Source organism: Vibrio astriarenae (assembly GCF_010587385.1).
Classification (GTDB): domain Bacteria; phylum Pseudomonadota; class Gammaproteobacteria; order Enterobacterales; family Vibrionaceae; genus Vibrio; species Vibrio astriarenae.
This window is the reverse complement of record NZ_CP047475.1, coordinates 1,325,786-1,556,471: the sequence shown is the minus strand read 5'-3', so window position 1 is coordinate 1,556,471 and position 230,686 is coordinate 1,325,786. Positions and strand designations below refer to the sequence as shown.

Sequence of the window (230,686 nt, the reverse complement as noted above, 5' to 3'; positions counted from 1 at the left end):
TCTCACCGGTGCAGGCATTTCTGCAGAGTCAGGGATCCAGACATTTCGCGCACAAGATGGCTTGTGGGAGAATCATCGTATCGAGGAAGTCGCAACGCCCGAAGGGTATGAACGAAATCCTGAGTTGGTGCAAGAATTCTACAATAAGCGACGAGCGGGACTTAAGCGCCCAAGTATAAAACCGAATGCGGCGCATACGGCGCTGGGAGAGTTGACAAAGCACTTCAATGGCAAAGTCACGGTCGTCACTCAAAATATCGATAACCTGCATGAGCGAGGTGGTTCACAGGGGGTCATTCATATGCATGGCGAGCTGTTAAAAGCCCGTTGCCCGGTTAGCAATCAGGTTATAGACATGCAAGACGACATCAAAGTAGGGGATACTTGCCACTGCTGTCAGCTACCCAGTCAACTGAGGCCTCACGTTGTGTGGTTTGGCGAGATGCCGCTACAGATGGGAGAGATATACTCTCTACTTCAAGAAGCGGATCTATTTATATCGATTGGTACCTCTGGAGTTGTCTATCCCGCGGCGGGCTTTGTGCATGACGCAAAAATGCATGGCGCTCACACAGTAGAAATCAACTTAGAACCTAGCGCTGTTGAGAGTGAGTTCGCTGAAAAACGCTATGGCTTAGCCAGCGTTGAAGTACCTAAAATTGTCGCTGAGTTATTAAGGGGGGGGCTATCAATCGCTTCCTGATCGCTCTTCGCCGTTGGTGACACTGCCTCAAAGCAGGCAGTGTGTCCACACATCTCTAAACACAAACGCCAAACCACTTGCTTGGACTCTGGTGTTAAACACCTTAGCTGCCCTGCACAGAGGTGACCTTGTTGAAACAACTCAACGAGTTTCTCGACAGACAATTCGATTTGGATACGTTGGTCCATAGTTAACTCCCATAATCGCAATTGATAGTTATTATCATTTAAATGTTATAGAAAAGCAAAATAGGGTAGTGAACCAGAATTTAGAAAGGATTAAGCCCACACAAAAGACGATGTATGGGCTTATTACGTTTGATTTAGTTGCCGACTTTTAGCTTTTGGAAGTACTCATCATAGAGAACACTCGCTTCTCCAACTTCATCTTGCCAATTACCACTGTCCATAATGGCTTGTGGTGGGAAGATGTTTTCGTCACTGGTGAATGACTCTGGCAGGAGCGGTAATGCCGCTTTTACAGGCGTTGGGTATCCAATATCTAAGGCAATTTTTGCAGCGTTTTCCGGTCGTAGCAAGTAATCGATCATCTTATGAGCGGCATCGACATTTTTTGCTCCCGCTGGAATAGATAGGCTATCCATCCAGAAAATTGCCCCTTTTTCTGGCCAAACGATATCAATTGACGCGCCTTCCTCACGAGCCATATACGCAGAACCGTTCCAAAGCATACCTAATGACACTTCACCAGCGAGATATGGGTTGGCGGGAAAATCTGAATTGAACACCAATACATTTGGCACAAGCTGACGCAGTTCTTGATAAGCGGCTTCGATCTCTTCAGGATTCGTCGTATTTGGCGAATAGCCGAGCTTAGTCAGTGCAATATGGAAGACTTCACGAGAATCGTCCATCAACATCAGCTGACCTTGCCACTTTTCATCCCACAAATCCGCCCATTGACTAAGCTCAGATTTATCAATCATATCGGTATTGACACCAATACCTGTTGCGCCCCAGATATAAGGAATAGAGTAATCATTTTCGGGGTCAAAAGACTTATACAGGTAGTTTTCATCCAGACCATCGAAATGAGTTAGCTTGGACTTGTCAATCTTCTGTAGCATGTTCTCTTTGCGCATCTTGGAAACGAAATAAGTCGAAGGAACAACCAAATCATAGCCACTGCCTTGCGTCTTGAGTTTGGCATACATGGTCTCGTTGGCTTCGTAGGTGGAATAAATAACCTTGATGCCTGTTTCTTTCGTGAAGTCATTGAGTATTTCTGCGGGTATATACTCTGACCAATTGTAGAAGTAGAGCTCAGTATCAGAAGCCAAAGTTGCTGGCGCTAGTAAGCAACTCGTAATGGCAGCTAACGTAGTTAGGCGGGGTGTATTCATTACAACTCCATGTCGTGTTAGTTGAATTACTTCGTATAAACAGAGATATAGAAGATACAAATTGAATTGTAGCCAAAAATCGAGTGTGTGAAAACTTTGTAAACAAAAAGCCCTGCAAGTGCAGGGCTTATGGAGTAAACGACTTGGTTTATTGACCGGCTTTTAGTTTCAGGAAGTATTCTTCGTAGCGTGAAGTTTTATCATCTACAGCAGATTGCCATTCCACATTGTCGAGGTCTTCTTGTGAAGGGAACAGCGCTTCAAGGTGTGTAAACTTATCGTTTGAGGCCTTCACTGCGGTTAAATAGCCCGTGTCACGTGTGATTTGTTCGGCAATGTCCGGGCGCAGTAAGAAGTCGATCATCTTATGTGCTGCTTCAATATTCTTTGCCCCTGAGCTGATTGCGAGATTGTCTACCCAACCAATACCGCCTTCTTTTGGATACACAAGTTCAATCGGCAATCCTTCGTTTTGTGCAGCCGCTGCTGAGCCATTCCACAGCATGCCTACACCGACTTCTCCAGACATATAGGGAGCGCCTGGGTTGTCCGAATTAAACACTAAAACATTAGGCATAAGCTGTTGCAGTTGTGCATAAGCTTCATCAATTTGCGTATCGTCGATACTGTTACCAGAGTATCCGAGTTTACGCAATGCGATATGGAACACTTCGCGGGTATCGTCCATTAACATCACTTGTCCCTCAAGCTCAGGCTTCCAAAGATCCGCCCAGCTCTGGAATTCTTCAGGGTCATACATATCCGTATTAACGGCTAAACCCGTAATGGCGACGACGTGAGGAATAGAGTAATCATTATTCGGGTCGTAAGGCTTATCCAAGTAGTTAGGGTCAAGATTTGAAAAGTTAGACAGCTTAGACTTATCAATTTTTTGCAGCATGCCCTCATCACGCATTTTCGATACAAAATACGTCGAAGGTACAACCAGATCATAGCCTTGGTTGTGGGTTTTTAGCTTGGCATAAAGCGTTTCATTTGACTCATAGGTCGAATAGATCACTTTGATGCCCGTTTCTTTGGTAAATTGTTCCAGCAAAGAGCTATTGATGTATGGCCCCCAGTTCATAAATACCAATTCTTTATCTTGTGCAAACACTGGTTGAGAAAGTAGTGATACTGCACATGCACTACCAGCTAAAAAAGTAGTCCACTTTTTCATTACGTTAGCTCCAAACTAAACGTAGTCACGAACCGTTAGCTCATGACTGCTTTGCAAATAGGCACTGAAGACATCAGGTCATACAGCGCCCGTTTTACTAATTGATCTTTTGACGGCCGATAAGCTGCGAAAGAACAACAAGGAATAGAGATAGCACCAGCATTAACGTCGCTAAAGCGTTCACTTCCGGTGAGATCCCCACTTTAACCATTGAGTAAATTTTCAATGGCAAAATTTCGTACGTAGGCCCAGTAACAAATGAACTAATGATCACGTCATCCAAAGAGAGTGTGAAGCTCAAAAGCCAACCAGCAGCCACTGCAGGTTTCGCGAGAGGTAAAATAATCTGTTTGAGTATCGTCCACTCACTGGCACCCAAGTCTTTAGCCGCCTCCAACATCTTTATGTCGAAGCCATTAAGCCGGCTGTAAACTGACACAACGACGAACGGCAGACAGAAAGTGATATGCGCAATCAACAGGGTGAAAAAGCCAAGTTGAGCCCCCATCACTAAGAACAACGCGAGCAGTGAAATGGCCATGACGATATCTGGTGACATCATGACAATAAACAACATCCCATTCACCGCGCCCTTGCCTTTGAAGTTATAACGATAGAGAGCGACAGCCGTTAAGCTCCCTATAATCGTCGCCGCGGTTGCTGAAAACAGGGCAATGTTTAGTGAATGCCACGCTGCTTGAATCAAGCTATCGTTGCTCATCAGGGTTTCATACCACTTGGTCGTGAAACCACCCCATTTCATACCAAACTTATTCGCATTAAAGGAGTTGGCAATCAGCACGATGATCGGCAAGTACAAAAATAGATAAACCAAGCTCATGAAAGAGAAACGAAGAGTCGACTTCATTATTCGAGTTCTCCCTTACGGTTGAGCCATTTCCCAGCTCGGTAGTAAGCAAATAGCATCACGGCCATTGCGAGTGTTAACGCAATGCTGGTGGCAGCGCCAAATGGCCAGTCGCGTGCGTTTAACACCTGGCTTTTAATTACGTTACCGATCAGTAAGTTCTTCGCGCCACCCAACAAGTCAGAAATGTAGAACATGCCTAGGGCAGGGAGTAATACCAACAAACACCCACCGATAATGCCAGGCATAGTCAAAGGCAAAATCACCTTGGTAAAGGTCTGAACTTTGTTTGCACCGAGATCCTTTGCGGCCTCAATATAGGTGTTATCCAGCTTCTCGATAGACGAGTAGAGAGGAAGAATCATAAATGGCAACAAGATGTAGACCAGACCAATCATAACGGCACTTTCGGTATACATTATCCTCATCGGCTTATCGATAACGTCCAAATACAAAAGGGTTTTGTTCAAAATCCCTTGTGTACCTAATACTATTTTTAAGCCGTACGTTCTGATCAGAGAGTTGGTCCAAAAAGGCACAATCACCAAAAACAGCATAATTGGACGCCAGCGTTCAGGCATGGTGGCGACAACATAGGCAAATGGGTAACCAATCAATAAGCAGATAACGGTAGCAACGATTGCCATGTAGAACGAATGCAGTAAGACCTTCGCATAGAGCGGGTCGGCTAATCGAATGTAGTTATCTAGCGTGAAGGTAAACTCAATAAGATCGGATTCATGGCGCGTAAGAAAACTCGTACCAATGATCATCACGTTCGGCACTAATACGAAAATCGATAACCAACCGACGATCACTAGAATGATTGAATTTTGTAGATTAAACCTGCTCGTCATCTCTCAATACCACTTCCCAGCTTTCAACCCAAGTAACGGCGACTTTTTGCCCCAAAGAGTGATCAACATCGGGATCATCTTCATTGAAGAATTCACTAACCATGACGCGTTGACCGGATTCCAGTTCGACAACCGAATCTAACGTCATACCTTTGTACGTTCGCTCAACCACATAACCCGTAATTCCTTTATCGACTGACTCTTTTATCTCTTCTAGTCTCAAATCCTCAGGACGAAGCAGCACTTGTAGTGTCTCACCAACCACAATTTCTTTATCAAAGAAAATCGTACTAGGAACGCCTTGGATCTCAGCACTTATACGTTTGTCGTCAACTCGCTCGAGGACTTTGGCCTCAAATACATTAATTTCACCGATAAAGCGTGCAACGAAGAGGTTACTTGGCTCTTCATAAATCTCTCTCGGAGAACCGTCTTGCTCAATCACACCATTACGCATCACGATAATTCGATCCGACATCGATAGCGCTTCTTCTTGGTCGTGCGTGACAAAAATGAACGTGATACCCAATTGGCGTTGAAGCTGCTTCAACTCTATTTGCATCTGCTTACGCAGTTTGTAATCCAACGCTGATAGAGATTCATCGAGTAACAGTACTTTCGGTTTATTCACCACCGCTCGCGCAATGGCAATACGTTGCTGCTGTCCACCGGAAAGTTGATGTGGTTTACGCTGCGCCATATCTTCCAGACGTACCATTTTTAAAGCATTGATGACTCTTGGTTCAATCTCTGATGCTGGCACTCCCTGCATTTTCAAACCAAATGCAACATTGTCAAAAACCGTCATATGCGGGAAGAGTGCATAGCTTTGGAAAACGGTATTCACTGGCCTTTTCTCAGCGGGTACCTTGGTAATATCTGAGCCATCCAGAACTAAACTTCCAATGTCCGCGTCTTCAAAGCCAGCTATCAGTCTAAGAATGGTGGTTTTGCCGCAACCAGAAGGGCCCAAAATGGTAAGGAATTCGCCGTGGTTTACGTCGAGGTCGAATTGATTAATGATCGATTTTCCGTCAAAACTTTTGCCTAACCCACGAATCGTGATGAGGGGGGCCTGAGGGATTGCTTTGTTGTTCAAAGTCTGTCGGTCTCCATGCAACTGAAAAAGAAGAACAATCTTGGCTTACAACCAAGGTTTACATGCTACTAACAATCAATAACATTTTTCGGCGCGAATCATATAGCTGGTTCTAATTTTTGCAAAGTGATTTATAAGAAAATTATTCAATACTTTTCTAAATGCGGATTATTCACGCGTTCGCCCAAGTAAAAGCATAGGTGAGTTACCGGAAAATGTGTGACTATAATTAGAAAGTTAGAACGGTAGCTTACTGATAAAAGGTTTTATTTTGCTATTTGGAAAAATAAGGTCAGGAAGAAACAATAATGATCAACAACGCTTCTGATGCACAAGTGCCACTTGTTGCTCAGCAAGCGGCGATACTCGGCGTTTAACAAAGTAAAACAATAGGTAATGGTCTATCCATTGAATAGTTTGCTGCATAATCGTGTTAGACGGGTATAATCAGCAGCTTATCTTAGAATTTTTAGCCCACTCGGGCCTGGAAGTACGATGACAAAAGATTTTGAACGAGAATTTAACGTTGGTGGTAATGTAGAGAGAGCGTTATCGGGTGATTACAGCTTGAGAACGGGTGAGGTGCTACGTGAAGCAATGAGCCTAACGACCAAGCACTTCATGCGCTTTACACCTGCGATTTTGCTGCTTTTGGTGGCACAGCTCGCTATCTTTTACATCGCTTTGAAACTCCAAGTTGGTGACCTCTCCGTTATCCTCGATATGGTCACCGATCCAGAATCCGTTGACGCAAGTGTTGTACAAGCAATCTTTATGGCTAACTTTAGCTACGAAGTGATCAGTGCTCCGTTTTTTGCTGGTGTCAGTTTGATGGCAATGAGCCATGCGTCTGGCTTGCAGACTAAAACTGCCCACATAGCAAAAGGCTTACAGTTCACGGTCCCTGTTATTCTAGCGACGCTGGCTGGTTTGTTGCTACAGGGCATCGCAGGTATGTTACTTCCATTTGTTTCATTATATTTATCGCTAGCGTTTACCAATTCAACACTGTTGATCTGTGAAAAACGTGTCCCACCAATGAGCTCGCTATGGCTCTCTTTAAGAGCGGTAAACAAAAAAATCCTGCCGCTCGCTGCCATCTATATCACAATGATGTGCCTTTTTGTCGTTGGTGCGATGCTTTATGGTGTTGGCCTTATCTTCGTATTGCCGCTGTTCTTTCATGTTAAAGCGATCATCTATCGCGAAATGTTTGGCATTCGCTTAAAGGTCATTGCGACACAAGATAAGTCATCGGATGACAATTCTGATGACGATTCGTCGGATTCAACCGATCAAGACAATGACAACTCAAATGACAGCAATGGTAAGATTTTCAATGCTTAAAAAAGAGCTAGCCGCGATTCTAGGTGCTGCCACTGTAGCGGTTGTGAGCTGTACAAGTTACCAACATAACACTCAAGTTATCGTTGAGACGGAAGAGTTTGAGAAAAAGAAAAAAGCAAAGGCATCAAAACAGCCTGTGCTGCCAACGTCTAAACCCAATTTTGCAGAAATTAGCGATATACCGACCAAGAAAAAGGCGTTTTTCGATTACCTCAGGCCGGGTATTGAGCTAGAAAACCAGCGTATTTCAGAAGAGCGCTCGCTCATTGTATCGCTGAAAAACCAGTCTTCTTTATCAGCTAAAGAGCGTCAAGCCCTTACTGATTTGGGACAAGCATATAACCTATCTTTTCCTGCAGAAGGAGAGAGCACAGAGCGCTGGTTTGAGGTTATGCAGCAGCGAGTGGACTTTTTACCTGAAGCACTAGTCTTAACACAAGCTGCCAATGAAAGTGCTTGGGGCACTTCACGCTTCGCTACAGAGGCAAGTAACTATTTTGGTCAGTGGTGTTACAGTGAAGGCTGTGGCTTAGTCCCAAACAAACGCCCGCCAGGAATGACCCATGAAGTTGCCAAGTTCTCTGATGCGTCGGAATCGACACACAGATACTTTATGAACGTTAATCGCAACCCTGCCTATGTAGAGTTGCGCCGACTTCGCACCAAACTACGTGCTCAAGGTGATGATATTTTGAGTCCTGAGAGCGCCATTGAACTGGCTGGTGGTTTGATTCGATACTCTGAACGTGGCCAATACTACGTTGATGATATTAGAGCCATGATTCGTCACAACAGCACGTTTTGGCAGCAATCAGACCTTAACCAGTAATAGGAAGCGAAATGAATTTATTAAGGACATGGATAAGTCGTACATGTGCTATTGCTATCTGTGGGGCATTAATTAGCCCTGCACATGCCTACCAACAGGAGTATCGCTTTACCTACTCTAAGCTATACACGCAGTTAAAACACAATGCTGAAGACGGCCATGAATCAGCGCGCCTAGGCATTTTTTTTGTTGAGTCAAAAAGTGGTTTGCCGTGTCAAATTGATAAAGCTTGGATGGAGAAAGAGGAAAAGTACGAAGCTCTCGGCAGTGCGCCCAATGGCGAGCTACAATTGCCACTCGATAGCCACCTTCGCCAAGCAAATCCGCTAGTGTTCGTTCATATTGACCAGATTACACAGTGTGACTTTTCGATGGTTGTAATGAGCCAAAAGCCGCTAAAGCAGCAGGTTGACTATCAACATTTGGCTAATTTAAAGGAAGACATGCAGTCACTGCTTGGTAAGTTGGGGGGGATGTTTGCTCGGTGGTTTACACCAGATTTAGAGGGCGTAACCCTTGAGTTCGCTCAGCCAATGGGCGAAGTGAAGATCAGTGACGGCACGACGCTATCCATTGTTGATCATCGCGTGAGTGTTGATTTGCGAGAGCTCGCCCAAGACCAATATTTAGTTCTACCAACGGAGACTTTGCGCGTGATGCCCTATATACCGAGTGCGGATTAAGTCATGCCAAAGTAAAACAAGCATTAAAAAAACAGGCACTTCATTTGAAGTGCCTGTTTTCTTGGTAAGATAGTTAGATGTTCGTTACATTTAACTGAAGACTAGGGTCAAACTCTTGAACTTCAACATCTGGAGTAATAGGGCTCTCTGGAAGCGTTTCTTTGTCAAAGCCAATATCACCACCATTAATCACGCCTGAATCTTTATCGACTGATTTGAAGTCGAACAATTCAAAATCAGCGAGATGGCTAGGCACGACATTTTGCATTGCTCTATACATAGACTCGATACGACCAGGGAAGCGCTTGTCCCATTCGTTAAGCATCTGTTTGATGTTCTGGCGCTGAAGGTTTGGCTGAGAGCCGCAGAGGTTACACGGAATAATAGGGTACTCACGCATATCAGCGTACTTGATAATATCTTTCTCGCGGCAGTAGGCAAGTGGACGAATAACCACGTGTTCGCCGTTATCTGATACCAACTTCGGCGGCATACCTTTCATCTTTCCACCATGGAACATATTCAAGAATAGCGTTTCGAGAATATCATCACGGTGGTGGCCTAGAGCAATCTTTGTCGCACCTAACTCTTTAGCAGTGCGGTACAAAATACCACGACGCAGACGTGAGCACAGTGAACAAGTTGTCTTACCCTCTGGGATTTTATCTTGAACGATAGCATACGTGTCTTCTTCTACGATTTTGTATTCGACACCTAAGCTCTCAAGGTACTCAGGTAAGATATGACTTGGAAAGCCTGGCTGTTTTTGGTCAAGATTGACTGCAACGAGTGAGAACGAAACTGGCGCGCTTTTTTGTAGACTCATCAGAATGTCTAACATAGTAAAGCTGTCTTTACCGCCTGATAGACACACCATGATACGATCACCGTCTTCGATCATATTGAAGTCAGCAATGGCTTGACCGGTATTGCGACGGATTCGCTTCTGTAACTTATTAAAGTTGTATTGCTGTGCTTTGGTTAGCTCAGAGGTTTGCTCGTTCATAAAGACAGTTCGCTCAGTTTGGCTGCTTATATCTAGCAGCGCTCACAAGTAAAAATGAACTGCGTATGATACTGATAATTTTGCTCGCGACAAGTAAAGAAAAGCGAGCCAGATTAATCACCCTCTGACTCGCTATATGACTAAAGTGTATTGTATAAGATTAGCCGTTTGGTTCTAATGGACTGATAAACCCGTTAGGTTTAAGCGCCAACACGTCGCAGTCTATTTTATCGATGACATGCTCTGCGGTATTGCCGATAAACACCGCAGATAAACCTGTGCGACCTGTGGTACCCAAGATAACCATCGCCGCATTGAGACGCTTGGCAACATCAGGAATAATGTCTTCAGGTAAACCTTGTTCGACAATGGTTTGCTCTTCATCGATGCCATGCTTCTGTCTAAGCGCCTTCATTGATGTTAGATGATGTCCTCTCACCGCATCGGTGTAAGTATTCGGGTCGAATTCTGGTAACTCAATAGTGATATTGGCTGGCGTAACAGGGTAGGCGTTAACCAAGTATGGGTTAGCAGAAAGTCTGTCGGAGAGGCTTTGCAACTGTTCGACCATTCTATCATTGAGGTCTAAATGAGTATCGTATTCAGACCCGACGTGCACAGATGCCATAATATTCGCGTCTTCTGGCCAATCGGAATTTTTGACGAGCAATACAGGGCTAGGGCATTTTCTCAACAAGTGCCAATCCGTTGGGGTGAATAGTACCGACTCAAGTACGTCATGCTTACGAGTCCCTTTGATAACAATATCATGTTCCCCAGCAAAGACTTCTGCGACGATCGCTTCATAAGGTCGGTTGTGCCATACCACTTTAACCTCGAACACAATATCATCGTTAATGTATGGTTCTGCCACTCTTCTCATCCACTCTTCACGCTGTTGAATGACTCCGCGTCTCATTGCATCTCGTTCATCAAGCGACAGCATAGAGGTCATATCGTAAGAGAAGTCATAAATAGACAGGAAAAAGGTGACATTACTTTTCGTCGTGCATTTTGATGCAAGTTTCATTGCACGAGCGAGGGCGGGTTGCTCTTCATGATTAATATCGGCAACGACTAAAATGTTACTGTAAATACTCATAATCAGTACCTGTTCTCATAGGACTTATCTCTAATGTAGCCTAAGCATTGGAGAAGGTTTACAAAAACTGGTGAGTTGAGTAAAGAATTATGATTCAGCTCATTATTGGGACTAAAAGAGCTGTATTCTAGGGAAAACTTGTTGCTAAACAATAACAAGTGAGCTTTGTAAGAGAGGAAATAAAAGGTGAGTGTGCTAAATACAATAATGCCCCAATCAGATTGGGGCATTATTGAGTGTACTTGAAAACGGGCTGCTGAACGACGGGCTTATTTTTTACTTACGCCAGCCAAATCCATCAACGCATCGTGATCAATGATGGTGATGTATTTACCCTTGACACTTAAAATGTCTGACTTTTGGAATCTACCCAACAGACGGCTGATCGTCTCAACGGTTAGGCCAAGGTAGTTGCCAATATCACCGCGAGTCATCGTCAAACGGAACTCTCTTGGACTAAAGCCACGTTGAGAGAAGCGTGTGGACAAGTTATACAAAAACGCAGCAAGACGTTCTTCGGCATTTTTCTTCGACAGCAACAGAATCATTTCTTGATCGCCTTTGATTTCATTACTCATCAAACGCATGATTTGTTGGCGTAGCTTTGGCATCTTTCCAGATAGATCATCAAGAATCTCATAAGGGATTTCACACACCATAGATGTTTCAAGCGCCTGTGCGAAACTAGGATGCATGTCACCAGTGATTGCGTCAAAACCAACGAGATCTCCAGCTAAGTGGAAAGCGGTAATCTGCTCATCCCCTTGCTCTGTAATGGTGTAGCTTTTGATTGTTCCTGAACGTATCGCGTACAGAGACTTTAATTCATCACCAGCTTTAAATAACTCTTGGCCTTTTTGAATTGGCTTTTTACGCTCGATGATTTCATCGAGTTGATCAAGCTCAGACTCATTAAGAGTAAAAGGAATACATAGCTGGCTAATACTACAGTCCTGACAATGAATGGCACAGCCACCAGACTGAATACGTTTTGTAGAAGGCTTTTCCGAAATCATAACAACCGCTTCACAATTTGATATACATCAATATTTTACCATTATATGCCACTTAGGGGTAGTAAAAAAACAATCATCACATCAATGAGCTACAAACATTGATAGAGCATGTATGGCGGTAAAAATGCCATAACCAATCAGCACAATACCTGCGGTTGTTCTAAACAGTCTTGACGTTTTTATTCTGTTAACCGCAGTCGCACCAACACCAAAAGCCAGCATAGAGGGTAGTGTTCCTACGCCAAAAGTGAGCATGATTACAGCGCCTTCAACTGCACCTCCAGAAACAATTGACCAAGATAGCATCGAATAGACTAAACCACACGGCAGCCAACCCCACAAGAAACCGAGAGGAATAGCTTTTAAAGGGTGGCTAACTGGCAACAGTTTCTTTGCGATTGGTGAAATATAACGCCAAATCCCTTTTCCCAGCGATTCTAATTTAAGGACACCAAACCACCACTGCCCAATATAAAGACCAAGTAAGATCATTAACAGGGCAGCCAATAAGCGTAACCCAATGAGTAATTGACTGATTTGAGCGAGTTCTACTACGGTCGCTAGAGCCCCCCCAAGTAACGCTCCCAAAAGAGCGTAACTTAAGAGTCTACCGAGATTATAGCCGAGCGTATTTCCAAGCTTTGTCTTCGTTGTGAGTGATGAGGATGGATCAATCGCCACTAGCGAAGCGATACCACCGCACATACCGATGCAATGAGCAGAGCCAACTAAACCAACCGTAAAGGCACCAATGAGATCTAAGTTCATTGAATGCTGTCCTTGGTTGTCGTTTTATCCGTCTCTTTACCTAAAGATTTGTCATCATCGAACAGTATGTTATGGCCCTGACGTTCCAAGTCTTCAAACTGATCGCTGCGCACAGCCCACAAGAATACGCCGACTGCGACAGCCACCAGCAGAATTGCGATTGGAATAAGGATATAAATGCTTTCCATGCTTTTGACCTATGCGTTTTCAACTTAAGTGTTTTTAACTATGTATTTTTAAGCAATCGAAGTGAGTTTGTCACCACGATAACTGAGCTAGCTGACATTCCCAGCACAGCTATATAGGGTGCGACTAAACCGGCGACGGCAAGCGGAAGAATCACAAGATTGTAACCCAAAGACCAGGCAAGATTCTCACGGATAATTTTACGTGTTTTTATTGCATGTTCTTTTGCTTTTAAGATCCGGTCTAGTCTATCACCTAAAAGTACTAGATCTGCGGAAGCCTTCGCAACGTCAGTACCTCCACCCATGGCGACGGACAAATGCGCACCTGCGAGCGTTGGAGCATCGTTAATGCCATCGCCAATCATCATAGTTACGTCGTGATCTTTGACCGACTCTAGGAAGGCCAACTTTTCCTCTGGTGATACAGACGCAATCACATTAGATATTCCGACTTGCTCAGCTACCGGTGCGGCGTTTTGTTTGGTATCACCGGTAAGCAAAGTCACTTTCGCGCCAGAATCAACAAAGTGTTGAATAAAATCGTGACTCTCTTTTCTAATGGGGTCTTGATAATAAAAAGTGGCGGCGTGAACATCGTCTACAGATAGGTAAATCGCATTTGACTTGGTGTTTTGTTGGTCACTCATACCAATATATCGAGCACTGCCAATTTTGGCACTTTGTCCCTCGACAGCACCTTCAATACCCAACCCAATTTTGTTCTCGATGCTGGTTGCCGTAAGGGAAGAACCATTCAACCGTTTGAATGCATTGGCAATCGGATGATTTGCATGCGACTCGAGCGTTATGGCGAGATCAATACAGTGTTGTTCTTCAAACCCTGCCTGTACTTCTATTTCACTAATGACAATATTCCCTTCCGTCAGTGTACCCGTTTTGTCGACAACAAGATGGTTCACTTTACACAAGGTTTCGAAGACGTGGTTTTTTCGAAGTAAAATGCCTAAGCTACCAAGTCGAGAAGTTGCACAGGTTAGGGCGGTTGGCGTCGCAAGTGATAACGCACAAGGGCAAGTAGCAACAAGTACAGATAGCATGATCCAAAATGCATCATCTGGCTTGGTTTGATGCCAATATGCCCAAGTACAAGCAGATATAATCAGAATTGCTCCCACGAAATATCGCGCCACAACATCGGCTATTTCTGCAATTCGAGGCTTAGACAGCTCAGCTGAATCTTGAAGCCTCACGATGTTATTAATCACGGAGTTGTTTTTATCAGCAGTAACTTCAAGCTCAAAGGCTTCATCCCCATTAAGCGTACCGGCGTAGGCAATATCGCTGTGAGACTTCCTCACCTGCAAAGATTCACCGGTCAACATGGATTCATCAATGAAAATAGGGGATTGACTGACAACCTTACCGTCAGCTGGAATATGCTCACCCGGTAAAACTCGAACCCTATCACCAGGTTTTAGTGTTTTAACCGGGACCTGCTCACCGTCTAATGTATGGGCAATTGCTGGAATCAGTTTGAGCAAATTACCACTAGCGGCAGCTGCTTTGCGACGAGCGCGCATTTCCAAAAAACGGCCAACCAGCAAAAAGAAAGTGAACATGGAAATGGATTCAAAGAAGACTTCACCTTTCTCTTGGACAGTGGCGACAACACTCGCTACATAGGCAAATATCAAAGCCAAGGAAACAGGAACATCCATGCCCAAGGTCATGGTTTTGAGGCTGCGCCAAGCATTGAGATAGAAAGGTAGTGCGGAATAGAGTAACACTGGTGTTGCGAATATTAAGCTAACCCAACGGAAGAAGTGTTTGAACTCCTCTTCTAAGTCACCAAACACCTCTAGATAGAGTGCAACCGCAAGCATCATGACTTGCATGGTGGCAAGACCGGCAATGCCCAACCGATACAAGTATTGCTTCATTGAGCGGTGATAGGCCGCTTCATGCTTATCTGCTTCAAAAGGGGCCGCTTTGTAACCCAATTGATGGATAATGCCGAGCACTTCACTCAACTTAGTTACATCATCATCCCAAGTAAGCGAAGCGCGTAATGTGGTTGTATTGACGTTGATTAATAAGACACCCTTGTGCGCAGCAACTTGCTTTTCAATAAGCCAAGCACAAGCCGCGCAGGACACTCCCTCAAGTGACAATGTCACCTCGGATGCATTATCTGTTTGCCGAACAAACTCAGATTGAACCTCTTTGTTGTCGTAGTGAATCAGGTTTTTAAGTTGCTCTGGAACCAGATCTACTTTTTCAGCAGGGGCGGTACGAAACTGGTAGTAGGAGACAAGATCGCTATCAACAATTGTTTGTGCCACAGTTTCGCAACCAAGGCAGCACATTGTGCGTATATCTCCGAGGATTTCTACACTGAAATTCGTGTTGTCTGGTACAACTTCACCGCAGTGGTAACACGATTTACACATAAACGCTCTTCGCTAAATAGGTTAACTTAATTGGCTAAAGGAATGGCTTGTTCAAGAGGGAAAGAGACTCGTCCTTGAATCAACCATGCTTCATCATGCGGGGTCACTTCGACAAACCATGGACCTGAAATATCGGCTTCGGGCGTAAATCGATAAATACCTTGAGCATCTGCAGTGACTAGCATTTCAAAATCTTGGTCAGGAAGTGTACGGTGGGCATACATCACTTTGAGTGCAGGGAAGTGACTCAGTGAACCCTGCTTGAGTGTCAACACCATCTGCTGCTCTTTCTGATCAATCAGTGCACTAAGACCAAGTTCTTTGGCTTTATTCACCTTTGAGAGGTCAATATTGATACCTTTTCCTTTTTTGTAGTAATCCTCTGTCACTAGATCAACGGAGTTTTGTGAGAAGATAATAACGGTGATGATTGTCCATACAACGACAGTGCCAGGGAGGATGATAAGGAACCACGGCCAGAACTGCTTATACCAAGGCTTTTCCATAAAAATGTTCTCAGAAAGAAATGAAAGTGTGGGAATAAATTTAAAGAAATAACAGCCTCTTAGATAGAGGCTGTTATAGGTTTGTTACGATTTATTGTTCGCTATTCGTTAAGCTCCATACATACGCTGAAACAAGTTGAACTTTTTCCTCGCCCAGAATGTCCTTCCATGCTGGCATCACACCGGAGCGACCATTCATAACCGTCTCTGTCACCTCTGCGCGAGAGCCACCAAATAGCCATATCTGGTCAGTGAGATCAGGTGCGCCCACTGCAGGGTTACCTTTACCATCTGTACCATGGCAAGCTGCACATACCACAAAGCGCGCTTTACCCGCTTCCGCTTCTTTGGCATTAACAGAACGACCCGATAGGCTCAGAGTGTAAGAAACGACTTCTCGCACTCCGTCTTCACCCAACACGTCTTTCCAGCCAGGCATCTGGCCTATACGACCTTCCATTACCGTTGTCACAATTGCTTGAGGCTCTCCACCATACAACCAAGCATTATCAGTCAGGTTAGGGAAGCCTTTTTGGCCGCGGGCATCAGAGCCGTGACATTGCGAGCAGTTCTGTAAGAACAGACCTTGTCCGGCTTTGAGCGCTTCGCTATCCATTGCAATTTGCTCAAGAGGTTTAAGGCCTGAGCCATCGGGTAGGTTAGCAAGTTGACTAAACTTCTCACCGAAATAGCTATCAGCATCATCGAGCTCTTTCGCATATTGAACGAGCTGCTTGTTTGCCTGCGCACGAGCAATGGAGGCTCGAGATTCTTCAATAGATTTAACCGTTTGGTCTGAACTCTGCCAACCTAGTAAACCTTTGAAGTTCCCTAAACCCGGATACAACGCGAGATAGACAGCGGCAAAGATGAATGTGCTGACAAACAGGTAAAACCACCATTTAGGAAGAGGGTTGTTTAACTCACGAATACCGTCGTACTCATGCCCCATGTCTGCGCCATCTTCAACACCCATTTTGTCTTTTTGACACCAAAACAAGATCACCGCACAGCCGACAAGCGTGCCGATAGTGATGATAATGATCCATAAACTCCAAAAAGTAGTCATTATTTCTTCACTCCTTGCTCTTGTGTGTCGGTGGTCGCATGCTCTTGCTTTTGTGGCTCATCGTCAAACACGAGGTTTGCCGCTTCCTCAAAACGAGAACGACGACTCTTTCCGTATGCCCACCAAACGACGCCGATAAAGCTAACGAAAAGCACGATGGTCCAAATACTGTGAATAGTACCAATATCCATGATGCCTCCTATTTCATCGCGTGGCCAAGTGACTGAAGGTAAGCGATGATGGCATCCATCTCGGTTTTACCTTGTACATCACTTTGAGCGTTTGCAATTTGCTCGTCAGTGTAAGGTACGCCAAATTGATTCTTAAAGATTTCAAGTTTCTTTTTAGTCAACTTACCGTCTAACACATTTTCAGCTAACCATGGAAACGCTGGCATGTTTGATTCAGGTACCAACTCACGCGGGTCTAGAAGGTGTACACGGTGCCATTCATCGGAATAGCGCCCACCGACACGAGCTAGATCCGGGCCAGTACGTTTTGAACCCCATAAGAATGGGTGTTCCCATACATGCTCGCCAGCGACAGAGTAGTGGCCATAGCGTTCTGTCTCTGAACGGAAAGGGCGAATCATTTGAGAGTGACATACGTTACAACCCTCTCGAATATAGATATCACGGCCTTCCATTTCTAATGCAGTATAAGCACGCAGATTATCTACAGGCTCTGTCGTCTGCTTTTGGAAAATCAAAGGTGTGATTTCTACGAGTGCTCCCAAACTGATTGCAAAAATAATCAAAATTGCCATCAAGCCGACGTTTTTCTCCACGATCTCGTGGCGATTGTTAGAATTAGAACTCATTCTACGATCTCCTTATGCCGGCTGAGGTTGAGCTTTAAGGCTGCCTTGCGGAGCGACAACCGTTTTGTAGACGTTGTACGCCATCAAGAACATGCCCGCTAGGAAGATAAAGCCACCAATGAAACGTACTGTGTAGAACGGATAGGAGGCTTGAACAGACTCAACGAAGCTATAGGTCAACGTACCGTCAGAGTTAACTGCACGCCACATCAAACCTTGCATCACGCCAGAAATCCACATAGCCACGATGTAAAGTACGGTACCAATCGTTGCTAACCAGAAGTGAGTGTTGATTAGGCTAACTGAGTACATACGCTCTTGACCAAATAGTCTTGGGATAAGGTGGTAAACAGAGCCAATGGAAACCATCGCTACCCAGCCTAGGGCACCTGAGTGTACGTGACCGACAGTCCAGTCTGTGTAGTGAGAAAGCGCGTTGACCGTCTTAATCGACATCATCGGACCTTCAAATGTTGACATACCATAGAATGACAGAGAGACAATCAAGAAGCGCAGGATAGGGTCATAGCGAAGTTTATGCCACGCACCAGAAAGTGTCATAATACCGTTGATCATGCCACCCCAAGACGGGGCGAAGAGCACAAGTGACATCACCATACCTAAAGATTGAGTCCAATCAGGTAGAGCAGTGTAGTGCAGGTGGTGCGGACCAGCCCAAATGTACAGCGATACCAATGCCCAGAAGTGAACAATCGAGAGACGGTAAGAGTAAATTGGACGCTCTGCTTGCTTAGGTACAAAGTAGTACATCATACCCAGAAAGCCTGCTGTTAGTAGGAAACCTACGGCATTATGCCCGTACCACCACTGAACCATCGCATCGACAGCGCCAGAGTAGATTGAGTATGACTTACCATAAGAGACGGGTATTGCCATGCTGTTTACAATATGCAGAACGGCAACAGTGAGGATAAATGCCCCAAAGAACCAGTTTGCTACGTAAATATGCGAGGTTTTACGTTTGACAAGAGTGCCAAAGAATACGATGGCGTAAGCTACCCACACGAGTGTGATAGCAATATCGATAGGCCACTCCAGCTCAGCATACTCTTTACCCGAGGTGTAACCCAAAGGTAACGATATTGCTGCTGCTAGAATGATTGCCTGCCATCCCCAAAAGGTGAATGGGACCAGTGGGCCACCAAATAGACGAGTTTGACAAGTACGTTGAACGACATAATACGAAGTCGCGAACAATGCACTAGTACCAAACGCAAAAATTACCGCATTAGTATGCAATGGACGTAAACGACTGTACGTCAACCACGGCGTATCAAAGTTTAGCTGTGGCCAAACTAATTGAGCGGCAATCAAAACACCAACAGCCATACCGACAATGCCCCAAAGTACTGTGACTAGGGTGAACTGACGAACGACCGTATAGTTGTAGTTTTGTTCAAGCTGCTTTTCTTGGCTCATTTACATGCTTCCAATTTCAAATATACCAAGTGAGATCGGTCCTTTGTCTCTGAATAGTATTGCTGAGAGCGATGAACGACACATTTTGATTACATCATCATTGCTATTAGCGATCTTAGTAAGAGAGTGAACTTCAACTGACTGTTTTCGGTATAAACTACACTTTACTTCCAACACGACTTACGTCGTAATACCACCAAAATCATTTGAGGGAAGCGAGCCTTAAAGTGTGACTTTGACCATCTTCCCTGATGATTTTTATAAAAGTGATATTTTCGTTGCCAACTATACTGCAATTAACATTTCAATGACAGAGTAGTAACCTTAACGTTGGTCAGGAATAGATCATTTATTTCAAAACTTTGAAGTTTGTTACATGGGGTAAATAAAGCAATGGCAGCAGAAAAGCTAACTAAAGGGCGAATCGCTCAAATTTTGATTATGATGGCCTTGCTCGTCACTGCCTTTTGGTGGAGAACGTTCGAATATACAGCACCTCGCCATACCACTGTGAGTTGTAACATAGATAGTCTGTGCGACATTCATGAATCATTAACAAATGTCCAACTTAGCAAAGACAATACGCAGCTCGTGATGCAAGATATCCCGATAGAGTGGATAGTTTCATCCTCATTGATAGTAGAAAGAAAGGACGAGCGAATCGCGATAAACGTCGATAAGGTAGGGAACAGCAGTATTAGCATCATTCTCAAAAACAGAGAGTTGGCACAAGATATACAGCTAACCATTGATTTAAACTAATGAAATACATTTAATATCTGATTACTATAGTGAATATAATCTCAATTTTGGAATAAGCTGCTATGGAAGCGGCAGTACCTAATGAAGTTTGTTACGAGTATAAGTCATCTAGCTGACCCAAATGCTGCCATTCAGGAGGTAGCTGCGCAGCTACCCAAAACAAAACCTTCCTGCCTTATCTGCTATTACACAGAAGACTACGAGTCAACTCGCCTACAGGCAGAAGTCACTCGGTTATTCCCAGAGACTCCATTAATTGCATGTTCGACTTGCACCGGCGTTGCGAGTGAAAAAGGACTGCATTTCGGTCAAGTCGTCGGAGTAATGGCGATCTACGATTCAAAATCGGTGTTTGGTACCGCTATTGCTCGTGTACAGCAAAATGAGAATGTTTCTCTAGTAACAAAGAATGCGATTGAAACTGCCCTCATAGAAATAGAACGTATCGGGGAGCTGCCTTCATTCATACTGTGCCACCCAACACCAGGAATCGAAGAGGGGGTCGTGCGTGCAATTGACGACTACTTCCATTCACCAGTTCCAATTGTCGGCGGCAGCGCTTCAGACCATCAGGTTGATGAAAGGTGGTCCATATTCAATGAATCAATCTCCACTGAGTCCGGTATTGTAATGATGCTGGTCTATAGTGATACCAAATGCACACACTCTTTTAGTGCGGGCTATACTGAAACTCAGTATTCAGGAGAAGTCACCAAGGCTTCTGGTAGAGACCTACAGGAAATTGATGGGAAGCCAGCTCAAGAAGTCTATCGCCAGTGGATAGCGAGTCATGCAAATGTTGATGTACCCGTTCACTTTGAGTTTGACTTAGTGACCCAGTATTCACTAGGTAGAAAAGTAGGGCAAGTGTTCAACCATAGTTACTTCAAACTATCACATCCAATAAGAGTCAGTGATAACAAAGGCGCTATCCGCTTGTTTACTAACGTAGAAGAAGGTGACGTTGTCACACTAATGGATGGTAATAGGCAAGAAATGATAGAGAGACCAGCAAGAGTGCTGCGAGACGCGTCACTCGGTAAACCTCAGGAATTTAAGCCACTAGGTGCGCTTTTAGTCATTTGTGCTGGCCCTATGCTCTTTCTCAAAGATGATATTTATGAGCTACAAGAACACATTGTCCAGGCTATTGGTGACACACCATTTCTGTCGCCATTCACGTTTGGTGAGCAGGGAAGGTTCATTGGAGGCGAGATTGCACACGCCAACTTGATGGTAACCTCAGCTGTTTTTCATCATTAGATTTTATGTAGAAAGGACTCGCAAAACATGTCTAACCGGGATCAAGAACAGCTAAGAGAAGCGTTGTTTGAACTCAATCGCAGCAGAGAGCGTGAAGCCATGCTGTTAAAAGAAAACGCAGCAATCCTTGATGCGATTTCGTCCATCACTGGTTCTACAAACAAAGAGCAGATTTTCCGAGAACTGCGCAAAGTCCTCTCACTGTACATCGATTTCGATGAATTTTTGGTATTGAGTAAACCCAAAGCAAAAACAAGCTATTCTTGTTTACTGACCACTAATCCAAAACTCAACTCTATCCAATGGCAGCACGGTCCAAAATTTTCTCGCGTTCTAGAAGGTGAAACGATCGTTCTATTTGATGCGGCACGAATTGATGAAATCAAAACTCTCAACTTATGTATAAAACCAGAATTACGCTCAGCTCTATTAGTAGGTATCTGTAGTGAATTATCCGACTCAGTCATTTTGTTACTGGGTAACAAAGTAGGGCAGTTCTCAACCAATACGAAGGATACTCTTACGCGCTTTAGACCACTTCTGGAACGTGCAGTGTTCGATATCGAACATAAAGAACAGCTTACACGCTTAGTTCAGCAAAGAACCGTAGAGCTAGAACAAGCAAAGAAGAAAGCAATTGAAGCAAACGAGGCTAAATCCAAGTTTCTTGCAATGATGAGTCATGAGTTTAGAACACCACTTAATTCTGTATTAGGCTACATCGATGTACTTTCCAACCAGTTGAATTGCGATGATTCTCAGCAAATATTATCTCAAATGACGACATCTGCAGAGATGCTGTTGGCATTAATCGGAGATATCCTCGAAATTACTCAGATTGAACGCGGTAATTTTCCGCTAAATCGACGTTGGATCGATATATCTAAAGCGATTAACAATAGCTTGGCGTATCACCAATCACTCGCACACAGTAAAGGTTTGAACTTTTGGTGTGATATGACAATTGAAGAAGAACTCGATGTGTTTATGGACTCCAGCCGCTTGTCACAAGTGATATTCAATCTTGTGGGGAACTCCGTTAAATTCACCGAACAAGGGTGTGTTGATGTTCAAGCTTCTCTGGAAGGCAACATACTTAATATCAAAATTAAAGATACCGGGATTGGCATCGCACAACGCAACATCGAGAAGCTTTTCACTCCATTTGTTCAAGCAGACTCAAGCATTACAAGAAAGTTTGGTGGCTCCGGGCTTGGACTGAGCATTACCAAACACATTGTTGAGCAGATGGGCGGCCATATAGAACTTCACTCAGAAGTATCGCAAGGCACAACGGTCACGGTAAAAATACCGTTGCAAGTTCGCCAGAGTATTAGCAAAACGAGCATCAGACCTCATCAACATGTCATCGCTAATGGCAAACATGTGTTAGTTGTAGAGGATACAAAAACGAACCAAGTTGTCGCAAAGCTGATTCTGGAAAACAATGGTTTCAAGGTAACCACACTAGACAATGGAAAGCTGGCTGTTGATTACATGCGCAAAACATCCGAAAAAGTGGACGTTATACTCATGGATTTATCGATGCCTGTAATGGATGGAATTACGGCAACGAAGAAGATTAGAGCATTCAACCAGCATACGCCAATTATTGCGTTAACTGCACATGCAGGTAAAAGTGATCGCAATGAATGCCTAACGTGTGGCATGGACGAGTTTGTCTGTAAACCAATCAGACAAAAAGAAATTCTCGCTATCATTGACGATGTACTATCTACTAAGTTACAAAGCGTTGATTGCGTCGAGTCCTAATAATCAGTTAATGATCGTCAGATAATTAACTGATTATTAGGTATTTTATGGTAAATATAATTATGTTCAATCTGATTGAATGTCAGGGAAGGATAGAGAAACTGAGATGGAATCGTCTGGTTTCAAAAAACAATTTATTTAACATAATATACATAATACGCACTGGAGGTTGTTTTGTTAACATTCAGAATTTTAACGAGTTTTTGCGAAACTCATCACGCTGCAAACCCCGTATTTGTTAGGGTTTTTGCACTAACATCACTTTTTCTATACGTTGATTGCGCTTTTGTTTCGGAAACGCGAAAAACCATAACTTTTCTAAGCGCCTTGAGTGCAACCAATTAATAGCGAGTGACTATTGAATCCCCTTTATTAATAGCCACGCCCGATTAAAAAGCGGCTTAATTTTAATTTCAGAAATGTGAGAATAATCACAATGTTAGATTCATCATTTAAAGAATTGCTGTTCAGAAACTTTGATTCTGTTCAAGCTGCCGCTGACTGGTTTCATGTCAGACCCATCACCGTGCAACGTTGGCTAGACGGCACATCCCACATTAACCCGATGGCTGAAAAGCTGCTCATCATTAAATCTATTGGCTATCTGCCGAATGATTTGCGTTGGTCAGGCTTTCGCGTCAATGAGGAAAAAGCGATTTTAATCACGCCCGAAGGTCGCCAATTCAGCCCCAAAGAGTTAGACAGCTTCGCCATACACAAAGACGAACACCGCCAACTTGTCGAGCGTTACGGGCGTATTGAAGCACCCAAAATTTACACTGCCAAGGAAAACCCGCCGCCGTTTCGTGGTGGTCGCCGTCCAAAAGCGGCAATTTGGATTCCAACAAAATACAAATAAGTGACGTTGTGACTGTTTTAATTTCTATGTGCCACTAATGACAAAAGCCCCATTAAGGGGCTTTTTTAGTTATGAGAAATGCTTCATTGTCAGTTCAATATCACGCACTTTCTCGATCAATTTGTTCAAAATCTGTTTGTGTATCCGTTGGTTGTGCCAAAGCATCCCCAAGAAAATGATTTCAGTCGGTCGAAAACCTAACTCACTCATTAGGGCAATGGCTGGAAATTCCGCCATAGCGCCACCCTAGCCCGTTTTAAACTCATCACGTAGGGTTTCCCATAGACCGACCCCAATCGGCACGACTACCGCCGCCGCTGACCCGATAACGCCGCCAAGGTTTACCCCTGTTTCGGTTAACTCGGCGCTAAACAAGTGACCATTGCCCGAAAGCAGCGCCACCGCCGACCCAATGAGCGCCAGCCCGCGCCACGTCGATTTTTGATTGAAATTCATCATACTAACGCCACCCCCTCGATAGCATCATTAATTGTGTAGTGTCGTCCCACTTCCATAATCGACATAGCGTGAACGGTACGCGCCAATAAATGGCGGTCTTGCATATCGACCCGTTGATTCACATCAACGCCGATTTCCCCCGCGACAAACGCCGCGTAATTCTTGGTATTGTTCTCGTTTGGTGGTGCAAAGCGGTTTATCATCTCCGCGAGCGTGTAAAGCCCGTATTGGGTTTGATAGTTCTGTAAGATCTTCGCACCCGCACGAAAGCCATATTTCGAGTGGGTAAAGGTTTCAAATTCATCATCATTGGATGTGCTCGCTTTGCCTTGCCAATCGTTGTTACCAATTCGGATGTTTAGCGGGTTGTTGTTACGCACTCCGCGTGGTTGCAGTAAATTTTTGGTCATATCGCTATTTCGCGCCCCCCAAACGCCAATCAAACACAAGATGACAAACGCCAAAATCATTGATTTAGCCGCCATACTCGGTGTCCTCGGCATCAAAAACACGAATTTGACCGCCGATGTTGTAAACCGACCCTTTACTGGTTGTGTCCAAATGCGCCAACGTGCCTTTTGCATCGCAAACATAGAAATTCGCCGTCATATCGGCGCGCTCATGTGACGCAAGCCCCGTCTGCCAATCAATGAACATATCAGGGTTAGCGGCGAGCCAATCCATAAAATGACCGGAGAAATTTAATCGTTTGTTGCTCGCGTCCCAATAGGCGGGCAGATAGACACTCGCGCCGAATCCATTTTCAATGTAGATGCGCAAGCGCAACTCGTTAGCCGCTTCAATTTGAGCAATTAAACTGCTGTCTGAAATGGTAAATGCGCCGTTAAATGTCATTTCCATGCCAAAGCGCGTAGCGGCTTGAATGACCCATTCCTCTTGGATTGGCTCACTTCGCCCGTGTTGCAAATACGCTTTGTGCGCTTCAAGTGGGTTTAAACAGTTGGTGTAAATATCGGAATCATAGCGATAAAATAGCTCTGTTTTGCCGACTTTTTCATAATGCGGCGAGAGATGAATTTTATACACCCCACCATCACGACCATATTCACGAATGCTAAAGCCGCACTGCATCGCACAATCAAACGGCGCTTCACCGCCCACGCTTAATAGGTCGAGAAACTTTGCCAAATATTCCACTTTATTGCGTGGATCGCCTTCTGGCAGATTGTCGAACACTTCACCGATTGCGATTTCATCGGCGTTCTTTTTTGGATAAACCATTGTTAAACCTCGATAATCATCAAACGGTCGCCCGCTTGAGCATTTATAAAAATTTCGCTTTTCACGGCAAGTTGCAACACTTCGCCCGCGTCCAGCTCGTACACTTCCGCGCCCGTTGCCGCGTCCATCAGCTCAATAGCGCCCGTATTATCTTTGTGCGCCTTGAGGGTTAGCCCTTTGCGGGCATCGTCTTTGGCAATACTGGCGGGAAACGTGTCAAAGGCGTGTGTTTCAAATCGTCCAGAGGCGAGCACGTAAGCATTCACGGCGGGCAGTTTGGACACCTCGACCGCTGGCATGGTCGCCACATCCACGGCGGGCACTTGGCTCACCTCGACCGCTGGCATGGTTGCCACGTCCACGGCGGGCACTTTGCTTACCTCGACCGCTGGCATCGTTGACACGTCCACGGCGGGCACTTTGCTCACTTCGACCGCTGGCATGGTTGCGACATCCACGGCGGGCAGTTTGCTGACTTCGACCGCAGGCATGGCGGCAACTTCGACTTGCTGACCCTTCACGGGCGGCGTGAACGTGCCCGCGCCCGTTTCGATTTCGATTGCCCCGCTACCAGTTAGAAATACGCGCCCGATTTCGTCTGTTGAATGATGATAAACGGCGGTTTCTGATAGCTTGACCAACTCGCTTGTTTCATCAATGTGCATCGTAAACGGGTGCTCGGCTTTTTCTACGTGGACCCATTTTGCGCCAATGGTCAAAGGCATTGGCTGACCGTCAATTAAGTGAATAATCATTTTTTCGACACCGCCCCATAAGACACCAAACCCAACACCAAGCACACGACCACAATCAGCACGATTTGCTTGGTATCACTTTCGCTTTTGCCGCCGTCTTGCTTGAACTTGGCAAGTTCCATCATTGACGAGAGATTGGCGCTGTTTTGCGCGGCTTGGTTGCCCGCAAGCCCTGCAATCATTGACAAGTTTTCGCTGTTGGTGCTGCTGTACTCATCGAGCGCGTGCGCCGCAAACATTGTGTTTAATTCGTGCGTACTGGACAAAAAATCAGTATTGGTATTGTGCGCATCACGCACTAATGCAGAGTTGATTTCGTGCGAGTTTTGCACCATTTCAACCCCGCCCAAAAACATGTTTTCGCCCGCTTCGATAATCTCGCCGCCTAAATCTAACGCCCCCTTAACTGCGCCGTGGTCGGTCGCGGTAATGTTAATTTCTGAGTTATTAACGCCGCTGAGATTCGTGCCTAAGTTATCACCACTAATGGCGGTTTGACCGCTGACATTAGTGGTTTGATTACTGCTGCTAGAACTGGATTTACCACCCACTTTTTAAAACTCCCATTTCATAGAAGTGACCCCGTCACACTGGCTTTCATCAATGCCAAGTGCTCGGCATAACTTCGCTACTCCTTTGAAATGCGTATCCGCGCTAATGCTCGATAACCCCGCCTTTTCCACGTAGTGACGCAACTCGCGCACGGCTTCTACCATGCCGCGACCCGCCAAACCCCACAAAAAATAAGACTCCCCGACAATTTCACCCGCGACCACCACATTGAAGCGCTCACCCGTCAGGTGATACACCGACACCCGCCCCGCTTCGATTTCCTGCTGCATTAAATCGAAGTCTTTCGGGCACGCTCGAAACGCTCGCTTTAGTCGCTCAATAGCCCCGCCTTGCGTGGATACGCACTCAATCATTTTTTAGTGAACCAAAGCGTGGCGAGAATCCCGACACCCACAAGAATTAGCCACTTGTTAGAATCACCCATATTGATAGACCCAATTGATTGACCGTTTGAATTTGTGCCACCATCCGCGCCGCTGGTCGCTTGACCACCATTAACGGGCGCGTTGTTGGTTAAACTTCCCAAATCCGAAAACATTTAAATTACCCCCAATTTCACCGCCAGAAATACCGCCAGCGCGAGCACGATAAACCACGTTAAGCGGTTGAATCCGTCACTCATTGAGAACCCGAAATATGCCCCTAACGCACCGCCGCCAAGGAAAGGCAAAACAAGTAATGGCATGTTATTTACTCCCTTTTTTTGTCACCACGTACAACACCCCGCAAATTGCCACCGCGACACCCGCCGCGATAGCCATATCTTTGCTGATATTGAACCCGCCCGCGCCCGTGCCTGTTTGCACGGTATCGCCATTGGGCTGCTGGTAGTTGTTTTCGTTGGCTCGGTTTTCGTCAGGGTTTGCAGATGAAACGCGATCTGCTTCGTTGTCTACTTTGGCGTTAATCCATTCGCTGCCAAGGTCGCCCGCCACATCAATAGCGCCGCCGACAATTTCACCGCCCGTTTCAAGTAGGTCATTCCACCAAGTCATACAAACCCCCCGTTATTAACTGGCTGCGCCTTGTGCTGGCAGTGTCGCCACTTGCTCGATGGCTTCAATCACAAGCGGAACGCTGCCCGACTCTGATTTTTCAAGCTCAAATTGCAGTTGTTTAGCCGCGTTGGTTGGCAAACGTCCCTCTGTGCCAAAGCCCGTGCGAACAAAATCAAGCGTGAAGTAACCCGCCGTTTGTTCCAGCTCGGCTAATGCCAAGTCATAGGCGTTATCGACTTTCGACACGTTCATTTCTTCGCGGTCGTCACGTAGAACGCGGATACGTTCGATTGATTCATCTTTGAAGTGAATGCGCTTTAGCGTCAGGAACGGCGAGCGCTCTGAGAAGTCAAACGGCGTGCGACCTGTCGCAGAGGCGAACCAAGTCAGTGAATACAAGCGCGGCATGTAATAGCGCGTTGCTTGCGCTGCCGTGGTATGAGCACGGGCGCGAATCATTGGCGCAACCGTGCCCGCGTCTTTGGCTTTTAGCTGGATGTAGAGCATCCAAATCTCACCGCCTAGCGTGACAAGCTCACCCGTGCGCACACCCGCTTTGGTACGCAGTGAAATATCCGCAAATGGGATAACGTAGCGCCCCGCTTGCGTGTATTGCTTACGGTGCTTTTGAAGATTGACCAAATCGTCACCCGTCAGGTTGATGATCTCTTTGCCGTTTAGCTTGAGCATCACGCGCTCAATGTCTTTCGGATCAGAAATATCCGTCACCAATTCAATGTTTTGGTACGTTGGCCCCGATACTAATCGCAAGGTTGCTTGGTTGCCCCACGAAACGCCCTCTACTGGGTCAAGCTCTTTAGGGCGCGGGTTAAATGGCGTTGTTAGCATTTCCATAGATTAGAACCACCCTTTTTTGCCGTTGATTTGGTCGCTGACGGGTTTGAATGCGTCAACGTTGTTGATTGCGCCAAGAATCACAAGCGTTACGCACGCAGTGATTAGAATCGGCGTCATGGTCTTTTTATCGACTTTCATTGATTACCTGCTTTGGTTAGTTATGGCGTTATGCCGTTGAAAAACAGGACTAATAAAAGCAAGGGATTGGGTAATTGGGTAGGTAGTGCAACCTAATAGGCTAAGGGCTTAACCTATTAGGTACAAAGGAAGCAAAATTGTGGAAATACTGAAGGTTACAAACGGAAAAAAGCCACAGCCGCAAGAACGAAAGCAGCGCCTACTAAGCAAAGAGAAAAGAAGACGAATCGTTGATACTTCATTGTTTGCAACGATGAGTCTATTATTACTGCTTTATGCTTGATTGCATCGCGTTCACGTTGAGTAATATTTGTGCTTTCCAAGCTATCGAGAAACGCATTGAGGCGATTTAAACGCTTAGTGTATTCATGTGATTGACAAGAAAGCCATGAATATTTGCTGTTCACGGCTTTGGTCACTTCGTCATATAGCTGCGAACTCTCTTGAACCAGTTCGTTGTAAAGGGGCATGTTCACCTCTAGTTATTTGTCTAGCCAATAACTAAAGCGTAGATTAAATACCTTATACATCAATGGTATCTTTAATTATTTTGTACAGTTCAATTCTCCCATTTGTATATTATCAATCCCTTCTTTGATGAGCATGTATTGCGCGATTCCGTTGTTTTGCGCAGCGGTTTTTAGCGCCTTGAGCGCATCAGGACACACCCCACGCAGTTTATGAATGGCGTTCACGTCCGATAGGCTAGACAGCCCGCCCACCCACCAAGTGGGGCTTTGGGTAATGACCGTTTTCGGCACTTCTTGGGTACGTTGGAACGCACTATGTACCACTAAGCCAAATTGACGACCGCCGCGCCATAGCTCACCCGCTCGCCCATTCAGTTTGGTGCTGGTTTCGGCGGCGCTGCCTAATTCCTCAATGACCACGTGGAGCGGTTTTTTCAGTCCATCCCCCACGCTCCAAACAATCGCCGCGAACATTTCGAGATTTTCCATTGTGGCGGGTTTAACCAGGGCACATTTAAAACTGGCATTTTTTGCCCGTGCTGCCACCAATGCTCGCGCAAATGGCGCAAATTCGGTGAAGCGTTGGACGTTTTGCCCTTTGAATTTACCGTTGCAATAGTTCTCGTAGGGATCAAAGAACACCACTTGAGCGCCACGCGGTACAAGGTTTAATTTCTTGATTGCCGTCGTTTTTCCGCCACCCGTGCCCGCCACATATACGGTATGCAACGCGGGCAACGTTTGGTTTGCGTTTTTCGGGCTTGGCAATTTAAGCGGCTGCGCTTTCTTCGCCATGCTCACCCCCTTGCGTTACGGTTTCATCATTGGCGGCGGCTTTCTCTTTCACCGCTTCCAGCGCGACAAGCTGCTCAAATTTAAGTCGCTTGATGGTTGCCACACTGGTCATGGTTAAACCGCCCGCAGCAAGCAATAACATGCCCTCATCTTTGTATTTTTCGACCCATCCAAGCCATGTGCCGCCGTATTTCTGGATGATAGGTTGCGCGGCTTCAATAAACTTGGCTTTTTGGGCTTCATCATAGTGAAAAGACACGCCCGCCATCATTGAAATTGCGCCCTCTGATAGCCCTAAACCGTAATCAAGCATCATGGCAGCGGCGGCGGCATCGGCTTCACTGATTTGCAGCGCCTCGCCTTGCTCGTTTGGTGCTTCAGTTTGCGGGGCTTCGCCGCGTTCCATTGCGTCAAAATCTTCCAATTGACTAAACGCGGCGTTATGGTCGGTTACTTCGTGGTTTTCGGCTTCAATGCCGTGGTTATCAGGCTGTTGCATGTTGTTTTGTCGTCCCTTTGTGGATGAATAGAAATAATGCGATTAGGGCGGCGGCTGCCGCCAAGTATGGTGTTAAGGCTTCAAGCCGTGTTTTAACTGGCTTCGGCTCGGTTTCTGTTACGGCTTCAATCACTGGCTTTGGCTCGGCGACCACTGGCGGCGCGGCTGGCTCTGAAACCTTGGTTTTATTGGTTTCGGGGCTGTTTAGCCCCTCTTTGGTTTCGCTCATATTGGCTTTGATGAATGCTTGGAACTGCTCACCTTTGCCTTGCTGAAAGCCGCAATTCGGGCAATTGAAATACAAGCGCCCCGTATTGCGTTGATTCTTTGGCGGCTCGCCCACGGTCAATATTTTGTGCTCACCGACCGCGTGAACCGTGGAGATACAGCCACAATCAGGCATGTGGCAACGGATAAAGCCTTTTACTGGGTTTTTGCTCGCCATGATGCCCCCTACAGCTCAGTTTTCTGCATTTGGGTTTCGAGCTCTAACAAACGTTCATTGGTTTGTTTCATCCAAACCACAAGCAGACGCAGCGGCGCGGTAAACGCTTTTAACATCATGTGACCGCTCGCCTTTTGGATTTCCTTTTCAATTTCTGCCGTGATTGCATCGGATTGATTCATTTTGATTCTTCCTTGACTGTCATTAGTGAATTAGTTGCTGACCAATAATTGCCCGTCTTTGAGTCGGACAGATTGATATTCATCTACCATGCACCACCGCCCCTCATAAAGCAGAGAAATGCACTCCGTTAAACGAGCACTGTCCCAACCAGTAACCGTTTTTAGTTGCTGTTCAAGCCACGGGTTACAGTTATTTTCAGTGCTCCAAGACGCCGTTCCACGGCTTTTTAAAAGACGCTTCACGTCTTTCGTTTTTACAAGCGAATAGCACTCGCTTGCGGTTTCGATCACTTGACCCAACCACTCAAACCCCACGATTTTGTGGATGGTTTCGCCGTAGTCATTTTTCTTTGATTTGTAGGCGAGTTTTGCGCCGTGCGCTAACTTGCAAAACAGCGCCCATTTTGATGAATCTGCCGCCTGTCGAAGCTCTTCGAGTTGCTCATCTTCTTTCGTTTGCTCGGCGGTTGCTCGGCGTAGACTGCGCCACAGTGACACGGGCTCGCCACCAAACTGCTGAAACTGGCGGATGCGGTGAACCGAAGCCCAAGCACGCACTTTGAACGCACTTTCTTCGGCTTGGGTTTCTGGCATGTGCTTGCCGTTGATGTTCTTGGAGACGTATTTGGCAATGTACGCCGTTGCGCCGCCCTTACTTGGATCGGCTTCTTTTACATCAAAACGCGGTGAGGTATCGTCGCCAAGCTCGGCACGGTCGAGCGCCAGCGCTTCCCCTTCCAATATGCTGAGAATGCTTGCCTTAACCTTTGGCGAACAAAACAAGAAATAGTGCGCGTGACTGGTCGCGTCTTTGTGTGGCTCGGCAACACGAAAACCGAAATATTGAATTTCCGCTTTCGCCAGCTTTGCGCGAGCGAGTGACCATTGATACATCAGCTCGGCGTGACCGTCTTTCACGCTTGACCCGTCCCACTTTGGTGAATTGCGGTGAAAGCGGCTTGGCAACGTCCATGTAATAAACAGCGCCGTGTAGCCCATTTCCTCGGCTAATTCTTCAAACCCACGTGAGCGCACCATCATTTCAATGCGGCGGTTTTCGGGGTTGGCAATGGTACGTTTGGCGACTTCCTCCAATAGGAAGTGCTCGCCCGTGTCCTCGTTGTAGACACTCATTGATTTCATGTACTGTTCAGATTCACGCTGTTTACGCTTCCAGTTACCAAATGAAATCTCCGATACGTAATGGCTTTGATGCCCTTTATCACCGACACGGCTCAACGCGATTTGTGAATATTCAATGTAGTTGGCACGCAGACGCAGCAAGCGCGATTCAAGCCATTTTTCAGACTGCATTTTCAACACTGCCGCCGTCAGCATTTCCTCTAATAATTCCGCGTCTTTCGTTTTGAAATTGACCATCGGCGGGCTGATATGAATGGTCTCAAGGAGCGCTTTTTGCTCGCTATAAACCGCATACAACGCGCCAATAAACGAGCTGTGCTTATCCGCTTCAAGATTTGATAGTAAATCCGCACACTTATCGGCGTATTTACCCGCGAACTTGTTGAGCGCATCATCACGCATCAAAATATTGTGCGTCAGCGGCTCAGTGCGTGCCCCTTTGCGACAATCGACAAAAGAAAAGCGGTTTTCTATGTGCTGGGCGACACTCAAGCCAAACTTGACTGCGTCACTCGCTGTTTTACTCACGTTCTCTTTTGTGGGGTTTTTGCGGCGGGTTCTCGCCTCCACTTTACGCCTTACATCGTTACGAACAATGGCGGGCAAGCGTGGGAAAAAACGGCGGGCAAAGGTGTTTTGATGGATAGCATCATTGGCGGTCGTTTTTGCCGCCATTTTGATTTCTATCTCTTTGCGATCAAGCTTCATAGCGTGACCACCAAACGGCGAGTCAAATCCATTGGAATAATGGCAATGCTTGAATTGATGTAGGTTGCGCCCTGCTCGGTGTATTCCTCACATTGAGCAATCAAGGCGTAAAAGTTGGAGGAAAAGGGCTTAAACGGCAAGCCCTCACCCGTTGCGAGTAGGTTTTCATTGCTGACAATCTCAACGCTCGCCATGATTGCCCCCAACCATTGCGCCGCGTGCGTCCAACTCAATCAAACGTTTGAGAAAAGAGTCTGCGCCCATCGCGGGCGCGTCCTCTTGCTTGCGGAACTGTTGATAATCATCAAAAACGGCTTTGGGTACGGTGGTCACAATATCACCGTTGAGCATCACGGCGGCACGGTCGCTGCCTTCCATTAACAAAACGCGATCAAAATGTATGGTGCAAACATAACCTTGCTTGCAAAACAGGTTTAACAGTAGGTATTTACCCTCTAAAGCGTGTTCAATCTCGAAATGAATCATTTTTTTGCCCTCGCTTGTTGTCTGCTTTTTTTGGTTAGCTGTCTTAATCGCTCGCTTTGCAAATGCACCATGAGCGCACTTGAGCGTTTAAACGAACTCTTGTGATTTGAGTTGTATGACACGCAATCAATCACCTTGCGGGCTTGTAGTGTCCCCAAGTCCTGGATGAGTTCATTGGCATGACGTAATGTTGATTGGAGAAAGCCGCGCTGCATATCGGAGGTGACACGGGCTTGAAATTGGCGAAACTCTTTTGAGGATTTCATGCTGCACCCCCTTTGACGCGAGCAAAACGCGCTGGGATGTGGCGAGAGGTTGGCTTGTTTTTCTTGAGCTGGCGCACATGTTTGAGGCAGCGAGCGACCCATTGAAGGGATTTTTGGGTCAATTCTGGATTAGGATTGGCACAGCCCGCCATATCAGGGCAAGGCAAGTGTATTGGGCTTAATACTTTGTTTTTGCTGGTTACTTCCATGTTCTTTGACCTCCGCAAGTCTTAAAAACGTTACGGAAACGAACATACACAGGAATAATTGAGCACTCAACCGCTGCTGGCTATGTACAAAATACAATTTGTAGAGCTAAAATTAACGAAACACAACGAAATCAATCAGGTGAGCTATGAACTTTACAAACGTTCTTTTAGACAGAGTGAAATCCCGCTTTGCGCTTACCTCCGACTATCAATTAGCTAAGAAATTGGGCTGCTCTACTGGTCGCGTGTCGAATTGGCGCACAGGGCGCAATCCTATGGACTGGGATATTGTATTTGAAATCGCTGATATGCTGGAGTTGGACGATCAATTTGTTGTGCAAAATCTACTCACTGAAAAGTATAAAAACCCTCGCCTAATCAATGCCTTACGTAGCCCTGCACTAGTCTAATCGCGTATTTACCACATTATACATAATGCGCACTAAAGAATTCGTTAATTTCGACCCTGTATAGAGTCTCTTTGTCTTGCTAATGCTTCATGATATTGCTCTGTTGATTCATATAAACGTGCATCAAAGCGACAAATCATACCAATGTAGTCAGGTGAAATTCCAAACTTTGAGGATAACTCTGAATACGTTAAACCAAGGTCACGTAGATCTCTAATCATATTGATATCTTCTTGTGGGAACTTAGTGAAAAACGAATCATCAGCAACCTTGAAGTAGCTAACGCCAAGTCTTTTAGCCCGCATTGAAATAGCACCTTTTGAACGACCTAGTTGTTCAGCTACTTCACGCAAACTCAAAACGAGTACATTGGCTAGAATGAAATCATCCTCTTGTTCAGTAAAAAAGTTTCTATTTGGCCTGAGCCCAAGTTCCTTTCTTTTGTCGACAACTGAATAATATGTACGATTTAGATCAAGTGCTATTTGCTTTAGTGACAAAACACCATAATTATCAATAAGGTACTGTGTATCTTCCGGTGAATAGCAAGTGTATTTGCGCTTAGACATGTTCTAACCTCAACGCCTCATCGTATAGAACATCTGTTGAAACTCGCAAAAATGGAACGTCGCAATAAGCATTCAAGTATACTAATAAGTGAACAATATCCCCCTGACGAACAAAACGACATTTAGTCGTAGGGAAAGAACGTTGCAATAACTGGATATCAGTCAGAGAATCCAATGAAGCGGTATTTTCAGGTAAAGAAAAATCAAGCGCAGCCATAAACTTATCCTTAAGAAGTGCTAATTTCGGATGCTTTCTTAAAAACTAAAAACTGAAAGCCGGTAACAAAACCAAGAGCGAAAGCAGTACACAAAGAACCGCAGATAAAAACGACGTCTTCCATTAACGTTGTCCTCCCCAAATGCAGCCAAGGCCAAAACATACGAATAGACCTATGCAAAAAACCAATAACCAAAGTGAATCAAATTGCTCAAACTGTCATTAGAGAGCCCTTTAAATTTCAGGCTCAAGAGGTTCAATTAACATCCCAAAACGTTTCAATTCAAGGCCACCAAAATTGTTAACGACAAAACTAGAGCTATGAATTGTGTAATTTCCAGCAACATAGGCAGGTTGACCTTCTTCTAGACTTAGTTTCATTTCTACAGGAAATTTACCCCCCAAATATGCGTACGCGGTTTGTTCATAAATTGTACGCGGAGGCTTATTGTCCTTACCTGGTATTGTGCGAGTAGTTACATGTGCGTTCTCTGGGAAAACTTCTATTTTGAGCATATTAAATTTCCTATTGTTGCTAATGAAGATGATGTCAGTAGTGGTGGAGCTAGCTTGGATACCCTCCCCGCGCTGCGCGCAGAGAGAGCAACCAAGCTATGCGACTGCTTTAAATGGCAAGATGTTTGATTGAGCAACCTGAGGCAATTGATACCACTCAGGAACAGTAAGTGGCCTAACTTCAATGACCTCTGAACGTTTCAGTGTTGGACACATACGACTAACATCGAAAGGTTGAGCAATATCAATACCAATTTTTTTTAACCTCGATTTGTGTTCATAAAATTGGCTTTGCTTCAAAACACCACGCAAATCAACACCATGCTGCCACATGGTAAAATAATTCATTGTGGTGTTCGCTTGTCGAATTGAGTCGACAGCAGCGACTTCTAAAAGTTGGTCTGCTATAGATTGATGCTCATCATGTGTTGCGTGTAGTGTGTTCATAGCGTACTCAATATCATTTAAATGTGCATGAAAGTCTTGTTCTGTTACTAGCCCATAAAATTGTAAGTTGTGACGTTTCAATAATTTCTGTCTTAGACTATGTTCTTCGCGTACAACGCCTTGTTTTTGACAATAAGTGATTAATTTATCGATGTAGTTAATCTGATCTTCTGTAGTTGTTTTTCTTCGTTTACTTTTCTTGAGATGCTTTTCTAATTCAAATGCTTTGCAATATAGCTTTGTCATCATCCACTCTGAAGCTTCACCCCAATTGCAAGTCATGCCGTTTGGATAAAGTTTTGGCTCTCTACCACGCCCTATTTGCATCGATGACATACCACGAATAAATGATGTTTCATGGCCATGTCCAACCATGTGATTTCGAGTCCAATCGATTAATGTGATTTCTGCACCGTCACCGACAAGTGTTGACGATTTTTTTTCAGAGGTTTGACGGTGACTTAAACGAGTGTTTTTTGTGAATGGTGGTAAGCCATATTTGGACAAAACATGGTTATAAACCTCGACACACTGGTCAATAGACTTCAATCCAAAAAGATTATCCATGCGTTGCCAACGAGATGGATTGCCTTCGACTCTGACACGGTTACCATTACAACGAATAGTTAGCTTAGTGCTGTATGAACCTTCAAGTATTTTTTGGTTTACATTCGGGGGAAGCTTTTCGCCAGTCTCCATATCAACCCTTTCAATAACATGAGTACCGACGAAAGGTAGACCTCCGTCAGGGTAATCTTGTTGTATGAATAGTTGGTCAATGAAGAACAAATCAAAACCCTGTCAAGTACGTTTTTATGTACCTTACAATGTGGAAAAGTAAACTTCAAGGGATGGGTATCAAAAACAGGTGTTACAATAATAAAAAAACGTACATTGAGGGAACTTAAAGTGATTAAAGATGTACTTCGAGCTGCAAGAATGAGAAAAAACCTAACTCAACAAGATGTGGCAGAAAGAATCAAAGTTGCAAAGCAGACATATCTAAAATGGGAAAACGGCGAGACAGAGCCAAAAGCCAGTCAGATCCAAAAGCTTTCAGAAACACTCAACATCTCTGCTAATGAAATCTGTAGAGGAGAAGAATCCAACAAAATGGAACTGCAAGATTTTATTGTAGAATTATCAATAAAGGATATGCCGAGAGAAGTTGTCATCATGACAACATGGGAAATGCTCGATGATCACAGAGAGTTTTTGAAAGAGTTAGACGACTTCAAAAGAAGATGAGAATTCCGGAATTCCGGAGTTAGTTCGGGTGTAACAGGAACCCGAACCTTTTCTTTGCCAAAATCGACCAAAGGTGAACGCTTCATTTTTCAATTAGGCTTAGCAGGGTGTGGGGAGTGGCTACGCTCGTGACGTTCAGTAGCTAACCGCGCCGATTGAATTTGGTAACAAAAATCAAAACCGGTGGGCGGCTTGGTGCTTCGCTTGCACTTCGTGCATTGCTTATCCCTACGGGGCTAGATTCAGTAAGTGTGGTGTGTTCGGTGGGTGCGCTTCAAGGGCGCAAGGTGAAATGTAATCCTTAATGCGCATTACTGGGTTTATGTTACGGGCTTCACTTGTAAAGCGATTCTCACTCGCGACATGTACGGCTAAGGCCGACAATGAGTAGCTCACTCGCCCACCCTTTACGGCATTGCGGCTAAAGCAAACCACTCAACATAAATCCCATCGCATAATGCGCACTAAAGAATTCGTTAATTTCGACCCTGTATAGAGTCTCTTTGTCTTGCTAATGCTTCATGATATTGCTCTGTTGATTCATATAAACGTGCATCAAAGCGACAAATCATACCAATGTAGTCAGGTGAAATTCCAAACTTTGAGGATAACTCTGAATACGTTAAACCAAGGTCACGTAGATCTCTAATCATATTGATATCTTCTTGTGGGAACTTAGTGAAAAACGAATCATCAGCAACCTTGAAGTAGCTAACGCCAAGTCTTTTAGCCCGCATTGAAATAGCACCTTTTGAACGACCTAGTTGTTCAGCTACTTCACGCAAACTCAAAACGAGTACATTGGCTAGAATGAAATCATCCTCTTGTTCAGTAAAAAAGTTTCTATTTGGCCTGAGCCCAAGTTCCTTTCTTTTGTCGACAACTGAATAATATGTACGATTTAGATCAAGTGCTATTTGCTTTAGTGACAAAACACCATAATTATCAATAAGGTACTGTGTATCTTCCGGTGAATAGCAAGTGTATTTGCGCTTAGACATGTTCTAACCTCAACGCCTCATCGTATAGAACATCTGTTGAAACTCGCAAAAATGGAACGTCGCAATAAGCATTCAAGTATACTAATAAGTGAACAATATCCCCCTGACGAACAAAACGACATTTAGTCGTAGGGAAAGAACGTTGCAATAACTGGATATCAGTCAGAGAATCCAATGAAGCGGTATTTTCAGGTAAAGAAAAATCAAGCGCAGCCATAAACTTATCCTTAAGAAGTGCTAATTTCGGATGCTTTCTTAAAAACTAAAAACTGAAAGCCGGTAACAAAACCAAGAGCGAAAGCAGTACACAAAGAACCGCAGATAAAAACGACGTCTTCCATTAACGTTGTCCTCCCCAAATGCAGCCAAGGCCAAAACATACGAATAGACCTATGCAAAAAACCAATAACCAAAGTGAATCAAATTGCTCAACTGTCATTAGAGAGCCCTTTAAATTTCAGGCTCAAGAGGTTCAATTAACATCCCAAAACGTTTCAATTCAAGGCCACCAAAATTGTTAACGACAAAACTAGAGCTATGAATTGTGTAATTTCCAGCAACATAGGCAGGTTGACCTTCTTCTAGACTTAGTTTCATTTCTACAGGAAATTTACCCCCCAAATATGCGTACGCGGTTTGTTCATAAATTGTACGCGGAGGCTTATTGTCCTTACCTGGTATTGTGCGAGTAGTTACATGTGCGTTCTCTGGGAAAACTTCTATTTTGAGCATATTAAATTTCCTATTGTTGCTAATGAAGATGATGTCAGTAGTGGTGGAGCTAGCTTGGATACCCTCCCCGCGCTGCGCGCAGAGAGAGCAACCAAGCTATGCGACTGCTTTAAATGGCAAGATGTTTGATTGAGCAACCTGAGGCAATTGATACCACTCAGGAACAGTAAGTGGCCTAACTTCAATGACCTCTGAACGTTTCAGTGTTGGACACATACGACTAACATCGAAAGGTTGAGCAATATCAATACCAATTTTTTTTAACCTCGATTTGTGTTCATAAAATTGGCTTTGCTTCAAAACACCACGCAAATCAACACCATGCTGCCACATGGTAAAATAATTCATTGTGGTGTTCGCTTGTCGAATTGAGTCGACAGCAGCGACTTCTAAAAGTTGGTCTGCTATAGATTGATGCTCATCATGTGTTGCGTGTAGTGTGTTCATAGCGTACTCAATATCATTTAAATGTGCATGAAAGTCTTGTTCTGTTACTAGCCCATAAAATTGTAAGTTGTGACGTTTCAATAATTTCTGTCTTAGACTATGTTCTTCGCGTACAACGCCTTGTTTTTGACAATAAGTGATTAATTTATCGATGTAGTTAATCTGATCTTCTGTAGTTGTTTTTCTTCGTTTACTTTTCTTGAGATGCTTTTCTAATTCAAATGCTTTGCAATATAGCTTTGTCATCATCCACTCTGAAGCTTCACCCCAATTGCAAGTCATGCCGTTTGGATAAAGTTTTGGCTCTCTACCACGCCCTATTTGCATCGATGACATACCACGAATAAATGATGTTTCATGGCCATGTCCAACCATGTGATTTCGAGTCCAATCGATTAATGTGATTTCTGCACCGTCACCGACAAGTGTTGACGATTTTTTTTCAGAGGTTTGACGGTGACTTAAACGAGTGTTTTTTGTGAATGGTGGTAAGCCATATTTGGACAAAACATGGTTATAAACCTCGACACACTGGTCAATAGACTTCAATCCAAAAAGATTATCCATGCGTTGCCAACGAGATGGATTGCCTTCGACTCTGACACGGTTACCATTACAACGAATAGTTAGCTTAGTGCTGTATGAACCTTCAAGTATTTTTTGGTTTACATTCGGGGGAAGCTTTTCGCCAGTCTCCATATCAACCCTTTCAATAACATGAGTACCGACGAAAGGTAGACCTCCGTCAGGGTAATCTTGTTGTATGAATAGTTGGTCAATGAAGAACAAATCAAAACCCTGTCAAGTACGTTTTTATGTACCTTACAATGTGGAAAAGTAAACTTCAAGGGATGGGTATCAAAAAACAGGTGTTACAATAATAAAAAAACGTACATTGAGGGAACTTAAAGTGATTAAAGATGTACTTCGAGCTGCAAGAATGAGAAAAAACCTAACTCAACAAGATGTGGCAGAAAGAATCAAAGTTGCAAAGCAGACATATCTAAAATGGGAAAACGGCGAGACAGAGCCAAAAGCCAGTCAGATCCAAAAGCTTTCAGAAACACTCAACATCTCTGCTAATGAAATCTGTAGAGGAGAAGAATCCAACAAAATGGAACTGCAAGATTTTATTGTAGAATTATCAATAAAGGATATGCCGAGAGAAGTTGTCATCATGACAACATGGGAAATGCTCGATGATCACAGAGAGTTTTTGAAAGAGTTAGACGACTTCAAAAGAAGATGAGAATTCCGGAATTCCGGAGTTAGTTCGGGTGTAACAGGAACCCGAACCTTTTCTTTGCCAAAATCGACCAAAGGTGAACGCTTCATTTTTCAATTAGGCTTAGCAGGGTGTGGGGAGTGGCTACGCTCGTGACGTTCAGTAGCTAACCGCGCCGATTGAATTTGGTAACAAAAATCAAAACCGGTGGGCGGCTTGGTGCTTCGCTTGCACTTCGTGCATTGCTTATCCCTACGGGGCTAGATTCAGTAAGTGTGGTGTGTTCGGTGGGTGCGCTTCAAGGGCGCAAGGTGAAATGTAATCCTTAATGCGCATTACTGGGTTTATGTTACGGGCTTCACTTGTAAAGCGATTCTCACTCGCGACATGTACGGCTAAGGCCGACAATGAGTAGCTCACTCGCCCACCCTTTACGGCATTGCGGCTAAAGCAAACCACTCAACATAAATCCCATCGCATAATGCGCACTAGGGTTGTAAGAGCTATTTAGTAATGTCCGGTTTAGACCAGATTGAAATGTCCTCGTATTAAGTCTCGATGTTCGTTGCTGAGGACCTAAACCGATGTTAATCCCTATGAGTAACCAAGACCTAAACCGATTTAAAGTACTGCAAGATGTTCGTGATCGTCGTCTTCGTCAAGTTGACGCGGCAGAGATCCTAAACCTCTCTCCACGACAAGTTCGACGCTTACTTGTCCAACTAAGCCTTCATGGTGCACAAAGCCTTGCTCATGCTGCTCGCGGTCGACCAAGTAACCGTCGTTATGCGGATGACTTTCGGATGCAAGTTTTGGAGATAGTTCGAGCCCAGTATGCTGACTTTTCTCCGACCTTTGCCCTCGAAAAGCTAATTGAGCAACACAACTTGAAGGTCTCCAAAGAAACACTCCGGCAATTGCTGTTTTGAAGCATATCTGTCGAATCCTTAAAGCTCGTTTGCGAGTAACTGTAACCGGATAAACTTTTCAGCTTTTTTATAACGAAATTTTTTTCCTTTCTTCAGCCAACGCTCGCTCTCTTTGCAGAGTTTGTAGTCTCCTCGAGAACTGACACGTTTAATTTGTGCATATTGATGCGAATGTTCCATTTCGATCATCACTTCACAGTAGCTGTTGTCTGAAAAATTTTGCTTCCGTAAAACTTTTTCAAGTTTGGATTTAATCATTCCAGCCGTCTCATTTCGCTCTGAGTCGTCAGCTTGCGCTGAGTTTAGACCTAGAATCAAAATGCAAACACTTTCTACTAATCTCAGTTTCACTTTGGTCAATCCATCTTAATCATAAGTGTCTAACCATGCTATCGGTCTTAACAGAACCTCATATATGAAAAAGCCTCGAACTGCATGGCACTTCGAGGCTTATTTGAAAATCAGTGTTAAAGCTATCGTAAAAACTGTGACTTACTCCTGCAGTAACTTGTTCAGATCTTCTTTCAGTGAACTTACGGTTTGCGTGGCTTTTTCGCTGCGTGAAGCTTCTGACAGTAAATATTCAATAGCATCTGACAATGTACAGCCCAACTCATTTGCACGATAAGAGAGCTTTTCCCACACTCGGTAGTCTAAGTCGATTGATTTCTTACGAGTGTGAATTTGTTCTGCGTTGTAGTGACGTTTGCGTTTTGCTCGAATAGCCTGCTTGAGTTTAACATCAAGCTCTTCAGACATATGTTCTTCAATCCACTCTAAAACGAGTGTCGGAACAGACTCCATCTCTCTTAGTTGATCCACTGCCGCTTTCTGCTCACTGGTATCAACGTAACGAGTGATGTTATCGCCATCTTTCCACTTTTTAATTAGGTACTGCCATTTCCATCCACATTCTAAGTTTTCTAATTGCTGGTATTTCATTTGCCATTCCCCAAAAATAAGGGTGACAGCGTAACCCAAAAATACACCCTTGTGAACAGAGACTATGTAAAATAGAGAGTACGATCATGAACTGCATGATTAGATTCAATAAATTACATTACATCGTGCAGTAACCATTTCCTGAGGAAACTGCGCGCATCTGCAAAGAGATACGGGTATAATTCGCATCATTAAAGATAGTTTGACTTCACCTCGAGAATCTATGAATCAAGAAACATGGCAATCGGTATGCCCGCAATACGACCAATATCAACGTTCGATTGATGCTTTCAATACACTGGTGCCCTGCTCTTTTATGAGTTTGCAGCGTAGGTTTACCCAAGCTTTAACGACTTTTTCTATGCATTCGCAAGCGCGTAAACAAGGCGGTGTCTCTCGAATTCTATTGGTTAATGCTCCAGACAACCCGATTTACTTCAACGAGATTGTCGAACAAGTTCAAGGGGCAACAGCGAGTCGTGTTATCGCCTCTTCAACCCTTGATTCTTATGATGTTTTTGGTAGTTACCGTGTCACCGAGTCCGGAGAAACTGTACATACTCCAGGTATCATATCCGAGCTTCATGAAGGCGTTCTGGTTCTTAGCGCGAACTTCTTATTGGCTAATCCCCAACAATGGTTAACGGTTAAAGCACTGGTGCTTGGCCAAGCTATCTCACCACTTTGCTCTGATAGAAAGTACGGCAAACAACCCGCTCCTCACTCAACTCACGACATAAAGATTGTGATCGTTGGTGACAGAACCCAATTTGCTGAACTTGAGTACTTAGACGATGAGATTCATTCTGGTCTTGCTCTATTCAGTGAAATTGAATTAGAGATCCAGCTCTCTGAGTCGGCCATCAATGACTATCTTGGGTTTGTAAAATGGTTATCAGATAAGCATGAGTTGCCTATTCTGGAATCAAGTGCCATTCATACCTTGATGATAGCTGGTGCACGTGAGACTGAGGATCAACGCTACATGCCTTTGGGGCTTTTGTGGCATGTCTCTATATTGGAAGAATCAGCGTTACGCGGTAACCGATCTTCAATTTCAAGTGATGACATCGAGGGCGTCATTCAAGATAGAACGTATCGAGAGTCTTACCTTCCTGATCGTGCTTTATCTGACATCCGTGATGGACAGGTGATCATTGAAACAGAAGGCGAGCAAGTTGGCCAAGTGAATGGTTTGACGGTTATTGATGTTCCTGGCCACCCGCGAGCGTATGGGGAGCCTGCTCGAATCTCATGTGTCATCCACTTTGGTGATGGTGACATTTCTGACGTTGAGCGTAAAGCCGATCTTGGTGGTAACTTGCATGCCAAAGGAATGATGATCATGCAAGCATTTGTGAGTAGTGCCCTCCAATTAGAGGAGCCATTACCCTACTCTGCTTCTCTTGTATTTGAGCAATCTTACTGTGAAGTGGATGGTGACAGCGCGTCTCTTGCCGAGTTATGTTGCTTTGTGAGTGCGTTATCAGACTGTCCAATCAACCAACAAATTGCTGTGACAGGTGCCGTCGATCAATTTGGGCGCGTACAAGCTGTCGGCGGCCTAAATGAAAAAATAGAAGGTTTTTATCACGTTTGTCAGCATCAAGGTTTCACCGGTCATCAAGGTGTCATCTTACCCAAGTCTAATCTGAAGCATCTTGCACTGAACCGTGATGTAGTAAACAGCATTCGCAATGGTGAATTTCACATTTGGTCTGTTTCTAGCGTAGATGAAGCCGTTCCTATACTTATGAATATTCCATTTAGGGATGAACAGAAAGAGTTAGAAACTGAAGAGCAACCTGAACAAGAAACCGTACTTGGCAAAATCGCAGAGCGCATTGAAGCGTTTGATCGACATGCTCATCCTATGACCATTTTTGAACGTCTAAGAAGTTGGTTTTAAATCAAAATGTGCTTGAGCTTGCACTTTAATACCTTTCACACTGGTCGGTGTTGTTTAGCGTACACGTGTTCTCTAAGATGCGTAAATCAACATTTGGAGTAGTAAGCAAAATGCAAAACAAGAAAGAATCTTATAACCGCGACGAACTATTAGCATCAAGCCAAGGCGAACTATTTGGCCCAGGTTATCCTCAACTTCCAGCGCCAAACATGTTGATGATGGATCGCGTTACCAAGATGTCAGAAACTGAAGGTGATTTTGGTAAAGGTTTAATTCTTGCTGAACTTGATATCACACCAGACCTATGGTTTTTCGACTGTCACTTCCCTGGTGACCCAGTAATGCCTGGTTGCCTAGGCTTAGATGCGATGTGGCAGCTAGTTGGTTTCTTCCTTGGCTGGGTTGGCGGAAAAGGCAAAGGTCGTGCACTTGGCGTAGGTGAAGTGAAATTTACAGGTCAAATCCTGCCAACAGCTAAAAAAGTGACTTACGAAATCCACATGAAGCGCGTTGTAAACCGCAAACTTGTGATGGGTCTTGCTGACGGTCGCGTATTGGTTGACGGAAAAGAAATCTATGTCGCTAAAGACCTTAAAGTCGGTCTGTTCCAAGATACGTCAGCATTCTAATCGCGAGTGTAACTAGAGTGGGGTTAAAGGCCCAAATTACCCACTTTAGTTATGCCTCAAAAGCACCAAGGCCCCTATTCGGGGCCTTGATTCTCTCAATTCTATAAGTTAAACACGTATTCGATCTTATTTGTATAGGCCTGCGTTTTTATCGTCCCTTGCGTCTCGCCAACCACCTAACCAATACGATTTCGCTTCCATTTGCTGATATGGACATTCCTCGGAAGAGCGTCCATTCAAACCAGCTTTGTATCCTTGCGAATGTGCTCTTTCGTTGCGATCTCGCTTTTGTCTCTTCATTATGTCGTCCTCTTTAACGTACTTGTTGTTCACGTTGAGATGACAACCAAAGTATTGCGGGTCTCCCACTGTACTTGGCATCAGCAATAAATAAAGACTGAGTCACAGCAGCCTTTTTATACCTACCAAGTGAAAGAACCTCCCTTTGGTATCGGCATCAACTTTCATGAAGTTTTTGTGACTACCTAATAAAGATCGTACAAAATGCGCCCAGATACAAGATATAAAAAAAGCACGCGCTCATTTATGTGAGCGCGTGCTCTGATCGAAAAAAAAGTCTATTTTCTACGGAACCCTAAGAAACCGAGAGCAACAAGGAACAACCAACCGAAGCCAGCGCCTTGACGATCAACCGGAGGATCGTTCACGCCACGGGCAGCAATCTCGGGATCATCCGTTATTTCACCATCTTCATTAATCAAAGCCAAAGGATTTGGAACTAACTTAACAGCAACGACTTCTTCAACACCTACTTGATTGCCACAATAAGAGTTGTGAGTCGTATCATCATAACCATCAGCACAGTAGATCGCAGTAGCTGAAATAACACCTGCATCATTAATGTCAGACGCCGCAATGATCCTGTAGTGGTTATTGATACCGTTTGGATTACCATCGTTAGTCAAATCATCAAGCAGCCAAGCCTTGTTGTTGTACAACTCTGCTCTCTTACTCGTTTCCATATTGGGAACCGTATAAATAAAACCGCGTCGGCGACGAGGTTGCCCATCGTTTTCACGAGCTTGCGACGCGTCAATTGTACCGACAATTTCATTAAAATTGTTTATTGCACCTAAATCTGCCCCCACACCAGTGAAGAATAGACTTTGTCCATAACTCTGTAGATACTTAGCCGAGCGATTACTTACGATGTTCTCAACAACAAATGGTTTATTGGCCGCTGCACCATTTTCAGGACGACTACCATAAAGCTTCGATTCACCGATAGCTACTCCATTATCATTCATAGATACGAGCTGTGTGTTGCTGTAAACCACATCCCCATCACTGTTCTTAACTCTTGCACCTGAGATACCACCAACATTTACAAAGGTATCATCGTCATTAACTCTAAATACCGATGCTTCGTAGTAGTTGTTATTATTGTCGTAAGTATTGTATCCAACTGCATAGATGCCACTCGAGGTTAAGGCGATATCACGGATACTGCCCTGTGCCAAACGCTCACCGTCTTTTTCTTTACCACTTGGCCACCCAATGCGAGCGTACTCATAGGTACCCCCGTTTTCTGACTTCCAGACGGTAGCGTTGGATATAAAGTGGTCACCATTAGTATTATTACGAACACGCGAGCTACTACCAACGATATACGATGTGGACACATCATTATTATCCACGTCAGTAATATTTAATTGAGCCCATGTTCTATAATCTACGATGCTGTCATCAACTGGCAGCTCGACGTTAGATTGAATACCAAGGCGAGCACCATATACGCTACCTGCAGATTGGGTCGATTGAATACCAATTGGACTAACGGTTGTTTCGAAAGTGCCGTCACCCTGATCAACCTCACTAACATACAATCGGTTAATTAGGTTATTAAAATCAGTATTTACATAGAGGTCATCATTATTCTCGACAAATGCCTGAATATTTTGGACTCCCGTGTTTACCTGACGACTCCATGCATTCCAATGGGTTCTCGCCCAGCTCTCGCATGTCGCGTAAAGTAGCTCACGATAGCAGTAGCTTTTAAACGAATCATAATCTTCAATATAACCAAAGGAAGCATCCATAGCAAAAGGAGCTTCATCTCGAAGGCTAACACCTTCAACCGACACTCGAGCCTCACCGGCTACAAGGAAGTCTTCGCTACAATTCACATCAGAAGTTTGAGTAAAACATCCCTTGTAATCAAGTATAGAAAGCTGCCTTTCAGTTGTCGGTGTAATAGCCACACCATGAACCTCGTTGTATGAGTGGGTGTTTTCTACACTATCAGTGACGTCAACTTTGACAACGTTATACATCGGCTCGATAGCATTTGCTGAAAACGTCGAAAGCAGTGACACCGTCACTACACTCAACTTAAAATTTGTACTACTCATTAAATTAACTTTCCTGTTGCATTGCTTCGAGCTCGTCCCAGCGTTCGAAAGCAATTTCCAGCTCTTCTTCAAGTTTAGCTAGTTTGTCTAAAATTGGTTGAGTTACTTCAACGCCTTTGCTGAAGAACTCTGGATTATTTACTTGTTCTTGCATCTCACCGATTTCGGTTTCGAGTTGCTCAAGTTTTTCAGGTAAGGCTTCTAGCTCTCGTTGCAGTTTATAAGATAACTTCTTCGACTTACCCGGTTTTACCGTTGTTTTGGGAGTTGGGTCAACCACCTTTTCAACTTTTGCTGGCTTTTCATACGCAGCACGGCTTGCTTTGACTTGCTCACGTTGTTGCTGTGCATCATGATAGCCACCAACGAACTCTTCGATGATGCCGTTGCCTTCAAAAATCCAGCTTGAAGTTACAGTATTATCGACAAATTGACGGTCGTGGCTCACCAAAAGCAAAGTACCCTGATAATTGGCAAGCAAATCCTCTAAAAGTTCCAAAGTTTCGATATCTAAATCGTTGGTCGGTTCATCTAGGATTAATAAGTTATTTGAACGTAAGAAAATACGCGCGAGTAACAAGCGATTTTTCTCACCACCTGAAAGCGCCTTTACAGGTGTGCGGGCACGCTTTGGAGAGAACAAAAAGTCTTGCAGATAACTTAGGGCATGACGCTGACGACCGCCTACCATCACTTCTTGCTTACCATCAGCCAAGTTGTCGATAACGGTTTTCTCTGGATCCAAAATCTCCCGGTATTGGTCAAAATAAGCGACTTCAAGTTTGGTACCACAGTGCAAACTGCCTTGTGTTGGCTCCAAATTGCCCAATAACAACTTAAGCAGCGTACTCTTACCACAGCCATTAGGGCCGATAAGAGCAATACGATCACCTCGCATGATGTTGAAGGTAAAATCATTGACGATCGTCTTGCCATCAAAGCTGAAACCAAGATTATTCGCTTCAAACACAATTTTGCCTGAGCGCGCTGCATCATCAATACGGATATTGGCTTTACCCTGCACTTCACGGCGCTCTTTGCGTTCTTCACGTAAAGCTTTTAGTGCGCGTACACGTCCTTCGTTACGAGTGCGACGAGCCTTAATCCCTTGACGAATCCACACCTCTTCTTGAGCGAGCTTTTTATCAAACTCAGCATTCTGCATCTCTTCAACGCGTAGCATCTCTTCTTTTTCAACCAGGTAATTTTCATAATCACCTGGGAATGAGCTCAGTGCGCCGCGATCTAGGTCAACAATGCGTGTTGCCATTGATTTGATGAAAGCACGGTCATGCGAAATAAAGATAATGGAACCGCGGAAGTCTTTTAAAAAGCCCTCTAGCCACTCAATCGTTGTTACATCTAGGTGGTTAGTTGGTTCATCAAGTAACAATACGTCAGGGTCACGAACGAGTGCTCGCGCAAGCGCTGCTTTACGCTGCCAACCACCAGAAAGGTCCGACAGCTTAGTATGACCGTCCAGCTTAAGGGCCGCTAACACGTTTTTGATACGATCTTCGAAGCGCCAAGCTCCCGAGTGTTCAAGCTGTTCTTGGGTGTTTGCTAAACGTTTGATGTTTGACTCAGTCGGCTCTACGGCAACGAGATCAAGTAGATCCTGATAGATCTTCAACTGCTCTCCCACCTCAGCTAGGCCTTTAGCGACATAGTCATAAACCGTACCTTGCTCATTCCGCGGTGGATCCTGCTCAAGACGTGAAACAACAACATCTTGAGTAATGTTTAGCTTGCCATCATCAAGTAAAACCTCACCTGATAACACCTTCATCAGCGTAGATTTACCCGCACCATTGCGCCCAACCAGACAAACACGCTCATTCTCTTGTAAAGCGAATTCAACATGATCAAGAAGCGGATGGTCGCCAAAGCCCAGAAGGCCGTTATGAATTGTAAGTAATGCCATTTGCAGTTAACCAGTTCGCTAAACTCGCCTCGTCAAACGGCCAGTTTAGTTCATTATTATTGAAATTGAGTACAGGTATAGTGACGCCGTAACGTGAAAACAGCTCATCATCAAATGCAATGTCAACGATGTCGACTTGCTTACCAAGGCCTACCTGTTCGAGAAGTGAGAAGGCCTGCTCACATAAGTGGCAGCCCTCTGTACTGAATAAAGTAATGTTCATCCCTGAATGAATACCTATTTATGCGTGAGACACGATCCAGCAGTTGTGGATATGCTTATTGCGACCGAAATCAAGTGGTAGTGTCTGATGCGAAATATTCTGAGCTTTGAGCCCTAGTTCTGCCATCGCATCCATATCCATTTTGAAATGACGCTTATTGTTAGAGAATACAATAGTGCCCTGCTGAGCTAATAGTCGCTTCAGATTCTTCATCAACTGAATGTGGTCGCGTTGAACGTCGAATGTTTGTTCCATGCGTTTTGAATTGGAAAACGTTGGCGGATCGATAAAGATTAAGTCGTACTGCTCTGACGCATTATCTAGCCACTGCAAACAATCAGCTTGAATGTACTGATGTTGGCGCCCTACCTGACCATTTAGCGCCATATTCTCTTTTGCCCACTCAAGGTAGGTTTTAGACATATCGACCGTCGTGGTTGACTGAGCACCACCAACGGCAGCGTGCACCGTTGCAGAGCCAGTATAGGCAAACAAGTTGAGGAATTTTTTACCCTGAGAAAGCTCACCTATCTTGCGACGAGTAATCTTGTGGTCCAAGAATAAACCGGTATCTAGGTAATCATGCAGGTTAACGATGAGCTTAACGCCATACTCATTAACATTCATTGTGTCAGACTGCTGGGATAGCTTCTCGTACTGAGACCGACCTTTCTGCTTTTCACGAGTTTTCAGAATGACCTTGTTTGCATCAGTACCCGTCACATCAATTGCTGCGCGGATAATATCAGTTAGACGGCGCTTTGCTTTCTCTGGTGGAATGTTCTTAGGCGCAGCGTACTCTTGAATGACCAAGTGGTCGAGATAGATATCAATTGCCACGTTGTATTCTGGCAAATCAGCATCGTAGATGCGGTAACAGTCAAGTTGCTCTTTTTTCGCCCACTTACCAATCTTGCCAATGTTCTTTTTTAGACGGTTGGCAAAGTCTGGCGCAATAGAGGAAGCGTTTTTACTGTTGTCAGCAGCACCATCAGAGCTTGCCTCACCCACTCGTTCAGTGATTGAGTAGTTTTTCTGGTGACACGGTAACGCGCCGTTATTCAATTTATACTGTTTGTCTGCGCGCATACGCAGACAGCTCAATAAGTCATCTGAGCTAGAGAAGATCGATGCATTACAACCACCAAACTCTGCTTTCATCTGCGCACCGAAGGCCGTATACAGCGCAATCAAACCAGGATGTGTGCCCAGACGTTCACCGTATGGAGGGTTACAAATAATTGTACCGTTTTCAAAGTCAGCAGGACGCTTAACAAGCGCTGCATCGCCCTTTTCAAAAGTAATTAGTGACTCGACTCCTGCACGGCGAGCATTATCGCGAGCGGTTTTAAGTACGCGAGTATCGTTATCGAAGCCGTAGAAGCGAGCCGACACCTTTTTTATGCCGCGACGAGCTTGCACTGATGCTTCAGACTTAATCTCTGCCCACATTTCTGCATCGAAGTCTTCCAGCGCTTCAAAGCTCCAGTATTTGCGCATGACACCCGGTGCCATGTTGGCAGCCAGCATGGCCGCTTCAATCAACAAGGTACCTGAACCACACATTGGATCGAGCAGTGGCTTGTCATGCTCCCAGCCACTGCGCTGAACGATAGCTGAAGCTAATGTCTCACGAAGTGGCGCACGGCCTGATTCTGTACGGTAGCCACGTTGGTGCAAACCGCTTCCCACCATATCAATACCTAAGATCGCATTGTCACGGTGAAGGCGAACATGAATACGAAGATCAGGTTGATCTTTACTGATCGACGGTCTCGGAAGGTTTTTCTTCTCAAAAGAATCCACAATCGCATCTTTTACCTTCATCGCACCGTACTGGCTGTTACGGATCTCACGGTTGGTACCATTAAAGTCCACCACGATTTTCTTAGAGCCGTGGAAATGGTTTGGCCAATTAATGGCATTAACCGACAGGTATAGATCCATATCATCCTGACAACGGAACTCAGACAAAACACGTACAAAACGAGAGGCTAACCGACTCCATAAACAACAGCGATAAACCTGCTCTAGTGATGCTTTAAATTTCACACCAGCTTGGACTGGTTTTGGGTTTTCAATGCCCAGTTTTGCGAGTTCATCAGCCAATAAGTTTTCAAGGCCGTTCGATGTGACTGCGAGGTATTGATGCATAAGAGGTTCTTTCAAGGAAAATTTCCCAGATTATAACTGACATTGAAGTGGATTGATAAATTAACTCCATTTTTTACTGTTTAGTTGCCTAGCAAACATTCAATTCAACACGGTTTATCCGCTTATCTCCTCTAGTAACGCCCCTATTGTTTACTTTTAAGCTTTCAAACGAATCATGCTGGCTACTTTTTGGTCTGTAACACGGTTTTGAATAGCCAAAGCCCGTGTTTACTGGGCTTTAATGGAAGTGAATACATACTTATTCACTCGTAAATTGGTCTATACCAGCACTAAAATTGATGTGAAATTTAGTTACAAAACTAGGTTAAAAGCGGAATTTGACGAAATTTAGGGGTTGAACATGGGGTTGTCTCAGAGACAAAATGAGCATTTTTTTTCAAGAATTGACTGTAGAGTCACAGCCCATGTTCAGCGATTTCGAGGGAACCTCTTTGTAGGGCTGCTGGAAACATGCCCTTCTTTGGGGGGAATAGGACAAAAAAAAGCCGGCATATAGCCGACAGGAAATATCAAAAGAAGGAACGAAACTGGTTAACTAACCTACAAGTGCAACCGGTACATCCATAATTGCATGATAGGTCTCTCCGATGCGGTCATGCATCACTTTAATAGGTTCTCCGAAGGCTAACACCTTACCCTCTCGAAGAGTGAAGCCTTCTAGCTCGACCGGTGTGATTAGGCAGACGTTCTCACCAACCTCGAGAATAATGAACAGTCCTTTGCCAAACTCATTTGAAAGATTAACGAGGTTTCCCTCGTGGAGACGACATGGGCTACCCTGACCTTCACTAAAGAACCAGCTCTTAGGCTGAACTGGCTTATGAAAACGTTTTGCTGCGACGCAGTACAGGGCCAATTCTGCTTGCCTTGGTTCTGAAAGGTCTAAATGGGTCAGAGATTCTTTGAATGTTTGAAAGCTCGTTGCGTCATCAACACAAAAAACATTTGTGCCAACTGCATAATCGACGAGAAGCTTGCGAGGAAGGTTTGTTTTGAACAGCATGTTGTCACCTAGGTCAAGCATTAGGTGATTTTCCGTATCATCAAAATACCACGTCCAGTTGTCTCTAGGTTTAAGCATGTGTCCTACTCTCTAATCTGCCCTAATTATCAAGTCACATGTTGCTGCAAGTTAAATCATGTGCGTTTTCACCTAGTTTATGAATAGATCGAAATAAAAAAAGAGGAAATGATCTCTCATTCCCTCTTTGTAGAATCAAATTAAAGTGACAATTTACAGAGTGACGGCGTCACATTGAGTTAGAGGTTTTTGACGATATCACGAACCAAACCTGGTCCATGGTAAATAAACCCTGAGTAGACTTGTACTAGCTCGGCGCCCGCTGACATCTTCTCTTTTGCTGCAATGACAGAATCAACACCACCAACACCGATGATTGGTAATTGACCTTTAAGCGCTTTAGAAAGTTTGCGCACGACCTCGGTACTGCGAGACTGAACTGGGCGTCCACTTAATCCCCCTGCTTCATTCGCATGCTTCATTCCTTCAACAAGTGAACGGTCAAGTGTGGTGTTGGTTGCAATAACACCATCAATCTTAAATTTGATCAAAGATTGGCAAATTTGCTCAATTTCATCATCACTTAGATCCGGGGCTATTTTTAGAGCAAGTGGTACATACTTATCAAACTTCTCGGCAAGCTCTGCTTGTTTGTCTTTTAGCGCAGAAAGAAGCTCATCAAGTGCTTCGCCATACTGCAAAGTACGAAGTCCTGGAGTGTTTGGTGATGAAATGTTTGCTGCAATATAGCCAGCATGTTCATACACCTTCTCCATACAGATCAGATAATCTTCGGTACCCTTCTCAATCGGTGTGTCTTTGTTTTTACCGATATTGATGCCAAGAACACAGTTGAAGTTGGCTTTTTTAACGTTCTCAACCAGGTAATCGACACCTTTATTGTTGAAACCCATGCGGTTGATGATACCTTCCGCTTCAACAAGACGAAAAAGGCGCGGCTTATCATTGCCTGGCTGAGGGCGTGGTGTGACCGTACCTACTTCAACGAAACCGAAGCCCATCGCATCAAAAGCTTCGATACATTCACCATTTTTATCAAGACCAGCAGCTAAACCAACAGGGTTTGGGAAAGTAATCCCCATACACTCTACTGGACGGTGTGGTAATTTTTGGCGGTAGAAAAGATCAAGTGGTGTGCCGGTAAAACGCTTGAAGTTATCGATCGCAAGATCGTGCGCTTTCTCTGCATCGAGTTGAAAAATGCCAGTTCTGGCAAGACGGTAAAGCATTGTGCCTCCGAATAAAAAGCCCCGTGGTAAACGGGGCGTTATTATTTACTCATTTGATGAACAATTCAAATTTAATAGCATTAATTCTCGTAATGCGACGGAAAATTTTGCAAATTCATGCACCGAACCGACTTTGAACTCATTCAAAATGCTATTCCAACGATAAAGTGGTTGCTCATTGGTTGAAATCCACTCATCTAGCTTCTCTAATACATCGATTTGCTCCGCACTACAGCCGCAGCCAAGCACTTGGCGTGTTAATTGACGTTGTTGCCAATCAAGATCTTCTCTAAAGGCCGCTCTTGCTAACGCCTGCCAATTATTATCGACGGCTTGACCATTTATCTGCTTCAAGAACCAATGAAGGGACAACTGATCCCCCAAATTAAAGTAAAGCTTGGCGGTTTCTTGCACAGAAGTGCCCATTTCACGAGATACTGTGGATATATCCAGTACTGAGTATAAACTTGATAAACGAGACACAAAGTTAGCTAGCTCAGCATCAATACCCTGATCAATCCACGACTGAGCCAATGTGTTGTGTTCCGCCACTTCACTCTCTACTAGCGTACTATCTAAGACGGAAATTACGGTGTTTGCATCTGCTTTGTATCGCTCAATCACATCATTTACTTTGATTGAACCATGGTGGGTTCTCAATAGCCAGCGGGATAGTCGTCGAATACTGCGTCTCACTACTACAATCATCTCATATTGGACCGATGATGGCGCGATGTTGTCATGTTGGCGAATTTTTTCAAACACGTGGTTAAGTTCAAACACTTCTCTAGCCGCCGTATACGCATTGGTGACATCGATGACTGTTGAGCCCGTCTCTTCCTGAAGCCGAGTGACAAAATTACAACCCATTTCGTTAACCATTTGGTTCGCTAATGCTGTAGCAATGATCTCCGCTTTCAAAGGATGTTTGTCCATTGCTGAAATGTAGTTACGGCGTAACTCGGTTGGGAAGTAATTGATGAGTTGCTGACCATGGAAGCTATCATCTGATATTGCTTCATCCACCAGCTGCTCTTTCAAGATCATTTTCGCATAAGCGACCAATACAGAAAGCTCTGGCCGCGTTAATGATGCCCCCAGTTTCTCACGTTCACCCAACGTCTCATCATCTGGAATATACTCAAGCTGTCTATCTAAGTATCCTGCTTTTTCAATCGTATGAATAAAGCGAATAAGCTCTTTCATGGCCGCCACGCCCTGATGCTCTGCAACAGAGATCGCTTCAGATTGGTGATAAGCATCATCAAGAACGATGTCACCCACTTCATCTTCCATCGACTCTAGAATCGTATTGCGTTGCTTAACCGTCAGATCCCCCGACGTCACCAAACTGTTAAGGAAGATCTTAATGTTGACTTCATTATCTGAACAATCCACACCACCCACATTATCAACAAAATCGGTGTTGACCCGACCACCGTTCAAAGCAAACTCGATTCTACCTAGTTGAGTTAAGCCTAAATTACCGCCCTCACCGACAATTTTTGCTCGTAACTCTTTACCGTTAATTCTGAGTGCGTCGTTGGCGCGGTCTCCAACATCAGAATGTGACTCTTGGTCAGATTTAATGTAGGTTCCAATACCTCCATTCCACAGCAGATCAACCTGCATTTTCAATATCAACTTAATCAGATCATTTGGAGCAATCGATTGTTGTGACGTATCGAGCAATTGCTGAATTTCTGGGGTCAAGGAAATGGACTTGGATCGTCGAGAGAAAATACCACCACCTTCTGAGATCAAGCTTTGATCATAGTCTTCCCAGCTCGAACGCGGAAGATCAAACAAACGCTTTCGTTCCTCCCAACTACTTGCCGAATCTGGATTTGGATCAAGGAAGATATGCATGTGGTTAAACGCCGCTAATAAGCGAGTATGCTTTGATAGGAGCATACCATTGCCAAACACATCGCCAGCCATATCGCCGATACCCGCCGCGGTAAAATCGGTGGTTTGGCAATCAATGCCCATTTCGCGGAAGTGGCGTTTAACGGACTCCCATCCCCCCTTAGCAGTAATACCCATGGCTTTGTGGTCATAACCATTTGACCCGCCAGATGCAAACGCATCCCCTAGCCAGAAGTTGTACTCTTCAGATACCGAGTTGGCTAAATCAGAGAATGTGGCTGTACCTTTGTCAGCAGCCACCACCAAGTAAGGATCATCTTCATCGTGACGAACCACATTGGCAGGTGGAACCAATTTTCCATCGACTATATTGTCTGATACATCTAATAACGCGCGGATGAAGCGTTTATAACAGTGTTGGCCTTCAGCGAAAATTTCATCACGGCTCGATAAACTAGGCTGACGTTTGCAAACAAAGCCGCCTTTTGCACCCACCGGGACAATCACGGTATTTTTTACCTGTTGCGCTTTGACTAGACCAAGGATTTCTGTACGGAAATCTTCTTGTCTATCGGACCAACGCAAACCACCACGTGCAACTTTACCGCCACGCAGATGCACACCTTCAATATCCGGTGCATAAACAAAGATCTCGAATGCCGGTACCGGCTGAGGAATTTCTGGAATAAGACTTGGCTGCATCTTGAGTGAAAGCCACGGCTTAGGTTCACCAAACTCATTCACCTGATAGTAGTTTGTGCGCAGCGTTGCGACGATCATATCCATATAGCGGCGAATAATTCGATCGTCATCTAGGCTTTCGACGTCATCCAAAAGCTCAGTGATTTTGGCTAACGTAGTATGTTGCTGCGAAGCATCCTCTTCCAAACTCGGATCAAATCGATGCTCAAACAGTTCCACCAGCGCTTTCGCCAACTCTGGATGATTAGTGAGTGTATCTTCGATATAGCTCTGACTGAACGGGAAGCCAACTTGACGCATATAGCGAGCGTACGCGCGTAAAATTGAGGTTTCGCGACCTGTCAGCGATGCCCCTAACACGAGTCGGTTAAAGCCATCACTCTCTAGATCGCCAGACCATATTGCAGCAAAAGCGTGTTGAAAACGATCTCGCGCTTCACGAAGATCAACTGTTCCACCACTCTTATGAAGCATTGAAAAATCTAGGATCCAAAACGTTTGGCCGTCTTTGCGATTGATCTCATAAGGAGACTCGCCGATCACTCGTAATCCCAAGTTTTCTAACATTGGCATCACATCAGAAAGATGAATTGGCTCGTTACGATGATACAGTTTTAGCCTAACTGCGTTCGAATCAGCAGCAAGCTCTTGAGGTCGATAGAACAACATGCCAAGTTTGTTTTCATCGCTCAGTTTTTCAAGACGCTCGATATCCGATACCGCTGCGGCTGGCAATACATCTTCTTTATATGAACGTGGGAAGGCATACGAGTATTGCTTTGAAAGAGGTACACCCTTACTTTCACCAAAGTTTGAGATGATGGTTGAAGAGAGTCTATCGTCCCAAGTTGAAGATGCTTCCATTAAGTTCTGCTCTACTAGTTTGACATCAACATCGATATTGTTGTTATCGACACGAACAATATAGTGCGTTCTCGCTAACGGGCTTTCTGAGAAAAACGTCGTAAAGTCAACGTCTTGATCAGAACCAAAATATTGCTTGAGGATTCGTTGCGTCTGTCTTCTTAATTCGGTGTTGTATCTCTCTTTAGTCACATACACCATACAACTAAAGAAGCGACCAAAGGGATCACGACGTACAAAGAGTCTTAACAGATCTCGGTCCTGCATCTGGACCACACCCATTCCCATCTCGCGAAGTTCTTTCTCTTTCGCTTGAAGCAGCTCATCACGCGGAAAGTTTTCTAAGATATTATTTAGCGCCTTATAAGCGTACGAACCTTGCAAATACCCGCTCTGTTCAAGTATCCGCTGAACTTTTTGGCTAATCAGAGGGATTGTTTGAACGCTTTGGTTATACACGGCTGAGGTATATAGGCCAGTAAAGCGGTGTTCACCTATTACTTTGCCGTTCTTATCCAGTTTCTTAATGCCAATATAATCGGTATAGGCAGGGCGATGAATACGCGACTGGACATTACCTTTAGTCAAAATGAGTAGATAAGGCTTTTGTGCTTCAAGTCGTGCAGAATCAGGAAACTCAGAAAGAGAAACCGTACGCACTTTATCCGGTTGAGAAAACAGACCTAATCCTTGATCAGAGTTTGGTCTTAGCTCGATAGCATCGCCATCGGCCACTAAGTCATACTCTTTGTAACCCATGAAGGTGAAATTGTGTTCGCCTAACCAACGTAAAAATTGAATGCTCTCTTCATAACGCTCTATATCAATGAAACCAGCATCTTTTTGCTCTTCAAGATCTTGAATCACTTCCGTTAGTTTGTCCGACATCAACTGCCAGTCACGCACAACCAAGTTAGTGTCATTTAGCACACTCAATATTTCATGTTTGAGCTGAGCCATCTCTTCATCGGAAGTTAATCTATCCACTTCAATATGAAACAAAGAGGCCAAATCCCCTTTCGTTTGGTTGATGCTCACCACACTTTGCTGGTCTCGCTCTACTCGAGTTGGTCCATGCAACATTAAATGGGCAGTCAGGCCGAGACGAGAAAGCGCCATTTTTACTGAATCAACTAAAAACGGACCATCTGCGACAACTATTTCAATAATCGTATGCGTTGACTGCCAGCCGCGACGGCTTACAGTTGGGTTGAAAACCCGCACTGAAATGTCTTGAGCATTTTTCTCACCTAAATGATGCCACAAGCTAAGAACCGCACCGTAAAGATCAGATTCGTTTCGATGAATCAGATCATCATGCGAAACATTACTAAACAGATGTTCTGCTAATTGAGTGACTAACGGGGTATCACTAGCGGGCAATTTATCGTGAATAAGTTGGATGACTTTCTCTAGGAGTACGGGGATGATGGTTTCTCGTTCTGACATAAGAACACTCCACACATTTTGTTTTTATTAGGATTTGGTATAAGCATAGTGGCTATACCCTTTAATGATGGAGTTATTGTAAAAGTTCTGCTTGAGCGAAGTAACAAATTAGTAACGACAAAACAGTGAAATGTTCAATTGTGTGATTGAGATTTAATTTCATTCACTATTAATCATCTTATCTATAGACGTTCTAACTTGAGAAACCTATTGTTTTGGTCAGTAATTAGGCGAAAGTGGCCTTTCACCCCTATTTGTGAAAGAAAAGGTCTGAAGCGTGAGGCTGGAAGTTGAATACGAACTCCGGTTGTCGTTGTCACTAAAACATTACTCGCGACACCAGAATAGTGCTGTAAGAAGGATTGGTAACTGATATTGAGTTGAAAGTGATATTGATTCATAGCTGCTTAGTAAAAAGGGGCGGCAATCAAGGAGCCGCCCATAAGAGAATTCTATTCTTCAGTTGCCTTGGTGACCTTTTCGAACAGGTCTTTCGCTAAGTTATCTAACGATTTTAATCCATCAAGCTCTTGCTTTATCAATACCTGACGTTGCTCATCGTATAGACGGAACTTAAGCAGCGGATCAATCAAACGAGAAGCAACCTGCGGGTTACTCTCATTAAGCTGACGTAAAATCTCACCAGCAAATTGATAGCCTTCTCCTGACTTAGAGTGAAATTGAACTGGGTTGTTGTTCAAGAATGCGCCAACTAGACTTCTGATACGATTTGGATTTTTCAAACTGAACGCTTCGTGGTTCATAGAGTCGCGGATCACTTCCAGTGCATTACTTGCAGGATTAGTCCCTTGCAGCATGAACCATTTATCCATGACGAGACCATCGTGCTTCCATTTGTCACTGTAGTCAGCCATTAGCGATTCACGACAAGCCAACTGCGCCACATTAGCTGCAGACATAGCCGCAATCGTGTCTGTCATATTGCTTGAGGTGTCGTACTGCTTCTCGACTAAAGTGTTACCTTGTTCTGTATAAGCTAAGAAGCCCAAACATACATTACGCAGTGAGCGTTGACCGATCTCTGTATGCTCAATCGAGTACCCATCTTGCGTAAGGCTATAGTAAGTGGCAGAAAGCTCATCGATAAGCGCTTGAGCAATGACTTGTTTAATTGCTTTTAGCACCTTAGCGATACCATCGACATCGACACGCTTGTACCAACCAGAGACTTCATTGTGAGATGGGAACGTTAGCATCTCTGCAATGAAGGCGGGTTCGAGTGATGAATCAAGAAGTACCCCGCGGAATGCATCAATTACGCCCTCAGGTAAGACAACGGCTTTTGACGTATCAGCAACAAAAGACTTGATGTATTTAGCTAATAGCATTTGACCTGCATCCCAGCGAGCGAAATCGTTGGTGGCATGACGCATCAGAAACACAAGTTCTTCATCACTGTAGTCATAATTTAGTTTAACAGGCGCTGAAAACTCTCTGAGCAAAGATGGTACAGGCTGAGACTCAATTCCTTCAAACACGAACGTCTGGCTCGATTCTGTCACATTGAGTACATTTGACACTGGCTTGCCATCAATAATGAGCTTAAACGCTTTACCTGTGTGTTTATACAGTTCAACGTCAAATGGGATGTGTAGAGCTTGCTTTTCTTTCTGCTCATGAGTGGCTTCAGTATTTTGAGAGACCGTTAGAGCAAAAGTTTGGCTCGCTTCATCATATTCGCTGGTCACATCGAGTGTTGGCGTACCAGACTGGCTGTACCATAAACGGAACTGTTTCAGATCAACGCTTGAAGCATCTTCCATTGCCGCGACAAAATTTTCACAAGTGGCGGCTGTACCGTCGTGACGCTCAAAATAGAGCTTCATCCCTTTTTGGAAGCCTTCTTCACCCAACAAGGTGTGCATCATACGAATCACTTCACTGCCTTTCTCATACACGGTCAACGTGTAGAAGTTATTCATCTCGATAACTTTGTCAGGGCGTATTGGGTGAGACATCGGACTTGCATCTTCAGCAAACTGAGGACCACGAATGATACGTACGTTGTTAATTCGATTCACCGCACGAGAGCCGAGATCCGAAGAAAACTCTTGGTCGCGGAAAACCGTCAAACCCTCTTTAAGGCTCAACTGGAACCAGTCCTGGCAAGTCACGCGGTTACCCGTCCAGTTATGGAAATATTCATGACCGATGACCGCCTCAATACCCAAGTAATCGGTATCTGTCGCTGTCTTTTCGTTAGCAAGAACGTATTTGGAGTTGAAGACATTGAGGCCCTTGTTCTCCATCGCCCCCATATTGAAAAAGTCGACGGCAACAATCATGTAGATATCTAAGTCATATTCTAAACCGAAACGTTCTTCATCCCACTTCATCGAGTTAATGAGTGACGTCATAGCATGGGGTGCGCGATCTAAATTGCCCTTGTCGACAAAAATTTCAAGTGCAACTTCACGACCTGAGCGCGTGGTGTAGTTGTCGGTTAGCACATCAAAATCACCGGCTACTAACGCAAACAGATAAGCGGGCTTTGGATGCGGATCTTGCCATTTCACCCAGTGTCGGCCGTTATCGAGTGAACCTTCATCTACTCGGTTACCGTTGCTCAGTAAGTAAGGGTAAGTTGTTTTATCTGCTTCCACCGTTGTGGTAAAGCGAGCTAACACATCAGGCCGGTCTTGATAAAAAGTAATGCGGCGGAAGCCTTCGGCTTCACACTGTGTACAAAAGGCACCACCAGACTTATACAACCCTTCCAACGCGGTGTTAGCTTCAGGGTCTATTTGAGTGACGATTTTTAGTTCGAATTGCTCTGGTAGCTGGTGGATTGTCAAACCGTTTTCAAGGAGTTCGTACTCTGTCCAATCTTGTCCATTGACTTGCAGAGTTTGTAGACCTAACTGCTCTCCATCCAACTCTAGCGTTGTAGAGTCTTTTAATTGCTTTACTTGTGAAGTCGCTGTGACGACAGTCGCTGTGTCGTGCAGTTCAAAATAGAGTTCGATATCCGATGTAGTGTGGCTTGGAGATTGGTAGTCTTTGCGATATTTGGCAACGGGTTGGGTTGTTGCTTGTTGAGTCATTGTCTCTTCCCTCTCGACAACATTTCTAGCTAATTATTGGGCTCACAAAAAACGTTACGCCCTGAACTTATGTTCAAAAGCATAACGTTACTCGGTATTTATTGAAAATGCGAGGCGTTTTTGTTTTGCAAAACACCTGATTTTTAGTTTGGTACAGAAAACTGACGATTCTCCTTACCAATCATCGTTGGTTCGTGATTTGGTTACGTGATAACACGGCAAATGTGCTGCCATCTTCGCCTTTGAGAGTAAGCTCGTCGGAGTCTAATGTATATCTCGTGGATTGCTCACCATCTTTATAAAGCAAAATGAGCTGCTCACCTTCAGTGATATAAACGCCTTGGTGCGCGCGCTCTAAACCTGCATCATTAATCACCTTGAAATCAAACACAAAGTCAGGCCTCAAAGTCAATTCCATCTGATGAATGTCGCTCGCTGCCATGTCATCACCCCGCAACTGGTGACTGCTCCAGCTCCCCGCTAATTCGTTCGATAGTGCTTTGCGGAAAATAACACCATTAAGTTGCAGTGCATTGTGATTCAAATCGTACTCATAAATTTGAGGATCACTGCTGTTTGAACCCAAAATGATCGTATCTTCACTGGCGTGATAGAACCCTTCCCAATGATCGACAGAAAAGTCTTTTTTCTGGATATCAATCGTGAAATTGTAGGTCGAATCTAAAGAGAGTTTAACGGCAATAAAATCTTCTTCAGAGTTGGTTGGATCAGGATTGAGTAAATACCAATCCCCTAACAGAAAAGGTTGATCAAACTGGGTTAAGTCGATCTCTTTGCTGTGTGCGCTACTCGCAATCTGTAAGCTGAGTGCGGTTAAAATTATTGTAATCCACTTCATAACATTCCCCCTCTACTCTTTGAGTCTAGAAGTAGATACGAGACAATGCTAAAAATTAGATCTGCATCACGTAAAAATTATTAAATTTCAGACAATAAAAAAGCGAGATCACATTCGATCTCGCTTTATTGGTAAAAATTGCGATCAACTAAGAAAAACTCTAGCCAATCATATCCACCATTATTGCAACAGTCTCATCTAAGTAAGCGTCTGGTGCTTCATAGTCTTTAGGTACATCGTCCAAAGACTTGAATGGCTCTGCGCCTTGTTTGACTTGGCGCTGATTGATTCGATCAAGACGACGTTGTTCGTTCTTATCTGATTCAGCCTGACGTGTGGCTTCGTTCAAGGAGAGCGAGTTGTCATCCTTCTCCGCTTTATATCGCGCGATGTCTTCTTGGATAAAGCTGAATTCCATATCCGACTTGATACGTTCGTTATGCTTTAAAGTCAGACTAGCGATTTGCGCTTTTTTGTCTTTAAGAACCGCGTACTTAGCAGGTTGGATTTGATCCCAAGGAAGTGCATTGTCCTCGACACTTTCACCCGTTTCGCTTGCATCAATTGGCGTTGGATACGCGATATCAGGGACTACCCCTTTGTTCTGCGTGCTACCACCGTTGATACGATAGAACTTTTGAATTGTGTATTGAACATAGCCTAATTCTTTGTCAAAAATATCGTAGATATGATTGAGTGAACGGTGTTGTTGTACTGTGCCTTTGCCAAATGAGTTTTCACCAACAACGATAGCACGACCATAATCTTGCAACGCTGCCGCGAAAATTTCCGAAGCCGAGGCACTGTAACGGTTCACAAGCACAGTCATTGGACCCGTGTAACTGATTTTGCCATCAGTATCCGCATTCACATTCACGCGGTTATAACCGTCTCGAACCTGAACGACTGGACCACTTTCGATGAACAATCCAGTTAGAGCTGTCGCTTCAGTTAATGCACCACCGCCATTGTTACGCAAATCAACAATAATGCCGTCGATATCTTGCTTGTTGAGTTCGGCAATGAGTTTGTCAGTATCTTCCGCTAACCCGACATAAAAACTTGGCACATTGAGTACACCAATTTTCTTGCCGTCTTTCTCGATAACTTCTGATTTTACCGCGCGGTCTTCTAAACGAATCTTATCCCTGACAATTGTGACAACGTGACTTTTTGCATCTTTACCTTCAGGTAATATCTGCAGGTTCACTTTTGTTCCTTTCGGACCCTTAATTAATTGGACGACATCATCAAGGCGCCAACCAATCACGTCAACGAGATCTTCTCCATCCTGACCAACGCCGATGATACGGTCACCTTCACCTAGCTGTTTACTTGATGATGCAGGCCCACCAGCAACAAGCGAACGGATGACGGTGTAGTCATCGGTCATTTGAAGTACAGCACCAATGCCTTCCAATGAAAGATTCATCTCTGATTGGAATTGCTCAGCACTGCGCGGAGAAAGGTAGCTCGTGTGCGGATCAACTTCACGCGCAAAGGCGTTCATGTAAAGTTGAAAAACGTCCTCACTTTTTGTCTGAGACAAACGCTTAATCGCATTGTTATAACGCTTGCCAAGCATTTCACTGATTTCAGGCCACTCTTTGCCTGTGAGCTTTAAATTCAGTGCATCGTACTTGACACGTTTACGCCACAGTTCATCTAGCTCGGCATCATCTTTTGGCCAAGTCGCTTCAGAGCGATCAACTTCGATGGTTTCTTCTGTGTTGAACTTTATCTCTTCATCAAGAAGTGTCAGAGCGTAATTTAGGCGCTCGTATCGCTTGGTCATCGATAAATTATAAACATCGAACGCCACTTGACTGCTGCCCGACTTCAACTGTTGATCAAGTTCATTGGCCGCTTTATAAAAGCCATCAATGTCTTTTTGAGTGAAGATATTGCGATTGTAATCTAGCATCCCCAAATAGCGGTCAAAGATCGCTTGGGAGAACTCATCATCGAGAGTGAAATGTTTGTAGTGCGAACGTGTAAAGCGTTTAGTTATACGTTTACTTGCCGTTGCGTGTTGCACTTCTGGGGTGAGGGACGGAAGATCGTCCTTAGAAATCTTAGCTTCAAGAGCTAACGCGGGAGAAACTGCTAGCCAAAGGCTAGCAGTAATTAGTGTCAATTTAGAACGGCATTTCATGCTTAGGAGGATCTCCTTTAAGCGCGCAAGTGCTCCGCTTTCACGACCATTTGTAGGCCGTTTGCCAGTTGAACTCGCACATCTTCCTTATTGATTTCAACAATGGTCGCACCCATGTTGCCTTTGCCCATGTTTACGTTCACTTCTTTACCGATGATCATCTCGTCAGCGTTTAGTGGACGCGTCTCAACAGGTTGTTGAGGCTTAGCAGCAGCTTTCGCCGGGTTACGACGTGGTTTAGGCTTGTTCGCTTTCGGTTTGTTAGCCTTCGCTTCCTGTTTAGCCTTTTGAGCTTGCTCTTTACGACGTGCATTCACGCGAGCTTTGCTCTCTGCCAGTGTTGTTTTAGCGTGTTCAACGTGCTCTTCTTCAAGAACACCACATTCGTTGCCATCAAGGTCAACGCGAACAGCACCAGGTTTAACACCATGTAGGTAACGCCAAGATGACGTGTACTGACGTAGAGCAGCACGCAGTTGTGTCTTACTTACTTTCTCGTCTTCTGCTAGACGCTCAGCAAGATCTTGAAAGATACCAATTTTTAATGGCTTTGCTTCACCTTCTAAAGTAAAGCACTTTGGGAAACATTCAGCAATATACGCGATAACTTCTTTGCTGTTTTTTAGCTTTTCAGTGTTTTCCATGAAAATTCCTGGTTGTTGCGGCCTGTCCGCGAGCATTACATAAATATTGATGGCTATTATAGAGACCTAAAAGCGAAAAACCACTGCCTTTCGCGAATTTATCCGTCAATAGTATGTGAATTAAGCAACTGTTCGACTTCTTTCATCAAAAAAACCAGTCCTTGCTCATCAACTTCACTAAAACGACCAATTGAAGGACTATCTATATCTAACACACCCACAACTTCACCATTAATAGAAAATGGGATCACGATCTCTGAATTGCTCGCTGCATCACACGCTATATGTCCTTCAAATTCATGAACATCGTATATGCGCTGAACGGTATTTTGTGCCACTGCAGTACCACATACACCTCTTCCAACTGGAATACGAACACATGCAGGCTTGCCTTGGAAAGGACCTAGGACCAATTCACCTTCTTTCATTAAATAGAAACCAACCCAATTAAGGTCTTCTAACTCAAGATTGAGCAGTGCAGAAAGGTTCGATAGATTCGCAATTAGGTCTTTTTCTGATTCCAATAGAGCCACTGCTTGCTTGGTAAGACGCTGGTATTGTTCAAAATTCATTTATACTTCCTTGGTAGCCCCGAAAAACACCTGGGCAAATTTTCTTTATATCATCATCGATTTACAACGTGTGACGTACTATTTCAAAAGGACTTTTCGACGACATCATGCAAACAGACCCGACTACTATTAGCCAGTCTTGGTTGATAACACAAGCGAAAAATCATAAGAAGCCGTTGATTGTGGCGAACATTATCGCTGTGATTGCTACTTTGCTCAGTGTCCCTATCCCTTTACTCATGCCTTTGATGGTCGATGAAGTCCTACTTAATCAACCCGGTAGGGGACTCGAGTACTTGAACACTGTGCTCCCTCAAAGTTGGCAAAACGCAACCGGCTATATTTTTGTAACCTTTTTTATCGTCGTGTTGCTACGTAGCGTTTCACAAGGCTTAAATATCCTCCAAAGCCGTCAATTTACGTTAGTGTCTAAAACCATCACATACCAAATGCGTTGCCTGATGCTCGATAAAGTCACGCGCATTAGTATCCGCCAGTACGAAACACGAGGCAGCGGCGGGATAAGTTCACACCTCGTGACAGATATAGAAACGATTGATAATTTTATCGGCAACACGCTAAGCAAGTTTCTCATTAGTTTACTCACGGTTATCGGCACAGCCGGGGTTTTACTCTATCTCGATTGGCGTCTGGGTCTATTTATTATCTTGGTCAATCCCATCGTAATTTTGTTCTCCCGAACACTCGGTAGCAGAGTGAAACACCTCAAGAAAAAAGAAAACCAATCATTTGAGCACTTTCAAAATCGCTTAGTTGAAACCCTAGAGGGCATCTATCAACTAAGAGCGTCTAATAAAGAGAAGGTCTTTTTGCAGCAATTAAAGCAACAAGCAGACGATATAAGGGTTGATGCAGACCGCTATGCCTGGAAGTCTGAGGCTGCGGGTCGCCTCTCTTTCTTAATGTTTTTGATTGGCTTCGAGCTGTTTAGAGCAGTTGCGATGCTGATGGTCCTATTCAGTGACCTCACTATCGGTCAAATTTTTGCCGTGTTCGGCTATCTTTGGTTCATGCTTACCCCCGTACAGGAGTTACTCAGTATTCAGTTCTCCTGGTATAGCGCGAAAGCTGCCCTATCTCGAATAAACACGCTTTTAGAATTAGAAGAAGACCAACACTCACACTCGACCGGTATCAACCCATTATTAGAAACCCACTCGCTGCATGTTGAGGTTCGAGACGTCGATTTTGCTTACAACGACGAAAACAGAGTATTTGAAAAGCTGTCGTTGACCATTCCTGCGGGTAAAAGGGTCGCGCTTGTCGGTACTAGCGGCGGGGGTAAATCGACACTCGTTCAACTTCTGCTAGGTATTTATCACCCAGAGCGAGGACAAATCTTATTCAATGGCCATCCGGCACAAACGATAGGTTTTGAAGCAATTAGAGAACAAGTCGCCGTTGTTTTACAACAACCTATTCTTTTTAATGACACTTTAAGACATAATCTGTCACTTGGAAGTCACTATACAGATGATACACTCTGGCATGCATTAGAAGTGGCGCAGTTGTCGGACGTAACGAATCAACTCACGGAAGGCTTGGATACGCCGATAGGCAGGAATGGCATTCGCCTCTCTGGCGGGCAAAGACAGCGCCTAGCGATTGCTAGGATGGTGCTGTGCGATCCTAAGTTCGTTATCCTCGATGAAGCGACCTCAGCACTAGACACATCAACAGAGGCGGCATTGCATCAAGCGTTAAGGGTATTTCTCGATGGTCGGACGACACTGATCATTGCCCATAGATTAAGCGCAGTAAAGCAAGCAGATCAGATATACGTGCTGGAAGATGGAAAAATTACCCAAACGGGAAAACATGCAGAGCTGGTCGAGCAAGAGGGGTTATATCAAACCCTGTATGGAAACGGATAATAACACGCCAGTGTAATCAAAGTCGAAGGTCAGATGGAACAGGTCAATCAGGTAAAACAAAATAACAAAACAAGGCTATGCCAAGGGTGTGACCTGCCTGTTGAAGTGCGCGCAATCGAAGATGGAACGAGCGCCTACTGCCCGCGCTGCAATACACAACTATACCGTGGGGGTAGCCCATCTTTGAATGGTAACCTTGCTATTGCCGTTACTTGCCTCCTTTTATTTGTCCCCTCTCACTTTTTTGACTTTCTCAGCATCCGTCTTTTTGGTGTCATGATTCCTGCGACACTCCCTGCGGGCGTCTTTTCCCTATATCAAGACGGCTTCGTTCTGCTCTCTATGTTGGTTTTCTTCTGTAGCTCTATCGCTCCCTTTTTGGTTTGTTCATCGGTCATCATCGCTCACCTTGGTTTACATTTTCGAGCCTACCGAGCGCTGCGTTATGCCTTAACAACAATGCATTATCTAAAGCACTGGGTAATGATCGATGTGTTTTTGGTCAGCGTCGCCATCTCGTGCTTCAAGCTACAAGACTATTCTGATATTTATGTAAAGCCTGGACTGTTTGGATTAGTCGCTTTGCAGATATTTACCGTTCTACTGCTCAGCAGAATGAGTGTCCGCCGCTACTGGGGAGCCTGGAAGGCAGAGTCTACCTATCAGTTCAAACAACTAGGGTTACACTGTCACAATTGCCACCTTTCTCAGCCGCATAATCACCAGCAACACTGTGTCAGATGTCAGGCTGTGATTCACTCTCGAATACCGAACTCCATTCAAAAGACTTGGGCATACCTGATTGCGGCTACCGTGGCTATCTTCCCGGCAAACTTGATTCCCATTTCCATTCTCGTCACCAACGGACAGCGTTTAGAAGACACCATCTTTTCTGGTGTTGCTTCACTAGTCAATAACGACATGCCACTCATCGCGCTGATTATTTTTGTTGCCAGTATTGTCGTACCTGCGGCTAAAATTCTTGGTCTGGGTTACCTGCTACTTGCGATTCAGTTCCAACGGGCTGTCTATCATCGTCACAGAATGAAAATATACTTTTTTGTCAAATGGATAGGAAAGTGGTCCATGATGGATCTCTTCGTCATTTCCATTATGATGACACTCATAGACCGTGGACAAATACTCGATTTTACACCCGGCTATGGTGCCGTTGCTTTCGGAGTTGTCGTGGTGTTGACCATGTTAGCCGCCGACAGTCTTGACCCAAGATTAATTTGGGAAAACTATCCAAATAAAAACACAGATTCGTCTCGAACGAGCGAACAAACAATAAGTCAGTGATTTAGATGAGCGAAGGAAAAAACAATTCAGAGTCAACCACCACATTCAAACCGAATGTGAAAAAGAATCGTGGTATATCCCCTTTATGGATGCTGCCGATACTTACCATGGTTCTTGCTGGGTGGCTGGTTTTTAAAGCGGTGCACGATGCAGGTCAACGGGTGCAAATTTACTTTTCTGATGCGCAAGGACTGGTGCCTGGCAGAACAGCCATTCGCTATCAAGGGCTAGAGATAGGTATGGTGCGCGATATCAACTTGACGGAAGACCTAGAGCAAATCTATGTCGATGCCGATATCTACCCTCAAGCGAATAAGCTCTTAACAGAAGGCGCGCGGTTTTGGCTCGTTAAACCACAAGCAAGCCTTACTGGAGTGTCCGGACTTGATGCGCTGGTCTCGGGTAACTACATAGCAATACAGCCTGGCGACGTTAATGCTAAGCCTGCGACCCAATTTACTGCGCTTGATTTCGCTCCCGCTGATCAGGGTGTGAGTGAAGGTTTAAATATCGTTTTGAAAGCACGTGATCTCGGTGGTATCTCCATCGGTTCACAAATTGTCTATAGAAAAATCCCGATTGGTGAAGTGTACAACTACCGTCTTGATGAAACATCAAAGCATGTCATCATTAAGGCAAACATTAATGATGATTACGCCCATATCATCACTGATGAAAGCCGTTTTTGGAATGTCTCAGGAATTGGTGCCAGCATTGGCCTAGATGGCGTCGATATGCGCTTAGAAAGCGTGAGTGCTCTCATCAGTGGTGCAATTGCCGTTGATTCACCTGATGGTGGATTACCGGTTGCAGATGATACCGAATTTCAGCTCTACAAGGACGTAAAAACAGCCGGACGTGGTATCGCTATTCAAATCACCCTCCCCGACAACCACAACATTTCCTCAAATGGCACGTCTATTTTCTATCGAGGTATCAAAGTTGGTCAGGTTACGCGTGTCAGCCTAAGTGAGAACCGTGAAAAAATCGTTGCCCATGCTGCCATAGAGCCGGTGTTTGTTGACATGCTGACAGACAACACACAATTTATCTTACAAGAAGCAAAAGTCTCGCTCTCAGGCGTTGAGAACTTGGGTAACCTTGTAAAAGGCAACTTCTTAACGATTGAGCCGGAAGATGGTGAACGTGCTCGTGAATTTGTTGCAGTCCGTCAGGATGACTTTGACCGACAATTACCAAACTCACTGCCTCTCAAGCTTGTTTCTGATGATGCTTATGGCCTCGAAGTTGGTACTCCAATTAAGTATCGTGGCATCAAAGTGGGTAACATCACTGATATCAACTTGATCAAAGATTCGGTTGTTTTTGATGTGTTGATTGAGGGCGAGTACTCCAACTTGATTCGCTCGAGTAACCGCTTCTATGTCGCCGGCACTGCCAGCGTTCAATTTGATGAACAAGGGCTAAATGTTCATGTTCCACCTGCTAAGCAACTTCTTGAAGGCAGCATCAGCTTTTTAAGCGAAGGTAGTGACAAGCCAAGCACGCAATACTCACTCTTTAAAAGCCAGTCTCATTCTGAGTTAGCTAAGTTTAATCAGTCTGGGTCACAGAAGCTAACGCTGTTTGCCGATGAGCTACCCCCTATCTCCATAGGGGCTCCTCTTTTGTATCGAAACCTACAAGTCGGCAGTGTTGTTGACTATAGCCTTAATAAAGAGGGTGTGAGTGTGACGGTCAGTATCGAAAATCAATATCGATACTTGATTGAATCAGATACCGTGTTCTGGAATCGGTCTGGTGTCGAAATCGACGCTAGCCTATCCGGCATTAAGGTAACGGCCTCTCCTTTAAAAACGCTCGTCAATGGCGGCATTGCCTTTGATCGTATTCAAGGCGTGACAAACAAAGTTGGCAAGAACTGGAAGCTTTACGACAGTTTAGACACCGCAAAAGCCTATGGTCAGTATATCACCCTGCAAGGCAGCCACACTCACGAGCTGAATGTGGGAACCAAAATCAAATTTGGTTCGGTTACCGTGGGTGAAGTAACGGATATCACACCAAATTTCCAAAACGACTCTTTTGAGTTTGGTGCTCGAATTTATCCTCAATTTGCTAGTGACGTGGCTCGTAGTGCTAGTCAGTTCTATATCGCACCGGTCGAAGTCAGCTTATCAGGCATCCGCAATTTAAAGAGTGCACTGAATCCACAGATCACTGTGATTCCAGGGGAAGGCCCCAAAGCCACCAGCTTCACACTGCAAAACAACGTCATTGAACGCTATGACTACACCTTAACTCTGCAGAGTGAAACGCGCAGCTCTGTGCAAGTGGGGACGCCTGTCACCTACCGCGAAATGCAAGTGGGTAGCGTCATTGGCGTATCGCTGGGAGAGTTTGCTGATCGTGTGATCACGACCATTACTATTGAGCCTGAATACCGTTACTTGGTAAGAGCAAATAGTGTCTTCTGGAACGCTTCTGGTCTAGATGTGTCTATAGGCTTAACCGGAGCGAAGGTGAAAGCGGGCACCTTAGATAGCATTATCAAAGGGGGTATTGCATTCGCGACGCCACAAGAGGCGCAACTCAAACCACCAGCAAAATCGGGTTATACCTTCTTCCTCAATGCGCAAGCTAAAGAAGAATGGACAGGATGGCGAACGCCAATACCTAAACCTTAATATCTTCACCTCAATCTCCTTAAGCCCTCTCTTCGAGGGCTTTTTATTGCCACTTTTTGTGCTCGCTTTTGCTATACTCCCCTTTTTGCTTCACCAGAGAACACTTCGTGCATTCCAACGTTTACCTACCTCAATCGTTCATTGAACATATTGCCGCTATTCTTCCTGATGGCGAGAGTCTTGAAGATTTCATAGCAGCATGTCAGCGCCCTTTAAGAAAGAGCATTCGTGTTAATACATTGAAGGTGAGCATCGACCGGTTCAAACAGATAGCCAATGACAAAGATTGGAAACTCGAGCCTGTGCCATGGTGCGAGGAAGGCTTTTGGATTGACGCCGACGAATCAAGCGTGCCGTTAGGCAATACTGCTGAACACATGGCAGGTTGGTTTTACATCCAAGAAGCAAGCTCAATGTTACCGCCCGTTGCACTCTATCATAATGCAGACAACGAATTTGTGCGGGTGCTGGATATGGCTGCTGCGCCTGGTTCCAAAACAACTCAGATCGCGGCATTGATGGGTAACAAAGGCTTGCTGGTTGCAAATGAGTACTCATCCAGCAGAGTTAAAGTGCTCCATGCCAATATCGAACGTTGTGGTGTTAGAAATGCCGCTTTGAGCAACTATGATGGTCAAGTTTTTGGAGGTTGGCTTCCCGAGACATTCGATGCCGTCCTTATCGACGCACCTTGTGGTGGTGAAGGAACAGTACGCAAAGACGAAGATGCGCTAAAAAACTGGAGCATCGATTCAATACACTCAATCTCTCACACTCAAAAGCAGCTCATCGAAAGTGCATTCCACAGCCTGAAAACCGGGGGTGAAATGGTTTATTCAACCTGTACATTGAGTCATGAGGAGAATCAACAAGTTTGCCAGCACCTGCTCGACACTTTTGGTGACGCCGTCACTTGCATTTCTCTCGGCGAGCTCTTCCCGCAGTCAGAAAAAGCACTGACTAAAGAAGGCTATCTTCATGTTTTTCCACAAACATTCGATAGTGAAGGCTTCTTTATTGCCAAGTTTAAGAAGCTCGCCAGCGTAGAGCCACCAAAAGTAAAAAAACGCTTAGGCAAGTTCCCGTTTGCGGAGATTGCTCCAAAGCAAGCCAATGAAATTGAAGCTCTACTTCAAAAATCGCTGGGGCTTGAGCTGCCTGATGATAGCCAACTTTGGCAGCGTGACAATGATATCTGGTTGTTCCCACAAACCCTCAAGCCTCTACTATCAGAGTTCAAATTTTCCCGCATGGGGATCAAAATTGCTGAGGCGCATAAAAAAGGTTACCGCTGGACCCATCAAGCGGCGATGGCGCTTTCCGGTGATCAGCGCCCTATCGTTGCGCTGACCATCGATGAAGCCCGTGAATGGTTTATGGGCCGAGACGTTCGCCCTGACTTATCCGGTCAAAGTGGAGAAACACTCGTCACGTATAATGGAATGATCATAGGCCTCGGCAAATGGGTAGGAAACCGCATCAAAAATGGTTTACCCCGTGAGTTAGTTCGAGACAAAAAACTGTTTTAGGCGCTTCTGATCACAAAACAGAACGTTGTCTGCCGAATAAGTGATTGATTTATCGTTCACCAAGCAGGAGATAAGTTGGACTTTCTTGCTATCTACTGGAAGTTTCTTCGGTCTAGACTAGTCTAAATAGTAACTCGTAAGCGTTCTAACCTTAGCGCAGGCTCTAAAAGAGCCCATTCCCCTAAGCCCCAATCAGGATCAGATTCGGGCTTTTTTTTGTATAAAAAAGGCGCTCATTGAGCGCCTGACTTTGAAAATATAGATTAGTCTTCTTTGACTAGATAAATGCCATCCTTTTCGATTCGGATAAGGCCTTGTTTGTACAAGCCACCAATACTCTTCTTAAACGTACCTTTACTGGTGCGGAATACATCAAAGATCGCATCTGGCGATGACTTATCGCTTAACGGTAAAAAGCCTTCTCGTTTCTCTAGTTGTGCAATGATTTTTTCTGAAAGGTCATCCATCTTGGCTACCCCGACCTTCTGCAGAGCAAGGTCAATCTTGCCGTCTTCACGGATGTTCTTGATGAAACCTTTCAGTTTCTTACCAACAAAAATCTTACCAATAACATCAGATGGGAACAACATTCCCCAATGTTGACCATTCACAATCGCTTTAAACCCAAGATCACTGCGCTCAGCAATGATGAGGTCAACTTGTTCGTTGCGTTTATAGCTAGCTGGCGTTTTGTTCAAAAGTTTGTTGAACTTAGTTGTACCAACGATTCGACCTGACGCTTTATCGGTGTAGACATAAACCAATACACTCTGTCCTTCACGAAAGCGCGTACGTTGCTCACTGAATGGAATCAACAAGTCTTTGCTTTTGATACCCCAGCTAGCGAAAGCACCGGTCGAATTGACGCCCTCTATCTTCATCAGGCCCCACTCGCCAACTTCTGCGATAGGTTTTTCTGTTGTGGCAACAATTTCGTTATCCGAATCAAAATAGATGAACGCGTCGACTCTATCACCCACAGCAACGTCTTCTGGACAGAAGCGGTTTGGCAATAAAGCGCTACCGTATTCACCAGCGTCTAAGAATACACCGAAGTCAGTTATTTTCGTTACTTCAAGTGAGTGTGTGCGTCCAATTTGAATCATAGTGCTCTCTTTTGCGCTTACACTGTAAGCGATTAATGGAATAAGTGTTGTCTACGAAGTTGATAAATTTACACAGCTATCACGATAAGTTTATGTATACTTTAAGAGTTTCATGCAAACTCTCTGCTTGGTTATCGTAATTTAGCCTAAAACGCGTCGTTCATTGACACTATCTTCGCTTCATAGAACGTATTGCCGATGATTATACCCAAACTAGAGCGTGGTTTTAGCCTAAAAAACAATTTATTTTCAATTCGAGGTGTTATTTGATTACCGTTGATAAACAGGATGCAATTACTCTAAAGCTATCTCAAGTGATGGCTGCGAGTAAGAAAACGGAACTCGATTTTTATCTGTTTGTCCCAGGTGAACTCGGATTAGGACCAGAGGTGATCAAAGAAAGTGAAATTTACTTCAGTTCGCTACATCAAAAGCGCACCTATTTTAGTGACAAAACCCACCTACCCCTCGTGCACAGTCGCCTCGCAAAACGTGGCATTGTGTCTTCCGCTCAGTATCGAGTCAGTTTGAGTTTATATGGCTATCAGTATGTCGTCGCTTTAGATAAATCTGTCGCAGACTTAAATGCAAAAGCAGAGAAAGAACAGGCGATTGATGAAGATAGTGTCGATGATGTCATAGACCTTGCTCTCGACATACTTAAACGATTGAGACGTTCCGTTCCTTTTGATGAAGGCATGAAACGCTACTATGCAAATATTGACAACTACTTATCTTGGTATACTGAACAGCAGTTTTTGTCATTAGTCGCCCACCTACCTCGTGAAGGTGACTATAAAACCGTAAAGGAGCGCCTGCTCACTATTGCGGAGAAAGAGATAGCTCATCGTAAACTCAATAACTACAACTCTGAGAACGTTCGTAAATCTGCGACACGGATGAGTAACAAAATGCGCTTGTTGCGCAGGCTCATTGAGCACCCAATCGTGCTAAAAGAGGAATCTACGTCCCTCGGAGCGAACTTACAAAGGATGGTCAAAGGTATTGCCACCGGCTTCGTGATGGTGTTTGTGACGGTGACAGCGATCATGGCGCGGGATTATTGGGGGGAGATTACCGCCTCATTCATTATCGCCATGTCGTTTGTTTATGCCCTGCGTGAGATCTTTAAAGATGATCTCAGGGACATCATGTGGCGCTGGGTCAGAAAAGGGCGTGCTAAATGGCGACGTCGTTATTTCGACCCAACGACCAAAAAGGCGGTGGGTCAAAAACTCGAGTGGTTAGAGTTTACGTCTTTGAGCAAACTACCTGACCGTATCAAGACAATTCGAAAGAAACGTGTTGCTCAGCGAGAGGAACAAATCCTGCACTACCGTTATGAGGTAGAGATGGCAACATCGCGTTTTTTGAGCGGTTATGAGCAAACTCGAGAGAACTTATATCTCAACATGCGTTTTCTTACTCGGTTAATGGATAAGGGCTCAAATAAAATCTATCGCTTAAATAATGGTCAAGTGGTGAAAGACTCGGTAGAAAAACGTCACCTCTTGAACCTAATCGCTAGAGAAGTGAATGAAAAAGGTGAAGCGACTTACTACCGTTGGAAGTTGGTTATGAACCGAAGCAAAGTCGTTGATGTCGAAGCTATCCCTGTTGCTGAGATGAAACCAAAGTTTCTCGGGACAGATGAGGTCACCCCCGCTTCTTCACAGAAAGTGTAAGAACAAACTTTGCCATCACTTCATCACCGTGAAGTGATGGGCAGATTGCATTGATGGTCACCGCCTCGTTAACGCGCTCTCCAGTCGAGGTGGTTTTATCAAGCATCGCATCGATCAATTCACCATCTTCACAAACGAAAACCACGTCTGCCTCTGGCCTTTTCAGAAACTCCCCCTGAACGGCTTTAAACGCTAAGCTTATTTTTTCTCCTCGATTTTCTGCTTTGCTCATCGCCATAAAACCACCTGCGATGTCAGCCCCAACGGCCAACGCCCCAAAGTACATGCTATTGAGATGATTTTTGGTACGACGCTTAAGAGGAATCCTAATCTCTACTTTGTGCTCATTGAGCGTTAATATTTTTGGGCGACAAAGCCAAATGAGCGGCACTTTGCTCCAACCAAAGAGTGATAGATATAGGTTCGCTTTAAACAGAGGTGAAAACATACTTTGCCCCAACACAGAGAGTGATACTATCGTGGTTAGACCAGTTAAATTCATTGTTAACAATATTTCAACATGAGATGGTTGTTTTGTGACTTGTGATTTTCTCTAACCCACTGTTTAACGGTGTCATTCAATCCCGCAATTCCAGATTAAAATGCGATAAAACCGTTATCGCTGCTACTTTTGACGGTAAATCTTAATTTGTTCTAGTTAAACGGTTTCATGTAAGGCCATTTTTCGCTATCTTTGCTGTTTTCCAAAAACATAATTAGGCGATTATATGCCATTAAAAACAGATGAATTGCGTACTCAACCGCTTGGCCCTATGCCAGCACCTGCGGAACTGAGTCAAGCTCACCCTCTTACAGATGATGTTGCTGCACGCATTGAACTATCACGCCGCCAAATCGAGAAAATCCTTACTGGTGAGGACGACCGCCTTCTTTGTATCGTCGGTCCTTGCTCAGTGCATGACACCGAAGCTGCAATTGACTATGCAAACCGTCTAGCGTCGATTCAGGAACAGTACAAAGACGAGCTTTTCATCGTCATGCGCACCTACTTCGAAAAGCCGAGAACGGTTGTGGGTTGGAAAGGTTTGATTACTGATCCAAACCTAGACGGCTCCTACGCGCTTGAAGCGGGTCTTCACAAAGCACGTAAACTGCTGCTGGACATCAACAAGCTTGGCCTTGCAACAGCAACAGAGTTCCTTGACATGATCACAGGTCAGTACATCGCAGACCTGATCTCTTGGGGCGCAATCGGCGCACGTACCACGGAATCTCAGATCCACCGCGAGATGGCGTCTGCACTTTCATGCCCTGTGGGTTTCAAAAATGGTACCAACGGCAACGTGAAGATCTCAATTGATGCTATTCGTGCTTCTAAAGCTTCACACTACTTCTACTCTCCAGACAAAAATGGTCGTATGACGGTCTACCGTACTTCTGGCAACCCATACGGTCATGTCATTCTTCGTGGTGGGGATACTGGCCCTAACTTCGATTCTGCATCAGTTGCCGCAGCGTGTGCGAAACTGAAAGAGTTCGACCTCCCAGAGCGCCTTGTTGTAGACTTTAGCCACGCAAACTGTGAGAAACAACACCGCAAACAACTAGACGTTGCAAAAGACATCTGTGAGCAGATGGCGAGTGGTAGCCATCAAGTTGCGGGTATCATGGCAGAGAGCTTCATCGAAGAAGGTAATCAGTCTATGGATGACATCCATAACCTTGAATACGGTAAGTCGATCACTGACCCGTGCCTAAGCTGGGATCACACAAACCAAATGCTTGATATGCTGTCAGCGGCTGTTAAAGCACGCCGTAACCACAAATAAGGAACCGAGATATGCCTTCTTTTGATATTGTTTCTGAAATCGATACTGTTGAACTGCGTAACGCAATTGATAACGCAAACCGAGAGCTCTCTACACGCTTTGACTTCCGTAATGTGGAGGCAAGCTTCGAAATGGTTGAAGAAACCGCTAAGTTGTCTGCTGAGGGTGAGTTTCAGTTAAAGCAAATGCGTGACATGTTGCGTGCAAACCTGACCAAGCGCGGCGTTGACGTAAATGCGATGGAAGCACAAGACGCTAGTGCATCAGGCAAGATGTGGAGCCAAACTTGTGTATTCAAGCAAGGTATTGAAACACCTATCGCTAAGAAAATCGTCAAGCTTGTGAAAGACTCTAAAGTTAAGGTGCAAGTGTCTATTCAAGGTGACAAAGTGCGCGTCACTGGCAAAAAACGCGATGACCTGCAAGCAACAATGCAGCTGGTGCGCGAAGGTGAGCTAGGCCAACCATTCCAGTTTAATAACTTCCGTGACTAATCACACGAAGTGAGTATCTATAAGCAGCGCAGTTATGCGCTGCTTTTTTTTGTGTTTATCAAAAGCAGCTGAACCAGAACTGTCCCAGAACTCTTCCAGAACTGATCCAGGTTTTCCCCCTAGCGTAAGTACAGAGGCAACTCATGGAGTCACCTCCCTACTGTCAAAGGAAAAGATATGATCAGTCACATTGTAAACCGAACCTTTTTTATTCTTTCTGCTTTCCTGTTCTCTGCTTCAATCGCAGCGCATGAGCACGGCATGAAGAAAATGGACATCGTGGACACTGCTGTCGAAAATGGTTCATTCACTACACTCGTCGCCGCTGTGCAGGCTGCAGATTTAGTCGACACTTTGAAAGGCGAAGGTCCGTTCACAGTACTAGCCCCCACAGATGAAGCGTTTGCAGCACTACCAGACGGTACCGTTGAGATGCTGCTAATGCCGGAAAACAAAGACAAACTTATCGCTGTACTCACCTACCATGTACTCCCGGGGAAAGCGATGGCAGCAGATGTCGTGCAGTTATCTAGTGCAACCACAGTACAAGGTCAAGACGTCATGATTAAAGTCATGGGTGAAGATGTGATGATCAATGACGCGAACGTAGTCGCAGCAGATGTGATGGCGAGTAATGGTGTTATCCATGTCATCGACCGTGTTATTTTGCCACAATAACTAAAAATAGGGAGAGGTCGTCATGCGCGAGCGTGAACCGACCTCTTGTCATGCTGGTAAGCGTCGCCAGTTGTCTCGATAAACTGCTGGCGATAAACCAGCCCAACCTTTGAAAGCTCGATTAAAGTTACTGAGGTCGTTGTAACCCACCTTCCAACCGATCTCCTCAATAGGCAAGGCAGTCTCACGCAAAAGGCGAGACGACGCCTCCTGTCGAAAAATCTCTTTAAGCTGCTTGAAGCTATGACCGTTCTCTTTAAGTCGTCTTTGCAGCGTTCTTTTACTCAGGCCAACAACGTGACAAAACCTTTCAATACTCATGTTCGGTAACTATGCGTAATTGCTCAATAGCTTCAACGTGGCCTCTTGCCAATCCATTGTCGATGTATACTGGTCCACCAGGTCGAAGTGACTCTGCTCTCCGACTAATATTGCACCAAATGGTTTTCCAAACTCTATATGCTTAACGGCCCTCAATCGCTTCACTACATCGGGGGTATCGTCGCCAGCGACACGGATTTCATGCGGGAACCAATTTTGACCATAAAAATGGCGACATAACTGAATAATACAGCCCGTTCGATACCATTCTGCTTGAGAGAAGCCAGCGGCATGCTTCGGGATTGAGGCCATATGGCAAATGAACCAATGTCTATCAATACGTTCTGCCCAAAACTTAACGTGACTATTTAGCACGTTCATACTTTCTATCACGATGGATAATGCTTGTTCCAAACTTCCAACATTGGCTACGAGACGTGCGATGTCCGGTGCAACCTCGTTTAAGGTTGACTCCATTGCGACATCAATACCCAATGTCGGAGTTGTTTCTAATGACAAGAGCTGAACAAATCTCATCAAGTCGCGACTCATGTACCACTCTAAAGACTTCAGAAGGTCACGTTTAATACCAGACTTGTGTGCGATCGACAGCCAGTCAACCTTTTGCTTTTCGCAATATTTGATAAACGGAAGTACATTGGCGCTAGAGCTTATCAATAGCTGTGGTGATTCGTTTAACACAGGCATATTTTTACACTCTCATTAACTAAACGTTCGAAGGATTTCGACTGTGTACTTTCTCGCTGATGGTACTTGTACAGCTAACTACAGCGTAGGAACTATCCGATTTTCTGTCACTAATGTAGCAACTAGATAGAGTTTGGGAGGTATCTTACCCCTGCAGGTTATTACACTGTGACGCCGTCGATTTTTCGTACAACTCCCACTTATGTGTTTGCTACGCCGTGCAGGTTCAAAAGCAATTGGAGACAGTATAGTTGGATAAGCAAGGAGTAACAGGTCATTTGGTGCCATCGAATCGAGCTAAACACGTAAGGTGGTTAGGCTCGGTGAGTAAGGGCGCATCTATGACACCCTTACTCATACAAACTAATGACCGTTGTATAGCAGGCGAGCACCTTCAAATATCGCTAAGTGTTTTTCCATCTCTGCATCAGAGAGATAAACACAAATATTGCTCTCTTTTGATAGCGAAATGCTCTCTAACAGGTTTGCTATATCCGTGTACTGTGCTCTTTCAGCGTCACGACGAGCAATATCCACGAACGAGTAATCACAATCAGCTGGATACAAAACGAGCTCCCCCTTTTGCAATGCTTGCAACGAACGTAAAGTCAGTAAGTCCACTGCTTTGGGTAACTGAATCAACGTCAAGCTACCTCGCTTATCTATCCCACCTTCAAACAGCTTTTCATAAGCCACATCGAGAGACTCGCAAGTTGTCGCTGCCATGACTTCTGGTATAGCGAAAAAACGCTCCCAAAACACACGTCTCAAATCGACAGAGGGTAGTTTAGATTTAATGTCATCGCGTTTTGATGCGGCAAAATCCGCTAACAGGCCCATGTTTTGCGGTAAGTGACTCTCTAGCGTTTGGCGTATGTTACGTACTAACACAGGTGACGCTCCGCCACTTGATACCGCTATTTGAATTTTGCCTCTAGTAATCATCGAGGGAGTGATAAAGTCACAGTATGGCTGATCATCCACCACATTCACCATCAGACTAAGCTGTTTGGCATCATGATAGATGGCATGGTTAATCTCATTACTGTCTGTTGTCGCCCAAACTTGTATCAGATCACTGGATAAATATTCACTTTTATATGTATCTTCGACCCAATAACACAGACCTTTTTCAACACAATTAGCAAGATACTCATCCAAATGGGGAGAAATAATAGTGACGCGAGCGTTCGCCTTTATGAGTGCTTCAACTTTTCGACAAGCGACTTCACCGCCCCCGACCACTAGCACCGGCTTATCCGTAAGCTTCATAAATAGTGGAAAATACTGCATTAATACCTACTTCCTTTTTATGGCTAATAATCATCCAAATTGATCAACTTGGTGCATTTTGAGCCTATTTTTTACAAACATTAAAGATTTTTAACTGAAATTCAATAGTCAATCAGGTGATTAATCTAATTGAGCAAACCACCATCGACATAAAACCCACCTGAGCAGATAAAGTTTAGTGCATGATCACTTTGCACAATGTTAGTGCATTGTTGCACTATTTACATATAACCAACAATTAGTCATGCTAGGTTGCACAGCTTTGGTGAGGCGTCTTAAAAAACCTTTTTAAATTGAGTTGTTTGAGAAAATGAAAAACCTTACCTACGCTTAAGTTGCTTTTGCATTGTATGCAACTTGCAACGACCTGACAAAAATACTTATTGCTTTAACACAACATTTATTCAGGATTTTGTTTCAGGCTTGCACTGAAATGTACGGAAATAAACAGGAAGGATACACATGACTAAGAAACTCTCCTTGATTGCGTCTGCTGTTGTGGCTTCAACTGCTCTACTCTCTTCACAAGCTTTTGCCGCTGAAGCAACACTAGAAAAAGTATCAAAACAAGGCTTCGTGTCTTGTGGTGTGAGTACTGGCCTACCAGGCTTCTCAAACCCAAACTCGAAAGGCGAATGGGAAGGTATTGACGTTGAGTACTGCCAAGCGTTAGCTGCGGCTGTTCTTGGTGACAAAACAAAAGTTAAATACGTACCACTAACAGCGAAAGAGCGTTTTACCGCGCTACAATCAGGTGAAATTGATGTTCTGTCACGTAACACAACATGGACATTACACCGTGATACCGCACTGGGTTTGAACTTCGTAGGCGTTAACTACTACGATGGTCAGGGCTTTATGGTTAAGAAAGAGCTTGGTATTTCAAGTGCAAAAGAACTTGATGGCGCTGCAGTTTGTGTTCAATCAGGTACAACAACTGAGCTAAACCTTGCCGATTACTTCCGCAATGAAGGGATGTCATACAAGCCTGTTGTATTTGATACGGCAGCACAAACATCGAAAGGTTTTGATGCCGGTCGTTGTGACGTACTTACAACTGACCAATCTGGTCTATACGGTCTGCGTCTGAACCTCGCTGACCCTAGCTCTGCTGTGGTACTTCCAGAAATTATCTCTAAAGAGCCTTTAGGCCCGGTAGTTCGCCAGGGTGATGACCAGTGGTTCAACATTGCTAAGTGGACACTAAATGCAATGATTAACGCTGAAGAGTACGGTATTACCTCTGCGAATGCTGATGAGATGTTGAAATCGACGGATCCAAACATCAAGCGTATCCTTGGCGTTGATGGCCCACAAGGTAAAGGTCTTGGTATCCGTGATGACTGGGGTTACCAAGTGATCAAACAAGTGGGTAACTACGGCGAGAGTTTTGAGCGTACTGTTGGTACTGGCTCTCCTCTAGAAATCTCTCGCGGCGTCAATGCACTATGGAACAAAGGCGGCTTCATGTATGCGCCTCCACTACGATAACCAAGAGTAGTGTTTTGCAAAGATAATAATTATATGGGGCGGCTTTGCTGCCCCTTTTATCAAGCGCTCTGGCCCCTAATTCACTAGGGATTCAAATGGACTTGAGGTTACAGTTGTATGAAAACCACTAATGTCGAAAATTCGACGTCCAAAAGTGCGTCGAAATCGGGCTCTAATATTCTATATAACCCCACCTTTCGCTCGGTTACTTTTCAAATACTCGCCATTGTCGGGTTACTCTTTTTCTTCTACACCATCGTCAACAATGCCCTAACCAACTTAGAAGCCCGCGGTATCGCAACGGGTTTTGGTTTCCTAGAGCAAGAAGCTGGGTTTGGTATTGGACTCACGCTGGTGGAATATGATGAAACGTTCTCCTATGGTAGAACCTTTCTCGTTGGGCTACTCAATACCGCATTGGTCTCTGTTTTAGGGATTATTGTGGCCACCGTACTCGGTTTTGCCATTGGTATTGCTCGACTATCATCAAACTGGCTTGTTAGCCGATTAGCTGCGGTATACATCGAGATATTCCGTAACATCCCTCTCCTTCTTCAAATTTTCTTTTGGTATTTCGCCGTTCTGCAGGTTCTCCCTTCACCAAGACAAAGTTTAAGTCTCGGTGAGGCCATCTTTCTCAATGTTCGAGGCCTGTACTTCCCAGGGCCTGTGTTTAACGAAGGCAGTGGGTTGGTTATCGGCGCGCTCATCATTGGTGTCGTCGCTACCGTCGCTATCAGTATTTGGGCTAAGAACAAACAGAAACTAACAGGACAGCAAACACCTCTGGGTCGTATTGCACTTGGACTTTGTGTCGTCTTGCCACTGGTTGTTTTCTTTATTGCAGGCAAGCCAATCAGCTTAGATTACCCTGCATTAAAAGGGTTTAACTTCCGCGGCGGTGTTAGCATCATTCCAGAGCTTGCGGCACTATTACTTGCACTCAGTATCTATACTGCCTCGTTTATTGCAGAGATCGTACGCTCAGGCATTAATGCAGTGAACCACGGCCAAACGGAAGCGGCAATGTCGCTGGGGCTACCACGCTCGCGCACATTGAAACTGATTGTGATCCCTCAAGCATTGAGAATCATCATTCCTCCACTCACCAGCCAGTACTTAAACCTAACTAAAAACTCATCGCTCGCGATGGCGATTGGTTATCCTGATTTAGTATCCGTATTTGCTGGAACGACCCTTAACCAAACCGGTCAAGCAATTGAAATCATCGCGATGACGATGGCTGTTTACTTGTCACTCAGCTTAATCACATCGGCGTTGATGAACCTGTACAACCGTAAAGTCGCATTGGTGGAGAGATAATATGAAAGTGCATCAATTTCAGCCTGATCTTCCACCGCCGCCGAATACGGTTGGCTTGGTTGGCTGGCTAAAACGAAACCTATTTAATGGACCAATTAACTCCATTGTCACCGTAATTCTGGCCTATTTTGCCGTATCTCTACTTTGGACGACGTTTGATTGGGCAATCCTTAAAGCAGACTGGGTAGGTGAAACTCGCGATGCATGTTCGCGTGAAGGTGCTTGTTGGGTATTTATTAGTGTCCGTTGGCAGCAGTTTATGTATGGGTTCTATCCAGAAGCTGAACTGTGGCGCCCTCGCCTGTTTTACGCAACGCTTGCCATCTTCACCGTTCTTCTCGCCTATGAGAAAACACCGAAGCGCACATGGATTTTCTTGTTCTTCGTTAACATCTATCCATTCATCATCGGCGCACTGCTGTACGGTGGTGTATTTGGTCTCGAAGTCGTGGAAACACACCGTTGGGGTGGTCTGCTTGTTACGTTAATCATTGCGCTTGTTGGTATCGTAGTTTCATTACCTATCGGTGTAGCACTTGCCCTCGGTCGACGTTCAGACATGCCTATTATTCGCAGTATCTGTACTGTCTACATTGAAGTATGGCGTGGTGTACCACTGATTACCGTACTATTCATGGCATCTGTTATGCTACCGCTCTTCTTAACGCAAGGCGCTGACACCGACAAGCTCATTCGCGCACTAATCGGTGTGGTGATGTTTAGTGCTGCCTATATGGCAGAAGTGGTACGCGGTGGCCTACAAGCGATTCCAAAAGGACAATACGAGGCGGCTGACGCACTTGGATTAAGCTATTGGAAAAAGATGGGACTCATCATCCTGCCACAAGCGTTGAAGATTACCATTCCATCGATTGTAAACACCTTTATCGGTCTATTTAAAGATACCAGTCTAGTACTTATCATTGGTATGTTTGATGTACTGGGTATTGGCCAAGCCGCCAACACTGACCCCGAGTGGTTAGGGTTTGCAACAGAAAGTTACATATTTGTTGGGTTAGTGTTCTGGATCTTCTGTTTTGGCATGTCGAGATATTCGATATGGCTCGAAAACAAACTGCATACCGGTCACAAACGATAAAAGAAACTCAGGGACGTATTATGACACAACAAGATTTAGTAATTGAAATCAATGACATGAACAAGTGGTACGGCGAATTTCATGTTCTTAAAAACATCAACCTTCAAGTTAAGAAAGGTGAGAAGATAGTGGTTTGTGGGCCTTCTGGCTCGGGCAAGTCAACCATGATTCGCTGTATTAACCGACTTGAGGAGCATCAAAAGGGACAGATTGTCGTTTCTGGTAACGAGCTCACCGAAGATCTGAAGAACATTGAAGCAGTTCGTAGAGAAGTCGGTATGTGTTTCCAACACTTCAACCTCTTCCCTCACCTAACGGTACTAGAGAACTGTACGCTAGCACCGATTTGGGTGAAAAAAATGCCAAAAGAAGAGGCAGAAGCGATTGCAATGAAATACTTAGAGCGCGTAAAGATCCCAGATCAAGCAGACAAGTACCCAGGCCAGCTTTCGGGCGGTCAGCAGCAACGTGTCGCAATTGCTCGTTCACTTTGCATGAACCCACAAGTGATGCTTTTTGATGAACCAACATCTGCCCTCGACCCAGAGATGGTTCGTGAAGTTCTTGACGTTATGGTCGAACTGGCTGAAGAAGGCATGACCATGATTTGTGTGACCCACGAAATGGGCTTTGCTAAGGAAGTGGCCGACCGTGTTATTTTCATGGATGCGGGTGAAATCATTGAAGAAAACAACCCTGTCGATTTCTTCGAAAACCCTCAATCTGACCGTACTCAGAATTTCTTAGCACAGATTCTGCATCACTAGAGTCAGCAAAGGAGGAAGGTTGAAGGGTCTATCCTTTTACCTTCTTCCTCTCGGTTTTCTTTAATCGCATTCAACTAGAGTCCGGGATAAGTGATAATCGACCCTATTTCACAGCGTTAGATGCGATTCTTACACCCTGTTACAACTCTGTAACCACTCAAATAGCCATTTCTATTATTATTAAGCAATTGATCCTTAGCCGCATTTTGGGGCTAAGAAATAATATCCCTATTGGTTTTGGGCTTGATTTTTTCTAGTTTTGCCCCCATAAAGGAAGTAAATAACTATCATTCTTTTACGAGGAAGATTATGAACAACCCTATGTTTAGCCGTACAGCGACTCAAGAGAGCGCTCTACAAACAAACAAAGTACTACGTAACACGTATGCTCTACTGTCTATGACCCTGCTGTGGTCTGCAGTTGTTGCTGCATTCTCTATGGCAATGAACCTACCACGTCCAGGCTTGATCCTGATGCTCGTCGGCTTCTACGGTCTACTTTTCCTAACAGAAAAGAACCGCAACAACAGCATGGGTCTTGTCTTTACATTCCTATTTACTGGTTTCCTAGGCTACACAACTGGCCCTATCCTAAGCATGTACATCGGTGCAGGCATGGGTGATGTCGTTCTAACTGCTCTTGGTGGTACTGCCCTTGCGTTCATGGGTGCGTCAGCATACGCGCTAACAACTAAACGCGACCTATCATTCCTAAATGGCATGCTAATGGCTGGTTTCGTTGTTCTGCTTGTTGGTATGGTAGCGAACATCTTCCTACAGATGCCTATGCTATATCTAGCGATGAGTGCGATGTTTATCCTTTTCTCAACAGGTGTTATCTTGCTGACAACTCAGTCAATCATCCGCGGCGGCGAAACTAACTACATCTCAGCGACAGTTAGCCTTTACGTATCGCTATACAACATCTTCATCAGCCTACTCAGCATTCTAGGTGTGATGAACGACGACTAATCTTTAAGATTACTCCAAAATCCAAGCCCGAGCATCTCGCTCGGGCTTTTTGTTTTCAATCACTTCAATAGGGTTTACACTTGCCAAGTGTCGAATAAAACCATCAACAATTATGTTTGTATTTAAAGAAAAACAGATCGAAACTGACGCCCAAGGCTACCTACTTAATCACAAAGACTGGGAGCCAGAGATGATTAATATACTCGCTGAGCAAGAAGGCATCGAACTGACGGAAGCGCATTTGGAAGTTGTGCATTTTGTGCGTGATTTCTATGAAGAGTTCAACACCTCTCCTGCTGTTCGTATGCTGGTAAAGGCGATGGAGAAGAAGTACGGTCCTGAAAAAGGCAACAGTAAGTATCTTTTTAAACTGTTCAAACAGGGCCCAGCTAAGCAAGCTACGAAGCTAGCAGGCTTACCAAAACCAGCGAAGTGCCTCTAAAAGAACCCAACCAGTAACAAATAAGCCATAAGTTACAATGTCACCAGGGTCGCATCAATTGCGACCTTAACTTATAGGGGTTATTGAATTTCAAACCCTCTCATCTCCACTAAAGCCACCGGCTCACTGACCACAGAGTCCACGGATGCAGTTCTGGGCCCTCCACTCAACCACATCTCGAGTTGCTCTATCGCGCCATCTTCTCCGGTCGCTAACACCTCAACATTGCCATTCGCTAAGTTTCTCGCGTAGCCATTTAAGCCCAATTTCAATCCTTCATGACAAGTGTGATAGCGAAACCCAACACCTTGCACAACCCCAGATACAATGAACTTTCGTGATACATGAGACATCTTATTCTCCTTAACAATCGATGTTTACGCTCATTAATTGTAGAAGCATTTAGATTAGTTGGAATGGGATCAGCCACATACCTTGCTTTTGTTCTACTCTTTATACAAAATAGCCGACCATTTTCCCCATCACAGTTTGAAAACGAGTTCATTTATGAAACCAGCGATTTACCTAACCCGCGGTCGTGAAAAGTCACTACAGCGTCGACACCCTTGGATCTTTTCACGCGGTATTGAGCGAGTTAAAGGTGAGCCTCAACTAGGCGAAACCGTTGATGTTTTCAGCCATAAAGGCCAATGGTTAGCAAAAGCCGCCTATTCGCCAAACTCTCAAATCCGAGCTCGTGTATGGTCATTTGAAAAAGTCGAGATTGACCAAAGTTTCTTTGAAAAGCGCATTAACGACGCACTTGTTCTGCGTGAAGATGTCATTGAACGTGATGGTCTTACAGGCTTTCGCTTGATTGCAGCAGAAAATGACGGCCTACCCGGCGTTACGATCGATAAGTTTGACAACTACTTAGTTTGTCAGCTGCTAAGTGCAGGTGCAGACCGTCATCGCGATACTCTAGTTAAAGCACTGCTCGTTGTTTTCCCAGACTGTAATATCTACGAGCGCTCTGATGTTGCTATCCGTAAGAAAGAAGGCCTTGAGGAAGTAACCGGTGTATTACACGGCGCAATGCCTCCTGCTAATGTCTGGATAGAGGAAAACGGCATTAAAATCGGCGTTGATATCGAGAATGGTCACAAAACAGGCTTTTACCTTGATCAACGCGATAGCCGTCAGCAATCGATGAAGTACGTTAAGGACAAAGAAGTACTTAACTGTTTCTCATACACCGGAGGCTTTGGCCTTTATGCGCTTAAAGGCGGCGCGTCACGTGTCATTAATGCTGATGTTTCACAACCTGCGCTAGACAAAGCAAAAGAGAACGCAATCGAAAATGGCTTTGATATCTCTAAAAAGCGCGCAGTGTTCTTAAACGCAGATGTATTCAAGTTACTACGCGAATATCGAGATCAAGGTACCAAGTTTGACGTCGTCATCATGGACCCACCGAAGTTTGCTGACACCAAAGCCCAGTTAAATGGTGCATGCCGCGGCTACAAAGATATCAACATGCTTGCCATGCAAATCCTCAAACCCGGTGGCACCTTGCTTACATACTCTTGCTCTGGCTTGATGGACCAAAATCTTTTCCAAAAAATTATCGCAGACGCAGCCGTTGATGCTGGCCGCTCAGTGAAATTTGTAGAACGTTTCGAACAAGCAGCCGATCATCCAACGGATACAGCATACCCAGAAGGTTTCTACCTAAAAGGCTTTGCTTGTAAGGTTCTTTAAAACCTAGATTTGAGGTAGAAGTCTAGAGGTTCTCCACTTCTACCTTCTACCTTCTACAAAATCATCACATACGATTTCTTCGTTGCAATAAATTCATCGCCAAACCCACGTTACATTCGCCTCCATCGCTCATTCCCTCACCAACCTGTTCACAAAAAAAACAAACAGTCACAAAACCTTGATTTTACACTTGCACGCTCCGATTAGAGCCGTTAATATCCATCTCGTTCTTAAGGAATGGGTCCGTAGCTCAGTTGGTTAGAGTACTACCTTGACATGGTAGGGGTCGGCGATTCGAGTTCGCCCGGACCCACCACTCCTTACTGCATAAAGATGCAAAAGAACACAATCTGGATCCGTAGCTCAGTTGGTTAGAGTACCGCCTTGACATGGCGGGGGTCGGCGATTCGAGTTCGCCCGGATCCACCATATTCGTTCTTATGAACAATCACAAAGCCCGCTTTTATAGCGGGCTTTGTTGTATTTGAGACTTAGTGAGTTTCCTTGAAAGTGTTATGGGCATTTCCTAATCATTACACTATCCCGTTTACTAAAGTAATATCGCACCATATAGCAAGCTGGCACAGATCACATAAGTTGGATGAACTTTCAGTTTTTCTAAACACAGACCGGCTGCAATGAACAATAACGCAAAATGTCCCCAGCCAGTTTCAGTCCCAGATTGCAGTAGCTTATAACTTAGCAACGCCATGAGCGTAAAAATAATAGGCAAAACCCATGCACTCAGAGCTTTTACCTTTACAGAATTACGGTATTTATACAGTACTCCCATTGCCACCAGCATAATGAGAATTGTTGGTGCCACCGTTGCAAAGATGGCTATCAATGCGCCTGGAATCCCCCCCATTTCATAGCCTATATAGCCAGCCATTTTGGTGGCAATAGGAGATGGAAGAGCATTAGCTAACGCCAAGACTTCAGCAAATTGAGCGGCATCCATCCAAGCATAGTGGCCCACTACCTGTGCCTCTACCAAAGGAATAATCGCAGGACCTCCACCGTAACCCACAATGTTTGGGATAAAAAACGCGAGAAAGATATCGATATAAATTTGCATAGTTATCCCATACTGTTATCTGGTTCAGTTTTTGACTTTTCGGACTTTTGTGGCTTGACTAACACCGCTAAGATTGTCGCACCAACCACAAGGCCTGGATGGATATTTAACACCACAATACAACCCACAGACACGGCTACACCTATCGCCATAGCTATCGCTCCCAAAGCCTTGTGTCCCTTAATTAAGAAATCATAAGTCAATTTTGCCATCATCCACGTAACCACAGGTATGACACCATGCGCCATGCCGGCTACCCAAGGTTTGTCGCGATATTCATTCAACAACCCCAAGCCAGCTATCATGACGAGAATGACGGGTATGATCATCGCAATCACTGCGTTGACACAGCCGACTACCCCTCCAACCTTGTAGCCAATATAACCCGCCATCTTTGTTGCAATCGGTCCCGGTAGGGTGTTACCGATGGCAAGCACATTAGAGAACTCGTCATCGTTCATCCATCCATAATTATCCACAACCTCTTTGTGAACTAGAGGGATCATTGTTGGCCCTCCACCAAAGCCAAATAACCCGATGCGAAAAAACGCCGCGGATAGGTTTATTTGTGTTTGCATTCCATCCTCTTCCCTGTAATGCCTTATAAATTTGAAAAATCTTTATGAGAACCCACGACCTGTTTAAGAAGAATCATATCTAGATTGGGCTTATCCAGTATTTCACTTTGGTCAAACAATCGCGGTAACTTATCTAAATGTTGCTCACTATCATGATATAGGCACACTGCAACCTCATCTCCAACCAAAAGGCTGTGGTTCGCACCTAACTCGGTATAACTCGGCGCACCAATAGCAACAGTGATAGAGTCAGGCTGTCCCGCAGTATGAAACAAATCAAGGATACAGTGCATTGCACCTTCGTCTTTTTGATTGTAAATAGAGTTCAATATCCATTCTGTGAGTTCTTGATAAAAAACAATATACTGGGTCACTGAAACGTCTTGACTGCACTGAAACCATTGCCCTTTTCTCTTATAAAAGCCACAAAGGCGCAATTGTTCTATCTCAATACCCGGCTGAAGAGAGTCAATTAACAGCTCATCATGTGAAATGCCTTTAGAGCACTCTCTCCAGTTTTTCTTCTCTGCCAGTTTAATGGCCTGTCGATTCCGATAAGTCACATCATTGATCACCGTTAAGGCGTATGGCTGCAAATGATCGACTGAGCCATCATCTCGATAGCTCACTCGATACTTAATCGCTAGTTCTGGCTCAAGCTGGACTGTTGCATCAGCTTCTTTGGGTAAGTTCAGTGAATCATTGCTAAATGGCTGCGTACCAAGAAAGCTATTATGGCCTTCAACATAAATTGGAAATAAAGCCTTGGGTCCATTGAGCGCTACCCGATCTGAACTGAAGGCATTTATCTCCCCAGTCTGCTCAAGATAGCCCGGTGAATTTCCAGCAATACCAAACACGAGTTTATCCACTTGATTAGCCATGATTGGCAGCCTCACTGAGCTTGTGAGCCTTTCCTTGAGCGATAAGCATCTTGATTAAGCATTCCAAGGCAACGGCTACATCACCTTGTTGCACCGCTTCCGCTGGGTGATGACTAATCCCTTTATCACAACGCACAAACAACATTGCTACTTGAGTTAAGTGTGCCATTGCTAACGCATCGTGCCCTGCTCCGCTTGGTAAATATTCCGATGGTTTGCCAGTCACTTCAGTCACAACCTCACCCCAAGTTTGTTGTAGTTTTTTACTACAAGGCACCGCCTCTGCCTGATAGAACTGCTCATGCTTGAATTCCAAGCCTCTGTTTTGCGCGATTATCGCTAGCTCAGTCAAAAGATCATCGCAAGAACGTTCGAGCTTTGACTGTTCCAAACTTCGAATATCAAGAGTAAAATTAACCTGCCCAGGGATAACATTTACTGAGCTTGATACGACATCGCATTTTCCCACTGTCGCGACTAATTGGTTTTGCTTTGCATACGATTCTATTGCCATCGTCATTTCAGCGACACCACAAAACGCATCCGCACGCATATCAATCGGTACGGTACCGGCATGACCTGCCATACCCTTTACCGACAACTGAAAACGCTTCGCCCCAGCAATCCCAGTAACAACACCTACAGGCAACTGCTTGGCCTCGAGCAATGGTCCTTGCTCAATGTGCACCTCTAAATAACCAAGGACTTGATCAGGTTGCAAGGCATCCTTACCTGCTAATTCAGGGTCTAAGCCAAAATAACACATCGCCTCAGACATGGTTACACCATCACGATCTTCCCTCTCCAACCAAAGGGGATTAAATATCCCCGCCACTGCGCTAGAGCCGATGAGAGTCGTACTGAATCGCGTCCCTTCTTCGTCAGCAAAAGCAACGACATCAATGTGAAAAGGGAAGTCTAAATCCTTTAATTGCTCCAACGCGCTAATGGCAAGCAGAATACCTAGATTGCCATCGTATTTCCCTGCGTTAGAAACCGTATCGCTATGAGATCCTAAGATAAGCGTCGGCGCATTGGGCATCGAAGAGACTTTACGACCCCATTGATTCCCTACACTGTCTTGATGAGTGGATAAACCAGCCTGATGCATCCATTGAGCAAGCTGTTGATGTGCTTGTTTATGCTCCTTTGAAAGATACGTCCGTGTTAACCCATCTTTCATGGAACTGAATTGAGCTAACCGATCCGCTCTGTCCATAATTTGGTTTGCGATGCTTTGTTCCATTTTCAAGCCATTCCTTGTTTATGCGTAGTGTTCCATCGCAGCGATAACGCCTTGGCCTGAAATAATCTTTGCCTTGTTGCGCACCAAAACCGCCTCCAAGGCAGCAAGCGTGGTGAGGACCGCTTCTTGACGAGCGTTGTAGCCCATCGTACCAATACGCCAAATCTTTCCATGCAGGGGACCAAATGAAGTGCCAATCTCAATACCAAAACTATGCAACAGCTCTTGACGCACTTTATCTCCGTCTACTTCTGAAGGAATATACACACCAACAACGTTGTTCATTTTGTGAGCCTGATTACCAAACAACTCTAACCCCATCGCTCTTAGCCCATTCGCCATCGCATCACCGGCTAGTTTGTGGCGTGCAATCACTGTATCCACACCCTCTTCCAAAAACAGTCGCGCACATTCACGTGCAGCGTAAAGCATGCTTGTTGCTTCAGTATGGTGGTTTAAACGTTCAGAGCCCCAGTAATCCATGATCATCGCCAAATCAAAATAGTTAGAACGAATAACTTCATCTGAACCCGTTTGGTGATGATCCGCCTTGATCCCTGCTTCGATATGTTTACGGTGGTTAATCATCTCTGCACAGCGATCACTTAAAGTAATCGGAGCTGTACCTGAAGGTCCACCCAAGCATTTCTGTAGACCTGCTGATACCGCATCAAGATGCCATTCATCAACCTTTAGGTCATTTCCGGCAATGGAAGCCGTCGCGTCACAGTAAAACAACACACCATAGCGCTGACAAAGTTCACCTAACTCCTTAAGCGGTTGATTCATCGTTGTGGAAGTATCACCCTGTACGGTAGCAAGGAGCTTGGGTTGAAAGGTCTTGATCTCTTTTTCGACTAATTCTGCAGGGCAAACTTCACCCCACTCGATATCAATGGTCCGTACAACCGCACCCACACGCTCGGCAATCTCACACAGCAGGTGACCAAATCGACCAATAATTGGAATCAGCACTTTATCGCCTGGCTTTAGCACCGAGACCAACACTGCCTCAATACCTGCTCGAGCAGTGCCATCAACCAACATCGTTTGCTGATTCTTCGTTGCAAAAACGCCTCGGTACAGCGACTGTACTTGAGTCATATAACCCGTCATTACCGGGTCATATTGGCCAATCAAGGATTGCGAAATCGCTTGATGAACGCGTGGGTAGGCGTTGATCGGCCCTGGCCCCATAAGTAAGCGTTGCGGTGGATTTAGGGTTTCAAATAGCGTTTGATTGGTCATTGTTGTTCTCCTACATAACTTCTACCATCGCTTCGAGGGTCGCTTGCGGCGATGGCCTTTCCTTGCTTATCCAGAGTGATTGCCCCGGCGTGACCCATTAATTCATTAAGATTGTCGACGGCTGTGACTTGATGCCCTAGCTCCATTAGCCGTTGTGCATAGGTGTCATACAGTTCTTGCTCAAGTCGCAGATTATTCGTGCTATCACCCCAAGTTCGACCTAATAACCAACGTGGCATTGCGATGGAACTAGACAGTGATAGATTCTGATAAATATGACGGCTAAATAGGCAAGCCTGTGTCTGCGGCTGCCCCTCTCCTCCCATCGTGCCGTAGACCATACGAGTCCCGTCATTCAGCTCAGCGTAGGCTGGATTCAACGTGTGAAATGGCTTCTTATTTGGAGCCAACACATTGTGATGCGACGGGTCCAAAGAGAAGCTTTTTCCTCTTACGTTCCAGAGCACACCGGATGACGGTAACACCACACCAGAGCCAAATTCCCAATAGATACTTTGAATGAAGCTCACCATGGTCCCGTATTGGTCTGTTGCACCCATCCATATGGTATCGCCCGGTTTGGCATCATGGGGCCATGGCATTGCCTTACTCAGTGAGATATTGCATGTACAGCGGTCAATGACGGCTTGTGACAAGAAACCTTGCAATGGTCGAGTCAGGTACTCTTCGTCAGTTATCATCTGATCTCGAATAATGAAGGCCTGCTTAGTCGCCTCGACTAATAGGTGAATATGTTCAACCTCGTTACTCGCTTGAGGGGATAATTGATCGTAAATAGCCAGAATCAGAAGAGAGGCAAGCCCCTGGGTGGGCGCCCCCAAGTTATAAAGCTGACCTTTTGATGTTTCGACATTTAGCGGTTGGCTCACTTTAGCGTAATGACTATGAAAATCCTCTAGCGTAAGCGGGCTGCCCAGATGTTGCAGCTCCTGTGCCATCTGACTTGCCAGCTCACCACGATAAAAGTCTTCTAACCCTGCTTCACACAGGCGCTCTAGAGTCGAAGCGAGTGCAGGGTTATAGATAACATCACCCTTAGCTAAGACTTGTTGATGATTAAGATATAAGTTCGAAAAATCTGTAAGGTGCTTAAGGCGCTGGTACGTTTTTTCACTCGCATTGACTAGGCTTTGTGTCACCTCTACCCCTTCTCGTGCAGCTTGGATTGCTGGAGCCAGGAGTTCGCTTAGCGACATGCCTTCACTATTCACCTCTAACGCCTTCTGCCAGCCAGAAATCGTACCCGCCATGGTAATCGAGGCCTCACCTCCACTTTCTGGTAATTCGCTGCCCATTGCTCGATATTTATCAACATCGAGAGATGCTGCAGAACGACCACAAGCATCAATAGCAATTGGATTTTCTCCTTCACGACAAATCAACCAAAACCCGTCACCACCTATGCTATTCATATGTGGATATTGCACAGCGACCATCGCGGCAGCAGCAACCATGGCTTCACTGGCTGTCCCGCCATTGTCTAGGATCTGCTGGCCCACCTGTGCCGCTTTAAAATGAGGCGCTGTAAAAGACGTTTGAAAGGTCATTCCCTTTCTCCTTTAGTCAACATTTTGGCTGTTTGGATAACGGACATTTCACTATCCTTAACACCTAAAAGAGAAACACCACACGGCCCGATTTTTAAGCCACTTAGCGGAATATGCAGTTGGGGTGTGCCGCTCAGCCCTGCGATACTGGTGAGTCCCATAAGGTCTGAGCGATATCGATCTAACTCTTCATCTGGCATATTGAGTTTTAGTGGTGCTCCAGGTGTGGTGGGAAGCAATAGCATCGCATCAGCTTTCATCAACTCTTCTTCTAACCAATCAGCAAACACATTTTGTCTCTGTTTTGCCTGTAGATAGTCATGAGACGATAGCGTACGTGACCACTCCACTCGCTTCTGAATTGGTGTATCAAGGGTATGCTGCCATTGTTCTAGCCAATCATTGTGCTCATCTATGATTTCATACCCCTGGATCTGCCTGAACAAAAGACTTAACTCTTCTAAGCTGTAACGCCCTTTACCTAAAAGGTCTGATTTAATCAGCGATATGCCAGAGCGCTCTATCAGACGCATTATTGTGGCGAGTCGTTCGTCCCCCATAAGGGCAGATAAGGTGTTATCTAGCAGAAGTGTTTTTGATGGGTTGCCGTTTTGTTCTACTCCACAAAGTGCCTGGTAAACCCGCTCGATAATTGAGAGATCTTGACTAAAAATACCTGCGGTATCGAAGCTCTTCGCTAACGAAAAGCAGTGTTCCAAAGATAGCTTTCCCCATGTAGGGCGCAAACCAAAGAGACCACAATAACTCGCAGGAACTCGCACTGAACCGCCCGTATCGGTACCCAAAGAGAAACTCACATCGCCTCGGGCTACCGCCACTGCACTGCCGCTTGACGAGCCTCCTGGCAGGCAATCTTGTGCGATAGGGTTGAGTGGCGTGCCATAGTGAATGTTTACACCATTTAGACTGTACGCCAGTTCATCGGTTTGGACTCGTCCTAAGCACTTTGCTCCCTGAGAAAGTAACTTGAGAACTAGTTGAGAAGTTTTGCTTGCTGGTTCATGGGTGTTTAGCCAGGCTGGATTACCTGCTCCTGTGACATACCCTTCGATATCAAAAAGGTCTTTAAACACAAAGCTCAAACCATCCAACACTCCATGCTCAAGCGCCGGTAATAACTTTGGACCCTGAGCGCAATATACGCTTTGATCGCTGTACTTTACTGTCATTTATCCCGTCCAACTTTCACTTTTTTTATTCTAATTCGTTCAAAATGCTGTACGTTTTTGAAATTGAGTCACTGACTTCTTGAGACAGATGCCCCAACTCGTCATATACGGCATTACTTAAGTAAGAAACCAGTGCCATTGGCGCAGCATAACTATCAAGAGGACGATCATTTCCCATTGGACAAACCAAGGTACACGCAACCTGTGACTGATATTTAATGCCCGTCTGATCCGTAATCAAAAGCGTTTGCTCACGAGGCAAACGTTCAACCAACTCGGAGAAGCCCTTTATCCGGCGTCGTATTCCAACGAGAACCACATACTCATCCTTGCCAATCTGGGCAATATCTTCACCGATGGTCTGCCCCGGAATTGGCAGCAACTCCACCTGTGGTCGACACTGAAGCAACTGTTGACGAAAGTGCATTGCCACTGGGTAGCTGTTTCGGTACCCGATAACTTTGACTTTAGGCGCCCTCGCTAAACACTCAATAACGGAGCTTAGCTCCATGCTTTCCAATTGATTCCAAAGCGTACCTAGAGCCGCGACTTCTGCATTAAAACCCGACGTCGACGGGCCGAGAGGCATCGTCATTGGCGTGCCTTTGTCGCGCTCATCCAATAGCTCACTGCGTAGGCTTCCATGATCCTCATAACCCAATTTTCGAATGAAACGACTGACACTCGCTTTGGAGACCGAACACTCTTGAGCCACCTCATTGGTCGACAGTATTAGGATTTTTTCAGGGTTCACCATCAAGTAATCAGCAATACGGCGATTATTGTTCGTAAGCTCGCTGTAGTGTTCAGCGATCCGCTCTAACATCGGGTTGGTCATATATCTTCCGTTCCTTGAATTCTGTTCAATGTTCTCAATCAACGAACCGCTGAAAGGAATGATTGCAGTTCAGGTGTCTGCGGGTTGGCAAAAACAGCATTACTCTCACCGCTTTCCCATACTTTGCCTTCATTCATAAACACCACGGTATCACCGACATCTCGCGCAAAATTCATTTCATGAGTCACGAGAATCAATGTCATTCCTTCTGCTTTGAGTTGCTCTAATACTTCGAGAACGTCACCAACTAACTCTGGGTCGAGTGCTGAAGTAATCTCGTCACACAACAGAACTTTTGGAGACATAGCCAACGAGCGAGCAATGGCCACGCGCTGTTGCTGGCCACCTGATAAGTTGCTTGGGTATGCATCAAACTTGTCTGATAGGCCAACCTTGTCCAACAAATCTTGCGCGAGAACTTTCGCTTCTTCACGGCTCTTGTTTAGGACTAGCATGGGTGCCAACATGATGTTTTCACCCGCAGTCTTGTGTGGAAACAAGTTAAAGCTTTGAAAAACCATGCCAACACTGCGACTGAGAATACGCAGTTTATAATCATCATTTTCGACCGCCTGGCGATCTACGACAATTGCGCCCTCTTCATAGGTTTCAAGGCCATTTAAACAGCGCAATAATGTACTTTTTCCCGAGCCACTGCGCCCGATAATCGATACGACTTCTCCCGCTTTGATCTTTAGGTCGACGCCCTTTAAAACATGGTTTTCGCCATAATATTTATGGACTTTATCAATACTAACCAGTGACATGATTTTTACTCTCCAAGTAACGAGCGTACGCTGATAGTGGGAAACAGATTAAAAAATAGAGAACAGCAACAAAGGCAAATACTTTGAACGGTTGAAACGTTGCATTGTTGAGCATGGTTCCGGCCTTCGTCAGCTCTACAAAGCCAATAATTGAGGCCAATGCTGTCCCCTTCACTATTTGCACAGAAAAACCGACGGTAGGGGCAATGCAAATCTTAAACGCCTGCGGTGCTATCACGTGCTTCATTGTGTCAAAGTAGGTCAAGCCCAGAGACTTAGATGCCTCCCACTGACCTTTGGGCAATGCTTCGATACAGCCACGCCAGATATCATGAAAAAATGCGCTACTAAATAGTGTTAGTGACAAGATTGCCGCCGTCCATGGGCTTATTTCGATACCTAGCAGTGATATACCAAAGAAGGTTAGAAACAGCTGCATAAGTAACGGTGTACCTTGGAATATCTCTACATAAACTTTGATTATTCCCCTAAATAGTGGGCTCTTAGTACTATGCAGAAAAGTGAGAATCGCCCCTAGCGCTCCACCAAACACAAATGCTAGAAGAGAAAGTAATACTGTCCATCTGGCAGCCAATAATAAGTTTCGGAAAATATCCCAGTCAGAAAACTCAACCATATTCTACGCCTCTAAATTGATGGATTTTTAAAGCTAACTTGCTTGATTTTTGCGAACATAAAGCGCATCAAAATCGCGAGTAGAAGGTAAATCGCCGCGGTCAACATGTAAGCCTCAAAACTCAAGAAACTGCGTGACTGGGCAAAGTTAGCTGCAAATGTTAGCTCTTCGAGTGATATCTGAGACACAACAGCGGAGCCAAGCATGACAATAATGCATTGACTCACAATAGCCGGATACACTCGCTGATAAGCCGGCGACAACACGATATGAATCAGGGTCTGTACTTTGGTCAACCCCAGTGCTTTACCTGCTTCCCACTGTCCCTTTGGCGTAGCCTCGATGCCAGCACGAATGATCTCCGCACTGTACGCACCCAAATTCATTACCATGGCTAAAACACCCGCCTCCCACGCACTCAGTCGTAGTCCGAGCGCAGGCAAGCCAAAAAAGATGAAGAAAAGCTGCACAATAAAAGGAGTGTTGCGAATCAATTCGATATAGCTTGCACAAACTATTCGTAACCCTTTAAGACGACTTGTGCGCCCCGCGGCACAAATGGTGCCCAATACGAGACCAGAAAATGTTGATAACAAAGTAAGTTGAATAGTGGTCCATACACCTGCCGCAAACTGCGGCAGGTAAGGAGCAAGTCCAGCAAAGTCTAATGAATACGTCATGAGGCAATCCTAGTTATGCGCCTAAGTCTGCTGGATATGACGCCTTAAGCCATTTCTGGGAAATAGACTCTAGCGTGCCTTCTTCTGTTGCTTTAGTGATCAGCTCGTTAATTTTGTTCTGCAGAACCACATCACCTTTCATAAGACCAATATAACAAGGCGAGTTTTTCAGCATGAACTTAACCTGAGGCGCTTTACTTGGGTGACGGTTAGCGATTTCAGTGACCACCAAGTTACCCGTTGCAATCAAGCTCACCTGACCAGATAGGTAAGCTGATAGCGTTGCATTGTTATCTTCGTAGCGCTTAAGCACAGTGTCTGCCGATACCAATTTGCTCAATTCAATATCCTCAACTGAGCCGCGAGTTACGCCAACCACCTTGCCTTTTAGATCTTCAGCTGAGGAAACCGCTTCTCCATCAGTACCAAAGACGCCCAAGAAAAATGGTGCATAAGCATGAGTAAAATCGATGGCTCTCTTACGCTCTTCATTTTTACCAAGGCTAGAGATGATGAGATCTACTTTACGTGTTTGTAGGTAAGGAATTCGGTTCGCGCTTGTTACTGGTACCAACTCTAATTTGACACCGAGCTCTTTTGCCAAAAACTCTGCCATATCAATGTCATAGCCTTGAGGCTTCAGATCCAAACCAACGGAACCAAAAGGGGGGAAATCTTGGGGAACAGCAACTTTCAAAACGCCCTGTTGTTGAATGACATCTAACTGGGATGCCTTCGCAACCAACGACACCATTGATAATGAAGCGGTCAGCAATAACGTAAATACTACCTTTAAAGTTTTCATAGAATTATTCCTTTATTCTGAAACGATTGAAACAACTAACGTACAATTTGCAACGAATGTGCCAAATGAAAGAAATGAAGATAAATCCATAAAAAACAGCCATTTAATTATATAAGCCAATAGAATGGATAGTTAAAAATATGCATTAATTGTCTTATCGTGGTGCATCTTCCCCAAATAGGGTCAGATAGCCTATGAAACATGGCGCTTTGCAGTTGGGGGTTAATAAAGGCAGGGTTGTTTAATGATCTGGCGATCATGCGTTCACGAATGTAAAGCATTGAGCCGATGGTAGGAGTCGAGTCTGACGACTAAGCAAGAAAGCCCGCTTTTATTGCGGGCTGTCTTGTATCTGAGCTACAGATTTTTAACCCAACAGGGTTATTAGCGCCGACGGTTATTGTATAAATTTCAATCGCTGGTTATTACCACCATCACATGACCATTGCTGCACTGTCCCGCCGTTGCTTCCCTGATTGTCAGCAAGCTCTAAACACTTACCTGTTGCCTTGCTTCGAATCTCAAACGTCTGGCTGCCTTTATCAAATAGCGTCCAACGTTGATTCTCTTCAGCTGAATTACACACATATTGCTGAATGATGGCACCGTCCTGCCATTGATTGCTACCGGGCTTGAGCTCTAAGCACAGTTGACTACGTTTGGATTTAATTAAATACTCTCCCGTCGCGACTTCTTCAAACCCAAATCGTTGGTTCGGGTTGCCCGTATTACACACCCATTGCTGATAAGTACTGCCGTTCCAAGTTGCTCCATCTTTGACATCCAAACACAAGTCACTATGCACAAATTGTGTGTTTGTATACCCTGACGGTACGGTCACATTACCATTGTCATCTCCACCGACTGGCTTATAAACACGTATCCAATCCACATACATTTTGTTCTTACTATCATCTGCTAGGTCTTCATCTTTGGCGATTATTCCAGCCTCAGAACGCCACGAATGGTCTTCAGTATCAAGAATAATGAACATCTCTTGATCCATGTTGTAGGTTGATTTATCTAGGATGGCTCCCGTGTAATCTTTATCTTTCATTACGACGTCTTCCCAAGAACCTTTCGGTGTCTCTATGCCATTGATATAAAAAGTCACTTCAGTTGGGCTTTTCCAATACACCGCAAAGCGATGGAACCCATCACGCCAATAAGTACCCCATTGCGGCTCATTGTGGGTCTGATCGTTGAAATCGCTACGAATTGAGTTGTCTTCATTGCGGAAAAATACATGGAAGTTTGTTGACATATTTTTGGCAAACCATTCGTCTTCAGCGCCACCATACACTTCCAATACATCGATTTCTCGTTGATCATTTTCACTAAGAAGCCAAAAATTTGATGATAGCTCTAAGCCACTCACCTTTATATTGGCCTCCAGAAAAATAGGATATTTCACTTTTGTCTTAGACGTCACAACGCCCGCATTCACCATCTCTGTTCCCTGACGACGGGAGGCACTGATTATCAAGTTGCCATCATCTACCCATGACTCATCACTTTGCCAATAGGTTAAACCAGGTCCTGTCCAACCGTGAAAGTAGGTATCATTCCACTTACTACGGAAAGAGTCGCCCTTACCCGTATAATTAAACGAATCAGAGTATGCCTCTTGTAACTCCCAGCTCTGCCCATCTTCTAACGGTGCTGGAATGGGGATTTCTCGCCAGTCTTCAGCCATTAACGTCGTGCTAGTTAAAAATATTGGTAGCAATGTCAGAGTTTTAATTATGGATTTCATTCTCATTCCTTTGTTTGTTTATGAAGAGTAAGTTTCTACTCGCGAACAAAGATAGATCAAACATTGACCAATTAACCAGTTTTAATTTACCAAAATGAGACCTTTGGTTAACAAATAATTGACTATTCAATACCACTAAACGTGTAGTAAGGGTGATCTCAAGCTACTGAAAATAAGAGAGGCCTGCTCACCTAATCCAATAAAGATTTTCTTGTTCTTTGACTTTCCCATGTCACGGTAAAAGACACACAGTGGCAAACTTGCAACCCCCTCAGTCTATGTAAGACTTATAGATACAGCGATAACGGAGGTATATGATGTTCTATGTTAATCGCATTGCAGTTGCTCTCTTCTTAGCCCTGTTTCTTTCAGGGTGTAATATCTCCATCGTGAGTGGAGGCTCTCGCTGCACCACCGTTGATAATCGTGATATTGATGGCTCGTTTGGCACGCGAGATGTGTATCGAATCGACACTGGCAGAGAAACCCGAATTGGATACAGCCAATTTGGACGTCAGGTTTTACACAGTGAATGCGCCCCCGCTAAAACCACATACCGAACAACTGAGACACTGTATGAGTGGTTTGAGTTTGGTCAGCCTGTAGAGGAAGACGGTATTCTTTCGCTCAGATTTTACACCGCGAACAATAGAACTAACTTGCATGCAACGCGCAAAATTCGCCCCGGCATCGCGACAGAAGAGTTTTCTGACAAGTCACTGAGCAGTTCCAGTACGCCTACAATGAGGAAAGCTGTGTTTTCAGGTGAGTTTCCCTTCGACCGCATAGAAGTCGTCGACAACTTCGATTTCGACAATATTAAGCAGGCAAGTGCCACTATTGGAACCACCAGCAAAACCAAACGCTGGAACGACAATACACAGCAGTACGACTGCGTCTACACTTCGCCAACATCTAATCGTGTTGACAATGGATGTGAGAACGAATCCGCGCTAGATAATCAATTTTTGGGTCAAGAAGCTCCGTTAGTTCAATACTTTAATGCCCTATCGGGTTCATTTCGTTACAACACTAACGAAAGTACTTATCAACGCCAACTCAACCTTTACTAGCCAATAAAAAAACGCCGACGATGAATCACCGTCGGCGCCTGCCATTGCCAATAAGCTCAAAGTGCTTTATACCAGCTCTAACTCTCTCAATTTATTAAAGATGTCACCACCAACGAAATTAGCTTGTCCCTCCAAAGCGCGCTCAATACGAATGACCTCATTCCACTTCACCATTCGCTCACTGCGGGTAAAAGAACCGACTTTCAGTTGGCCTGAGTTGGTTGCCACCGCTAGGTGACTAATAAATGCATCTTCGGTTTCCCCTGAGCGAGCTGAGACTACAGGCAACCAACCTGCCTCTTGCGTCATCGCTATGGCTTGCAGAGTTTCTGATACCGTACCAACTTGATTCAATTTGATGAGAACACTGTTTGCGAGTTTCTGTTCAATACCCAGCTCGATCCGCGTTAGATTGGTGGTAAACAAGTCATCACCAATCACTTGAATTCGATCTCCCACAGCGTGAGTAAAGGCTTTCCAAGCCGCGAAGTCCGTGTCGGCGAATGGGTCCTCAATTGACAAGACTGGATAGCGCTCACACCAATCCAACATCAAAGCCAAAAACTCTTCTGACGTATAGCTTTTGCCATCCAAAGGTAAGTGGTAGCGACCATTGGCGTATAGATCGCTCGCTGCAATATCCAAGGATATAGAGACTTCAATGCCCGGCTGATAACCGGCCATAGCAATGGCTTCAACGACAAACTCAAAGATGGCTTCGTGGCTATCAAAAGTTGGCCAGAAACCACCTTCATCTGCTGCACCTGCTAATAACCCACGCTCTTTCAACATCATTTCGGCGGTTCGATAGATGTTGTAAGTGACCTCTAGCGTTTCGTTGTAGGTTTTTGCACCATTCACTATTAGTAAGAAGTCTTGGATATCTGTGCGCCACTGCGCATGAGCCCCCCCTCCCACTAATTGGATTTCCGGTAGTGGGAGCAAATTGGCAGAGCAGTTTGGCGACAGTGTTTTAAATAGCGGTAGTCCGTGATTTTTGGCATTGGCATCAGCTATCGCTAATGAAACGCCTAATATCGCATTAGCACCTAAGCGAGACTTGTTCGCTGTCCCGTCAATCTCGCACATAAGCTTATCTAACTCAGATTGCTGATTAACGCTTTTGCCTTTTAGCGCTGGTGCGAGTTCAGTTTTTATATTGGTGATTGCTTGGTATACCGATTTTCCTAAAAAACGGGCTTTATCACCATCACGTAACTCTAACGCTTCAAATTGTCCAGTCGATGCACCGGAAGGGACTAAGCCGATACCCTGTACACCATTTTCTAATATCACCACAGCCTCAACGGTGGGCTGACCTCGAGAGTCAAAAATCTGATAAGCATCAACAGATAAAATCTTCATTATTTATTGCTCCTTAATCCTAGCTCTTCTGTTAAATGGTGAACTGTCGTAAATGTCTGTTTAAGTAGGGCTTTGAGGCTGGACCTCATTGTGGTTTTTTCCTGCTCTGATAGATATTCGACAGGTGATTTACCATCGATGCGTGCAAGCATCATCGCAGCAACTAACTTTGCGACTTTCGCTTCATTTACCTCAAGATAGAGCCCTTCTCCCACAGCACTTTTGTAGGCTGCTAGAAATTCATCGGCAGCATTGACGTAATGAGGATCATTGAAGTGCATCGCTTTCAGCATCAAATGATGCAACATAAACGCGACGTCGAACGCTGGGTCACCATACCAAGCAACCTCACAATCGACGATTTTCACTTCATCGTCTGATACCAGAATATTCTTCGGACTGAAATCACCATGGACTAAGCATTTTTTCGTGGTGCTCACTGATAAACAAAGAGACTTTAGCTGTGTGTTAAGGTCATGGTGCTCTTCAAGCATGGATTCAAAGTAAGGCTCTAACCTCAACTGATAAAAATTGTTATCAGAATCAAATTGAGCCTCTGCATCGGGATCTTGCCAGCTCGATTTATGAATATTGCCCAGTGCTTGGCCGATATGGTTTGCTATCGTTGCGCTCACTTCCCCTTTCATCAACGCTTTCTTCCAATCTTTAAAACGCTCTGGAAAATACTCCATCGTAAACAGACGCTCTTTTTCAAAAGAGTGCAGTATTTTTGGAACGTACTGAGGAAAGCGCTCACCAACGTATTTCAAATAGCGTTGCTCATACAGATTACGACTGGTATCTGCGAACCACTCTTTTTCTACTTTGAGCTTCTCTAATGCCCGTTTAACCACTAAACGGCTATTATCATCTTCGACTAAATAGATCTCACAGCTCACTCCGCCTGTTAGCGGAGTGGCTGTCGCATGATCTTTACAGACGACATTGTGCTTTTTCAATATGTCTAAAATCATGCATAACCTCTATCGGATTGCCGCCACAGACTGGTGTCTGAGATAACCTTCGAATGTGGCGCGACTGTTGACACCACCACCGCAACCACTTTGATTACAAGCACCATAATGAAGCCCATACTCAAAGACATTGTGAGCGTTGATCCAACTATTACCTGACACCAAGCGCGCAGCGATATCTTTTGCTTTAACCATATCTTGAGTCCACACGCTATTGGCAAGACCGTAAGGGTTACGATTTGCACGCTCAACGACTTCATCTTCATCAGTAAATTTGAGTAAGAAGGCCACTGGACCAAAAATTTCTTCTTGTGCCCACGGGTTATCATCTTTGCCAGCCAGCAATGTAGGCTGAACAAAGTAACCTTTTAGTCGCTCATCATCAGTGACCCTGTCACCACCTGTAACAATCTCGGCTCCGGCAGCTTGCGCTTCAGCAATACATTGCAATACTTTGCTCATCTGTCTGTGAGTGCACATCGGTCCCATAACCGATTCCGAATCCAAGCCATTACCGATAGGAATTGCTTCGAACGCTTGTTTCGCTTTAGCGACAAACTCATCGTATATCGAATCGTGTACGTACCATCGAGAAGCGGTACAACATACTTGCCCAGCATTGAGAGTTAGCGCACCAGTCAGCCCTTCGACTGCGGCATCAACATCGGCGTCGCGGCACACAACAGCAGCACCTTTACCACCAAGCTCTAGTTTCGCCGGAACCAAGTTTCTTCCACACACTTCACCAATGTGCTTACCCACCTCTGTCGATCCTGTAAACGACATAAGCTTGATTTTTGGATGATTGATTAACGCTTCACCTGCAACTCTTCCTTGTCCAGTGACCACATTGACGACGCCTCTTGGAAATCCAGCCTCTTCGCAGAGTTTCGCTAGATACAGGGTGGATAACGGTGTCTCTGAGGCCGGCTTGATGACGACAGTATTTCCCGCAGCCAACGCTGGTGCGATGCCCCAAGCACAGAGCGTCAAAGGGAAATTCCATGGAAAAACAAAAGCCGCCACACCATAAGGTCGCTTTATTGTCTGGCTATCGGTCACTTCTAAACCCAGCTCAATCTCATACTCTGTTTCTTGCGCGACCTGTGCAAAATACTCAAAGCATTGAGCAGCAAAAGGCACGTCGAACCCCATCGCCGCAGCAACAGGCTTACCCACATCAACGCACTCTAAATCGGCGAGCACTTGAGCATCTCTCTGAATAAGCTCCGCGAGCTTGGTTAATTTGTCAGCCCTTTTCGCAGGGCTTAATGCTGCCCATGGTGCAAACGCACTCTCTGCCACCATCACTGCACTATCTACATCTTGTGCGTCTGCCAAACAGACTTGGGCAATCTGCGAACCCGTTGCCGGGTTTTCCACGCTTAATGTGTGTTTCGTGCTTTTCCATTCTCCGTTGACAAACATTGGAAGTGGTTTGGTTTCTAAAAAAGATAAAGTTTTAGGGTGTAACGTCTGGATTGTCATAACAAACACTCCTTGTGTTATTGGATTGATCATGAGGACTTGCTGTCACAATTGAAACGTAAGGACTACCACTTCAATGTGCGCTTTCACCTATAAAACCAGCTCGGTTTCAGGTAGTGATTTCACCACCGTAAAAGGCAGTTTTATTGTCAAAGAAAGGCAGCCGACAGCTTAGCAGGAAGGCGTTGCACCGCCGGCTTGCCTAAAATAGTTCACCTACTGAGCAATCCCCAAAGGCGAGAAAATGACATAAAGTGCAATAACACCAATGCAGATCACACCAGAGAACCTTTTAGCGTGTTTCCAAGGCGTCAATTCAACTTCATCTTTTGCTTCTGGTTCATACACCTCTTTTTGTGGGAAGAAGTGTCCGATCACCAGCATCAAAGCCGCTGTTGCGAGGAATAATATGCCTGTTAGGTGTAGGAAATGAATGTCAGGTTTAAACACAAAACTTGTCAGTGCATAAGCTAGCATAAACACTACAATACCGATGTTTGCTGCCATCGCCGGGACACGCTTTGTCACCAAGCCCACCACAATGATGGTGAACATCGGCGCCATATAGAAACTATTGATGGTTTGGAAATACTGGTAGAAACCCTCGGGGGCATAAAAGATAAATGGCGCAACCAAGATCGCAAACAATCCCACGACCGCACCGAACATCTTACCGGTTCTAACAAGATCACGGTCGTTTGCATTCTTGTTAATCAGTGGCTTATACACGTTCAAGGTAAACAAGGTAGAAGTACTGTGTAATACACTGTTAAATGAGCTCAGAATTGCACCAAACAAAACTGCAGCAAAGAAACCAATCAAAGGCGTCGGCAACACCTCACGGACCAACATTGGGTAAGCAACTTCACCGTTAGGTAGATCAGGACCAAACATCGCATACGCGATAATACCTGGGATCAGTAAGAAGAATGGACCCAGTAGCTTCAACATACCTGCCCACAGTACCCCTTTTTGTCCTTCTGCGAGGTTTTGTGCGCCTAATGCTCGTTGAATAATCGACTGGTTTGTTCCCCAATAGAAGAGATTGAGAATCAACATACCGGTGAAAAAGGTTGAGAAAGGAACCGGATCGTCTTTACCACCGATCGCATTGAGCTTTTCGGGATGTTCGGTCATGAGGTGCTGGAAGCCGGCTACAACACTGCCTTCTCCCAACGCTGACAAGCCAAATAGCGGAATAAGGACCACACCACCTACAAGCAAACCAACACCGTTAAATGTATCGGAATAGGCGATCGCTTTAAGACCACCAAAAACGGCGTAACACGCCCCTACCAGACCAATAGAAACCACCATTATCCAAATACTGCCCCAGTAAGAGACTTGGAAAATGCCAGAAATATCAAAGATTCCCCCAAGGGCCACCGAACCTGTATATAGAATTGGGGGTAAGAGGTTCAACACATAACCGAAGAGAAATAGGAAGGTACAAAAGTACATCGTGCTTTTGCCGAAACGGCCTTCAATAAATTCGGGAATGGTCGTCACACCGCCACTGAGATATTTGGGTAACAAATAAAGAGCCACCACGACCAGGGTTAACGCTGCACACACTTCCCATGCCATCGGCGTCATATTAGCTGTGTAGCCCTGTGCATTGAGACCAACCAACTGCTCGGTAGAAAGGTTAGTTAGCATCAATGAGGACGCAATAAGTACACCAGTTAACCCTCTGCCCGCCAGAAAATAGGAGGTAGCGGACTCTTGTTCACGCTTTTTACTTCGAACTTTATACCACGACCCGAGCGCTACCGCCCCTGTCACTAAAGCAAATGAGATTGGAATAATCATAGTAATTCCTTTGTTTTCACGTTATTGGATTCCATTGCGCTTCTTTTGAGCACTAATGGTTGAAAATCATCTCTTCACTGTTGTTGTCTTTTAGCGCCGCCTTAAGCGGCGCTTTCTTTGTTATCGTTTTGGTTTATTGCTTTTAGATTGTTCGCCTTGTAACACTATTATTTCTCGATACTCTGCCGACGTTTCAAATAACTGTGTCATGACACTTTTTAGCAGTATCCACTTGTTCAAAGTGAGTAATTGCGCCGCTGCTTCCATACTGTTGCATAACCGCAGCCCCTGCTCTGTTAGCGACGTTAACCGCCTCAAAAATGCTATAGCCACGTGCTATTGCAGCTAGGAACCCACTAACAAAGCCATCTCCTGCACCGGTAGTGTCAATGATTTTTCTCATCGGTTCACCATGAACCCAATAGCTTCGTTCCCCTTCACAAACATAGGCCCCTTCAACGCCCGCGTTAATCACGACAACCTCAACGCCTTTTCTAATAAAAAAGGCTGCACAGTCTTCAATCGAGATTTTCTGCGCGATTTGCTGCGCTTCCTTGAGAGTGGGCAAAAAGTAAGTAAGCGAAGGTAAAAGAGACTCTATTTTCTCTAGCCACCGGCCTTGGACATCCCATCCAACATCGAGTGAGGTCATTTTCCCTTGCCGCTTCGCGGTATAAAACAACTCGGTTAACCCACTGTTTTCTAATCCAGGTAACAGGTAAAAACCACTGGTATGGAGGATATCCTTCGCCAGAACATCGCCAATTTTAATGTCATCCATTGTCAGTGCATCCACTGCTCCACCTTGATAAAGAAAAACACGCTCGCCATCATGTTGAACTAAACCTATCGCAACCGCCGTTGCGTGTTTCTTTGAAATAGAGAGTGTTTTGGTCCCAATTCCACGCACGCGATATACCTTCAATAGGTGACGGCCAAACAAGTCATCTCCAAGCTTTGAATAAAGACTGACATCCACTCCCATCGCAGCCAAATTTAACGCGACATTTGCCGCATCGCCTCCTGGCTTAACATTGACGTGATCAACCAAGGTTACGTCGTCACAAAACTCGAAGGATTCTAGTGGGCCAACGATCAAGTCAGCCACCGCCATCCCGACACAAGCCACTGTTTTCATGATTTCCCCCTGTCACCGACATTACCGTCAACAATTAGGTTTCACTTGCTAAGCCCCAGTTAAATGGATTTTGATTACCATGGTTTCAAAATCTATACGCGTTTTCTTTCGAGGATTCTTAGCCAGTATGAGTGGAGTATTATAATCAGTCGTGATATTTCAGAATTGATTACCTGTGAGCCACCATTCCAGTCACTGTGATTATCATAGAGTGATATAAACAAACGATCTGCGCAGAAATTTGCGCAAAATGATCAATAATTAGCATTAAACAAAACCGTGAAACCGATCACTTACCCTATTGATCTATAGTCTTTATTCTATACCTATCTATATGACGACACTGAGGGTACCTTCTTTGAAAGCAATGGCTGAAACCATAACAAGAAGAGATCGCTCGTTCACTGCATACCAATTTGAATCTGCAGAATTCGAACACCCTTATCACTTTCACCATGAAACTGAACTGGTATTTATCACTAAGGGGCATGGAGAGGTACTGGTTGGCAGTAGCACCGCAAGTTTCAAAGAAGGTGATCTCTTTTTAATTGGCGCCGATATTCCTCACCGTTTCACCTCTCACGCGACTGACTCAAAGAAACCTCTCTGCTCTTATGTGCTTCAATTTACACCCGACTGTTTTGGTAGCCTATTTTCTGATACGCCTGAGTTATCGCGTATTGCACAGATGATCTCAGACTCGCGGCATGGGTTGGTCATACGTTCGGCTCCGAGTTATCTATTTGACAATGTCTCATCACTGATAGGCAGCAATGGCGTCAGTTCGGTCATTCAGTTCCTCTCTTTGCTCTCCGATATCAGTCGACATGGACAGTGCGAGTATCTAGCGAACCATGTTGATGCCCAACTCGAAGTGCAACCTAGCACGAAAATATCTGCATCGATTGACTGGATGCATCACAACTATCATCGAGAGTTTGACTTAGAAGTCCTGGCGAACCGGACCAGCATGAACAAAAATGCGTTCTGCCGAGCCTTTAAACAACAAACAGGGCAATCCCCCATGAGCTATATTACGCAGATTCGTGCCGAGGCCGCCGCAACCCTATTAATCGAAACAAAACTTGGCGTCGCTGATATTGGATTTCGCGTTGGTTTTCCAACCGTTTCGAGCTTCAATCGTAACTTCAAACAGTTACACGGCACTTCGCCAAGTGCTTATCGCAAAATGACCGCGATTTTTACCGACTAATTCATTGCCTATTCGTCGAAATTTTGTGCTCTACTGCAAGGTTTTTGTCTGATTTTTGTACCAAAATAATCAAACCTAATTGGTTAACCGATTTTCTGTTTTCTCTTCTCGGTTCAGCCCTTACTGTTTTCCAACAGGATTTCATTCATGTCCTCAAAATCTCAATCCCTCGAAGGGAGAATGAATATCGTCGCCCTAACTTGGCCAATATTCATTGAAACGCTGCTTAGAAGTGCGTTAGGTGTTACCGACGTTTTCATGCTCTCTGGCTATTCTGACCTTGCCGTATCGGCTGTCGGTGTCGTGTCACAGATCGTTTTCTTTCTAATTGTTATCTCTATCATGGTCAGCAGTGGTACCGGAATTCTCATTGCTCAATATAACGGGGCACAACAAACTGAACAGTCCGGCCAAGTTGGACTGGCTAGCATGATATTGGGTTTGACCGTCGGCATTATGCTCAGCTTTCTTATGTTTGTGGGCGCTGAAAGCATCGTCGATGTTTTTGGTCTTGAACCTGACGTTGCAAAAATGGGGGTGGACTACTTTGTCATTAGCGGCGTTTTTACCTTCAATTTGACGTTCAGCGTTATCTTGACCACCATATTGCGCAGTCACGGTTACTCGCGCTCCCCCATGGTCATCAACCTCATCGCTGGCATCTTGAACATTATTGGTAATTACATTGCTCTCTATCAACCCTTCGGGCTACCCGTTTACGGTATTACTGGTGTGGCAATCGCTACCGTATTCAGCCAGATTGTGACTACGATACTATTGATTTTCGTTTTAAGAAGTACTGATATTCAGTTTCCATTCAAAGCATGGCGCACGATTCCAGCATCTATCTACCGACAGATATTAAAAATTGGTGTGATGAATGGTGGTGAAATACTCTCCTACAACCTCTCTCAAATTGCATTGGTGTATATCGTTGTTCAACTAGGTACGGCCTCACTAGCCGCATACACCTATGCACAAAACATCACTAGGGTCACGTTTACTTTTGCTTTGGCGCTGGGGCAAGCAACTCAGATTCAGACAAGTTATTTCGTTGGTAAGCAGTGGTTATATGAAATATTTGCGCGAGTCCACAAATACTACTTCGTTGGAGTAGTGACTTCGATTACTGCGATCGGTATCGTTATTCTGGTCCGCGAACCGATCATTCGTCTCTTCACTCAAGACCCCCACATCGCTTCACTGCTGGCCACCTTGCTAATTGCCTCTTTACTGATTGAGTCTGGAAGGGTTGGTAACTTGATATTTATCTCAGCCTTAAAAGGTGCTGGTGACGTCAACTACACGGTCAAAATGGGTATTTTGATCATGTGGGGCGTTTCGGTAACGCTGGGCTACCTGCTTGGTTTGCACTGGGGAGTGGGTGTTCTGGGCGTATGGTTAGCCATCGCTGCCGATGAGTGGGTACGGAGTTCAATCATGTTTATTCGCTGGCGTTCCATGCATTGGAAACGCTACTCTCTCGTGTCTAGCCACTGATCTTCGGCTTATTCATCGACTTCATTATTTTTTGGGTATGTTGGTCGCTCTCGATTTAGCGGCCAATCAATACCCTTCATGCTTCAAACGATTGAAGTAATAAATACTGAACCCTACCGTCATTGTTTCTGCAAACACAAATGACCACCAAATCGCAGCGCTTCCCCAAATGCTCGGTAGAATAAATAGCGCAGTCAATACAAACACCAAGCCTCTCAGCAAAGATAGAACCGATGATTGCCTAGGCTTAGCTAACGCCTGAAAATAGGTCGAGATGATGATGTTAATCGCCATGATTGGGGCGGCGAGGAAATACCATCGGACTGCGTCACTTGATAAGTTGATTAACTGACTATCATCAACAATAAACCACTGCACCATTTGGGTTGAAAACAACAACGCCAGAGTGGCTAAAATAAGCCCAGTCAACACACCATACTTCACAGCTAAGTGAAGGCTTTGTTGGACTCTTTGACTACTCCCAGCTCCATGGTTGTAACTGATTAGGGGCTGACAAGCTTGAGAGATACCCAACAGAATAAATAGAGCAAACACACCTAAGTTCAAACTTAAACTGTACGCAATAAGATAATCTTCACCGTAATAATTGAGTAAGACGACATTGAATACAACAATCGTGATGGTCAAAGCCAACTCAATAAAGAAACTGGGAGTACCGATTTGGCACACTTTTAAACAGGTTTCTCGCGACATTCGGGCTAGACGAAGTACCAGCGTGTGACGTGCCTTGTTTGAAAAGAAGTGACTCAGTAAAATCGCGATCATGACACACTGTGACAATCCAGTGGCAAGCGCTGCCCCACCGACTCCCATATCCAACCACCAGATGAATACCGTATCAAAAATGATATTGACCAGTGCGCCAGAGACCATGGCGATCATCGCCAGTTTTGGGTTTCTATCATTTCGAATAAAACTCGACAGTACCCACACCAGGCTATAACAAGTGAGAAAAGGTAACAGATAAACCATATACTCTCGGCTTAAATCGTATATGGGTCCCTCAGCCCCCATCGTCACCAGAATAGCATCAAGAGTGAACCAGCATACTGCTGATAAAAGAGTAAATACGAAAAGAGACAGGGTCAGTGTTTGAGAAAAGATGTCTTGTCCTTTTTCGAGATTTCTTTTTCCCATCTCGATAGACATCCAAGTCGCCCCACCAATGCCAAACATCATCGCAATTGCAGTAAATACAGAAAAGTACGGAATCACCAGTGACACCGCACCTAAAGCATCAGACCCTACAAGTCGTCCAATGAACAGCGTATCGATAAATATAAATACGCACTTTATTAGCATCCCCGCTATTGCTGGAATCAGATAGCGATGAAAAGTCTGAGCGATTGGGGCTTGATTAAGGTCGTCTTTAGATGAGGGCATGATAAGAGTGAGTCGAACTTGGGGCGCGAATTATTACTAAAATCAGCGCTATTGTCGAGAATGGCAAACCCAATATCTACTGAGTTTCAACAAACTTATGTCTGATACTCACCCAAAAATCGCATACAGATTATCTTTTTGATGGCCTAGCGGTTACGAATCGAAACTCATTGAATTCTTGCCCTTGATAGATCCCGACAACCTGCACTGATGTCATTGTCATCACATTCGCAGCCGCTTTAGCTGATACCGTTAAATGCTGAAGCTCTTCAAAAACTCCAAATGAGCTTTCATTCGGCACCACGCCAGGTCCTGGTGCAATTTTTATCGCTAGTTCTTCAAACTCATATTCCGCTTCAATTTTCACCTCATACGTAAACTCTCTGTCAATGAGCTCGATAATCCTAGGTGTTGATAAACTCGTTCCTTCAGGCATTGGAATTGGTCTATTCAATATGGGGTCATGATTACCATGGAAACGGCCATCACTGCACGCAAAAGCAATACTGGTATTCAGTAAACCTAAGAGAACCGCAGTTACACCCATTTTATTTAGATACATCATAAAGATACCTCTGTTTACTGCTAGCCCAACACATCAAAATAGACAATGACAAACTTTAGTTAAAACTACGAGTCCCTAAGCACCAAAACCAGATCTCACGCACAAGACTGGTCAACCAAATAAGATCTTTATCGCACAATAAATCAACCAATATTGAGTAAAGTTTCACCAAAAGTTTAAATCCTATTGAACGGTTCGTTCTATGCCTACAACAAAATGATAAGGATTAAACATGCCCTACACGACTAAACGCTTTACTAAGCGTTTTGAACTATCTGTTGTTGCACTCGCCTTAGCGACGCTTGCTGCTTGCGGAAGCGACAACACACCAGAAACGCCTCCCCCCTCTGACGGCTCTTTTACCGTTGGTATTTTTGAACCCGTTACCATTTCAAGAGAAGTCACTGGATCTCAAGTTCAAAGGGTTGACCTAGAACTGGATATCGACAGCTCCTATGCAAATCTGTCTCTTTACATCGATGATGTCGTTGCGATTGACAACATCGATGTGCCATCATCTGGCACAAACCACATAAATGCTCTTGTAAACGTTGGGAGCAGTGGCACCAAAACGATTAAGGTTTACGCTCGAGGCAGCGAAATAACAGTCAACAAAATCGAATTTAGCGAACGACCAGATGTCTTACTCCCACAGTTTAAGGACATTGCTGAGCAATCAGGAATACGTGACCAACTGAACCTACCAAAATATGGTGGTCCAACCGTCGCTGACATTAACAACAACGGATACTACGACTTAATACTCAACAATCATAACTGGCGACCCACCAATCAGCTCTATTGGAGCAATCAAGACGGTACATTTACCCTCCATACTGGAGATTGGGATGGTTCTTTATCATGGGGCGATATGCACGGCACCGCAGCGGCTGATTATGACCGTTCCGGTGACCTAGGAATTATCGTAACTCGAGGCGGTGGCAATGGTACTGCACCTTCATTCCCAGACTTTTTTGTCAATGATGGTGACAACTTAACAGAGTCCTATCAAGAAGTTGGCATCACTGAAAGTGCTCGTGGACGTGGCGCAAGATTCATGGACATGAATGGCAATGGTTATTTGGACCTTGTTTTCATCAACGCTGAAGGTATAAACGGCGATAGTGGTGCTCAACACCTATTTTATAAAAACAACCTAGATGGGACGTTCAGTCGAATTGACGTCCCGGGTATTGAAAAAGCCAATACTGAAAGAGCCTTAGTTATTGATTTTGATGGCGATGGCATTGATGACCTGTTGTTTTTGACACCCATGACGCTATGGAAAGGCAATGGTGATTTCACATTTACCGATGTTACCGATGCTGTTCTACCAGAAAGTGTTCGTCAAACATGGCAAGTCCAAGCAGCAGCTGATGTCGATGTCACAGGTAACGGCTTACCCGATATATATTTATCAAAAGGTCTTCCCCACTACCAACTTTCCGACCGCTCTCTGGATTTTAATCCAATAAAACAGACGCTTGACCTCAATGACGACGGTAATAAAGGTAGAAAGTCAATGCAGCTTACCGTCGATAATGCGTTTACTCTAAAAGACCTTCATCTTACCTATCGTCAATATGATGGTGGCTTTCCAATCATGCTAGGGGAAAATAAAACCGCTCACGACGTTGTCAAAGTTGAAGACTATTACACGCTACCAGACGACTTAGAAATATCACCAGAAGATGCTTTAGGCTGGCCGAGTGAACGTGAAGCCAATGGTATCTATATTGGCTACGTAGGCGACGACATATGGAATGTTGAGTGGGTGAAAGACTCTGATGTATTCTGGCAAATCGCTTTTACACTCGATGATATCAAAGATGTGACCACGGCATGGGAGCCTCAAAACCGCAATCAGCAAGATGTTTTGCTTATCAACCATGAAGGCAGATTTATTGACGAAACCGCAAACTGGAATCTACCTAAAGGTGGTAATCACTGGGGTGTGACCTATGGTGACTTCAACAACAGTGGATATAACGACATATTCGTCCATCGTTACGGTTACCTTAAGGAACGCGTAACCGACTACTTACTCATCAACGATGGCAATGGACAGTTTGAAGTGACACAAATGCATGGTGCTCATGATGTCAATGACCCAGGCCATGGCGACATGGGGCAAGCATTTGCTCTCACCCGTGATGGTAAAGTCGACCTTTTAAATGGCAGCGAAGACGGCATATGGTATCTGTATAAAAACCAAACTGAAGGCGTCGGCAATCATACTCTCGTTCATGTTGGCTACAGTCCACTAGAAAATCTTGACCCGATGTCTGCTGTTGTCACGGTTAAGACGGAGCAAAGCACTCAAACTCGACGAGTTGGTTCAGCGGGAGAGAACTTTTCTCAAAGCTTACTTAATACGGTTCATTTTGGGCTAGGTAAAAGCGAAACGATTGAAGAGATATCCATCACATGGCGAAACGGTGAGGTCGTATACCTAAACGATGTGACAATCAATGAGAGAGTAACGAGTGACAACGCATCCATGCCAAAACCTGTCGATATCGAACTAGGTAGAGAAGAGCGTAAACTGCGTCCAGACACGCAATATCAAATCATGCCCACATTTGGTCCTTTAAATGCCGACAATAGTGTCACTTACACATCCAGTGATTCTAATGTGGCAACGGTATCAAGCGGCGGTTTAGTCACAGCAGTTGCTCAAGGTGAAACTATCATTGAGGTCACATCTAGTGTCGATTCCAACGTATCGGCTTCGATACTTATTCGTGTTGGCGACTTTGACCCTATCTATGTCACTGACGTTAAAATCACGACTGAAAGTAATCCTGTGTTTATTGGTCAAACTCTCCATATATCGACAGAACTCACTTCAAGCGAACCGGGAGAAACACCAGATGACACTTCATTGACCTGGGTGTCATCAGCGCCGGAAATAGCGACTGTGTCCGAGAGTGGCTCCGTCATGGGACTAAGTGAAGGCATCGCAGAGATTACGGTTGTCGCCAATGGCGCACAAATACCTGGCAACATTACCGATTCAATAGAGCTTAGTATCGAGAAATGGTATGAGTCTGATGTTACTTTTGATGACAACAGTAAGTATATGGGACCAGAGTTGTGTACGAATAAACCACTCACAGTGACAGCCAACTTCCACGCTGGTTCTGGATCTGTCGTTAATGATAACGGCTTGACATTTAGGTTAAGAGAAATGAACGCGAGTTGGGGGTTAGTCAATGATTACATCATTTCTGACCCAAGCTCTGCCCTACAACCTTATGGTGAAGCTAGTGTCGACTTTGACTTGACCAACTCATTGGTTGTACCAACTGCTGACTTACCTGAGGGACATTTCCACTTCTTGTTTGTTGAGTTTGTAAATGACAGCGGCAAATATAATGAAAGAGGTATCGGTTGGGCCCCGGGAGACATTACTATCGTCGAGTGCGACTAACCCATAGCCATCAATAAGCCAACTTTGAGGTTGGCTTTTTGGTAATTCGCGAAGTGTGAACTCTATTTAGTGAGAAAGACTCTAAAGACAACAAGATGCTTTTGAATAAAAAAACGCCCATTGCAGTCTCACTGCAGTGGGCGTTTTTACTATCAGCAACGTGAAAATCACTATCTCAGCAATTCACGCACTCTAGACCTCATATTGTGCGATCTTATCCCAATCAAACTCAACACCGATACCTGGTTCATCTGAAGCAACAGCACGGAAGTTTTCAACCACCAATGGACGCTTGGTGTATTCATCGATCGGAAAACTATGTACCTCAAGCCAGCCTGTATCAAACGCTGATACCAAACTCACGTGAAGCTCTTGCATGCCGTGTGTACATACTGGGATGTTATTTTCAGTGATTAAATGCGCCGCTTTTAACCAACCGGTAATACCACCACAGTTCGAGGCATCTGGTTGACAGTAACCAAGCTTTGCTTGGTCCATCGCGTAACCAAACTCATGGATAGTATGAAGATTTTCACCCATAGCCAACGGGATAGAAGTGTTGTCAGCAATCTCCGCGAAACCTTTATAATCATCAGGAAGAGTGGGTTCTTCAAACCAAGTAATATCATATTGCTCGACGGCTTTAGAAAGCGTGATGGCTTGCTCTACTGTCAAAGAATAATTAGCGTCGATCATGAAGGTAATGTCAGGACCAATCAGTTCACGAACCGCCTTAATACGGTCGATGTCTTCTTGCATATTTTCACGGCCGATCTTGATCTTAACGGCATTAAAACCACTTTCGAGGTAACCACGGATATTGTTCAATAGTTTCTCTAGAGGGAACTGAAGATCAATACCACCACAGTACGCTTTGCACGTGTTGTTTTTGCCACCAGCCATTTTCCATAGCGGTAACCCTTCACGCTTACCTTTCAAATCCCAAAGGGCGATATCTACCGAAGACATCGCAAAAGTTGATATACCACCACGCCCCACGTAGTGGATATGCCACTCCATAAAGTCATAAATCTCTTCAATCTGAGTCGCATCTTTTCCGATTAACGCTGGTTGAATATCGTGCTCAAGCATGGCTTTAATCGAATAACCACCTTTACCACCTGTGTAGGTATACCCCGTACCTTGAGAACCATCTTCAAGTGTCACTGTTGTTGTGATCAGTTCAAAATGGTCATGGTCACCATGTTTAGCGTCGGACAAAATTTCCTTTAACGGGATCTTAAACAGTCTTGTTTTAATGTCTTTAATTGTTGTGTTCATTGTAAATACCTATTTTATACTGCCGCGACAATCTCTCTGACCAAACGGCCAATTTCGTCCCAAGCTCCGTCGTTCACAAGTGACTTGTCAACCATCCATGTGCCGCCACATGCCAGTACGGCAGGGAGAGCTAGATAATCATGAATATTATTTTGATTGATGCCACCAGTTGGCATCACTTTGATTTGCCGATAAGGGCCAAGCAGAGACTTGAGCATGGCTAAACCACCTGATGCCTCTGCTGGGAAGAATTTCACTGTATCAACACCCAGCTCTAAAGCCTGCTCAACCAACGAAGGGCTGTTAACGCCTGGAACGATGGTTATTTTATGTTTTTGACACGCTTTTACTGTGCTCGGGTTCAAACCTGGAGAAACAATAAAGTCTGCACCTGCTTTTTTCGCTTCGATTACTTGCGATTCATTCAGCACTGTTCCTGCACCAATTAACATATCTGGATATGCATCACGTAATAAACGAATCGCTTCAACCGCTGCATCAGATCGAAATGTGATTTCCGCTACTGGTAAACCATTTTCTAACAGTGCTTTGCCCAACGGTAAAATATCGTGTGCATTGTCGATGGCAATAACAGGCACAACCTTAAGCTGCGCTAGGCGTTGATTAAGATCCATGATTTCATTTCCTTATTTCGATTCATTAATTCTTGCAAGAACTTGTTCAAAAGTCGGTAAAGGCGCTACTGCACCGTAACCTGTGATCGTGATTGAAGCCGTCGCATTGGCATAAGCTAAACACTGTTTCAGAGACTCACCTTTGACGTAATGAGTACAGAAAGATCCGGCAAAAGAATCACCTGCGGCTGTCGCGTCTACTGGCGTGACCTTGTGTGGGCGAATAAAGTGACGGCTATGTTCATCCGCTACGGTAGCACCATCACCCCCCTGCTTAAGCACAACGACTTTCGCGCCCGCTTTAAGATAGAAATCAATGATGTCATCTGCATGCTCTAGTCCTGTGACTAAACGAGCCTCATCGACGCTAGGGAAACACACATCAACCAGTGAAGCTGTCTCGTTGATAATGGCACGAGCGCGCTGTAGAGACCACAGTTTGAGACGCAAGTTAGTATCGTAAGAAACTTGTGTACCATTCTCCTTCGCAGTCTCAATCGCAGCAAAAACTGAGTCACAGCTTGAATCACTGATAGCTTGAGTAATTGCCGTCACGTGAAGCAGTTTTGCGTTCGCAATCGCTTGTGTTGGTAGGTCTTGTGGTGTGATTAAGCTCGCCGCTGAGTTCTTGCGAAGAAATGAGAAATGATGGCCTTCTTCATCATGTGTAATAAAGTAAACGCCAGTGGCTTTGTTGCCCAATGTCTTAACAGCACGACTGCTTACACCTTGCTGTTGCCATAGGTCGAGGAAACGTTTGCCGAACTCATCATCACCAAGTTGTGTCAGCATCCCTACTGAAGCACCCTGCCGTGCTGCTGCAATAGCAAAGTTTGATGCATCACCACCAAAACCACTCAAAAAGTCTGCTTCCCCTGAACCTGCCTGACCAACTTGGCTAAATTCAAACATTGGCTCACCAAAACTTAAAATTTCGCTAAAGCCAGCTTCCTGACTTTGTTCTAATTCCACACTCATTGTCACAAAACCTCGTTATTCAATCTATTTATCTTGCTGCAGTACCCGACAGCAAAGGAATACATCAAATACTAAGGTAGTCAAGATATTTGGTCAACCAATATAAACTTTGATTTACCAACCGAGATCACAGTTCTCTTTTTAGGCCTTATAAAGAGTATGGCTTTAGAAAAGTTGCGTGTATAAACAGCCATACAACGTTAAGCACATCACAAAAAACACACTAAACCACCATCTGGTTGACCAATTATCTCTCTTTGGTATATTCTTCGTGACATTGGTCACTGAAATTACCTCATTGGCGCAGTATAAATAACGCATTGGTTAATCAATTAACTCCAAAGGTTGAACATGAACGGTTTAGATATTGAGAAAGCGAGATACACAGCAAAGACTTCGTATGCTCGTGAAGAACTAGAAACAAACATTGTGCATATTGGTTTCGGTGCTTTTCACCGCGGACATCAAGCTGTTTATAACGACTTAACAAATGACATCACGGGGTCTCGATGGGGTATTTGCGAGATCAATATGTTTGGTCCTTTAGATCTGATTAATGACCTACGAGCTCAGCAAGGACTATTTACTGTCGTAGAAAAATCGGCAACCGAAACGGAAACTCGTTTGGTTCGCACGGTGACTGACTATATTCATACTCCAGATACTGGTATCAAAACGGCAATTGATAAGCTCATTGAACCACAAGTTAAAATCGTCTCTTTAACCATCACTGAAAAAGGTTACTGTGTCGACCCACAATCACGTGTTCTTGATACTTCTAACCCACTAATTGCTCACGATCTTGATAACCCGACTCAACCACAGTCAGCGATTGGCCTGATTACCGAAGCGTTGAGACAGCGTAAAGCACTTGGCTTGCCAGCATTCAGTGTGATGTCTTGTGACAACATCCCTGAAAACGGCCATCTAACTCGTGATGCTGTATTGAACTTTGCAGAGCTTTGTAGCCCAGACTTGTGTGCCTGGATCCAAGAAAATGCATCGTTCCCTAGCACCATGGTTGACCGTATCGTACCTGCAATGACAGAAGACCAGTTCGATGTCATTGAGCAAGAAACAGGTTACCGCGATCCTTGTGGCGTTGTTTGTGAAGACTTCCGTCAATGGGTAGTTGAAGACAACTTTGTTGCTGGTAGACCAGACTGGGATCAAGCTGGCGCTATGCTTGTAGACGACGTTCTACCGTATGAAGAGATGAAGCTTCGTATGCTTAATGGCAGCCACTCATTCCTTGCATACAACGGGACACTTGCTGGCTACGAGTTCATTTACCAATGTATGGAAGATGAAGAGTTACGTAAAGTCACACTCACTCTTATGAAAGAAGAGCAAGCAAAATCTCTAAGCCCAAGTTTGAGCGTTGACTTAGAGCAATATGCAGAGCTTCTTGTCGACCGCTTCAGCAATCAAAACATCAAACATAAGACCGGACAGATAGCGATGGACGGCTCGCAAAAACTGCCTCAACGCGCAGTCGACCCGTTCTTAACGCTGCACGAACGCGGGATCACAACACGCTGCCTACCGGTTCTTATCGCTGGCTGGATTCACTACGTTATCAACACAATCACCTCGGGTGAAAAGCTCGCGGATCCACTGGCAGACCAATTTACAGAGATTGTGACAGCGTCCAACAACAAACGTAGCACAGCAGAAACACTACTTAGCGTAGAGAAGGTTTTTGGTGACAACGCGGAGCAACACAAGTTGTTCAAACAACAAATACTAAGCGCCTTCGACCGAATCGAAGAGAACGGCATCAAAGCGATGTTTGCTGAGCTTAACCACTAATTTTGAAATTTAAGGCATTCACATGAAAACGCTAATTTGTAATGAGCCTCACTCTATTGAGTACATCGAGCGCGACATCCCAGAAATCAAAGACAACGAAGTTCTACTAAAAATTAATGCTGTAGGTATTTGTGGTACTGACATTCACGCATATGCAGGACGCCAGCCATTTTTCTCTTACCCTAGAGTACTTGGCCATGAGATTTGCGGTACTGCTGAAAAAGTAGGGCAAGCGTGTCAATCAGTCCAAACCGGAGAACGCTTTTCAGTCATTCCATGCATTCCTTGTGGCACTTGTGCTGCCTGTGAAGAAGGAAAAACGAACTGCTGTGAAAATGTATCACTCTATGGCGTTCACCAAGACGGTGGCTTCTCTGAATACCTCGCTGTATATGAAGAGAACCTAGTCAAACTTCCTGAAAATGTATCGGCATCAGAAGGTTCATTGGTTGAGTGCTTTGCAATCAGTGCACACGCAGTGCGCCGTGCAGAAGTTCGTACAGGCAATAATGTCCTAGTGGTAGGCTCTGGCCCTATTGGCCTTGCAGCAGCGGCCATTGCTAAAGCGGAAGGAGCAACAGTTGTAGTAGCAGACGTTGATGCGGGTCGTCGTGAACATGTTGAAACTCACTTGAATGTTCCTGCGTTAAACCCATTAGAGGACAACTACGAAGCAGCACTTAAGGATGCGTTTAACGGCCGCTTACCATGTACTGTGCTAGATGCTACAGGTAACAAAGGCTCAATGAGTCGCAGCGTAGAGCTCATCCGCCACGGCGGTAAGATCGTGTTCATCGGCCTCTATATCGGTGATTTGGTGCTAGATGATCCTACATTCCACAAAAAAGAAACCACACTACTCAGCAGCCGTAATGCAACACGCCAAGATTTTGAAAAAGTGATTGAACTGATGGCGGCAGGCAAGATTTCTCAAGACATCATGAAAAACAAAGACTACGACTTCCAAACGTTCGGTGAGCGCTACAAAGAAGACGTGGTCGAAAACCGCGATTTGGTTAAAGGCGTTATCAACTTTTAAGGGACTAAGGATTAAACTATGACGACTGTACGTGTTAATGAAGGAAAACTCCGAGAGCTTGCCCTTAATAAACTCACTCTAGCCGGGCTTGACCATGCGACTGCACAAGAAGTGACTGATGTTTTAGTGCACGCCGATAAAACGGGTGTTCACTCTCACGGTGTTATGCGTGTAGAACATTATTGCACTCGACTGGCAGCTGGTGGTTTGAACAAAGAGGCTAAATTCAGCATTGAACAAGTCTCACCATCGGTAGCTGTACTCGATTCTGATGATGGTATGGGCCATTCGGCACTCATCGCAGCAACAGAGCATGGTATTGAAATGGCTTCGGAAACGGGTCTTGGATTTGTCAGTGTGAAAAATACCTCTCACTGTGGCGCGCTATCTTACTTTATGGAGCAAGCAACGTCACAAGGTATGATTGCAATTGCCATGACGCAAACAGATACCTGTGTGGCGCCACACGGTGGTGCTGAACGTTTCTTGGGCACTAACCCAATTGCATTCGGTTTCCCAGTAGAAGGCTCTCACCCAATGATTGTCGATATGGCAACGAGTGCAACTGCTTTTGGTAAGCTGCTGCATGCTAAAGAGACCGGACAAGAAATTGGCAAAGGTCTTGCGATCGATAAAGACGGCAATGAAACCACTAACCCACATGAAGTGGAAAACCTATTGCCATTCGGGGGCCACAAAGGGTCTGGTATTGCACTGGCGATTGATGCCCTCACTGGCGTGCTGATGGGTGCAAACTTTGGTAATCACATCACTCGTATGTATGGCGAATACGACAAAATGCGTAAGCTGGCAAGCTTAGTGATCATTATTGACCCTACTCGCCTGGGCACACCTCTTTTCTCAGCAACAATGGCGGTCATGATGCACGAGCTACGCGAAGTCCGTCCTGTACCAGGAGTTGAAAGAGTGAAAGCACCAAATGATCCACAGGTGGAATACAAAGCACAGTGTGAAGAGCACGGTATTCCTGTTGCCGAAGGCGTCTATGACTACCTTATCAGCTAAGTTCACTCTTAGATTTGGGTCCTCCTCTTTAACTAACCTCTCCATTGTTAGTTAACGTTTGGCTGCTAGTCCGTCGATAGTCACGGGCTGCAGCCTTTTTTGTATCAACAGCCCTTTGCTATTGCCACTCATAACTCATTCATACAAGGCATTAGTGACTCATAAATGCGTGAAACTTCTAAGGACAACTCATGAAACGGTTATCTTTCAAAACAACAATATTTACTGTCATCCTTACCTTGCTGCTTGCGTCGATTACGGTCTCTTTTCTCAGTTCAAGATACTTTATCCAAAGCGAGTTTGTAGAGTCTGATACACGAGCGATACAAACACAGGTATCCCTCATCAGTCAGCAACTCGAAAGTCAGTTATCTGGCTATATCCAACTGGCCGACAGTATCCCCGTCAACTTGTCGAATGTAGCACAAGTTTTAGACTCATCAGGTTTCCACCGGATTACAAAGGTGCTTTATGGTTCGGTGTTCAGCCCCGACCCATCTGTTTCTTTTGTCCCCAATACCCCTCCCACCTTTTTAGAACTAAATGACAACCAAGAAACCCGCTACCGAGAAATTGCTGCTCTGGCAGAATCTAGCGAGTACATTGGTTCAATTGAGTATGTAGATGGTTTTCCAATTATCGCCCTTGCCCACCCCTCAATAGACAGCAGCGGCGGCATTGATATCTTTGAAATAAACCTTCAGCCTTCCCTCGACAGTTTATCCAAGCTCAATCGAGAAGGCAGTTTCATCGAACTATTCGATGATAAAAATCAACCTCTGTTCTCCAATAAGACCTCCTCTAACACTACCGCGACCACTCTACCCATCCAGTTCGACAATCAGCAATGGCAAATCATCGGCCACGTAGACAACGATTACATTGAACTGCATACCTCCACACTGAATCAAAAAATACTGATAACGACCTTGATTGCGGCAAGTTTGCTCGTTGTTATCGGAATGACTATCATTCACTTCGCTTACAAACCGATTGTCGAACTCCGCTCTCTGGTTGGAGAACTTGCTAACGGTAAAGGTGACTTAACACAAAGACTTACAGTAAAAAGCAAGGATGATTTAGGTCAGATAGCACAGAGCATCAATAGATTCATCGACCAACTCAACGCCATGTTACGTGAAGTACAGGGGCTTAGCACAAACTCCACCACCGAGATTAACCAACTGCATGTTCAAACTCTTTCAAATAAAGAGATGACACAAAAGCACAATCAGGAAATGGAGCGCGCGGCAACTGCGGTAACCGAGATGAGTGCAACGGCAGAACAAGTGTCACAAAGTGCCTCTCATTCTGCTCAGCTGACTCAACAAGCCATTTCACATGCAGAGCAGAGTGATAACGTCGTAAGAACCGCAGTCGCAACGGTTGATGCCCTCAATCAGGAGTTTGAAGGCATGTCGAGCTCAATTAACTCTATGGTCACCAATGTCGAAAGCATTCACTCTGTGTTGAGTGTTATTGGTGGAATTGCGGAGCAAACGAACTTGCTTGCTCTTAATGCTGCCATCGAAGCTGCTCGCGCAGGCGAACAAGGGCGCGGCTTTGCTGTCGTGGCCGACGAAGTCAGAGCTTTAGCCGCTCGCACTCAAGACAGCACAAGCCAGATCAACGAGATGCTTAACTCTCTACAACAAAGCAGTGAGACTGTTGTCAGTTCACTCAATGAAACGCAGCACCGCTGTGGAGAAACGTCCGCATCGACAACTCAGATCACGGACTCTCTAAAGCAGGTTATTAGCGCGATTAATGCAATTGGTGAAACAAGTGCCCAAATCGCCCAAGCAGCAGCTGAGCAAACTAAAGTCAGTACTGAGATAGATAGCAATATGACCTCGATGAATCAGATGGTTCACACACTGGAACTCAACACACAACAAGCCACAGACAATATGGAGCAGCTTTCTACCACGAATCAATCCTTAACGACTTTGGTCTCTCGGTTTAAGTTAAGCTAGTTCCTACATCGCATATCACTCTTTCCACGGCAGCCCATATCATGCGCTGCCGTAGTAATTTAAAAACAGCGAATCAACGATACTCATAGGCTTTGGAAGGACTGGGCAGGCTCCGCTCATGTTGTTCGTCATGCACGTGAAGCCACTTATTTCAATTGACTTCAGTGTTGTCACCCAATACTCAAAAAAAATCTCCGCCATAAAGGACGGAGATTTCATCAAAAGAAACTGCTAACTCACTAGACTAATAGTGTATGGGGTATTTTCACTATCGCTTTGTTCACTTCGCTTGGCATGTCAACTGCGCACAACGGACGATGAACTTGGTTAGGGTAAAAGACAGCAAAGTCCCCTTTACCTAAACTTACAAACTGCTCATCTTCAACATCTGTTAGAAAAGCGACATCGTTCTCCAATGCAGTCAACTCAAGACTTTCTTGAGACAGTCGATTCGAATATCCCAGCTTTTCTGCACCTGCCTTGAGGATTTGCACGTCAATATACTCTTTGTGATATTCCGCTTTTCTCGCTTCTGTTCGCTCGGTTTCAGCTGTAGCCAATACAACAAACGAACCAGGGTAAGATAGCTCGTGCTTGCCGTCTTGCTTCGTCTCATCATGAGCAATTGCCCATGCTTCTTGAATCAGTGCTTTCATCGTTGGGTGGATATAATCCACCAACTCTAACTTCTCAACATTTCCAAATAACACAACCTTTGTCCTTTCAGGTTAATGAGTCATTAAGCGGTCAATGGCTCAGACTCGTTTTCAACGTTCGCTGACTTCTTGGAACTCAAAGTCACCATTGCGATGAGTGTTGCTGCAGCAGCAAATAGGCCAAAATAGATGTAGCTCCAAGCGAAACCATGGCTGTCATACATGGTTCCCATGACAGGTGCTGCAATTGCAGTCATTATGTTGTTCACGGTTTGGAAACCAAACATGTAGGTAAACGAGTTGACCTTCTTATCAAACTGCTCAGCGATGTAGGCAAAAACAGAGACAATCAGCAGCGGGTTCACAATGCCAAACAATAATTTGGCGACAATCGCCATGTATAAATTCTTCTCTTCACCCAAGCCTGCGTAACCAATAAGCAACATAAAACTAGTGATGCCCGCAGCGGTAAGAATCAAACTGCCCTTTGCACCAATACGACGGATGATAAACGGTACACTCGCACTAAACGCAAACAGGAACACCGCAGTGAGACCATCCATGTTTGAGCTGAAGGTGATTCCCTCTTCTTGAGTCGGGAAGAAAGTAATAAAGTAACGTGTAAATTGACTCATTGACGTCCAGAACACGACTGATATCGTGGCGGCATACGTCATAAACGCCCAGAATTTAGGATTTTTAAACAGTTCAAACACATCAAGCTTAGTGATTTTTTCTGCTGACACTACCTCATTGTCGACGTTATCAAGGTGCTTCACGCGTAGCATCATTGCACACAGCAGCATCAATACCGCTGACACGCTACACGCAACAAAAATTAAGTCTGGATCGATGTTGTATAGGTAACCAGCGAGAATAGCGGATAAGCCCCATGCAGCGATACCAAAGCCGTTTACCAATCCAAAATCGTTGCTATGACAACGTGCAAAACGATCACTGTACGAAGCGATAACGCCACTTCCTGCTTGGAACAACATACCTAAATAGAGTGAACCAACAATGATACCCAACACAAACGTAGAGTCATTGGCGAGCAGCGGGCCATACACGTAGATATAGAAAGGGCCAATGAGAATACTTAGAAGAGAAATAAAGATAACAAGGTGCTTTTTCAGCCCCAGTTTATCCAACACATAACCGAAACCAGGCTTGAATAGAACGGCGATACCGGTTTGCAGACCGAACAAAACACCGATTTGAGATCCGTCGATACCCACTGTGTCGTTAAGCCAAACTGAAAAAAGTGATCCTGAACTCAGTGACCAAAAGAAATTATAGAAAAAATACATTAAGCAAACTTTGCTCATCGCAATGCGATTAGAGTCAGTTTTCATGCTTACTCACCACTTACACTTAAAAAAATAAAATTAATTGGTCGACCAAAAGCCAATATAACGTAGTGCATACTACCTTATGGTTAACCAATTTAAAGTGATTGAGGCGACAGAATTCTGAGGTTTTGTTTGTATTTATGTGAAGCAGGTATCACAAACGAACAAAAAGTAACTGGGTATTCAAAGAACGAAGTATGGGCTTTACTGATGCAAAACCCATATCAAATGATGGTTGTTGGGTTTAGATTTCTAAATCCATAGCAAAGAAGTAATCATCAAGATCAGCTTCCATATTGTCGGAGCTCGCAATCTTCAACAGCTCTTGTTTACTGTTTTCAATGTGCTCCCAAACCGCTTGCTTTGCTTCTTCTGGATTACGCTTTTGTAATGCCATGAATATCTTCTTATGATCTTCTAACCACGTCGCTTTGAGCTCTTTCTCATGCAAATACTTATCGTTCAGGGCTTTCCATAACGGATTTTGTGTACGAACACTGCGCCACATCTCACTTGCTTGATTGATTAGAACACGGTTTTGAGTCGATTCTGAAATCAAAGTATGGAACTGACGGTCGAGCTCTTCAAAACGCTCACTGTCCCCTTCCAGTTCTTTTTCTTGCTCTTGAAGAACTCGCTTCAGCTCCCTTAACTCATTGATTTTAATCTGAGTTGCAGCAAAGCCAGCGATATTACTCTCAATAATTTGACGCGCTTGAAGTAGCTCAAATGGCCCAACATCATTGTGAGGTACAATGGTGCGAGAGGTAATTTTCTCTGGTGAGTCAATGAAGTAAATCCCTGCACCTTGGCGAACTACTACCAAACCTTTGAGCTCAAGCATAATGATCGCTTCACGAATGGTAGCACGACTGGTTTCAAATCGCTCACTCAGCTCACGCTCCGACGGCAGCCTCTCCCCTGCCTTAAACACTCCGGAATAAAGAAGTTCCTCGATTTGTAGACCGATATCAAAGTAACGGCGCTTTGTCGTCTGTTTCATAGTCCTAATACCCCAACCTACTCATCTGACCTTCCGGTCTACTAGGTGCTATTGATTTATTTATAGATTTTATTGTATCAGTGTACCAATACGGAGCATAGTACGGTAGGTCGCATTTTTGATAACTATTTGTAGTACAAGAAATGCGCAGTACTAGCGCGAGACTTCCGATGTCAGGATTTAAATCCTAAAATAATCATAAAGCAGACAAATTGTGGGATTTCGATCAATAATTGGTACTACCAAAAATCAAATTGGTTAACAAATTAGACTTTTAGCCTTAAAGTAAACCAAGTTTGTTTTAACTGAGAGTAATTATAATGACACCAACCATTAATGATGTGGTGAAACACTCAAAGCATGATAGCTCCGTGGCTCTGTTTGATTTCTCCACCGAACAACTACCCAAGGCTTTTCGCTTTAATAATATTGATGCATCAATGACGTCACAGGCGAAGCTTAAAATCCAGTGTCATAGTGCAGAGAACATGTATACGTCAGTGTTTCTTGAGCCTGAGCCTGGAGAAAAATGGGACTGGAGCCAAATGCCAGAGTTTTGCTTTGCTTTTGACGCTCACAATCTACGCTCCAGGTCCACTCAGGTTTTTATCAATATTTTTGACTCTAAAGGACAAATGCATAGTCGCTGCGTCAATGTCACTGGTGACACTGATACTAGCTACCTAGTAGAGCTTAAAGGTGAGTATTTAAAAGGCAACACCAACTACTATTCAGGTTTTCGTTCCAACCCTGCTCCTTGGGATAGTCCATTTGTTTATGCCACTTGGATGTGGGGTCTAATGAACATCGACCTATCAGATATTGTGCAAGTCGAACTTAGTATTCACGGCACACTCATTGACCATGAGCTTGAACTGTCCAATTTCCGTCTCATGCTCAGCCCAGAGATAAACCCTAGCTACCTTTCCAACATTATTGACTGCTACGGTCAAAACGCAGGTTTTGAATACCCAGAGAAAGTCCACAACGATCAAGAGCTGACAGAGTTTACTGAGCGTGAACTTCAAATGCTTAAAGAAGGTGCGATGCCTGACCGCTCTCGCTTTGGCGGATATAAAGAAGGTAAACGTTACGAAGCGACTGGTTTTTATCGCACTGAGAAAATCGATGGTAAATGGTCTTTGGTTGATCCAGAGGGTTACCCATATTTCGCGACAGGAATCGATATCATACGCCTTGCGAACTCCTACACCCAAACTGGCGTAGATTACGACCATAGTAAAGTTGAACAGCGCTCCCCTGATGACTTAACACCTGAGGACTCGATTGAAAAATTCGAAGTTTCAATGGAAGCCAAGCAAACCGCATTTGTCGGTAGCGATGTTCGTCGTAACTGCTTCCAATGGTTGCCAGACTACGACGATGAGTTGGGAGAGCACTACGCCTACATGCGTGAGAATTTTGAAGGTGCCCTTGATCAAGGCGAAACTTTCAGTTTTTACGCCGCCAACTTACAACGTAAATATGGCAAGCAATACATGGATAAGTGGCGAGAAGTCACCATGGATCGCATGCTTAACTGGGGCTTCACCTCGTTAGGTAACTGGACTGCTCCTGAATTTTACTCCAATGAAAAGGTACCATTCTTCGCAAATGGGTGGATCATTGGTGAATTTAAAACAGTAAGTAGCGGTGACGACTTCTGGTCTCCTCTTCCGGACCCGTTCGATCCACTATTTAAAGAACGTGCAGAAGCTACCGTTAAGCAAGTTCGCGAAGAGATCAAAGATACGCCTTGGTGTGTGGGTATCTTTATCGACAATGAAAAGAGTTGGGGTCGTATGGGCACCATCGAAGGTCAGCACGGTATTGCAATCCATACCCTAAGCCGTGACGCGAATGAATGTCCTACAAAAGCAGAGTTTATGAACGTTCTGCGTGATAAGTATGGTGATATTGAATCACTCAACGCTCGTTGGGGTACGGAAATCGCTTCATGGGAAGCGCTAAGCCACGGTGTCAAAGGTTTAGCTAACAACGAAGCGCAGCTTGAAGACTATGGCATCCTATTGGAAGCCTACGCCTCTCAGTACTTCAAGATCGTTCGTGAAGCGCTAAAAGTAGAGCTGCCAAATCACCTCTATTTGGGCTGCCGCTTCGCTGACTGGGGTATGACTCCAGACGTAGTGCGCGCTGCAGCAAAATACTGCGATGTCATTAGCTACAACTACTACAAAGAAGGTCTACATCCTCAGCCATGGAGCTTCCTATCTGAAGTAGATATGCCAAGCATCATCGGTGAGTTCCATATTGGCTCAAAAGATACGGGGTTATACCACCCTGGCCTAGTGACCGCCGGTAATCAACAAGAGCGTGGTGAGATGTATGAAGCGTATATGCACTCAGTTATCGACAACCCATACTTTGTTGGCGCACACTGGTTCCAATACATCGACTCACCCATTACTGGTCGCTCATACGATGGCGAAAACTACAACGTTGGGTTTGTCTCAATTGCAGATACTCCATATGAACCTATGGTAGAAGCCGCGAAACGTCTACATAGCTCTATGTATAAACGTCGTTATAAATAGTTAGCGCATCGATAGCAGCACGGCTATTCAACATCAAAGCCTCCAACAAATTTTGGAGGCTTTTCTGTGTTTGGGCTCAGAGCTAGCTTAATGGTTAATATCTAAGATTACGTGGGTGAACTGAAAGAGAGCACAGTTCTTATAGGAGCAGTGTTTTCTTTGCTGATTGGGATCGAATCCGGGCGATGTTGGTAAACTCATATCTGCCCCATTCGGTATATGGAATCCACGTATTTACAAAGTGATAAAATCAATAAAAGTTAAGATGCGTACGTATATTCGGCTTCTTGTTGAAGGAGCTACCTTCTAGCCTTTGATGTTTGCGCACCTACCGTCCTTATCGTGTCAGCAGCTTTTCACAGCATGACAGAATGGTCAGGTTTTCAGCAGGTTGGTCTTACCTTTTATGCATCATCATTTCGTAAAATTGATTAAATAGGTTTGTGATTAATTGGTGAACAGTACGGGTTTGTATTCAGTTTCATATCGAAGCATTGCCCACGCAGTTCTTACAATTTTATTGGCTAGTGCAATACAGGCTTTTTTAAAGCCAATGCGATCAATGATACTCCTCAACCAGGCATCCTTTTGAGTCTTCGGTTTTTCGGGTAGTCGTCCAACATAAGACATTGCACCAAGATAGAGAAGGGAGCGTAGCTCCTTCACACCACCGCATTTATCGATCCCAATCATAAAGACCTTGCCACCTGAACTGTGTTGTTTGGGTGTAAGGCCAACAAATGCTGATGCTTGTCTTCCATTCTTGAACTGCTTTCCATCACCAAGAGTTGTATAAAGCATTGCGGCGGTAGTTTCACCAACGCCTTCAATTTCCATTAATCGTTGGCATGGTTCTATCTGACGAGTTAAAGCATTTTTTTCTTTTTCAAATGCGATGAGTTTCGCTTTGAGTTGTTTGTATTGTTCCCACAGCATGGACAAAACAGAAACAACACTGGCAGGTATTGATGTTTCTCCATCCAGAACAGTTTGAATTGACGCTTTTAGACCTTTTTCACCTCGAGGGTTTGCAATACCGTACCCTAAAATAGTCCCTCGAATGTGTTGTCCTAGAGAAACCACATTGCGAGATAAGAACCGACGGCTACTTTCTAAAGAATGCATCGATTGTTGCTCTAATGATTTTGGTCGACTGTATTTAATGCCAATTTGAATTGCCGCATTGGCGATGGCAAGAGCATCATTATGATCGGTTTTGTGACCTTCTAGGTGTCCTTTCACCTTCTTCGGGTTAATAATCCGCACTTCATGTCCAAATTTTTCTGCTAATTGTCCCCAGTAATGGCAACCGCAACAACCTTCCATGGCGACAATCGAAGGCTTAGCTTTTGCCAGAAACTCTTTCGTTTTTTGGCGACTTAAAGGTTTATTGGACAGAAGCTCACCATGAATGCTGATGTGGCAGGCTTGAAGAACATTTTTTGCTAAGTCGATAGCGATAACATTTTTAGTTAACATATTGGAACCTCGGTTTTGTCTCACTCTCCTAAGTCTAGATTTCAAAGGAGGGAGTGGATTCCATACATCATGCCAGCGGCACCAAACCACAAAAATTACCGTGCATTGGTTTGACCTACTTTTTCTCATCTGTGTAACTTCCAGCAAGTTGCGGGTTCGCTGTGTTCATGGAGCTCATGCTCGTTCATTAGGGCGCTTGGAGAAGATCATGTTGAAATATAAAATCAGCGACGTTTTACATAAAGGCAGATTGAGTCATCGTGTGTTTAAGGTCATATGTAAAGTCACAATGAGTAGTCTTTGTTGTCATAGGGGTGATAAAAGGTAATTTGCCTTAAAGTGCAACTGATGGCATAGTGTTGATTTGCTAACGCTCTGATTTACTTTGGCTTATTAGTGCCACGTCACAAATCGATAAAAGTAATAGGCGGCAGGATGCGCGTGGGAAAAGCGACTTGTTTCCTTATATAAAGTGTTATGTTTTTAGGGGGATGTGTTGATTTCAATATTCTTTGGCTTGAGTCATCTTTGCTTTGTGATTTTTTTAGCTATTTCGATTGCTACATCAAGCGATCCTGTCGCAGTGAATGGATGGTTATTAGTGTTACCATTGGACTTTCCGGTTTCTTTGGGGCTATTCCCGATATATCACTACTTCGATGGAACATCGGTTCTTAGTCTGAAGGACTCATCAGGTAATTATAGCGTTTACAGAGACCTAAATAACTTCTGGGTGCCTGCTTTGTATTCGGGTATTTTGGGTTCGTACTGGTGGTATTTATTACCAAAAATTATTGTATGCCTAAAGGTAAGAATCCTCAAATTTTCAAGGTAGGCACACTGCTTACAACAAACATAACAAACATTTTAGGCTTCAAGATACTTTTTATAATCTGAACTAAATCGTTTAGAGCAGCACGACTAAAACGTTTTTGTCCAAAGGTGTGCTGAAGCCGATCATGGCAAGCACACCTTTTCCCCATTGTGTTTCTCGTCTATTTAAAGTTAGGGACACTTATGCCAAACGTGCACCAGTTTTCCTAACCTGAATTTGTCTACAAAACCTAAGCATTACCACTACTTACACTCATTCTCAGCTAAAAACAAAATGTTTGCAGAAATCAATGTGCTCTTACCATCAGTAAGTTGAGTAGTATAAATATATCGAGGCTCAGCAGCCATAACTCCTTGAATTAAGAAGGCTTGTTTTTTCATCATGTAATCAATGCCAAACGATGCATCCTTTGATAAATCACTATTTAGGTACTGACAACTATCATAACTTAGCTTATGGAACGCGATCCCACCAGGGAAATAGATATACCAATCATCTTGCGCAATGTAAGCTGAGCCAGTTGACATAAGACTTTGGTACTCACTCGGTACATTCACCTGACCGACTATTGTCCAACTCAATTCAGTCTCGATAAACCGAGCAACATACCCTTCTGAAGTCACAGCCCACAATTGATAATCATCAACCAGTACTTTTAGCAGTAACCCGTAGTCAGAAAAGTTCCAGTCTATACCTTCATGCACGCTATATACTTTTGAAAGATTATATGAGTAGACAGCATTACGAGTAGCGACAGTCGATTCTATCGTCATAGAATCACTACGCTTTGAAATATCTGCCGCTGCATTTGAACCCGCGTACCTGTAATCGCCTCTGGGACCCATTAAATACATAGAGTCATAATCACTAACGTCCGATGAAGTTTGAGCTACATGATACGAGTGTGGACCAATATCAAGAAGATCGGGTATCCACATAGCATCTCCACCTATATGGACCATATAGCGTGAGCTACCAACAGGTTGAGCCAAGACAACTGAGTTGTTTTGGTTATCCATTTCATCAGCAAAAACAAAAATGGACATTAGATGCTCATAACCTGCCATGTCATTCCAATAAGCACTCCCCAACTCTAAACGGGCAACATAGTCTTTCCCATTATAATCGACAGGCACATAAAGATTTTCATTAGACACAGCATAATTAAACGATGTTGCCGACAAGCTTGCACCAGGCATCGAGGCGGGAAGGGGAAAATTGTTAAAACTAATTTTCGATTCGAGCCCCAAATTTAGATCAGGGGAACTAACTGAACCACTATCGTCATCTCCGCCACACGCAGACAAAACTACAGGTACCATCATTCCCCAAATTATAGTTCGAATACCCATCTAAACCTCCCAATAACAGTAGTATTCACATTTATCGTGGCACACTGCTGAAATTTGGTAGGGCAGTTTTGGTACCATTAAAGCGATGATTGATCTCGATCAAATCAACCGCTTATAAAGCTAAGCAAAAACTTGTGGGAGCATATTTTGATTGAGAAAAGCGTGTCGTTTTAGTTCATCATCTCAAGGCGAACAATGGTGGGTAGTTGATTTTGGTCTATCGATTAGCAACTTTGCAATATCTAGAATAATCCTTTAAATACTAATTGAGTAAAACCTCTAACTCACCATTGTCCAAAAGCTTGCTAGAGGTCGATCAAACTATATTAACATATGCTTCTGCCCAGCTTGCTGATGACCCTGGTCGCTTTACATACCACAATCAAAAAAGGATGGTCTGCATAGGCAAACCATCCCCAAATAGTGTCAGCTTGTTCTGGCTTAAACAGAGCCTGACAAGCGGTCAATGACTGATTTTGGTCATCAACACACCCTTAAACGCACTAGTTCAACGAACCGAAGCGACGGTTATAAAGATTGCGGTTAATCTCCTTAGCCGACTCTACCAAAGGCTCGTATGGTGTGTCCGTTACCGTTACAAAGCCCACGTTGTAGTTTTCGCCATCCCACGCACGACCTGTTACCGGTGAGTCCATGTATTGGAACCAGTGTGCACCTACGAAGTATGGGTTGTCGATAACACTTTCCATGTACTTAGCGTAAGACTCTGCGCGACCTTTCTGGTCGTCACTACTGATAATACCAGGGTGGAACAAACCTGAGTCGGTTGAACCAAAGTGGAACTCACCAATAATACTTGGTTTGTCTAGCTCAGGAAGACGACTCCAATCCCCTTTTGCATTCAAGTCAGTGGCATACAAGTTGTAGCTCATCACATCAACATAGCGCGCGGCTGCTGTCGCCGCTTCCGGTGTGATGCCCCAGTCAGAGAAACGAACGCCCATGTAGAGGTGATTAGGTAACACTTTCTCCATCTCTTCACTGACGACAGCGAAGAACTCATCAGCAAATGCATCTAATAGAATCGACAGGTCAGCTTTAACCGTGTCCGTGTATTCACCTTGATAGTTGAATCCTTTGGCAAATTCATTCCAAGACGCGACGTCTGTGCCCCAAGCTTGGTTGAACTTCTCAACTGAGCCGTACTTTTCTTTTAGCAACGCATCAAAAGCGGCTTTTGTTGAGCTTGATTCTGCACTCTCACGTAAACCAGAAACCGCTAAAGCGTAATGGTTCGTGTCGTTGACGGTATTACCCCAACTTAGTTCGTTATCAACGAAGTAACCAATACACCAAGGGTCGTTATCCACCTCTTCACCCAATGCTTTGGCCATAGTCGCCACTGACACTCGGAATTGAGGATCAAACGGGTCGTGCATCGCCCACCAGTAGTCATTACCAGTGCTTACTCTTTGGTGATTACCCGTAATCCAACCGTGAGCCGTATAAGGCACCTTACCATTCTTACGATACATTGGGTCGGTCCAGTTACCTAATGACGTAAAGCCCCAATCTTGCATACGAGCCAGAGTGACATCTTTCCAGATATCAATCGCCTCCTGGGCGGTATCTGTGTCGTATTTGCGCTGCAAGTTAGCAGAGTAGAAACTAAAGAGTTCGCCGTGCTTAAGTGGTCCTGTGTGTACCATTTGAGTGTAACTGTAGTTATCTGCCAACGGATCGTTGAAATCAGGTAACCAATCAAACATACCACGACGCAGTGTTGAAGCTTCAACACGCTCACGTTTGTCATCCACATAACGTGCGGTTGCGACCTGACTTGGACGCATACCTTTAGTATCTGCTTCGACAGCGTCAGCAAAGTCCATCCCCGTTACCGTATAGGTATCATCCATGCGGATATTGTCTACACCCGTAGCGAAATATAGGTAGCCCTCTGGGTCAACCAGTGCCCATGTACCATCTACTTTTTCAGTGCGGAAGTAACCAGTACCTTCTAATTTTGGTCCTTTAGCCCAACCGCCGAACTTTGAGCGATCATCCATTAAGGCCGCTTTTTTTAGCAGCTTTTTGTCAGTTTTGCCCTGCTCTTTTAGCTGTGCCACATCAGTGACTTTCTCAGGCCATGACTCTTCTTGGTATTGACCAAACTCGTCAAGAAGGTTTGCATAGCGCGTTGTATCAGTGCTCAGGTTTGGAATCAGTGATAGATTATCAATCACCAAAGTCGCTTCTTCTTGAGGATTCATCATGTAAAGCTGAACACTGACGATATTTGATAGGTCAAGCTCAGCTTCACCCCAGCCAAAAACAACTTGGCTTGCAGAGAATGATTTTTTAGGTGGCTCGCCACGCATTCCAGAATCAAGACCTTCAGCGAGGTCTTTAAAAGTGAAATAGTATTTGTCTTCGGAATTGGCTGGGACTTGCACGTAACCGGTGCGACTGTTCACTGCCCCTGTTGCCGTACCGCCCAACTTTTCATCCAAAGCATCATCGACACGAACGAACAACTGCATACCCGAGTCACCCAGGTTCTTCGCATCAAACGCAAGTGCAACATCGCCAAATTCAGACCAATCCCATGCCTCACCATTTGTACCGGCAGAGAACTTGATCGTTGGATAATCATCATCGGTAGTGTAGTGAACTTTAATACCAGAGCCTGTTGAAGTTTCGACGATATCAACATTCGAGCCCGTATGTCGTTCAACGATCTGATCAATACCTTGTTCAAAATCAGTGACTGTAAGCAGTGTCGGAATCTGAGCCTCGATCACCTGCCCTTGACGAGCTTCCGACACAACAAAGTCACCCGTGCGTTCAATAAAATCGATACCATGGACCACCACTTTTTGCTCAGCGATAGGTCCTACAGAGTAGAACTGAAACTCTGCGATATTACGCAGATCCAATTCACTACCGCCACGATAGCCCTCAATGTTCATTTCCGCGCCATTAAACAGGAAATCGACCGTCGTGGTTTTACCCGCTGCGAGATAAATGGGTAAATCCAGTTGATGCGTTGCAGCCCCCATGATGCCTAAATTATCAGCCACCTTCATTTCGATACGAACTTCTTTATCGCCTGGGTTTTCAAGTGTCAGTTGCAACCCACCTTTGGTATTCCAGTCATAAGAGCCCGACTCTGGACGGAACTTCATATTGGGCCATTTAGAGTTGGCCTCGGACTCTGATATTGCATCAAATACAATCTCTAGATTCTCACCAGCAACTTGGTATGAAGTATGTGTATTTGCTGTTTTCGATAGAAACCCTTCATCTGTCATGACAACGGGTTGCACCGCGCTACTCATATCTTGTTGAGTCGCTTCATTTGTCGATGCTTCTGGTGTTTTGGCTGCTGCTAAGCTACCCGTAGCTAGAGTACTGGCAATGATAGCGAGCGCGATAGTATTTTTGTTGAAACGCACTGAAATTCTCCTTTCCTTCACGAATTATTGGATAACCAATACCAACAATACTACATACCAATAATGTTTTTGGGAGTGATCCAAGATCGAATATTGGTCAACATATAAACCAATTGCTTGAATTGTGCGCTAGACAACAAAAAAGCCGTGATATTGATTATCACGGCTTTTTGCTTTATTTCAGAGAGTTAAACCTAGGATACGTACTTTCTACGCAACCAGCCCGCTATTGCCATTAGAGTGATAAATAGCCCACCAGCAGAACCACCAGTGCGTAACTGAGGCTCATCTGGATCAGTCGGCGGATCCACCGGTTCTTCTGGGTCTATTCCATCAATGGTCTCCATGCCATTTAACTGACCTGAAGTGATACCGATATTTTTACCATCGTAAAGTGCCCCTGAATCTCTGGCAGAGCGCTCTTCACTATCTCCTTTCAATGCTGAACAATCATCGCCATAAAGTTCACAGTTAACAATACGTGCTGCGTCAGTAAGGTGGCTGTATGGTGTATCTGTCACGTTAACAAATCCGACATTGTAGTTCTCTCCGTCCCAAGCTCTACCTGTCACTGGTGAGTCGAGGTATTGGAACCAATGAGCGCCAACAAAGTTATCGTTATCTAGCACCGACTCCATGTACGCGGTGTACTTATCTCCGCGATCTTGCTGTGAATCAGCCGAGACGATTCCCGTTGCAAAGCTACCACTGTCTAGAGCACCAAAATGGAACTCACCAATGATCGCTGGGAAATCTAGAGATTCAATTTGCTCTAAGACATCTGACTGCCAATGTTGCGACGTGATGCTGTCCTTGTAAATGTTGAAACTCACGACATCTGCATGACCTTTCGCAGCATCAACCGTTTCTGGTGTGCGACCCCAATCCGCAAAACGCGCGCCTAAATAAAGGTTATTTGGAAACTCAGCTTTAACCGCTTGGTTAACCACTTCAAAGTACTTATTAGCGAACTGCCAGTTTAGAGACTTCAAATCTCCCAGCATACCCGCTGAGTATTTAAAGTTCTGAGCACCTCTCAAGTCAGTCCATGAAGCGAAGGATGTCCCCCACGCTGCATTAAATTGCTCGATAGATTTTGAATGACCGTAACCATTTTCTAAGAACCACATAAACGAATTTTTGGCTGGGCTAGTACTCGCATCGGTGTTCATTGCGGCTAGCGTCTGCTCATAACAGGATGCATCATCCCCATTGAGACAGTTGCCCCAGCTAATTTCGTTATCAACAAAAATTCCCATCAATGTGGCTTCATGTCCAGTAACTTCTAGCTTGATTTGCTCTGCCATCTTCTTAGCAGCTAGCGCAAAGTTAGGATCAAATGGGTCAGCTATCGGCCCCCAATACCCGGAACCGATACGGTTAATTGGGTTTTCTGATGTCTCATGGTGAAGTACCCAGCCATTTGCCACGTAAGGCATATTCGCTGCGGCCGCTTTCGAATAAAACGCAGAATCGGTCCAGTTACCTAAAGAAGTAAAGCCCCAATCCTGCATTCGCTTGATTGTAATATCTTGCCATGCTTCCTCACCACCGTGGCGAGCATCGATGTTGTTAGCATAAAAGCTTACGCCTTCACCTTTTTCGACAGGGCCACTGTGGACCGGTCCCATCTCTTTGCGGTGATTCGCAGGAATCTCAGTAAACATCGACTTACGGACGTCCGAAGGGGTCGTGCTCGACTCTCCGGTAAACGTGTAGGTGTCTGTCATTCGTATGTTTGCCAAACCTGTCGAAATGAAAGCATGTCCATCAGGATCTACGAGATACCACTTGCCATCTGCGGTTTTACACGCATTAAATGACGCGGGCGATGACAGTTTACAGTCTTGATCGGCAATAATATTACTACCAGAGGGCGCTCCGCCGTATTGGTTTCGATTAAGTAGTTTGCCTAGCAGTTGTGTTTCACGTTCACCCAGCCCCTCCAAATCCTCACTTTCCTCTAACTTAGCGTAGAAGTCGTATTGATTATTTTGGCCAAGCACATCCACTAGTTCTTCGTAAGCAGATACATGATTTAGATCTTTGATCACACGGGCATTATCAAAGATAAACTGCTGCTCTGTCGTGCCTGCAGCCAAGTCAGGAACAAAGAATGTCACAGCCTCAATTGCGGCTAGGTTTAATTCTTGCCAATCACCCCACCCCTCACTCAAAGCTTTCGCTGGTAGTTCGCGCATGCCCAGCGTATTGACAATATCACTGATTGCAGGCGTGTCTTTAACGCTCACATAAACAGTCTGAGTGCTGTTGGCTGGGATGTACTTACCACGAGCAATTCCCGACGCATCATTACCGCTGTTATCCTCTACTCGTGAGTATAAGAACAGTCCTGTATTGGTCGGATTGGTTACATCAACCGCAATTGCTAGATGGTCACCAAGCGCGGATAGATCCCAGTTCCCATGCAGTTTCACTGAGCTCCAACTATTGTTAAAAGTGGCTTTCAGTGCTGTGTCACCAATACTCACCCCTTCATCAATTAACGCTATGTCAGAGCCTGAAGTTTCGATGGCGTCGGTAATTTCATCAAACGTTTCAAGCTGCAGCAGTGTCTTAACCGGTGCTGATGAAACACGACCACTGGCTTCCTCAGGATCTGTTGGCGGTGGGGTTGGCTCCGTCGCTCCATCAGAGACACGAATATTATCAATGTAAACGGTTGTGTTTGGTGACTCAGCGGCAAAGAAGTTGATTTCCATAGCCATCGCTTTGTTATAAGAAGCACCAATTGAACCATACTCCGTCGAGTCTAACGACATCACAACGTTTTCAAGTACCGTGTTTGCTGGAACATTAAAGTACTCGGACAGAGCATTAGCATCATCCCAAACGTAGTTGGTAAGGATCTTCACGCCATAATTGATCTCTTCGTTGGTATTATTAACAATATCAAAAACGAGCTCCTTCTTATCCGTCCAATTCCAACTATTCGGTGCGTATATTTTTACGCCACCTTGATAACTGGCACCCATATTGGCTTGCATCGATTTTTCGCCGTCAGTTTGAACATCAGACGTAATAACATGTGTTGAACTACCAAAGTGTCCATACTCATAACCATGGGTTTCGCTATCTTCAAACGAAGTGATAAGGGTTGAAGCAAGCGTAGGAGCAGCCATTCCTGCAATCAGGAGAGCTGTCAGAGTTTTATTCACGTTCATAGAGTAGATCTCATTTTCCTTAATGAAATTTGCAGGCACGGAACGGATGTCCGTGCCTAGTTTCGACGTTATTTAAAGCGGTTGTTATTTGAAACGATTGTTATATAGGTTTGCGTTGAATTGTTTTGCCGCCTCAATCAACTCAACGTATGGCTCGTCAGCGATCGTGACAAAACCGATATTGTAGTTCTCGCCATCCCAAGCTCGCCCTGTTGCTGGAGAGTCAAGATATTGGAACCAGTGTGCGCCGACAAAATACGGATTATCAACGACGCTCTGCATGTAGTGGGTGTACATCTTCGCACGCTCACTTTGATTAGCGACATTGACAATACCACCATGGAACAGACCCGTATCAGTAGAACCGAAGTGGAACTCGCCAATGATGCTTGGTTTGTCTAACTCCGCTAACCACTTTCTAAAGTGTGCTTTTTTCGAATCGTTCAGGTCGTTGGCATATAGGTTGTAACTCATGACGTCTACATATTTTGCAGCGCCTTTCGCGATTTCTGGCGTAACCCCCCAGTCAGCAAAACGGGCTCCAAGATACATATGGTTTGGTAATACACGTTCTAGCTCTGCGTCGACTGTCGCGAAGTATTTATCGGCCAGTAACGTTAGCATGTCTGAGTAGTCACGCTTCATGCCTGGATTCAAACTGCTTCGATAATCAAATGACTTGTCAAACTCCTCCCACGAGCTGACTTGAGTCGTACCCCACGCTTTGTTGAGAGCATTGATTGTGGTGTATTTCTCTTTCAAATGTTGAGAGAAAGCGGCTTTAGCTGGACTCTCTTTTGCGTCATAGCTCAAGGCATTCACGATCAAACCAAAGTGGTTGGCTTCGTTCATGACGTTACCCCAGCTGATTTCATTATCAACAAAGATACCGAGTAGCCATGGATCGTTCTTATCTACCTGTTTGGCAAGCCCTTCTGCCATAGCACGAGTGCTCTGCTTGAACTCTGGGTCGAACGGGTCATGAATTGGCCCCCAGTAATCATTACCTGTGCTGATTCGTTTGTGATCACCAGCAATCCAACCATGGGCTTCATAAGCCACACGTTCTGTACCGAAGAACATCGGATCAATCCAGTTGCCCAACGTGGTGAAACCCCAATCTTGCATACGATCAAGCGTCACATCTCGCCAGATTTCTAACGCCTTTTGCTGATTGGTATCGTATTTACGCATTAAGTTTGCACGGTAGAAGCTAAATACTTCCCCTTTCTTAAGCGCACCCGAGTGAACATATCCAGCATAGTCGTAGTTGATTGCTAACTCGTCATCATAGTCTGGTAGCCAAGTAAACATCGACTCACGCAGCGGAGAAGCAATTGAGCGACCCTCTTTCGTTTTTGGGTTAGCGTAATCGGCACCGGTAATCGTAACCGTGTCATCCATACGAATATTCGCCAGTCCCGTCATAAAGAACGGGTAGCCCTCTGGATCAACCAAAGTCCATTTGCCCTCAAGCTTTTCTGCGCGGAAGAAACCCGTCGCTTCAAGACGCGGGCCCGCATTCCAACCACCAAACTTACTGCGATCGGACATCGGTTTAGCATTGCCTAGCTCTGCAAGTTCTGCTTTACCTGATTCTCGCAACTCTTCATCGTTATGGATCTTTTCTGTCCAATCACTGCCTGTAAACTGACCATACTGATCGACCAAACCTTCATAGCGTGTGGCATCAGCATCAAGGTTAGGAACCAGGCGAATTGAATCAACCACAATGGTTGCGTCTTTGGTAGGGTTTTGTAAGTAGAGCTGGATTGAGACAATGTTCGATAAATCTAAGCTTGTTTCACCCCAACCGTAGCTGATCGCTTGTGCGCTATATGCTTTCTTTGGTGGCTCACTGCGCATTCCGGAAACGATATGCCCTTCAAGCTGACTCAGTGTCATGTAGTAAGTGCTTTTCTCGTTTGGCAACAAGGTTACGTAGTTCGACATACTGTCTTGTACGCCATCTGCCGTGCCTCCCCAGTTCTTATTCTCAGCCTGGTCTACTCGCACAAACATTTGAATTGGGTCATTGGTTGGGTTTTCTATATCAAAAGCAAGATTAAAGTTGCCTTCATTTGACCAATCCCAAGGGCGATTTGGCATAAACGTGACGTTGGGATACGCGTTATCGGCTTTAAACTTCACTTGTAGACCCAGACCACCGTCTGACTTCACTTTCTCAATAGAAGTAGACACACTGCGATCGGATACATAGTGCTTTTCTCCAGACGCGAAGCTGGTAATCGACTTCAAGGTCGGAATCGGACCCGCTTCAACGACCTGCGCTTCAGCAGAAATGAAGTCTCCGGTCGCATCAACCAATTCAAGGTTATCTAAGATGATGGTTTGTTTGTCCATCGGCCCTTGGACAAAGACTTGTAACTCTGCAAGTTTACGAAGATTGATGTTCTGACCATCCCAATAACCGTCTAGACCACGTTTTCCGCCGTTAAATAGCATCTCGACTTTTTCAGTGCTATTGGCAGGGATTGTTACCGCGTAATTCAACTGATTCGTCGCCGCGCCCATTTGGCCAACGTTATCTACGATTTTAAAGATGAAGGTGGCTGGATTGTCAGTTGGGTTCGTGACGTCAACCTTTAGACTGCCCTTGTTGTTCCAGTTCCACATTCCGCCTTCGGGGAAGAACTTCACATTCGGCCAGTATTTGAATTTGTTGGCTTCAGAGACGGAATCAAATGTCACTTTTAGTGCCGAGTCACCTGAAGTTACTCCAACACCCGAAACCTTCTCCGCTTTTGCATGTGATGCCTGTGCATTATTAAAAAAGCTATCAGATTCAAAATCTGGGATAGCAACACTTGTTTGTTCCTCACTTTCCGTCGCAGCTTCAGGCTGAGACCCCGTCGTCGACTGGCAACCGTAAGCGCCAATGAGCAAGCTTGATAGAATAAGTGCAATTTTCGTCTTTTTCATACTCGTTATTATCTTTATAGGTGTAGATATAAGGACTCCACGACCTAAGCCGTGGAGTCTTGTTTAAATGAAAACTATATCAGGTTGGGTTTACCACCATGCTTCAAACATAACACCAGCGGTTAGTGCGTCAGATTTACCCATTTTGAAGCCTCCAATGCCCCATGTATCAAAAACATCGGTCTCAACGTCTTGTTCTGCATAAGTCACATAAAAGTTAAGAACTGGACGATCCCACTCGCCATTACCAATGTGTAGATTTTGAGCTAGGGTTACTTTGTAACCTGAGTTAGTACCATCTTGACTTGGGTCTACAGCCTCATATTTAATTTGCTCGTAACCCGCTTCAAGTTGTGTTGAGGTACGCTTATTCCAGTTATACGTATTTCTTACGATAAAGGAATCCCAATCACTTTGCAGTGCAGCGATTGGCATACGGTTTGGATGACCTGTTTCTCTAGCTCTTTGGTCGTACTTCTCTGTTTCATGAGCAAAGGTATACTCGAAGCGGAAACGGTCGGTTAGTTGGTACTTGCCGTAGAAGAAACCACCTATTAGATCACTTGGTACAGGCTGCCACCATTCACGAGTTGCAACTTGTCGAGCTTCGCTGCTGTAACGCAAAAATAATTGATGATGTAAGTTGTCTGAATTGTGGTTAAATTTCAATCCTACTTGGTATGAGTCTGGCGCTGCTTCTTTGTACTTTTCACCAGTTCCATCGTTAATTACATCTCGATTTGGACCAATGTAAGTACCATAGTTCAAATACAATTCTGTGTTTACAGTATCAGTGATATCCATGCCACGAAGTGCAGATGAGAACAAAACTGTGTCACCTTGATTCATGTCACCATTTGTGTATGAATTATATAGGTTTCTTGTCACAGACAAATCGAGTGCAGCAAAATCTAGGTCAATTTTCTCAATACCAAAGCCGCGACCGTCACTTGCAAGCGCTTCATTGACAACTAATGGGGTTGATACACGGTTAACATATTTTTGGCCAGCCCAAACAGTAGCATCTGGCATTGCTGGAAAAACACCAGCCGCATCGACATAAATCCACTCTGGTACGAAATTGTCTGAGTAACCGTTTGATGAGAACATCACATGAACACCCCAGTTCATATCATTCATATTCAAACCGTAGTCAGAATGCAATTGTAACCAGTTGCCGTCATTACCTAAACGGCCAGCCGATGAATCGGCATGATATTGACCAGGTAGTCGAAAAATATTTCCCCCGGTTCCAGCCCAGTCATAAGCGGCTTCGTTCAACACCTCATCATTTGTAAAGCCCGTGCCGTACATTAGATAGCCATGAAAAGCTAGCCCCTCAGGCGTATTTGCATGTGCAGAGAGTGCGAACATAAGGCTGGAACACACTGCAGAGTACTTCAGGATTTTATGTTTCATCTTTTTTCCTTAAAGATTGAGTAGATGGTAATTGAAATTATGAAGCTGGTTTACCAATCAAGCTCCAATGTCACTATTATTACAAAATGGCAAACCAATGATCAGTGACAGGTTTAACAATTTGCGACCAAAGATTAACCTAACTTGAAATTCCAACTACCAATTTCAGTGATCGAGGTCTAATTATTCGTTGATATTCAACCACTTATAACGCGAGATGTAGTTTAAAAGAAAACCCTGGTCAACAGAAACATTGATGCTATCAATGTTTAAAATTGTGTTTTGCATCACCTTATTACCAAACAGTCATGATTTTACAGACCAGTAAATAGACACAAATGCCAAATTGGTTTACCTTTATTTAAAATTTGTAGTAATTAGAGAGACGTCTGATGAATTCATCGAACAAGAAACTCAGCTTAGCGAGTCTGCGTGCTATTGAACGCGGTTATGACAGCCGTGGTCCAGAATGGCTGATTGAATTTGATGTACAAGAATTGAAAGGTGACTTTGCTTATGAGGAAGGCGTTATTCGTCGAGATCCTACCGCGGTTATCCAAGTCGATGATTTATATCACTGTTGGTATACAAAAGGAGAAGGTGAAACAAAAGGTTTTACTGGCAACATAGAGGACAAAGTCTTCCCATGGGATAAGACGGAAGTATGGCATGCCACTTCTGCCGATGGCATCACCTGGAAAGAACAAGGCCCAGCAATTCAAGCTGGTGAACCAGGCTCTTATGATGACAGAGCGGTATTCACCCCTGAAGTTCTGGCACACAAAGGACTTTATTACCTTGTTTACCAAACTGTTCAATCGCCTTATACCAATCGTCAATTTGAAGAAATTGCCCTAGCTTGGTCTGATAGCCCATTTGGCCCTTGGACCAAATCTAATGCGCCTATCCTAAGCCCTGAAAAAGATGGCGAGTGGGAAGGAGATGAAGATAATCGTTTCCATGTCAGCGCTAAAGGCAGCTTTGACAGTCACAAGGTGCACGATCCTTGTCTCATGTTCTTCAATGATAAGTTTTACCTCTACTACAAAGGTGAAACCATGGGAGAGAGTATGAACATGGGAGGTCGAGAAATTAAGCATGGCGTAGCGATCGCCGACAACATTCTTGGGCCTTACGTTAAGTCTGAATACAACCCTATCTCAAACTCCGGCCATGAAGTGGCTGTTTGGCATCATAACGGTGGTATTGCTTCGCTTATTACTACTGACGGCCCAGAGAAAAATACGATTCAATGGGCGGAAGATGGTATCAACTTCGAAATAATGTCTCACATCAAGGGCGCACCAGAGGCGCTTGGTATCTTCCGAGACGAAGATGAAGACAGCTTCGAAGCACCAGGCTTAAACTGGGGTGTTTGCCACAAATATGACCCAAGTTGGAACTGGAACTACATCTGTCGTTATCGAGTGAAACGCCAAATCTTAGATGCTGGAACCTTCCAAAATAGTAATTAATTGACACTGTGCACTGGCTCAGCCCTGAGCCAGTGCTTTCAAAAACTAGTGACAAGCTCTCCTCTCCACTGTCCAGCCGGTCACTGGTGATGTCGCCTATCGACCTAAAACTAAGGATAGCTTGATGAACCCTTCCCCTAGACATACTTGTCTGTTTAACCACGACTGGCTCTTTCAACTCAACGAAGAGCACCCTCAACCCGATGACTGGAATCCAATCACTCTTCCTCACGATTGGAGTATATCGCTGCCATTTAGTGAACAATACGATGGCGCGACTGGCTACTTACCTGGGGGTGTAGGTTGGTATAAAAAAACGTTTTCCAATCCACTTTCTAACAAGTTTAAGCGTTGTTTCATCCATTTTGATGGAATATACAATAACTCAGAGATCATGCTTAACGGCAATCTAATCCATAAGCAGAACTATGGCTACTCTCCCTTCGTTCTAGACGTTACGCCGTTCCTCAATGACAACAATGAGATCGTGGTCAAAGTAGACCGACGTCGTTATGTTGATAGTCGCTGGTACACAGGCTCAGGTATCTATCGAGATGTAGAACTCATTCTTACCGGAGATCACTATTCTCCTCTTTGGTCTAACATCATCGAGGCAAAACTAGAACAACCTGACCATCGTCTTGGGACAATTAATCAATCCGTTACTCTCTGTTCACCAGAAACAGAGCATTCAGCAACCGGGCGACTCGTCACGCAAGTCATCGATTTGCAGTCACTTAAAGTCGTGAATGAAAACCGCACTGACTTTACTCCCTCTGCGAGTACTTTAGTTAACCTATCCATTGAAGTGAAACAACCTCACCTTTGGTCTCCAGACGTTCCGAATCTTTATCGCGTCGTGAGCAAAATCTATATTAATGATATCTGGGTAGATGAATTAAAAGTACAAACCGGATTTCGCAGTATCGAGTTTAAGTCCGAGTCAGGCTTCTACTTAAACGGGGAATCAACAATAATTAAAGGGGTTTGCCTTCATCATGACGGTGGCATAGTCGGGGCAGCGGTACCTGATGAAATTTGGGTTCGTCGCTTAAACAAACTCAAAGCCGGCGGTGTTAATGCAATCCGGATCGCACACAACCCAGCCTCTAAGCGTCTACTTAACCTTTGTGATCAACTCGGCTTTCTAGTCCAAGATGAGTTCTTTGATGAGTGGGACAACCCCAAAGATAAACGCCTCAACATGAATGAACGGCACCATGACTTTATCAGTCGTGGATATACAGAACATTTTCTGCAAGATGCTGAGCGAGATCTAAAAAACACACTTAGTTCACATATCAACCACCCCTGTATCTTTATGTGGAGTATTGGTAACGAAATTGAGTGGACTTACCCCCGTAATGTAAAGGCTACCGGATTCTTTGATGCGAAATGGGATGGGAATTACTTTTGGAGCCTTCCGCCACATAGCCCTGATCAAATCCAACAACACCTCACTGAGCTGCCAAGCATTGGAGCCGATATTGGTCAAACTGCGCAACAACTGTCTCGATGGGTCAAACAACTTGACTCAACTCGCCCTGTCACAGCCAACTGCATTTTGCCATCCGCAAGTTATCTATCCGGTTATGCAGACGCTTTAGACGTCATAGGCTTTAGTTACCGACGCGTGGTTTACGACTATGGCCACGAGCACTACCCTCACCTGCCTATCATCGGTAACGAAAACCTACCTCAATGGCATGAGTGGAAAGCCGTATTGGAACGCGAACATGTCGCTGGGTTGTTTCTTTGGACTGGCATTAACTACATGGGTGAATCCCACGGTAAATGGCCGGTTCGAACGACTGACAGTGGTCTGCTCGATGCTGCTGGCTTCGAAAAGCCAAGCTACGCCCTGTTTCGATCGCTTTGGAATGACACGCCGTTCGTAAGAGGCTTTACTGTCTCAGCGAATGAAACAGACTATGTTCTCGATAAAACGGCGTTTTCAGCATTTGAAAAAGACCCACAAGCGTGGAAAACAAAGCTTTGGGTATGGGACAAACGCCACACTCATTGGAACTATATGGAAAACGAATGGGTTGTGGTCGAAGCGTACAGTAATTGCGATGAAGTCGAACTCGCCATTAGTGGGCTCAGTTTTGGACGACTTGCGCTTAACGACAGGGATGATCGCGTTTTTCGTTGGGTCGTCCCCTTTGAACATGGTGCTCTTACTCTTCATGGGTTTAATCAAGGAGAGCTCGTCACTCAACACACCATCCACACTTCAGAAACTGCCACAAAACTCAGTGTTGCTGATGAGACGGATGATAAGCAAGCAGACTATCGTCAACTTGTCATTCAACTCAAAGATCGCGTAGGTCGAGATGTCACCCACCATGAGCATCAGTTGAGCTTTGATGTCGAAGGATGCGAGTGGATCGGGTGCGACAATGGACACGAAGCCAATATCACGCCTCATACAGACACGATGATAACCACTTATCAAGGTAGAGCACTCGCGATAGTGAAAAGGCGGCCAGACCAACAAGGACAAGTGACTATCAGTACAACCGATGGAGTGACTCTCACACATCTCCTGTAAAACATAAACCGGTACACTCTGCTCGTATATCACACGATTTACGAGCAGAACTTTCCTTGAACAACACCTTGCCTCTTTCCACAGAGTTTCAACCGTTACTTTTACTCACCTGTTTTAAGCGCAAAAAAAGAGGCAAAGTGAACTTTGCCTCAAAAGGATATGACATTTGTCAAAGGGAAGATTAACCGAAGTTAACGTAGAACGTCTTCTTCTCAAGATATTGCTCAAAGCCGTACTTGCCGTCTTCACCGCCAGTACCACTTAGTTTGTAGCCATTATGGAAGCCTTGATGCTGCTCTCCGTGGCCACGGTTTACATAAATCTCACCACACTCTAACTCATGTGTTAGACGGTGAACGTATTTCATGTTTTGAGTACAGATCATCGTCGCAAGGCCATATTCGCTGTCATTTGCGTAGCCAATGACTTCCTCGAAAGTATCAAACTTGATCACTGGTAAAATCGGGCCAAACGCCTCTTCATGTACGATTGTCATTGATTGTTGAACATCACCTAGAATCGTAGGCTCAAACCAGAAACCTTTATCGAACTCACCGCCAGTGATTCGCTTGCCACCGTGAAGAAGCTTAGCGCCTTCACTCAATGCTTGTGCCACCAGCTCTTCCATATGGTCAAGTTCACGCTTATTCACTTTTGGCCCCATATCCGACTCTGGGTCCATAGGGTTGCCCACTTTAATCGCTTGAACCTTCTCCATAAAGATAGCCATGAACTCATCATAAACGCTGCTGTGCACATACATGCGCTCATTACATGTACATACTTGACCACAGTTATCAAAACGAGAGTGAAGTGCCGCTGCTGCAGCTTGCTCTAGGTCAGCATCTTCCATCACAATAAACGGTGCTTTACCGCCCAGTTCAAGCTGCACATGCGCCATGTTATTCGCAGAAGCCTTAATGATCTGCTGACCGACCGGCGTCGAACCCGTCATTGTCACCATATTCGTATCGCGATGCCCGGTGAGTGCTCCGCCTAGACTCGCACCACCACCTGTTACAATGTTGAGGACACCGGCAGGAATGCCAACTTTCTCAGCAATATGACCAAGCTCTAGCGTAGCAAGCGGCGTTTCCGATGTTGGTTTGACCACAATCGCATTACCAGCAACCAGTGCAGGGCCAATCTTACGACCCGCTAGCGCAAATGGGAAGTTCCATGCAGTGATGGCAACAACAACCCCACGAGGGATTTTCTGAATCCAAATATGCTCGTTTTCGTTATCAGACTGAACAATGTCACCGTCCATTTGACGCGCCCAATCACATGCGTATTCGATAAATGATGCAGCCACATCCACTTCGCCCAATGCCACACGGTGCAGTTTGCCCTGCTCACTCACTAATAGCTCAGCTAAGTATTCACGATTGTTGCGAATTTCTTGAGCAAACTTGCGCAATAACTCAGCGCGTTGACGAGCGGGAACACGCTTCCACTCGGCTTGTGCACGTTTGGCTACACTCACAACAAGCTCTGCATCTGCCTGGTCGCCGTCTTGAATTTCAGCAACCACTTCTTCGGTTGATGGATTGATAACCTGGTCTACCTTGCCGCTCGCGGCATCGATCCATTGGCCATCAACATACATTTGGTAACGTTTCATAGCTGTTCCTACTCTAAACTAGTGATAACTGCCACTTTATAATTGGGCAGCCAAAATATCAATTGGTTTACCACATTCTAACTATCAACCAACCAATTTAGTGTGCGCAAAATCTAACTTTTGTTGATTGGTCGCAACTAAACAGGCTGCTTCGCTCATTTACTATTCAAAACCTTAAATCTCTTGAGCAAAAAACAGATCATCAAGCTCTGCTGTTGAACCTTCTGTGCTTGCGAGTTTCATTAACTCTTGTCGACTGTGCTCAATATGATGCCAAACCGCCATCTTCGCCTCTTCCGACGAGCGTTTTTGCAATGCAATCAATATACGTTTGTGGTCTTCTATCCACGCGGTTTTAAGCGCAGACTCATGCAGGTATTTATGATTAAGCTCTCGCCACAACGGGTTTTGTATTCGAACCGAACTCCACATCTGAGTCGCTTGGTTAATCAGTACTCGGTTTTGAGTTGATTCAGCAATCATGTGATGAAACTTTTGGTCTAGTTCTTCGAACTTTGCACTATCACCGTTGATCTCACTCTCTTGCTGAGCCAGCACTCTTTTCAAATCTTGCAGCTCGTTAAACTTTATCTGCGTAGCGGCAAATGCGGCGATATTACTCTCTATTACTTGACGGGCTTGAAGCAGTTCGAAGGGGCCGATATCACTCTTCGGTGTTAGGAGTGAATGACGGGTTTTATCAGGAGAGTCAATAAAGTAGATACCAGCGCCTTGTTTGACATCGACTAACCCTTTCAGCTCCAGCATGATAATTGCCTCGCGAATGGTCGCTCTGCTCGTCTCAAATCGGTCACTGAGCTCTCTCTCTGAGGGAAGCCTTTCTCCCGCTTTAAACACACCGGAATATAGCAACTCTTCGATTTGTGTTCCTACATCAAAATATCTTCTTCTATTGTTTCCTTGGTCTGCCATAACTTTAATCGCCCTACATTCATCGCTACTGGTCAACAAGTGGTTTCAGTATCAACGCACCAATTTTTCTCATTATTCGGTTGATATACGGTCAAAATGACACAAATAGTGGAACATCACCAGCAAAAGCCCTACTTAGGAGGTAATAATAAGACAAATATCAAACAATGGTAAACCTATTTTAATATTATCCCACTTTATGGTTGACCAAATCAAATTAAAGGTTTATCTTTAACCTCGACAGCGAAACATGTTCTCATATCAGTAGTTAGAGAACTTTGTAGCAGGTTATGTACATTGGGGGTACTATCTGCATTTTGCCCTGAGCTAATAACTCAGGGCTTTCTTTTGCCCAAAATTCAACGTCACAAGCTGTGTTACCGCCTATATCTAACACCAAAAAATAATCAACAAAAAAGCCAGTGACGCTGTCACTGGCTTTTTAAAGTTTATTGCGGCTACTAGAAGAAGACTAGTTGCTAATACAAATCCCGCTTTCATCAAACACATGGCAGTCTGACGCAGCAAAATATAAGTCGATATTATCAAACGCCTGAACTTCTTTATCACCAGGGTGATGGACAATAAACCCTTCTTGTTGTGCAAACTGACCAAACAAGTAGGTGCTATTACCCAAACGCTCTACGACCTCACTTGCGAATCGAATAGAGATGTTACCCTTCTCTTCCTCAACATGAATATGTTCAGGACGGATACCAACTTTTACTTTGTCACCGACGTTCACTGACGCCTGTTGAGTCATTGGAATTGAGACCACTTGTTCATCCGCAAGACGAATATCCAGGTATTCCTTATCAGATCCCGTCACCTCACCGTTCACAAAGTTCATTTTTGGCGATCCAATAAAGCCAGCAACAAACATGTTGATTGGTTTGTTATATAGTTCAAGCGGCGAGCCGACTTGTTCTATACGTCCGTCGCGCAACACGACAATCTTGTCTGCCAAAGTCATCGCTTCAACTTGATCGTGCGTTACGTAAATCATTGTAGTGTCAATTTCTTGGTGAAGACGCGCAATTTGCAGGCGCATTTCAACACGAAGCTCCGCATCTAAGTTCGACAATGGTTCGTCAAACAAAAACGCACTTGGATTGCGAACAATTGCACGACCAATCGCTACACGCTGACGCTGACCACCCGATAACTCTTTTGGACGGCGCTTCAATAAAGGCTCAAGTTGCAGTGTTTTAGCAGCAAGCAATACTTGGCGGTTCACTTCATCTTTTGATACACCATTCATTTTAAGCCCAAAGCCCATGTTCTCTTCAACAGTCATATGCGGGTATAGTGCATAAGATTGGAAAACCATTGAAATACCACGGTCAGCTGGCTCTACATCATTAACCATGTTGCCATCGATAAAGATTTCACCGTCAGAAATTGTCTCTAATCCGGCAATCAAGCGTAATAATGTTGACTTACCACATCCTGATGGACCAACGAATACAACAAACTCTCCGTGGTCTATTTCTAGGTCAACACCATGAATTGTCTGTACTTTTCCGAAACGTTTTTTGACGTTTGATAGTTTTATATCTGCCATTTTTTGCGCCTTAAATTCTTAACACATCAACTTATCAACCAAAATAACCTAAAAAACTTACACTGGTTAACATGTTTTTGGTTTTTCGTCAGTTATTGTGATTCAATTCATAAATATGGTGATAAGTCGACCATGAGCGACGTCTAATACGGCTAATTTGATGCCAGTCACACAATACTTATCAACCAATTGTTAGTCTTAATACCAGTTTTGGTATGCCAATTAATTTTCAATGGCAAATAACAAAGATGTTCGATGAGGCTCACCCTATGTCTACATCGAGTACCATAAAGGAAGGTAACAATGAAACTAACGAAACTTGCAGCTATTACAGCTCTTACATTCTCGGCGTCTAGTTTTGCAGCAGACAAAGTCGAGCTAGAAGTCGCCAGTTGGAAAGGCGCTGGAGCAGAAGTTGCAAACTTTCCTGTTCTAATCGAAAAGTTCGAGCAACAGTATCCAGACATTAAAGTGCGCCTTAACTACATGGCACGTAATGACATGGTCACCAGCATCCCAGCTCGTTTCCAAGCAGGTAGCCCACCTGATGTCATCATGGTAGACCGTGAGTTCATCACTCACTGGGGCGGTGCGGGTCAGCTTATGGAAATCGGTGACCAAGAGTTTGTCGAGCGTATTCAACCTGGCCTTCAATCGCACCTTGGTCTCGATGACGATGTTTACTACGCGATGCTGCAGGTATCTGGTATGGGCATCTACGTCAATGATGACTTAATGGAAAAGGCTGGCGTAACTAAGTATCCAGAAACTGTGGCTGAATTTACAGCGACTTGTGAGCAACTGAACAGTAAAGGCATCACACCAACGCTACTAGCAGGTAATAACGGTGCATGGACACCTTACATCTTCTTCTTGGCACTGGGTTTGGCAGATGGCGATGTACCTAGCCAAGACCGTCTAGCACAATTCAACGATGGCAAGATCAAGTTTGCTGAAGATGAGTCAATGAAAAACGCGTTTGAAGCGTTCCGTCAGATGATTGATGCGAAATGTTTCAACCCGAAAATCAGTGCTGGTACAGACCCATGGTCAGTTGCACTCACCACTTTCCAATCAGGTCGTATTGCAATGCTTCCTCAGGGTTTATGGAACATTAACCCATTCATGAAAGACTCTTTACCAGAGAACTTCTCACTCAAACCATTCCCATCAATCAATGGCGACAAAGGCATTACCCTTGACTACTTAGGTCCTGGTTGGGCGATTCCAAAAGACGCTAAGCAAGTTGATGCTGCGAAAAAATGGATCGATTTTTGGACTCACGATGAGAACCTAAAACTATTCCTAGAAGCGGATACTGCAATGACTTCATTGAAAGGAGGCACATCAGGTCTTCCTATGAATATTGCAAAAGATTACGTAGAAGCGCGCGATGCAATGCAATACGTGACCTTCCCTGTTGGTGCTCTACCAGTAGAAGTAACGCGTGATATGACGAATGACATCACATCATTCATGTTGAACCCAAGCCAAGATTACACCGAGATTCTTGAACGTTGGGACTCATTAGTCGCTCGCGATATTGCGAAACGTTAATTGTTGTATTTTGGCAGCTACGCTTTTGTAGCTGCCGTCTTTGCCCATGGGCTAATTGAGGGTTGTAGTTATGAAAGTCGATAAAAGGTTATATTTCCTTATCCCGGCTCTATTTTTGTATCTCATGTTCACTATTTATCCGGTGTTCAAAGGGATCTCATTGTCGATGACAGAGTACGCTGGTGTTGGTGAAGCAACATGGGTTGGTCTAGACAATTACCGAGAAATATTCTCCGATCAGCGCTACGTTCAGGTGCTGAAAAATACACTCGTCTACGGTGTTGTCGTCGTCGTATTCCAAAATGGATTGGGGCTTATTTTTGCTGCAATTCTGAATAGTATTCCAGCGGTCCGTGATGCTTTGCGTACTGCGCTGCTTGTACCTTCAATGCTGTCGCTAGTGATTGCTGGTTACGTGTGGCAATACCTATACGCTCCGATGGGCGGCGGACTCAACGAATTGCTTGCCTCATTTGGCATGAGCAGCATGCAACAAATCTGGCTTGGTGACTCATCAATTGCACTTTTCTCGGTTGCGGCAGTTCACGTTTGGATGTTCGTAGGTTACTCAACAGCGATTTTCTTGGCAGGTTACGCAGGGATCTCAACTGAAGTAAAAGATGCTGCACGTGTCGATGGCGTCTCACCGATTAAATCGTTCTTCCATATCGATATCCCACTGCTTGCTCCGGCAATCACAGTCAACATTACGCTAGCAACCATCGGTACGCTCAAGTCGTTTGAATTCCCATTCATCATGACAGGCGGTGGCCCTGATTACGCCACAATGACACTTGGTTTGAAGATTTTCCAATTGATCTTCCAAGACTTCAAGTACGGCTCAGCCGCAGCATTGTCTGTTGTCATGATTGTACTGGTTGCTCTGATCACCATCATTCAGAACAGTTACCTAAGAGCTCGTGAGGACCGTATCTAATGAGTAGTATTACATCTAATAAACTGCCGGCTATGTCGGCAGACAAAGAAACGCCAAAGCGCACGTCTAAGCTGCTGTCACCACGTAATGTTAAGCAAGGCTTGCTCATCTCGCTGATGTTTGTTGTCACATTCATCATTTTATCTCCGGTGTTCTACATGGTATTCATGTCATTTAGAAGCCGTAGAGAGATCATGTTAGATCCGTTGGCGCTACCCACTGAACTGCACTTTTCGAACTACGTGAATGTGATTGCAGACATGAACTATTTCGGCACAGTGTTTAATACGATCGGTATTACTGTGGCAACTATTTTGTCGGTAGCCATCATCTCGTCTTTAGCGGCATACCCATTAGCGCGTATCCGCAGTCGAGTGAGTAACCTAGCCTACATTTTCTTCATGCTAGGTATGGTGATTCCACCATTTGCAGCACTTACGCCGCTATACCTGTTCATTCGAGACTTGGGACTACTGGACACCTACTTCGGCCTTATTTTGGTCTACACCGTCGGTCACCTGCCTCTTGGTGTGTTCTTCTACACCAGTTTCATGAAGGCGATACCAAAAGAGTTGGAAGAAGCAGCGACGTTAGACGGTGCCACGTTCTTAAAAACATATTGGTACATCATTTTCCCAATGCTAAAACCGATTACAGGTACTCTAGCTATCTTCATCACCCTTGGTGTGTGGAATGATGTGGTTAACCCATTACTCTTTATCACAACCGAGAGCAAACTGACCATCATGCCAGCTGTTTTACGATTCTTGGGGACATACTCTGTTGACCCAACACAGTTATTCCCAGCAGCTGTACTAGCATCGCTACCGCTACTTGTGGTGTTCTTTACTCTGTCAAAACAGATTGTAAATGGCATGACAGCAGGTGCAGTGAAATAACCATCAAGAGCAAGGCATTTGCGCCTTGCTCTACTTCTTTAGGAGGCAGCAACTACCCAACATTAGGCTTTACCCATAATAATTATGTTTTTAGTAGTACTTTGCGCACTGCGCTATTTTCAATATTTATAAAGACTATCAAGTATTTATCCAATAACGATTTAAGGAAAACTAATAACATGGAACTAAAAAAACTCTCTCTTGCCACTGCAATTACTGCTTGTTTACTTGCTTCTAGCAACCTTGCTGCAAAACAGATCGAACTTGAAGTCTCTAGCTGGAAAGGTGCTGGCGCCGAAGTCGCAAACTTCCCTTTGATTATCGAGAAATTTGAGAAAGCAAACCCTGACATCAAAGTAAAACTCAACTACATGGCGCGCAATGATATGGTGACAAGCATCCCTGCCCGCATGCAAGCAGGATCACCACCAGACGTTGTAATGGTTGACCGTGAGTTTATCCAACACTGGGGTGGTAACGGTCAGTTAATGCCGTTAAATGACCTACCTTTTGTTGAGCGTGTCCAACCAAAACTTCAGCCTTACCTTGGCCTTGAAGACACGGTTTACTATTCCATGCTCCAAGTATCGGGAATGGGCGTTTATGTAAACAATGACCTCTTTGAAGAAGCAGGCATCGATAGCTACCCTCAAACCGTCGACCAGCTCGTGCAAGCGTGTACCAAGCTCAATGACAAAGGCATCCAGCCAATGCTCCTCGCCGCGAATAATGGCGGTTGGACACCTTACGTTTACTTTTTAACCATGGCATTGGCTGATGGTAACAACCCAGACCTAGCGCGAATGGATAAATTCGTGAGCGGTGAAGCAAAATTTGCCGACGACCCATCAATGAAGAATGCGTTTGAAGGCTTCAGACAGATGATTGATGCGAAATGCTTCAATCCTATGGTGTCAGCGGGTACTGACCCTTGGTCTGTTGCGTTAACAACATTCCAGTCTGGACGTGTCGCCATGCTTCCACAAGGTATGTGGAACATCACTCCGTTCTCTAATGATTCTTTACCTGAGCACTTCTCACTGCATCCTTTCCCTGCTGTAAATGGTACTAAAGGTATCGTAATGGATTACAACGGCCCTGGTTGGGCAATTCCTAAAGACTCAGGTCAGGTAGAAGCCGCGAAGAAATGGATCGACTTCTGGATGAATGATGAGAACTTAAAAGTTTACTTAGAAGCCGACACCGCGATTACTACCCTTGCTGGTGGTACATCTGGCGTACCAGAACTCGCGAAGCCTTATGAAGATGCTCGTACAGCGGGCCAGCTTGTAACCTTCCCTGTAGGTAACATCCCTGCTGACCTTGGTGCTGATATGCCAAATGACATCACAGCATTCATGCTTAAACCAGACCAAGACTACAACAAGATTTTGCAGCGTTGGGATAAAACAGTTGCTAAAAATCTTAAATAACTAAGTTCCACCAACAAAAGAGAGGGAGAGCGGAATGCTCTCCCTCTCTTTTATCTATGAACCCCAATTGTCGCTGTTAATTATGATTTCACTCTTAGCTACAACCACACCAAGTTTCCCTAGCTCGGAAGATAGGGCAAATCGTTCATTTTGAATTGCAACCCCGCACACATCACTCTCCCTCGGTACACGAACTAACATAAACGGCTAAACCAGACAGTTAAGCAGTTTTTCCTCTAAACTCGAATCTATAGTGGAAGCAATAATTTCTATTCTGCTTTCGTTACAATCATCCAATTCACCTTCCTGAAGCTCATCAGAGGTCATGTTGTAACCAAAGATCCCGTCTTGCATAATGAATACCGCCTTGAGTCGTTCAGCCTCTATGGTAACTAATAGTGCAATGAGTTTCTGTCTAGAAAATACCTTGTTGGGTGCAAACCTCCAACCTACGCTATTAAAACCTTCTCCACTGTTCACTGCCTTGATATAGCCGCGTGGTGGGATCGGCAGCTCAGACGCAAGTGGCTTGGTTGTATTATGATGGTGATGATGCGATTGCTGAGCAACCGATGAAGTTTCACCATCTAAAAGCTCCAAGGGGATATCCCCTTGTATTGTATAAACTAACGGTGTTCCCTCTTTGTTTGCACGCTGTGATACATAGTCAGAGAGCAACTCATTATCCCCTACTGCATACAGGTCGGCTTTGTTACCTACCACAATATCGGCAATATCAATTTGCTGGTTAAAGGTGTCATGTTCAGTATATTTCGGCTCACTCAGCTTTCTGGCATCAACGAGCGTTATTATCTTTTGTAGTGATAACACCTCACGATAATTTTCAGATGAGAGTACTTCTAAAACCTCTTTCGGGTGCCCCAGCCCTGTAGGCTCGATCAGTAATCTATCAGGACGAGAATGTGTAAGCAGTTGGTTTAACGCTATTTGCATTGGTAGCCCTGCAGCACAGCACATACAGCCACCTGGAACCTCGCGAATATAAACCTGCTGTCCTTCAGAAGAACTTCCTTCGAATAAGCTCCCATCCACACCAATCTCGCCAAACTCATTGACGAGAATTGCCCACCGCTCGTTCTCTGGCTTATGACGCATTAAGTTCAAGATTGCGGATGTTTTTCCAACTCCAAGAAAGCCAGTGATAATATTCGTGGGTACTGCTGAAATTGGCTCTTGTAGCTTACTCACTACACTCACTCCTTTGATTGATTGTTCTGTTTCGTTCTACATTCATCACACACACAGCTAATCTCAAGCTGTGGACTTATAACGGTAAAACCGGCTTTGGCTGCTTCATCACGCAATGAATCCATCACTAGGGGCTCTAGTGTAAGTTCAGTGATCTTGTTGCACTCTTTGCAGATCAAAAATTGCGCCACGCCATGGTCATGCTCACGGCAAATATGTGCACATGCGACAAACTTATTGGTTGAATTTAGCTTGTGAACAAGGTCCTCTTTTTCGAGAAACTCTAAGCTTCGATACACAGACATAGCAGCAATACTCTCGCCATATCTCTCTTTACAAAAATCCACTAATTCATAAGCCGACAATGCACGGTTAGATTCAATTAATCGTGCAAGCACCTGCTTTCTCTGTGAGGTAAGACGCGCTCCATGCGTTTTGCAGTGTTGTTCTGCATGCTCAATTTGATTTGTTACATTGCTCATAGTCAATCCCGGGATATTTCCGATGTTTGAATGTCGTTACGCGTTTATAGAGTCTATCCCTTGAGTACGCGAACACTGATATGTTATAACATAACAAATAAACGTTACCAACTCTGTTGACACATTAGTAAACATTCTCAGATTCAATTGAATTTGATCAAACCTGTCTATACTTCAAAACACCAGCTTTAATAGTTAGTTAACGTAAGGAGTTCCTATGAAGGCAATGGTACTGAATGAATATGGCGAGCAAGCAAACTTTGAACTAACTGACGTCGAGAAACCAGCGCTTAAACCGGGAGAAGTCCTTGTGAGAGTCTCTGCTTCCAGCATCAATACGGTCGACACAATGATCAAACAACTAGGAACTGCCCTTCCTTTCTCTCCAGCGTTACCGGCTATCTTAGGTATGGACTTTGCGGGCACAATCGAAAGTATCTCCGATGACGTTGAAGGCTTTCAGGTCGGTGATGAAGTTTACGGCTGTGCGGGTGGTCTAGGAGAGCTACAAGGCTCGTTAGCTGAATATATGCCTGCAGACGTGCGTCTCATCGCCCATAAACCTTCAAATCTATCGATGAAAGAAGCGGCTGCGCTACCACTTGTCGCCATCACAGCCTATGAAGGTCTGAGTCGAGCTCAAGTCAAAGCGGGACAAAAAGTACTGGTTCATGGCGGTGCTGGGGGTGTTGGAAACATCGCTGTACAAATTGCCAAAGCGTGGGGAGCTGAAGTTTATGCAACGGTTGGACGACCTGAGCATATGGGGCTGATGCAACTGCTCGGCGCTACCGCCATCAATTACCGAGAGGAAGCGGTGGCTGATTACGTATCCAAATACACCGATGGAGGGTTTGATGCGGTATTCGATTCTGTCGGTGGCGAGAATATGATCAAATCATTCGATGCGACGAAACTTAATGGACACGTTGCATCCACTGTATCTATGCTAGAACTCGACCTTACGATGATGCACTTTAAAGGCCTCTCTCTACATGTGGTATTTATGTTGATTCAAATGATTAATGGTGTACGCCAAGAAGAACATCATCACATTCTCTCTGAAGTCGCCAAACTTGCTGACGAGGGGCGACTATCACCAGTCATGGACGAAGTTGACTACAAATTGGAGGATATTAGTGAAGCCTATGATCGACTATCTTCTGGCAAAGCGACGGGGAAAGTCGTTGTGGAAAACTAAGACTAATACCTAGCACATTTAGGGTTGGCGGAGGCGTAAGCGTACCGCCAGCCTCAAAAAGCTGGGCTAGAACCCTGCAATGCACACCCCATGTCTCGATAACATGTCACAACACTCACCTCTAATATATTCAAAATACATACAACTAGCAGTATAAAAAGCTAGCATTCTTGCATTCACCAGAACAAATCCACACAGCCAATCAGCTATCACCTAAAATAATCTTAAGTTTGAGATTCAGTTTCATGAAGCGGCTTTATCTATAGAGTATGGTCACAAATCACTCACACACTCCACTAATAGATGTGCCCCAAAGCACATATGTGTTTTTGTAGCATTGTATTACAAATGGTGAAATCCAATAATTAATTTCAGATGAGAATAAATTAGTCAAAATGTATTTGTGAGCCACATAGATTCTCCCGACAAATCAATATAATAAGGCAATCACAAATTCTCCTACTAGCTGCTCATCTATGGATTATCAATTAACGGAGAACAACATGAAACATAAGTTACTTACCCTTGCTGCTGCTTCTGTATTAATGGCGTTTGGTGCTAATGCTAAAACACTCACTCTTGGTCACGCAATGAACTTAGAGAGTGCTGCTCATGCCGGTATGGAGATATTTGCCGAAAAAGTCAGTGAAAAGTCTAATGGTGAAATGAACGTGCGTATCTTCCCTAACGGCATGCTTGGGTCTGAACGTGACCAAGCAGAACAGGTTGTTACTGGTGCTATCGATATGGCGAAGATCAATGGTTCACTGGCTGAATCATTCGAGCCTACCTATAAGGCAATTTCAATCCCATTCCTCTTCCGTGATGCCGACCATATGCACACTTTTATGCGTAGTGAAGCAGCAGAAAAGCTTCTCCAATCAAGTGAAGGTAAAGGGTTCGTTGGCTTAACACTTTACGATTCAGGCTCACGAAGCTTCTACAGTTCTAAGCCGATTGAAACGCCAGAAGATCTTGCTGGGCTAAAAATTCGCGTCCCAGAATCACCAACGATGATGGAGATGGTTCGTTTACTAGGAGCTCGTGCAACACCAGTTCCATTTACGGAAGTTTATACCGCACTACAACAAGGCGTTATCGATGCAGCAGAGAACAACATTTCTAGTCTGGTTGAAATGAAGCACTCAGAAGTAGCGAAATACTACTCAATGAATGAACATATGATGACGCCAGATCTCATCATGATCTCTGAAAACACATGGAACAGCCTATCTCCAGATCAGCAGACGATTGTTAAAGAAGCCGCTCTAGAGTCTATGGAAGAAGAGATAAAAATCTGGGCTGAAATTGATGGCAAGAATAAGGAAGTTGCTAAAACGCTAGACGTTAAGTTCATTGAAGTTGATAAGAGCAAGTTCCGCGCGAAGGTTCAGCCAATGATTGATAGTGCTGAGCAAGATCCAACGCTTGGCTACTACATCTACGCAATCCAAAAAATGTAATCCACTGCTTTTACTTCATAAAACCCCACTCTTCGTTGAGTGGGGTGAAATTATTGGGTCGCAGTTTAAGGAGTCTCAATGTATTCATTTATTCAGTCTTTCAGAAGGTTGCTCGATAAAGCCATTCTCACCTTCTGCGGTTTCGCGATTATTACGCTCGTCGTGACCGTTACATGGCAAGTTTTCAGTCGGTATGTCCTTAATGATCCCAGTTCATTTACTGATGAGCTTGCACGCTACACTATGATTTGGTTTGGCCTTTTTGGCGCTAGTTATCTGTTTGGCAAGAATGGTCATTTGGCGATCACGTTATTTGTCGGGTCAATTAAACAGAAGTACCGTAAATACTGCCATTTAGTCATCCATATGGTTTCTTTCTCTTTTATTTATCTTGCAATGATCAAAGGCGGTACGCAGCTAATCGGACGCACGATGCTGCAATCTTCTCCTGCACTGCAAATACCAATGGCATACGTTTACTTCATATTACCGCTATCGGGTTCGTTAATGCTGATTTACCTAGTACTCAACACCATCGATATGTTCGCTAGCGACCATACCGCTCAACAAGGATAACGAATATGGATATTTCAATTGGGTTTTGGCTCCTATGCCTTTTCATGCTCATGATCAGTTTTAGCATTCCTATTGCCATCGCGATAGCAATGTCGTCACTTGTAATCATGTGCACCATTCTTCCTAATGATGTCGCATTCATGACTGCAGGTCAGAAAATCGTGACTGGTATAGATAGCTTTAGCTTACTTGCCATTCCGTTTTTCATATTGGCGGGTAACATCATGAATCGGGGAGGTATTGCAACCCGACTTGTTGAGTTCGCAAAACTGTTAGTTGGCCGTATGCCAGGGTCTCTTTCTCACGTAAACGTCATCGCAAATATGTTGTTTGGTTCTGTCTCAGGTTCGGCAGTTGCCGCAGCCGCTGCTGTCGGGAAAACACTGGAACCAGAATTAGAAAAAGAAGGTTATGACAAAGCGTTTTCTACCTCTGTTAACGTGGCTTCTTGCCCTGCCGGTCTTCTAATTCCACCCAGCAACTCATTGATTGTTTTTTCGGTGGTTAGTGGCGGCACTTCTATTGCGGCACTCTTTATAGCGGGTTATGTTCCAGGCATTTTAATGGGCCTTAGCTGTATGGTGGTCGCTTATATGATTGCTAAGAAAAAGGGCTATCGAACCATCTCCGAGCCAAAAACAGCAAAAGAAATCATGGACATCACTTGGAGAGCGACACCGAGCTTAGGGCTTGTAGTCGTCGTTATTGGCGGCATTATCGGGGGGATATTTACCGCAACGGAAGGTGCGTGTATCGCAGTGCTTTACGCGTTCTTTCTGTCTCTTTGTTATCGAACGCTCGGCATGAAAGAAATGAGAACTATCTGTGTAGAAACCGCAGAAATCACAGGCATCATGCTGTTTCTCATCGGTGCTTCCACCATCATGTCTTGGGCTATGGCTTTTACTGGACTTCCAAGCCTGATCAGTGATTGGATGCTGTCTATTTCTGATAATCCCATCATCATTTTCATTCTGATGAATATCATCCTGCTGATCGTGGGAATGTTTATGGATTTAACACCAGCCGTACTTATTTTTACGCCGATTTTTATGCCAATCGCGACTCAACTAGGTATGCACCCTATCCATTTCGCAATGATGATCATCTTTAACCTATGTATCGGTATCGCCACGCCTCCAGTAGGTACCGCTCTTTTTGTAGGTTGTAGTGTCAGTGGAGCTAAAATAGAAAGTGTTATTAAATCGATTCTGCCCTTCTGTGCGGTCTTGATTGTCACTCTACTACTGATCACATTCGTGCCAGAAATCAGCCTTGCGCTACCTCGCGCATTCGGTCTAATCAACTAAGTTGACCACAAATAAAAACACCGCACTATCTATATGATGTGCGGTGTTTTTATTTTTAAACGGCGCTATTGGTATTCACTAACGAATAACCACTTCACCGTCTTCAATGGGAAAGCTAGTACCCTCTGGCTTATTCACCATACGTACTGTTGTTGGAGTGCCTGCAATTTCGTAAGTGACGTCGTAACCCACAACTTTCGCTGAAGTGGTGTATTCTGTTTCACACTGCCTTTCGGTTGTCGTTACGACATCATTCTTTTGCGCGTTCTCTTGAATCTTACGACCCGTCATCGCGCCCGCAATAGTGCCTGCAGCAGTGGCAACAACCTTACCTGAACCACCACCGACTTGGTTACCCAATGCTGCACCCGCAGCTGCACCACCCACGGTGCCTAATAGCTTATTCTCATCTTTTACTTCTGCTTGTTTAGTCACGACTACATCATGACACACCTCATGAGGCGTCTTAACTTGCTCGGTAACCGCTTCCACCAGCGTGATGTTCGCTTCAGTTGCGACCTCCGGTGTATTAGGAGTTTCGTCTTTACATGCCGCTAGAGAAAGTGCTGCTGTCACTGCTAAAGCAATTGCTTTGATATTCATTGTTATGCCTTGTTCAGGTTTTGTTTTGTGGCGGCAATCATAATGATTCAGCCAACTCATTCATCAGCTCAATATCAACATTATGTCAGTGTAGTGTAAGCAGTCTATCTGCTGTTCAGACCTTATTGAGAATATGCCTCCCAGACATATATACATGACTAAGCTAATCCGTTTAGACAAAGGTTAAATTGAACTTTTCCTCGAAGCAGCGTATCTATTGATAATATAGTTATAAAGATTGAGGCTTCGCATGTTTAACGCTATTACCTCCCTATTTAAAAACCTACTAGAGGGACATGATCTCTCTGGCAGTCAGATTCAAAACCCAAATCTTGCCATCGCGTGTTTGCTCACCGAAGTGGCTGGTGCTGACCATCAAATTGATCAGGCAGAGCGTGAGGCTAAGCAACATCTACTTGAAGTGCTGCTAGACCTCTCTAAAGAACAAGCACAAAGCCTGTTAGAACAAGCGAGTGCTAAAGTTCAAGACTCTGCTTCTCTTTACGAATTCACAAACCAACTTCGTGAACTGAGCCAAGAGACACGTTTTGAACTCATCAAGGCGATGTGGGAAGTCGCCAATGCGGATGGTGAAATCGACCCATTAGAAGATGCTGTGGTGCGTAAGACGGCAGAGTTGCTTTACGTCGATCACAGTGAATTTATTAGGGCAAAGCTGTTGGTTACCGAAACCAATGAGAAGAAATAGACCGCCATAATATGATGAGGGCAACGCTTCTCTCCGTTGCCCTCTCGTTTATTTTCCTTTTGCGTAGCGATCCGCTAAAACCGCGCAGTAGAAGATCTGTATCGGATGATAAAGCATGATTGGCAGCAATATCATTCCCAAGGAAGGGTCGTTAGCAAAAATCACTTTCGCCATCGGCACGCCCGCGGCCAGCGTCTTCTTTGTACCACAAAATACTGCGGCAATTTCATCTTGACGATTGAATCCCACTTTTTTCGCCGACCATTGAACCACGTGTACCATGGCGAGCAACAAGACAAAACAAAGCACGACTGACGAGAGGAGTAACGTCAGTGAGAACTGAGACCAAATGTTACTCTCTATGGAGTCACAGAACACATTGTAAACAATCAAGATGATCACGATCTTGTCAATCTTGTTGATGATTTGTTTGTTTCTCGCTAGCCAGTCTTTCAATATAGGTCGCAACAGCTGACCAATCACCATAGGTAGAATCAAAAGCTTCGCCACAGAGACAATGGTTCCAATGGCGTCACCACTCTCCCCCTCAATGCCGACTAAGACAAAGATTAGAAGCGGAGTGATGAAAACACCGATAATACTCGAAAGAGATGCATTAAAAATGGCTCCCGGAACATTGCCTTTTGCAATACTCGTCATAGCGACTGAAGATGAAATCGTGCTTGGCAATACCAGTAAGTAACAAAAACCTATAGCCAAGGCACTTGGCATATGCAGTGAAAACAGGTGACCGAAGATCAACCATAAAAGAGGGTAAACCACAAACGTCGTAGATTGAATAAAGCCATGCAATCGCCAGTTAGTCATACCCGCTGCAATGTCTTTACGAGATAGATTTAAGCCATGTAGTAAGAAGACAAGTGCAATACCGAGCGATGTCACAACGTCTAAGTGAAGTAAGCCACCACTGCTACCTACTGGAGAAGTTTTGACCGATAAAATGATCGCTAGGATCATTCCGAGAATAAACCACTGTTGCTTAATTTTGTTAATAATGTCCAAAGTGCAGTCCAAGTTACTATTGTTTTACATAAAGGAAAATAAACATCTGATAATTCGTCAGTTATTACCTTTCAACGTTCTTTTGTTTTATGTTTACAAGTGTGCCTGAGTGTCAATAAAGGGTAAACCTTCAAAACGCGTCAATCTGCATTTGAATCTATAACACCTATACCCTTAGCGGTAATCAACGACACGTGTCTCTCTAAGTGCAATACAACGGTCCAGTTGCCCCTCGCCAAACAAAGTGACAAATATCATTAACCTGAAACACCCATAAAGTGCTAACGTATCAGGTAATTTTCTTCTGTTGTTTGGAGTTTAACTATGTGGCCTTTGGTCGTGAGTGCGACATTTGGCGCTCTTTTAGGCGAATTCAGTGGTATTGCTATGGGAGGCTTATTTGGCTCTATAGTGATAACTTTAGTCGTATCTCAGTGCCTAACACTTCGCGCCCAAGCTTCACAAACTCCTTCTTTCCTCCCATCAAAAATGGAACTCCCAAAAGGGTCCATCACACTTATTCAGCTGATACTTGGACTTAGTGTGGGTTCTATCGCTAGTTTTCAAACCATTGCAGATAATGTCAGCGTTCCAGTGGTGACAGGTTTGATTCTCTGTTTATGCTGTCAAATCAGCCTGGGGTTTATATGGCTTAATCGAGCTGAAAAATGGTCAGTGAGTGATAGCATCATGGGTGCTATTCCTGGCGCGCTATCCGCACTGCTCTCGATGTCCGGGCGATATCAGTCTCCCTCGGCAAAGGTGGTCTTTGCACACTCCGTTCGTCTGGTGTTACTGGTTCTACTTGCTGCGTTTATCTCAACTCAATATGCCGCAGACTTAACCACCTTCGATAACAATTTGAATATTTTTAGAGCGAGCGATTTCTTTTGGTTGTGTATCGTCGCCACTCTTTCAATTGGCTGTGGTTGGGCATTGGATAAAATCGCGTTACCTGCCCCTTACCTTACGGGCTCACTCATTACGACCATTACCTTTCACTCCCTATTCAATCACATCGCTATCGTCGTCCCGAGCATCTTAATTGATGTCTCAACGACAATCTTAGGGGCCGTTATTGGGCTTAAGCTATCAGCAGTGAAAATGTCAGAAGCATGGCGCTATGCGCGTGCGGGGATACTGGTTACGACGATTAGTTTGTCAGTGACAATTGCTGCCTCTTACATTACGAGTATAGCTTTAGACATGAACTGGGCCGTTCTACTCATCGCCTGGGTTCCGGGCAATGTCGAGGCAATGACCACCATCGCCCTAGCCTTTTCACTACAACCTTCATTTGTAATGATTAATCATGTAATTCGCTTGTTCATCCTTAATCTAACGCCAATCGTTTTGGGTCAAATCAACCCATCAGATAGCCCCAACACTATGTAGTTGGCGAATGTGAGAGGGTGTATTTTTGCTTCGATCATCCACAATGGTTACTCTTTTGAGGACGGAGTCACCAAGCTTATTTGATAGATTTTCTCGGCTCGACTGCCGAAGAACCAAAAGCTAAGTGCTAGAATCGCGAAGAACAATGCTTTATGCAGGTCTTCCCAGAAGTATTCAAAGTAGCGTGTATAAAGATTGATAAAGAAAAACGTTAATCCATAAATCTTAACAATGTCATCCTTTTGCTTCACTCCATAATAAACCGCATAAGCAGAGACAAAGGTGAGCAAAATCGACCAGTGGATTAAAGAGAGCTGCGAGACTTTGTCCCACTCTACGACACTGACATAATTTCCAAAGATAGAAACTACCCAAAGTGAGATAAACAGGTAGGCGAGACCAATCAGTTTGGTGGTGATGTAAAAAGAGAGCAGGTTTGTTTTACGCACAAACAAATAATACCCACCCGCTGTCATTAATGCTCCCATAAGGGCAAAACGGATGGGCACATTCACACCAAGAAAGTACTCACCTAAACCAAATGGGAAAGCAGCTTCAATCGCAAACCACAAGCCCACCGAGAGTAGACTAAACCCCCAAACAATATGTGAAGGCATTAAGATGCCAAGTACCGCATAATTGACCGTTGCAAAGGCCATGAGATACGTCGTATCTTCAATGGCAAATGCCTCTCCTAGAAAATGGATAGCGACAGCATTAGAGAGCACCCCAACAAGCATAAATGCTTCATTACTGAATATTTTGTGGGGTTGCGACTCCCGACTCTTCATACCGAGGAAATAGAAAAGTATCGAGCAAGCAATGAAAAAACCACACTTAGCGATATCTGGTGCTGAAAACAACTTTTGGAACAACTCAATCAGCCATTGGTCGCCGATGGCAATCAAGACAGAGATGAGAATGGAGAGGATCGCAAAATAAAAAGAGTACTTGGCTAGCTGCTTCCAATCAAACGAGCTCACAGTATAAGCGCTATTCAATCTCTGATACTCTTGCTCAGAAATCACACCCTGCTCTCGCCACTTAACTAGCGCATCACTCAGTACTCGACCTTCTTTACGAGATACCTGCATACTTCATCTCTCCAACGACAAGTGCCTTATCCCAAAGACAACAAAATGTAGGTTAAGTGTAACCTATCGTTGAAATCGAGTCGCGAAAGAGCACACGCAGTAGGACTATTCTTTATGCTTAACGATTAAGAATCCGCTAAACAGAACGAATTTCTCGTCAAACAAGCGCGCTGCAACCATTGCGGCATGCGCAAACGCCCCAACACCAAATGTCGACACCAAGACTTTTATCAGATCGGTATTTGGTGGTACGTTATACAACTTGAGTAGATTGGTAAAAAAGACAAAGCACACGATGCCAACCGCTGTCCCAAGCGAAAAACCTAGCAAGCCATTTAAGCCATTTTGAGACCATGGTAGCATCATCATTCCCATGACGAGCAACCATTGGCAAAGCATTGCATTTCTTAGCTCCGTCATGCCTAAGAATTCCGCACTGAAGATGAAGCCGCTATACAACGCTAAAAAACCTGCGACAAACATACTTATACCCGCTAACTTTTTGTTCATGGCGAGATACTCCTTTTGCTTGTGGCTGTAACTCTAGTGTAGGACATTCATCATTGAATAAATTTGCTGCAAGTCGCACATATTTTGTTGATTTTACGAATGATTGAAAATTTAGATTGCAAGCTTGTTATAGATCGCCTGTATCTCTCTTTTTAACTCCAGAATGCTTGGATGCTCCACCAAGTAATCGACGAAGACGTTAGTCGCAGACTGCGTTCCTTGCGCGTTGAGATAAGTAATTCTTAAATCGACTTCAAACCGAGAATGTTCCGGGCTAAGTACAACCAAGACATCTTCTTTCAAGGCTTGACGTATCACATGGTACGGAAGACATGCAAAAGCATTGGCAAACTTGAGATAGTGGAAACAAGACAGAGAATTGTTGCTGACAAACTTGACGTTATCTGGGTGACATTTTCTTTGAGTTTCGCTGTCCACCATGACTGAATCCTCTTGATTCAAATAAGACCATGCAACAAAAGGAAAATCAGAAAAGAGCGAATCTAAGGATTTTGGTAAACCATTAGCCTGTACAAACCCAGGGGAACAGCATAGAAAAAAAGGTAATTTGATGAGCGGTCTAGAAATCAAATTTTCATGAATCGAATCAGACGATAAATGTGCGCGAATCGATATATCAAGTTGATGGTCAAAGATATCCTGAAATTGCTCATCTGTGACAAGTTCAATCACGTAATTAGGGTTCTCTTTCTGAAAATCAGCGATCACCTTACTCAAAACAATAGAGCCAAACGTGTTGGGACTTGATAACTTGAGTTTGATTTGTTGTTCAGTTGTGTCTTTCGTAAAGTGCGATTTATTAATCGTCATGACACGCAGCGCGGTGTCGACCTCCATCAGAATAGGTCGGCAACTATCAACATACGCCTTGCCTTTGGCCGTGAGTTTCGAACCTTTCGCGTTACGATCTAGCAGCCTGAAACCTAGCTCATTCTCTAGTGCTTTAATCGCCCTTGAGATCATCACTTTCGACTTCCCAAGCTGCTCTGCTGCCATACCCAAAGAGCCTGAGTCAGCCACACAAATCAATACTCGATGATTAGCGATATCGTCCATAGCGTTCCATTTTGTATACGAGGTGTATCATTTGAGAGTATAGCCAAATCAAATGAGTTAACTACGCTTAGTGAACCAATCAATAAGGAGTGTTCGCCATGCAACTTACCTCTAAGCGCGTTTGTACCTCATTGCTCGCAATCACCAGCCTAACGCTGTTTTCCCACGCTACGTTTGCTCAAGATTCAGTTTCTAAACAAGAAATGTCCAATAAAGAAAAAGCCATCGCTGTTATCTCCAGCATAGAGACAGGCGATCAGAATGCCATTGGCTACATCAACCCACAGAAATACATCCAACATAACCTGAGCGTAGCTGACGGGCTTGCGGGCTTTGGGGAAGTGTTAAGTGCCCTTCCAGAAGGCTCAGCTAAAGCAAACGTTGTGCGTGCTGCACAAGATGGCGATTATGTGTTCCTGCATACTGAATATGACTTCTTTGGTCCAAAAGTTGGGTTCGATATATTTCGTTTTGAAGATGGTTTAATCGTCGAGCATTGGGATAATTTACAGCCAATTGCTGAGCCAAACCCCAGTGGAAGAACACAACTTGATGGCCCCACCGAAATCACCCAAACAGACATGACGGTAGAGAACAAAGCATTGGTTGCTGACTTTGTTGACACCATTCTAATCAAAGGGGATATGAGTAAAATCGGCATGTTTATCGACCCAAAACCTGAAGACTACTTGCAGCACAACAGCATGGTTGCCGATGGTTTAGACGGACTTGGCGCAGCATTAAAAGCCTTGGCTGAAGCTGGAACACCTATGGTTTATACCGCAAACCACAAGATTCTTGGTGAAGGCAACTTCGTGTTAGCCGTCAGTGAAGGAACATTTTTGGGTAATCACACCTCATTCTACGACCTGTTCCGCGTTGAAAACGGTAAAATCGTCGAACACTGGGACGTCATCGAGACTATCCCAAGCGAAGACCAATGGAAAAACGATAACGGCAAGTTTGGCTTTGAGAGTGATTACGTTGTCGAGGTTGCGACCTTTGACTTAGGTGACGGCGTCACCGATGAACAGTTCATCCCCATCGACAAAGCCGTAGAGGAAACTCATGTTGCCAAACAGCCAGGCTTCCTATCACGCGAATCAGGCATGACAGAAGATGGATATTGGAGAGTCATCGTTCATTGGGCATCGTTTGCAGATGCGGACGCCTCGATGAACTCCTTCATGAATGCCCCGGCGGCGGCAGATTTTATGAGTAAAGCAGATGGGTCAACTATGATTATGAGACGTTATGCTCACTAGTTGCCCCTGATACCTATCAGTATTGTTAGGTCTAAATTGAAAGCCACACTAACGTTTCATTAAGTGTGGCGTTTTTGAATTTGCCGATCAAAAGGCTCTAACATTTATCCATCCACAAGTTATCTTTATTGCGCAAATAGTTTGCCTCAGCGCATTTTTGTGGTATCACTGTTAAAACAACGTTATGTTGTTAACCGACTAGATGAATCACGGAAGAGGAAAATAGTCATGCACAGTAAAAGTATCAATGATGACATTATCCGCGACATGATGACTGAAAAGCCTCAGCTTTTCCCTGGTATGTTCGCATCTCACAACTATTACATCAGCATCGTAAGACAAGAGCTGGCACTTTACGAACATCAAAAAAACCCATCCAGTGCAGAACAATTGCTCAAGGGTTATATGAGCTTTAAGGACTCATGCACCACAACGCCTGAGCTGCAGTTTTAAACACGGTCTCTATTTTGTTTAGACAACATGTCACTTTCCAAGTCGCCCCAACGCATCACTGTATTGGGGCTTAAACACTTAGCCAGTCACCACATCAACTTGATAACGCACAATTTTGGGTTGGTCACTCTTAAACGATAGCTGCCACTCTTCATTAACCAACACGTTAACATCCTCACCACTTGCTGTACGAGCGATAAGTCTTACACGTAAATCTGCTTTGAAGCCTACCTCAGACGGTGTAATCACCACTTGCTCAAGCGTATGACTTGCCGTATCAAACATGTTTCTTAGTTGGCGATACCAATCTTTAAAGCCTGCATGCCCGTTATACTCACCCTCTGGTACATGAAAAACCACGTTTTCATCAAGCTCTGATAAGAATGGCGTTTCATCTTCACCAAGATTATCCATATTTTCAAACCAAGCTTTGACCAAGGCGGAGACTTGTCGCTCCTGTGACGATAACAAGTCAGCCACTTTATCAATCACACGTGTTGCATGAGCTTGTGCCTTCGCTTCCACATCCTCTAGCGTGTTGTATACTCCAGGAATGTATACCATGCCATGCGTATAGATTGGAGCATGGTAGTTTAGACCCGCTAAGTATGCCGTTTGCTGAATTGGGTGTAACAGTTGCTCAATCGTGAAGTGATTGTAGCCAAGAGGGTCATACGACTCTGCCGGGCCGCCAATAGTAATGGATGTAATCAGCTCTTTACCCTTCAGCTTGTCACCCTTTGAACCGTAGGCAAAGTTGTAGCTAAACACGTCATCAAGCCACTTCTTAAGCAGTGCCGGTACTGAATACCAGTAAAAAGGAAACTGTAGAACGATAACATCTGCCGCAAGTAATGCTTGTTGCTCGGCTTCAACATCGATTTGGTAGTTTGGGTACAGCGTATCGAGGCGGCGCACATCAATGCTCTCAATCTCTTTGCCTAGTTGATCGATGATAATTTTGTTTGTATTTGATTTCTCTAGTTCTGGGTGTCCAGAAATAACCACAACTTTGCTCATGTTGGCTCCTCACTCTGCTAAACAGCAATTCGTTTCGATGGAGTTAGAATAGATGATTTGATTCTTTGCTTGTAGAGCACTAAAACTTAGCTTTTAATTAGGTTTAACCTAACAATGGAAGATATCAGCATGAAGGGTACGACTTACAGCCAGCTACAGGTATTTCAAGCGATTGTTTCAGAGGGTAGCATACGCGGCGCTGCTCGAAAGTTAGAGATAGCCGCCCCGTCGGTTAGCCAAGCATTGAAACTCTTAGAATCCAATGTCGGTTTGACACTATTCAACCGTACCACGCGCAAGATTGAACTTACTGATGCGGGGCGATTGCTTTATGAACGCACCTCTCAAGCTATGGCCTCTTTATCTATCGCTATTGAGAGTGTTCAAGAGTTAGCTGATGAGCCGAGTGGTAAACTGCGCATCACACTCCCCAAGTTTGTGTTTAACACCTACTTTCAAAGCATCTATGCCAAATTCTGCCGCCTCTATCCGCAGATTCAATTAGAGGTCGTGATTTCAGATGCGACCCTTGATATTGTCAAAGAAGGCATCGATTTAGGTATCCGATTTGGCAACAAAGTCGAAGAGGGAATGGTAGCAAAAAAACTGACAGAACCTATGCAAGAGGCGCTGTTCGCCAGTCCTGCCTACTTTGACAAATTTGGTGTCCCTTCTTCGCTAGAGGATTTAAGTCAGCATCAGCTAATTCAATATCGATTTGTCACTTCCAATCAATATGCGAGGCTCAACCTCATCGACAACGGGCAAGAGACGCTAGTTGAAATGCCCTACGCCCTTGTGGTGAATGATACTGACGTGATGATAGACGGTGCACTGCAAGGGCTTGGTATTGGTAGGCTGGTCTTGCCCTGCGTAGAGGAACTGATTGAGTCAGGTGAACTTAAACCCGTACTCAAAGACCACTGGCCTAACTTTCAAGGGCTCTACCTCTATTTCAGTCGTAATAGCCAAAAAGTGAAGCGTATACGGGTGTTCATTGATTTCCTCGTTGTAGAGTTCAACCAAGCTAGCTTAAGTTCTTCTTCATCTGATTAGCCACTTTCAAGTACGACTGAAGCTCATTTTCTGCAACGCCACTCGTCATTTTTGATATCAATGCTTGCTCGACATCGGCGATACGCTCAACCAGCGTGCGCCCCTGCTCTGTCACCAGAAGAAACGCACTGCGTTTATCCTCAGGATTAGCTGCTTTGTCTAATAGACCCTCATCAAGCAAAGGCTTTAGCAGGCGTGTGACCTGCGCTTTATCTCTGCTTAAAAACTGGACAATATGATTTGCGGTGCAGTCTTGTGTCTTTGAAATGATTTTGAGCACACGCATGTGCATTGGTGTGATCGGCAAACCAAGCAGTTCAATCTGATGGTGCATTTCTCTTTTTACGGCATGCGCTAAACCAAATAGCCCTTCCAATGTTGTTGCTTGTGACACGGCGACTCTCCAATTAAATGGTTTACATTATCATTTAAACTAACTATAGTTGACAAAATCAACCTTGCTAGTTTACCTGTGGAGCGAAATGATGAAAAGAAAAATGACACCTAAATCTTTGACGGTAATCTCAACACAAAAGCTAAGCGACAGCTTTCTGCGCATTCGCTTCACTGGTGACGACTTGCAGAAAATGCCTGAAGACTGCGAAGGGGATTATATCAAGCTGATCTTCAATGCTAATGGCACGACCAATATTGACGATATGAGTGAAACGGGTCGCCCACTTATGCGCACCTACACTATTCGTCATTTTGACTCTGCCGCCCTAACACTTGATGTCGATTTTGTTTTACATGACAGCCAAGACCAAGATGGAATCGCAAGTCACTGGGCACAAACTGCCAAGGCTGGAGACACGATTAAGATTGGTGGCCCGGGCCACAGTGAAACCATTCCTTTTGACTTGCATGACTATGTTTTTGTCGCTGATATGACATCGTTGCCTGCGCTTGCTGTGACACTGACTAAGTTAACACCAGACGCAAAAGGACGTGCCTTTATTCAAATTGCAGATGCTTCTGACAAGCAAGAACTTGAGGCACCACAAGGCATCGATATTGAGTGGTTACTGGGTGATCATCAGCAACCTTTACTCGCTAAGTCGGTCGAATCGTTGACTTCAGTACCAAGCAATGCGGGTGTTTGGTGTGCCTGTGAGTTTTCGCAAATGCGAGCAGTTCGACGTCACGTTTCAGACAACTGGTCATGCGCTCGTGAAAACACCTACTTTAGCAGCTATTGGAAACACGGTGTCACTGAAGACGGCCATAAAGCATTAAAGAGACAAGACGCTGAGTCGTTTAATCAAGCCTAATAGCATCATTTAGATGAAGGGCGCCTAGAGAGGCTCGCTGCCTCTCTTTATTCCTTTCTTATTAACTCAGCCTTTCTCGCGAGCCCTAACTATTGTCAGCCAAGCGTACAATAGACAAGTAACGCTTGGGATAACCACTCTTAAAATAGTCGGTCTCAGTTACACCGTAATGCTTCTTAGAAGAAGAACTATGGATAAAGTGAAGTTTCCCCTCTCCCACTTGAGTAATGATGCCTGCATGCCCTGGTTTTCTTACCTTCGGGTCAGTGCCCGTAAATATAATTAAATCCCCAACTTGAGCCTTATCAAAATCGACTTTGTTCTTGTAAAGAGATGGGTATTGTGAAGTTGTTCTTGGAATATCAATATTAAATTCATTGTACACAAACTTAATAAATCCTGAGCAATCAAAACCACTGGGGGTATTTCCGCCCCACTTATAATCTGTGCCGATATAGTCACGGGCAAAGGCTATCATTTGTTGGTTTGAAGGAGAATGAGTAGTAGCAGGTTTTAGAGGTGGATGAGCGTATGGTGTATTTGAAGAGCAAGCAGAGGCGAGTAATACAAAACAAAGGGGCAAGCATCGCTTCAAACGAGTTAAAGGTCTGTCACTTAATATCGAGTACGTCATTTCAGGCTATGCTCCGTGCATTAGTATAAACATCATTAAGCATAGCCATTATTTGAACATATACCGCATATTATGCGACTAACGTATGAATAAACGCCCCATCATTTTGATCATCTTCTGTTGAGACTTCAATAACAGTTTAATTCTTCCTAACCATGCAGGAGTGTGAAACACCGTCTTGGCATGACTAAACGTTCGAAAGCCTTCAACACCATGATAGTGCCCCATACCAGAAGGGCCTACACCGCCAAAGGGCGCGTCTTCTGCTCCAACGTGGAAAACGGTCTCATTGATACCGACGCCACCACTGTGTGTCGAATTGACGATACGCTGAATCAATAACTTATCTGTACTCATGATATAGAGCGCGAGAGGACGGTCTTTGGAATTGATATAATCCAAAGCTTCTTGAATGTCTTGATAGGGCTTAATTGGCAACAGTGGGCCGAATATTTCATCGCGCATGATGGTCATATCATCTGTTACATCGGTCATCAAGTGCGGTGTAATCAAACGTGAATCAGCACCGTTTGTTACTTGCTTAGTGTGAACGATGGCACCTTGTTGTTTAGCCTCTTCCAATGCAGCCATTAGGCGATCATATTGGCGCTCATTGATGATTTGAGTGAAGCCTCCCTCTTCCTCAATTTCAGGATACAGCACGGCCAGACGCTCAAAAAAGCGCGTAATGAACGCATCGACTTTCTCTTTGGGTACAAACGCATAGTCAGGTGCGACACATATCTGCCCAGCATTCAGACATTTACCGAAAAGTACTGCATCAACCGCAACATCTAAGTCGCTGTCTTTCGCAACGATTACGGGAGACTTGCCGCCCAACTCTAGGGTGATCGGCGTTAAGTTTGGCGCAGCAGCTTGGGCTACATAGCGACCAACTTGAGTTGAACCGGTAAAAAGTAAGTGATCAAACGGTAGAGCACTAAACTCAGCCGCAACCTCAGCCGCACCTTCAATGACCAGTATATGCTCAGGCAAAACACTCAAGATCTTCGTAATGACCTGATTCGTTTTAGGCGTAAATTCACTGAGCTTGAGCATGACTCGATTACCCGCAGCTAATGCCGTCACGATAGGCCCAACGCTCAAAATGACAGGAAAGTTCCATGGCGCTATGATACCGACCACACCGAGTGGCTGATATTCCACTGCAACTTTACTCGGCATAAACATCAGTCCAGCACTGCGCTTACTCGGCTTCATCCATTGCTTTAAGTGCTTTAACGTGTAGTTAATCTGCGCCACAGTCGGCATAATATCAGCGATGGAGGTGTCAAACTCAGTTCTGCAACCAAAGTCGTTACTCAACGCTTCAATCAGCTGTGTTCGATGCTCAATGAGGCTTTGCTTAATCAGCTTCAGATTATTGATACGAGCCTCAATCGGCAAGCAAAGTTGCTGATTGTAACATTCACGAAGTAAATCGAGTGATTGGTTTAATGTTTCCGCTTGATTAATTTCCGTAATTGCATTCACTGTATTAATCCTTTATTTGTTGTGGCACCAACTAACTTTTATATACGACCAATCTAGCACAGAAACCCCAACTCATCTCTCTAGAGTTAATGCTCAAAGTGTAAACTTATATTTGTCCTTATTTACAGTATTAGCTTAACGCCAGCGACTTATACGAGCACACTTTCTAGTAATAATTAAAAATAGCGAGGCTCTAAAGCAACCACTTTAGAGCCTTATCCCTCAACACGTTATACAAATCGTTCTAGCAACACTCTTTGCTTCTCTGGTTGCTTTTTCGCTTTTTTGAAGCCAGCAGTACGAAGTAACTTCATCATATGTTGCGAAGTCATATAGAGACTAGCCTGAGCACGTGATTGCCCTGTGGCCGGAATGACTTTCTCAAGCATCATCTGCATAAATTCAGTCGCAATACCGCGACGTCGATACTCTCTATCCACCCCCATCATCACGATTTCATACTCGAGTTGGTTAGCCTGTTTAATCCACATGAATCCGACAATTTTACCCTTGACGTACTTACCATAAATCGCTCCATGGCTGCGCTTACCGTCAGAGTCAAAGTACCCTTTGTCGATGGTGCTAAACAGTTTTGCTCGGAGTTCATCGTGTGTCATGGGTTGTAAAAATTGCTTGTCAAAGTGGCCATGACCAGACTCGTTGATAATTTCACTCATCACCCATCCAACATCTTCAGGCTCCAATGGGGTAATACCTTTGGCAATAGACAAATGCTTACGTCTAGCCTCCGGTATTGGTAGTGGTGTTTTCGCTTGGTTAATGAATATTCGCCCATAAAGATCTTTTAACTTACTCAACATAAGTCCACCTTCGCTGCTTAATTAAAAACTCGTAAAAACAAACCTTTAATGTCTAAGCTAAAAGCAAAAGTACAAGCTTACAATACCGTATTTGGGCAAGGGTGAAGGGCATCATCTTTCGTTGATGTCATCTCACTTGAAGTGTGATTAGAAGTGTAAATGTCTGTGACAAAGAGGGTGCAAACTTAGCACCCTCTCCATTCGCCGATTCAAGTAATTACTTGATAATCATGATATTTCTGACTTCAAAATCAACCCCTGCCTGCGACGCGCCCCATTCTGGGAATACAACAAACGGTGCGGTCACGCGTTCAATATCAAAGCTACCTCCGGAGAGTAACTGTGCAAAAGGTATCGATACTGAGTGCCACTGCCCCTCGGGATAGGCCGTTTGCCCCAATTGATAGTCATTTGTTGCAACACTGCTTGCCAGTATTTTTACTGATAGCCCCTGAGTATTAGGGTTATCATCACCAACGGGCGAACCATAGTTATGAACATAAAGTTCAAACTCAATGGCACCTGATTCTTGATATAAACTCAAGTTTTGGGCCTCTTCTGCAATAAAGTTGATTTCCGCTTTATAGGCTTCAGGGCTGTCTTTCTCAAAAGAGACTCGTATAATCCCATCCGTTTCAGAGATCGTTGCATGAGTCTCACCGATCGGTCCCCAATCATTCGTGTTATATTCATTGGCTTCCACAACTGAATTCCATGGCGCTTCCAAAATATCCGAAGACGTCATATCCAAAGGTGGATTAACAGGAGCCTGTAAGTTATTGCAATCGAGTTCATCCTCTGCTGAATCAAGGCTTCGAGGAACGAAACGAACATTGGCGATATCAAGCTCCATCTCCTCTTTGCCTCCATCACTATATAAAAGGAAAGCGGTGTTCAGCATTGGAAATGACATGCCGCTGTCTTCAAAACAGGTGAGAGGAAGCTTGAGTGTTGTCCAACTATCACTAGGTGCTGGCATCGCCGCTGCAATATTGACTTCACCCAGACAAGGCCACTCACAATGCATCGACAACACGAAATCATCGTCAATCGTTGTATGTGTTCTTACATCAAACTGAAGTGTGGAGTCTGCATTAAGGTAAGCGTTCATATCGACGGTCTTTTCATCTTCCGTTTGCAGATAGAATTGAGACGGTTGAGCCCCTGTGAACGTAATGTTTACCGCATCACGTTGGTGATCTTTGTTTATACGATCAACTTCGATTCCTTCGATAACAGTCGCCCCATCACTTGCGACCTCTAATCCAACCCAACCATTGCCATTGCCTGAGATACGAGGCACAAACTGATTTGAACTGTCTTTACCAAATATTTCTAGATTGATTGTCGCTACACCGTCATCTGGTGCCCCCATACCGCATCCGTACTCTCTCGGGTCTAAAGGCAAGTTGTCTAGATCAAACTCATACTCACTCGGTGCCCCTTCCGCATAGTTAAGACCATAGCCAAAGGCAAATAGTGGTACATTCTCGCCATTGATATCTTGTTCTGTTTCAGGAGTCACCCATCGATCAGACAAGTTTTCTGGTACCGCATTAATGGATGTCGAGCATTTAAGTAGCGGCCAAGAATATGACAGTGTTCCTTTAAAGTCGTTTCCTCCTTCGAAAATCACGTCCGTGATCCCACCAGCCTCGGTGCCAGGTAACCAAGCTGCAACGAACGCTTCAGAGTGGTTAATCTCTTCATTGACGTAGAGCGGTCGTCCGGAGTAAAAAACAGTGACGACTTTTAGCCCTGCTGCTTTTAACGATTTGATGGTTTCCAAATCTGCTGCGTAAGAGGACTTAATCGTTGCAAACTCAAGAGTTTGGTTTGCCTTAATATCACCGAACATTTCAGCGTATGGGTCTTCACCTATAACGACGATTGCAACGGTGTCATCGGTCGCATCCGATAATTCTGTTATTACATTATCTGAGCCAACAACCTCTTCTATAGCCATTTTCATCGTGGTTGCACCAGGAAAATCATCTTCAATCGTGTTGCCATCGCCTTGCCAAGTCAGCGACCATCCCCCTGTTTGCTTGGTAATATCATCAATCGCAGACCCAGCAATCAAAACGTTTTGGTCTTTCTTGAGAGGTAGTATGTCGTCGTTATTTTTAAGTAAAACCAGGGACTCACTCACTGCTTGACGAGCCAAATCGCGGTGTTCATCTTTGCCTAATTGGCTTTGGTCACCCGCAAAAGTTCGCATTGATGGTTGTGGTTTTTCCCATAAATTAGCTCGCATTTTTACACGAAGTATCCGAGTAACAGCGTCATCAATGCGTGACATAGAGATAGTACCATCTTGCACTTGAGCGATAATATTAAGGTACATAGCTTGCCAATCAGAACGCGAAGTCACCATCAAGATATCATTGCCTGCGTTGACAACAGCAGGACAGTTAGAGCTAGTACAACCATTAATTTCCTGGTGTCCATTCCAGTCGGTTACCACTAAACCATCGAATCCCATCTTATCTTTGAGCACATCCGTTACCATGTAACGACTTCCATGCAGTTTGTAATTATAATCTTCGGAATTTTCGTAGTCATAGTTCACTTCGTTGTGCCATGAGTTAAAAGAGGTCATTACAACCTGCGCTCCCGCTTCCAAGCCAGAAAAATAGCCAGCCGCATGAATGTTTCTCAAATACTCTTCGCTGTAATGGTTCTCTCCTCGATCTTCACCATCCTTGGTACCACCATCACCCACCCAATGCTTCACGTTGGATATGACCTTGTGATCCGTTTTTAAATCGGCTGAATCTCCTTGAAGTCCTTTTACCATTCGACTCGCATAAGCGTAGACAATGGATGGATCTTCAGAGTAGCCCTCATAGACACGCCCCCAGCGATAATCACGAGGTGTGGCAACGGTTGGTGCAAACGTCCAATCAAGCCCTGTCGCGACGATTTCTTGTGCCGTTGCTTGCCCTATTTGTTCAATTAAATCTGGGTTTCGTGCTGCGCCCAACCCTATATTGTGGGGAAAGACGGTCGCTTTAAACACGTTGTTATGACCATGAACGGCATCCGTCGCCCAAATGAATGGGATTCGAATATTTCGCGTTGCCCAGTACTGCTCATTAGCCAACCAATACTTATCTGCTTCATCAGCCCAATCTTTAGCACTGGCATACTTGTCATCGTTAGGCCATCCACCCCCCCCATTAAGTAGCGAACCAAGATGATATTCTGCTACCTCTTCCGGTGTCACATCGCGCAGATCCGGCTGAATCATCTGACCGACTTTTTCTTCCAAGGTCATTTGCGACAATATCGTCACAATTTCGGCTTCAATCGCTGAATCGACCGGGATATTACTCTGTATCTGCGGCCAATCATTGAAATACGGCATCTCAAAGTCGCCAGACGCAGGAGGTGTATTACTAGAACTATTGTTACAGCCAGATAGAGCAAGAGCGCTTGCAATAGCGACAGCAAGTAGGGATTTTTTGGTCATATTTTATTCTCTAATATATTTTGTTGTGAATGGTTTTCTAGGAACAAAATATTCACGTTTCGCCACTATTAATTTGAATCAGTTCAATTAATTTACGCGCTAAAAAATATATTTAAAAAATATGTTAGGTTGATGTAAGAAAAGGGCAAGCTCATGTAACTTACAGCGTAAGTTACATGAGTGATTGAAGATATTAATGCTCTTCGATTCGTTGAGTGCTGTTCCTCACGACTAATTCAAATGTCGAATTGAAACTCTCCGCTGGTTGTTCACGCATCAAGTTCAGCACAGTACTGTAAGCATGTTTCCCTATATCAAACAAAGGCTGCTTAATCGTGGTCAACTTCGGGATGTAATAATCACACATAGCATGATCATCAAATCCAACCACAGAAATATCGCTAGGTACTTGAAGTCCATGCTCATTTAGCGCTCGCATAGCACCAAATGCACTGAGATCGTTGGCGATAAACACCGCACTAAATTTCACACCACGTTTTAACAAAGACTTCATCGCTCGATACCCACCTTCGAGAGAAAAGTCCCCTCGAACCACGAGTCGATTGTCGATTTTCATTCCTGAGGCTTCTAGGCTTTGTCGATATCCGGTTAATCTATCATTTGAATCAAGGCTGCTGTCTGGTCCCGTAATATGCGCAATATGAGAGTGACCAAGCTGGATAAGGTGGTTTGTTGCCAGTCTCCCTCCAATGACATTGTCACTCCAAAGAACTGGATACCAGTCATTTTTGTCTCGACAGACAAACAATACCGGCGTGTCCGTCATGATTTCTTTCACCATCTCCAACGGACAAAAACCGATAACCACAATAACTGCATCAAGCTTTTGCTGCTTGAATATGCGAAGCTGCTCCTCTTCTTTATGTAAGTTCCAATAGCTGGGCTGTACCGTCAACTTGTAGTGGTGTAAACCGCAGGCAGCTCGTATTCCCTCTAATATCTCCAACGAAAATGAGTCATTGAGTGTGGGAGCAATAACACCAATCATCATGCTGCGGTGGGTAGCACGTTTTTTCCTTGGCGAGTAATCGAGCGTTGCGATTGCGTCTTCTATGTTACGTACCGTTTCAGCTTTCACTTGAGAGCTGCGGTTCAGATACCTCGATACTGTTGCTACGGACACACCTGATCGTTGCGCTACATCGTATATTGTCGACTTCATTCCATGACCATCCCAAATACCTATAACCAACATGCTATCGAACTTCTGCAAGCTTTTGTCTCTACTACAGAAATATACATCACAGATTTACATGAAAGAACGCGTCGTTAAGGGTAAAGTTTCGTAGAGAATAATGTGCTACTGTAAAACCAACTCATAAAACCAAGGACGTTTATGAACTGCCCGTTAAAGCTATCGCATCGCTATCTCGACTTTCCATCGCCGTTCTACGCACTTGTTAAGCCCCAGCCACTGGTTCACTCGCGCTGGGTCGCGTGGAATAGCGAACTCGCTAGGAACTTTGGTCTATCAAAGAAAGCTCCGCAAAACGAAGTTCAAGCATTTCTGTTTGGCGAAGTGACCGATGAAGAACACCCTTCTCTTGCAATGAAATATGCCGGGCATCAGTTTGGGAGTTACAACCCTGAGCTGGGTGATGGTCGGGGTCTGCTGCTAGGAGAATTGACGAATACTGCAGGCATCAAACATGACCTACACCTAAAAGGAGCGGGCCTGACACCATACTCTCGAATGGGTGATGGCCGCGCCGTTCTTCGCTCTACCATTCGAGAGTATCTTGGTAGCGAGGCAATGGCTGGGCTCGGTATACCAACAACTCGCGCACTTGGCATGTTCACCAGTGATACAGTCGTATACCGTGAGAAAAGCGAATATGGCGCCATGCTGTTGAGAACATCTGAGAGCCACATACGCTTTGGGCACTTTGAACACTTCTTTTACCAGCAACAACACGACCATTTGAAGCTTCTAGCTGATCAATGCATCGATTGGTATTGGCCAGAACTCAAAGCTGAGGCACAACCCTATGTTGCTATGTTTCGACGCGTTGTTGAAGCAACGGTAGAGATGATCGCCAGTTGGCAGGCTGTGGGTTTTACTCATGGGGTAATGAACACTGACAATATGTCCATATTGGGGCAAACCTTCGATTATGGACCGTATGGTTTTATGGATGGCTTTGAGCAAAACTTCATTCCTAACCACTCTGACTACAACGGTCGCTACTCATTCAAAATGCAGCCGAGTATCGCCTACTGGAATCTCACCGCACTCGGCTATGCCCTCTCCCCTCTCATAGAGAGCGCACTTATTGAGCAAGAGCTGCAGCGTTATAAACCACTTCTAAGTAAGGCGTACAGTGGCAAAATGCGGCATAAATTAGGCCTTCGTACCACACAAGGTGACGATAGCCAACTCTTTGATGACCTGTTCAATCTGCTCAATGCAAATAAAACCGACTACACCCGTTTTATGCGCGAGTTAAGCAACCTTGATGGCAATGACCCAAGCGAAATTGTTGATTTAGTCATTGATAGAGACGGTGCGGAGAAGTGGCTAGATCGCTATCTAGCGCGATGTCATCAAGAGGTAGACGCATCAGGTAATCCAATATCGTCACAAGAGCGCTGCCAAGCGATGCGCTCTGTCAACCCAAAGTATGTATTGAGAAACTACTTAGCTCAAATCGCTATCGATAAGGCAGAGCAAGGTGATTACAGTGAGATAGACTCACTCATGACTGTATTAAACAATCCGTTTGAAGAGCACCCTTCGCTAGAGCACTACGCCGCACTGCCACCTCATTGGGCCAGCGATATCGAGATAAGCTGTTCATCTTAGCAAAAAATGTGTCTGGATGGTTGACCTGTCTACTACTTTACACTTTATCCTTACATCATCGACAAAACGAAGAACTGACACTGCATGTATCTAATTTCCGAGCTAGCCAACAAGGTGAATGTCTCCCGTACGACTTTGCTTTATTACGAGAAGATCGGGCTTATCAAAGGGCAAAGGCAAGATAACGGATACCGACGGTATAGTGAAAGCGATGTGCAGCGGTTGCAATTGTTGCAACAGTTACATCGTGGTGGTTTGACGTTGAAAGAGTGCCATGCGTGTCTGAATGGTGATTTAGACAAGCAGACATTGGAGTCAAGACTTGCCCAACTTGAGCAAGAAATTACGGAAAAGACGCAAGCGAGAGATCTGATTGCTGGCTTGTTAGGAAAGCACTCTCAAAAACAGATTCACGAGTCGATGGTAGAAGTAGCGCCTGATGCCCACCATCAATGGTTGCTGCAACAAGGTTTTAATGAAAAAGACGCCCTTAGGGTAAAATGGTTATCAAAAGACATGACGACACACGAGCAATACATGCAAGACTTCATGAAAGTCTTTGAAACACTCGAGCGCTGGGGGCCAGGCGGCGAAAGTGAAACGCTCAAAGCCCTTTCTATGGTTTCAAGCGGTGCAGACAACATTTTAGAAATTGGCAGTGGTAAAGGACTCACTACCCTCGCTTTGGCAAACAATACGTCCGGTAAGATTACCGCGATAGATAACGAGCCTGTGGCGGTTGAGAATCTGGCAGCTAAGCTCGCCACAGAGAATATCGAAGATCGCGTTTCGGCGGTATGCGCATCAATGACGGCTCTGCCTTTCTCACCAGATAGCTTCGACCTCATCTGGGCAGAGGGTTGTGTTTACATCATGGGTTTTGAAGCCGCCCTGAAGTCATGGAAGCCACTGATCCAAAAAAACGGCTATCTGGTCGTCAGCGATTTAGTCTGGTTAACCAACTCACCAAAACCCGAATTTACTGAGTTTTGGAAAAGTGAATATCCAAACATGGTGAACATGCATACGCGAATTGAACAAGCTCAAGCGCTTGGCTATCAAGTGTGTCAGCACTTCACTATCAGCCCTCAGTCTTGGGACAACTACTGGCGACCGCTTGAGCAACGGGTCAATCAACTTCAAGCTGACATGCCTAAATCACAAGCTTTGGCTGACATTCTTCATGAAATTGGCGTTTACAAACAGCACCAAGGCGATCAGTTCGGTTATGAGTTTTTCATCTTAAAAGTCTAATCTTCAAGGGGCGAAAGCCCCTTCCCTATTGCTTCTACTGTCACGCTAGATTAACGTAGTGCTTTGATTTAACTGTTTCAATTGGAAGAACAATGTCGTTTAGCTGGATAGCTTTTACTCTCCTCGCCGCTCTTAGCCAGTCGTGGCGAAATGCATTTCAAAGTAAGTTGAGTGGCTCACTGAGTGTTGCGGGTACGACACTGGCTCGTTTTCTCTTTGGTAGTCCTATCGCTCTGCTCTATTTAATCGCGCTGTATCAATGGCAAAGTGCCCCTATTCCCGAAGTTACAACCTCATCCGTGTTCTACATCGTGGCTGCGGCAGTGATGCAGATCGTCGCCACTGGCCTAATGGTGATGCTGTTTAAGCTTGAAAACTATGCGATTGGTGCAGGTCTTGCCAAATGTGAAGCCCCTGTTTCGGCTATCTTTGGCACCTTGTTCTTTGGCACCGTACTTTCACTTTCAGGTTGGGTTGGTGTATTACTGGGTGGCATTGGTGTACTTATCTTAAGCAGTCCAAATGGTTGGCGCAGCCTGTCATTAAAGATCGTTGCCCTTGGCTTATCATGTAGCTCCGCTTTTGCTTTAACGTCACTATGGATTCGCGAAGCAAGTTTAAGCTTAAACTTACCCTTTCCGCACAGCGCCGCGTGGGTACTTTTCCTCGTTATTTTTCTTCAAACCTTGATGATCTTGACATACATCATGCTAAAAGAGCCGAACACGATCCAAGTGATGAAAACCAAACCAAAGCTTATCGTCATGACGAGCTTAACCAGTGTCATTGGATCGCTTGGTTGGTTTAGTGCGATGGCACTGCAAGCCGTGCCGTATGTAAAAACACTAGGACAAGTCGAAGTCATCTTCATGATCCTCATCTCCTACTTCTGGCTGAACCAACGCATGCGCTGGCACGAAATCATCGCGCTCTGTTTTATCTCCGTTGCTGCCATATTTGTGATGTGGCAATAACCCTTAAACGTCTCCCCCTGATTAAAGTTGCCTATTAGCGATAGATTTCTTATGGTGCTCTCTAGATAACAATAAATTAACAACTAGAGAGCCACTATGTACCCATTCTTTAGACTTGCTAAAACCATCTACAACGCTAGAAAGCAAACTCTTGTCTCATACTCTCATCAAGATGAAATCGAGTTCTACTGCCACCCTTGGGACATAGACATGTTCATGGAAATGAACAATGGACGAATTCTGACACTTTACGATCTCGGTCGCACCGCTCTAGGCTACAAATGTGGTCTTATGTCGACATTAAAGAAAAAGCGCTGGGGATTAGTGGTCGCTGGCAGCTCGGTTCGTTATCGCAAGCGCGTTCGAATGTTTGACAAAATCACCATGAAAACCCAATGCGTTGCAACGGATGACAAGTGGCTCTATCTAGAGCAATCAATGTGGGTAGAAGGCCAACCTTGCTCTTCCGTTCTCATTCGCGCGGGTGTGACCTCGAAAAACGGCGTCGTTCCTCCACAGGAAGTGATCAGTGCATCCGACTCAAGCTTCGACCATATCACCATGCCCCAGTGGGTCAAAGAGTGGGTAGATTCAGAGCTGCATAGACCTTGGCCGCCAACCAATGATCAAGTCATACTCTCTTCTGAAGCAGAGGTGAACTAGGCGAGTTTTCAATATTGCACTAAGCCTTAGCTCACCCTTTCGACAAGATGAATAGATATGCAGGGCGTAGAATACCAAATGCTCTGTGCTACTCCTCTTACAGTGACAGTCAAAAGGGCGTAGGTGAATATAAAGTCAAGGCGTATTAATACAATCTTATTAATTTGTAAATGAAACATAAATAAATAATCAATAAAAACATAACGTTACCGGCCTAGCTTACTTCCGACTCATTTAAACGGAAGTAGATCAATGATAAATCCAAGCAATAGACCCCTTGTGCTCTCGGCACTGACTATGGCCATACTCGCTGGCTGTAACGAAACGAATACCGAATATGTCGATGTTGAACGTGAAATCGCAGAGAGCATCGATTCAGGCCCTTATGGCTGTACCGATGAAGAACTAGAAAGCTCTCCAAATAAGGACTGTCGTCTATACATCAAAGGTTCAATGAACAGCTGGTCTGCTCCACCCGAAGCACAATTTCACTATCAAGGTGACGACCTTCATATTGCCCTCTTCAAAATGGAAGCAGGAAGTTACTCCTTCAAGATTTCAGACCCTGAATGGAGTGCAGAGCGAGACCTAGCGATTGGTGCCGAGTTTGACAGTCAGGTCACTACTGATGTCCTTTACGAGCTACAACGTAAATATGATGACCATAAAAATCAGAACATGGATATCGTTGTAGATGGCCAAGATCAAATCTATAAATTCTCTCTTGATGCGACCAGTGGAATAAACAATCCAACGCTATATATTGAGAATGTTACTGAAGCCGATGTCGAAACAACGAGCAGCAAAATATACCTGACGGGTAACTTCAACGAGTGGGATACATTGGATAGCTACGCGTTTGATTATGTTGGAGCAGGTAACTATCAGGTCACTGCCTCCTTCGAACAACAGCAAGATATACAGTTCAACCTTGTACAAAACCTAGATGGCAAAGAGCTTATCTACGGTGCACTTAAGAATCAGCTGATTGACCTCAAAGAAGGTGCCTCTGCTCTCACCACTTACCCTGGTGGCGTGATGCATGCGTCTGTGGATGCCGGAACGTATATATTTGGTATATCTACCTTAGGTGACGGTCAACTTGCTGTACCAGTCTCAATTTCTAAAGTCCGCGCTCATTCAGGTTATGACAAGTTAACCACACCAAACACCGAAATTAATATTGGTGCGGATGGCAGCACACACGCATCAAGTTATGACTGGAAAGTAGATTCAGAGGCTGTTCGCTTGGTCGATGATGCTCGTTTCGTTGATCCTACATTCCGCCAGTTAGCCACTGCAGACTCAGAAGGTCGCTACCAAGTTCAGCTAACAACCAACAAAGATACTCACTCAGAAACTATCGATACTCACGAAATTGATGTTGTATCTGTCGACGAAGCCAATAACGTGATTCTGATGATCGGTGATGGAATGGGTTACGCTCAGCTCGATGTCACTCGTGCATTTAAAGGTGAAGCGCTATTTATGGACTCGGCACCACATCGTGGCCAAATTCACACAGCGAGTGCCGACACTCTGGGTTATGAAAAACTCGCAGGGTTAGGTATGAACTACTATACCGACTCCGCAGCGGCCGCAACAGCAATGTCGACAGGTGTAAAAGTGGTATCTGGTACCATCGCTCAAGCGCGCCCTGGTGATGGCTCCGACCTAGAAACGATCTTAGAACACGCACAAAAAATGGGTAAATCAGTCGGGGTTGTCGCCACATCTCACTGTGTTCACGCAACCCCAGCGGCCTTCGTAGCACATGGGCCAAATCGCAACGATTTCGCTCAACTGTCTGACAGCATGTTTGGCGATGTGCAGCCTAACCTAGCCATCTGTGGCAGTAAGCAAGTTAAAGATGTCGATGTCATCAGCCAAGCTGCACTGGCAAATGACTATACCGTTGTTAAAAACCGTACCGACATGCTGGAAGCCATCAACAGTCTTCCAGCAGAAGACGCTGGTGCAGAGATCAAGTTCGCAGCGATCTTTGGTGAAGATGAAATCCCTTATGTCATTCCTTCGGACCACCAGCAGTCAAATGGTTGGAGCTATGAGTCTCTAGATATCCCTCATATTCAAGAGATGACTGAAGTTGCTATCGATGTTCTTTCTCGTAACCCCAATGGCTTCTTCCTTATGGTTGAAGGTTCACAAATTGACTTTGCGGGTCACATCAACGATGAAGAGCGTTTAATTCATGAAACACTCAAGTTTGATGACTCTGTTGAAGCTGCCGTTAATTGGGCTGAATCACGTTCAGATACGACGGTCATCGTAACCGCTGACCACGAAACTGGCGGCCTAGAACTCGTGAAAACAAACGGGACGGGCGAAGTGCCAGAAGTAACTTGGTTCTGGGGTAACCACACCAATGTCCCTGTGCCAATGAAAGCTTGGGGATTAAACAGCGATGTTGTTCATGGTCGTTCCGTCGATAACACCTCAGTTCACAGCATCATGCTAGGCTCGATGCCAGCGAAATAACCGTCAAATAAGGAGCCCCGAGCACTCGGGGCCTTTTACTTATGAAAACACGCATCCTCATTATCTCGCTAATAGGCTTAGCGATATCTGGCTTTTCTCACGCAAGCACCAAAATACTGCCGTGGACAGAACTTGTCCCGTTAAGTGAGCGCAATCAACACATTGAGACAATGATAAATCATGATCTATCGCTTGATGAACGTGCACCACAGCAGCTTATTGGAACGATGGTCAGCGACCTAAACAACACACAGCAAACTGTCGCTGGCTTTGTTGTTCCTCTAGAGATATCCGGCAATAAGATACAACAGTTTCTTCTCGTGCCATTTTTTGGTGCCTGTTTGCATGTGCCGCCCCCTCCGCCCAATCAGATAATTTTGGTCAATCACACCATTGACTACGTTGACCCATGGGAGCCTGTTGTTTTGGATGGGACATTAAAAGTAGAGCAACACACTCAAGATTCTATTCAAACTGGCTATCGACTGAACGTCACCGGTAATCTTCGCAAGCTACAAGATATCACTCTCTAGCATCACTCAGACAAGTTCCGTCTTGTCTCATCTCGGTAGATCAGGTTATGAATGACCTACCGAGAACTCTACTCGCATAGTGCCTCAATAGACTATAAAATAGACCACTTAGCTCGACTTGGTTCCAAACTACTTATGTCCTCATTATTCCATAAAGTTAAACAATTCGTTCAAGAAAACCTCGATTTCCAAGGCCGTGTCTGGGTGGTCAATGTCTTTGAAGGACCTAATAAAGGGGAGTCTTTTATCGTCAATGAAGACAGCTTTGAACGCCCGTATCAGTGGATGAAAAACAAAGGCTATAGTGACGAGATGATCGCCAAAATCGATTCCATGGCTCGCTCTCAAGTCAGTATCTTCAATCTCGGTGAAGTAAAGCATCGTTTAATGCGCGTCAAATAATCTGGTCAGAAACAACATTAGCCATTTAGACGTCTAGACATTGACAAGTCCAAAGGTGAACGCTACTCTGCACGCCAATTTTATTTGGTTAGCCTGTTCACATGTCCTCTTTTGATAATAACAAAGCAACGGTTGCTCCCTCAGCAATCGCGCTATTGCCTTTACTTGTCTTTCTCGCCCTATTCATTGGTGTTGGTACTTATCTAACGATCCAAGGTGTCGATTTCGCTTTCTATCAGCTGCCAGCACCTATTGCCGTGCTACCAGCAGTTGTACTTGCTCTATTGCTGAGTAAAGAGAAATTAAACCGCGCCATTGAGCAGTTTCTTAAAGGTGTTGGGCATCCAGATATCATCGCAATGTGTATGATTTACCTACTTGCAGGAGCATTCGCCACCGTAGCTAAAGCCTCAGGTGGTGTTGATGCCACTGTGAACTTAGGTTTGTCTGCTATCCCTACGAGTCTGATTCTTCCGGGTATTTTCCTCATCTCTGCCTTTATTGCGACCGCAATGGGCACATCGATGGGTACCATTGCAGCCGTTGCCCCTGTAGCACTCGGTATTTCCGAGTCAGCTGGCATGAGCCTTTCTCTGACCGCGGGTGTCGTATTAAGTGGTGCAATGTTTGGCGATAACCTATCGATAATTTCTGATACCACGATTGCAGCAACGCGCTCGCAAGGTTGTGAAATGCGCGATAAGTTTAAAGAGAACGTAAAGATTGCAGTGCCAGCCGCTCTGGTCGCTATGGCGATTTTTGCCTTCAATAGTACTGCAACGCAGGTACCGCAAACTGAGTCCGTAGAATGGCTCAAAGTACTGCCTTATCTCACCATTCTTATTTTGGCGGTATCAGGCGTCAATGTTTTCGTGGTACTCACCATCGGCATCTTGTTCGCGGGCACCGTCAGTCTGGTTTCCATTGATGAATACGCTTTGACTCAATTTGGTCAGGATATCTATGAAGGCTTTGGCAGCATGCAAGAGATCTTCTTGCTGTCCATGCTAATTGGTGGCTTAAGTGAACTGATGCGTCGCCAAGGTGGTCTTGCCTTTCTTACCGAGCTTGTCAGCAAAGCGATTCGTAAGTTTGGTTCATCACACAGCCGTCAAGAAAATTGCCGCGCGAGCGAACTGGGTATTGCTGGTTTGGTATCGATGGTGAACACATGTACTGCAAACAACACAGTGGCTATCATCGTCTCAGGTGGCGTAGCGCGTGAACTTGCAGAAACCAACAACGTGTCACCACGACGTTCGGCAAGCTTGCTCGACATTTTCTCCTGTGTCGTTCAAGGTATTCTGCCATACGGTGCGCAAGTGCTTCTGCTTGGCTCAATATTCGGCTTATCGCCGTTGGCTGTCATCTCAAACTCATACTACTGTTTTGCACTGGCGATCTCTGCCATCGTGTCTGTATTTATCAAACAGAGTGCAGTAGCAACCGAGCATCAAACCGAAAGTTAACGAGACCATAGCCAAGGCTCGCTACCGAACCTTGGCTACTGCCTCTTTGCTAATCAGCTTTGGCTTTTGAATGACCCCATCCTCGTAAAGCGATTTAGTCCTCTCCCACTCCGAAGGTAGCCTTAATGTGTTCACCTTAAGCGAGTAAATCACTATGAGACAAACCATCGCCATTGGCGCTCTCGCACTGCTTTCTATATCAAGTGCATCCGCCAATATCATTGTCGATACAAAAAACGTCGATCAAACACAGTATCACGCTGACCTTTATGAGTGTCAGCAACTCAGTCAACAAACGGATGCTCGGCAAACCGACAGCCTAGGGAAAGACATTGTTGGCTCAACCGCCAAAGGCGCGGCCTTGGGCGCAGCGGGCAGTGCGATTGCCGGAGGCAGTGGTTCAAAAGGAGCCAAAGTCGGTGCCGGTGTCGGTATCATTGGCGGCGCTTTAAAGCATGGCGCAGAGAAACGCCACAACCAAGCACAGCATAATATGGATGTGCAAAATGTCATGCGAAACTGCATGATTGGCCGTGGCTACAAAGTGCTAAATTAACTATTTATTTCAATGAATTAATTGGTCAAATATGCGAAAGGGGCATCAATGGATACCCCTTCATTTTTAACCGTTAATAAATCAAGGTGTCGCCCTAGATTTCCGGCATCGCTTCGCATTGTTCTCTAAAAGAAAGATAACCAGTGACGAGCTGCTCTGCTGACAGAGGGTTGGCTTGATGTTCATACAGTGCCATCTCCTGACGAACCCTATCTACATAGTGATAGTGTGTCGAGATCATCCCCCTAAACAAACTGGGATTCCCCATCATCATTTCACGTATCTGCTTGTCGTTGATCTTTTTGATGTACATGGCCGAGATCTCCCTGTTCCTTGTTGCTTCCGATGCCAATCTGGAAAGAGTCGTTTTTTGAGCATTTGCTTCAAACTTATCTTTGATAGCACAATAATCGCCAAGCCTGAATAGTAATTCAGGACTTGACTGATCTAGCTCAATATTTAACCAGTTAGATATGACCAAACCGTCTCATCGGTTAAGTCGGCATCGGCTATGCACGGCTGACAATATAGTCAACAATCTCTTCATCCGAATGGATGTCCAATGGCGAATATAGCTGTCCTTCGGTGTCCAAAAGATCAACACGCTCTTGAGCAGATTGATACAAACCCACAACGCGGTCAGCAACTGCTTCCATTGGGTCAATAAAACTGATGTTCGGGAAGCGCCGCTCTAGAGACTCTCTCACCAGAGGGAGCTCTGTACAACCCAAAATAACGCTCGTCACACCTTGCTCTACAAACTGATTAATCGCTTTGCTCAACAGTTCCGCATTGCGTTCAAACTCACCGGCTTTGATACCGTTCGTTTCACGAATCGCTTGTCCACACGCTGTTTTCTCACCGGTCACTTCGCCATAAATGGCACTATGAACATAGTGTTCTTGTGAGTCGCTATCTGGCTTAACGTAAACTAGGTGGGCTTGGTCTAGGTAGGTATCATAGATACCAGAGTTATATGTGCCGTTAGTGCATAAAATACCGACTACAGATTCTGGATCCTGTGCTTTAATTTGGTCAACCGTTGTTTTCAGCATATCAACAATATAAACATCAGTTTTTGCTTGCACGCGCTCTCTAAAATAGTGAGCAGTATTGCATGTCATTACCGCAAATTGTGCGTTCACTTGCTCAAGCAGTTTTGCTGATTTTACCATCTCATCAACAGGGTCTTTACCACCCTCGTTGATCGCTTCTGAGCGATCTGGAATATCTGGGTTTTTAACCACGATCATACCCATATGATCTTGGTCTTTCAGTGCTCCGTGCTTAATCTCCATTTTCGCTACGATGTCTTGGAATAATGCGTCAGCCTCAGGGCCCATATTACCAATCACACCGAATCTTACTTTTTTCATAACGCATTCCTCTCAATCGTGTTCGAGGAATACGTTAATGCAGCAAAAGTGATTGATTAAATCCAATATGAAGGATCAGATCATTCACATGGAAATCTCTGCAACCAAAACCTTGTAAACTATAACTGGTCAACCAAATCGAGAGCAGCATCAACATCACCACTCTCGATTGAAGCTCTCAGTTGCTCACGAAGTTCTTCATCCTTACTCGTTGTTTGCGAGTGTACAACTGAACGCTTAGTTCCTGAAAGTGTAAACTCTGCAGATATTATCCCTACAGAGTCATGCTCTACATACATTGTCTCTTCTTTATTGGTGTTAGGGCGAAGCGTAACCTCTGTTTTACCCTCAAGATCATCTTCTGACGTATAAACAACAACAAAATAAGGAGATGAAGCGCTTGGCAATAAGATGTCTGATTCGATTTCTTGGCGATAGCTATCCGTTAAGCTAGATGGAATGACACTAAAGTCGTGATTATGAGCATCAAAAACAACGTTCCCTTTTAAATCAATAACCTTATAGGAAGGTGCGTAAACTGTCTTGCCTAGGTATGACTTCAATGTGAGTTTAATCTGTTCCGCATCAGTCTCGACTTTATAAACAGCGACAGGGCTTTGAATTCCATACGCATCAAGATATTGACTTTGCCTTGTAATTTCAATTTCTTCTACGGCTTCAGGTTGTAATGGCAGTGCCTGTAATTCCAACATCGACTCAATAGTTCTATTACTTTCCTGTCGCGTATACTCTGGCTCTTCGAACATGTTAGTAATATTTGAACAACCAACAACCCCGGCAAGTATGGCGCCAATAATTAGTTTCTCTCTCATTTCAAATCAACCTTAACATAATCGTGTATCAACAAACTGTACATTTGGCACGCCAAAAAAACAAAGTGGCAAACCAAAAACAGCGACTATCGCACACTTTTGGTTAACCAGGTTTCAATTTTCCAATAACGACAAACAGTATTAGCCCCCCTAAAACACACCTTTATCCTCTTGGTTCTGCACTACGAACCATCGGTTTTCCTCAAACACAATATCATGCAAACCATAGTTGAAATTAGATACTTTGTTTCAATCGTAAGCACTGCATTTGTTTACTATTTTCATGGATGTATTCAATATCATTGAGGTAGGCTTGAAGGTGACCTTGTTCTATATTCTCAGCAAAGGTGACATTCCCTTCCTCTGCCTCACGGCGCATAAATGACACGAGAGCACCTAGCCTCTGAATCATCACTTCCGCCAATTGTTCTCTTTGGCACTGAGTTGCGCCATAACTGTCACAAAAAACACGAGCTCTCGATATCTGCTCTGATAGTGTACCTAACTTATCATTACTGTCAGTTTTAAACGGAGCCCAACAATATACTGAATACGCCAGATCCCACACCCTTGGTGCTGGATGTGCCGTGTCGAAGTCGAACACACCAACAACGGTGTTATCTGATAGCGCCACGTTGTAGGGAGTAAAATCACCATGGCAGATAACCTCAAAAGGCTCTCTTGGTTCAAGCATCCATTGCTGGTTATTCACATCAATCTCATTCAGTAACGAAACGGTCGAGTCGTGTATTTTGCGCAGCAATTTGCCCGCAGAGACGAGTGCTTCATGTGACACAATTGCACCCACTAATGGATAGTTGTAGGTGTCCCCTTCAACAAAACTTAAGGCTTCTCGGTTTTTGCTAACACCAATAAACCTGGGGATCTCATTTACACCCGATTGCTCTAGATGTTGTAGTATCTGATGAATAGTGGGGCTCCATGGCTGAAGCGGTCGGTATACAACTTCACCCTCTCGATAAATTGAGGATGCCCTTCCGCCTGATAACTCTTCCATGATAGTTCCTTATTTTACTAACGACTTGGAGAAGTATACCCGGTGGTTGTCGCTACCACTTCAAAGCCACGCTTTGCTACGATCGGCTTACTCATATCCGAAGCGTCAATGATGAGATATTTCGCCCCTCTGGATTTTGCTTCAGCAATACGCTTGTTAAGCAGCAAACTGTAGAAACCCTTTCCTCGATATTCTTTGACCGTACTTCCCCCCCAAATTCCAGCAAATGGGCTGCAGCTATTAAACGTCAGCCAAGCAGAGGCCACTGGCTGATTGTCGACATACACAACATAAATCGACACGGATTCAGGTGAATACTGTTTTAGGCTCAACAGATAGTGGTATTGCCACTCAAAATCTCCACCCCAACCTGTTCTTGAACTCTGATTGCTTCACGAATACCTTTGCTATCCGTCACCTCTGTGATCAACAAATCATCAAACGGTTCGTCAACAGCCTTTGCTAACTCCAGAACCATAAATGATTCGGACTCTTCTTGCTTAAAACCATTGGCAAGTAACACTTCACCGATATTACTCGGCACATCGGTGCTGTATGTCTTCCATTCAAAGTACAAATTACGCTCGTCAAAGTAAGCGAGTTGCTCTCTAACAATGGATTCTGTGCGACTTTCACCGAAGTTGAAGAATGAAATGTAACTCCCATGACGGTCTTTCGATACGAACTTAGTTAGATTGCTATCTGATTCTTTCACGCCATTGAAAGAGTTAATCAGTTTTCGCTCAACCTCATTGTACTCTTGCATTACATCGTCTTTGTTCATTTCTGTCCTTATACGTCGCTGACACATGTTAGATATACGATCCGCTAGGTTAGTTTATTATGATGTTTCAGGCTGAAATTTCATTGTGATTTCGTTGTCATGCTGGAGAACTCTGGTGAAACCAAAACTTTCATATGACCTGATTGCTGCTTCGTTGTCGGTGTATACCGTCAACGTTAAACTATCTTCATGACGGCTCTGAAGTATTGACTCAGCTTTAGACAAAAGAGCTTTACCTATTGACTGACCACGACATTCAGGAGCAACAAACATTTGTACCAGCTCCAATGACTGTGCCTGCCCTTGAGAAAGCAAGCCACACAAGCCTACGAGTTTCCCTTCACACAACGCACCGAGCACAACGTGGTTTCTACTACCCGTTTCGAGCACTTCTTCAAAAAACAATTTAGATAACTGAGATTGCGTTTGATAGTCAGAGCCAAATGCTTCGGGGTTTTTGCGTAAGCTTTCTAGGCGTAATTCTCGATACGCCCTACTATCCTCAGCCTTCAAAACCTTGTATTGAACTTCCATATTTCCTCGTCTAAACCTAACGCTAAATTAAGCAGCGTCCATTAACGACACCATTTTCTAGGGCTTCTAGCAAGGGCATTCTCACCAATTAGGTATCTGAACTGACACGTACCACATTGAGCTGTTCACTAATTGCAGGCGCTTCAAAATACTGAGTGACATGATGAAACACCTCTTCCGTATCAAACATGGCTCGTTCTGGCTTCTCAACCCGACGTTTAGCAATGTGAGATAAACACGCCTCGTCGCTGAGGTCCAGATACCACAGTTCATGCTCGCTCTTTACTTCATGACATAATAATTTAAACCAAGTTCTCTGCTTTACGGTATTTGCGGGAAAATCCATGACAACATTAACCCCAATACTCAACAAGCTTTGAACATGGCTTTTAACGAATGGCTTAATGCGATTTGAATACTTAATGTATTCGTCAAATGTTGTGATTTGAGTGGGGAAGTGAGCCGCCAACCAATCGTCTTCTGAAATTAAAACGGCTTTCTTTTCCGCCGCAACAACCCTAGACTGAGTCGATTTTCCAGCGCCCATCTTGCCACAGAAGAAATACAGCTTTCCCTGGCTTTGCATGTGTTCCTCCTTCACTCTGGATGTCTTGCTAAGTTGCAGCTAGCAAACCCTACTTGTGTTGCTCTGTACCTTGCAGATGCTCTGCATATTTTTTAGAAATGAGTTGATGTATGTGCAGTCCTGTTTTGCGAACAAGAAATCAATCTACTGCAGCCAAAACAACTAAACCAATGATAGTTCCCATCAACAACCCTCCTTGCAAAGACAATGATAACTCTATCAAGTTTACAGTGAAATTTATAAGTCTAAGAATGATTTATGAGAGCCAATCAATTCATTTCTGTATTCTTTCACTTATTGACGCTTGCTTATGTACCTATACCAATCAGAAGCAATTCAGTCCCCCAATACAATCCCTTCCCTTCTCGGATCAGCACCACCAATCATCTGACTTTCCTCAAACACAATTCCATGCAAGCCTGAGTTGAGGTCACGTACGTTAGTTTCAAACCCCATCTTTTCTAGCTCTGAAATCAAGTCTGTCGCGGTTGTGTTGATTTCGATATCAAATGTGCCAAAACGGTTAACCATGTTGGGATAATCTATCGCTTGTTGAATATCCAGTTTCCAATCGATATGAGCGATGAGGGTTTTGAGCACATAACCAATGATTTGTGAGCCACCGGGAGAGCCTATTGCCATGTAGGGTTTGCCCTCTTTCATGACGATGGTGGGTGCCATTGACGATCTTGGGCGTTTGCCGGGTTCGACTCGGTTGGCGATTGGGTAACCGTTACTATGAGAGGCGAATGAGAAGTCGGTGAGCTCGTTATTTAAGATGAAGCCGTTGCTCATCAATCTTGAGCCAAAACCATTTTCAACAGTGCTGGTTTTAGACAACACATTACCGTATTGGTCAGCGATAACGATGTGGGTGGTGCTTGGTAGCTCGATAGATTGATCGTCGGCTTGAGCAATCGACTGCTCCCAACGAGGCATGCCCGCTGAGACTTGGCTCAGTGCTTTTCCTTCGGTAATCAACTCTGCGCGTTGCTTAAGATAATCTTGGTCGAGTAATCCGCTCGGCATTGGTACATAGTCGGTGTCTGCTATGTATCGACCTCGGTCTGCAAATGCGAGTCGTGATGCGTCACCGATGATCTGCCACGCTTTCGCGCTGTACGGGCCCATTGCTGCGATATCGAAATGTTCTAACATCCCAAGTGTCTGCCCGACAGTAAGTGCACCAGAACTTGGTGGCCCCATGCCACACACTTCATACTGATGGTATGGCGCGCACACTACATCACGCTCAATCACTTTGTAGGTGGCAAAATCCTCTAACGCCAATACGCCGGGGTTATCCTCGACAGAGTTCACTTTATTGACGATGGCTTTAGCAATCTCTCCATAGTAGAAAGCATCGGCTCCGCCTTCTGCAATTGCCTTCAATGTATTTGCATAAGCTCCATTTTCCAAAAGGTGACCTTCTTGCAAAGGCGCGCCGTTCTTATCCATAAAATACTGCTTCGTTTCAGGGTAACGTGCGAGATACTTTTGGTCTCGTGCAATGGATGCCGCCATTCTTTCGGAGACGGTGAACCCATCTGTGGCTAGATTGATTGCAGGCACAAATAACTCTGACCACTTCTCTTTGCCGTACTGTTGATGCATGGCTTCCAGCAACTTCACTGTGCCCGGAGTTGCGACTGAGCGTCCCCCGACCACCGCATCAAAGAACTTGAGTGGTTTTCCGTTTTTATCCTGAAACAGCTCTGGCCTTGCTGCCAGAGGTGCGGTTTCTCTCCCATCAAATGTCGTCAGTTGTTTAGATTCAGCATCAAAATAGACCACAAACCCACCGCCACCAATGCCTGATGATTGCGGTTCGACCAAGCCTAAAACTGTTTGTACCGCAACCATGGCATCAACTGCGGTTCCACCACGCTTTAATACCTCGTAACCTGCTTTCACGGCCTCTGGGTGAGCTGCGGCCACCATATATTTATTTGTCATCACGGCTTTTTTAGTCACAACCTGACTGGTGGCTTCTGGCGCCACGGAATCCGAGACCTGAGTGCTCGCCCACACGCTAAATCCACACAATGTGAACGTTGCTAAGAGTGCCGTTTTCTTCATTCTTCTTCCTTGCTGTGCGCTTGCCTGTTAGCAGTATAGTGCAACGATAAGCACCTCATAGATATAGATAATTTAGAGCATACTCATAGTTAGCCAAAGACGCACCATCAACAGTTTATCTTCGTTACAACTTGTGCCATGCTGAAACAAGTGCATAACAAGGACAACATATGTATGGACAGTAACACCCCAAAACTCTCTTTAAGGACCATTGAGGCCAAGGATTATCCTCAGCTAGCAGAACTGATGGATTTGGTATTCCCCGATGTGGGCGGTGCTTGGCCTCGTATCACCATTATGGATCTCATTCACCAGTTTCCTGATGGGCAAATCTGCATTGTCGACAACGACAAAATAGTCGGTGCCGCACTTACCATAAAAGTCGATTACAACCGCTTCTCGCTGCCTCATATTTACACCGACATCATCACTGAGCAAAACGTTATTCAAAACCAACCCTCTGGTGATGCGATGTATGGGTTGGATGTTTTTGTCCACCCTGACTATCGTGGCTTGCGCTTGGGCCGTCGCCTTTATGATGCACGAAAAGAGTTGTGTCGAAATAAGAACTTCAAAGCGATCCTTACTGGTGGGCGTATCCCTTGCTATCACAAGTACGCTGATAAACTCTCAGTGACTGAATACATTGACCAAGTGAAACGTCGCCAGCTACATGACCCTATTCTCTCTTTTCAGCTCGCCAACGATTTTGATGTTAAACGCTTAATGCGTAACTACTTACCGGAAGATGAAGCATCTAAAGGCTATGCGACATTACTAGAATGGGACAACTTCTTCTATGAAGAGGACATCCAATCTGTCCATGATATTGAGAAAACCTTGGTTCGCATTGGGGTGATTCAGTGGCAGATGCGTGCAGTGCGTGACCTCGATGACTTGATGGATCAGGCGGAGTTTTTTGTCACCTCACTTTCTAATTACAAGGCTGACTTTGCTCTGTTCCCTGAGTTCTTCAATGCACCACTCATGGGCTTGCAGTCAGACCAAAACTCGGTGGAAGCGATTCGCTTTTTGGCGAGCTTTAGTGAAGAGATTAAAGCACGTTTTTCGCAAATGGCGGTCACCTACAACATCAACATCATTGCTGGCAGTGTGCCGGTTTTCGAGGACGGGAAACTGTATAACGTTGCTTATCTTCTTCATCGTGATGGTCAAATCGATGAGCAGTACAAAATCCATATCACACCTCACGAAGAGAAAGATTGGGTAATCGATGGTGGCGACAAAGTGAAAGTCTTCGATACCGATTCTGGGCGCGTGGGTATACTTATCTGCTACGACAGTGAGTTCCCAGAGCTGGGTCGTATCATGGCAGAGCAAGATGTACAGATTATCTTTGTGCCATTCTGGACAGACACCAAAAATGGCTATCAGCGCGTCAGGATATGCTCGCAAGCACGAGCGATTGAGAATGAGTGCTATGTGGCGATTGGGGGCAGCGTTGGTAATTTGCCTCGAGTCGATAACGTTGATATTCAGTATGCCCAGTCAGCCGTGTTCTCTCCGTCAGATATCTACTTCCCGCATGATGCGACGCTGACGGAAGCGAATGCCAACACTGAGATGATCATCTTTGCCGATGTCGATCTCACCAAGCTCAAACAGTTAAATACTGAGGGCTCTGTAACCAACCTCAAGCATCGTCGAACGGATATCTATGGGACGTTTATAAAACCAGATAGCGACTAAACCAAGACAGGACACCACATGAGATAGGTGTCCTGTTCATTACCTTCTACATTTGGTAGGTTATTCCCAAACTCACTCCGTAGCCAGAGTTTTGGACATCGACCTTCACCTCTTCCCCTAAAATTGTTTCATTAAGGTACTTTCTTGCGTAGTTTTCCTTGAAACCGGCAAGATCAACCTTCAAATTTTCAGTCAGTTGATAGCCCACACCCAATCGATAGCGAACATCCTCACCACCAAATGCATCAATGGCTTCGTCAATACTCACACCCGCCATCACGGTGACATCGTGCCATTGATACTCAAGCGAAGTGGCAAGCCGTTTGCTGTGTTGTGAGCCTTTCAATAAACCGATAAAGTCCATGTAGTCATCATATTGAATACTTTTACCCTTCCAACGAGAAAGGCTATAAGTGTTATGCCAAATGAGATCGTCTACTAGCTCTAAACTTGCATACACACTCGTGATTGACGGTAAATCAAAATCGATATTGTCATCACCAAATTGCGTTGCGAAACGATGTGTTGCTGCGAAAGACACCTTGTCATTTGCTTGCCAAGTCGCACTCAGTGCACCACTCCAACCACTTGTTGTTCCACTCTGAGAGCTTAGTGAGCAGCCACGCCAATTACACTCCGTCCTCTCAAGCGTGTAATCTGCGTATTGGTACTCTAGCGTACCCGCTACGCTCACTTCGCCAAACTGATAGGCCACACTCGGGGCAAAAGAGACGACGATAGGTCTAACTCGTGCCTCATCTATCGATATCAAAGGTGGAATAATCGGGAGCTCTGGTACCGAGATATCCGCTGCTGTTCGACTATAAGCAGCCAGACCAAAATACCACTTGTCAGTTAACGGTGTAACAAAGAAGCCCGCTGGAATTGGATCGGATTTTGAGTAGTTAGACTTGTCACCAAAGATGTCATAGTCGGTATCGACTTGGTAACGGGTAACGTTGCCAGTGACAATTGATGAATCAAACTGAGTCATACTCGACGGAGCAGTCGCAAGAACACTCGCATCCATCGCCCGAGCACCGTTTGCGCTCGCTAAGGCACTGTTTGTGGTTGAAGATTCCCAGAAATTAAGACCCGTTGCGTGAGAAACGGTTGAAGCAAAACAAAACGACACGACAGTAAGACGTTTTATGTAAGGCATGATTGTGAGCCAAATGTAATGAGTTGGCGCATGCTAGCATGCGCCAGAAAATAAGCGAGTAAAAACGGCTACATTCACAATAATTCTTACACCTTTTTATAAGCCTTTAAACCTAAGAAAAGTCTGTCGCTTATTTGTGCGTTAGGTTGATGTCTGAGAAGCTTACGTCAAAGACTTGCCCAGCATATTTTGCTGCAGGACGGAACTGTGGGTAGATACCGGCTTTAAAGTAGTACGCCACCTCACCTGTAGCCCATTCGTTCACAAGTAACACATCGCGACCATCACGATCTTGCGTTGTCTCGCCCCAGTTTAGTGTGCGTTCTACTTTGTTTGAACCGTCTGCATCACGAGTCATCAAGTAAATAGCTTTATCATCGACCGTGATTTCATAGCTCCACTCATCGCCTGCTTGATACTGCCCCATTTCAACACTGAACGACCACAGGTCACAACCTGTGGTTTTTGCCAGCTCGCTGTTACACGATTTATTATCCAAGAAGAAGTCTTGGTTTAAGATCACGCGAACGGGTTTATCGTCGCCTTCCCATTGCAGCTTAACGAGTGCTTGTTTGACCTTCCAGCCATGAACCTGACCCACCACGACTTTCGGCATCTCGTTGGTGACCGCTCGGTCTGGGTAGCTATCGATACGCAATGTAGACGCTAATGTATGCGTTGAAGTGCCTGTTGCTTCGTCGTTAATAAACCATGATGTGTTTGCCGTCGATGTTGAGCAAGGGTTTCGACTTTCAGCATCCACATTGAAAAGCTCACGCAGCTCACTGCGAATATAGTTGGAGTTTTCCGTTGTGATGCCACGCCCCATGTCCGCTCTAAAATGCGCGCGTCCATCGACAACTTCGAAGTAAGCGGCATCACTCAAACCCTTCACCGCACTTTGTGAGCTTAGAACATCACGTCTATCGTTACATTGTGCCGGGAGCAGCTCTGCAGCAGTGCCTGCCTTCCCTGAGCCATAGTAATCGAGCTGACTATCAGGAATCGTGATCTTCCAAGGGCTAAGGTCGAAAGAAAGAGCGTCTCCGCTCGCACTCATTGCTGGCGCAGCGATCAGACCACACACAGCAAGCGTTGATAAAGCCATCTTCATCTGGGGGATGTCTCCGAAATATAAAAATCTAAGGAAGGGCCAGAACTCATTGAGCCTTGATGAGCCGGCCCTTATAACCGGTAAAGCAAGAGACCACATCAACTTGAGTGGGTTTGCTTTATTTGTATTATTTTTGCCGTTGGAAGATTACGCTAACTTGGTGGACGAAGAACAATGGATTCGCTGTATTTTGTGCACTTTCACTAAGTTTTACATTGCTCTTACAAAGCAGAGTCAGCGTCATTGGCGTTTAATAGCTTCTGGATTTAAGCTGCTTCTTCCAGTCAGATAGAAAGTTTTCTAGCGGGGTCAACTTTACCTCACTTTTCTTTTGTTGTTCGAACGACGCCTCTTGGCGCTCTTTTTCACGATTCTCCCGAATCCAGTCATGTACAACTTGATGCCCTTCCGCATTCTCATGTGCTTTCGTCATTTATTCGACAACCTATTTCTTGGGGGACAATAGACTATTTCAACGCCTAAATAACAGTAGGTCAAAACGCGACAAACAGCGTTTGAAAATCAAAACGGAAAGCAATTTTACTTACACCCAAATGCCCCATATTTCAGCAAGCACTTCTCGAATTAGTTCACAGAGCGAACGAAATGTTAAATTAATGTTATCAGAAACTTATACTAGAGCAATTGCTGTTAATTTGATCTCGATTTTTGAAAACTTTGCTTGCATTTATGTCGAATAAATAGACAATAACACCCGTTGATTGAGTAACACTTTCGTGTATGGATACGGGTTACACCTATTCGAGGTTATAAAATGAAAATTGCTCTTGCGTTAGTTTGTCTTACCCTTTTTGGCTTTACTTCTATCGAACACGCTGATGCTTTCGCTGCGGGATCTATCGTCGCACTTTTATCATTAACGGCATGCTATTGGGTCGCGTTTCGTCCTACTAAAGTACCTGAGTTCGCACTTGGTCTTTTGTTCCTGGGCCTAATGACCAAGCTGATGATTACGTCTCTTGGATTGTCTGTGACATTCTTAACAGAGCTAGCTTCATCACCAATGGTGGCAGTCATCGCCTACTTCTATACCTCTGTAGCCGCGACCATTTATTGGTATCGCCACCGTCAAACGCATTCAAATACAGACGGAATGGTTTAAATACTCAACTGCCAGATACAAAAAGGGCGAGAGAACCAAGTTCTCTCGCCCTTTTTTCATTTTGTGAACTCAGAGAATGGCCTTCATTCTCAATAGGAAGGGTTATTTCGCTTGTTCTTGCTCGGCACTGATTTTTGCGTAGGTATGAAGGAGCTCTGTAAGTTTCGTGACCCAACCAAACGCGTCTTGTGGACGATTTGCCACAATCGGCTCGACCTGCTCACAGTGTGTTTTCAGTGAAATAGCGCGTTCTAAGTTGAATGAAACCGCATAAAAATGCCAAAGTACTAATCGAGTCATTCGCTCGCTGTTTTGGTTGGCGTTGTCTGAATCATCAAACGCTTGTTGAATCTCACTTAAGGCAATAGCCGTCATACGAAGCGTTGCGTCCAATTGAGCAGACATCATTCGCTCTTCACTATCCACCTCTTCTTGTTCAAAGGTGAACAGCTCACTCATCGTATCTTCTGGCACCATGCGACTGATCATACGCAAGCTAAACTCTTCGAGCTCCTCACGTGGCATCTGGTTTAAGCATTCAAAAGTGTAATCAGGAATCATGATGTGGCTCTGTTTGATAATGAGTTAGGGTGCTGAATTAAAAAATAAACAGCACCCTGTGTCAAATGCAATAGCGGAGTTCAGAGCTTCAGTGATTAGCTAAGCTTGAAAACCGCGACTTTGTCACTCAACGCTTGAGATTGCGCGCTTAAGGTGTTTGACTCACCCAGTGCATTGGAAGCTACATTCGCTAAGTTGTCTGAACCCGACTTAAGCGCATTGATATTACAACTGATATCTTGAGTCACATGACTTTGCTCTTGAGCCGCCGTTGCGATTTGTGCCGCCATATCACTAATAAGCTTAACGCTCTCGTTGATCTCATTAATCGCGTCAGAGGCATCTTCCGCATTCGCTACCGAATTGGTTGCGAGCTGAGAGCTAGACTCCATCAATGACACTGCCTTAGCCGTGGTTTTTTGAAGAGTTTCAATCGTTGACTTGATCTCTTCGGTGGAGCTATGGGTGCGTTGTGAAAGTACTCTCACTTCATCAGCAACGACAGAGAAGCCACGGCCTTGTGAGCCTGCACGTGCCGCTTCGATCGCCGCATTAAGCGCCAGAAGATTGGTTTGTTCTGCAATCTCGCGAATCGTCGCCAGAACCTTTGAGATGTCATTCGCATAGCTATCAAGATCGGAAATGACCTGATTCGCTTCATTCATCTCCTTCGCTAGGTTATGGATCGACTCCTTAGTTTGAACTACCAGCTGGTGACCACTTTGCGTGTTCTCTGTCGAGCTCAGTGCCGCTTGAGCAGTATTATCGGCATGAGAAGCAATCTCGGTTGTGGCAGACGACATTTGCGTCACTGCCGTGGCGATCATCGCAACTTCCGACTGCTGGTTGACCAACACATTGGTGGCTTGCTCGGCACGAGTCGCGCCTTCTAATGAGCTTTGAGTCAGAGTATTAGCATCATTACGGACTTGAATAATCAGCTGCTGCAGCGTATCAATAAACGTGTTGAACTGTTTTGCTAGTTGGCCAATCTCATCGTTCGACTCCACGTCCAACCTTTTCGTTAAATCACCTTGCCCACTCGCGATGTCATTCAAAGCGTGGCTAATATTTCCTAAAGGTCTGAACAAGCGCGTGCAAATCAGGTTAAAGATAGAAATACAGATAAGTAGTACTATGAACACACCACCCATTCGCTTCATCGCGGCCGTTTTCAACGGTGCGATTAGCGCATCATGGTCAATAACCGTCACCGTCGTAAACTCTGTGTCCGGAATCGTTTGAGCCACGAGAAGGAGATTGCCTGCTGAAGATTCAAGCAAGCTCAGGCCATTGCCTCGTATCGCTTGTTGGATACTTGAGTAAGAAACGCCTGTAACGTCTACCGACTGATTAAGAAGCGACACGTTTTCATGAACAAAAACGTTCCCTTTTTGGTTAGCCATAAACGCCACACCATCGCTAGGTAACTCAATGTTGTGCAGACCTTCAATAATATCGCCAATTTCAACATCTGCGCCTAAAACCGATTGTCCTTTGGATGTGTGTACAGTCTTACCCATAGAAACAACGTTTGCACCTGTTGCAGCAGCCACCGTCGGCTCATCAATAAACACACTGTTTGGCATCTTAAGCGCGTTTATGTACCAGCCCCACTCTCGCGGATCATCATTACCAGGCGGAAGTACTACACCATTTGCGTTTTGCTGCGACCCATCAGCATAAGCCAAAAAGACATTATCAAACGCGCCAGAATCTCGTACTTGCTCTAAATGAGACAGCACGCTTTGTTCTTGTATCGTGCTAGGCAGAGCTTCTAGTGTTCGTTGCTTAGAAGCAAGCCACCCTGAAACGTAGTGATTGTAACCCTCAACACTCGCGAGTAATTGAGATTCAGTATCACGGTTCAGTTTATCTCGTGCAGTATTGAAGTTGACGACTTCCAACACGGAGATCCCGCATATGATCGTAAGGCTTGCTGACAGCGCAAGTTTGTTCTTTAAGGTGAGTCTATTTAGCATGTGAATCGCAATCGTTAAACGTATTTAGAGATGTTATTTTGAGGTCTTATACCACATCTATAACTAACGACTTTGATTTCAATTGTATTAAGTTGTTAATCGGTTTGCTATGCACCAATCACTAAACCACATTTGCAAAAAAGCCCCACTTCCGTAGGATCGTGAGGCTTTTTGATTTATGTCGCTGTCATTTAGAAAATTAGGTGCCCACAAAGAGCGATAATTGGCAGCGTAACTAAAGTACGTAGGATGAAGATTGCGATGAGTTCAAAGATATTCACCGGGATTTTACTCGATAGAATCACGGCACCCGTCTCTGACATAAAGATCAACTGTGTAATCGATAGCGCTGCGATAACAAACTTAGTGAGGTCACTATCAATGGCTGACGCTGCGATGATTGAAGGAACGTACATATCAGTAAAGCCAACCATCACCGTTTCTGCTGCCGCTGTCGCTTCAGGCAGGTTCAGTAAGTCTAGCACTGGAACAAACGGTGCGCCTAACCAAGTAAATAGCGGTGTTGTTTCTGCGATAACCAGTCCGACAGTACCCACAGCCATGACCACTGGTAGTACACCAAACATCATATCTAACGCGCTTTGCAGACCTTCTTTTGCAACGGATGAAAGGCTCTTCACTTTGCTTGCACGCGCGATGGCGAGTTGGTAACCGTACCCGACTGTTGTTTGTCCTTCTGGTACTAGCTCATCGTTTTGCTCTGGTTTAGAACCGTCAATATAAGTATCTGCTTTGTAACTTAGTGGTGGGAGATACTGAATCACCATCGCCGCGATAACGCCAGATAAACAGATAGTTAGGTAGAAAGGAACGAAGTAGTTTTCCAGACCGACCTGCGTTAATACAACCAGTGAAAACGAGATACCTACAGGTGAGAACATGGTTGCTACAACCGCCGCTTCTCTTGCTGTATATTTCTTCTGCTCGTACTGTTTGCTTGTCAACAACACACCAACCGTACCATCACCCAACCAAGATGACATGCAGTCAATAGCCGCTCTGCCTGGTAGACGAAATATTGGGCGCATTAATTTACTTAGCAGCGTACCAAGGAGCTCAAGCAGACCAAAATTAAGTAGTAAAGGAAGTAGCAGGCCAGCAAAGAAGAAGGTGACAAATAGCGACGGCAGCAGGTCGTGAAGTACCAACCCACCAGTGTCACCACTCCAAATAAATTCCGGACCAATTTGATGCAGAGCTAACAGGGTGAATACTGCACCCAAAACTCTGATAGCCACCCAAACAGGCGATAGGACAAACAGACGAGTCAATAGTTCTGAGTTCTTTACAAACGCAGGTTTGATGACATTAGCGACCAAAGTCACCAACGCTGAGAAACAGATAATTGCTGTTACTGTCGGCAAAATAGCCTCACCAAGTACCGATTTAACGCCTTTCGCCATCAAAGCCAATGGGAATGTGAAATTACCATCAATGCTCAGTGGTGCTAAGAAAAAGAACAAGCCCAGTAGGGATGGAATGGCAAACATCAACACATTTCTCATTGTGTTTTGCTTAGTTTCTATTGTTAGTGTATCGCTCATCTACAACCTCACGATGAATAATTATGCTCAAATCAAGCATTTATTGTCATTTGTGTGCAGTGTATTTAATCGCAAAACATATAGCAAGCCCTTTATTGCCTATTTATGCACATATTTAGGGTAAATACACACACCAAACCAAAACGACACCTTTATCATCCTAACGATGGATCAAATGCAGAACAAAACACCACCAAGAACAACACAAACCAACCTCAGGCAGCCCACAAAAACAAAACAACCTTCAAACAGCCATTCAAAAAATGAAACCTTTTATTAGGATTGCACTGTGAGTGCATTTAACAACTGACACGTTTGTTTTAATGACTCAGTATTGATGAACGTGGAGAGTGACAATAATCATGATAAAGAAGCTTGGCCTATCAATCGCCAGTGCTGTCAGAGCAATCATCACTGCACTGACCAAAACGAATGACAATTTAGACAATGAAGTTGATTCGGTATTACAAGCGATTGGTGGTATTGAAAATTTAGTCCATACGGGAGCGTGCGCGACTCGATTGCGCTTGGAGTTAGTGACTACGGAACTCATTGATCAAGACGCGTTGAAGAAGCAAGGGGCGTTTGGGGTCATTGTTTTAGATGAACACTGCGTTCAAATAGTCTTTGGCATGAAGGCGAATATGTATTCACAAATTATTGAAGGTAAAATGAGTCAATTATCGCTAGGTTGAGGAGTCCCCCCCCCTCAACCGATAAAAGTGCTTAGGCTAACCTTGAGGGTTGCAACCTAGCTCATCATAATGCGAAGCTAAACTCCGAACTCAGACTTAATCTGCTCAACCCAGTGGGAAACTCGCTCATCAGATAAGCTGGCTTGATTGTCTTTATCGATCACTAAACCAACAAAAGCGTCTCCGTCCAGAGCGGTCGATTCATTGAAGGTATACCCCTTCGCGGGCCAGCGTCCAATGACGTCTGCTTCAGCGTCACAAACATAATCATAAAGCTCACCTAAACCATCCACAAACTCATCTGGGTAACCAACCTGATCCCCTAACCCAAATAGAGCCACCGTTGTATTTGCTAGATCTAGCTCTTCATTGTTGTCCAAAAACTCTGCCCAACTCTCTGATTCACACTCGACGGCGAGCCCTGGTAGCTCCCCTTCACCCAATGTGGGCGTGCCCAGTATGAGCTTGTCGTAGCTTTTCAAAACCTCGGCATCTACGCGATTAATGTTTAAGGGCTTGTCCGCTAAGTCACCAAGTTGCTGATAGATCTGTTTAGCGATCTTTCGAGTGCTACCTGTGTCTGTTCCAAAGAAAATTCCAATTTTCGACATACTCATCTCCCTGAGATTTTTCTTAATGTTGCTACTTTAGATGTTCTGCAATACTCATTCCGGCCCACAGGCCACGGTAAAACAACGACTTACGATCAGCTCAGTGAGACAATTGTCTTCTTCAGGACAATTCCGTGTCCTCAAATGTAATAGGTCGATAAATCTCTACCCGGTCACCCTCAACTAACTCGCTATCTAAGGGTTTTATCTTTCCGAACACACCCACTTTCTGTGTTTCAAGGTCAATCTCTGGAAATAGGCGAACGATATTAGACGCCGTAATTGCCGTTAAAAGCGTCGCAGGACTGGTGACATCGACATCAAGCCACAATTGGTCTTTCTGATTGGCATAAATCACACTAGCTCTCATAACTTACACTCCCTTGTTTTTTACGACTCATTGAGCGGATTAAGCTTTCACCTTTTTGCTTGAGCATAAGCATGAGGCTTAGCACAATAAAGCCACCTGGGGGAAGAATCGCAAGCAGCAGGCCTTGAAAATCTTGCAAAACCGTAGTCTCTAAAAAGCTAAAGTGAGGTCCCAGTAGCAGCTCTGCATTCGCAAACAGCTCTCCCGTTCCCAACACCTCGCGTACGCCGCCAAGAACGACCAAAACCCACGTAAATCCGATACCCATTGCTAGACCGTCTAACACAGACATGACTGGACTATTTCTGGTTGAGAACGACTCTACCCGCCCCAGAATGGCGCAGTTGGTCACAATCAAAGGGATAAAAAGCCCTAAGACTTCGTGCAGCGATGGTAAAAAAGCGTTGAGGATTAAATCGGTCATCGTGACCAGAAGCGCAATGACTAAGATATTTAAAGGGATTCGGATCGCATGGCTGACCACATTCTTCATTAGAGAAGTTAACAGGTTAGCCCCAACCATGACTGCGGTTGTCGCCAATCCAAGGCCCAATCCATTGGTCGCACCATTCGTCACCGCAAGAAGTGGACAAAGTGCGAGTAACTGGCTTAGTACGATATTGTTATTCCAAAGGCCATTAGCAATTACGCTCTTTACTTCAGATACCTTACTCATCAAGCGCCTCCTTTTCTTGGGTTTCTTTAATCAACGAATGCGCTAACAGAACACGATGCACGCCCCTAACAACAGCCCTTGGCGTTATCGTTGCACCAGTGAACTGCTCAAATGTGCCACCATCTTTTTCAACACCCCATATGGGAGTATTCAATAAAGACAGGGAGTTAAAACTCAGAACCCAATCGCTTTTGGCAAGTTCTATTTTGTCACCGAGCCCTGGGGTCTCAGTATGACTCATCACACGTACATTTTTGATCACTCCTTCCACATCCACTGCCACCATAAAGCGAATATCACCGCTGTAACCCGGTTCAGCTCCGGAAAGTACGTAGTAAAGGGGTAAGCCAGTAGGATCACGTAACGTCATGACTTGATATGCACTTCCATCTAGCTCAATCTCGCTTGCGTTGTTAAATAGGCTCTCATCGATATTTGCATTCGGTACCAGCTCATTGAGTGTCGCGATATTTTTATTAAGTCTATTTTGTTCAATCAGCGGTTTCAGATAAGCACTTAGCTCTCCCAGCGCAAAAGCAGCTAACGCGCAGCTAAGCGCCAGCATCGCTACTTGAGCGGGCACGGTATTTTTGTCAAGCCTCTTGGCAGCAAATCCTCTGGGCAGTTTGAAGGTTACACTCATGACTGTGCCTCCCCTTTGACTTTTTGCTCAGCTCCAAAGCGCACCGGTTGGACATAATGATCAATCAATGGACTGGCTGAGTTGATGATTAAAATCGCAAAAGCGACACCCTCTGGATAGTTGCCAAACTCTCTAATCAGCCAGACTAATAGGCCCCCCAACGCGGCATATAATGCCTGCCCTTTGTAACTCGATGGTGATGTCACCATATCGGTAACAATAAAGAATGCACACATGATGGCGCCACCACTGAAAAGGTGGATGCCGGGACCTAGGAAACGGTCTGGCGATATCAGTGAAAAAACGGCTGCAGGAGTGACTAACGCACCGATAAAGCAACATGGTATAACCCAATTCAGCACGCGTTTATAGATAAGGTAAAAGCCACCCAATATTAAGAGAACCGCATTCATTTCGCCTAAGCTACCGGAATGATGCCCTAATATCAGATCTCGTGTAGCAGGAGGAATCACCTCCAAACTCAAAATGGTGGCTGAAGTAACACCATCAAATTCCAGCCATTGCGCAGCACTGCCGACATGTTCTCCGATAGGTTCATACCACTGTGTCATTTCAACGGGAAAACAGATCAACAAAAACACGCGTGCCAGCATAGCCGGGTTAAACAGGTTTTGTCCGAGGCCTCCGTAAGCCTGTTTACCGATGACGATAGCAAATGCGGTACCAAGCACGCACAGCAATAGCGGAAACTTTGGGGGTAAGCACATGGCCAATATCAAACCGGTCAATACCGCTGAACCATCAAAACACCCTAGGACGGGTTTTCCTTGTATTGCCAAACATATGAACTCAAAGACGATCGCTGAGCCAACACATGCGAGCATGATCTCTACTGCTGAAGGACCAAAGCTATAGGCGGCAAACGCACAAGCCGGTAGCAGAGCCAGCACAACTTGGTACATAATTTTAGTTGTCGAGTTATTTGAATGCGCATAGGGGCCAGCCCCTGGTTTGAAGTTAATCATGACGGAACTACCTCGCTATTAGTGCTAACTCTTGAACGGCCACGTTTACGTTTGGCCTTTTTCGCCTCTTTCGCTGCTCGTTTCAGCTCAGCTTCTTTTTCTAGCCGTATCTTTCTCGCTTCTGATAGGGCTTTTGCTTTCTCTTGACGGTGTTTTGATTGTTTGTTGTGACTCAAAACACTTTTGGCGTGATGGAAATACTCCGTCAAAGGGACTCTGGAAGGACAAATAAAGCTGCATGCCCCACAAGACATACACTGGTTGATACCCAAGCTCTCAGCCAATTCATAATTCGATGCTGACGCCGCTGCTTTCATTTGAAAAGGCATCAAGCCCATCGGACACGCTCGTACGCACTGGCCACAACGAATACACTCTTGTTGTTGATCGCTGCCTATTTCATGTGAGGTTAATGCCAGCAGCGCTGCGGTCGTTTTGTTGATGGGAACATCAAGATGTGTGACAACTTGCCCCATCATCGGTCCCCCGAAAATCAAGCGTTCGCACTCTAATGTTGTACCGCCACAATAAGCGATAATATCGCGGACCGTCGTGCCTAAAGGCACTTCAACATTCATTGGATTATCAATGCCCTGTCCCGATACCGTGAGTATTTTGGAAACAAGCGGACGGTTATATCGCACTGCCTGATACACCGCCCTTGCAGTCGATACGTTATTGACGATAACGCCAATATCGGTGGAACGCTGTCCATGGGAGACACATTTACCCGTTAAGGTCTTCGTCAAATGATGGGCTGAGCCCATTGGATAGACTGTTGGCACCATTTGGACATGGATATTTTCATCATCTGCCGCCGCTGACGTCATCGCCTCAAAGCTTTCTGGCTTGTTACTTTCAATTCCTATAAGCGCTTCAACTGCGCCGGTCGCTTTGAGAAGTAAACGTACTCCCTCGATGACCTCATTGCTATGTGAGCGCATGACAAAATCATCACAGCTAATATACGGCTCGCACTCTCCACCATTGATAATGAGCTGCTGAACGTTCGCTCGTTTTGCAAAGCGCGCCTTTGCGGCAGTTGAAAATCCGGCTCCCCCAAGACCAATAATTCCGGCATCTTCAATCTTCTGTAAGATTTCCTCTGACGTAAGGCTGTTAAATGGCTTTGAGGAAAACTCCCTGCCCCACGTTTGATCTTTAAAACACTTGATATGGATCGCATCAATTTTTAGCTGGCCTGGGTGATCGCTTATGTGAGGAGATATGGATTCAACTTTACCATTGACGGGGGAATGCAAAGGAGCTTGATTACGGTGCGTACCAATCGCAACCATTTGACCACGAACGACCTCATCACCTGCTTTCACTAAAGGCTTTAATATAGCCCCGTTTGGGAGTAGCAAAGAGAGATGCAAAACCTTCGGCGTGACTAATGGGGCTCTCCCAGAACGGCCACTCGTCAATCCTTTGTGTGACTCTGGATGGACTCCGCCTTTAAAAGGTCTACCCCAAAAACTTGTATATCTATCGACATTAATCATGAGGTCACCTCCGAAGTGGATGGCTTCGGCCAGATCCAAGATTGTGATGTCGCGTTAGGTGTGTAAATTTCTATGCAGCCTTGTGGACAGCTATCAACGCATAAGCGACATCCGGTACAGATATCGGTAATGACCGTGTGAATCTGCTTCGTTGCGCCAAAAATGCTGTCAAAAGGACAAGCTTTATAGCAACGAGTACATCCGCTGCAATAGGCTTCATCAATGCGAGCCAAAAACTGCGGGGCAATCTCTTCACTTGAGCTGCTAACACCTAATATTTTGCCTATCTCACTAACCAGTGACGCACCACCAGGAGGGCATTGGTCAATCGCCAATTCACCATCGGCCATCGCTTGCGCTGCCTGACGACAGCCTGCCTTTCCACACTGACCACATTGCCCTCCTGGCATCATCGCAACGATTTTGTCGACCGTTGGATCGCTCTCTACCACGAACACTCGTGACGCGATAGCGAGTAGCAAACCCAGAACGCCTCCAAGTACTGAAAATATCAATATTGCCATCTCTCTCTCCCTAAGAATCTGTCTATGCCATCCCGGCAAAACCCATGAACGCCATCGACAATAGCCCGGCGCTTAGAAATGCTATCGGTGTCCCCTTCATTGCCTCAGGTACATGACTCAGCGCAAGTTGCTCGCGCATCCCTGAAAACAAAACGATCACCAAAGTGAAACCAAACGATGAGCCCAAGCTAAACAACAAGGTATAGAGGAACGAAAACTCTTCTTGAATGACGAGTAGTGCTACACCCAGTACCGCACAATTTGTTGTGATTAAAGGAAGAAACACACCAAGAGCTTTGTATAAAGAAGGGCTATTTTTCTGGACGTACAACTCTGTCAACTGCACGACTGAAGCGATGACGACAATAAACGCTATCGTGCGTAAATACTCAAGCCCCATCGTTTGTAGAATAAAATGATCAAACAACCATGCGACCGTCGCTGCAACCGTGATAACAAACGTGGTCGCTATTCCCATCCCAAAAGCGCTACCAATGTTCTTTGACACCCCCATAAACGGACAAAGCCCAAGAAACTTAGCCAGCACCACGTTATTAACGAATGCTGCACCTAAAAACACTAGCAACCCATCCATGAAACACCTCTAACTAATAACGACAAAATCAATTAATAGAAGAGACTGTGCATTAAAAGTGCCAAATAATACTCATGTGAATTGCATCAAATTGATGCAATTCACATGAGTATTAGCCGATTTTATTGAGAAAATTATTATTAAAGCAGCTACATTTTGTAACTAAACTGACAATTTGTCTCCATCCATTGAGGTAGATCAATTCATACTCCCTTTGTTCTATTCAAATAAATCAAACCCTCTCAATCGGAATGGAAAATGCTTCCTATCTCTATAGCTAAGTAAAACGTCGTTGTGGAGGTCGTTGCTTTGAACATGACTATTAATCAATATATCAACCAGCTAGAAACTATTGACACCATCGAACTTGATGATGTGAGTGAGCCTATTGTCGTGACAGACACAAGTGGCAATATTGTCAATATCAGCAAGGCTTTGCTCGATCTGACAGGGTTTACTAAAACCGAACTACTTGGGCAAAGTTGTTCCATCTTTTCAAACGCGAGCACACCTAACTTTCTCTATGAACAGTTGTGGAAAACCATCACTCATGGTGAGAAATGGCAAGGAAATTTGATTAACTGTAAGAAGAGTGGCCAACCTTATATCGCTGAAGTTTCAATATACCCAATAAAAAACAGTCACTTTGAAGGGTATTATTCCATACAAAAGGATGTGACTAAATTATTTACCCAATCTCAGATATCCCACAACCATCGCTCTATATTTTCAGCAATATTAAACACGCGTTCTCTTTCATTAGTCATGCTAGATCAAGAGTTTAATATCACCTATTCTAGCCGAGGCCTCAAAGACAACATAGATGAAGTATTCTTCTATAAAACGCTTTACCCACAAATTGTAGAGGAGTTGAAAGCACTTGGCGATAAAATATGGCAAAGCTCGCAGCATCTTGAACTCGATATTGAGACACACCATCAATATCGAAGTTTCCACTGTTCGGTTGACCCACTGACGCTTCAAGAGAGTAAAGCGGATTGCTATTTTGAACCTAGCACCGAGCCTCACATCATCTTAGTGATCAATGAGCGTACGGAAAAACGCAGACTCCTCGAAGCACAACGCATTAGCGCAATGCAGCTACTTATCGCCGATAGAAAGCACGTCCATAGCATGCAAGAGGTGTTGATGGGAACTATCCACCAGCTCAAAGGCCCGCTGAATATGATTCAATCAGCCGTGAAAATCATGAATGGACGCAATCATCGCTGCCAAGGGCTTGAACTGATGAGCCAAGCGGTTGATGAAGGGTTTAATGCGCTTCAGTACATTCAGGATCATATTCCTGAGCGTAACGTCGAAAGTATGCAGGTCACCAACCTCAATGAAGTCATTCGGGATGCGTGCAGTATCAGTTCACAAAACTTAGTTTCCCACTACATCAAGCTTGACCTATTTCTCGAGCGGGAACTACCAGCGATTAACGCGATCCCTTCTCGCCTTATTCTTGCCTTAGTGCAGCTCATCGACAACGCAATTGAGCAAATTGAAGTTGCCAAACCCAGTGAGCGGGTCATTGCCATCAGTTCTTGTGTTGACGGTGATTCGGTGATGCTCAAGGTCGAGGACTCAGGCCTAGGTGTCAGCCCCAACAATCGCAATAAGATTTTCGAACCTTTTTATAGCTCGAAACCGACGTATAAAGCGGGGTGCCATGGCCTGGGGCTCTCCATTGTTCAACAAGTCGTCAATGATCATGCCAGTATCATTACCGTTGAGAAAAGCAGCGCTTACTCGGGTGCTAAGTTTGTTATTGCCCTGCCTATCGACAATGAGGGAGCCGGATTATGATTAACTCTGTAACCAGTAAACAGCTGCTCTCGACTCTCTATCGAGTATGCACTGAGCTCAATAGGAGTCTCGATTACCGAACCAATATTGCTTCTGTGATGCAAATTCTCCACGATGAGTGTCACCTATACGGAGGACTACTCGCGATTCGAGATAGAGAGCGCAACATCATGTTAGTCGAATCCGTCCACGCCCCTGATTCTCCGTTCTCTGCGCAAAGCAGCGCTATTAACTACAAAAACGGGGAAGGTATCATCGGTTCGATGCTTGAACACGGAGGCTCCGTCGTTCTCAAAAATCTGGGTAACGACCCTCGTTTTGCTGACAAACTCGCTATCTATGATTACGCTAAACCTTTTATCGCAGTGCCTCTAAAAAGCGTAAGTAAGGAGTTGATTGGGGTGATTTGTGCGCAACCTAACTCCCCCTTAGATGATGATCTACGAGTCATTAATGACTTTCTTGAGATGATCGCCAAACTCATCACCGTCAATATCCAACTCGCTCATTCGGTATCGAAAAAACATGACCAAATTAAGAGTGAGCGTGATGGCCTGCGTCGAAAAGTGCGCAAAGAACATGGTGTCGCTTCGCTTGTTGGTAACACCAAGGCCATGCGTGAAGTCTTTGATCAAATTAGGTTAGTCTCAAGGTGGGATTCGACCATTTTGATTCGCGGAGAATCGGGGACAGGTAAAGAGCTCATCGCCAACGCCATTCACTATAATTCACCACGCGCCAACCAACCCTTTGTTAAGCTCAACTGTGCAGCACTGCCTGATAACCTTCTAGAATCTGAACTTTTCGGCCATGAAAAAGGGGCTTTTACCGGGGCGGTAAAACTGCGTAAAGGGCGATTTGAAGTGGCTAATGGAGGCACCATCTTTTTGGATGAAATAGGTGAAACCTCCCCCGCTTTTCAGGCAAAATTACTGCGTGTTCTCCAAGAAAAAACTTTCGATCGAGTTGGCGGAACCGACCCTATTTCGGTCGATGTGAGAATCATTGCTGCAACTAACCGAGATTTGGAGAATGAAGTCGTTCAAGGCAATTTCCGCGAAGATATCTACTATCGCCTCAATGTCATGCCTATCTTCCTTCCTCCACTGCGTGAACGTTTGGATGATGTCCCCGCTTTAGCACTCTCGATTCTTGATAAACTATCAGGCATTCAAAATCGAAAACTCCATATCGACGAGCAGGCCTTGAGTTACATGATGACCTATCACTGGCCCGGGAACGTGCGCGAGCTGGAAAATACAATAGAGCGTGCCGCCGTTTTGAGTAGTGACGGGACCATCGATATTTCTCTCGTTCAACTTAATAGTTCTAGACAGTTTTCAACCTCAATTAGCAACCCAACACCACTAAGTAGCCCAAAATCAACGCCGTTCCCGGCAAAATTTAGTACACCACTACGGTCAGCAAACCAACCCAATAATGGCTATGGCGGCTTAAACCTTGAGTTTGATGAAGAAGAGAAACAACGAGTCATTCATGCACTAGAGCAAACGGGCTGGGTGAAAGCCAAAGCGGCTAGACTGCTCAACATGACGCCAAGACAAATTGCCTATCGAATCAAGACGATGAACATAGAGCTTAAGCAGCTATAAGATGTTGTCATTACGACAAACAACACAATGAATCAGGTTGTCTGATTTCAGACAACCTGATTCTTCATCCAACATAAACCACTGATTAAATTGAACATATCACCATTCCCGTTTAGGCATAAGCATTGCAACCACCATCTTAGAACAACACTAAGGATGGTTTATGGAAACAGCAGCACATCACGCCAGCGCAGGCGTCACTCATTTTATTGGCAAAGAGATACAAAATAGGATTGAGCAGCACCCTTGCTATTCAAAAAAGGCGTCAAACTATGCACGTATCCATTTACCTGTCGCTCCTGCTTGTAATATTCAGTGTAATTACTGCAATCGAAAATATGACTGCAGCAATGAGTCTCGACCGGGTGTCGTATCCAAAGTACTCCAGCCCATCGATGGACTGGCACGATTTCATAGTATCAAACAACACATGCCCAACTTATCCGTGGTAGGAATAGCGGGGCCAGGTGATGCTCTAGCCAACCCCAAAGTCACACTAGAGACGTTAAAACTGATTCGCGAGGATGACCCTTCAGTAAAGTTGTGTATCTCAACCAATGGGTTAGAACTCGCACAGTATGCGCCGCAGCTTGCCGCTATAGGTGTTGACCACCTTACGATCACCATCAACACCATTGATGAGAAGATTGCATCGAAAATTTATCCTTGGATTTTTTGGAACCACAAGCGTTATAAAGGAATAGAAGCTGCTCGTATACTGATTGAGCAGCAACTCAAAGGGCTGGAAGCCGCTATCGAGCAAGGGATGCTGGTCAAGGTCAATACTGTGCTTATCCCCGGCATCAACGATCAGTCAATTACTCAGCTTTCTAAAGCGCTTAAACAGCGGGGAGCTTTTCTTCATAACATCATGCCACTGATCTCTGAGCCTGAGCATGGTACCTACTATGGGCTCAATGAGATGCCCTCGCCCACCGAGCAGCAAATAGAAGAGGCTCGCAGTCAATCCGTGTTGTATCTTCCGCAAATGAGTCACTGCCAACAATGTCGAGCGGATGCCGTGGGTCAGTTGGATGCAGCTTGTTCTTCTAAAGACGACGCCCAATCGACCCGTGTCGCCATCGCAAGCAAAGGCACAGATATCATTGAGTGCCACTTTGGTCACGCCACACAAATGAACATTTACGATATTAACCAACATGAAATCCGTTTTGTGGAATCTCGTATGGTCGCACCCTACTGCTCAGGCCCTCAAGATTGCGAACGGCCAATGCCGGTTGAAGCGATTAAAGACTGCCAGCACCTTCTCAGTGTTCGTGTAGGGCTTGGTCCTTGGGAAGAGCTAGAAAATATGGGCATCATTCCTAATACCGACTTCGCTTATCTATCTGAGAGAGAGGCACTCTCCACCCTAGCTCAAACCATCAATGCCAACAATCTCTCTGCCAATAAGGAGGTGGGTTAATGAGCATGAAGATTACAGAGAAGTGTGTGGGTTGTTATGCCTGCTACAATGTCTGCCCGAATAGAGCCATTGCCGTCGACCCTGACGCTAAGCCCTCGTTCGCTATTCACCCCAAACGATGTAATGAGTGCGTTAACCAATTCGATTCACGTCAATGTGGTGAAATTTGCCCCGTAGAAGAAGCCATCACATCAAATGACCGACCACTCAACCCCGTGGGTTCTTTACAACCAGTCTCAGCCTTGCAAGGATTGTTATGAAAAATGAAGCTGAATATCGTATCTGGCTAGAGCTCATCAGCCGTTTTATTGGTGGTTTTAGTCGCTTACCAAACAACTTGGGGTTAGAACTCAACGTACTGAACACCATTCGCCGTGACTTGAGTATTACCACACTCGAAGACGGCCAAAGCCCCAATAATGAACTCCTTCCCGAGACGTGGCACGAGGATCTTGAAAATAGTCACCACAACTCGGTCTACGATGCCATTTGGAATGTGAGATACGAAGAAGAACATGATATGAAGTCATTGTTGGATGCACACATCAATCATGAGCTTGAGTATGGTGAAGCCATGTCCTCTTTGATAGCGAAAGCGAGCCTGATGCCATCTCACCTGTGGCAGATATTGGGTTTAGAGAGTCGTTCCAGGTTGGGCGAACTCATTCAGCTCTATTTCCCGACCCTTCACGAACAAAACACGCTGAATATGCGTTGGAAACGTTTTTTCTACAAACAGCTGTGCGAACAGGAAGGTGATTATGTATGTCGTGCCCCAAATTGCCTGCATTGCAGCAGTTTCAAAGAGTGCTTTGTATCTTAGTCAACAGCATCTTAGACAACGGTTTCTTACCCAGCGACAACCATTTAGGGCTTGAAGACTTAGCTATCGTCGATTTTGTAATCTCTGAGTTATAAGATAGCGATAGCTTTTATTTGTACCCAAACTTTATCTAATTCAGCCAACCCAAGTCGCGTTATCGAGCGACGAGTAATGAGGGCGCGAATGCAATCGCCCCCAATCAATCTGACTTCCACCAGCATTTCACCGCTAACCTTAGTTTCCTCAATTCGCTCTATCGTTGCCGATAAGATATTGAGCACTGAACTATCTAAAACTCGAGTTTTCGTTATGCTGACATCACTTGCGAGAATCTCGCAGCGCACTTGACCTTCATGATGAAGCGCACCTGTCATCCAAAGACGAATATCACCTTTACACAGTTCAGTCACACCATCCTCTGAATGCTGCGTGACGTGCATTTTTAGAACAGAACGGGGCTCACTTCCTCCTAAGGTCATATACGGTAAACACGCCTCCACACTACCTTGCTTTACCACCATTCCTTTGGACATGACCACCACATGATCTGCGAGTTTTATGACCTCAGAAACACTGTGAGTAACATAGATAATCGGGACTAAGCACTCTTTGGCCAGCGACTCCAAAAATGGCATCACTTCAGATTTTCGTTGCTCATCCAATGCTGACAGTGGCTCGTCCATTAATAGCACACTGGGTTCTGGCAATAGTGAGCGCGCGATGGCGACACGTTGCTTTTCGCCTCCAGAGAGACCAGAAAGCCCTCTCTCTAATAAGTGCGCTAAACCCAATAAATTAACCAACTGGTCAAAGCGTAGCTGCTGTTCGTGCGATAGAGAGTTACTGTGCATACCAAACATAATATTGGCTTTCACATTCAAATGTTGAAATAGCGCAGCCTGCTGGAATACATAACCTAGGCTTCTCTTATGAGTGGGGACAAAATCGAGACCCGACTTTGATTGCCAAACCTCATCATTGACAGAGACTAGACAGTTATCAAGCCTTGATAACCCCGCTAAAGCGCGTAACGTAGACGTTTTACCACAGCCTGACTCACCAAAAAGCACAGTGACACCGCTGCTTGGCAATTCAATTGTGTGATTAAGATGAAAACTGCCCAATTGGCTATCAACCTCAATTTTAATCATCCACAACCCCCTCTTTTTACCGCCCACTGATTTAGTTTATGGGCACTCATTAGGGCAACAAATGAAAATGTGAGCAGAGAGATTGATAGATAATGTGCCTTTTGGAACTCCATTGATTCAACCAGATTATATATCTCAACCGACATGACTCGCGTCTCGCCTGGAATATTGCCACCAATCATTAGCACGATGCCAAACTCCCCAAGCGCGTGACAAAAACCCAGAATCATAGAGGAGAAAATGAACGGCCAAGATAGAGGTAAAGCCACCTTCAAAAAGGTATTTACTGGAGAACAACCCAAGGTCGCAGCTGCCTCGAACGGCTCTTTGCCCAAAGACTCAAAGCCATTTCTAAGCGGCATCACCACGAAAGGAAGGGTATGAATCACGCAAGCAATCACAATCCCTGTAAAGCTGAACGGTATCGTTCCAAGACCTAAGGTGTTTAACCAAGAGCCCACAATACCATTTGGACTAAAGAACACTAATAGGTAGAAGCCCAACACCGTTGCTGGCAACACCATAGGTAACGTGACAATCGAAGCGACCCAGTCTCTATATGCCGCCTTTGTTTGTGATAACCACCAAGCTAAGGGAATACACACCAAGCATAGTGACAACGTCACTGAAAGTGACAGTTTTAGGGTGAGTGTGACTACTTGCCAATCAATCATAGGCGACTCTCACTTTACTCTGGGATTCTATATCCAAAATCAACCATGATGCTCTGCGCCCTTGGGCTAGACATAAACTCGATAAAGTCTTTCGCTTGAGCTAAATTCGGTGTGTCTTTGATGATTACGGCATCTTGCAAAATCTGGTGATGCAGATGGTTGGGAACCACCCAATATGTCCCCCCAATCTCGCTACTTGGATTGAGTATCTGGGACAGTGCTAAAAACGCAAACTGGCTATTATGGGTGGCAGCAAATTGATAAGTGGCATTCAGCCCCTTGCCAAAGATGTAGTCACTCTTTTTCTCTTCATAAAGGCCAATAGCTTCCAAGTACTCTTTTGCCGCCTGGCCATAAGGAGCAACGGCTGGCTCCGGTATCGCAATACGGCCTGAAAGATTCGGCTTATGATCATCACTTTCTGGGTGGCCCCAGACGCTGTTTTTTGACCACAAAACCAAAGTCCCCTCTGCATAGGTAATCGGCGCTGTGGCTTTTCCTTTTTCAAGCAGGTATTGAGGTCTTGCTTGATCGGCAGAGAAAAATACGTCAAAAGGTGCGCCATGCTCTATCTGACTGGTGAGTTGTCCACTACTGCCGGTAGATATCTCAATCAAAGTATCGTGCTCTTCTTGATAGGTTTGAGCGAGTTTTTGCATTGGAATGAAGAAGTTATTCGCGACTGCAACCGTTAGGTTTTTTGATTCAGCAAAGGCTGCTGCACTCATCAGCCAAGCGGTAATTGATATCAACCAAGTCAGCATAAATGTGTAGTGCTTTTTAGTAACGTCCATGTTTTCTCTCCTAGAGTTTTTTTATCCACTCTCGTTGCATGTAGTGCCTTGCCCTTTTCTCATGCAACTCACGAATGGAAGGCAAGGCTTCTTCAAAACTCGCCACCATCGGTGGCTTTTCAGCGTGACAAACGAGAATGTGAAAACCAATTTCACTGCGTATTGGAGCGCTAACCATATTCTTGGGTAGCCACTGCAATACGGACTCGAGTTCCCCAAACAGCTTTCCAGACTCACACCAACCAAGTCTTCCCCCCTCCATTGCACTGGGACATTCAGAATGACGCAATGCGGTGGTTGAAAAAGTGTCTACCGTCACCGTGTCATACAGTTGGTGAATTCGTTTTTTGGCCTCTTTAACCGTGTTTTCCGGATAGTCATCATTGATTGTTAAAAGAATCTGACTGACGTCCCATGCTCGTGCTCGCGAAAACTTATCTGAGTGATTTAGGTAGTAATCATAAGCATCTTGATGAGCTAACTCGGGGATATCTTGACTCACGTGATCCAGTACCGCCTCAACGACAAGCTGCTGCTTTAGTATCTGACGCAAGTCGTTTTCCTCTAACTTGTGTTTCGAGAGCGTCAGCTGAAACTGGTAGATATCCCCGCATTGATCCACTAATTGCTTGACTGCCTCAGCAACGTCCCCGTCCGATACATTGATTATTTTCGCCTCAGGTGCAGCGCAAACCTTGTTCTGCAGCGTCACGGTCTGCCGAGCAAGTTTTTGGATATGGGCTTGTTCTGCATCATTCAGCTCATTCATGTTTAATGCGAACTTTTCATGCGAGAGCTTTAAGCACTGGTAATGCAGTGCGACTGAACTGTTTACTGTCATTCACATACCCCACTTAACCGTTCATTACACACAACTCTGACTCTTCAGAATCAAACGCATTCAACTGGTCTGTTGGCTGTTCAGGCAACTGTTCAGGTAACGGCTCTGGTCTTTGCAACGCTCCTTGCTCCAGCCACACCCACTGCCCTTTGGCTAACACCAAATATTGCAGTAAGCCAGTATCTAAGTTTCTTTTTATATCTCGGATCTCAACCGTCTCGTTTTTTCGTGCGAAGACTTGGCCTTTGTGAGCCAAGCTATAATTTAGTGGTACTCTTTGCTTACGATAAAAAATATTCTCTTGCCAAGGTAAGTCTGACGTGAGTAACTCTTCGTTGCGAACCCCAATTTCTCTATCTTCACTTGGGAAATACACCCTAAAGATGATCTGGTTTTGCAGAAAAAAGCCTAAGCTCCGAACATAGCCAATTTCACCTGCCTTAACGAGCACATTGCCTTTACTAGAATCATCAGTCACGGAGCCATCATTGCGTATGGTTCTCACAACACGCACTTCATCACCAATTTCAAAACGTGTTTCTAAATACATAGATTTCCCTCTCTACTTCCGCCTAATCCGTGCTGCACACAGTACAAGAACCACATCGACTCGGCGCTAACGGAAGGTGTTTCCCTTTCAATACCGAGTAATATGCCTTAACAAATGCTTTCTGATAGTGAACAAACTCAGGCTGTGGATACCGCTCAATGTTGTCGGCAAATTGCCTAAGAATCGCCACTCGTTTCCCCGAAACTTCATCAGCTCGATACTCGATACCAAATAACTCAAAACACTCTTCTAGATTGTTTAACGTACTGATAAGTTCTACATCCTCCATACCATCCCCTCACTTACAACTGCTTAACCAATCTTTGGATATCTTCTTTTGTCGGGATACGTTTGTGGACTTCACTCCACTGAGATATTGCATCGGTTAACCTCACATAATGATCTGAAGGCATCGCTATCTCCATCTGCCCAAGGAGTGCTCTTACCGCATGACTACCGGAGTGTTTACCCAATACCATTCTATGCTCTCGGCCTACCAACTTCGGGTCGAAAGACTGATAGTTGTTTGGATGCTTCAATAGCCCATCAACATGAATGCCAGACTCATGAGTAAACACCTTGTCACCGATAATTGATTTATGAGGAGCATAACTTTGCCCTGAACACGCCCTAGCCAACTGACATAGCGAAGGAATTCGCGACAAGTCGATTCCCGTAACACCGCTATTGAGTACTTTTAGTGCGACAGCGACTTCTTCTAATGGCGCATTGCCTGCACGCTCTCCCAGCCCCATCAGAGTAGTATTGATGGCTGTCGCACCAGCTCGTATTGCTGCTATTGCATTCGCTGTAGCCAGTCCGAGATCATTGTGAGGATGTGCTTCAATCTCTAGATTCGTCGCGGTCACTAATCGTGAGACCTGCTCGTAGGTGGTAAAAGGGTCTAATACACCGAGTGTATCGGCATAACGAAGCCGTTTAGCGCCTGCTTTTTCGGCCTCTTCCGCGATACGTGTTAATACAGAAATTGGCGCGCGCGATGCATCTTCCAGTCCAATACTCACCTGATATCCATGGCTGCATGCCAAATTAATCAGTGTCACCATCGATTGAAGCATTGCGTCGATATCAATGTTGAGTTTATAGCGACGATGCTGCTTCGATGCGGGCACCGAAATATTAATCCAGTCCACTTGGGTGCTGATACACTGAACGACATCTTCGCGTTTCATGCGGGACCAAACCATCAACTCGGCTTCAGGGATCGCTTTTCTAATCTGTGCAATGGTTGAAACTTCCCCCGCCCCCATTGCTGGAATCCCAACTTCAAGCATGTTCACCCCAGCGGCATAGAGCGCTTTCGCTAGCTGAACTTTCTCTTCGCTCGTAAAGGCAACACCTGGGCTTTGTTCTCCATCACGCAGGGTCGTGTCATTGATTGTGATTCTCTTTGCCATACTCAGCCCCTAAATCAGCCATACACAGGTGCAAATGAGTCCGCTTTTTCACTATTGGTGTCACTGTCCCAATAAGGCGAGAGTTCTCGAAGCCGTGACACGATACCTGGCAGTTGCTCAAGTACATGGTCAATATCCGCATCAGTATTGAATTTTGAAAGTGAAAACCTAAGCGTCCCATGCGCCGCTGATAATGGAATGTTCATCGCTTTCATCACATGGGACGCTTCAAGGGAACCGGAGGTACAAGCAGAACCCGAGGATGTAGCGATACCCACCTGATTTAGCAGTAGTAGCAGTGCTTCGCCTTCAATATATTCAAACGCAATATT

The 230,686-nt window shown here is 44.7% G+C and carries 218 protein-coding genes, 2 tRNA genes and 2 pseudogenes (2 of these 222 cut by a window edge); 73 read left to right on the top strand and 149 right to left on the bottom strand.

All coding sequences use genetic code 11. The annotated features are described in order from the left end of the window. Positions 1–703, top strand: the 3' portion of a protein-coding gene (cobB, locus tag GT360_RS07435; protein ID WP_164648257.1) for a Sir2 family NAD+-dependent deacetylase. 29 nt of this gene lie to the left of the window's left edge; the window shows 703 of its 732 coding nt (coding positions 30–732); its start codon lies off the left edge, out of view; the stop codon is at positions 701–703. A 322-nt stretch (positions 704–1,025) separates the two neighbouring features. Here the strand turns inward: cobB and GT360_RS07430 are convergent. The 5 genes and pseudogenes from GT360_RS07430 to potA all read right to left on the bottom strand — a co-directional run. After that, positions 1,026–2,000, bottom strand: a pseudogene (locus GT360_RS07430) (extracellular solute-binding protein); the annotation flags it as partial. A 214-nt stretch (positions 2,001–2,214) separates the two neighbouring features. Then, the gene (locus GT360_RS07425; RefSeq protein ID WP_164648255.1) at positions 2,215–3,246 is read right to left on the bottom strand and encodes an extracellular solute-binding protein; all 1,032 of its coding nucleotides are present in this window, start codon (positions 3,244–3,246) and stop codon (positions 2,215–2,217) included. 97 nt (positions 3,247–3,343) lie between these two features. Further along, positions 3,344–4,114, bottom strand: a complete 771-nt coding sequence (gene potC / locus GT360_RS07420; protein ID WP_164648254.1) for a spermidine/putrescine ABC transporter permease PotC — start codon at positions 4,112–4,114, stop codon at positions 3,344–3,346. Beyond that, entirely contained in the window at positions 4,114–4,971 is an 858-nt protein-coding gene (gene potB, locus GT360_RS07415) for a spermidine/putrescine ABC transporter permease PotB (RefSeq protein ID WP_164648253.1), read from the bottom strand. Before potB ends, potC begins: the two co-directional genes overlap by 1 nt. After that, positions 4,955–6,091, bottom strand: coding sequence for a spermidine/putrescine ABC transporter ATP-binding protein PotA (potA, locus tag GT360_RS07410; RefSeq protein ID WP_164648252.1), 1,137 nt, complete (start codon positions 6,089–6,091; stop codon positions 4,955–4,957). Before potA ends, potB begins: the two co-directional genes overlap by 17 nt. 474 nt (positions 6,092–6,565) lie before the next feature. Between potA and GT360_RS07405 the strand changes: the two genes are divergently transcribed. The 3 genes from GT360_RS07405 to GT360_RS07395 are packed head-to-tail and all read left to right on the top strand — an operon-like array spanning position 6,566 to position 8,929. Next, positions 6,566–7,417, top strand: a complete 852-nt coding sequence (locus GT360_RS07405) for a DUF2189 domain-containing protein (protein ID WP_164648251.1) — start codon at positions 6,566–6,568, stop codon at positions 7,415–7,417. Continuing rightward, the gene (locus tag GT360_RS07400; RefSeq protein WP_164648250.1) at positions 7,410–8,246 is read left to right on the top strand and encodes a glucosaminidase domain-containing protein; all 837 of its coding nucleotides are present in this window, start codon (positions 7,410–7,412) and stop codon (positions 8,244–8,246) included. The genes GT360_RS07405 and GT360_RS07400 overlap by 8 nt, the downstream gene beginning before the upstream one ends. An 11-nt stretch (positions 8,247–8,257) precedes the next feature. Further along, positions 8,258–8,929 (top strand): DUF2987 domain-containing protein, encoded by a 672-nt coding sequence (locus GT360_RS07395; RefSeq protein ID WP_164648249.1) that lies wholly within the window; start codon positions 8,258–8,260, stop codon positions 8,927–8,929. Between the two features lie 73 nt (positions 8,930–9,002). Here the strand turns inward: GT360_RS07395 and ttcA are convergent, their stop codons facing one another. The 11 genes from ttcA to ccoN all read right to left on the bottom strand — a co-directional run bounded on the left by ttcA (position 9,003) and on the right by ccoN (position 19,255). After that, positions 9,003–9,935 carry a tRNA 2-thiocytidine(32) synthetase TtcA gene (gene ttcA / locus GT360_RS07390; RefSeq protein ID WP_164648248.1) on the bottom strand — a complete coding sequence of 311 codons (933 nt, stop codon included), beginning with the start codon at positions 9,933–9,935 and terminating at the stop codon, positions 9,003–9,005. 160 nt (positions 9,936–10,095) lie between these two features. Further along, entirely contained in the window at positions 10,096–11,037 is a 942-nt protein-coding gene (gene uspE / locus GT360_RS07385) for a universal stress protein UspE (RefSeq protein ID WP_164648247.1), read from the bottom strand. Positions 11,038–11,306: 269 nt separating this feature from the next. Then, positions 11,307–12,053 carry an FNR family transcription factor gene (locus GT360_RS07380; protein WP_164648246.1) on the bottom strand — a complete coding sequence of 249 codons (747 nt, stop codon included), beginning with the start codon at positions 12,051–12,053 and terminating at the stop codon, positions 11,307–11,309. A gap of 81 nt (positions 12,054–12,134) precedes the next feature. Continuing rightward, a complete protein-coding gene (locus GT360_RS07375; RefSeq protein ID WP_164648245.1) occupies positions 12,135–12,821 on the bottom strand; it encodes a sulfite exporter TauE/SafE family protein in 687 nt (228 codons plus the stop codon). Further along, entirely contained in the window at positions 12,818–13,009 is a 192-nt protein-coding gene (gene ccoS, locus GT360_RS07370) for a cbb3-type cytochrome oxidase assembly protein CcoS (RefSeq protein ID WP_164648244.1), read from the bottom strand. The genes GT360_RS07375 and ccoS overlap by 4 nt, the downstream gene beginning before the upstream one ends. A 38-nt stretch (positions 13,010–13,047) precedes the next feature. Next, the gene (locus tag GT360_RS07365) at positions 13,048–15,420 is read right to left on the bottom strand and encodes a heavy metal translocating P-type ATPase (protein WP_164648243.1); all 2,373 of its coding nucleotides are present in this window, start codon (positions 15,418–15,420) and stop codon (positions 13,048–13,050) included. A gap of 26 nt (positions 15,421–15,446) precedes the next feature. After that, positions 15,447–15,926 carry a FixH family protein gene (locus tag GT360_RS07360; protein WP_164648242.1) on the bottom strand — a complete coding sequence of 160 codons (480 nt, stop codon included), beginning with the start codon at positions 15,924–15,926 and terminating at the stop codon, positions 15,447–15,449. Between the two features lie 91 nt (positions 15,927–16,017). Next, positions 16,018–16,995 carry a cytochrome-c oxidase, cbb3-type subunit III gene (gene ccoP / locus GT360_RS07355; protein ID WP_164648241.1) on the bottom strand — a complete coding sequence of 326 codons (978 nt, stop codon included), beginning with the start codon at positions 16,993–16,995 and terminating at the stop codon, positions 16,018–16,020. After that, the gene (locus GT360_RS07350; protein WP_164648240.1) at positions 16,995–17,186 is read right to left on the bottom strand and encodes a cbb3-type cytochrome oxidase subunit 3; all 192 of its coding nucleotides are present in this window, start codon (positions 17,184–17,186) and stop codon (positions 16,995–16,997) included. Before GT360_RS07350 ends, ccoP begins: the two co-directional genes overlap by 1 nt. Positions 17,187–17,194: 8 nt before the next feature. After that, complete coding sequence (ccoO, locus tag GT360_RS07345; protein WP_164648239.1) at positions 17,195–17,815, bottom strand: cytochrome-c oxidase, cbb3-type subunit II; 621 nt, start codon at positions 17,813–17,815, stop codon at positions 17,195–17,197. Between the two features lie 12 nt (positions 17,816–17,827). Next, entirely contained in the window at positions 17,828–19,255 is a 1,428-nt protein-coding gene (gene ccoN, locus GT360_RS07340; protein ID WP_164648238.1) for a cytochrome-c oxidase, cbb3-type subunit I, read from the bottom strand. Positions 19,256–19,648: 393 nt separating this feature from the next. On the opposite strand from ccoN, the gene GT360_RS07335 reads away from it, so the two are divergent. The 4 genes from GT360_RS07335 (at position 19,649) to GT360_RS07320 (ending at position 23,912) form a co-directional block, all read left to right on the top strand. Then, the gene (locus tag GT360_RS07335) at positions 19,649–20,017 is read left to right on the top strand and encodes a hypothetical protein (RefSeq protein WP_164646938.1); all 369 of its coding nucleotides are present in this window, start codon (positions 19,649–19,651) and stop codon (positions 20,015–20,017) included. Positions 20,018–20,098: 81 nt separating this feature from the next. Then, positions 20,099–21,280, top strand: coding sequence for an FIST signal transduction protein (locus tag GT360_RS07330; protein WP_164648237.1), 1,182 nt, complete (start codon positions 20,099–20,101; stop codon positions 21,278–21,280). Between the two features lie 27 nt (positions 21,281–21,307). Next, positions 21,308–23,053, top strand: a complete 1,746-nt coding sequence (locus GT360_RS07325) for an ATP-binding protein (RefSeq protein WP_164648236.1) — start codon at positions 21,308–21,310, stop codon at positions 23,051–23,053. Between the two features lie 436 nt (positions 23,054–23,489). Next, entirely contained in the window at positions 23,490–23,912 is a 423-nt protein-coding gene (locus GT360_RS07320) for a phage protein (RefSeq protein WP_164648235.1), read from the top strand. Between the two features lie 69 nt (positions 23,913–23,981). Here the strand turns inward: GT360_RS07320 and GT360_RS07315 are convergent, their stop codons facing one another. The 21 genes from GT360_RS07315 to GT360_RS07225 form a co-directional block, all read right to left on the bottom strand. Then, on the bottom strand, positions 23,982–24,149 hold the full coding sequence (locus GT360_RS07315; protein WP_164648234.1) for a hypothetical protein: 168 nt from the start codon (positions 24,147–24,149) through the stop codon (positions 23,982–23,984). A 9-nt stretch (positions 24,150–24,158) separates the two neighbouring features. Further along, a complete protein-coding gene (locus tag GT360_RS07310; protein ID WP_338062531.1) occupies positions 24,159–24,314 on the bottom strand; it encodes a Rossmann-fold NAD(P)-binding domain-containing protein in 156 nt (51 codons plus the stop codon). Positions 24,315–24,367: 53 nt separating this feature from the next. Next, positions 24,368–24,856, bottom strand: a complete 489-nt coding sequence (locus tag GT360_RS07305; protein WP_239502606.1) for a structural protein — start codon at positions 24,854–24,856, stop codon at positions 24,368–24,370. After that, positions 24,846–25,613, bottom strand: a complete 768-nt coding sequence (locus tag GT360_RS07300) for a hypothetical protein (RefSeq protein WP_164648233.1) — start codon at positions 25,611–25,613, stop codon at positions 24,846–24,848. The genes GT360_RS07305 and GT360_RS07300 overlap by 11 nt, the downstream gene beginning before the upstream one ends. Positions 25,614–25,615: 2 nt before the next feature. Next, entirely contained in the window at positions 25,616–26,368 is a 753-nt protein-coding gene (locus GT360_RS07295) for a hypothetical protein (protein ID WP_164648232.1), read from the bottom strand. Further along, positions 26,365–26,919: a chemotaxis protein gene (locus GT360_RS07290; protein WP_164648231.1), complete on the bottom strand. Its 555-nt coding sequence runs from the start codon at positions 26,917–26,919 to the stop codon at positions 26,365–26,367. The genes GT360_RS07295 and GT360_RS07290 overlap by 4 nt, the downstream gene beginning before the upstream one ends. Before the next feature lie 3 nt (positions 26,920–26,922). Further along, positions 26,923–27,210 (bottom strand): DNAase, encoded by a 288-nt coding sequence (locus tag GT360_RS07285; protein ID WP_239502605.1) that lies wholly within the window; start codon positions 27,208–27,210, stop codon positions 26,923–26,925. 80 nt (positions 27,211–27,290) lie between these two features. Continuing rightward, complete coding sequence (locus GT360_RS07280) at positions 27,291–27,479, bottom strand: hypothetical protein (protein ID WP_164648229.1); 189 nt, start codon at positions 27,477–27,479, stop codon at positions 27,291–27,293. Beyond that, positions 27,480–27,626, bottom strand: coding sequence for a hypothetical protein (locus tag GT360_RS21820; RefSeq protein ID WP_204274554.1), 147 nt, complete (start codon positions 27,624–27,626; stop codon positions 27,480–27,482). It lies immediately after the preceding gene. A 1-nt stretch (position 27,627) separates the two neighbouring features. Next, a complete protein-coding gene (locus GT360_RS07275) occupies positions 27,628–27,936 on the bottom strand; it encodes a hypothetical protein (protein WP_164648228.1) in 309 nt (102 codons plus the stop codon). A gap of 15 nt (positions 27,937–27,951) precedes the next feature. Next, on the bottom strand, positions 27,952–28,794 hold the full coding sequence (locus GT360_RS07270; protein WP_164648227.1) for a major capsid protein P2: 843 nt from the start codon (positions 28,792–28,794) through the stop codon (positions 27,952–27,954). Between the two features lie 3 nt (positions 28,795–28,797). Beyond that, entirely contained in the window at positions 28,798–28,935 is a 138-nt protein-coding gene (locus tag GT360_RS21815) for a hypothetical protein (protein ID WP_204274553.1), read from the bottom strand. Positions 28,936–29,090: 155 nt separating this feature from the next. Continuing rightward, the gene (locus GT360_RS07265) at positions 29,091–29,405 is read right to left on the bottom strand and encodes a hypothetical protein (protein WP_164648226.1); all 315 of its coding nucleotides are present in this window, start codon (positions 29,403–29,405) and stop codon (positions 29,091–29,093) included. A gap of 75 nt (positions 29,406–29,480) precedes the next feature. Next, entirely contained in the window at positions 29,481–30,200 is a 720-nt protein-coding gene (locus GT360_RS07260; RefSeq protein ID WP_164648225.1) for a P-loop NTPase family protein, read from the bottom strand. Continuing rightward, positions 30,175–30,699 carry a hypothetical protein gene (locus GT360_RS07255; protein WP_164648224.1) on the bottom strand — a complete coding sequence of 175 codons (525 nt, stop codon included), beginning with the start codon at positions 30,697–30,699 and terminating at the stop codon, positions 30,175–30,177. Before GT360_RS07255 ends, GT360_RS07260 begins: the two co-directional genes overlap by 26 nt. Next, on the bottom strand, positions 30,686–31,144 hold the full coding sequence (locus tag GT360_RS07250) for a hypothetical protein (RefSeq protein WP_164648223.1): 459 nt from the start codon (positions 31,142–31,144) through the stop codon (positions 30,686–30,688). Before GT360_RS07250 ends, GT360_RS07255 begins: the two co-directional genes overlap by 14 nt. A gap of 8 nt (positions 31,145–31,152) precedes the next feature. Further along, positions 31,153–31,326, bottom strand: a complete 174-nt coding sequence (locus tag GT360_RS07245) for a hypothetical protein (RefSeq protein ID WP_164648222.1) — start codon at positions 31,324–31,326, stop codon at positions 31,153–31,155. Positions 31,327–31,356: 30 nt separating this feature from the next. After that, positions 31,357–33,177: a replication endonuclease gene (locus GT360_RS07240; RefSeq protein ID WP_420825438.1), complete on the bottom strand. Its 1,821-nt coding sequence runs from the start codon at positions 33,175–33,177 to the stop codon at positions 31,357–31,359. Next, positions 33,174–33,371, bottom strand: a complete 198-nt coding sequence (locus GT360_RS07235) for a hypothetical protein (RefSeq protein WP_164648221.1) — start codon at positions 33,369–33,371, stop codon at positions 33,174–33,176. The genes GT360_RS07240 and GT360_RS07235 overlap by 4 nt, the downstream gene beginning before the upstream one ends. Beyond that, on the bottom strand, positions 33,358–33,663 hold the full coding sequence (locus tag GT360_RS07230; RefSeq protein WP_164648220.1) for a hypothetical protein: 306 nt from the start codon (positions 33,661–33,663) through the stop codon (positions 33,358–33,360). The genes GT360_RS07235 and GT360_RS07230 overlap by 14 nt, the downstream gene beginning before the upstream one ends. 262 nt (positions 33,664–33,925) lie before the next feature. Next, entirely contained in the window at positions 33,926–34,138 is a 213-nt protein-coding gene (locus GT360_RS07225; RefSeq protein ID WP_164646937.1) for a hypothetical protein, read from the bottom strand. 146 nt (positions 34,139–34,284) lie between these two features. On the opposite strand from GT360_RS07225, the gene GT360_RS07220 reads away from it, so the two are divergent. Then, the gene (locus GT360_RS07220) at positions 34,285–34,548 is read left to right on the top strand and encodes a helix-turn-helix domain-containing protein (RefSeq protein WP_164648219.1); all 264 of its coding nucleotides are present in this window, start codon (positions 34,285–34,287) and stop codon (positions 34,546–34,548) included. A 44-nt stretch (positions 34,549–34,592) separates the two neighbouring features. On the opposite strand, the gene GT360_RS07215 is transcribed toward GT360_RS07220, so the two are convergent. The 5 genes from GT360_RS07215 to GT360_RS07200 form a co-directional block, all read right to left on the bottom strand. Continuing rightward, the gene (locus GT360_RS07215; RefSeq protein WP_164648218.1) at positions 34,593–35,117 is read right to left on the bottom strand and encodes a hypothetical protein; all 525 of its coding nucleotides are present in this window, start codon (positions 35,115–35,117) and stop codon (positions 34,593–34,595) included. Next, a complete protein-coding gene (locus GT360_RS07210) occupies positions 35,110–35,334 on the bottom strand; it encodes a hypothetical protein (protein WP_164648217.1) in 225 nt (74 codons plus the stop codon). Before GT360_RS07210 ends, GT360_RS07215 begins: the two co-directional genes overlap by 8 nt. Before the next feature lie 123 nt (positions 35,335–35,457). Then, the gene (locus GT360_RS22045) at positions 35,458–35,523 is read right to left on the bottom strand and encodes a tail virion protein G7P-2 (protein WP_420825444.1); all 66 of its coding nucleotides are present in this window, start codon (positions 35,521–35,523) and stop codon (positions 35,458–35,460) included. A gap of 45 nt (positions 35,524–35,568) precedes the next feature. Further along, positions 35,569–35,850, bottom strand: coding sequence for a G5P family DNA-binding protein (locus GT360_RS07205; RefSeq protein ID WP_164648216.1), 282 nt, complete (start codon positions 35,848–35,850; stop codon positions 35,569–35,571). 96 nt (positions 35,851–35,946) lie between these two features. Next, entirely contained in the window at positions 35,947–37,086 is a 1,140-nt protein-coding gene (locus GT360_RS07200) for a phage/plasmid replication protein, II/X family (protein ID WP_164648215.1), read from the bottom strand. A gap of 120 nt (positions 37,087–37,206) precedes the next feature. Here GT360_RS07200 and GT360_RS07195 point away from each other — a divergent pair, with 120 nt between their 5' ends. Further along, complete coding sequence (locus GT360_RS07195; protein ID WP_164648214.1) at positions 37,207–37,545, top strand: helix-turn-helix transcriptional regulator; 339 nt, start codon at positions 37,207–37,209, stop codon at positions 37,543–37,545. A gap of 476 nt (positions 37,546–38,021) precedes the next feature. On the opposite strand, the gene GT360_RS07190 is transcribed toward GT360_RS07195, so the two are convergent. From GT360_RS07190 to GT360_RS07175, 5 genes are all read right to left on the bottom strand, one after another. After that, positions 38,022–38,546, bottom strand: a complete 525-nt coding sequence (locus GT360_RS07190; RefSeq protein WP_164648218.1) for a hypothetical protein — start codon at positions 38,544–38,546, stop codon at positions 38,022–38,024. Next, positions 38,539–38,763 (bottom strand): hypothetical protein, encoded by a 225-nt coding sequence (locus tag GT360_RS07185; protein WP_164648217.1) that lies wholly within the window; start codon positions 38,761–38,763, stop codon positions 38,539–38,541. Before GT360_RS07185 ends, GT360_RS07190 begins: the two co-directional genes overlap by 8 nt. Before the next feature lie 123 nt (positions 38,764–38,886). Further along, positions 38,887–38,985 carry a tail virion protein G7P-2 gene (locus GT360_RS22040; protein WP_420825437.1) on the bottom strand — a complete coding sequence of 33 codons (99 nt, stop codon included), beginning with the start codon at positions 38,983–38,985 and terminating at the stop codon, positions 38,887–38,889. Positions 38,986–38,996: 11 nt separating this feature from the next. Then, positions 38,997–39,278 (bottom strand): G5P family DNA-binding protein, encoded by a 282-nt coding sequence (locus GT360_RS07180; protein ID WP_164648216.1) that lies wholly within the window; start codon positions 39,276–39,278, stop codon positions 38,997–38,999. A gap of 96 nt (positions 39,279–39,374) precedes the next feature. Beyond that, the gene (locus tag GT360_RS07175) at positions 39,375–40,514 is read right to left on the bottom strand and encodes a phage/plasmid replication protein, II/X family (protein WP_164648215.1); all 1,140 of its coding nucleotides are present in this window, start codon (positions 40,512–40,514) and stop codon (positions 39,375–39,377) included. A gap of 121 nt (positions 40,515–40,635) precedes the next feature. On the opposite strand from GT360_RS07175, the gene GT360_RS07170 reads away from it, so the two are divergent. Continuing rightward, on the top strand, positions 40,636–40,974 hold the full coding sequence (locus GT360_RS07170) for a helix-turn-helix transcriptional regulator (RefSeq protein ID WP_164648214.1): 339 nt from the start codon (positions 40,636–40,638) through the stop codon (positions 40,972–40,974). A gap of 560 nt (positions 40,975–41,534) precedes the next feature. Beyond that, positions 41,535–41,879, top strand: a complete 345-nt coding sequence (locus GT360_RS07165; protein WP_164648213.1) for a helix-turn-helix domain-containing protein — start codon at positions 41,535–41,537, stop codon at positions 41,877–41,879. Between the two features lie 18 nt (positions 41,880–41,897). On the opposite strand, the gene GT360_RS07160 is transcribed toward GT360_RS07165, so the two are convergent. Both GT360_RS07160 and matP read right to left on the bottom strand, forming a co-directional pair. Then, complete coding sequence (locus GT360_RS07160) at positions 41,898–42,230, bottom strand: hypothetical protein (RefSeq protein WP_239502604.1); 333 nt, start codon at positions 42,228–42,230, stop codon at positions 41,898–41,900. A 141-nt stretch (positions 42,231–42,371) separates the two neighbouring features. Further along, positions 42,372–42,821 carry a macrodomain Ter protein MatP gene (gene matP / locus GT360_RS07155; protein WP_164648212.1) on the bottom strand — a complete coding sequence of 150 codons (450 nt, stop codon included), beginning with the start codon at positions 42,819–42,821 and terminating at the stop codon, positions 42,372–42,374. Between the two features lie 223 nt (positions 42,822–43,044). Here matP and GT360_RS07150 point away from each other — a divergent pair, with 223 nt between their 5' ends. Continuing rightward, complete coding sequence (locus GT360_RS07150; RefSeq protein WP_164648211.1) at positions 43,045–44,730, top strand: S16 family serine protease; 1,686 nt, start codon at positions 43,045–43,047, stop codon at positions 44,728–44,730. Between the two features lie 110 nt (positions 44,731–44,840). After that, positions 44,841–45,359, top strand: a complete 519-nt coding sequence (fabA, locus tag GT360_RS07145) for a bifunctional 3-hydroxydecanoyl-ACP dehydratase/trans-2-decenoyl-ACP isomerase (RefSeq protein ID WP_164648210.1) — start codon at positions 44,841–44,843, stop codon at positions 45,357–45,359. Between the two features lie 126 nt (positions 45,360–45,485). Here fabA and rmf read toward each other — a convergent pair whose 3' ends face one another. From rmf to GT360_RS07075, 14 genes are all read right to left on the bottom strand, one after another. After that, a complete protein-coding gene (gene rmf / locus GT360_RS07140) occupies positions 45,486–45,659 on the bottom strand; it encodes a ribosome modulation factor (RefSeq protein ID WP_164648209.1) in 174 nt (57 codons plus the stop codon). Between the two features lie 278 nt (positions 45,660–45,937). Then, the gene (locus tag GT360_RS07135) at positions 45,938–47,731 is read right to left on the bottom strand and encodes a DUF3466 family protein (RefSeq protein ID WP_164648208.1); all 1,794 of its coding nucleotides are present in this window, start codon (positions 47,729–47,731) and stop codon (positions 45,938–45,940) included. Positions 47,732–47,735: 4 nt separating this feature from the next. Next, a complete protein-coding gene (locus GT360_RS07130; protein ID WP_164648207.1) occupies positions 47,736–49,655 on the bottom strand; it encodes an ABC transporter ATP-binding protein in 1,920 nt (639 codons plus the stop codon). After that, the gene (locus GT360_RS07125; RefSeq protein ID WP_164648206.1) at positions 49,633–49,878 is read right to left on the bottom strand and encodes a glutaredoxin family protein; all 246 of its coding nucleotides are present in this window, start codon (positions 49,876–49,878) and stop codon (positions 49,633–49,635) included. The genes GT360_RS07130 and GT360_RS07125 overlap by 23 nt, the downstream gene beginning before the upstream one ends. 18 nt (positions 49,879–49,896) lie before the next feature. After that, the gene (gene rlmKL / locus GT360_RS07120) at positions 49,897–52,032 is read right to left on the bottom strand and encodes a bifunctional 23S rRNA (guanine(2069)-N(7))-methyltransferase RlmK/23S rRNA (guanine(2445)-N(2))-methyltransferase RlmL (protein WP_164648205.1); all 2,136 of its coding nucleotides are present in this window, start codon (positions 52,030–52,032) and stop codon (positions 49,897–49,899) included. 556 nt (positions 52,033–52,588) lie between these two features. Continuing rightward, positions 52,589–53,134, bottom strand: coding sequence for a cell division protein ZapC (locus GT360_RS07115; RefSeq protein ID WP_164648204.1), 546 nt, complete (start codon positions 53,132–53,134; stop codon positions 52,589–52,591). 179 nt (positions 53,135–53,313) lie between these two features. Continuing rightward, positions 53,314–54,324, bottom strand: coding sequence for a quinone-dependent dihydroorotate dehydrogenase (gene pyrD / locus GT360_RS07110; RefSeq protein ID WP_164648203.1), 1,011 nt, complete (start codon positions 54,322–54,324; stop codon positions 53,314–53,316). A 45-nt stretch (positions 54,325–54,369) separates the two neighbouring features. Then, positions 54,370–59,208 carry an NAD-glutamate dehydrogenase gene (locus tag GT360_RS07105; RefSeq protein ID WP_164648202.1) on the bottom strand — a complete coding sequence of 1,613 codons (4,839 nt, stop codon included), beginning with the start codon at positions 59,206–59,208 and terminating at the stop codon, positions 54,370–54,372. Positions 59,209–59,390: 182 nt separating this feature from the next. Continuing rightward, positions 59,391–59,609: a DUF2835 domain-containing protein gene (locus tag GT360_RS07100; RefSeq protein ID WP_164648201.1), complete on the bottom strand. Its 219-nt coding sequence runs from the start codon at positions 59,607–59,609 to the stop codon at positions 59,391–59,393. Between the two features lie 51 nt (positions 59,610–59,660). Beyond that, positions 59,661–62,273, bottom strand: a complete 2,613-nt coding sequence (pepN, locus tag GT360_RS07095; RefSeq protein ID WP_164648200.1) for an aminopeptidase N — start codon at positions 62,271–62,273, stop codon at positions 59,661–59,663. Positions 62,274–62,454: 181 nt separating this feature from the next. Further along, positions 62,455–63,132 carry a hypothetical protein gene (locus GT360_RS07090; protein WP_164648199.1) on the bottom strand — a complete coding sequence of 226 codons (678 nt, stop codon included), beginning with the start codon at positions 63,130–63,132 and terminating at the stop codon, positions 62,455–62,457. Positions 63,133–63,292: 160 nt separating this feature from the next. Next, complete coding sequence (gene prc / locus GT360_RS07085) at positions 63,293–65,287, bottom strand: carboxy terminal-processing peptidase (protein WP_164648198.1); 1,995 nt, start codon at positions 65,285–65,287, stop codon at positions 63,293–63,295. Between the two features lie 17 nt (positions 65,288–65,304). Beyond that, complete coding sequence (proQ, locus tag GT360_RS07080; protein WP_164648197.1) at positions 65,305–65,931, bottom strand: RNA chaperone ProQ; 627 nt, start codon at positions 65,929–65,931, stop codon at positions 65,305–65,307. A 98-nt stretch (positions 65,932–66,029) separates the two neighbouring features. Next, positions 66,030–66,503, bottom strand: a complete 474-nt coding sequence (locus GT360_RS07075) for a GAF domain-containing protein (RefSeq protein WP_164648196.1) — start codon at positions 66,501–66,503, stop codon at positions 66,030–66,032. Between the two features lie 107 nt (positions 66,504–66,610). Here GT360_RS07075 and GT360_RS07070 point away from each other — a divergent pair, with 107 nt between their 5' ends. The 4 genes from GT360_RS07070 to rsmF all read left to right on the top strand — a co-directional run bounded on the left by GT360_RS07070 (position 66,611) and on the right by rsmF (position 73,877). Then, positions 66,611–68,398: an ABC transporter ATP-binding protein gene (locus GT360_RS07070; RefSeq protein WP_164648195.1), complete on the top strand. Its 1,788-nt coding sequence runs from the start codon at positions 66,611–66,613 to the stop codon at positions 68,396–68,398. A gap of 33 nt (positions 68,399–68,431) precedes the next feature. Beyond that, a complete protein-coding gene (locus GT360_RS07065; protein ID WP_164648194.1) occupies positions 68,432–69,700 on the top strand; it encodes a paraquat-inducible protein A in 1,269 nt (422 codons plus the stop codon). A 5-nt stretch (positions 69,701–69,705) separates the two neighbouring features. Continuing rightward, positions 69,706–72,348 carry a PqiB family protein gene (locus GT360_RS07060; RefSeq protein WP_164648193.1) on the top strand — a complete coding sequence of 881 codons (2,643 nt, stop codon included), beginning with the start codon at positions 69,706–69,708 and terminating at the stop codon, positions 72,346–72,348. Between the two features lie 107 nt (positions 72,349–72,455). Further along, the gene (gene rsmF / locus GT360_RS07055) at positions 72,456–73,877 is read left to right on the top strand and encodes a 16S rRNA (cytosine(1407)-C(5))-methyltransferase RsmF (protein WP_164648192.1); all 1,422 of its coding nucleotides are present in this window, start codon (positions 72,456–72,458) and stop codon (positions 73,875–73,877) included. Between the two features lie 263 nt (positions 73,878–74,140). Here the strand turns inward: rsmF and GT360_RS07050 are convergent, their stop codons facing one another. Beyond that, positions 74,141–74,983, bottom strand: a complete 843-nt coding sequence (locus GT360_RS07050) for a CvfB family protein (RefSeq protein ID WP_164648191.1) — start codon at positions 74,981–74,983, stop codon at positions 74,141–74,143. A gap of 266 nt (positions 74,984–75,249) precedes the next feature. Here GT360_RS07050 and GT360_RS07045 point away from each other — a divergent pair, with 266 nt between their 5' ends. Further along, a complete protein-coding gene (locus GT360_RS07045; protein WP_164648190.1) occupies positions 75,250–76,668 on the top strand; it encodes a hypothetical protein in 1,419 nt (472 codons plus the stop codon). On the opposite strand, the gene GT360_RS07040 is transcribed toward GT360_RS07045, so the two are convergent. Further along, positions 76,640–77,116, bottom strand: a complete 477-nt coding sequence (locus GT360_RS07040) for a PaaI family thioesterase (RefSeq protein ID WP_164648189.1) — start codon at positions 77,114–77,116, stop codon at positions 76,640–76,642. The genes GT360_RS07045 and GT360_RS07040 overlap by 29 nt on opposite strands. 280 nt (positions 77,117–77,396) lie before the next feature. Here GT360_RS07040 and GT360_RS07035 point away from each other — a divergent pair, with 280 nt between their 5' ends. The 3 genes from GT360_RS07035 (at position 77,397) to GT360_RS07025 (ending at position 79,630) form a co-directional block, all read left to right on the top strand. Continuing rightward, positions 77,397–78,458, top strand: a complete 1,062-nt coding sequence (locus GT360_RS07035) for a 3-deoxy-7-phosphoheptulonate synthase (RefSeq protein ID WP_164648188.1) — start codon at positions 77,397–77,399, stop codon at positions 78,456–78,458. Positions 78,459–78,469: 11 nt separating this feature from the next. Beyond that, positions 78,470–78,952: a YajQ family cyclic di-GMP-binding protein gene (locus GT360_RS07030; protein ID WP_164648187.1), complete on the top strand. Its 483-nt coding sequence runs from the start codon at positions 78,470–78,472 to the stop codon at positions 78,950–78,952. Positions 78,953–79,129: 177 nt separating this feature from the next. Then, positions 79,130–79,630, top strand: a complete 501-nt coding sequence (locus GT360_RS07025) for a fasciclin domain-containing protein (RefSeq protein ID WP_164648186.1) — start codon at positions 79,130–79,132, stop codon at positions 79,628–79,630. Positions 79,631–79,678: 48 nt separating this feature from the next. Here GT360_RS07025 and GT360_RS07020 read toward each other — a convergent pair whose 3' ends face one another. The 3 genes from GT360_RS07020 to GT360_RS07010 all read right to left on the bottom strand — a co-directional run bounded on the left by GT360_RS07020 (position 79,679) and on the right by GT360_RS07010 (position 81,952). Further along, positions 79,679–79,951 carry a helix-turn-helix domain-containing protein gene (locus GT360_RS07020; protein ID WP_164648185.1) on the bottom strand — a complete coding sequence of 91 codons (273 nt, stop codon included), beginning with the start codon at positions 79,949–79,951 and terminating at the stop codon, positions 79,679–79,681. 9 nt (positions 79,952–79,960) lie between these two features. Continuing rightward, positions 79,961–80,659 carry a hypothetical protein gene (locus GT360_RS07015; RefSeq protein WP_164648184.1) on the bottom strand — a complete coding sequence of 233 codons (699 nt, stop codon included), beginning with the start codon at positions 80,657–80,659 and terminating at the stop codon, positions 79,961–79,963. Positions 80,660–81,022: 363 nt separating this feature from the next. Then, positions 81,023–81,952: a precorrin-2 dehydrogenase/sirohydrochlorin ferrochelatase family protein gene (locus GT360_RS07010; RefSeq protein WP_164648183.1), complete on the bottom strand. Its 930-nt coding sequence runs from the start codon at positions 81,950–81,952 to the stop codon at positions 81,023–81,025. A gap of 462 nt (positions 81,953–82,414) precedes the next feature. On the opposite strand from GT360_RS07010, the gene GT360_RS07005 reads away from it, so the two are divergent. The 6 genes from GT360_RS07005 (at position 82,415) to GT360_RS06980 (ending at position 88,046) form a co-directional block, all read left to right on the top strand. Then, positions 82,415–83,443 (top strand): amino acid ABC transporter substrate-binding protein, encoded by a 1,029-nt coding sequence (locus GT360_RS07005; protein WP_164648182.1) that lies wholly within the window; start codon positions 82,415–82,417, stop codon positions 83,441–83,443. Between the two features lie 117 nt (positions 83,444–83,560). Then, the gene (locus tag GT360_RS07000) at positions 83,561–84,766 is read left to right on the top strand and encodes an amino acid ABC transporter permease (protein WP_164648181.1); all 1,206 of its coding nucleotides are present in this window, start codon (positions 83,561–83,563) and stop codon (positions 84,764–84,766) included. 1 nt (position 84,767) lies between these two features. Next, the gene (locus GT360_RS06995; protein WP_164648180.1) at positions 84,768–85,865 is read left to right on the top strand and encodes an amino acid ABC transporter permease; all 1,098 of its coding nucleotides are present in this window, start codon (positions 84,768–84,770) and stop codon (positions 85,863–85,865) included. Between the two features lie 20 nt (positions 85,866–85,885). Further along, the gene (locus tag GT360_RS06990) at positions 85,886–86,632 is read left to right on the top strand and encodes an amino acid ABC transporter ATP-binding protein (RefSeq protein WP_204274552.1); all 747 of its coding nucleotides are present in this window, start codon (positions 85,886–85,888) and stop codon (positions 86,630–86,632) included. Positions 86,633–86,941: 309 nt separating this feature from the next. Next, positions 86,942–87,604 (top strand): Bax inhibitor-1/YccA family protein, encoded by a 663-nt coding sequence (locus tag GT360_RS06985; protein WP_164648179.1) that lies wholly within the window; start codon positions 86,942–86,944, stop codon positions 87,602–87,604. Between the two features lie 112 nt (positions 87,605–87,716). Then, positions 87,717–88,046: a TusE/DsrC/DsvC family sulfur relay protein gene (locus tag GT360_RS06980; RefSeq protein WP_164648178.1), complete on the top strand. Its 330-nt coding sequence runs from the start codon at positions 87,717–87,719 to the stop codon at positions 88,044–88,046. Positions 88,047–88,126: 80 nt separating this feature from the next. Here the strand turns inward: GT360_RS06980 and yccX are convergent, their stop codons facing one another. After that, entirely contained in the window at positions 88,127–88,399 is a 273-nt protein-coding gene (yccX, locus tag GT360_RS06975) for an acylphosphatase (protein ID WP_164648177.1), read from the bottom strand. Positions 88,400–88,553: 154 nt separating this feature from the next. On the opposite strand from yccX, the gene GT360_RS06970 reads away from it, so the two are divergent. From GT360_RS06970 to GT360_RS06960, 3 genes are all read left to right on the top strand, one after another. Then, complete coding sequence (locus tag GT360_RS06970; protein WP_164648176.1) at positions 88,554–89,747, top strand: class I SAM-dependent methyltransferase; 1,194 nt, start codon at positions 88,554–88,556, stop codon at positions 89,745–89,747. A 239-nt stretch (positions 89,748–89,986) separates the two neighbouring features. Then, positions 89,987–90,063: transfer RNA gene (locus GT360_RS06965), tRNA-Val, on the top strand. A 36-nt stretch (positions 90,064–90,099) separates the two neighbouring features. Further along, positions 90,100–90,176: transfer RNA gene (locus tag GT360_RS06960), tRNA-Val, on the top strand. A 121-nt stretch (positions 90,177–90,297) separates the two neighbouring features. Here the strand turns inward: GT360_RS06960 and GT360_RS06955 are convergent. The 13 genes from GT360_RS06955 to GT360_RS06895 form a co-directional block, all read right to left on the bottom strand. Then, positions 90,298–90,825 carry a chromate transporter gene (locus GT360_RS06955; protein WP_164648175.1) on the bottom strand — a complete coding sequence of 176 codons (528 nt, stop codon included), beginning with the start codon at positions 90,823–90,825 and terminating at the stop codon, positions 90,298–90,300. Positions 90,826–90,827: 2 nt separating this feature from the next. Further along, positions 90,828–91,403, bottom strand: coding sequence for a chromate transporter (locus GT360_RS06950; RefSeq protein ID WP_164648174.1), 576 nt, complete (start codon positions 91,401–91,403; stop codon positions 90,828–90,830). A gap of 23 nt (positions 91,404–91,426) precedes the next feature. Beyond that, a complete protein-coding gene (locus tag GT360_RS06945) occupies positions 91,427–92,287 on the bottom strand; it encodes a DUF5718 family protein (RefSeq protein ID WP_164648173.1) in 861 nt (286 codons plus the stop codon). Further along, positions 92,280–93,533 (bottom strand): allantoate amidohydrolase, encoded by a 1,254-nt coding sequence (locus tag GT360_RS06940; protein WP_164648172.1) that lies wholly within the window; start codon positions 93,531–93,533, stop codon positions 92,280–92,282. Before GT360_RS06940 ends, GT360_RS06945 begins: the two co-directional genes overlap by 8 nt. A gap of 18 nt (positions 93,534–93,551) precedes the next feature. Continuing rightward, positions 93,552–94,781 (bottom strand): pyridoxal-phosphate-dependent aminotransferase family protein, encoded by a 1,230-nt coding sequence (locus GT360_RS06935; protein WP_164648171.1) that lies wholly within the window; start codon positions 94,779–94,781, stop codon positions 93,552–93,554. Beyond that, a complete protein-coding gene (locus GT360_RS06930; protein ID WP_164648170.1) occupies positions 94,778–96,349 on the bottom strand; it encodes a gamma-glutamyltransferase family protein in 1,572 nt (523 codons plus the stop codon). The genes GT360_RS06935 and GT360_RS06930 overlap by 4 nt, the downstream gene beginning before the upstream one ends. After that, positions 96,346–97,539, bottom strand: a complete 1,194-nt coding sequence (locus GT360_RS06925; RefSeq protein WP_164648169.1) for an amidase — start codon at positions 97,537–97,539, stop codon at positions 96,346–96,348. The genes GT360_RS06930 and GT360_RS06925 overlap by 4 nt, the downstream gene beginning before the upstream one ends. A 25-nt stretch (positions 97,540–97,564) precedes the next feature. Continuing rightward, positions 97,565–98,377 (bottom strand): MurR/RpiR family transcriptional regulator, encoded by an 813-nt coding sequence (locus GT360_RS06920; protein ID WP_164648168.1) that lies wholly within the window; start codon positions 98,375–98,377, stop codon positions 97,565–97,567. Between the two features lie 38 nt (positions 98,378–98,415). Next, positions 98,416–99,144, bottom strand: a complete 729-nt coding sequence (locus GT360_RS06915) for an amino acid ABC transporter ATP-binding protein (protein WP_164648167.1) — start codon at positions 99,142–99,144, stop codon at positions 98,416–98,418. Then, on the bottom strand, positions 99,131–99,781 hold the full coding sequence (locus GT360_RS06910; protein ID WP_164648166.1) for an amino acid ABC transporter permease: 651 nt from the start codon (positions 99,779–99,781) through the stop codon (positions 99,131–99,133). The genes GT360_RS06915 and GT360_RS06910 overlap by 14 nt, the downstream gene beginning before the upstream one ends. Positions 99,782–99,792: 11 nt before the next feature. Then, on the bottom strand, positions 99,793–100,461 hold the full coding sequence (locus GT360_RS06905) for an amino acid ABC transporter permease (protein WP_164648165.1): 669 nt from the start codon (positions 100,459–100,461) through the stop codon (positions 99,793–99,795). Between the two features lie 13 nt (positions 100,462–100,474). After that, positions 100,475–101,266, bottom strand: a complete 792-nt coding sequence (locus tag GT360_RS06900) for a transporter substrate-binding domain-containing protein (RefSeq protein ID WP_164648164.1) — start codon at positions 101,264–101,266, stop codon at positions 100,475–100,477. A gap of 397 nt (positions 101,267–101,663) precedes the next feature. Beyond that, positions 101,664–103,022 (bottom strand): RICIN domain-containing protein, encoded by a 1,359-nt coding sequence (locus tag GT360_RS06895; RefSeq protein ID WP_164648163.1) that lies wholly within the window; start codon positions 103,020–103,022, stop codon positions 101,664–101,666. Positions 103,023–103,336: 314 nt separating this feature from the next. Between GT360_RS06895 and GT360_RS06890 the strand changes: the two genes are divergently transcribed. Continuing rightward, entirely contained in the window at positions 103,337–104,095 is a 759-nt protein-coding gene (locus tag GT360_RS06890) for a hypothetical protein (RefSeq protein WP_164648162.1), read from the top strand. Between the two features lie 66 nt (positions 104,096–104,161). Here the strand turns inward: GT360_RS06890 and eno are convergent, their stop codons facing one another. The 5 genes from eno to GT360_RS06865 all read right to left on the bottom strand — a co-directional run bounded on the left by eno (position 104,162) and on the right by GT360_RS06865 (position 110,872). Beyond that, positions 104,162–105,460 (bottom strand): phosphopyruvate hydratase, encoded by a 1,299-nt coding sequence (gene eno / locus GT360_RS06885; RefSeq protein ID WP_164648161.1) that lies wholly within the window; start codon positions 105,458–105,460, stop codon positions 104,162–104,164. Next, positions 105,460–106,434: a phosphotransferase gene (locus GT360_RS06880; RefSeq protein ID WP_164648160.1), complete on the bottom strand. Its 975-nt coding sequence runs from the start codon at positions 106,432–106,434 to the stop codon at positions 105,460–105,462. Before GT360_RS06880 ends, eno begins: the two co-directional genes overlap by 1 nt. A 9-nt stretch (positions 106,435–106,443) precedes the next feature. Then, positions 106,444–107,922, bottom strand: a complete 1,479-nt coding sequence (locus GT360_RS06875) for an aldehyde dehydrogenase family protein (protein ID WP_164648159.1) — start codon at positions 107,920–107,922, stop codon at positions 106,444–106,446. A 216-nt stretch (positions 107,923–108,138) separates the two neighbouring features. Continuing rightward, on the bottom strand, positions 108,139–109,734 hold the full coding sequence (locus GT360_RS06870; protein WP_164648158.1) for a solute:sodium symporter family transporter: 1,596 nt from the start codon (positions 109,732–109,734) through the stop codon (positions 108,139–108,141). A 193-nt stretch (positions 109,735–109,927) separates the two neighbouring features. Then, positions 109,928–110,872: a carbohydrate kinase family protein gene (locus GT360_RS06865; protein WP_164648157.1), complete on the bottom strand. Its 945-nt coding sequence runs from the start codon at positions 110,870–110,872 to the stop codon at positions 109,928–109,930. Between the two features lie 367 nt (positions 110,873–111,239). Here GT360_RS06865 and GT360_RS06860 point away from each other — a divergent pair, with 367 nt between their 5' ends. Together GT360_RS06860 and GT360_RS06855 are read left to right on the top strand one after the other, a co-directional pair. After that, positions 111,240–112,085 (top strand): helix-turn-helix domain-containing protein, encoded by an 846-nt coding sequence (locus GT360_RS06860; RefSeq protein ID WP_164648156.1) that lies wholly within the window; start codon positions 111,240–111,242, stop codon positions 112,083–112,085. 147 nt (positions 112,086–112,232) lie between these two features. Continuing rightward, positions 112,233–113,585: an MATE family efflux transporter gene (locus tag GT360_RS06855; RefSeq protein WP_164648155.1), complete on the top strand. Its 1,353-nt coding sequence runs from the start codon at positions 112,233–112,235 to the stop codon at positions 113,583–113,585. A 66-nt stretch (positions 113,586–113,651) separates the two neighbouring features. Here GT360_RS06855 and GT360_RS06850 read toward each other — a convergent pair whose 3' ends face one another. Together GT360_RS06850 and GT360_RS06845 are read right to left on the bottom strand one after the other, a co-directional pair. After that, positions 113,652–114,989 (bottom strand): MATE family efflux transporter, encoded by a 1,338-nt coding sequence (locus GT360_RS06850; protein ID WP_164648154.1) that lies wholly within the window; start codon positions 114,987–114,989, stop codon positions 113,652–113,654. A gap of 130 nt (positions 114,990–115,119) precedes the next feature. Next, entirely contained in the window at positions 115,120–115,554 is a 435-nt protein-coding gene (locus GT360_RS06845; protein WP_164648153.1) for a hypothetical protein, read from the bottom strand. Positions 115,555–115,786: 232 nt separating this feature from the next. On the opposite strand from GT360_RS06845, the gene GT360_RS06840 reads away from it, so the two are divergent. Beyond that, positions 115,787–118,987 carry an FG-GAP-like repeat-containing protein gene (locus GT360_RS06840; protein ID WP_164648152.1) on the top strand — a complete coding sequence of 1,067 codons (3,201 nt, stop codon included), beginning with the start codon at positions 115,787–115,789 and terminating at the stop codon, positions 118,985–118,987. A gap of 192 nt (positions 118,988–119,179) precedes the next feature. On the opposite strand, the gene GT360_RS06835 is transcribed toward GT360_RS06840, so the two are convergent. From GT360_RS06835 to GT360_RS06825, 3 genes are read right to left on the bottom strand one after another with little or no spacing between them, the layout of a single operon-like run. Beyond that, positions 119,180–120,268 carry a 3,6-anhydro-alpha-L-galactonate cycloisomerase gene (locus tag GT360_RS06835; protein WP_164648151.1) on the bottom strand — a complete coding sequence of 363 codons (1,089 nt, stop codon included), beginning with the start codon at positions 120,266–120,268 and terminating at the stop codon, positions 119,180–119,182. A gap of 14 nt (positions 120,269–120,282) precedes the next feature. After that, entirely contained in the window at positions 120,283–120,903 is a 621-nt protein-coding gene (locus GT360_RS06830; protein WP_420825436.1) for a bifunctional 4-hydroxy-2-oxoglutarate aldolase/2-dehydro-3-deoxy-phosphogluconate aldolase, read from the bottom strand. A gap of 12 nt (positions 120,904–120,915) precedes the next feature. Next, positions 120,916–121,881: a sugar kinase gene (locus tag GT360_RS06825; protein WP_164648150.1), complete on the bottom strand. Its 966-nt coding sequence runs from the start codon at positions 121,879–121,881 to the stop codon at positions 120,916–120,918. Between the two features lie 351 nt (positions 121,882–122,232). On the opposite strand from GT360_RS06825, the gene GT360_RS06820 reads away from it, so the two are divergent. The 4 genes from GT360_RS06820 to GT360_RS06805 all read left to right on the top strand — a co-directional run bounded on the left by GT360_RS06820 (position 122,233) and on the right by GT360_RS06805 (position 127,734). Next, the gene (locus GT360_RS06820) at positions 122,233–123,693 is read left to right on the top strand and encodes a mannitol dehydrogenase family protein (protein ID WP_164648149.1); all 1,461 of its coding nucleotides are present in this window, start codon (positions 122,233–122,235) and stop codon (positions 123,691–123,693) included. 22 nt (positions 123,694–123,715) lie between these two features. After that, entirely contained in the window at positions 123,716–124,732 is a 1,017-nt protein-coding gene (locus GT360_RS06815) for a zinc-binding alcohol dehydrogenase family protein (protein WP_164648148.1), read from the top strand. 18 nt (positions 124,733–124,750) lie between these two features. Further along, positions 124,751–125,758 carry an Ldh family oxidoreductase gene (locus GT360_RS06810; RefSeq protein ID WP_164648147.1) on the top strand — a complete coding sequence of 336 codons (1,008 nt, stop codon included), beginning with the start codon at positions 124,751–124,753 and terminating at the stop codon, positions 125,756–125,758. A gap of 191 nt (positions 125,759–125,949) precedes the next feature. Further along, the gene (locus GT360_RS06805) at positions 125,950–127,734 is read left to right on the top strand and encodes a methyl-accepting chemotaxis protein (RefSeq protein WP_164648146.1); all 1,785 of its coding nucleotides are present in this window, start codon (positions 125,950–125,952) and stop codon (positions 127,732–127,734) included. Between the two features lie 239 nt (positions 127,735–127,973). Here GT360_RS06805 and GT360_RS06800 read toward each other — a convergent pair whose 3' ends face one another. The 3 genes from GT360_RS06800 to GT360_RS06790 all read right to left on the bottom strand — a co-directional run bounded on the left by GT360_RS06800 (position 127,974) and on the right by GT360_RS06790 (position 130,745). Next, on the bottom strand, positions 127,974–128,444 hold the full coding sequence (locus tag GT360_RS06800) for a NanQ anomerase/TabA/YiaL family protein (RefSeq protein ID WP_164648145.1): 471 nt from the start codon (positions 128,442–128,444) through the stop codon (positions 127,974–127,976). A gap of 29 nt (positions 128,445–128,473) precedes the next feature. Continuing rightward, positions 128,474–129,745: an oligosaccharide MFS transporter gene (locus tag GT360_RS06795; protein WP_164648144.1), complete on the bottom strand. Its 1,272-nt coding sequence runs from the start codon at positions 129,743–129,745 to the stop codon at positions 128,474–128,476. 241 nt (positions 129,746–129,986) lie between these two features. Beyond that, the gene (locus tag GT360_RS06790; protein WP_164648143.1) at positions 129,987–130,745 is read right to left on the bottom strand and encodes an FCD domain-containing protein; all 759 of its coding nucleotides are present in this window, start codon (positions 130,743–130,745) and stop codon (positions 129,987–129,989) included. A gap of 320 nt (positions 130,746–131,065) precedes the next feature. Here GT360_RS06790 and GT360_RS06785 point away from each other — a divergent pair, with 320 nt between their 5' ends. After that, the gene (locus GT360_RS06785) at positions 131,066–133,300 is read left to right on the top strand and encodes a beta-galactosidase (RefSeq protein ID WP_164648142.1); all 2,235 of its coding nucleotides are present in this window, start codon (positions 131,066–131,068) and stop codon (positions 133,298–133,300) included. A gap of 447 nt (positions 133,301–133,747) precedes the next feature. Here GT360_RS06785 and GT360_RS06780 read toward each other — a convergent pair whose 3' ends face one another. The 6 genes from GT360_RS06780 to GT360_RS06755 form a co-directional block, all read right to left on the bottom strand. Continuing rightward, complete coding sequence (locus GT360_RS06780) at positions 133,748–134,779, bottom strand: IS110 family RNA-guided transposase (RefSeq protein ID WP_164648141.1); 1,032 nt, start codon at positions 134,777–134,779, stop codon at positions 133,748–133,750. Positions 134,780–135,856: 1,077 nt separating this feature from the next. Further along, a complete protein-coding gene (locus GT360_RS06775) occupies positions 135,857–136,966 on the bottom strand; it encodes a hypothetical protein (RefSeq protein ID WP_164648140.1) in 1,110 nt (369 codons plus the stop codon). 503 nt (positions 136,967–137,469) lie between these two features. After that, a complete protein-coding gene (locus GT360_RS06770; protein ID WP_164648139.1) occupies positions 137,470–140,382 on the bottom strand; it encodes a beta-galactosidase in 2,913 nt (970 codons plus the stop codon). 194 nt (positions 140,383–140,576) lie between these two features. Next, on the bottom strand, positions 140,577–143,567 hold the full coding sequence (locus tag GT360_RS06765) for a beta-agarase (protein WP_164648138.1): 2,991 nt from the start codon (positions 143,565–143,567) through the stop codon (positions 140,577–140,579). A gap of 84 nt (positions 143,568–143,651) precedes the next feature. Next, a complete protein-coding gene (locus tag GT360_RS06760; protein ID WP_164648137.1) occupies positions 143,652–146,510 on the bottom strand; it encodes a beta-galactosidase in 2,859 nt (952 codons plus the stop codon). Positions 146,511–146,600: 90 nt separating this feature from the next. Next, positions 146,601–147,929: a carbohydrate porin gene (locus GT360_RS06755; protein ID WP_164648136.1), complete on the bottom strand. Its 1,329-nt coding sequence runs from the start codon at positions 147,927–147,929 to the stop codon at positions 146,601–146,603. A 392-nt stretch (positions 147,930–148,321) separates the two neighbouring features. Here GT360_RS06755 and GT360_RS06750 point away from each other — a divergent pair, with 392 nt between their 5' ends. Continuing rightward, positions 148,322–149,404, top strand: coding sequence for a glycoside hydrolase family 117 protein (locus GT360_RS06750; RefSeq protein WP_164648135.1), 1,083 nt, complete (start codon positions 148,322–148,324; stop codon positions 149,402–149,404). Positions 149,405–149,528: 124 nt separating this feature from the next. After that, complete coding sequence (locus GT360_RS06745) at positions 149,529–151,958, top strand: glycoside hydrolase family 2 TIM barrel-domain containing protein (RefSeq protein WP_164648134.1); 2,430 nt, start codon at positions 149,529–149,531, stop codon at positions 151,956–151,958. 181 nt (positions 151,959–152,139) lie between these two features. Here GT360_RS06745 and GT360_RS06740 read toward each other — a convergent pair whose 3' ends face one another. The 3 genes from GT360_RS06740 to GT360_RS06730 all read right to left on the bottom strand — a co-directional run bounded on the left by GT360_RS06740 (position 152,140) and on the right by GT360_RS06730 (position 156,079). After that, positions 152,140–153,582 (bottom strand): 3,6-anhydro-alpha-L-galactose dehydrogenase, encoded by a 1,443-nt coding sequence (locus GT360_RS06740; RefSeq protein ID WP_164648133.1) that lies wholly within the window; start codon positions 153,580–153,582, stop codon positions 152,140–152,142. A gap of 174 nt (positions 153,583–153,756) precedes the next feature. Beyond that, on the bottom strand, positions 153,757–154,515 hold the full coding sequence (locus GT360_RS06735) for an FCD domain-containing protein (RefSeq protein WP_164648132.1): 759 nt from the start codon (positions 154,513–154,515) through the stop codon (positions 153,757–153,759). 472 nt (positions 154,516–154,987) lie between these two features. Continuing rightward, positions 154,988–156,079 (bottom strand): ABC transporter ATP-binding protein, encoded by a 1,092-nt coding sequence (locus GT360_RS06730; protein WP_164648131.1) that lies wholly within the window; start codon positions 156,077–156,079, stop codon positions 154,988–154,990. A gap of 303 nt (positions 156,080–156,382) precedes the next feature. On the opposite strand from GT360_RS06730, the gene GT360_RS06725 reads away from it, so the two are divergent. The 4 genes from GT360_RS06725 (at position 156,383) to GT360_RS06710 (ending at position 160,905) form a co-directional block, all read left to right on the top strand. Next, positions 156,383–157,636: an ABC transporter substrate-binding protein gene (locus GT360_RS06725; RefSeq protein ID WP_164648130.1), complete on the top strand. Its 1,254-nt coding sequence runs from the start codon at positions 156,383–156,385 to the stop codon at positions 157,634–157,636. A gap of 70 nt (positions 157,637–157,706) precedes the next feature. Continuing rightward, positions 157,707–158,573, top strand: coding sequence for a carbohydrate ABC transporter permease (locus GT360_RS06720; RefSeq protein ID WP_239502603.1), 867 nt, complete (start codon positions 157,707–157,709; stop codon positions 158,571–158,573). Beyond that, positions 158,573–159,472, top strand: coding sequence for a carbohydrate ABC transporter permease (locus GT360_RS06715; protein ID WP_164648129.1), 900 nt, complete (start codon positions 158,573–158,575; stop codon positions 159,470–159,472). Before GT360_RS06720 ends, GT360_RS06715 begins: the two co-directional genes overlap by 1 nt. Before the next feature lie 179 nt (positions 159,473–159,651). Next, positions 159,652–160,905, top strand: coding sequence for an ABC transporter substrate-binding protein (locus GT360_RS06710; protein ID WP_164648128.1), 1,254 nt, complete (start codon positions 159,652–159,654; stop codon positions 160,903–160,905). 207 nt (positions 160,906–161,112) lie between these two features. Here GT360_RS06710 and GT360_RS06705 read toward each other — a convergent pair whose 3' ends face one another. After that, on the bottom strand, positions 161,113–162,114 hold the full coding sequence (locus tag GT360_RS06705) for a CobW family GTP-binding protein (protein WP_164648127.1): 1,002 nt from the start codon (positions 162,112–162,114) through the stop codon (positions 161,113–161,115). Between the two features lie 5 nt (positions 162,115–162,119). Beyond that, positions 162,120–162,596 (bottom strand): Fur family transcriptional regulator, encoded by a 477-nt coding sequence (locus GT360_RS06700; RefSeq protein WP_164648126.1) that lies wholly within the window; start codon positions 162,594–162,596, stop codon positions 162,120–162,122. A 217-nt stretch (positions 162,597–162,813) separates the two neighbouring features. Here GT360_RS06700 and GT360_RS06695 point away from each other — a divergent pair, with 217 nt between their 5' ends. From GT360_RS06695 to GT360_RS06680, 4 genes are all read left to right on the top strand, one after another. Then, positions 162,814–163,797: a zinc-dependent alcohol dehydrogenase family protein gene (locus tag GT360_RS06695; RefSeq protein WP_164648125.1), complete on the top strand. Its 984-nt coding sequence runs from the start codon at positions 162,814–162,816 to the stop codon at positions 163,795–163,797. A 503-nt stretch (positions 163,798–164,300) separates the two neighbouring features. Further along, positions 164,301–165,260: a TRAP transporter substrate-binding protein gene (locus GT360_RS06690; protein ID WP_164648124.1), complete on the top strand. Its 960-nt coding sequence runs from the start codon at positions 164,301–164,303 to the stop codon at positions 165,258–165,260. Positions 165,261–165,338: 78 nt separating this feature from the next. Then, positions 165,339–165,836, top strand: coding sequence for a TRAP transporter small permease (locus tag GT360_RS06685; RefSeq protein ID WP_164648123.1), 498 nt, complete (start codon positions 165,339–165,341; stop codon positions 165,834–165,836). Between the two features lie 5 nt (positions 165,837–165,841). Beyond that, positions 165,842–167,146 (top strand): TRAP transporter large permease, encoded by a 1,305-nt coding sequence (locus GT360_RS06680; protein WP_164648122.1) that lies wholly within the window; start codon positions 165,842–165,844, stop codon positions 167,144–167,146. Positions 167,147–167,224: 78 nt separating this feature from the next. Here GT360_RS06680 and GT360_RS06675 read toward each other — a convergent pair whose 3' ends face one another. Then, positions 167,225–167,749, bottom strand: coding sequence for a glycine zipper 2TM domain-containing protein (locus tag GT360_RS06675; RefSeq protein ID WP_164648121.1), 525 nt, complete (start codon positions 167,747–167,749; stop codon positions 167,225–167,227). A gap of 250 nt (positions 167,750–167,999) precedes the next feature. Between GT360_RS06675 and GT360_RS06670 the strand changes: the two genes are divergently transcribed. Then, positions 168,000–168,458, top strand: a complete 459-nt coding sequence (locus tag GT360_RS06670; RefSeq protein ID WP_164648120.1) for a tellurite resistance TerB family protein — start codon at positions 168,000–168,002, stop codon at positions 168,456–168,458. 48 nt (positions 168,459–168,506) lie between these two features. On the opposite strand, the gene GT360_RS06665 is transcribed toward GT360_RS06670, so the two are convergent. Next, positions 168,507–169,436: a bile acid:sodium symporter family protein gene (locus tag GT360_RS06665; RefSeq protein ID WP_239502620.1), complete on the bottom strand. Its 930-nt coding sequence runs from the start codon at positions 169,434–169,436 to the stop codon at positions 168,507–168,509. 369 nt (positions 169,437–169,805) lie between these two features. Here GT360_RS06665 and GT360_RS06660 point away from each other — a divergent pair, with 369 nt between their 5' ends. Then, the gene (locus GT360_RS06660) at positions 169,806–170,876 is read left to right on the top strand and encodes an AbrB family transcriptional regulator (RefSeq protein ID WP_164648118.1); all 1,071 of its coding nucleotides are present in this window, start codon (positions 169,806–169,808) and stop codon (positions 170,874–170,876) included. A gap of 47 nt (positions 170,877–170,923) precedes the next feature. On the opposite strand, the gene GT360_RS06655 is transcribed toward GT360_RS06660, so the two are convergent. The 3 genes from GT360_RS06655 to GT360_RS06645 form a co-directional block, all read right to left on the bottom strand. After that, positions 170,924–171,970 carry a DUF2157 domain-containing protein gene (locus tag GT360_RS06655; protein WP_164648117.1) on the bottom strand — a complete coding sequence of 349 codons (1,047 nt, stop codon included), beginning with the start codon at positions 171,968–171,970 and terminating at the stop codon, positions 170,924–170,926. Positions 171,971–172,075: 105 nt separating this feature from the next. Then, on the bottom strand, positions 172,076–172,480 hold the full coding sequence (locus tag GT360_RS06650; RefSeq protein WP_164648116.1) for a hypothetical protein: 405 nt from the start codon (positions 172,478–172,480) through the stop codon (positions 172,076–172,078). A 111-nt stretch (positions 172,481–172,591) separates the two neighbouring features. Further along, the gene (locus tag GT360_RS06645) at positions 172,592–173,557 is read right to left on the bottom strand and encodes a LysR family transcriptional regulator (protein ID WP_164648115.1); all 966 of its coding nucleotides are present in this window, start codon (positions 173,555–173,557) and stop codon (positions 172,592–172,594) included. A gap of 98 nt (positions 173,558–173,655) precedes the next feature. Here GT360_RS06645 and GT360_RS06640 point away from each other — a divergent pair. After that, positions 173,656–174,528, top strand: a pseudogene (locus GT360_RS06640) (nuclear transport factor 2 family protein); the annotation flags it as partial. A 522-nt stretch (positions 174,529–175,050) separates the two neighbouring features. Beyond that, complete coding sequence (locus GT360_RS06635) at positions 175,051–175,275, top strand: hypothetical protein (protein WP_164648113.1); 225 nt, start codon at positions 175,051–175,053, stop codon at positions 175,273–175,275. 78 nt (positions 175,276–175,353) lie between these two features. Here the strand turns inward: GT360_RS06635 and GT360_RS06630 are convergent, their stop codons facing one another. Next, entirely contained in the window at positions 175,354–176,295 is a 942-nt protein-coding gene (locus GT360_RS06630; RefSeq protein ID WP_164648112.1) for an NAD(P)H-dependent oxidoreductase, read from the bottom strand. A gap of 129 nt (positions 176,296–176,424) precedes the next feature. On the opposite strand from GT360_RS06630, the gene GT360_RS06625 reads away from it, so the two are divergent. Continuing rightward, positions 176,425–177,351 carry a LysR family transcriptional regulator gene (locus tag GT360_RS06625; RefSeq protein ID WP_164649604.1) on the top strand — a complete coding sequence of 309 codons (927 nt, stop codon included), beginning with the start codon at positions 176,425–176,427 and terminating at the stop codon, positions 177,349–177,351. On the opposite strand, the gene GT360_RS06620 is transcribed toward GT360_RS06625, so the two are convergent. Then, on the bottom strand, positions 177,323–177,745 hold the full coding sequence (locus GT360_RS06620) for a MarR family winged helix-turn-helix transcriptional regulator (RefSeq protein ID WP_164648111.1): 423 nt from the start codon (positions 177,743–177,745) through the stop codon (positions 177,323–177,325). The two genes, GT360_RS06625 and GT360_RS06620, sit on opposite strands and share 29 nt — an antisense overlap. An 88-nt stretch (positions 177,746–177,833) precedes the next feature. Here GT360_RS06620 and GT360_RS06615 point away from each other — a divergent pair, with 88 nt between their 5' ends. Further along, positions 177,834–178,622 carry a siderophore-interacting protein gene (locus GT360_RS06615; protein WP_239502602.1) on the top strand — a complete coding sequence of 263 codons (789 nt, stop codon included), beginning with the start codon at positions 177,834–177,836 and terminating at the stop codon, positions 178,620–178,622. A gap of 85 nt (positions 178,623–178,707) precedes the next feature. Here GT360_RS06615 and GT360_RS06610 read toward each other — a convergent pair whose 3' ends face one another. From GT360_RS06610 to GT360_RS06590, 5 genes are all read right to left on the bottom strand, one after another. After that, positions 178,708–179,256: a C40 family peptidase gene (locus tag GT360_RS06610; protein ID WP_239502601.1), complete on the bottom strand. Its 549-nt coding sequence runs from the start codon at positions 179,254–179,256 to the stop codon at positions 178,708–178,710. Positions 179,257–179,334: 78 nt separating this feature from the next. Next, positions 179,335–180,750 carry a coniferyl aldehyde dehydrogenase gene (locus GT360_RS06605; RefSeq protein WP_204274551.1) on the bottom strand — a complete coding sequence of 472 codons (1,416 nt, stop codon included), beginning with the start codon at positions 180,748–180,750 and terminating at the stop codon, positions 179,335–179,337. Between the two features lie 230 nt (positions 180,751–180,980). Beyond that, positions 180,981–181,571, bottom strand: coding sequence for a GNAT family N-acetyltransferase (locus GT360_RS06600; RefSeq protein ID WP_164648110.1), 591 nt, complete (start codon positions 181,569–181,571; stop codon positions 180,981–180,983). Between the two features lie 217 nt (positions 181,572–181,788). Further along, positions 181,789–185,046, bottom strand: a complete 3,258-nt coding sequence (locus tag GT360_RS06595; RefSeq protein ID WP_164648109.1) for a glycoside hydrolase family 3 protein — start codon at positions 185,044–185,046, stop codon at positions 181,789–181,791. 193 nt (positions 185,047–185,239) lie between these two features. After that, positions 185,240–186,229: a substrate-binding domain-containing protein gene (locus GT360_RS06590; RefSeq protein WP_164648108.1), complete on the bottom strand. Its 990-nt coding sequence runs from the start codon at positions 186,227–186,229 to the stop codon at positions 185,240–185,242. Positions 186,230–186,403: 174 nt separating this feature from the next. Here GT360_RS06590 and GT360_RS06585 point away from each other — a divergent pair, with 174 nt between their 5' ends. The 9 genes from GT360_RS06585 (at position 186,404) to GT360_RS06545 (ending at position 196,220) form a co-directional block, all read left to right on the top strand. Beyond that, on the top strand, positions 186,404–187,870 hold the full coding sequence (locus tag GT360_RS06585) for a protein adenylyltransferase SelO (protein ID WP_164648107.1): 1,467 nt from the start codon (positions 186,404–186,406) through the stop codon (positions 187,868–187,870). 84 nt (positions 187,871–187,954) lie between these two features. After that, positions 187,955–189,124, top strand: coding sequence for a MerR family transcriptional regulator (locus GT360_RS06580; protein ID WP_164648106.1), 1,170 nt, complete (start codon positions 187,955–187,957; stop codon positions 189,122–189,124). A gap of 92 nt (positions 189,125–189,216) precedes the next feature. Beyond that, on the top strand, positions 189,217–190,098 hold the full coding sequence (locus tag GT360_RS06575; protein WP_164648105.1) for a DMT family transporter: 882 nt from the start codon (positions 189,217–189,219) through the stop codon (positions 190,096–190,098). Positions 190,099–190,194: 96 nt separating this feature from the next. Further along, positions 190,195–190,761, top strand: a complete 567-nt coding sequence (locus GT360_RS06570; RefSeq protein WP_164648104.1) for an acyl-CoA thioesterase — start codon at positions 190,195–190,197, stop codon at positions 190,759–190,761. 252 nt (positions 190,762–191,013) lie between these two features. Next, a complete protein-coding gene (locus GT360_RS06565; protein ID WP_164648103.1) occupies positions 191,014–193,260 on the top strand; it encodes an alkaline phosphatase in 2,247 nt (748 codons plus the stop codon). Between the two features lie 41 nt (positions 193,261–193,301). Further along, a complete protein-coding gene (locus GT360_RS06560; protein WP_164648102.1) occupies positions 193,302–193,793 on the top strand; it encodes a DUF3299 domain-containing protein in 492 nt (163 codons plus the stop codon). A 135-nt stretch (positions 193,794–193,928) separates the two neighbouring features. Next, complete coding sequence (locus GT360_RS06555; RefSeq protein WP_164648101.1) at positions 193,929–194,195, top strand: hypothetical protein; 267 nt, start codon at positions 193,929–193,931, stop codon at positions 194,193–194,195. 101 nt (positions 194,196–194,296) lie between these two features. Continuing rightward, a complete protein-coding gene (locus GT360_RS06550; protein ID WP_164648100.1) occupies positions 194,297–195,664 on the top strand; it encodes a Na+/H+ antiporter NhaC family protein in 1,368 nt (455 codons plus the stop codon). Between the two features lie 154 nt (positions 195,665–195,818). Next, positions 195,819–196,220: a glycine zipper family protein gene (locus tag GT360_RS06545; RefSeq protein ID WP_164648099.1), complete on the top strand. Its 402-nt coding sequence runs from the start codon at positions 195,819–195,821 to the stop codon at positions 196,218–196,220. Between the two features lie 94 nt (positions 196,221–196,314). Here GT360_RS06545 and GT360_RS06540 read toward each other — a convergent pair whose 3' ends face one another. From GT360_RS06540 to ggt, 9 genes are all read right to left on the bottom strand, one after another. After that, complete coding sequence (locus GT360_RS06540; protein ID WP_164648098.1) at positions 196,315–196,533, bottom strand: hypothetical protein; 219 nt, start codon at positions 196,531–196,533, stop codon at positions 196,315–196,317. 196 nt (positions 196,534–196,729) lie between these two features. After that, positions 196,730–197,596 carry an aspartate/glutamate racemase family protein gene (locus GT360_RS06535; protein WP_164648097.1) on the bottom strand — a complete coding sequence of 289 codons (867 nt, stop codon included), beginning with the start codon at positions 197,594–197,596 and terminating at the stop codon, positions 196,730–196,732. Between the two features lie 119 nt (positions 197,597–197,715). Beyond that, positions 197,716–198,429 (bottom strand): MalM family protein, encoded by a 714-nt coding sequence (locus GT360_RS06530; protein ID WP_164648096.1) that lies wholly within the window; start codon positions 198,427–198,429, stop codon positions 197,716–197,718. Between the two features lie 235 nt (positions 198,430–198,664). Further along, a complete protein-coding gene (locus GT360_RS06525) occupies positions 198,665–199,447 on the bottom strand; it encodes an aminoglycoside phosphotransferase family protein (RefSeq protein WP_164648095.1) in 783 nt (260 codons plus the stop codon). A gap of 17 nt (positions 199,448–199,464) precedes the next feature. Continuing rightward, positions 199,465–199,749, bottom strand: coding sequence for a GNAT family N-acetyltransferase (locus GT360_RS21880; RefSeq protein WP_239502600.1), 285 nt, complete (start codon positions 199,747–199,749; stop codon positions 199,465–199,467). A gap of 26 nt (positions 199,750–199,775) precedes the next feature. Continuing rightward, complete coding sequence (locus GT360_RS21875; RefSeq protein ID WP_239502599.1) at positions 199,776–200,231, bottom strand: hypothetical protein; 456 nt, start codon at positions 200,229–200,231, stop codon at positions 199,776–199,778. Positions 200,232–200,288: 57 nt separating this feature from the next. Next, positions 200,289–200,765 (bottom strand): GNAT family N-acetyltransferase, encoded by a 477-nt coding sequence (locus tag GT360_RS06515; protein ID WP_164648094.1) that lies wholly within the window; start codon positions 200,763–200,765, stop codon positions 200,289–200,291. An 88-nt stretch (positions 200,766–200,853) separates the two neighbouring features. After that, positions 200,854–201,351 carry a P-loop nucleotide/nucleoside kinase family protein gene (locus GT360_RS06510; RefSeq protein ID WP_164648093.1) on the bottom strand — a complete coding sequence of 166 codons (498 nt, stop codon included), beginning with the start codon at positions 201,349–201,351 and terminating at the stop codon, positions 200,854–200,856. Between the two features lie 336 nt (positions 201,352–201,687). Continuing rightward, entirely contained in the window at positions 201,688–203,430 is a 1,743-nt protein-coding gene (ggt, locus tag GT360_RS06505) for a gamma-glutamyltransferase (RefSeq protein ID WP_164648092.1), read from the bottom strand. Between the two features lie 174 nt (positions 203,431–203,604). Between ggt and GT360_RS06500 the strand changes: the two genes are divergently transcribed. Then, positions 203,605–205,140, top strand: coding sequence for a bifunctional GNAT family N-acetyltransferase/carbon-nitrogen hydrolase family protein (locus tag GT360_RS06500; RefSeq protein WP_164648091.1), 1,536 nt, complete (start codon positions 203,605–203,607; stop codon positions 205,138–205,140). 46 nt (positions 205,141–205,186) lie between these two features. On the opposite strand, the gene GT360_RS06495 is transcribed toward GT360_RS06500, so the two are convergent. The 3 genes from GT360_RS06495 to GT360_RS06485 form a co-directional block, all read right to left on the bottom strand. Continuing rightward, positions 205,187–206,302, bottom strand: coding sequence for an OmpP1/FadL family transporter (locus GT360_RS06495; protein WP_164648090.1), 1,116 nt, complete (start codon positions 206,300–206,302; stop codon positions 205,187–205,189). A 130-nt stretch (positions 206,303–206,432) separates the two neighbouring features. Next, positions 206,433–207,416 (bottom strand): polysaccharide lyase family 7 protein, encoded by a 984-nt coding sequence (locus tag GT360_RS06490; protein WP_164648089.1) that lies wholly within the window; start codon positions 207,414–207,416, stop codon positions 206,433–206,435. Positions 207,417–207,666: 250 nt separating this feature from the next. Then, positions 207,667–207,849 carry a hypothetical protein gene (locus GT360_RS06485; RefSeq protein WP_164648088.1) on the bottom strand — a complete coding sequence of 61 codons (183 nt, stop codon included), beginning with the start codon at positions 207,847–207,849 and terminating at the stop codon, positions 207,667–207,669. 342 nt (positions 207,850–208,191) lie between these two features. Between GT360_RS06485 and GT360_RS06480 the strand changes: the two genes are divergently transcribed. Beyond that, positions 208,192–208,539, top strand: a complete 348-nt coding sequence (locus tag GT360_RS06480; RefSeq protein ID WP_164648087.1) for an NADH:ubiquinone oxidoreductase — start codon at positions 208,192–208,194, stop codon at positions 208,537–208,539. A 102-nt stretch (positions 208,540–208,641) separates the two neighbouring features. Here GT360_RS06480 and GT360_RS06475 read toward each other — a convergent pair whose 3' ends face one another. From GT360_RS06475 to GT360_RS06465, 3 genes are all read right to left on the bottom strand, one after another. After that, the gene (locus tag GT360_RS06475; RefSeq protein ID WP_164648086.1) at positions 208,642–209,100 is read right to left on the bottom strand and encodes an exoribonuclease R; all 459 of its coding nucleotides are present in this window, start codon (positions 209,098–209,100) and stop codon (positions 208,642–208,644) included. Between the two features lie 95 nt (positions 209,101–209,195). Next, complete coding sequence (locus GT360_RS06470; RefSeq protein ID WP_164648085.1) at positions 209,196–211,082, bottom strand: methyl-accepting chemotaxis protein; 1,887 nt, start codon at positions 211,080–211,082, stop codon at positions 209,196–209,198. Positions 211,083–211,273: 191 nt separating this feature from the next. Continuing rightward, the gene (locus tag GT360_RS06465) at positions 211,274–212,647 is read right to left on the bottom strand and encodes a YjiH family protein (RefSeq protein WP_164648084.1); all 1,374 of its coding nucleotides are present in this window, start codon (positions 212,645–212,647) and stop codon (positions 211,274–211,276) included. 362 nt (positions 212,648–213,009) lie between these two features. Between GT360_RS06465 and GT360_RS06460 the strand changes: the two genes are divergently transcribed. Next, positions 213,010–213,342 (top strand): PTS sugar transporter subunit IIB, encoded by a 333-nt coding sequence (locus tag GT360_RS06460; RefSeq protein ID WP_164648083.1) that lies wholly within the window; start codon positions 213,010–213,012, stop codon positions 213,340–213,342. 77 nt (positions 213,343–213,419) lie between these two features. On the opposite strand, the gene GT360_RS06455 is transcribed toward GT360_RS06460, so the two are convergent. The 8 genes from GT360_RS06455 to rsxA all read right to left on the bottom strand — a co-directional run bounded on the left by GT360_RS06455 (position 213,420) and on the right by rsxA (position 219,252). After that, entirely contained in the window at positions 213,420–213,953 is a 534-nt protein-coding gene (locus GT360_RS06455; RefSeq protein ID WP_164648082.1) for a flavodoxin, read from the bottom strand. A gap of 121 nt (positions 213,954–214,074) precedes the next feature. Next, positions 214,075–214,323 (bottom strand): RnfH family protein, encoded by a 249-nt coding sequence (locus GT360_RS06450; RefSeq protein WP_164648081.1) that lies wholly within the window; start codon positions 214,321–214,323, stop codon positions 214,075–214,077. Further along, positions 214,313–214,999 (bottom strand): electron transport complex subunit E, encoded by a 687-nt coding sequence (locus GT360_RS06445; RefSeq protein ID WP_164648080.1) that lies wholly within the window; start codon positions 214,997–214,999, stop codon positions 214,313–214,315. Before GT360_RS06445 ends, GT360_RS06450 begins: the two co-directional genes overlap by 11 nt. Further along, the gene (locus GT360_RS06440) at positions 214,992–215,642 is read right to left on the bottom strand and encodes an RnfABCDGE type electron transport complex subunit G (protein WP_239502598.1); all 651 of its coding nucleotides are present in this window, start codon (positions 215,640–215,642) and stop codon (positions 214,992–214,994) included. The genes GT360_RS06445 and GT360_RS06440 overlap by 8 nt, the downstream gene beginning before the upstream one ends. After that, positions 215,639–216,628: an RnfABCDGE type electron transport complex subunit D gene (locus GT360_RS06435; RefSeq protein ID WP_164648079.1), complete on the bottom strand. Its 990-nt coding sequence runs from the start codon at positions 216,626–216,628 to the stop codon at positions 215,639–215,641. Before GT360_RS06435 ends, GT360_RS06440 begins: the two co-directional genes overlap by 4 nt. After that, complete coding sequence (gene rsxC / locus GT360_RS06430; protein ID WP_164648078.1) at positions 216,625–218,133, bottom strand: electron transport complex subunit RsxC; 1,509 nt, start codon at positions 218,131–218,133, stop codon at positions 216,625–216,627. Before rsxC ends, GT360_RS06435 begins: the two co-directional genes overlap by 4 nt. Next, entirely contained in the window at positions 218,130–218,657 is a 528-nt protein-coding gene (locus GT360_RS06425) for an RnfABCDGE type electron transport complex subunit B (RefSeq protein ID WP_164648077.1), read from the bottom strand. Before GT360_RS06425 ends, rsxC begins: the two co-directional genes overlap by 4 nt. Before the next feature lie 22 nt (positions 218,658–218,679). After that, positions 218,680–219,252: an electron transport complex subunit RsxA gene (gene rsxA, locus GT360_RS06420; protein ID WP_164648076.1), complete on the bottom strand. Its 573-nt coding sequence runs from the start codon at positions 219,250–219,252 to the stop codon at positions 218,680–218,682. A 315-nt stretch (positions 219,253–219,567) separates the two neighbouring features. Between rsxA and nifL the strand changes: the two genes are divergently transcribed. The 5 genes from nifL (at position 219,568) to GT360_RS06395 (ending at position 224,926) form a co-directional block, all read left to right on the top strand. Next, a complete protein-coding gene (nifL, locus tag GT360_RS06415) occupies positions 219,568–221,064 on the top strand; it encodes a nitrogen fixation negative regulator NifL (RefSeq protein ID WP_164648075.1) in 1,497 nt (498 codons plus the stop codon). Next, the gene (gene nifA / locus GT360_RS06410) at positions 221,061–222,677 is read left to right on the top strand and encodes a nif-specific transcriptional activator NifA (protein WP_164648074.1); all 1,617 of its coding nucleotides are present in this window, start codon (positions 221,061–221,063) and stop codon (positions 222,675–222,677) included. Before nifL ends, nifA begins: the two co-directional genes overlap by 4 nt. Before the next feature lie 163 nt (positions 222,678–222,840). Continuing rightward, positions 222,841–224,103, top strand: a complete 1,263-nt coding sequence (nifB, locus tag GT360_RS06405; RefSeq protein ID WP_164648073.1) for a nitrogenase cofactor biosynthesis protein NifB — start codon at positions 222,841–222,843, stop codon at positions 224,101–224,103. After that, positions 224,103–224,363: a 4Fe-4S dicluster domain-containing protein gene (locus GT360_RS06400; RefSeq protein ID WP_164648072.1), complete on the top strand. Its 261-nt coding sequence runs from the start codon at positions 224,103–224,105 to the stop codon at positions 224,361–224,363. Before nifB ends, GT360_RS06400 begins: the two co-directional genes overlap by 1 nt. Next, on the top strand, positions 224,360–224,926 hold the full coding sequence (locus GT360_RS06395; protein ID WP_164648071.1) for a nitrogen fixation protein NifQ: 567 nt from the start codon (positions 224,360–224,362) through the stop codon (positions 224,924–224,926). The genes GT360_RS06400 and GT360_RS06395 overlap by 4 nt, the downstream gene beginning before the upstream one ends. Positions 224,927–225,015: 89 nt before the next feature. Here GT360_RS06395 and modC read toward each other — a convergent pair whose 3' ends face one another. The 8 genes in view from modC to nifS are tightly spaced (at most 22 nt apart) and all read right to left on the bottom strand, a layout consistent with a single transcriptional unit that may run on beyond the window. After that, entirely contained in the window at positions 225,016–226,077 is a 1,062-nt protein-coding gene (modC, locus tag GT360_RS06390) for a molybdenum ABC transporter ATP-binding protein (RefSeq protein ID WP_164648070.1), read from the bottom strand. Beyond that, positions 226,074–226,751 carry a molybdate ABC transporter permease subunit gene (modB, locus tag GT360_RS06385; protein WP_164648069.1) on the bottom strand — a complete coding sequence of 226 codons (678 nt, stop codon included), beginning with the start codon at positions 226,749–226,751 and terminating at the stop codon, positions 226,074–226,076. Before modB ends, modC begins: the two co-directional genes overlap by 4 nt. A 14-nt stretch (positions 226,752–226,765) precedes the next feature. Then, positions 226,766–227,545: a molybdate ABC transporter substrate-binding protein gene (modA, locus tag GT360_RS06380; RefSeq protein ID WP_164648068.1), complete on the bottom strand. Its 780-nt coding sequence runs from the start codon at positions 227,543–227,545 to the stop codon at positions 226,766–226,768. Between the two features lie 10 nt (positions 227,546–227,555). Next, positions 227,556–228,386 (bottom strand): peptidylprolyl isomerase, encoded by an 831-nt coding sequence (locus tag GT360_RS06375; RefSeq protein WP_164648067.1) that lies wholly within the window; start codon positions 228,384–228,386, stop codon positions 227,556–227,558. 13 nt (positions 228,387–228,399) lie between these two features. Further along, a complete protein-coding gene (locus tag GT360_RS06370) occupies positions 228,400–228,936 on the bottom strand; it encodes a nitrogen fixation protein NifZ (protein ID WP_164648066.1) in 537 nt (178 codons plus the stop codon). Positions 228,937–228,958: 22 nt separating this feature from the next. Further along, positions 228,959–229,225: a nitrogenase-stabilizing/protective protein NifW gene (locus GT360_RS06365; RefSeq protein ID WP_164648065.1), complete on the bottom strand. Its 267-nt coding sequence runs from the start codon at positions 229,223–229,225 to the stop codon at positions 228,959–228,961. A gap of 13 nt (positions 229,226–229,238) precedes the next feature. Then, the gene (gene nifV, locus GT360_RS06360; protein WP_164648064.1) at positions 229,239–230,354 is read right to left on the bottom strand and encodes a homocitrate synthase; all 1,116 of its coding nucleotides are present in this window, start codon (positions 230,352–230,354) and stop codon (positions 229,239–229,241) included. Positions 230,355–230,368: 14 nt separating this feature from the next. Beyond that, a protein-coding gene (gene nifS, locus GT360_RS06355) for a cysteine desulfurase NifS (protein ID WP_164648063.1) crosses the window boundary here: on the bottom strand, positions 230,369–230,686 show its final stretch. 903 nt of this gene lie beyond the right edge of the window; the window shows 318 of its 1,221 coding nt (coding positions 904–1,221); its start codon lies beyond the right edge, outside the window; it ends in the stop codon at positions 230,369–230,371.

Excerpts from the sequence above, each read along its gene's own strand:
- GT360_RS06475 (WP_164648086.1), bottom strand. The coding sequence starts at position 209,100 with ATGATTCCTGATTACACTTTTGAATGCTTAAACCAGATGCCACGTGAG.
- GT360_RS06935 (WP_164648171.1), bottom strand. The coding sequence starts at position 94,781 with ATGACCAATCAAACGCTATTTGAAACCCTAAATCCACCGCAACGCTTA.
- ccoS (WP_164648244.1), bottom strand. The coding sequence starts at position 13,009 with ATGGAAAGCATTTATATCCTTATTCCAATCGCAATTCTGCTGGTGGCT.
- GT360_RS07395 (WP_164648249.1), top strand. The coding sequence starts at position 8,258 with ATGAATTTATTAAGGACATGGATAAGTCGTACATGTGCTATTGCTATC.
- GT360_RS06650 (WP_164648116.1), bottom strand. The coding sequence starts at position 172,480 with ATGAACAAAAAGTTAGCGGGTATAAGTATGTTTGTCGCAGGTTTTTTA.
- GT360_RS06715 (WP_164648129.1), top strand. The coding sequence starts at position 158,573 with ATGAGTAGTATTACATCTAATAAACTGCCGGCTATGTCGGCAGACAAA.
- potB (WP_164648253.1), bottom strand. The coding sequence starts at position 4,971 with ATGACGAGCAGGTTTAATCTACAAAATTCAATCATTCTAGTGATCGTC.
- GT360_RS07270 (WP_164648227.1), bottom strand. The coding sequence starts at position 28,794 with ATGGAAATGCTAACAACGCCATTTAACCCGCGCCCTAAAGAGCTTGAC.
- GT360_RS07325 (WP_164648236.1), top strand. The coding sequence starts at position 21,308 with ATGTCTAACCGGGATCAAGAACAGCTAAGAGAAGCGTTGTTTGAACTC.
- GT360_RS06915 (WP_164648167.1), bottom strand. The coding sequence starts at position 99,144 with ATGTCACTGGTTAGTATTGATAAAGTCCATAAATATTATGGCGAAAAC.
- GT360_RS07020 (WP_164648185.1), bottom strand. The coding sequence starts at position 79,951 with ATGAGTATTGAAAGGTTTTGTCACGTTGTTGGCCTGAGTAAAAGAACG.
- GT360_RS06815 (WP_164648148.1), top strand. The coding sequence starts at position 123,716 with ATGAAAACGCTAATTTGTAATGAGCCTCACTCTATTGAGTACATCGAG.
- GT360_RS07240 (WP_420825438.1), bottom strand. The coding sequence starts at position 33,177 with ATGAAGCTTGATCGCAAAGAGATAGAAATCAAAATGGCGGCAAAAACG.
- GT360_RS06550 (WP_164648100.1), top strand. The coding sequence starts at position 194,297 with ATGTCCTCTTTTGATAATAACAAAGCAACGGTTGCTCCCTCAGCAATC.
- GT360_RS07250 (WP_164648223.1), bottom strand. The coding sequence starts at position 31,144 with ATGGCGAGCAAAAACCCAGTAAAAGGCTTTATCCGTTGCCACATGCCT.
- GT360_RS06460 (WP_164648083.1), top strand. The coding sequence starts at position 213,010 with ATGATAAAGAAGCTTGGCCTATCAATCGCCAGTGCTGTCAGAGCAATC.
- GT360_RS07000 (WP_164648181.1), top strand. The coding sequence starts at position 83,561 with ATGAAAACCACTAATGTCGAAAATTCGACGTCCAAAAGTGCGTCGAAA.
- GT360_RS07350 (WP_164648240.1), bottom strand. The coding sequence starts at position 17,186 with ATGGATATTGGTACTATTCACAGTATTTGGACCATCGTGCTTTTCGTT.
- GT360_RS07150 (WP_164648211.1), top strand. The coding sequence starts at position 43,045 with ATGAATCAAGAAACATGGCAATCGGTATGCCCGCAATACGACCAATAT.
- GT360_RS07030 (WP_164648187.1), top strand. The coding sequence starts at position 78,470 with ATGCCTTCTTTTGATATTGTTTCTGAAATCGATACTGTTGAACTGCGT.
- GT360_RS06690 (WP_164648124.1), top strand. The coding sequence starts at position 164,301 with ATGAAACATAAGTTACTTACCCTTGCTGCTGCTTCTGTATTAATGGCG.
- GT360_RS06630 (WP_164648112.1), bottom strand. The coding sequence starts at position 176,295 with ATGAGCAAAGTTGTGGTTATTTCTGGACACCCAGAACTAGAGAAATCA.
- nifL (WP_164648075.1), top strand. The coding sequence starts at position 219,568 with ATGACTATTAATCAATATATCAACCAGCTAGAAACTATTGACACCATC.
- GT360_RS21875 (WP_239502599.1), bottom strand. The coding sequence starts at position 200,231 with ATGAACAAAGACGATGTAATGCAAGAGTACAATGAGGTTGAGCGAAAA.
- GT360_RS07330 (WP_164648237.1), top strand. The coding sequence starts at position 20,099 with ATGAAGTTTGTTACGAGTATAAGTCATCTAGCTGACCCAAATGCTGCC.
- GT360_RS06855 (WP_164648155.1), top strand. The coding sequence starts at position 112,233 with ATGTCCTCAAAATCTCAATCCCTCGAAGGGAGAATGAATATCGTCGCC.
- rmf (WP_164648209.1), bottom strand. The coding sequence starts at position 45,659 with ATGAAGAGACAAAAGCGAGATCGCAACGAAAGAGCACATTCGCAAGGA.
- eno (WP_164648161.1), bottom strand. The coding sequence starts at position 105,460 with ATGAAGATTTTATCTGTTGATGCTTATCAGATTTTTGACTCTCGAGGT.
- GT360_RS07300 (WP_164648233.1), bottom strand. The coding sequence starts at position 25,613 with ATGGTTTATCCAAAAAAGAACGCCGATGAAATCGCAATCGGTGAAGTG.
- GT360_RS06515 (WP_164648094.1), bottom strand. The coding sequence starts at position 200,765 with ATGGAAGTTCAATACAAGGTTTTGAAGGCTGAGGATAGTAGGGCGTAT.
- GT360_RS06365 (WP_164648065.1), bottom strand. The coding sequence starts at position 229,225 with ATGGAGGATGTAGAACTTATCAGTACGTTAAACAATCTAGAAGAGTGT.
- GT360_RS07400 (WP_164648250.1), top strand. The coding sequence starts at position 7,410 with ATGCTTAAAAAAGAGCTAGCCGCGATTCTAGGTGCTGCCACTGTAGCG.
- GT360_RS06930 (WP_164648170.1), bottom strand. The coding sequence starts at position 96,349 with ATGACCTTTCAAACGTCTTTTACAGCGCCTCATTTTAAAGCGGCACAG.
- GT360_RS07065 (WP_164648194.1), top strand. The coding sequence starts at position 68,432 with ATGGAACAGGTCAATCAGGTAAAACAAAATAACAAAACAAGGCTATGC.
- GT360_RS06490 (WP_164648089.1), bottom strand. The coding sequence starts at position 207,416 with ATGAAGATGGCTTTATCAACGCTTGCTGTGTGTGGTCTGATCGCTGCG.
- GT360_RS06480 (WP_164648087.1), top strand. The coding sequence starts at position 208,192 with ATGAAAATTGCTCTTGCGTTAGTTTGTCTTACCCTTTTTGGCTTTACT.
- ggt (WP_164648092.1), bottom strand. The coding sequence starts at position 203,430 with ATGAAGAAAACGGCACTCTTAGCAACGTTCACATTGTGTGGATTTAGC.
- GT360_RS06655 (WP_164648117.1), bottom strand. The coding sequence starts at position 171,970 with ATGCAGGTATCTCGTAAAGAAGGTCGAGTACTGAGTGATGCGCTAGTT.
- GT360_RS07280 (WP_164648229.1), bottom strand. The coding sequence starts at position 27,479 with ATGTTTTCGGATTTGGGAAGTTTAACCAACAACGCGCCCGTTAATGGT.
- GT360_RS06890 (WP_164648162.1), top strand. The coding sequence starts at position 103,337 with ATGATGTTCTATGTTAATCGCATTGCAGTTGCTCTCTTCTTAGCCCTG.
- GT360_RS07180 (WP_164648216.1), bottom strand. The coding sequence starts at position 39,278 with ATGCTCAAAATAGAAGTTTTCCCAGAGAACGCACATGTAACTACTCGC.
- ccoN (WP_164648238.1), bottom strand. The coding sequence starts at position 19,255 with ATGAGCCAAGAAAAGCAGCTTGAACAAAACTACAACTATACGGTCGTT.
- GT360_RS07375 (WP_164648245.1), bottom strand. The coding sequence starts at position 12,821 with ATGAACTTAGATCTCATTGGTGCCTTTACGGTTGGTTTAGTTGGCTCT.
- GT360_RS06860 (WP_164648156.1), top strand. The coding sequence starts at position 111,240 with ATGGCTGAAACCATAACAAGAAGAGATCGCTCGTTCACTGCATACCAA.
- GT360_RS07015 (WP_164648184.1), bottom strand. The coding sequence starts at position 80,659 with ATGCCTGTGTTAAACGAATCACCACAGCTATTGATAAGCTCTAGCGCC.
- GT360_RS06580 (WP_164648106.1), top strand. The coding sequence starts at position 187,955 with ATGTATCTAATTTCCGAGCTAGCCAACAAGGTGAATGTCTCCCGTACG.
- GT360_RS06555 (WP_164648101.1), top strand. The coding sequence starts at position 193,929 with ATGTCCTCATTATTCCATAAAGTTAAACAATTCGTTCAAGAAAACCTC.
- GT360_RS06735 (WP_164648132.1), bottom strand. The coding sequence starts at position 154,515 with ATGGCAGACCAAGGAAACAATAGAAGAAGATATTTTGATGTAGGAACA.
- GT360_RS07365 (WP_164648243.1), bottom strand. The coding sequence starts at position 15,420 with ATGTGTAAATCGTGTTACCACTGCGGTGAAGTTGTACCAGACAACACG.
- GT360_RS06990 (WP_204274552.1), top strand. The coding sequence starts at position 85,886 with ATGACACAACAAGATTTAGTAATTGAAATCAATGACATGAACAAGTGG.
- GT360_RS07010 (WP_164648183.1), bottom strand. The coding sequence starts at position 81,952 with ATGCAGTATTTTCCACTATTTATGAAGCTTACGGATAAGCCGGTGCTA.
- GT360_RS06980 (WP_164648178.1), top strand. The coding sequence starts at position 87,717 with ATGTTTGTATTTAAAGAAAAACAGATCGAAACTGACGCCCAAGGCTAC.
- GT360_RS06725 (WP_164648130.1), top strand. The coding sequence starts at position 156,383 with ATGAAACTAACGAAACTTGCAGCTATTACAGCTCTTACATTCTCGGCG.
- GT360_RS07060 (WP_164648193.1), top strand. The coding sequence starts at position 69,706 with ATGAGCGAAGGAAAAAACAATTCAGAGTCAACCACCACATTCAAACCG.
- GT360_RS06920 (WP_164648168.1), bottom strand. The coding sequence starts at position 98,377 with ATGACCAACCCGATGTTAGAGCGGATCGCTGAACACTACAGCGAGCTT.
- GT360_RS06865 (WP_164648157.1), bottom strand. The coding sequence starts at position 110,872 with ATGAAAACAGTGGCTTGTGTCGGGATGGCGGTGGCTGACTTGATCGTT.
- GT360_RS06400 (WP_164648072.1), top strand. The coding sequence starts at position 224,103 with ATGAGCATGAAGATTACAGAGAAGTGTGTGGGTTGTTATGCCTGCTAC.
- GT360_RS06905 (WP_164648165.1), bottom strand. The coding sequence starts at position 100,461 with ATGACGTATTCATTAGACTTTGCTGGACTTGCTCCTTACCTGCCGCAG.
- GT360_RS07335 (WP_164646938.1), top strand. The coding sequence starts at position 19,649 with ATGGCAGCAGAAAAGCTAACTAAAGGGCGAATCGCTCAAATTTTGATT.
- GT360_RS06845 (WP_164648153.1), bottom strand. The coding sequence starts at position 115,554 with ATGATGTATCTAAATAAAATGGGTGTAACTGCGGTTCTCTTAGGTTTA.
- GT360_RS07100 (WP_164648201.1), bottom strand. The coding sequence starts at position 59,609 with ATGAATCAATATCACTTTCAACTCAATATCAGTTACCAATCCTTCTTA.
- GT360_RS06665 (WP_239502620.1), bottom strand. The coding sequence starts at position 169,436 with ATGATCCTAGCGATCATTTTATCGGTCAAAACTTCTCCAGTAGGTAGC.
- fabA (WP_164648210.1), top strand. The coding sequence starts at position 44,841 with ATGCAAAACAAGAAAGAATCTTATAACCGCGACGAACTATTAGCATCA.
- GT360_RS06830 (WP_420825436.1), bottom strand. The coding sequence starts at position 120,903 with ATGGATCTTAATCAACGCCTAGCGCAGCTTAAGGTTGTGCCTGTTATT.
- GT360_RS06635 (WP_164648113.1), top strand. The coding sequence starts at position 175,051 with ATGCACAGTAAAAGTATCAATGATGACATTATCCGCGACATGATGACT.
- GT360_RS07210 (WP_164648217.1), bottom strand. The coding sequence starts at position 35,334 with ATGGCTGCGCTTGATTTTTCTTTACCTGAAAATACCGCTTCATTGGAT.
- GT360_RS06445 (WP_164648080.1), bottom strand. The coding sequence starts at position 214,999 with ATGAGTAAGGTATCTGAAGTAAAGAGCGTAATTGCTAATGGCCTTTGG.
- GT360_RS06895 (WP_164648163.1), bottom strand. The coding sequence starts at position 103,022 with ATGAAATCCATAATTAAAACTCTGACATTGCTACCAATATTTTTAACT.
- GT360_RS06750 (WP_164648135.1), top strand. The coding sequence starts at position 148,322 with ATGAATTCATCGAACAAGAAACTCAGCTTAGCGAGTCTGCGTGCTATT.
- GT360_RS07090 (WP_164648199.1), bottom strand. The coding sequence starts at position 63,132 with ATGAAGTGGATTACAATAATTTTAACCGCACTCAGCTTACAGATTGCG.
- yccX (WP_164648177.1), bottom strand. The coding sequence starts at position 88,399 with ATGTCTCATGTATCACGAAAGTTCATTGTATCTGGGGTTGTGCAAGGT.
- GT360_RS06955 (WP_164648175.1), bottom strand. The coding sequence starts at position 90,825 with ATGCAAATTTATATCGATATCTTTCTCGCGTTTTTTATCCCAAACATT.
- GT360_RS07225 (WP_164646937.1), bottom strand. The coding sequence starts at position 34,138 with ATGGAAGTAACCAGCAAAAACAAAGTATTAAGCCCAATACACTTGCCT.
- GT360_RS06595 (WP_164648109.1), bottom strand. The coding sequence starts at position 185,046 with ATGACCAAAAAATCCCTACTTGCTGTCGCTATTGCAAGCGCTCTTGCT.
- GT360_RS07025 (WP_164648186.1), top strand. The coding sequence starts at position 79,130 with ATGATCAGTCACATTGTAAACCGAACCTTTTTTATTCTTTCTGCTTTC.
- GT360_RS07050 (WP_164648191.1), bottom strand. The coding sequence starts at position 74,983 with ATGATTCAAATTGGACGCACACACTCACTTGAAGTAACGAAAATAACT.
- GT360_RS06485 (WP_164648088.1), bottom strand. The coding sequence starts at position 207,849 with ATGACGAAAGCACATGAGAATGCGGAAGGGCATCAAGTTGTACATGAC.
- nifB (WP_164648073.1), top strand. The coding sequence starts at position 222,841 with ATGGAAACAGCAGCACATCACGCCAGCGCAGGCGTCACTCATTTTATT.
- GT360_RS07165 (WP_164648213.1), top strand. The coding sequence starts at position 41,535 with ATGTTAATCCCTATGAGTAACCAAGACCTAAACCGATTTAAAGTACTG.
- GT360_RS06610 (WP_239502601.1), bottom strand. The coding sequence starts at position 179,256 with ATGACGTACTCGATATTAAGTGACAGACCTTTAACTCGTTTGAAGCGA.
- GT360_RS06720 (WP_239502603.1), top strand. The coding sequence starts at position 157,707 with ATGAAAGTCGATAAAAGGTTATATTTCCTTATCCCGGCTCTATTTTTG.
- GT360_RS06440 (WP_239502598.1), bottom strand. The coding sequence starts at position 215,642 with ATGAGTGTAACCTTCAAACTGCCCAGAGGATTTGCTGCCAAGAGGCTT.
- GT360_RS06470 (WP_164648085.1), bottom strand. The coding sequence starts at position 211,082 with ATGCTAAATAGACTCACCTTAAAGAACAAACTTGCGCTGTCAGCAAGC.
- GT360_RS06465 (WP_164648084.1), bottom strand. The coding sequence starts at position 212,647 with ATGAGCGATACACTAACAATAGAAACTAAGCAAAACACAATGAGAAAT.
- GT360_RS07295 (WP_164648232.1), bottom strand. The coding sequence starts at position 26,368 with ATGATTATTCACTTAATTGACGGTCAGCCAATGCCTTTGACCATTGGC.
- nifV (WP_164648064.1), bottom strand. The coding sequence starts at position 230,354 with ATGGCAAAGAGAATCACAATCAATGACACGACCCTGCGTGATGGAGAA.
- GT360_RS06540 (WP_164648098.1), bottom strand. The coding sequence starts at position 196,533 with ATGTACATCAAAAAGATCAACGACAAGCAGATACGTGAAATGATGATG.
- rlmKL (WP_164648205.1), bottom strand. The coding sequence starts at position 52,032 with ATGCATCAATACCTCGCAGTCACATCGAACGGCCTTGAAAACTTATTG.
- GT360_RS06375 (WP_164648067.1), bottom strand. The coding sequence starts at position 228,386 with ATGACAGTAAACAGTTCAGTCGCACTGCATTACCAGTGCTTAAAGCTC.
- GT360_RS07115 (WP_164648204.1), bottom strand. The coding sequence starts at position 53,134 with ATGCTTAAACCTAGAGACAACTGGACGTGGTATTTTGATGATACGGAA.
- GT360_RS06755 (WP_164648136.1), bottom strand. The coding sequence starts at position 147,929 with ATGAAACATAAAATCCTGAAGTACTCTGCAGTGTGTTCCAGCCTTATG.
- GT360_RS06765 (WP_164648138.1), bottom strand. The coding sequence starts at position 143,567 with ATGAACGTGAATAAAACTCTGACAGCTCTCCTGATTGCAGGAATGGCT.
- modB (WP_164648069.1), bottom strand. The coding sequence starts at position 226,751 with ATGATTGATTGGCAAGTAGTCACACTCACCCTAAAACTGTCACTTTCA.
- GT360_RS21820 (WP_204274554.1), bottom strand. The coding sequence starts at position 27,626 with ATGCCATTACTTGTTTTGCCTTTCCTTGGCGGCGGTGCGTTAGGGGCA.
- GT360_RS07215 (WP_164648218.1), bottom strand. The coding sequence starts at position 35,117 with ATGTCTAAGCGCAAATACACTTGCTATTCACCGGAAGATACACAGTAC.
- GT360_RS07130 (WP_164648207.1), bottom strand. The coding sequence starts at position 49,655 with ATGGCATTACTTACAATTCATAACGGCCTTCTGGGCTTTGGCGACCAT.
- GT360_RS06510 (WP_164648093.1), bottom strand. The coding sequence starts at position 201,351 with ATGCAAAGCCAGGGAAAGCTGTATTTCTTCTGTGGCAAGATGGGCGCT.
- GT360_RS06710 (WP_164648128.1), top strand. The coding sequence starts at position 159,652 with ATGGAACTAAAAAAACTCTCTCTTGCCACTGCAATTACTGCTTGTTTA.
- GT360_RS06530 (WP_164648096.1), bottom strand. The coding sequence starts at position 198,429 with ATGAGAGAGAAACTAATTATTGGCGCCATACTTGCCGGGGTTGTTGGT.
- GT360_RS06370 (WP_164648066.1), bottom strand. The coding sequence starts at position 228,936 with ATGTATTTAGAAACACGTTTTGAAATTGGTGATGAAGTGCGTGTTGTG.
- GT360_RS07235 (WP_164648221.1), bottom strand. The coding sequence starts at position 33,371 with ATGGCGAGCGTTGAGATTGTCAGCAATGAAAACCTACTCGCAACGGGT.
- GT360_RS07035 (WP_164648188.1), top strand. The coding sequence starts at position 77,397 with ATGCCATTAAAAACAGATGAATTGCGTACTCAACCGCTTGGCCCTATG.
- GT360_RS06740 (WP_164648133.1), bottom strand. The coding sequence starts at position 153,582 with ATGAAACGTTACCAAATGTATGTTGATGGCCAATGGATCGATGCCGCG.
- GT360_RS07005 (WP_164648182.1), top strand. The coding sequence starts at position 82,415 with ATGACTAAGAAACTCTCCTTGATTGCGTCTGCTGTTGTGGCTTCAACT.
- GT360_RS06945 (WP_164648173.1), bottom strand. The coding sequence starts at position 92,287 with ATGGCTAATCAAGTGGATAAACTCGTGTTTGGTATTGCTGGAAATTCA.
- GT360_RS07315 (WP_164648234.1), bottom strand. The coding sequence starts at position 24,149 with ATGGCGGAATTTCCAGCCATTGCCCTAATGAGTGAGTTAGGTTTTCGA.
- GT360_RS06780 (WP_164648141.1), bottom strand. The coding sequence starts at position 134,779 with ATGTTAACTAAAAATGTTATCGCTATCGACTTAGCAAAAAATGTTCTT.
- GT360_RS06585 (WP_164648107.1), top strand. The coding sequence starts at position 186,404 with ATGAACTGCCCGTTAAAGCTATCGCATCGCTATCTCGACTTTCCATCG.
- GT360_RS06995 (WP_164648180.1), top strand. The coding sequence starts at position 84,768 with ATGAAAGTGCATCAATTTCAGCCTGATCTTCCACCGCCGCCGAATACG.
- GT360_RS06495 (WP_164648090.1), bottom strand. The coding sequence starts at position 206,302 with ATGCCTTACATAAAACGTCTTACTGTCGTGTCGTTTTGTTTTGCTTCA.
- GT360_RS06450 (WP_164648081.1), bottom strand. The coding sequence starts at position 214,323 with ATGAGAGCTAGTGTGATTTATGCCAATCAGAAAGACCAATTGTGGCTT.
- GT360_RS07255 (WP_164648224.1), bottom strand. The coding sequence starts at position 30,699 with ATGCAACAGCCTGATAACCACGGCATTGAAGCCGAAAACCACGAAGTA.
- GT360_RS06645 (WP_164648115.1), bottom strand. The coding sequence starts at position 173,557 with ATGGACGATATCGCTAATCATCGAGTATTGATTTGTGTGGCTGACTCA.
- GT360_RS07260 (WP_164648225.1), bottom strand. The coding sequence starts at position 30,200 with ATGGCGAAGAAAGCGCAGCCGCTTAAATTGCCAAGCCCGAAAAACGCA.
- GT360_RS07075 (WP_164648196.1), bottom strand. The coding sequence starts at position 66,503 with ATGAATTTTGAACAATACCAGCGTCTTACCAAGCAAGCAGTGGCTCTA.
- GT360_RS07125 (WP_164648206.1), bottom strand. The coding sequence starts at position 49,878 with ATGAACATTACTTTATTCAGTACAGAGGGCTGCCACTTATGTGAGCAG.
- GT360_RS06535 (WP_164648097.1), bottom strand. The coding sequence starts at position 197,596 with ATGAAAAAAGTAAGATTCGGTGTGATTGGTAATATGGGCCCTGAGGCT.
- GT360_RS06545 (WP_164648099.1), top strand. The coding sequence starts at position 195,819 with ATGAGACAAACCATCGCCATTGGCGCTCTCGCACTGCTTTCTATATCA.
- GT360_RS06870 (WP_164648158.1), bottom strand. The coding sequence starts at position 109,734 with ATGATTATTCCAATCTCATTTGCTTTAGTGACAGGGGCGGTAGCGCTC.
- GT360_RS06660 (WP_164648118.1), top strand. The coding sequence starts at position 169,806 with ATGTGGCCTTTGGTCGTGAGTGCGACATTTGGCGCTCTTTTAGGCGAA.
- GT360_RS06435 (WP_164648079.1), bottom strand. The coding sequence starts at position 216,628 with ATGATTAACTTCAAACCAGGGGCTGGCCCCTATGCGCATTCAAATAAC.
- pyrD (WP_164648203.1), bottom strand. The coding sequence starts at position 54,324 with ATGCTTTACCGTCTTGCCAGAACTGGCATTTTTCAACTCGATGCAGAG.
- GT360_RS07185 (WP_164648217.1), bottom strand. The coding sequence starts at position 38,763 with ATGGCTGCGCTTGATTTTTCTTTACCTGAAAATACCGCTTCATTGGAT.
- rsxA (WP_164648076.1), bottom strand. The coding sequence starts at position 219,252 with ATGGATGGGTTGCTAGTGTTTTTAGGTGCAGCATTCGTTAATAACGTG.
- GT360_RS06695 (WP_164648125.1), top strand. The coding sequence starts at position 162,814 with ATGAAGGCAATGGTACTGAATGAATATGGCGAGCAAGCAAACTTTGAA.
- GT360_RS07265 (WP_164648226.1), bottom strand. The coding sequence starts at position 29,405 with ATGCCCCTTTACAACGAACTGGTTCAAGAGAGTTCGCAGCTATATGAC.
- GT360_RS06775 (WP_164648140.1), bottom strand. The coding sequence starts at position 136,966 with ATGGGTATTCGAACTATAATTTGGGGAATGATGGTACCTGTAGTTTTG.
- GT360_RS07320 (WP_164648235.1), top strand. The coding sequence starts at position 23,490 with ATGTTAGATTCATCATTTAAAGAATTGCTGTTCAGAAACTTTGATTCT.
- GT360_RS06840 (WP_164648152.1), top strand. The coding sequence starts at position 115,787 with ATGCCCTACACGACTAAACGCTTTACTAAGCGTTTTGAACTATCTGTT.
- GT360_RS07285 (WP_239502605.1), bottom strand. The coding sequence starts at position 27,210 with ATGCAGCAGGAAATCGAAGCGGGGCGGGTGTCGGTGTATCACCTGACG.
- GT360_RS06785 (WP_164648142.1), top strand. The coding sequence starts at position 131,066 with ATGACACCAACCATTAATGATGTGGTGAAACACTCAAAGCATGATAGC.
- GT360_RS21815 (WP_204274553.1), bottom strand. The coding sequence starts at position 28,935 with ATGAAAGTCGATAAAAAGACCATGACGCCGATTCTAATCACTGCGTGC.
- GT360_RS06600 (WP_164648110.1), bottom strand. The coding sequence starts at position 181,571 with ATGTTGAGTAAGTTAAAAGATCTTTATGGGCGAATATTCATTAACCAA.
- GT360_RS06730 (WP_164648131.1), bottom strand. The coding sequence starts at position 156,079 with ATGGCAGATATAAAACTATCAAACGTCAAAAAACGTTTCGGAAAAGTA.
- GT360_RS06950 (WP_164648174.1), bottom strand. The coding sequence starts at position 91,403 with ATGCAAACACAAATAAACCTATCCGCGGCGTTTTTTCGCATCGGGTTA.
- GT360_RS06940 (WP_164648172.1), bottom strand. The coding sequence starts at position 93,533 with ATGGAACAAAGCATCGCAAACCAAATTATGGACAGAGCGGATCGGTTA.
- GT360_RS06850 (WP_164648154.1), bottom strand. The coding sequence starts at position 114,989 with ATGCCCTCATCTAAAGACGACCTTAATCAAGCCCCAATCGCTCAGACT.
- GT360_RS06880 (WP_164648160.1), bottom strand. The coding sequence starts at position 106,434 with ATGATTTTAGACATATTGAAAAAGCACAATGTCGTCTGTAAAGATCAT.
- GT360_RS06910 (WP_164648166.1), bottom strand. The coding sequence starts at position 99,781 with ATGGTTGAGTTTTCTGACTGGGATATTTTCCGAAACTTATTATTGGCT.
- GT360_RS06615 (WP_239502602.1), top strand. The coding sequence starts at position 177,834 with ATGATGAAAAGAAAAATGACACCTAAATCTTTGACGGTAATCTCAACA.
- GT360_RS06700 (WP_164648126.1), bottom strand. The coding sequence starts at position 162,596 with ATGAGCAATGTAACAAATCAAATTGAGCATGCAGAACAACACTGCAAA.
- GT360_RS07380 (WP_164648246.1), bottom strand. The coding sequence starts at position 12,053 with ATGATTTCGGAAAAGCCTTCTACAAAACGTATTCAGTCTGGTGGCTGT.
- GT360_RS06395 (WP_164648071.1), top strand. The coding sequence starts at position 224,360 with ATGAAAAATGAAGCTGAATATCGTATCTGGCTAGAGCTCATCAGCCGT.
- GT360_RS07230 (WP_164648220.1), bottom strand. The coding sequence starts at position 33,663 with ATGATTCATTTCGAGATTGAACACGCTTTAGAGGGTAAATACCTACTG.
- GT360_RS06590 (WP_164648108.1), bottom strand. The coding sequence starts at position 186,229 with ATGAAGTCGACAATATACGATGTAGCGCAACGATCAGGTGTGTCCGTA.
- matP (WP_164648212.1), bottom strand. The coding sequence starts at position 42,821 with ATGAAATACCAGCAATTAGAAAACTTAGAATGTGGATGGAAATGGCAG.
- GT360_RS07360 (WP_164648242.1), bottom strand. The coding sequence starts at position 15,926 with ATGGAAAAGCCTTGGTATAAGCAGTTCTGGCCGTGGTTCCTTATCATC.
- GT360_RS06825 (WP_164648150.1), bottom strand. The coding sequence starts at position 121,881 with ATGAGTGTGGAATTAGAACAAAGTCAGGAAGCTGGCTTTAGCGAAATT.
- nifA (WP_164648074.1), top strand. The coding sequence starts at position 221,061 with ATGATTAACTCTGTAACCAGTAAACAGCTGCTCTCGACTCTCTATCGA.
- GT360_RS07275 (WP_164648228.1), bottom strand. The coding sequence starts at position 27,936 with ATGACTTGGTGGAATGACCTACTTGAAACGGGCGGTGAAATTGTCGGC.
- GT360_RS07425 (WP_164648255.1), bottom strand. The coding sequence starts at position 3,246 with ATGAAAAAGTGGACTACTTTTTTAGCTGGTAGTGCATGTGCAGTATCA.
- proQ (WP_164648197.1), bottom strand. The coding sequence starts at position 65,931 with ATGGAAAACACTGAAAAGCTAAAAAACAGCAAAGAAGTTATCGCGTAT.
- GT360_RS06835 (WP_164648151.1), bottom strand. The coding sequence starts at position 120,268 with ATGAACACAACAATTAAAGACATTAAAACAAGACTGTTTAAGATCCCG.
- potC (WP_164648254.1), bottom strand. The coding sequence starts at position 4,114 with ATGAAGTCGACTCTTCGTTTCTCTTTCATGAGCTTGGTTTATCTATTT.
- GT360_RS06560 (WP_164648102.1), top strand. The coding sequence starts at position 193,302 with ATGAAAACACGCATCCTCATTATCTCGCTAATAGGCTTAGCGATATCT.
- GT360_RS06565 (WP_164648103.1), top strand. The coding sequence starts at position 191,014 with ATGATAAATCCAAGCAATAGACCCCTTGTGCTCTCGGCACTGACTATG.
- GT360_RS06970 (WP_164648176.1), top strand. The coding sequence starts at position 88,554 with ATGAAACCAGCGATTTACCTAACCCGCGGTCGTGAAAAGTCACTACAG.
- GT360_RS06570 (WP_164648104.1), top strand. The coding sequence starts at position 190,195 with ATGTACCCATTCTTTAGACTTGCTAAAACCATCTACAACGCTAGAAAG.
- GT360_RS06625 (WP_164649604.1), top strand. The coding sequence starts at position 176,425 with ATGAAGGGTACGACTTACAGCCAGCTACAGGTATTTCAAGCGATTGTT.
- pepN (WP_164648200.1), bottom strand. The coding sequence starts at position 62,273 with ATGACTCAACAAGCAACAACCCAACCCGTTGCCAAATATCGCAAAGAC.
- rsxC (WP_164648078.1), bottom strand. The coding sequence starts at position 218,133 with ATGATTAATGTCGATAGATATACAAGTTTTTGGGGTAGACCTTTTAAA.
- GT360_RS06500 (WP_164648091.1), top strand. The coding sequence starts at position 203,605 with ATGGACAGTAACACCCCAAAACTCTCTTTAAGGACCATTGAGGCCAAG.
- GT360_RS06925 (WP_164648169.1), bottom strand. The coding sequence starts at position 97,539 with ATGACAGTAAAGTACAGCGATCAAAGCGTATATTGCGCTCAGGGTCCA.
- GT360_RS06985 (WP_164648179.1), top strand. The coding sequence starts at position 86,942 with ATGAACAACCCTATGTTTAGCCGTACAGCGACTCAAGAGAGCGCTCTA.
- GT360_RS06795 (WP_164648144.1), bottom strand. The coding sequence starts at position 129,745 with ATGAAAACTGACTCTAATCGCATTGCGATGAGCAAAGTTTGCTTAATG.
- GT360_RS07105 (WP_164648202.1), bottom strand. The coding sequence starts at position 59,208 with ATGTCAGAACGAGAAACCATCATCCCCGTACTCCTAGAGAAAGTCATC.
- GT360_RS06575 (WP_164648105.1), top strand. The coding sequence starts at position 189,217 with ATGTCGTTTAGCTGGATAGCTTTTACTCTCCTCGCCGCTCTTAGCCAG.
- GT360_RS06760 (WP_164648137.1), bottom strand. The coding sequence starts at position 146,510 with ATGAAAAAGACGAAAATTGCACTTATTCTATCAAGCTTGCTCATTGGC.
- GT360_RS06810 (WP_164648147.1), top strand. The coding sequence starts at position 124,751 with ATGACGACTGTACGTGTTAATGAAGGAAAACTCCGAGAGCTTGCCCTT.
- uspE (WP_164648247.1), bottom strand. The coding sequence starts at position 11,037 with ATGAGTATTTACAGTAACATTTTAGTCGTTGCCGATATTAATCATGAA.
- GT360_RS06685 (WP_164648123.1), top strand. The coding sequence starts at position 165,339 with ATGTATTCATTTATTCAGTCTTTCAGAAGGTTGCTCGATAAAGCCATT.
- prc (WP_164648198.1), bottom strand. The coding sequence starts at position 65,287 with ATGAAATGCCGTTCTAAATTGACACTAATTACTGCTAGCCTTTGGCTA.
- GT360_RS07190 (WP_164648218.1), bottom strand. The coding sequence starts at position 38,546 with ATGTCTAAGCGCAAATACACTTGCTATTCACCGGAAGATACACAGTAC.
- GT360_RS06525 (WP_164648095.1), bottom strand. The coding sequence starts at position 199,447 with ATGGAAGAGTTATCAGGCGGAAGGGCATCCTCAATTTATCGAGAGGGT.
- GT360_RS07070 (WP_164648195.1), top strand. The coding sequence starts at position 66,611 with ATGCAAACAGACCCGACTACTATTAGCCAGTCTTGGTTGATAACACAA.
- GT360_RS07040 (WP_164648189.1), bottom strand. The coding sequence starts at position 77,116 with ATGTTTTCACCTCTGTTTAAAGCGAACCTATATCTATCACTCTTTGGT.
- GT360_RS07135 (WP_164648208.1), bottom strand. The coding sequence starts at position 47,731 with ATGAGTAGTACAAATTTTAAGTTGAGTGTAGTGACGGTGTCACTGCTT.
- GT360_RS06790 (WP_164648143.1), bottom strand. The coding sequence starts at position 130,745 with ATGAAACAGACGACAAAGCGCCGTTACTTTGATATCGGTCTACAAATC.
- GT360_RS07245 (WP_164648222.1), bottom strand. The coding sequence starts at position 31,326 with ATGAATCAATCCGATGCAATCACGGCAGAAATTGAAAAGGAAATCCAA.
- GT360_RS06900 (WP_164648164.1), bottom strand. The coding sequence starts at position 101,266 with ATGAAAACTTTAAAGGTAGTATTTACGTTATTGCTGACCGCTTCATTA.
- GT360_RS06670 (WP_164648120.1), top strand. The coding sequence starts at position 168,000 with ATGTTTAACGCTATTACCTCCCTATTTAAAAACCTACTAGAGGGACAT.
- GT360_RS06820 (WP_164648149.1), top strand. The coding sequence starts at position 122,233 with ATGAACGGTTTAGATATTGAGAAAGCGAGATACACAGCAAAGACTTCG.
- GT360_RS07205 (WP_164648216.1), bottom strand. The coding sequence starts at position 35,850 with ATGCTCAAAATAGAAGTTTTCCCAGAGAACGCACATGTAACTACTCGC.
- GT360_RS06805 (WP_164648146.1), top strand. The coding sequence starts at position 125,950 with ATGAAACGGTTATCTTTCAAAACAACAATATTTACTGTCATCCTTACC.
- GT360_RS06425 (WP_164648077.1), bottom strand. The coding sequence starts at position 218,657 with ATGGCAATATTGATATTTTCAGTACTTGGAGGCGTTCTGGGTTTGCTA.
- modA (WP_164648068.1), bottom strand. The coding sequence starts at position 227,545 with ATGGACGTTACTAAAAAGCACTACACATTTATGCTGACTTGGTTGATA.
- ccoP (WP_164648241.1), bottom strand. The coding sequence starts at position 16,995 with ATGACTACTTTTTGGAGTTTATGGATCATTATCATCACTATCGGCACG.
- GT360_RS06680 (WP_164648122.1), top strand. The coding sequence starts at position 165,842 with ATGGATATTTCAATTGGGTTTTGGCTCCTATGCCTTTTCATGCTCATG.
- GT360_RS06745 (WP_164648134.1), top strand. The coding sequence starts at position 149,529 with ATGAACCCTTCCCCTAGACATACTTGTCTGTTTAACCACGACTGGCTC.
- GT360_RS07305 (WP_239502606.1), bottom strand. The coding sequence starts at position 24,856 with ATGGCGGCTAAATCAATGATTTTGGCGTTTGTCATCTTGTGTTTGATT.
- GT360_RS06455 (WP_164648082.1), bottom strand. The coding sequence starts at position 213,953 with ATGTCGAAAATTGGAATTTTCTTTGGAACAGACACAGGTAGCACTCGA.
- modC (WP_164648070.1), bottom strand. The coding sequence starts at position 226,077 with ATGATTAAAATTGAGGTTGATAGCCAATTGGGCAGTTTTCATCTTAAT.
- GT360_RS07405 (WP_164648251.1), top strand. The coding sequence starts at position 6,566 with ATGACAAAAGATTTTGAACGAGAATTTAACGTTGGTGGTAATGTAGAG.
- GT360_RS06675 (WP_164648121.1), bottom strand. The coding sequence starts at position 167,749 with ATGAATATCAAAGCAATTGCTTTAGCAGTGACAGCAGCACTTTCTCTA.
- GT360_RS22040 (WP_420825437.1), bottom strand. The coding sequence starts at position 38,985 with ATGACAGTTGAGCAATTTGATTCACTTTGGTTATTGGTTTTTTGCATA.
- ccoO (WP_164648239.1), bottom strand. The coding sequence starts at position 17,815 with ATGAGTTCTAATTCTAACAATCGCCACGAGATCGTGGAGAAAAACGTC.
- GT360_RS07220 (WP_164648219.1), top strand. The coding sequence starts at position 34,285 with ATGAACTTTACAAACGTTCTTTTAGACAGAGTGAAATCCCGCTTTGCG.
- ttcA (WP_164648248.1), bottom strand. The coding sequence starts at position 9,935 with ATGAACGAGCAAACCTCTGAGCTAACCAAAGCACAGCAATACAACTTT.
- GT360_RS06875 (WP_164648159.1), bottom strand. The coding sequence starts at position 107,922 with ATGACAATCCAGACGTTACACCCTAAAACTTTATCTTTTTTAGAAACC.